The sequence below is a fragment of the Pseudomonas sp. TE36184 genome, from assembly GCF_054060055.1.
In genome coordinates this window covers 4,945,579-5,171,808 of sequence record NZ_JBSSCU010000001.1, presented here as the reverse complement: position 1 = coordinate 5,171,808, position 226,230 = coordinate 4,945,579, and the positions used below count along the sequence as shown (strand labels likewise).

The 226,230-nt window shown below is 62.2% G+C and carries 206 protein-coding genes, 10 pseudogenes and 1 riboswitch (1 of these 217 only partly in view); of the genes and pseudogenes, 91 read left to right on the top strand and 125 right to left on the bottom strand.

Going from position 1 to position 226,230, the window contains the following annotated elements; all coding sequences use genetic code 11:
• Positions 1-296: 296 nt before the first annotated feature.
• On the top strand, positions 297-926 hold the full coding sequence (locus ACVWZP_RS23245) for a glutathione S-transferase (RefSeq protein ID WP_017847862.1): 630 nt from the start codon (positions 297-299) through the stop codon (positions 924-926).
• Between the two features lie 84 nt (positions 927-1,010).
• Here ACVWZP_RS23245 and creD read toward each other — a convergent pair whose 3' ends face one another.
• Genes creD through rloA2 form a run of 4 tightly spaced genes read right to left on the bottom strand, consistent with a single transcriptional unit; the run spans position 1,011 to position 5,053 of the window.
• A complete protein-coding gene (creD, locus tag ACVWZP_RS23240; RefSeq protein WP_457370183.1) occupies positions 1,011-2,384 on the bottom strand; it encodes a cell envelope integrity protein CreD in 1,374 nt (457 codons plus the stop codon).
• A gap of 51 nt (positions 2,385-2,435) precedes the next feature.
• On the bottom strand, positions 2,436-3,875 hold the full coding sequence (gene creC / locus ACVWZP_RS23235) for a two-component system sensor histidine kinase CreC (protein WP_046381824.1): 1,440 nt from the start codon (positions 3,873-3,875) through the stop codon (positions 2,436-2,438).
• Positions 3,875-4,543: a two-component system response regulator CreB gene (creB, locus tag ACVWZP_RS23230; protein WP_057003915.1), complete on the bottom strand. Its 669-nt coding sequence runs from the start codon at positions 4,541-4,543 to the stop codon at positions 3,875-3,877. Before creB ends, creC begins: the two co-directional genes overlap by 1 nt.
• Positions 4,544-4,552: 9 nt before the next feature.
• Complete coding sequence (gene rloA2 / locus ACVWZP_RS23225) at positions 4,553-5,053, bottom strand: retropepsin-like aspartic peptidase RloA2 (protein WP_046381822.1); 501 nt, start codon at positions 5,051-5,053, stop codon at positions 4,553-4,555.
• A gap of 172 nt (positions 5,054-5,225) precedes the next feature.
• On the opposite strand from rloA2, the gene ACVWZP_RS23220 reads away from it, so the two are divergent.
• A complete protein-coding gene (locus ACVWZP_RS23220) occupies positions 5,226-6,131 on the top strand; it encodes an acyltransferase (RefSeq protein ID WP_457370182.1) in 906 nt (301 codons plus the stop codon).
• A 3-nt stretch (positions 6,132-6,134) separates the two neighbouring features.
• Here the strand turns inward: ACVWZP_RS23220 and ACVWZP_RS23215 are convergent, their stop codons facing one another.
• Positions 6,135-6,338 carry a hypothetical protein gene (locus ACVWZP_RS23215; protein WP_017847868.1) on the bottom strand — a complete coding sequence of 68 codons (204 nt, stop codon included), beginning with the start codon at positions 6,336-6,338 and terminating at the stop codon, positions 6,135-6,137.
• A gap of 303 nt (positions 6,339-6,641) precedes the next feature.
• Here ACVWZP_RS23215 and ACVWZP_RS23210 point away from each other — a divergent pair, with 303 nt between their 5' ends.
• Positions 6,642-7,118: a hypothetical protein gene (locus ACVWZP_RS23210; RefSeq protein ID WP_017847869.1), complete on the top strand. Its 477-nt coding sequence runs from the start codon at positions 6,642-6,644 to the stop codon at positions 7,116-7,118.
• Between the two features lie 66 nt (positions 7,119-7,184).
• Here the strand turns inward: ACVWZP_RS23210 and ACVWZP_RS23205 are convergent, their stop codons facing one another.
• Entirely contained in the window at positions 7,185-7,757 is a 573-nt protein-coding gene (locus tag ACVWZP_RS23205) for a DUF2780 domain-containing protein (protein ID WP_046381820.1), read from the bottom strand.
• A gap of 136 nt (positions 7,758-7,893) precedes the next feature.
• On the opposite strand from ACVWZP_RS23205, the gene ACVWZP_RS23200 reads away from it, so the two are divergent.
• Positions 7,894-8,352 (top strand): anti-sigma factor, encoded by a 459-nt coding sequence (locus ACVWZP_RS23200; protein WP_353847368.1) that lies wholly within the window; start codon positions 7,894-7,896, stop codon positions 8,350-8,352.
• A 286-nt stretch (positions 8,353-8,638) separates the two neighbouring features.
• Here the strand turns inward: ACVWZP_RS23200 and fdhA are convergent, their stop codons facing one another.
• From fdhA to ACVWZP_RS23160, 8 genes and pseudogenes are all read right to left on the bottom strand, one after another.
• A complete protein-coding gene (gene fdhA, locus ACVWZP_RS23195; protein ID WP_201021611.1) occupies positions 8,639-9,838 on the bottom strand; it encodes a formaldehyde dehydrogenase, glutathione-independent in 1,200 nt (399 codons plus the stop codon).
• 186 nt (positions 9,839-10,024) lie between these two features.
• The gene (gene purU, locus ACVWZP_RS23190; protein ID WP_104904331.1) at positions 10,025-10,882 is read right to left on the bottom strand and encodes a formyltetrahydrofolate deformylase; all 858 of its coding nucleotides are present in this window, start codon (positions 10,880-10,882) and stop codon (positions 10,025-10,027) included.
• Positions 10,883-11,053: 171 nt separating this feature from the next.
• A complete protein-coding gene (locus ACVWZP_RS23185) occupies positions 11,054-11,686 on the bottom strand; it encodes a sarcosine oxidase subunit gamma (RefSeq protein WP_046381817.1) in 633 nt (210 codons plus the stop codon).
• A gap of 109 nt (positions 11,687-11,795) precedes the next feature.
• A complete protein-coding gene (locus ACVWZP_RS23180) occupies positions 11,796-14,813 on the bottom strand; it encodes a sarcosine oxidase subunit alpha (RefSeq protein WP_046381816.1) in 3,018 nt (1,005 codons plus the stop codon).
• The gene (locus ACVWZP_RS23175) at positions 14,810-15,112 is read right to left on the bottom strand and encodes a sarcosine oxidase subunit delta (RefSeq protein WP_017847877.1); all 303 of its coding nucleotides are present in this window, start codon (positions 15,110-15,112) and stop codon (positions 14,810-14,812) included. Before ACVWZP_RS23175 ends, ACVWZP_RS23180 begins: the two co-directional genes overlap by 4 nt.
• A 15-nt stretch (positions 15,113-15,127) precedes the next feature.
• Entirely contained in the window at positions 15,128-16,378 is a 1,251-nt protein-coding gene (locus tag ACVWZP_RS23170; RefSeq protein ID WP_003209185.1) for a sarcosine oxidase subunit beta, read from the bottom strand.
• Positions 16,379-16,400: 22 nt separating this feature from the next.
• Positions 16,401-17,655: pseudogene (gene glyA / locus ACVWZP_RS23165) on the bottom strand (serine hydroxymethyltransferase).
• Positions 17,656-17,906: 251 nt separating this feature from the next.
• The gene (locus ACVWZP_RS23160; protein WP_199918206.1) at positions 17,907-18,635 is read right to left on the bottom strand and encodes a TraX family protein; all 729 of its coding nucleotides are present in this window, start codon (positions 18,633-18,635) and stop codon (positions 17,907-17,909) included.
• Between the two features lie 90 nt (positions 18,636-18,725).
• On the opposite strand from ACVWZP_RS23160, the gene ACVWZP_RS23155 reads away from it, so the two are divergent.
• The gene (locus ACVWZP_RS23155) at positions 18,726-19,766 is read left to right on the top strand and encodes a threonine aldolase family protein (RefSeq protein WP_017847880.1); all 1,041 of its coding nucleotides are present in this window, start codon (positions 18,726-18,728) and stop codon (positions 19,764-19,766) included.
• Positions 19,767-19,826: 60 nt separating this feature from the next.
• Here the strand turns inward: ACVWZP_RS23155 and ACVWZP_RS23150 are convergent, their stop codons facing one another.
• The gene (locus tag ACVWZP_RS23150) at positions 19,827-21,644 is read right to left on the bottom strand and encodes a flavin monoamine oxidase family protein (protein ID WP_046381814.1); all 1,818 of its coding nucleotides are present in this window, start codon (positions 21,642-21,644) and stop codon (positions 19,827-19,829) included.
• Positions 21,645-21,921: 277 nt separating this feature from the next.
• On the opposite strand from ACVWZP_RS23150, the gene ACVWZP_RS23145 reads away from it, so the two are divergent.
• Complete coding sequence (locus tag ACVWZP_RS23145) at positions 21,922-23,367, top strand: purine-cytosine permease family protein (protein ID WP_046381813.1); 1,446 nt, start codon at positions 21,922-21,924, stop codon at positions 23,365-23,367.
• Positions 23,364-24,179 (top strand): nitrilase-related carbon-nitrogen hydrolase, encoded by an 816-nt coding sequence (locus ACVWZP_RS23140; protein ID WP_046381812.1) that lies wholly within the window; start codon positions 23,364-23,366, stop codon positions 24,177-24,179. Before ACVWZP_RS23145 ends, ACVWZP_RS23140 begins: the two co-directional genes overlap by 4 nt.
• Positions 24,180-24,182: 3 nt before the next feature.
• On the opposite strand, the gene gbcB is transcribed toward ACVWZP_RS23140, so the two are convergent.
• Positions 24,183-25,283: a glycine-betaine demethylase subunit GbcB gene (gbcB, locus tag ACVWZP_RS23135; protein WP_017847881.1), complete on the bottom strand. Its 1,101-nt coding sequence runs from the start codon at positions 25,281-25,283 to the stop codon at positions 24,183-24,185.
• A gap of 282 nt (positions 25,284-25,565) precedes the next feature.
• Here gbcB and gbcA point away from each other — a divergent pair.
• Positions 25,566-26,859: pseudogene (gene gbcA / locus ACVWZP_RS23130) on the top strand (glycine-betaine demethylase subunit GbcA).
• 685 nt (positions 26,860-27,544) lie between these two features.
• Here the strand turns inward: gbcA and etfB are convergent.
• From etfB to ACVWZP_RS23100, 6 genes are all read right to left on the bottom strand, one after another.
• Positions 27,545-28,315 (bottom strand): electron transfer flavoprotein subunit beta, encoded by a 771-nt coding sequence (gene etfB, locus ACVWZP_RS23125; protein WP_046487910.1) that lies wholly within the window; start codon positions 28,313-28,315, stop codon positions 27,545-27,547.
• Between the two features lie 15 nt (positions 28,316-28,330).
• Positions 28,331-29,551, bottom strand: a complete 1,221-nt coding sequence (gene etfA, locus ACVWZP_RS23120; RefSeq protein ID WP_201021613.1) for an electron transfer flavoprotein subunit alpha — start codon at positions 29,549-29,551, stop codon at positions 28,331-28,333.
• Complete coding sequence (gene dgcB / locus ACVWZP_RS23115) at positions 29,551-31,494, bottom strand: dimethylglycine demethylation protein DgcB (RefSeq protein WP_046381809.1); 1,944 nt, start codon at positions 31,492-31,494, stop codon at positions 29,551-29,553. Before dgcB ends, etfA begins: the two co-directional genes overlap by 1 nt.
• Positions 31,495-31,668: 174 nt before the next feature.
• On the bottom strand, positions 31,669-33,729 hold the full coding sequence (gene dgcA / locus ACVWZP_RS23110) for a dimethylglycine demethylation protein DgcA (RefSeq protein WP_457370181.1): 2,061 nt from the start codon (positions 33,727-33,729) through the stop codon (positions 31,669-31,671).
• 16 nt (positions 33,730-33,745) lie between these two features.
• A complete protein-coding gene (locus ACVWZP_RS23105) occupies positions 33,746-34,276 on the bottom strand; it encodes a DUF5943 domain-containing protein (protein ID WP_017849540.1) in 531 nt (176 codons plus the stop codon).
• Between the two features lie 51 nt (positions 34,277-34,327).
• Entirely contained in the window at positions 34,328-35,305 is a 978-nt protein-coding gene (locus tag ACVWZP_RS23100) for a dipeptidase (RefSeq protein ID WP_017849539.1), read from the bottom strand.
• Positions 35,306-35,524: 219 nt separating this feature from the next.
• Between ACVWZP_RS23100 and ACVWZP_RS23095 the strand changes: the two genes are divergently transcribed.
• Positions 35,525-35,926, top strand: a complete 402-nt coding sequence (locus ACVWZP_RS23095; RefSeq protein ID WP_046381806.1) for a lysozyme inhibitor LprI family protein — start codon at positions 35,525-35,527, stop codon at positions 35,924-35,926.
• A gap of 40 nt (positions 35,927-35,966) precedes the next feature.
• On the opposite strand, the gene ACVWZP_RS23090 is transcribed toward ACVWZP_RS23095, so the two are convergent.
• A complete protein-coding gene (locus ACVWZP_RS23090; protein WP_457370180.1) occupies positions 35,967-36,929 on the bottom strand; it encodes a tyrosinase family protein in 963 nt (320 codons plus the stop codon).
• A gap of 202 nt (positions 36,930-37,131) precedes the next feature.
• On the opposite strand from ACVWZP_RS23090, the gene ACVWZP_RS23085 reads away from it, so the two are divergent.
• Complete coding sequence (locus ACVWZP_RS23085; protein WP_017849536.1) at positions 37,132-37,548, top strand: DUF3010 family protein; 417 nt, start codon at positions 37,132-37,134, stop codon at positions 37,546-37,548.
• 635 nt (positions 37,549-38,183) lie between these two features.
• Here the strand turns inward: ACVWZP_RS23085 and ACVWZP_RS23080 are convergent.
• Entirely contained in the window at positions 38,184-39,362 is a 1,179-nt protein-coding gene (locus ACVWZP_RS23080; RefSeq protein ID WP_046381803.1) for an AAA family ATPase, read from the bottom strand.
• 68 nt (positions 39,363-39,430) lie between these two features.
• Positions 39,431-40,375, bottom strand: coding sequence for a GlxA family transcriptional regulator (locus ACVWZP_RS23075; RefSeq protein WP_017844925.1), 945 nt, complete (start codon positions 40,373-40,375; stop codon positions 39,431-39,433).
• Positions 40,376-40,568: 193 nt separating this feature from the next.
• On the opposite strand from ACVWZP_RS23075, the gene ACVWZP_RS23070 reads away from it, so the two are divergent.
• The 5 genes from ACVWZP_RS23070 to ACVWZP_RS23050 all read left to right on the top strand — a co-directional run bounded on the left by ACVWZP_RS23070 (position 40,569) and on the right by ACVWZP_RS23050 (position 44,412).
• Complete coding sequence (locus tag ACVWZP_RS23070; protein ID WP_017844926.1) at positions 40,569-41,513, top strand: choline ABC transporter substrate-binding protein; 945 nt, start codon at positions 40,569-40,571, stop codon at positions 41,511-41,513.
• Between the two features lie 87 nt (positions 41,514-41,600).
• Positions 41,601-42,488 carry a BKACE family enzyme gene (locus ACVWZP_RS23065; RefSeq protein ID WP_108524913.1) on the top strand — a complete coding sequence of 296 codons (888 nt, stop codon included), beginning with the start codon at positions 41,601-41,603 and terminating at the stop codon, positions 42,486-42,488.
• A gap of 86 nt (positions 42,489-42,574) precedes the next feature.
• On the top strand, positions 42,575-43,540 hold the full coding sequence (locus ACVWZP_RS23060) for an L-carnitine dehydrogenase (protein WP_046381800.1): 966 nt from the start codon (positions 42,575-42,577) through the stop codon (positions 43,538-43,540).
• Between the two features lie 13 nt (positions 43,541-43,553).
• Positions 43,554-44,051: a thioesterase family protein gene (locus ACVWZP_RS23055; RefSeq protein WP_108524909.1), complete on the top strand. Its 498-nt coding sequence runs from the start codon at positions 43,554-43,556 to the stop codon at positions 44,049-44,051.
• Between the two features lie 97 nt (positions 44,052-44,148).
• Entirely contained in the window at positions 44,149-44,412 is a 264-nt protein-coding gene (locus ACVWZP_RS23050) for a hypothetical protein (RefSeq protein WP_017844930.1), read from the top strand.
• 94 nt (positions 44,413-44,506) lie between these two features.
• Here the strand turns inward: ACVWZP_RS23050 and gbdR are convergent, their stop codons facing one another.
• Together gbdR and ACVWZP_RS23040 are read right to left on the bottom strand one after the other, a co-directional pair.
• Positions 44,507-45,610, bottom strand: coding sequence for a choline metabolism transcriptional regulator GbdR (gbdR, locus tag ACVWZP_RS23045; protein WP_017844931.1), 1,104 nt, complete (start codon positions 45,608-45,610; stop codon positions 44,507-44,509).
• Positions 45,611-46,126: 516 nt separating this feature from the next.
• Positions 46,127-47,503 (bottom strand): L-serine ammonia-lyase, encoded by a 1,377-nt coding sequence (locus ACVWZP_RS23040; protein ID WP_126585128.1) that lies wholly within the window; start codon positions 47,501-47,503, stop codon positions 46,127-46,129.
• Positions 47,504-47,918: 415 nt separating this feature from the next.
• Here ACVWZP_RS23040 and ACVWZP_RS23035 point away from each other — a divergent pair, with 415 nt between their 5' ends.
• From ACVWZP_RS23035 to choV, 3 genes are all read left to right on the top strand, one after another.
• On the top strand, positions 47,919-48,866 hold the full coding sequence (locus ACVWZP_RS23035) for a choline ABC transporter substrate-binding protein (protein ID WP_017844933.1): 948 nt from the start codon (positions 47,919-47,921) through the stop codon (positions 48,864-48,866).
• Between the two features lie 69 nt (positions 48,867-48,935).
• On the top strand, positions 48,936-49,781 hold the full coding sequence (choW, locus tag ACVWZP_RS23030) for a choline ABC transporter permease subunit (RefSeq protein ID WP_015886271.1): 846 nt from the start codon (positions 48,936-48,938) through the stop codon (positions 49,779-49,781).
• Positions 49,778-50,956, top strand: a complete 1,179-nt coding sequence (gene choV, locus ACVWZP_RS23025) for a choline ABC transporter ATP-binding protein (RefSeq protein WP_046381796.1) — start codon at positions 49,778-49,780, stop codon at positions 50,954-50,956. The genes choW and choV overlap by 4 nt, the downstream gene beginning before the upstream one ends.
• 174 nt (positions 50,957-51,130) lie before the next feature.
• Here the strand turns inward: choV and ACVWZP_RS23020 are convergent, their stop codons facing one another.
• Positions 51,131-53,065, bottom strand: coding sequence for a BCCT family transporter (locus ACVWZP_RS23020; protein WP_301556663.1), 1,935 nt, complete (start codon positions 53,063-53,065; stop codon positions 51,131-51,133).
• A gap of 390 nt (positions 53,066-53,455) precedes the next feature.
• On the opposite strand from ACVWZP_RS23020, the gene betI reads away from it, so the two are divergent.
• The 10 genes from betI to yccS all read left to right on the top strand — a co-directional run bounded on the left by betI (position 53,456) and on the right by yccS (position 68,176).
• Positions 53,456-54,049 carry a transcriptional regulator BetI gene (gene betI / locus ACVWZP_RS23015; protein ID WP_017844937.1) on the top strand — a complete coding sequence of 198 codons (594 nt, stop codon included), beginning with the start codon at positions 53,456-53,458 and terminating at the stop codon, positions 54,047-54,049.
• Positions 54,050-54,159: 110 nt separating this feature from the next.
• The gene (betB, locus tag ACVWZP_RS23010; protein ID WP_017844938.1) at positions 54,160-55,632 is read left to right on the top strand and encodes a betaine-aldehyde dehydrogenase; all 1,473 of its coding nucleotides are present in this window, start codon (positions 54,160-54,162) and stop codon (positions 55,630-55,632) included.
• Between the two features lie 143 nt (positions 55,633-55,775).
• Positions 55,776-57,479 carry a choline dehydrogenase gene (gene betA / locus ACVWZP_RS23005; RefSeq protein ID WP_046381793.1) on the top strand — a complete coding sequence of 568 codons (1,704 nt, stop codon included), beginning with the start codon at positions 55,776-55,778 and terminating at the stop codon, positions 57,477-57,479.
• Between the two features lie 205 nt (positions 57,480-57,684).
• Positions 57,685-59,127, top strand: coding sequence for a TldD/PmbA family protein (locus ACVWZP_RS23000; protein ID WP_046381792.1), 1,443 nt, complete (start codon positions 57,685-57,687; stop codon positions 59,125-59,127).
• On the top strand, positions 59,127-60,443 hold the full coding sequence (locus tag ACVWZP_RS22995; protein ID WP_301555564.1) for a TldD/PmbA family protein: 1,317 nt from the start codon (positions 59,127-59,129) through the stop codon (positions 60,441-60,443). Before ACVWZP_RS23000 ends, ACVWZP_RS22995 begins: the two co-directional genes overlap by 1 nt.
• Before the next feature lie 236 nt (positions 60,444-60,679).
• Positions 60,680-61,570 (top strand): alpha/beta fold hydrolase, encoded by an 891-nt coding sequence (locus ACVWZP_RS22990; protein WP_017844942.1) that lies wholly within the window; start codon positions 60,680-60,682, stop codon positions 61,568-61,570.
• Between the two features lie 35 nt (positions 61,571-61,605).
• A complete protein-coding gene (gene mdtD / locus ACVWZP_RS22985; protein ID WP_017844943.1) occupies positions 61,606-63,033 on the top strand; it encodes a multidrug transporter subunit MdtD in 1,428 nt (475 codons plus the stop codon).
• 131 nt (positions 63,034-63,164) lie between these two features.
• Positions 63,165-64,502, top strand: coding sequence for an ATP-dependent RNA helicase DbpA (dbpA, locus tag ACVWZP_RS22980; protein ID WP_231590016.1), 1,338 nt, complete (start codon positions 63,165-63,167; stop codon positions 64,500-64,502).
• A gap of 150 nt (positions 64,503-64,652) precedes the next feature.
• Positions 64,653-65,831 carry a BaiN/RdsA family NAD(P)/FAD-dependent oxidoreductase gene (locus tag ACVWZP_RS22975; RefSeq protein WP_126585132.1) on the top strand — a complete coding sequence of 393 codons (1,179 nt, stop codon included), beginning with the start codon at positions 64,653-64,655 and terminating at the stop codon, positions 65,829-65,831.
• Positions 65,832-65,992: 161 nt separating this feature from the next.
• Entirely contained in the window at positions 65,993-68,176 is a 2,184-nt protein-coding gene (yccS, locus tag ACVWZP_RS22970; RefSeq protein ID WP_079444853.1) for a YccS family putative transporter, read from the top strand.
• Between the two features lie 4 nt (positions 68,177-68,180).
• Here the strand turns inward: yccS and ACVWZP_RS22965 are convergent, their stop codons facing one another.
• Positions 68,181-68,918, bottom strand: a complete 738-nt coding sequence (locus ACVWZP_RS22965) for a substrate-binding periplasmic protein (protein WP_177031772.1) — start codon at positions 68,916-68,918, stop codon at positions 68,181-68,183.
• A gap of 202 nt (positions 68,919-69,120) precedes the next feature.
• Here ACVWZP_RS22965 and ACVWZP_RS22960 point away from each other — a divergent pair, with 202 nt between their 5' ends.
• A complete protein-coding gene (locus ACVWZP_RS22960) occupies positions 69,121-69,573 on the top strand; it encodes a GNAT family N-acetyltransferase (protein WP_017844948.1) in 453 nt (150 codons plus the stop codon).
• Between the two features lie 35 nt (positions 69,574-69,608).
• Here ACVWZP_RS22960 and ACVWZP_RS22955 read toward each other — a convergent pair whose 3' ends face one another.
• From ACVWZP_RS22955 to ACVWZP_RS22945, 3 genes are read right to left on the bottom strand one after another with little or no spacing between them, the layout of a single operon-like run.
• Positions 69,609-69,905: a winged helix-turn-helix domain-containing protein gene (locus ACVWZP_RS22955; RefSeq protein ID WP_046381788.1), complete on the bottom strand. Its 297-nt coding sequence runs from the start codon at positions 69,903-69,905 to the stop codon at positions 69,609-69,611.
• 19 nt (positions 69,906-69,924) lie between these two features.
• A complete protein-coding gene (locus tag ACVWZP_RS22950; RefSeq protein ID WP_010207148.1) occupies positions 69,925-70,425 on the bottom strand; it encodes a M48 metallopeptidase family protein in 501 nt (166 codons plus the stop codon).
• A 43-nt stretch (positions 70,426-70,468) separates the two neighbouring features.
• Positions 70,469-72,574 carry a putative bifunctional diguanylate cyclase/phosphodiesterase gene (locus ACVWZP_RS22945; RefSeq protein ID WP_108524897.1) on the bottom strand — a complete coding sequence of 702 codons (2,106 nt, stop codon included), beginning with the start codon at positions 72,572-72,574 and terminating at the stop codon, positions 70,469-70,471.
• Between the two features lie 312 nt (positions 72,575-72,886).
• Between ACVWZP_RS22945 and ACVWZP_RS22940 the strand changes: the two genes are divergently transcribed.
• Entirely contained in the window at positions 72,887-73,552 is a 666-nt protein-coding gene (locus ACVWZP_RS22940) for a polysaccharide lyase family 7 protein (RefSeq protein ID WP_046381787.1), read from the top strand.
• 150 nt (positions 73,553-73,702) lie between these two features.
• Here ACVWZP_RS22940 and fba read toward each other — a convergent pair whose 3' ends face one another.
• The 6 genes from fba to tkt form a co-directional block, all read right to left on the bottom strand.
• The gene (fba, locus tag ACVWZP_RS22935) at positions 73,703-74,767 is read right to left on the bottom strand and encodes a class II fructose-bisphosphate aldolase (RefSeq protein WP_003177554.1); all 1,065 of its coding nucleotides are present in this window, start codon (positions 74,765-74,767) and stop codon (positions 73,703-73,705) included.
• A 281-nt stretch (positions 74,768-75,048) separates the two neighbouring features.
• Positions 75,049-75,381, bottom strand: a complete 333-nt coding sequence (locus ACVWZP_RS22930; protein WP_046381786.1) for an MliC family protein — start codon at positions 75,379-75,381, stop codon at positions 75,049-75,051.
• 60 nt (positions 75,382-75,441) lie between these two features.
• Positions 75,442-75,669, bottom strand: a complete 228-nt coding sequence (locus tag ACVWZP_RS22925) for a hypothetical protein (RefSeq protein ID WP_017844953.1) — start codon at positions 75,667-75,669, stop codon at positions 75,442-75,444.
• A 26-nt stretch (positions 75,670-75,695) separates the two neighbouring features.
• Positions 75,696-76,859: a phosphoglycerate kinase gene (locus ACVWZP_RS22920; protein WP_017844954.1), complete on the bottom strand. Its 1,164-nt coding sequence runs from the start codon at positions 76,857-76,859 to the stop codon at positions 75,696-75,698.
• Between the two features lie 18 nt (positions 76,860-76,877).
• Positions 76,878-77,927, bottom strand: a complete 1,050-nt coding sequence (gene epd / locus ACVWZP_RS22915) for an erythrose-4-phosphate dehydrogenase (protein ID WP_017844955.1) — start codon at positions 77,925-77,927, stop codon at positions 76,878-76,880.
• A 209-nt stretch (positions 77,928-78,136) separates the two neighbouring features.
• Positions 78,137-80,134, bottom strand: a complete 1,998-nt coding sequence (gene tkt, locus ACVWZP_RS22910; RefSeq protein WP_017844956.1) for a transketolase — start codon at positions 80,132-80,134, stop codon at positions 78,137-78,139.
• Positions 80,135-80,393: 259 nt separating this feature from the next.
• On the opposite strand from tkt, the gene ACVWZP_RS22905 reads away from it, so the two are divergent.
• From ACVWZP_RS22905 to ACVWZP_RS22880, 6 genes are all read left to right on the top strand, one after another.
• Positions 80,394-81,389 carry an ArsR/SmtB family transcription factor gene (locus ACVWZP_RS22905; protein ID WP_026139787.1) on the top strand — a complete coding sequence of 332 codons (996 nt, stop codon included), beginning with the start codon at positions 80,394-80,396 and terminating at the stop codon, positions 81,387-81,389.
• 19 nt (positions 81,390-81,408) lie between these two features.
• Positions 81,409-82,599 carry a methionine adenosyltransferase gene (gene metK, locus ACVWZP_RS22900; RefSeq protein WP_017844958.1) on the top strand — a complete coding sequence of 397 codons (1,191 nt, stop codon included), beginning with the start codon at positions 81,409-81,411 and terminating at the stop codon, positions 82,597-82,599.
• Between the two features lie 219 nt (positions 82,600-82,818).
• The gene (locus ACVWZP_RS22895) at positions 82,819-83,169 is read left to right on the top strand and encodes a DUF1090 family protein (RefSeq protein ID WP_046381785.1); all 351 of its coding nucleotides are present in this window, start codon (positions 82,819-82,821) and stop codon (positions 83,167-83,169) included.
• 105 nt (positions 83,170-83,274) lie between these two features.
• A protein-coding gene (locus tag ACVWZP_RS22890) for an IS3 family transposase (RefSeq protein WP_167379478.1) occupies positions 83,275-84,497 on the top strand; the annotation gives its coding sequence in 2 pieces (ribosomal slippage) (positions 83,275-83,626 and positions 83,626-84,497; 1,224 coding nt in all).
• 87 nt (positions 84,498-84,584) lie between these two features.
• A complete protein-coding gene (gene ligB, locus ACVWZP_RS22885) occupies positions 84,585-86,246 on the top strand; it encodes an NAD-dependent DNA ligase LigB (RefSeq protein ID WP_457370179.1) in 1,662 nt (553 codons plus the stop codon).
• A 39-nt stretch (positions 86,247-86,285) separates the two neighbouring features.
• Positions 86,286-86,681, top strand: coding sequence for a DUF1090 domain-containing protein (locus ACVWZP_RS22880; protein ID WP_017844961.1), 396 nt, complete (start codon positions 86,286-86,288; stop codon positions 86,679-86,681).
• A 5-nt stretch (positions 86,682-86,686) separates the two neighbouring features.
• Here the strand turns inward: ACVWZP_RS22880 and ACVWZP_RS22875 are convergent, their stop codons facing one another.
• The gene (locus tag ACVWZP_RS22875; protein WP_017844962.1) at positions 86,687-87,136 is read right to left on the bottom strand and encodes a c-type cytochrome; all 450 of its coding nucleotides are present in this window, start codon (positions 87,134-87,136) and stop codon (positions 86,687-86,689) included.
• 129 nt (positions 87,137-87,265) lie between these two features.
• Between ACVWZP_RS22875 and mltA the strand changes: the two genes are divergently transcribed.
• Complete coding sequence (gene mltA, locus ACVWZP_RS22870; protein ID WP_046381782.1) at positions 87,266-88,450, top strand: murein transglycosylase A; 1,185 nt, start codon at positions 87,266-87,268, stop codon at positions 88,448-88,450.
• A 52-nt stretch (positions 88,451-88,502) separates the two neighbouring features.
• Here the strand turns inward: mltA and ACVWZP_RS22865 are convergent, their stop codons facing one another.
• The 4 genes from ACVWZP_RS22865 to ACVWZP_RS22850 all read right to left on the bottom strand — a co-directional run bounded on the left by ACVWZP_RS22865 (position 88,503) and on the right by ACVWZP_RS22850 (position 92,463).
• Positions 88,503-88,889, bottom strand: coding sequence for an MAPEG family protein (locus tag ACVWZP_RS22865; protein ID WP_046381781.1), 387 nt, complete (start codon positions 88,887-88,889; stop codon positions 88,503-88,505).
• A 180-nt stretch (positions 88,890-89,069) separates the two neighbouring features.
• Entirely contained in the window at positions 89,070-89,957 is an 888-nt protein-coding gene (locus tag ACVWZP_RS22860; protein ID WP_057003940.1) for a formate/nitrite transporter family protein, read from the bottom strand.
• A 71-nt stretch (positions 89,958-90,028) separates the two neighbouring features.
• Positions 90,029-91,960 (bottom strand): patatin-like phospholipase family protein, encoded by a 1,932-nt coding sequence (locus ACVWZP_RS22855; protein WP_457370178.1) that lies wholly within the window; start codon positions 91,958-91,960, stop codon positions 90,029-90,031.
• A 98-nt stretch (positions 91,961-92,058) separates the two neighbouring features.
• On the bottom strand, positions 92,059-92,463 hold the full coding sequence (locus ACVWZP_RS22850; RefSeq protein WP_017844967.1) for an acyl-CoA thioesterase: 405 nt from the start codon (positions 92,461-92,463) through the stop codon (positions 92,059-92,061).
• A 198-nt stretch (positions 92,464-92,661) separates the two neighbouring features.
• A riboswitch (S-adenosyl-L-homocysteine riboswitch) is annotated at positions 92,662-92,768 on the top strand.
• Between the two features lie 21 nt (positions 92,769-92,789).
• Between ACVWZP_RS22850 and ahcY the strand changes: the two genes are divergently transcribed.
• From ahcY to ACVWZP_RS22825, 5 genes are all read left to right on the top strand, one after another.
• A complete protein-coding gene (gene ahcY, locus ACVWZP_RS22845) occupies positions 92,790-94,199 on the top strand; it encodes an adenosylhomocysteinase (RefSeq protein WP_017844968.1) in 1,410 nt (469 codons plus the stop codon).
• A 172-nt stretch (positions 94,200-94,371) separates the two neighbouring features.
• Positions 94,372-95,217 carry a methylenetetrahydrofolate reductase [NAD(P)H] gene (metF, locus tag ACVWZP_RS22840; RefSeq protein WP_457370177.1) on the top strand — a complete coding sequence of 282 codons (846 nt, stop codon included), beginning with the start codon at positions 94,372-94,374 and terminating at the stop codon, positions 95,215-95,217.
• A 78-nt stretch (positions 95,218-95,295) separates the two neighbouring features.
• The gene (locus ACVWZP_RS22835; RefSeq protein WP_457370176.1) at positions 95,296-96,378 is read left to right on the top strand and encodes a hypothetical protein; all 1,083 of its coding nucleotides are present in this window, start codon (positions 95,296-95,298) and stop codon (positions 96,376-96,378) included.
• A 63-nt stretch (positions 96,379-96,441) separates the two neighbouring features.
• Positions 96,442-97,245 (top strand): substrate-binding periplasmic protein, encoded by an 804-nt coding sequence (locus ACVWZP_RS22830; protein ID WP_079444859.1) that lies wholly within the window; start codon positions 96,442-96,444, stop codon positions 97,243-97,245.
• 222 nt (positions 97,246-97,467) lie between these two features.
• A complete protein-coding gene (locus ACVWZP_RS22825; protein WP_046381778.1) occupies positions 97,468-99,369 on the top strand; it encodes a DEAD/DEAH box helicase in 1,902 nt (633 codons plus the stop codon).
• Between the two features lie 146 nt (positions 99,370-99,515).
• Here the strand turns inward: ACVWZP_RS22825 and ACVWZP_RS22820 are convergent, their stop codons facing one another.
• Both ACVWZP_RS22820 and ACVWZP_RS22815 read right to left on the bottom strand, forming a co-directional pair.
• Entirely contained in the window at positions 99,516-100,112 is a 597-nt protein-coding gene (locus ACVWZP_RS22820) for a YceI family protein (RefSeq protein ID WP_017844972.1), read from the bottom strand.
• Between the two features lie 32 nt (positions 100,113-100,144).
• On the bottom strand, positions 100,145-100,696 hold the full coding sequence (locus ACVWZP_RS22815) for a cytochrome b (RefSeq protein WP_017844973.1): 552 nt from the start codon (positions 100,694-100,696) through the stop codon (positions 100,145-100,147).
• A 272-nt stretch (positions 100,697-100,968) separates the two neighbouring features.
• Here ACVWZP_RS22815 and ACVWZP_RS22810 point away from each other — a divergent pair, with 272 nt between their 5' ends.
• Together ACVWZP_RS22810 and ACVWZP_RS22805 are read left to right on the top strand one after the other, a co-directional pair.
• Positions 100,969-102,375: an adenosylmethionine--8-amino-7-oxononanoate transaminase gene (locus ACVWZP_RS22810; protein ID WP_457370175.1), complete on the top strand. Its 1,407-nt coding sequence runs from the start codon at positions 100,969-100,971 to the stop codon at positions 102,373-102,375.
• A gap of 39 nt (positions 102,376-102,414) precedes the next feature.
• Positions 102,415-103,134: a 16S rRNA (uracil(1498)-N(3))-methyltransferase gene (locus tag ACVWZP_RS22805; RefSeq protein ID WP_017844975.1), complete on the top strand. Its 720-nt coding sequence runs from the start codon at positions 102,415-102,417 to the stop codon at positions 103,132-103,134.
• Positions 103,135-103,152: 18 nt separating this feature from the next.
• Here ACVWZP_RS22805 and ACVWZP_RS22800 read toward each other — a convergent pair whose 3' ends face one another.
• Both ACVWZP_RS22800 and ACVWZP_RS22795 read right to left on the bottom strand, forming a co-directional pair.
• Positions 103,153-104,055, bottom strand: a complete 903-nt coding sequence (locus ACVWZP_RS22800; protein ID WP_457370174.1) for a transporter substrate-binding domain-containing protein — start codon at positions 104,053-104,055, stop codon at positions 103,153-103,155.
• A 27-nt stretch (positions 104,056-104,082) separates the two neighbouring features.
• Positions 104,083-105,324 (bottom strand): D-amino acid dehydrogenase, encoded by a 1,242-nt coding sequence (locus ACVWZP_RS22795; protein ID WP_079444862.1) that lies wholly within the window; start codon positions 105,322-105,324, stop codon positions 104,083-104,085.
• 107 nt (positions 105,325-105,431) lie between these two features.
• On the opposite strand from ACVWZP_RS22795, the gene ACVWZP_RS22790 reads away from it, so the two are divergent.
• Complete coding sequence (locus ACVWZP_RS22790; RefSeq protein ID WP_457370173.1) at positions 105,432-106,334, top strand: LysR family transcriptional regulator; 903 nt, start codon at positions 105,432-105,434, stop codon at positions 106,332-106,334.
• A gap of 141 nt (positions 106,335-106,475) precedes the next feature.
• On the opposite strand, the gene trhA is transcribed toward ACVWZP_RS22790, so the two are convergent.
• Positions 106,476-107,093 carry a PAQR family membrane homeostasis protein TrhA gene (gene trhA, locus ACVWZP_RS22785; protein WP_017844979.1) on the bottom strand — a complete coding sequence of 206 codons (618 nt, stop codon included), beginning with the start codon at positions 107,091-107,093 and terminating at the stop codon, positions 106,476-106,478.
• Positions 107,094-107,237: 144 nt separating this feature from the next.
• Here trhA and ACVWZP_RS22780 point away from each other — a divergent pair, with 144 nt between their 5' ends.
• Complete coding sequence (locus ACVWZP_RS22780) at positions 107,238-108,158, top strand: LysR family transcriptional regulator (RefSeq protein WP_457370172.1); 921 nt, start codon at positions 107,238-107,240, stop codon at positions 108,156-108,158.
• A gap of 106 nt (positions 108,159-108,264) precedes the next feature.
• Here ACVWZP_RS22780 and madM read toward each other — a convergent pair whose 3' ends face one another.
• The 20 genes and pseudogenes from madM to pilG form a co-directional block, all read right to left on the bottom strand.
• Positions 108,265-109,029, bottom strand: coding sequence for a malonate transporter subunit MadM (madM, locus tag ACVWZP_RS22775; RefSeq protein ID WP_017844981.1), 765 nt, complete (start codon positions 109,027-109,029; stop codon positions 108,265-108,267).
• A 1-nt stretch (position 109,030) separates the two neighbouring features.
• Positions 109,031-109,444 carry a malonate transporter subunit MadL gene (gene madL, locus ACVWZP_RS22770; protein ID WP_017844982.1) on the bottom strand — a complete coding sequence of 138 codons (414 nt, stop codon included), beginning with the start codon at positions 109,442-109,444 and terminating at the stop codon, positions 109,031-109,033.
• Positions 109,445-109,510: 66 nt separating this feature from the next.
• Positions 109,511-110,410, bottom strand: a complete 900-nt coding sequence (mdcH, locus tag ACVWZP_RS22765; RefSeq protein ID WP_169863669.1) for a malonate decarboxylase subunit epsilon — start codon at positions 110,408-110,410, stop codon at positions 109,511-109,513.
• On the bottom strand, positions 110,407-111,003 hold the full coding sequence (locus ACVWZP_RS22760; protein ID WP_457370171.1) for a malonate decarboxylase holo-ACP synthase: 597 nt from the start codon (positions 111,001-111,003) through the stop codon (positions 110,407-110,409). Before ACVWZP_RS22760 ends, mdcH begins: the two co-directional genes overlap by 4 nt.
• On the bottom strand, positions 110,997-111,767 hold the full coding sequence (mdcE, locus tag ACVWZP_RS22755; protein WP_046381771.1) for a biotin-independent malonate decarboxylase subunit gamma: 771 nt from the start codon (positions 111,765-111,767) through the stop codon (positions 110,997-110,999). The genes ACVWZP_RS22760 and mdcE overlap by 7 nt, the downstream gene beginning before the upstream one ends.
• Entirely contained in the window at positions 111,764-112,606 is an 843-nt protein-coding gene (locus tag ACVWZP_RS22750; RefSeq protein ID WP_322246885.1) for a biotin-independent malonate decarboxylase subunit beta, read from the bottom strand. The genes mdcE and ACVWZP_RS22750 overlap by 4 nt, the downstream gene beginning before the upstream one ends.
• Entirely contained in the window at positions 112,599-112,898 is a 300-nt protein-coding gene (locus tag ACVWZP_RS22745) for a malonate decarboxylase subunit delta (protein WP_046381769.1), read from the bottom strand. Before ACVWZP_RS22745 ends, ACVWZP_RS22750 begins: the two co-directional genes overlap by 8 nt.
• Positions 112,898-113,746, bottom strand: coding sequence for a triphosphoribosyl-dephospho-CoA synthase (locus ACVWZP_RS22740; protein WP_411220677.1), 849 nt, complete (start codon positions 113,744-113,746; stop codon positions 112,898-112,900). The genes ACVWZP_RS22745 and ACVWZP_RS22740 overlap by 1 nt, the downstream gene beginning before the upstream one ends.
• Positions 113,747-115,417 (bottom strand): malonate decarboxylase subunit alpha, encoded by a 1,671-nt coding sequence (mdcA, locus tag ACVWZP_RS22735; RefSeq protein ID WP_046381767.1) that lies wholly within the window; start codon positions 115,415-115,417, stop codon positions 113,747-113,749. It abuts the gene before it with no gap.
• Between the two features lie 164 nt (positions 115,418-115,581).
• The gene (locus tag ACVWZP_RS22730) at positions 115,582-115,962 is read right to left on the bottom strand and encodes a rhodanese-like domain-containing protein (RefSeq protein ID WP_046385155.1); all 381 of its coding nucleotides are present in this window, start codon (positions 115,960-115,962) and stop codon (positions 115,582-115,584) included.
• A 43-nt stretch (positions 115,963-116,005) separates the two neighbouring features.
• Positions 116,006-116,446: a group II truncated hemoglobin gene (locus ACVWZP_RS22725; RefSeq protein ID WP_017844991.1), complete on the bottom strand. Its 441-nt coding sequence runs from the start codon at positions 116,444-116,446 to the stop codon at positions 116,006-116,008.
• 499 nt (positions 116,447-116,945) lie between these two features.
• A pseudogene (locus ACVWZP_RS22720) lies at positions 116,946-117,047 on the bottom strand (DUF6124 family protein); the annotation flags it as partial.
• A 56-nt stretch (positions 117,048-117,103) separates the two neighbouring features.
• Complete coding sequence (locus ACVWZP_RS22715) at positions 117,104-117,523, bottom strand: hypothetical protein (RefSeq protein ID WP_046381766.1); 420 nt, start codon at positions 117,521-117,523, stop codon at positions 117,104-117,106.
• Positions 117,501-117,884: a polymorphic toxin type 44 domain-containing protein gene (locus tag ACVWZP_RS22710; protein ID WP_082643803.1), complete on the bottom strand. Its 384-nt coding sequence runs from the start codon at positions 117,882-117,884 to the stop codon at positions 117,501-117,503. The genes ACVWZP_RS22715 and ACVWZP_RS22710 overlap by 23 nt, the downstream gene beginning before the upstream one ends.
• A gap of 381 nt (positions 117,885-118,265) precedes the next feature.
• Positions 118,266-118,721: a chemotaxis protein CheW gene (locus tag ACVWZP_RS22705; protein WP_017844993.1), complete on the bottom strand. Its 456-nt coding sequence runs from the start codon at positions 118,719-118,721 to the stop codon at positions 118,266-118,268.
• Positions 118,714-124,533 (bottom strand): Hpt domain-containing protein, encoded by a 5,820-nt coding sequence (locus ACVWZP_RS22700; protein ID WP_457370170.1) that lies wholly within the window; start codon positions 124,531-124,533, stop codon positions 118,714-118,716. Before ACVWZP_RS22700 ends, ACVWZP_RS22705 begins: the two co-directional genes overlap by 8 nt.
• A 162-nt stretch (positions 124,534-124,695) precedes the next feature.
• Positions 124,696-126,747, bottom strand: a complete 2,052-nt coding sequence (locus ACVWZP_RS22695; RefSeq protein ID WP_046381764.1) for a methyl-accepting chemotaxis protein — start codon at positions 126,745-126,747, stop codon at positions 124,696-124,698.
• Complete coding sequence (locus ACVWZP_RS22690) at positions 126,744-127,268, bottom strand: chemotaxis protein CheW (protein WP_046381763.1); 525 nt, start codon at positions 127,266-127,268, stop codon at positions 126,744-126,746. Before ACVWZP_RS22690 ends, ACVWZP_RS22695 begins: the two co-directional genes overlap by 4 nt.
• Before the next feature lie 12 nt (positions 127,269-127,280).
• Positions 127,281-127,646, bottom strand: a complete 366-nt coding sequence (gene pilH / locus ACVWZP_RS22685) for a twitching motility response regulator PilH (protein ID WP_017844997.1) — start codon at positions 127,644-127,646, stop codon at positions 127,281-127,283.
• Positions 127,647-127,692: 46 nt separating this feature from the next.
• Complete coding sequence (gene pilG / locus ACVWZP_RS22680) at positions 127,693-128,100, bottom strand: twitching motility response regulator PilG (protein WP_010564379.1); 408 nt, start codon at positions 128,098-128,100, stop codon at positions 127,693-127,695.
• A gap of 239 nt (positions 128,101-128,339) precedes the next feature.
• Between pilG and gshB the strand changes: the two genes are divergently transcribed.
• The 7 genes from gshB to ACVWZP_RS22645 all read left to right on the top strand — a co-directional run bounded on the left by gshB (position 128,340) and on the right by ACVWZP_RS22645 (position 134,368).
• The gene (gene gshB / locus ACVWZP_RS22675; protein ID WP_017844998.1) at positions 128,340-129,293 is read left to right on the top strand and encodes a glutathione synthase; all 954 of its coding nucleotides are present in this window, start codon (positions 128,340-128,342) and stop codon (positions 129,291-129,293) included.
• Positions 129,294-129,370: 77 nt separating this feature from the next.
• Complete coding sequence (locus tag ACVWZP_RS22670; RefSeq protein WP_017844999.1) at positions 129,371-130,276, top strand: energy transducer TonB; 906 nt, start codon at positions 129,371-129,373, stop codon at positions 130,274-130,276.
• A gap of 197 nt (positions 130,277-130,473) precedes the next feature.
• Positions 130,474-131,043 carry a YqgE/AlgH family protein gene (locus ACVWZP_RS22665; RefSeq protein ID WP_017845000.1) on the top strand — a complete coding sequence of 190 codons (570 nt, stop codon included), beginning with the start codon at positions 130,474-130,476 and terminating at the stop codon, positions 131,041-131,043.
• Positions 131,043-131,480, top strand: coding sequence for a Holliday junction resolvase RuvX (gene ruvX / locus ACVWZP_RS22660; protein WP_005792259.1), 438 nt, complete (start codon positions 131,043-131,045; stop codon positions 131,478-131,480). Before ACVWZP_RS22665 ends, ruvX begins: the two co-directional genes overlap by 1 nt.
• 84 nt (positions 131,481-131,564) lie before the next feature.
• Positions 131,565-132,071, top strand: coding sequence for a bifunctional pyr operon transcriptional regulator/uracil phosphoribosyltransferase PyrR (pyrR, locus tag ACVWZP_RS22655; protein ID WP_017845001.1), 507 nt, complete (start codon positions 131,565-131,567; stop codon positions 132,069-132,071).
• 24 nt (positions 132,072-132,095) lie between these two features.
• Positions 132,096-133,100: an aspartate carbamoyltransferase catalytic subunit gene (locus tag ACVWZP_RS22650; protein WP_017845002.1), complete on the top strand. Its 1,005-nt coding sequence runs from the start codon at positions 132,096-132,098 to the stop codon at positions 133,098-133,100.
• Positions 133,097-134,368 (top strand): dihydroorotase, encoded by a 1,272-nt coding sequence (locus ACVWZP_RS22645; RefSeq protein ID WP_057003953.1) that lies wholly within the window; start codon positions 133,097-133,099, stop codon positions 134,366-134,368. The genes ACVWZP_RS22650 and ACVWZP_RS22645 overlap by 4 nt, the downstream gene beginning before the upstream one ends.
• Positions 134,369-134,501: 133 nt before the next feature.
• Here the strand turns inward: ACVWZP_RS22645 and ACVWZP_RS22640 are convergent, their stop codons facing one another.
• On the bottom strand, positions 134,502-134,930 hold the full coding sequence (locus ACVWZP_RS22640) for a TM2 domain-containing protein (RefSeq protein ID WP_017845004.1): 429 nt from the start codon (positions 134,928-134,930) through the stop codon (positions 134,502-134,504).
• A 250-nt stretch (positions 134,931-135,180) separates the two neighbouring features.
• On the opposite strand from ACVWZP_RS22640, the gene ACVWZP_RS22635 reads away from it, so the two are divergent.
• On the top strand, positions 135,181-135,816 hold the full coding sequence (locus ACVWZP_RS22635; protein ID WP_046381760.1) for a C40 family peptidase: 636 nt from the start codon (positions 135,181-135,183) through the stop codon (positions 135,814-135,816).
• Between the two features lie 75 nt (positions 135,817-135,891).
• Here the strand turns inward: ACVWZP_RS22635 and ACVWZP_RS22630 are convergent, their stop codons facing one another.
• A complete protein-coding gene (locus ACVWZP_RS22630) occupies positions 135,892-136,926 on the bottom strand; it encodes a type IV pilus twitching motility protein PilT (RefSeq protein WP_046381759.1) in 1,035 nt (344 codons plus the stop codon).
• Positions 136,927-136,983: 57 nt separating this feature from the next.
• Here ACVWZP_RS22630 and ACVWZP_RS22625 point away from each other — a divergent pair, with 57 nt between their 5' ends.
• The 9 genes from ACVWZP_RS22625 (at position 136,984) to ACVWZP_RS22585 (ending at position 143,612) form a co-directional block, all read left to right on the top strand.
• Positions 136,984-137,670: a YggS family pyridoxal phosphate-dependent enzyme gene (locus ACVWZP_RS22625; RefSeq protein ID WP_017845007.1), complete on the top strand. Its 687-nt coding sequence runs from the start codon at positions 136,984-136,986 to the stop codon at positions 137,668-137,670.
• A gap of 33 nt (positions 137,671-137,703) precedes the next feature.
• The gene (gene proC, locus ACVWZP_RS22620; RefSeq protein WP_017845008.1) at positions 137,704-138,522 is read left to right on the top strand and encodes a pyrroline-5-carboxylate reductase; all 819 of its coding nucleotides are present in this window, start codon (positions 137,704-137,706) and stop codon (positions 138,520-138,522) included.
• Between the two features lie 39 nt (positions 138,523-138,561).
• Positions 138,562-139,149, top strand: coding sequence for a YggT family protein (locus ACVWZP_RS22615; protein ID WP_046381758.1), 588 nt, complete (start codon positions 138,562-138,564; stop codon positions 139,147-139,149).
• A 104-nt stretch (positions 139,150-139,253) separates the two neighbouring features.
• Positions 139,254-140,393, top strand: a complete 1,140-nt coding sequence (gene metX, locus ACVWZP_RS22610) for a homoserine O-succinyltransferase MetX (protein ID WP_046381757.1) — start codon at positions 139,254-139,256, stop codon at positions 140,391-140,393.
• Between the two features lie 7 nt (positions 140,394-140,400).
• Positions 140,401-141,021 carry a methionine biosynthesis protein MetW gene (gene metW / locus ACVWZP_RS22605; RefSeq protein WP_017845011.1) on the top strand — a complete coding sequence of 207 codons (621 nt, stop codon included), beginning with the start codon at positions 140,401-140,403 and terminating at the stop codon, positions 141,019-141,021.
• A gap of 21 nt (positions 141,022-141,042) precedes the next feature.
• Positions 141,043-141,477: a DUF4426 domain-containing protein gene (locus ACVWZP_RS22600; protein ID WP_046381756.1), complete on the top strand. Its 435-nt coding sequence runs from the start codon at positions 141,043-141,045 to the stop codon at positions 141,475-141,477.
• On the top strand, positions 141,474-142,070 hold the full coding sequence (gene rdgB, locus ACVWZP_RS22595; RefSeq protein ID WP_026139793.1) for an RdgB/HAM1 family non-canonical purine NTP pyrophosphatase: 597 nt from the start codon (positions 141,474-141,476) through the stop codon (positions 142,068-142,070). Before ACVWZP_RS22600 ends, rdgB begins: the two co-directional genes overlap by 4 nt.
• On the top strand, positions 142,067-143,269 hold the full coding sequence (gene hemW, locus ACVWZP_RS22590; protein ID WP_457370169.1) for a radical SAM family heme chaperone HemW: 1,203 nt from the start codon (positions 142,067-142,069) through the stop codon (positions 143,267-143,269). The genes rdgB and hemW overlap by 4 nt, the downstream gene beginning before the upstream one ends.
• 19 nt (positions 143,270-143,288) lie before the next feature.
• On the top strand, positions 143,289-143,612 hold the full coding sequence (locus ACVWZP_RS22585) for a DUF3392 domain-containing protein (RefSeq protein WP_003176691.1): 324 nt from the start codon (positions 143,289-143,291) through the stop codon (positions 143,610-143,612).
• Between the two features lie 142 nt (positions 143,613-143,754).
• On the opposite strand, the gene trmB is transcribed toward ACVWZP_RS22585, so the two are convergent.
• The 4 genes from trmB to ACVWZP_RS22565 all read right to left on the bottom strand — a co-directional run bounded on the left by trmB (position 143,755) and on the right by ACVWZP_RS22565 (position 146,016).
• On the bottom strand, positions 143,755-144,480 hold the full coding sequence (gene trmB / locus ACVWZP_RS22580; protein ID WP_017845015.1) for a tRNA (guanosine(46)-N7)-methyltransferase TrmB: 726 nt from the start codon (positions 144,478-144,480) through the stop codon (positions 143,755-143,757).
• Positions 144,481-144,489: 9 nt separating this feature from the next.
• Positions 144,490-145,284 carry a thiazole synthase gene (locus tag ACVWZP_RS22575; protein ID WP_017845016.1) on the bottom strand — a complete coding sequence of 265 codons (795 nt, stop codon included), beginning with the start codon at positions 145,282-145,284 and terminating at the stop codon, positions 144,490-144,492.
• Positions 145,285-145,349: 65 nt separating this feature from the next.
• Positions 145,350-145,550, bottom strand: a complete 201-nt coding sequence (gene thiS, locus ACVWZP_RS22570; RefSeq protein WP_046381754.1) for a sulfur carrier protein ThiS — start codon at positions 145,548-145,550, stop codon at positions 145,350-145,352.
• Between the two features lie 85 nt (positions 145,551-145,635).
• The gene (locus tag ACVWZP_RS22565; RefSeq protein WP_017845018.1) at positions 145,636-146,016 is read right to left on the bottom strand and encodes a DUF423 domain-containing protein; all 381 of its coding nucleotides are present in this window, start codon (positions 146,014-146,016) and stop codon (positions 145,636-145,638) included.
• Positions 146,017-146,090: 74 nt separating this feature from the next.
• Between ACVWZP_RS22565 and mtgA the strand changes: the two genes are divergently transcribed.
• Positions 146,091-146,813 carry a monofunctional biosynthetic peptidoglycan transglycosylase gene (gene mtgA / locus ACVWZP_RS22560; protein ID WP_017845019.1) on the top strand — a complete coding sequence of 241 codons (723 nt, stop codon included), beginning with the start codon at positions 146,091-146,093 and terminating at the stop codon, positions 146,811-146,813.
• Between the two features lie 124 nt (positions 146,814-146,937).
• Here mtgA and rpoH read toward each other — a convergent pair whose 3' ends face one another.
• The 4 genes from rpoH to ftsY all read right to left on the bottom strand — a co-directional run bounded on the left by rpoH (position 146,938) and on the right by ftsY (position 150,913).
• Positions 146,938-147,792 (bottom strand): RNA polymerase sigma factor RpoH, encoded by an 855-nt coding sequence (gene rpoH, locus ACVWZP_RS22555; RefSeq protein ID WP_017845020.1) that lies wholly within the window; start codon positions 147,790-147,792, stop codon positions 146,938-146,940.
• 129 nt (positions 147,793-147,921) lie between these two features.
• Positions 147,922-148,944: a permease-like cell division protein FtsX gene (ftsX, locus tag ACVWZP_RS22550; RefSeq protein ID WP_017845021.1), complete on the bottom strand. Its 1,023-nt coding sequence runs from the start codon at positions 148,942-148,944 to the stop codon at positions 147,922-147,924.
• Positions 148,941-149,612 (bottom strand): cell division ATP-binding protein FtsE, encoded by a 672-nt coding sequence (gene ftsE, locus ACVWZP_RS22545; RefSeq protein WP_017476533.1) that lies wholly within the window; start codon positions 149,610-149,612, stop codon positions 148,941-148,943. Before ftsE ends, ftsX begins: the two co-directional genes overlap by 4 nt.
• Entirely contained in the window at positions 149,609-150,913 is a 1,305-nt protein-coding gene (gene ftsY / locus ACVWZP_RS22540) for a signal recognition particle-docking protein FtsY (RefSeq protein ID WP_017845022.1), read from the bottom strand. The genes ftsE and ftsY overlap by 4 nt, the downstream gene beginning before the upstream one ends.
• Before the next feature lie 341 nt (positions 150,914-151,254).
• Here ftsY and ACVWZP_RS22535 point away from each other — a divergent pair, with 341 nt between their 5' ends.
• The 4 genes from ACVWZP_RS22535 (at position 151,255) to ACVWZP_RS22520 (ending at position 155,768) form a co-directional block, all read left to right on the top strand.
• A complete protein-coding gene (locus ACVWZP_RS22535) occupies positions 151,255-152,610 on the top strand; it encodes a M16 family metallopeptidase (protein WP_017845024.1) in 1,356 nt (451 codons plus the stop codon).
• Positions 152,603-154,093, top strand: a complete 1,491-nt coding sequence (locus ACVWZP_RS22530) for a M16 family metallopeptidase (protein ID WP_017845025.1) — start codon at positions 152,603-152,605, stop codon at positions 154,091-154,093. The genes ACVWZP_RS22535 and ACVWZP_RS22530 overlap by 8 nt, the downstream gene beginning before the upstream one ends.
• The gene (rsmD, locus tag ACVWZP_RS22525) at positions 154,093-154,710 is read left to right on the top strand and encodes a 16S rRNA (guanine(966)-N(2))-methyltransferase RsmD (RefSeq protein ID WP_017845026.1); all 618 of its coding nucleotides are present in this window, start codon (positions 154,093-154,095) and stop codon (positions 154,708-154,710) included. Before ACVWZP_RS22530 ends, rsmD begins: the two co-directional genes overlap by 1 nt.
• Positions 154,711-154,772: 62 nt before the next feature.
• Positions 154,773-155,768: a hydrolase gene (locus ACVWZP_RS22520; RefSeq protein ID WP_457370168.1), complete on the top strand. Its 996-nt coding sequence runs from the start codon at positions 154,773-154,775 to the stop codon at positions 155,766-155,768.
• A 27-nt stretch (positions 155,769-155,795) separates the two neighbouring features.
• Here ACVWZP_RS22520 and ACVWZP_RS22515 read toward each other — a convergent pair whose 3' ends face one another.
• Both ACVWZP_RS22515 and ACVWZP_RS22510 read right to left on the bottom strand, forming a co-directional pair.
• Positions 155,796-156,650, bottom strand: coding sequence for a sulfurtransferase (locus ACVWZP_RS22515; RefSeq protein ID WP_288075876.1), 855 nt, complete (start codon positions 156,648-156,650; stop codon positions 155,796-155,798).
• A gap of 33 nt (positions 156,651-156,683) precedes the next feature.
• Positions 156,684-157,355, bottom strand: a complete 672-nt coding sequence (locus tag ACVWZP_RS22510) for a TetR/AcrR family transcriptional regulator (protein ID WP_017845029.1) — start codon at positions 157,353-157,355, stop codon at positions 156,684-156,686.
• Between the two features lie 146 nt (positions 157,356-157,501).
• On the opposite strand from ACVWZP_RS22510, the gene ACVWZP_RS22505 reads away from it, so the two are divergent.
• The 5 genes from ACVWZP_RS22505 to ACVWZP_RS22485 all read left to right on the top strand — a co-directional run bounded on the left by ACVWZP_RS22505 (position 157,502) and on the right by ACVWZP_RS22485 (position 162,073).
• Complete coding sequence (locus ACVWZP_RS22505) at positions 157,502-158,929, top strand: coniferyl aldehyde dehydrogenase (protein WP_457370167.1); 1,428 nt, start codon at positions 157,502-157,504, stop codon at positions 158,927-158,929.
• A 28-nt stretch (positions 158,930-158,957) separates the two neighbouring features.
• Positions 158,958-159,503, top strand: coding sequence for a twin-arginine translocation pathway signal protein (locus ACVWZP_RS22500; protein ID WP_108524869.1), 546 nt, complete (start codon positions 158,958-158,960; stop codon positions 159,501-159,503).
• Between the two features lie 36 nt (positions 159,504-159,539).
• The gene (locus ACVWZP_RS22495; protein ID WP_046381747.1) at positions 159,540-161,135 is read left to right on the top strand and encodes a GMC family oxidoreductase; all 1,596 of its coding nucleotides are present in this window, start codon (positions 159,540-159,542) and stop codon (positions 161,133-161,135) included.
• A 103-nt stretch (positions 161,136-161,238) separates the two neighbouring features.
• Positions 161,239-161,718: a pantetheine-phosphate adenylyltransferase gene (gene coaD / locus ACVWZP_RS22490; protein WP_003176711.1), complete on the top strand. Its 480-nt coding sequence runs from the start codon at positions 161,239-161,241 to the stop codon at positions 161,716-161,718.
• A gap of 103 nt (positions 161,719-161,821) precedes the next feature.
• Positions 161,822-162,073 carry a YfhL family 4Fe-4S dicluster ferredoxin gene (locus ACVWZP_RS22485; protein WP_010564414.1) on the top strand — a complete coding sequence of 84 codons (252 nt, stop codon included), beginning with the start codon at positions 161,822-161,824 and terminating at the stop codon, positions 162,071-162,073.
• Positions 162,074-162,196: 123 nt separating this feature from the next.
• Here ACVWZP_RS22485 and mutM read toward each other — a convergent pair whose 3' ends face one another.
• Both mutM and ACVWZP_RS22475 read right to left on the bottom strand, forming a co-directional pair.
• Positions 162,197-163,009 carry a bifunctional DNA-formamidopyrimidine glycosylase/DNA-(apurinic or apyrimidinic site) lyase gene (mutM, locus tag ACVWZP_RS22480; RefSeq protein ID WP_017845033.1) on the bottom strand — a complete coding sequence of 271 codons (813 nt, stop codon included), beginning with the start codon at positions 163,007-163,009 and terminating at the stop codon, positions 162,197-162,199.
• Between the two features lie 21 nt (positions 163,010-163,030).
• Positions 163,031-163,843 carry an HDOD domain-containing protein gene (locus tag ACVWZP_RS22475; RefSeq protein ID WP_169850532.1) on the bottom strand — a complete coding sequence of 271 codons (813 nt, stop codon included), beginning with the start codon at positions 163,841-163,843 and terminating at the stop codon, positions 163,031-163,033.
• Between the two features lie 240 nt (positions 163,844-164,083).
• Here ACVWZP_RS22475 and ACVWZP_RS22470 point away from each other — a divergent pair, with 240 nt between their 5' ends.
• Positions 164,084-165,280: a class I SAM-dependent rRNA methyltransferase gene (locus ACVWZP_RS22470; protein WP_046381745.1), complete on the top strand. Its 1,197-nt coding sequence runs from the start codon at positions 164,084-164,086 to the stop codon at positions 165,278-165,280.
• Between the two features lie 225 nt (positions 165,281-165,505).
• Positions 165,506-166,320, top strand: a pseudogene (locus tag ACVWZP_RS22465) (MFS transporter).
• A 124-nt stretch (positions 166,321-166,444) separates the two neighbouring features.
• On the opposite strand, the gene ACVWZP_RS22460 reads toward ACVWZP_RS22465, so the two are convergent.
• Positions 166,445-166,903 carry an REP-associated tyrosine transposase gene (locus ACVWZP_RS22460; RefSeq protein WP_177031835.1) on the bottom strand — a complete coding sequence of 153 codons (459 nt, stop codon included), beginning with the start codon at positions 166,901-166,903 and terminating at the stop codon, positions 166,445-166,447.
• A gap of 451 nt (positions 166,904-167,354) precedes the next feature.
• Here ACVWZP_RS22460 and ilvD point away from each other — a divergent pair, with 451 nt between their 5' ends.
• Positions 167,355-169,196, top strand: a complete 1,842-nt coding sequence (ilvD, locus tag ACVWZP_RS22455; protein WP_046381743.1) for a dihydroxy-acid dehydratase — start codon at positions 167,355-167,357, stop codon at positions 169,194-169,196.
• 236 nt (positions 169,197-169,432) lie between these two features.
• Here ilvD and ACVWZP_RS22450 read toward each other — a convergent pair whose 3' ends face one another.
• A complete protein-coding gene (locus tag ACVWZP_RS22450) occupies positions 169,433-170,494 on the bottom strand; it encodes an HAD family hydrolase (protein WP_046381742.1) in 1,062 nt (353 codons plus the stop codon).
• A gap of 241 nt (positions 170,495-170,735) precedes the next feature.
• Here ACVWZP_RS22450 and ACVWZP_RS22445 point away from each other — a divergent pair, with 241 nt between their 5' ends.
• Positions 170,736-172,127 (top strand): L-cystine transporter, encoded by a 1,392-nt coding sequence (locus ACVWZP_RS22445; RefSeq protein WP_108524867.1) that lies wholly within the window; start codon positions 170,736-170,738, stop codon positions 172,125-172,127.
• 84 nt (positions 172,128-172,211) lie between these two features.
• On the opposite strand, the gene ACVWZP_RS22440 is transcribed toward ACVWZP_RS22445, so the two are convergent.
• Positions 172,212-172,724, bottom strand: coding sequence for a dihydrofolate reductase (locus ACVWZP_RS22440; RefSeq protein ID WP_104904290.1), 513 nt, complete (start codon positions 172,722-172,724; stop codon positions 172,212-172,214).
• A gap of 90 nt (positions 172,725-172,814) precedes the next feature.
• Here ACVWZP_RS22440 and ACVWZP_RS22435 point away from each other — a divergent pair, with 90 nt between their 5' ends.
• On the top strand, positions 172,815-174,194 hold the full coding sequence (locus ACVWZP_RS22435; protein WP_457370166.1) for a DUF2868 domain-containing protein: 1,380 nt from the start codon (positions 172,815-172,817) through the stop codon (positions 174,192-174,194).
• Positions 174,187-175,554 carry a DUF3482 domain-containing protein gene (locus ACVWZP_RS22430; RefSeq protein WP_017845042.1) on the top strand — a complete coding sequence of 456 codons (1,368 nt, stop codon included), beginning with the start codon at positions 174,187-174,189 and terminating at the stop codon, positions 175,552-175,554. Before ACVWZP_RS22435 ends, ACVWZP_RS22430 begins: the two co-directional genes overlap by 8 nt.
• Before the next feature lie 6 nt (positions 175,555-175,560).
• On the opposite strand, the gene ACVWZP_RS22425 is transcribed toward ACVWZP_RS22430, so the two are convergent.
• From ACVWZP_RS22425 to ACVWZP_RS22390, 8 genes and pseudogenes are all read right to left on the bottom strand, one after another.
• Positions 175,561-176,103, bottom strand: a complete 543-nt coding sequence (locus tag ACVWZP_RS22425) for a hypothetical protein (protein WP_457370165.1) — start codon at positions 176,101-176,103, stop codon at positions 175,561-175,563.
• Between the two features lie 93 nt (positions 176,104-176,196).
• A complete protein-coding gene (locus tag ACVWZP_RS22420) occupies positions 176,197-176,751 on the bottom strand; it encodes a phosphonate degradation HD-domain oxygenase (protein WP_026139794.1) in 555 nt (184 codons plus the stop codon).
• Positions 176,751-177,881: pseudogene (locus tag ACVWZP_RS22415) on the bottom strand (TIGR03364 family FAD-dependent oxidoreductase); the annotation flags it as partial. The pseudogene ACVWZP_RS22415 and the gene ACVWZP_RS22420, both read right to left, overlap by 1 nt.
• Positions 177,882-178,006: 125 nt before the next feature.
• Positions 178,007-179,020 carry a putative 2-aminoethylphosphonate ABC transporter substrate-binding protein gene (locus tag ACVWZP_RS22410; protein WP_457370164.1) on the bottom strand — a complete coding sequence of 338 codons (1,014 nt, stop codon included), beginning with the start codon at positions 179,018-179,020 and terminating at the stop codon, positions 178,007-178,009.
• A gap of 18 nt (positions 179,021-179,038) precedes the next feature.
• On the bottom strand, positions 179,039-180,751 hold the full coding sequence (locus ACVWZP_RS22405) for a putative 2-aminoethylphosphonate ABC transporter permease subunit (protein WP_046381734.1): 1,713 nt from the start codon (positions 180,749-180,751) through the stop codon (positions 179,039-179,041).
• 1 nt (position 180,752) lies between these two features.
• Entirely contained in the window at positions 180,753-181,817 is a 1,065-nt protein-coding gene (locus ACVWZP_RS22400; protein ID WP_193039773.1) for a putative 2-aminoethylphosphonate ABC transporter ATP-binding protein, read from the bottom strand.
• Positions 181,818-182,053: 236 nt separating this feature from the next.
• A complete protein-coding gene (locus ACVWZP_RS22395; RefSeq protein WP_017845049.1) occupies positions 182,054-182,917 on the bottom strand; it encodes a LysR family transcriptional regulator in 864 nt (287 codons plus the stop codon).
• A gap of 16 nt (positions 182,918-182,933) precedes the next feature.
• Positions 182,934-185,201, bottom strand: a complete 2,268-nt coding sequence (locus ACVWZP_RS22390) for a heavy metal translocating P-type ATPase (RefSeq protein ID WP_457370163.1) — start codon at positions 185,199-185,201, stop codon at positions 182,934-182,936.
• Between the two features lie 84 nt (positions 185,202-185,285).
• Between ACVWZP_RS22390 and cadR the strand changes: the two genes are divergently transcribed.
• Positions 185,286-185,735, top strand: a complete 450-nt coding sequence (gene cadR / locus ACVWZP_RS22385; RefSeq protein WP_079444882.1) for a Cd(II)/Pb(II)-responsive transcriptional regulator — start codon at positions 185,286-185,288, stop codon at positions 185,733-185,735.
• An 82-nt stretch (positions 185,736-185,817) separates the two neighbouring features.
• Here the strand turns inward: cadR and ACVWZP_RS22380 are convergent, their stop codons facing one another.
• The 3 genes from ACVWZP_RS22380 to ACVWZP_RS22370 form a co-directional block, all read right to left on the bottom strand.
• Positions 185,818-186,651, bottom strand: coding sequence for a thymidylate synthase (locus ACVWZP_RS22380; RefSeq protein WP_057003969.1), 834 nt, complete (start codon positions 186,649-186,651; stop codon positions 185,818-185,820).
• A 52-nt stretch (positions 186,652-186,703) separates the two neighbouring features.
• Positions 186,704-187,516, bottom strand: a complete 813-nt coding sequence (gene lgt / locus ACVWZP_RS22375; protein WP_046381731.1) for a prolipoprotein diacylglyceryl transferase — start codon at positions 187,514-187,516, stop codon at positions 186,704-186,706.
• Positions 187,517-187,582: 66 nt separating this feature from the next.
• On the bottom strand, positions 187,583-188,365 hold the full coding sequence (locus ACVWZP_RS22370) for a sulfite exporter TauE/SafE family protein (protein WP_017845054.1): 783 nt from the start codon (positions 188,363-188,365) through the stop codon (positions 187,583-187,585).
• A 121-nt stretch (positions 188,366-188,486) separates the two neighbouring features.
• On the opposite strand from ACVWZP_RS22370, the gene ACVWZP_RS22365 reads away from it, so the two are divergent.
• Positions 188,487-189,233: an NRDE family protein gene (locus tag ACVWZP_RS22365; RefSeq protein WP_426122123.1), complete on the top strand. Its 747-nt coding sequence runs from the start codon at positions 188,487-188,489 to the stop codon at positions 189,231-189,233.
• 141 nt (positions 189,234-189,374) lie between these two features.
• Here the strand turns inward: ACVWZP_RS22365 and ptsP are convergent, their stop codons facing one another.
• Positions 189,375-191,654 (bottom strand): phosphoenolpyruvate--protein phosphotransferase, encoded by a 2,280-nt coding sequence (ptsP, locus tag ACVWZP_RS22360; RefSeq protein WP_017845056.1) that lies wholly within the window; start codon positions 191,652-191,654, stop codon positions 189,375-189,377.
• A 22-nt stretch (positions 191,655-191,676) separates the two neighbouring features.
• Positions 191,677-192,156 carry an RNA pyrophosphohydrolase gene (locus ACVWZP_RS22355; RefSeq protein WP_026139795.1) on the bottom strand — a complete coding sequence of 160 codons (480 nt, stop codon included), beginning with the start codon at positions 192,154-192,156 and terminating at the stop codon, positions 191,677-191,679.
• A 143-nt stretch (positions 192,157-192,299) separates the two neighbouring features.
• Here ACVWZP_RS22355 and ACVWZP_RS22350 point away from each other — a divergent pair, with 143 nt between their 5' ends.
• Positions 192,300-192,956, top strand: coding sequence for a histidinol-phosphatase (locus ACVWZP_RS22350; RefSeq protein WP_046381729.1), 657 nt, complete (start codon positions 192,300-192,302; stop codon positions 192,954-192,956).
• 111 nt (positions 192,957-193,067) lie between these two features.
• On the opposite strand, the gene ACVWZP_RS22345 is transcribed toward ACVWZP_RS22350, so the two are convergent.
• Positions 193,068-193,481 (bottom strand): DUF2269 family protein, encoded by a 414-nt coding sequence (locus ACVWZP_RS22345; RefSeq protein ID WP_017845059.1) that lies wholly within the window; start codon positions 193,479-193,481, stop codon positions 193,068-193,070.
• A 41-nt stretch (positions 193,482-193,522) separates the two neighbouring features.
• Entirely contained in the window at positions 193,523-195,037 is a 1,515-nt protein-coding gene (gene ilvA, locus ACVWZP_RS22340; protein ID WP_017845060.1) for a threonine ammonia-lyase, biosynthetic, read from the bottom strand.
• Positions 195,038-195,172: 135 nt separating this feature from the next.
• On the opposite strand from ilvA, the gene rpiA reads away from it, so the two are divergent.
• Positions 195,173-195,844, top strand: coding sequence for a ribose-5-phosphate isomerase RpiA (gene rpiA / locus ACVWZP_RS22335; protein ID WP_017845061.1), 672 nt, complete (start codon positions 195,173-195,175; stop codon positions 195,842-195,844).
• Positions 195,845-195,875: 31 nt separating this feature from the next.
• On the opposite strand, the gene ACVWZP_RS22330 is transcribed toward rpiA, so the two are convergent.
• From ACVWZP_RS22330 to ACVWZP_RS22315, 4 genes are all read right to left on the bottom strand, one after another.
• Positions 195,876-196,790 carry an SdiA-regulated domain-containing protein gene (locus ACVWZP_RS22330; RefSeq protein ID WP_457370162.1) on the bottom strand — a complete coding sequence of 305 codons (915 nt, stop codon included), beginning with the start codon at positions 196,788-196,790 and terminating at the stop codon, positions 195,876-195,878.
• A 118-nt stretch (positions 196,791-196,908) separates the two neighbouring features.
• Positions 196,909-197,835 carry an SdiA-regulated domain-containing protein gene (locus ACVWZP_RS22325; protein ID WP_457370161.1) on the bottom strand — a complete coding sequence of 309 codons (927 nt, stop codon included), beginning with the start codon at positions 197,833-197,835 and terminating at the stop codon, positions 196,909-196,911.
• A 171-nt stretch (positions 197,836-198,006) separates the two neighbouring features.
• Complete coding sequence (locus ACVWZP_RS22320) at positions 198,007-198,672, bottom strand: fumarylacetoacetate hydrolase family protein (protein WP_017845064.1); 666 nt, start codon at positions 198,670-198,672, stop codon at positions 198,007-198,009.
• A 22-nt stretch (positions 198,673-198,694) separates the two neighbouring features.
• Complete coding sequence (locus ACVWZP_RS22315) at positions 198,695-200,089, bottom strand: FAD-binding oxidoreductase (protein ID WP_046381725.1); 1,395 nt, start codon at positions 200,087-200,089, stop codon at positions 198,695-198,697.
• A gap of 367 nt (positions 200,090-200,456) precedes the next feature.
• Here ACVWZP_RS22315 and serA point away from each other — a divergent pair, with 367 nt between their 5' ends.
• The gene (gene serA / locus ACVWZP_RS22310) at positions 200,457-201,686 is read left to right on the top strand and encodes a phosphoglycerate dehydrogenase (protein ID WP_457370160.1); all 1,230 of its coding nucleotides are present in this window, start codon (positions 200,457-200,459) and stop codon (positions 201,684-201,686) included.
• A gap of 67 nt (positions 201,687-201,753) precedes the next feature.
• On the opposite strand, the gene ACVWZP_RS22305 is transcribed toward serA, so the two are convergent.
• Positions 201,754-202,194 (bottom strand): DUF4399 domain-containing protein, encoded by a 441-nt coding sequence (locus ACVWZP_RS22305; protein ID WP_046381724.1) that lies wholly within the window; start codon positions 202,192-202,194, stop codon positions 201,754-201,756.
• A gap of 133 nt (positions 202,195-202,327) precedes the next feature.
• On the opposite strand from ACVWZP_RS22305, the gene ACVWZP_RS22300 reads away from it, so the two are divergent.
• The gene (locus ACVWZP_RS22300; RefSeq protein WP_046381723.1) at positions 202,328-202,822 is read left to right on the top strand and encodes a transporter substrate-binding domain-containing protein; all 495 of its coding nucleotides are present in this window, start codon (positions 202,328-202,330) and stop codon (positions 202,820-202,822) included.
• Between the two features lies 1 nt (position 202,823).
• On the opposite strand, the gene ACVWZP_RS22295 is transcribed toward ACVWZP_RS22300, so the two are convergent.
• A complete protein-coding gene (locus ACVWZP_RS22295; RefSeq protein ID WP_046381722.1) occupies positions 202,824-203,324 on the bottom strand; it encodes a DUF523 domain-containing protein in 501 nt (166 codons plus the stop codon).
• Positions 203,325-203,326: 2 nt separating this feature from the next.
• Complete coding sequence (locus ACVWZP_RS22290) at positions 203,327-203,959, bottom strand: 2OG-Fe(II) oxygenase (RefSeq protein ID WP_057003976.1); 633 nt, start codon at positions 203,957-203,959, stop codon at positions 203,327-203,329.
• Positions 203,960-204,090: 131 nt separating this feature from the next.
• Between ACVWZP_RS22290 and ACVWZP_RS22285 the strand changes: the two genes are divergently transcribed.
• The gene (locus tag ACVWZP_RS22285; protein ID WP_017845071.1) at positions 204,091-204,843 is read left to right on the top strand and encodes a DUF2059 domain-containing protein; all 753 of its coding nucleotides are present in this window, start codon (positions 204,091-204,093) and stop codon (positions 204,841-204,843) included.
• Positions 204,844-204,947: 104 nt separating this feature from the next.
• Here ACVWZP_RS22285 and bipL read toward each other — a convergent pair whose 3' ends face one another.
• The gene (bipL, locus tag ACVWZP_RS22280; protein ID WP_301555585.1) at positions 204,948-205,889 is read right to left on the bottom strand and encodes a phospholipase BipL; all 942 of its coding nucleotides are present in this window, start codon (positions 205,887-205,889) and stop codon (positions 204,948-204,950) included.
• A 111-nt stretch (positions 205,890-206,000) separates the two neighbouring features.
• On the opposite strand from bipL, the gene ACVWZP_RS22275 reads away from it, so the two are divergent.
• Complete coding sequence (locus ACVWZP_RS22275; RefSeq protein ID WP_046381720.1) at positions 206,001-206,576, top strand: DUF6436 domain-containing protein; 576 nt, start codon at positions 206,001-206,003, stop codon at positions 206,574-206,576.
• 31 nt (positions 206,577-206,607) lie between these two features.
• A pseudogene (locus ACVWZP_RS22270) lies at positions 206,608-208,964 on the top strand (penicillin acylase family protein).
• A gap of 54 nt (positions 208,965-209,018) precedes the next feature.
• Here the strand turns inward: ACVWZP_RS22270 and ACVWZP_RS22265 are convergent.
• Complete coding sequence (locus ACVWZP_RS22265) at positions 209,019-209,984, bottom strand: GlxA family transcriptional regulator (protein WP_457370159.1); 966 nt, start codon at positions 209,982-209,984, stop codon at positions 209,019-209,021.
• Positions 209,985-210,234: 250 nt separating this feature from the next.
• Here ACVWZP_RS22265 and ACVWZP_RS22260 point away from each other — a divergent pair, with 250 nt between their 5' ends.
• A complete protein-coding gene (locus ACVWZP_RS22260; RefSeq protein WP_169881785.1) occupies positions 210,235-210,876 on the top strand; it encodes an HD domain-containing protein in 642 nt (213 codons plus the stop codon).
• Between the two features lie 154 nt (positions 210,877-211,030).
• On the opposite strand, the pseudogene ACVWZP_RS22255 reads toward ACVWZP_RS22260, so the two are convergent.
• The 12 genes and pseudogenes from ACVWZP_RS22255 to ACVWZP_RS22200 form a co-directional block, all read right to left on the bottom strand.
• Positions 211,031-211,159, bottom strand: a pseudogene (locus ACVWZP_RS22255) (putrescine ABC transporter permease PotI); the annotation flags it as partial.
• A 188-nt stretch (positions 211,160-211,347) separates the two neighbouring features.
• A pseudogene (locus ACVWZP_RS22250) lies at positions 211,348-211,449 on the bottom strand (putrescine ABC transporter permease PotI); the annotation flags it as partial.
• 188 nt (positions 211,450-211,637) lie between these two features.
• A pseudogene (locus tag ACVWZP_RS22245) lies at positions 211,638-211,739 on the bottom strand (putrescine ABC transporter permease PotI); the annotation flags it as partial.
• Positions 211,740-211,943: 204 nt separating this feature from the next.
• A pseudogene (locus tag ACVWZP_RS22240) lies at positions 211,944-212,018 on the bottom strand (hypothetical protein); the annotation flags it as partial.
• A gap of 136 nt (positions 212,019-212,154) precedes the next feature.
• Positions 212,155-213,039, bottom strand: a complete 885-nt coding sequence (locus ACVWZP_RS22235; RefSeq protein WP_046381717.1) for an ABC transporter permease subunit — start codon at positions 213,037-213,039, stop codon at positions 212,155-212,157.
• Complete coding sequence (locus ACVWZP_RS22230) at positions 213,036-213,956, bottom strand: ABC transporter permease subunit (protein ID WP_046381716.1); 921 nt, start codon at positions 213,954-213,956, stop codon at positions 213,036-213,038. The genes ACVWZP_RS22235 and ACVWZP_RS22230 overlap by 4 nt, the downstream gene beginning before the upstream one ends.
• Positions 213,953-215,095 carry an ABC transporter ATP-binding protein gene (locus tag ACVWZP_RS22225; RefSeq protein WP_017845078.1) on the bottom strand — a complete coding sequence of 381 codons (1,143 nt, stop codon included), beginning with the start codon at positions 215,093-215,095 and terminating at the stop codon, positions 213,953-213,955. The genes ACVWZP_RS22230 and ACVWZP_RS22225 overlap by 4 nt, the downstream gene beginning before the upstream one ends.
• Before the next feature lie 66 nt (positions 215,096-215,161).
• Positions 215,162-216,256, bottom strand: coding sequence for a polyamine ABC transporter substrate-binding protein (locus ACVWZP_RS22220; RefSeq protein WP_017845079.1), 1,095 nt, complete (start codon positions 216,254-216,256; stop codon positions 215,162-215,164).
• A 239-nt stretch (positions 216,257-216,495) separates the two neighbouring features.
• Positions 216,496-217,590 carry a polyamine ABC transporter substrate-binding protein gene (locus ACVWZP_RS22215; protein ID WP_026139797.1) on the bottom strand — a complete coding sequence of 365 codons (1,095 nt, stop codon included), beginning with the start codon at positions 217,588-217,590 and terminating at the stop codon, positions 216,496-216,498.
• Between the two features lie 207 nt (positions 217,591-217,797).
• Complete coding sequence (locus tag ACVWZP_RS22210) at positions 217,798-219,162, bottom strand: aspartate aminotransferase family protein (RefSeq protein WP_017845081.1); 1,365 nt, start codon at positions 219,160-219,162, stop codon at positions 217,798-217,800.
• A 58-nt stretch (positions 219,163-219,220) separates the two neighbouring features.
• Positions 219,221-220,579 carry a glutamine synthetase family protein gene (locus ACVWZP_RS22205; protein ID WP_017845082.1) on the bottom strand — a complete coding sequence of 453 codons (1,359 nt, stop codon included), beginning with the start codon at positions 220,577-220,579 and terminating at the stop codon, positions 219,221-219,223.
• 118 nt (positions 220,580-220,697) lie between these two features.
• The gene (locus tag ACVWZP_RS22200) at positions 220,698-220,970 is read right to left on the bottom strand and encodes a glutamine amidotransferase (RefSeq protein WP_126585162.1); all 273 of its coding nucleotides are present in this window, start codon (positions 220,968-220,970) and stop codon (positions 220,698-220,700) included.
• A gap of 278 nt (positions 220,971-221,248) precedes the next feature.
• Between ACVWZP_RS22200 and ACVWZP_RS22195 the strand changes: the two genes are divergently transcribed.
• Together ACVWZP_RS22195 and ACVWZP_RS22190 are read left to right on the top strand one after the other, a co-directional pair.
• On the top strand, positions 221,249-222,625 hold the full coding sequence (locus ACVWZP_RS22195; protein ID WP_026139798.1) for a glutamine synthetase family protein: 1,377 nt from the start codon (positions 221,249-221,251) through the stop codon (positions 222,623-222,625).
• Between the two features lie 232 nt (positions 222,626-222,857).
• Positions 222,858-223,499: a TetR/AcrR family transcriptional regulator gene (locus tag ACVWZP_RS22190; protein ID WP_079444895.1), complete on the top strand. Its 642-nt coding sequence runs from the start codon at positions 222,858-222,860 to the stop codon at positions 223,497-223,499.
• Positions 223,500-223,679: 180 nt separating this feature from the next.
• Here ACVWZP_RS22190 and ACVWZP_RS22185 read toward each other — a convergent pair whose 3' ends face one another.
• The 4 genes in view from ACVWZP_RS22185 to ssuD are tightly spaced (at most 28 nt apart) and all read right to left on the bottom strand, a layout consistent with a single transcriptional unit that may run on beyond the window.
• Positions 223,680-223,895 carry a TOBE domain-containing protein gene (locus ACVWZP_RS22185; RefSeq protein ID WP_017845085.1) on the bottom strand — a complete coding sequence of 72 codons (216 nt, stop codon included), beginning with the start codon at positions 223,893-223,895 and terminating at the stop codon, positions 223,680-223,682.
• 28 nt (positions 223,896-223,923) lie between these two features.
• The gene (gene ssuB, locus ACVWZP_RS22180) at positions 223,924-224,730 is read right to left on the bottom strand and encodes an aliphatic sulfonates ABC transporter ATP-binding protein (protein WP_457370158.1); all 807 of its coding nucleotides are present in this window, start codon (positions 224,728-224,730) and stop codon (positions 223,924-223,926) included.
• On the bottom strand, positions 224,727-225,515 hold the full coding sequence (gene ssuC / locus ACVWZP_RS22175; protein WP_046381713.1) for an aliphatic sulfonate ABC transporter permease SsuC: 789 nt from the start codon (positions 225,513-225,515) through the stop codon (positions 224,727-224,729). Before ssuC ends, ssuB begins: the two co-directional genes overlap by 4 nt.
• Positions 225,516-225,524: 9 nt before the next feature.
• Positions 225,525-226,230 carry the 3' portion of an FMNH2-dependent alkanesulfonate monooxygenase gene (gene ssuD, locus ACVWZP_RS22170; RefSeq protein ID WP_057003983.1) on the bottom strand. 443 nt of this gene lie beyond the right edge of the window, so 706 of the gene's 1,149 nt are visible here — the last part of the coding sequence; its start codon lies off the right edge, out of view; the stop codon is at positions 225,525-225,527.

The following is a 226,230-nucleotide window of genomic DNA, read 5'->3' as shown; positions in this document are numbered from 1 at the left end:
CAGCCACCGCGCAACCCACTAGGCTAGCGACTGCCCATCCCATCCAGGGGGATGGGCTGTGGGATGCGCTGAGTTGGGTCGGGTTGGGTATTCCTGCGGTCATTGGGACTTGGGCGTTGTTCAGGCGGCGTGGCTGAGGACGCTATCGGGGGCAAGCCCCCTCCCACATTGGAATGCATTCCCCTGTGGGAGGGGGCTTGCCCCCGATGAGGCCCTCAAGAACCACAGCCCCCCCTCGCCAGCCACCGCGCAACCCACTAGGCTAGCGACTGCCCATCCCATCCAGAGGAATGCCTATGTCCGCTCCCAGCATGACCTTGTTCCACAACCCCGCTTCGCCGTTCGTGCGCAAAGTCCGCGTGCTGCTGGCCGAAACCGGCCAGCAGAACCGTGTGGCCCTGCAGCTTTGCATGCCGACACCGGTCAACCCGGATGTGCAACTGGTCAACGAGAACCCGGTGGGCAAGATCCCGGCCCTGCGCCTGGCCGATGGCACGGTGTTGCACGACAGCCGGGTGATCCTCGATTACCTCGACCACCAGCACGTCGGCAACCCGCTGATCCCGCGTGACGGCTCGGCCCGCTGGCGTCGCCTGACCCTGGCCTCGATGGCCGACGCCATCATGGATGCCGCCGTGCTGGTGCGTTACGAGAGCGCCCTGCGCCCGCCGGAAAAACACTGGGCGCCGTGGCTCGACGAACAGCGCAACAAGATCCGGCGCACCCTGGCGGAGCTGGAAGCGGATGCAATTGCCGAACTGGCCAGCCACTTCGATATCGCCGCGATCAGCGTGGCCTGCGCCTTGGGTTACCTGGATTTCCGCCACCCGGACCTGCACTGGCGCGACGCCAACCCCCAGCTCGCCGCCTGGTACGCCGAAGTCAGCCAGCGCCCTTCGATGCTTGAGACACAGCCGCCGGTTTGACCCTGCGCATAGGTGGCGCAGGAAACAACGCCACAATCCTCGCCACCAACTGCGCTCGCTCCCGCTGGTCCTCACGCAACCCGATCATTGCACCGCCTCCAGATCGAATGCCAAGGGCTCGGCCACCTTGCGTTTGCCCACGCCGTACCAATCCAGTTTGCGTGTCAGCACCATCACCGTCCCCAGCAGGCCGAACAGCAACAGCGAGCCCATCAGCAGCGCGTAGTCCTCGGCACTCAATAGCCCGTACAACAAGCCATACAACGCCGCCAGCCCGGCCGAAAACCCCAGGCCGTGGGCGACGCTGCGCAGCACATGGCACACGTAGAAACCAATCAACAACACACAGGCACTCGCCGAAATCAGGTACGCCAAGGCAAAGCCCAGGTGCTCGGACAACGACAGCAACAACAGGTAGAAAAACGCCAGGGCGAACCCCACCAGGGCGTACTGGATCGGATGCACCGCCAAGCCCTTGAGCACTTCGAACAGGAAGAAACCGGCAAAGGTCAGGGCGATGAACAGCAGCGCATATTTGATCGCGCGGTCGCTCTTGAGGTACTGGTCCACCGGGTCGATGAAGTTCACCCCGAAGCTGCGGTTGTTGAAGTCGTCACAGCCGCGTTCGTCCAGGCAGCCGCGCAGGGCTTCTTCGAGGTTGGTGGAGAAGAATGAGGTCTGCCAGTTGGCGCTGAAGCCCTTGTCGGTGACTTCCCGTTGCGCCGGCAGGAAGTTGCCGATGAAGCTCGGGTGCGGCCAGTTGGAGGCCAGTGTGACCTGGCTGGTCTTGCCCACCGGTACCACTTGCAGTTGCTCGGTGCCTTGCAGGCGCAGGTCGAAGGCGAAGTCCAGCGCGGCCGGGGTTTTGCTGTCCAGCTCCGGCAGCGCCACATGCACCCCCTCGCCCAGCCACTCGACGTGGGTGCCTGGCGCAAACTCCAGGCGCTGGCTGCCCAGCTCCAGCTTCAGTGCGTTTTCGATACCGCGAATATCGCTGATACCCACCGCCAGAAACGCCGGCTCAAAGCGGTAATCGGTGAAATTTTCCTTGATGCCCCATTGCTCCGGCAAGACGAAGCGTCCGCTGATGCGGTTGTCGGCGTGGAACAGCCGGGCCTGGTAGATGCCACGCGCGCGCAGTTCGGTCTGCACCCGCCCGTCGAGCTCAAAACGCTCCGGCAGGAAATACAGACGACCGCGCACTTCACGGGTTTCCTCGTAGCGCTTGTTGAGTTTTTCATTGAGCTTCCACTCGCGGACAGTCTTGCGGTACGGCACCACCATCACCGGGCCGGTGAGGCGCTGGCTGTAGCTGGAGCTACGGGCGATATCCATCAGGACACTGTCGCGAGTGTATTGGCGGTCGGCGATGAGGCCGTTGATCATCAGCAATGGAATCAGCAATAGCAGGATCAATAGCGCAATCGCGCCAAGTTTGAAAAGCAGGCTGCGGTTCATGGGGCTCTCCCTGTTTTGATGGGGAAAGCGTGAGCCGCGCATGTGGGAAATTTATGTGGGCAGTGTGGAGACTGTGTGGAGATGCAGCACCACTTGCACGCCACCGTGTACGTTGCCGATCTGCAACGTGCCGCCATGCAGCTTCATCACTTCCTCGACAAAGTTGAGGCCCAGGCCGGTGCTTTTGCGCCCGCTGGCCGGACGCGGCAGCGAGTAGAAACGCTCGCTCAGGCGCGGCAAGGCGTAGTCGGGAATCGGCGCGGCCTGGTTGAACAGGCTGACCTGCACAGCGTTGTGCCGGGTCTGTGCGCTGAACCGCAACACCCCGCCCGCCGGCGTGAAGTCCAGGGCGTTGTCGAGCAGGTTGCCCAGGGCCTGGCGCAGCAGGAACGGTTCGCCGAAGACCTTCACCTCAGCGCCGATCGTTTGTTCGATGCGCAAGCCGGCACCTTCGATGCGCGCGCATTGGGCCTTGAGCACATCGTCCACCAGCGCGGCCAGCGGCAGGCTGGCTTGCGCCTCCAGGCCCTGGCGTTGCTCGACCTGGGCCAGGTTCAGCAAGCGCTCGATCAACTGCTGCAGGCGGGTACTTTCGCTGTCGATATTGCCGACAAAGCGCTGTTGCTGCTCGCGGCTCATGTCGCCCTGCAACAGCTCGGCCGCGCCGCGAATCGCCGCCAGCGGGCTCTTCAATTCGTGGGTCAGGGTGTGGACGTAATGCTCCACATAAGCCTTGCCCTCCAGCTGTGTCCGCATGTGCTCCACAGCGGTGGACAACTGCTTCAGCTCGCCGCCACGGTAATGCGGCAATTCGGCGCGCCGCCCCTCGCTGACCGCCTCGGCATACGCGGTAAGCCGGCGCAGTGCCACGCTCAACCACCACGACAACAGCGCGCCGAGCAGCAGGCCGAGGATCACCAAGCCGGCGCCGTACCACAGCAACCGGTGCTCGGTGCGATCGACATAAGGCTGCAGCGAACTGTTCGGCTTGGCCACCGTGACCACGCCGATGATCTGCCCGTTGTCGCGAATCGGCGCGCCCACGTGCATCACCGACGAGGCCGGATCATCCGGCGCGCTGCGGGTGGAACGCGCGCCGTACTCGCCGCGCAGGGTCAGGTACACGTCGTTCCATTTGGAGTAGTCCTGGCCCACGGCTTCGCCGCTGGAGTCGAGCAACACCATGCCGTTGGCGTCGGTCACGTAGATGCGGTGGTTGACCTGGTTTTTCGGCAGGCCCCAGATGGTCGCGCCCGGCTGACGGGTGCCGTAGGCCTTGAGCAGCTCCGGCCAGTGGCTTTGGGCGAGGGTGCCGTTCTTGACGTCGTTGCGCAGGATTTCCGCCAGCAGGTTGGCGGTGTCCACCAGGGTTTCTTCGGTGGACTGGCGCACGCCGGGGCGGATTTCCTTCATCACGGTGTTTAGCACGAAGTAACCGGTGAAGCCGATAAACAGCGCGTAGACCAGGAAAAACCGCAGCCCCAGGCGCATCAGCTGTGGCTCGGGCTGTAGCTGTAGCCGAGGCCGCGATGGGTCTGGATCGGTTCGGCCTGCGCCGCCACGCTGCGTAATTTGCTGCGCAGGCTTTTGATATGGCTGTCGATATTGCGCTCATAGCCGGCATCGGCCGGCACGCCGACCGCGTCCAGCAGTTGTTCGCGGCTGAACACACGCTCGGGTTGTTCCAGCAGGCTTTGCAGCAAGCGGAACTCATGGCGGGTCAGGCTCAGTGCCAGGCCACGGTAGGTGATCTGCATACGCTCCAGGTCGACCTGGAACAACGCCGGAGCGACGCCAGGGCCGACGCGCTTGAGGATCGCCCTGACCCGCGCCGCCACTTCCCGTGGGCTGAACGGCTTGACCACATAATCGTCGGCGCCGATCTCCAGCCCGACCACGCGGTCGATCTCGCTATCGCGGGCACTGAGAAACATCACCGGCACTTCGCTGAAACGCCGCAGTTGCTTGCAGGTTTCAAAGCCGCTGATGTCGGGCAGGCCGATGTCGAGGATGATCAGGTCGGCCGGGGTCTGGCGCTGGTGGGCCAGCGCTTCCTGGCCGAGGCTCAGCCAGGTGGTGGTAAAGCCCTCGCCTTGCAGGGCGAAAACCAGTGTGTCGGCTATCGCCGCTTCGTCTTCGACAATCAGGATGTGCGGCATGGCGGTCCGTCAGCAGTCCGGCTTGTCGGCGGTGTAGCGACGCGCCGGGTTCACCGCGGCGCCGAACTCACGCAGGGCCTTGGCGCCGATCAGCAGCGGGTAGTTGAAGCTGCTGCGGTCGGTGAGGTTGACCTCGACGGTGCGCTTGACGTTGCCCAGGCACATTTCCAGGTCGATCACCGGGCGCGTGGCCACGGTGGCTTCTTCCTTGTCCTCGTCTTCGTCGGCGCGGCTCTTGATCTTGCTGATGCGCGCCACCTTGTGTTCGTAGACTTTGTTGCCGGCGTCCTTGCCGCCGACGCGGAAGCGCACCCAATCGTCGCCGTCACGGGTGAAGGTCTCGATGTCACGGGCCGACAGCGAGGCGGTCAGCGCGCCGGTGTCCATCTTGGCCTTGAAGGTTTCGCCGATCTCCGGCAGTTGGATGTATTCGTAGCGGCCGTAAACGGTCGGTTCGGCGGCCATGACGGGCAAGGCCGCCAGGGCGAGCGAGGCAAGGAGCAGTTTCACGAAGTGATTTCCTCGGAAAGAAGTAGGCGAATTCTAGACCGCAAAGGCAGCACTTAGTTAGTTCGGCAACCATACCCGGCATATTGTGAAACATTCGTCGGGCGATTTGCGATTTGGCCTCTAGACGCCGCTCTCTTATTATGTCCCGCCCACAGGATTCCAAGAGTTACTTATGCGCCGCCTGCTCACCGGCTGTTTCGTCTCGCTGCTGCTCCTGCTCAACACCCTGGTCCTGATCGGGCCGCTGACGGTGTTTGCCCTGCTCAAGCTGGTGGCCCCCGGTCGCTATCGCGATTACGCGTCATGGGCCGTGATGTGGATCGCCGAGACCTGGGCCGAAATCGACAAACTGATCTTCGCGCTGTGCATCCCGACCCAATGGGACATCCGCGGCGCAGACGACCTGCGCGGCGACACCTCGTACCTGGTGATCAGTAACCACCAATCCTGGGTCGATATCCCCGCGCTGATCCAGGCCCTCAACCGCCGCACGCCGTTCTTCAAGTTCTTCCTGAAGAAAGAACTGGTCTGGGTACCCTTCCTCGGCCTGGCCTGGTGGGCGCTGGATTATCCGTTCATGAAGCGCTACACCAAGGCGTTCCTGGCCAAGCACCCGGAACTGGCGGGCCAGGACTTGAAGATCACCCGCCAGGCCTGCGAGCTGTTCAAGCGCCAGCCGGTGACGGTGGTCAACTACCTGGAAGGCACCCGGTTCAGCGAGGCCAAGCGTGCCCAGCAAAGCTCACCGTTTGCCCGCCTGCTCAAGCCCAAGGCCGGCGGCGTGGCGTTTGTGTTGGCGGCACTGGGCGAACAACTGGATGCCGTGCTCGACGTGACCGTGGTCTATCCGCAAGCGAAGACGCCGGGGTTCTGGGATCTGATCAGCGGGGCGGTACCGAAGGTGATCATCGATATCCGCACCCGTGAGCTGGACCCGGCGCTGTGGCAGGGCGACTACGAAAACGACCCGGCGTTTCGCCAGGTCGTACAGAACTGGGTGAACCGGCTCTGGATGGAGAAGGATCAGCAGATTCAGGAACTGCGAGGCGAAACCGCTGGGGCCTTATGGGCAAAGTAACCGTTACGGGCGCTTAGGCCACGTGGCCGAATCGTCACCGGTACGCCACCCGTGCGCTATCTCGATGGTGTCGTGACTGCTCACGGTATCAGCCTGCTCCTGGCTGGCGTCGTGGGGCGCTTTTCCTTGCTCTGCGGCAGCGGGCTTGTGGGTCGCGGCGTGATACGAAGCGCTAGCGAGAGCGTTGTAGGTGTTGACGATGTTCATGGAAGACTCCTACCTGACCGGATTGAAGAATCCACCCCAGGAGGGTTGGTTTTCCTGGGGCAGTCCCCGTAGGTGGTGAAACATCCCACACAGTTCCTCGGGAGTTGTTGCGCAGCATTGCCAAACGAGGGGCTGACTCAATCCTCGGCTACCCGCGCCCCACGCCTGGACCCGCTTGCCCTGCAGCGAACCCGCGATAGGGCATCGTCTGAAAACGCATAAAAAACTGTCAGAGTTAACAGTTCCGCCCGCCTTGGGCGGCTGATTAGGCTAAGGACTCCATCTCAGTCGAGTGCCCTGATCATGACCATCAAAGTCCTCTTCGCCGGCATAGCGTTACTGACAGCAGCGAACATTGCCCATGCAGAAATGGCCACGTGCCCCGCAGTCAGTTCAATAAAAGCTACGCCGTATACCGACCCGGACCTTCCTCCGGACTTCAACCAAGGCTTCAAATACGAAGCCCCCGGGCCCGGTGGCCAGATGTGGGAGGGCCAGTCCACGGCCACAAGCGAGACCTACCTCGAACCTAAATACAACCTGATGTTAGTCAGTGCCGAAATGATCCACGGGAAAATACTCTGCAGTTATGGCGGTACAACGCAAAGAGAAAACGCAGAGCCGGTAAACAACGTTTCCAAACCCTATGTTCAACTGGGCCTGCCGTTTAACAACCCGAAGGCCGCGACCGGTACAGCATGGAAAGGAACCAGCTGCGGGAATCAAGGCGGCGCTGTATCGATCGACGCCTCCCAATGTACTTTTGAGTACCAACCGTAACGCTGTTCCCCGCAACCTGCCGGCCACTTCAAAGCGGGGTCGAACCCGCTTTGAAGGACCACGGCCTTAGCTGCCGGTGCCCCAAGCCTGGCCCAGTTTGCCCAGCAGCGAACTGTTGGCACCCTGGCCGCCCAGGTATTGCAGGATCACCGGGGCGAATTGGCCGATCATGCCGCTGTCCATGCCCAGCGCGCTGAACGCGGTGTTCAGGTCGTTGGTGTTCTTCACGTTACCCAGCAGGCCGTCGAGGCCGCTGGTCTTGCTGCCGCCGCTCTGGCCGAGCATCCCGCTCAAGGCGCCGAGGCTGCCCAGCGCATTGCTGCCCGACAGTTGATCGAGACCCGGCACGCTTTTCCCCAGTTGCGAATAGTCGCTGCTGCTCAGTTGGTTCCTGGCCAGGCCCAGCATGGCGCCGGTGCCGCCGACGGCTTGCTCGGGGGTGACATTCAATTGTGAGGTCAGGGCACTCAGCAAACCGGCCGTTTCGGACGACGGCGCAACGGCAGCGGCTTTGTTGTTGCCGCCCTGCATACCGGAAATCGCATTGGCCGCATCGCCAAGGCTGAACCCGGCGGCGAATACCGGGCCGGCTGCCAGGGTCATCAGGCAGGAAAGGGCGAAACCGCGTGAAATCTTCATCGAAACAACCTCTGGATGTAGGGGTGAAAGCAGGCGTTTGACTGGCCTTTTCGTCACTTGTTCCAAACCCGCTCCGGAACCCAACTGCGATAAGCCGGTCCATGAACTGACTATACAATTTGTCAGGAAGAGACTTATGACGACGATCCACCCCCAAGTGATTGATCACAAGCCTTCATTCTGGAGCCGCCCGCGCCTGTTCATCGGCGCCTGCGCTGTAGTGGCCGTCGGTATCGGCGGCGCGCTCTACACCCAGGACAGCGTCAAATCCGCCGCCACCCTGGTGACCACCACCCAGCAGCCGGCAGCGCAGATCATGGCCCACAAGGACTACCTGGAAGTGCAGCCGATTGCCTCCACGGCCCCCGCCCCTGATCAGAGCCTGGAACTGTGGGCCATCCCCGAGGACGGCACGCCGGTATCCCTCGGCCTGTTGCCGGAAGATGGCAAAGGCATCATCGGCTTGAACCCACGCCAGCAGGAATCCATCAGCAAACCGGTGGGTTTGATGGTGAGCTCGGAAACCAAGGGTGGATCGGTGAGCAAGCAGCCGACCGGGCCGACGGTGTATCAAGGCGCGCTGGCAATTCGCTAAGCCACGGGCACCGCGGATTTCGCAGTGCCCTGCTGCTCCGGCATCCAATCAACCCCGTTCGTACACCGCCAATGGCAATGGCAATGGCAATGGCAAAACGTGGTCAGGGTTCAGGAGGCTAACGGAAAGCTATTCTGCAACTATGGTGGAAAAACACTTGAAGTACAGACGGAAAATGAAGAGGGCAAGCCAGAAACTATAAAATCGACCGCTAACCTTCGACTCTCGGCCCCACTCTAATTGATAAGGGCGCCCGTCGAGGCGCCCTTGTTTTTTGCTCTAGCGTTTACGCCGCGCTGAACAACTTATGCGGATCAATCACAAACTTCTTCGGCACGCCCGCATCAAACTCGCCATACCCACGCGGCGCGTCATCCAGGCTGATGACTTCGACCCCGACGATGTCGGCAATGTGAATGCGGTCCCACATGATCGCCTGCATCAACTGGCGGTTGTACTTCATCACCGGCGTTTGCCCGGTGTGGAAGCTGTGGGATTTGGCCCAGCCCAGACCAAAACGGATGCTCAGGCTGCCCATCTTCGCGGCGGCGTCGACGGCGCCAGGGTCTTCGGTGACGTACAGGCCGGGGATACCGATCTTGCCCGCCACGCGCACCACGCCCATCAGTGAGTTGAGCACCGTGGCCGGGGCTTCGTGCTTGACGCCGTCATGCCCGTGGCCGCGTGCTTCGAAGCCCACGCAGTCGACGGCGCAGTCCACTTCCGGCTCACCGAGCAAGGCCGCAATCTGTTCGTGCAGCGGCGTGTCGGTGGACAGGTCGACCACTTCAAACCCTTGCGCCTTGGCGTGAGCCAGGCGGATGGAGTTGACGTCGCCGATGATCACCACCGCCGCGCCCAGCAGGCGTGCGGAAGCGGCAGCGGCCAGGCCGACCGGGCCGGCACCGGCGATGTAGACGGTGCTGCCAGGGCCAACGCCGGCGGTGACGGCGCCGTGGTAGCCGGTGGGCAGGATGTCGGAGAGGCAGGTCAGGTCGCGGATTTTCTCCATGGCCTTGTCGCGGTCCGGCAGTTTCAACAGGTTGAAGTCGGCGTAAGGCACCAGCACGTATTCGGCCTGGCCGCCGGTCCAGTCGCCCATGTCGACATAGCCGTAGGCGCCACCGGCACGGGCCGGGTTGACGGTGAGGCACACGCCGGTGTGTTGCTCTTTGCAGGAGCGGCAGCGGCCGCAGGCAACGTTGAAGGGCACGGACACCAGGTCGCCGATTTTCAGGTTCTCGACGTCGCTGCCCTTCTCGATCACTTCACCGGTGATCTCGTGACCGAGCACCAGGCCGGTCTGGGCAGTGGTGCGGCCGCGCACCATGTGTTGGTCGGAGCCGCAGATGTTGGTGGAGACCACGCGCAGGATGACGCCGTGCTCAATCTTCCTGCCACGGGGGTCCTGCATTTTGGGATAGTCGATTCTCTGTACTTCGACCTTGCCGTTGCCGAGATACACGACACCACGATTACCAGACATGCTTTCACCTCGCTGTTGTTTTTATGAAAGCGCGTTGCCCGTGGGTGGGCAGCGCGTTGAGTGCTCGGGTACAGATGCTGTTTCTTGTGTTGTTTGTTAGGGCCTCATCGGGGGCAAGCCCCCTCCCACAGTTGGATGTGTTCACAAATCAAAATGTGGGAGGGGGCTTGCCCCCGATGGCGTCAGTCAGAGCACCACCGTTCTATTGGCATTCAAAAACACCCGCCGTTCAATGTGATACCCCACCGCCCGGGCCAGGGTCAGCCCTTCGATATCGCGCCCCTTGGCAATCAGATCCTCAGGGTAGTGGCTGTGATCCACCACCTCCACACCCTGGGCGATGATCGGGCCTTCATCCAGGTCGTTGTTGATGTAATGCGCCGTCGCGCCGACCAGCTTCACGCCCTTGTTGTACGCCTGGTGATACGGCTTGGCGCCCTTGAACCCCGGCAACAACGAGTGGTGGATATTGATGGCCTTGCCATCCAGCTTGCGGCACAGCTCCGGCGACAGCACTTGCATGTAGCGCGCAAGGATCACCAGTTCCGCGCCGGTGTCTTCAATCACTTGCCACACCTGACGCTCCTGGGACGGTTTGTCGTTGGGGTCGAGGGCGAAGTGGTGGTAGGGAATCTGGTGCCAGTCGGCCAACGGTTTCAGATCGGGGTGGTTGGACACCACCGCGACCACGTCCATCGACAGTTGGCCGATACGCTGGCGGTACAGCAAGTCGTTCAGGCAGTGATCGGCCTTGGACACCATGATCACCACTTTGGGCCGATAGTTCGGCGCCGTCAGTTCGAAGACCATGCCAAAGGCTTCCCCGCGCGCGGCCAGGCCATCGCGGAACGCTTGCTCATCGAAACCCTCCGGCTGACGAAACTCCACGCGGATAAAAAAGCGCCCTGACAGCCGGTCATCGAACGAGTGGTGCTCGGTGACGTAGCAACCCTGCTCGAACAGGTAGCGGGTGACCGCGTCCACCGTGCCGAGCACGCTGGGGCAGTCGGCGGTCAAAATCCATGTATCGGGTGCGCGGCTCATGACAGGTCACTCCTCAAGCAAAGCCCGGCCTCACCCACCCCTGTAGGAGCGAGCTTGCTCGCGAAAATCGTCAACGATAACGCGGGCATCCTGGATGACCGCGGTGCCCTTGAGGCTTTCGCGAGCAAGCTCGCTCCTACAGGGTGGCGGGTGAAGGGGGTGGGGGTCATATCAGGCTTGAACGCTCAGGCCGAATTCGGCCGAGGCATCCTGCAACCACAACCACCAGTAATCCGAGAAGCTGCGACGAATCACCAGCTCCCAGGTGTCTTCGGCGGTATGGCGGATCACCAATTGCGACTTGGCGAACACCGTGCCCACCGCCTTGCCCACCGGGAAGTTGTTGGGGTGTACGTCGTAGCTGGTGGACTTCATCAGCACGTCGCGCACGTTCGGGCCGCGCAGTTCGAGGATCTGTTGGCCGCCGCTGACATTGACGATCTGGATGTGCAGATCGCCCAGGGCGGCGCGCAGGTTTTGTTCGGCGGCGAATTCTTCACCGCTCGGCACCACCAGCAGCCACTCGTCCGGGCCGAGCCATTGCAGGCTGGTGTCGCCGTTGACAATCACCGTCAGCGCGCCGGGCAGTTCGATGCCCAGGGCCTTGTGGACGCCAGCGGCGAAGGCGGCGTCATGGCCGTCGCCGCGAATAGTCAGGTGGCCGAGCAGTTTCTTTTCACGCACGGTCACGCCGGCATTCTTGCGGCCCTTGCCGATCAGGCTGGCGAGGTCGGCATGGTGCAGCGACGACTCGGCCTTGGCCCCGGTGGTGGGGCGTTGTTGGTATACGTTGGCTGCTGTCATAGAGCACCTTTGCTGAATTCTGTTGTGTGGCTACTGGCGTCATCGGGGGCAAGCCCCCTCCCACATTTGGAATGCATTCCCCTGTCTCCCGATGGCGCGCCTCGGTCTATCAGATGTTCTGGCGGTCGCCTTTCGGATCAAAGAACACCGAGGACACAATCTCCGCCTCGATCACGCTGCCATCCGCTTGCGGCGAAAACACCCGCTCGCCGATGCGCTTCAAGCCGCCCTTGACCACCGCCAGCGCAAACGAATAACCGAGGGAGTTATGCGCGTAGCTGGAGGTGACGTGGCCGACCATCTTCATCGGGATCGTCTGCTTGGCGTCGAACACCAGTTGCGCGCCTTCCGGCAGCCACACCGCTGGATCGATCGGCTTGAGGCCGACCAATTGCTTGCGATCTTCGCGCACGCAGTCTTCGCGGTTCATCCCGCGCCAGCCGATCCACGAGAACGGCTTGGTACGGCCGACGCACCAGCCCATGTTCAGGTCGTCCGGGGTCATCGAGCCGTCGGTGTCCTGGCCGACGATGATGAAGCCCTTCTCGGCCCGCAGGACGTGCATGGTTTCGGTGCCATACGGGGTCAGGTTGTACTTTTTGCCGGCCTCGACGATTTGCTCCAGCACGCCCATGGCGTAGTCGGCCTGCACGTTGACTTCATACGACAGCTCGCCGGTGAACGAGATGCGGAACACCCGCGCCGGCACACCGCCGACCAGGCCTTCTTTCCAGGTCATGAACGGGAAGCCGTCCTTGTCCAGGTCGATGTCGGTGACTTCGGCCAGCAGCTTGCGGCTGTTGGGGCCCGACAGGGTCATGGTCGCCCAGTGGTCGGTGACCGAGGTGAAGTAGACCTTGAGGTCCGGCCATTCGGTCTGTTGGTAGATTTCCAGCCATTGCAGCACACGGGCCGCGCCGCCGGTGGTGGTGGTCATCAGGAAGTGGTTGTCGGCCAGGCAAGCGGTCACGCCGTCGTCGAAGACCATGCCGTCTTCCTTGCACATCAGGCCGTAGCGCGCCTTGCCCACGTCGAGCTTGGTCCAGGCGTTGCTGTAGATGCGGTTGAGGAACTCGCGGGCATCCGGGCCCTGGATGTCGATCTTGCCGAGGGTCGACGCATCCAGCAGGCCGACGCTGTCGCGCACCGCCAGGCATTCGCGCTTGACCGCCGCGTGCAGGTCTTCACCGTTGCGCGGGAAGTACCACGGGCGTTTCCACTGGCCGACGTCTTCAAACTCGGCGCCATTCTTCACATGCCAGGCGTGCAGCGCGGTGTAGCGAACGGGTTCGAAGATGTGCCCACAGTGCCGCCCCGCAACCGCGCCGAAGGTCACCGGCGTGTAGTTGGGGCGGAACATAGTGGTGCCCATCTGCGGGATGGTCACGTTCAGCGAACGCGCCGCAATGGCCAGGCCGTTGACGTTACCCAGCTTGCCCTGGTCGGTGCCGAAGCCCAGCGCGGTATAACGCTTGACGTGTTCCACCGACTCGAAACCTTCGCGGGTCGCCAGTTCGATGGCGGCCGCGGTGACGTCGTTCTGCAGGTCGACAAATTGCTTGGGCGCCCGTGCAGTGGCTTTCTCGTGAGGCACCTGGAACAACGCCAGCGTCGGCTCTTCCAAGCGGTTCAAGGCTTTGGGCAGCGTGCCTTCCACCGGGCTAAAACCGGCTTCGCTGGCGGCGCGCACGCCCCCTTCAAAACCGTCCGCCAGGGAATCGCCCAGGCCGTAGACGCCGTTGATACCGCCAACGCACACGCGCTTTTGCGGTGCTTCACCCGGTACAAAACCGAGGATGTCTTCGCGCCAGGTCGGCTTGCCGCCCAGGTGCGAGGCCAGGTGGACCACCGGGCTGTAGCCGCCGGAGCTGGCCACCAGGTCGCAGTCCAGCCACTCGCCGGGGCTGGTGACGGTATGCGCTTTGACATCGATGGCGGCAACACGGGCGCCGCTCACATGTTTGCTGCCACGGGCTTCGATCACGGCGCTGCCGGTGAGGATACGAATGCCTTTGGCGCGGGCTTCTTCCACCAGCGCGCCGCGTGGGTTATGGCGGGCATCGGCCACGGCCACCACTTTCAGGCCGGCTTCCAACCAGTCCAGGGCGACGCGGTAGGCGTGGTCGTTGTTGGTCGACAGCACCAGTTTCTTGCCCGGCGCCACGCCGTAACGGCGCACGTAAGTCGAGACTGCACCGGCGAGCATATTGCCCGGCACGTCGTTGTTGCCGTACACCAGCGGACGCTCGCACGCACCGGTCGCCAGCACCACGCGCTTGGCACGCACACGGTGGATACGCTGGCGCACCTGGCCGATCGGCGCACGGTCGCCGAGGTGATCGGTGAGACGCTCGTGAATGGTCAGGAAGTTATGGTCGTGGTACCCGTTGACGGTGGCGCGGGGCAGCAGCACCACGTCCGGCAGGGCTTTGAGTTCGGCGATGACGCTGGCGACCCACTCGGTGGCCGGCTTGCCGTCGAGGCTTTCGCGCGAATCGAGCAACGAGCCGCCGAACTCTTCCTGCTCATCGGCGATGATCACGCGGGCGCCACTGCGCGCAGCGGCCAGTGCAGCGGCCAGACCGGCCGGGCCGGCACCGACCACCAGCACGTCGCAATGCCGGTTGAAGTTGTCGTAGGTGTCCGGGTCGTTCTCGGTCGGCGAGCGGCCTAAACCTGCTGCCTTGCGGATGTACTTCTCGTAGGTCATCCAGAACGACTGCGGGTACATGAAGGTTTTGTAGTAGAACCCCGGCGGCATCAGCTTGCCGCCGACTTTGCCGAGAATGCCCATCACGTCGTTGTTCACGCTCGGCCAGCCGTTGGTGCTGGTGGCGACGAGGCCCTGGTACAACGCCTGTTGCGTGGCGCGCACGTTGGGAATCTGGGTGGCTTCGGTGGCGCCGATCTGCAGCACCGCGTTCGGCTCTTCGGCACCGGCAGCAAAGATGCCGCGTGGGCGCGAGTACTTGAAGCTGCGGCCGATGATGTCGACACCGTTGGCCAGCAGCGCGGCGGCCAGAGTGTCGCCTTCGAAGCCTTTGTAGGTCTGGCCGTTGAAGCTGAAGGTCAGGACTTTGTTACGGTCGATCCGGCCACCGTTGGACAGGCGATTGATCTGGCTCATACCTTCGCTCCAGCAGCCTTGGCGGTGAATTGCGGCTTGGTGCCGATTTTGTAGGTTTCAAGAATTTCGTAGGTCAGCGTGTCGCGGGTCGCGTTGAAGTACTGACGGCAACCGGCGGCGTGAATCCACAGCTCGTGGTGCAGGCCGCGGGGGTTGTCGCGGAAGAACATGTAGTCGCCCCACTCTTCATCGGTGCAGGCGTTGGGGTCCAGCGGGCGTGGGATGTGCGCTTGGCCGGAGGCATGGAATTCCTCTTCGGAGCGCAGTTCGCCACAGTGAGGACAGAAGATATGCAACATAGGGAATTTCTCCTGTTAGTGGGCGACGGCCGCAGCGCCGTGTTCGTCGATCAACGCACCGTTGTGGAAACGGTCGATGGAGAAAGGTGCGGCCAGCGGGTGCATTTCACCCTTGGCCAGGCTCGCGGCAAACACGTTGCCTGAACCGGGAGTGGCCTTGAAACCGCCGGTGCCCCAACCGCAGTTGAAGAACATGTTCGGCACCGGGGTCTTGGAGATGATCGGGCAGGCGTCCGGCGTGGTGTCGACGATGCCGCCCCACTGGCGGTTCATACGCACGCGTGAGAGCACCGGGAACATCTCGACGATGGCCTGGATGGTGTGTTCGATCACCGGGTACGAACCGCGCTGGCCGTAGCCGTTGTAGCCGTCGATACCGGCGCCGATCACCAGGTCGCCCTTGTCGGACTGGCTGATGTAACCGTGTACGGCGTTGGACATGATCACGCTGTCGATAATCGGCTTGATCGGCTCCGACACCAGTGCTTGCAGCGGGTGCGATTCGATCGGCAGGCGGAAACCGGCGAGCGAAGCCATGTGCCCGGAGTTACCGGCCGTGACCACACCGACGCGCTTGGCGCCGATAAAGCCCTTGTTGGTCTCCACACCGATGCACACGCCGTTTTCCTTGCGAAAGCCGATCACTTCGGTCTGCTGGATCAAATCCACTCCGAGGGCGTCGGCGGCGCGGGCAAAGCCCCAGGCCACGGCATCGTGACGGGCCACGCCGCCGCGCCGTTGCACGGTGGCGCCCATCACCGGGTAGCGGGTGTTCTTCGAGCAATCCAGGTACGGAATCTCGTCCGCGACCTGTTTGGCATTGAGCAGTTCGCCGTCCACGCCGTTGAGGCGGTTGGCGCTGACGCGACGTTCGGAATCGCGGATGTCCTGCAGGGTGTGGCACAGGTTGTAGACGCCGCGCTGGGAGAACATCACGTTGTAGTTCAGGTCCTGGGACAGGCCTTCCCACAGTTTCATCGCGTGTTCGTACAGGTGCGCCGACTCGTCCCACAGATAGTTGGAACGCACGATGGTGGTGTTGCGCGCGGTGTTACCGCCGCCCAGCCAGCCCTTTTCGACCACGGCCACATTGGTGATGCCGTGCTCCTTGGCCAGGTAATAGGCGGTCGCCAGACCATGCCCGCCACCGCCGACGATGACCACGTCGTACACCTTTTTAGGGGTCGGCGTGCGCCACATCTTCTGCCAGTTTTCGTGGTGGCTGAGTGAGTGCTTGAAGAGGCCGAAGCCCGAGTAGCGTTGCATAGTCATTACTCCAAAACCGCGCTCAGCGATAAACCGGGAAATCAGCGCACAGGGCCGACACGCGCTTGGCCACGTCGGCCTCGACATCGGCGTCGCCGAGGTTGTCGAGGATGTCGCAGATCCAGCCGGCCAGCTCGATGCATTGCGGCACCTTGAAACCGCGCGTGGTCACCGCCGGCGTGCCAATACGCAGGCCCGACGTCACGAACGGCGACTGCGGGTCATTCGGCACGGCGTTCTTGTTGACGGTGATGTGGGCGCGACCGAGAGCGGCGTCCGCGTCTTTACCGGTGAGGCCCTGGCGAATCAGGCTGACCAGGAACAGATGGTTATCGGTGCCGCCGGACACTACATCGTAGCCGCGTTTGATAAACACGCCGGCCATGGCCTGGGCGTTGTCGATCACTTGCTGCTGATAGGCCTTGAAGCCAGGCTCCTGGGCTTCCTTGAAGCACACCGCCTTGCCGGCGATGACGTGCATCAGCGGGCCGCCCTGGGCGCCAGGGAATACAGCGGCGTTGAGTTTCTTTTCGATCGTTTCGTTGGCACGCGCCAGAATCAGGCCGCCACGCGGACCGCGCAGGGTCTTGTGGGTGGTGGTGGTGACCACGTCGGCGTAAGGCAGCGGGTTCGGGTACAGACCGGCGGCCACCAGGCCGGCGACGTGGGCCATGTCGACGAACAGCAGCGCACCGACCTTGTCGGCGATCTGACGAAAGCGTGGGAAATCCAGGGTCTTGGAGTAGGCGGAAAAACCGGCCACCACCATCTTCGGCTGGTGCTCCACGGCCAGGCGTTCGACTTCGTCGTAGTCGATCAGCCCGGTGTCGGTGTTGATGCCGTATTGCACCGCGTTGTACAGCTTGCCCGAGGACGACACTTTGGCGCCGTGGGTCAGGTGGCCGCCGTGGGCCAGGCTCATGCCGAGGATGGTGTCACCGGCGTTCAACAGCGCCAGGTACACCGCGCTGTTGGCGGATGAGCCGGAATGCGGCTGCACGTTGGCGTAGTCGGCGCCCGAACAACTGCTTGGCGCGCTCGATGGCCAGGGCTTCGACCTTGTCCACATGCTCGCAGCCACCGTAGTAGCGCTTGCCCGGGTAGCCTTCGGCGTACTTGTTGGTCAGGCCGCTGCCCTGGGCTTGCATCACGCGCTTGCTGGTGTAGTTCTCCGACGCGATCAGCTCGATATGATCTTCCTGCCGCTGCTCCTCGGCATTCATCGCCGCGAGCAGTGCATCGTCATAACCCTGGATCTGGTCTTGTTTGCTGAACATCGCGTCTCTCCCAGCCTTTCGTATTGTTAAGGCCCGTGCAGGGCCCTTTGATGCGATGGTAGGGCTGGCGCCGGCAGCTCAAATGCCTACGGACGCCACGCAAAGGTGCGTTTACGACATTGCTGGAACAACGCAGAACAAATGTGGGAGGGGGCTTGCCCCCGATAGCGGTGTGTCAGCCACGGCATGTGCAAGCTGATCCACCGCTATCGGGGGCAAGTCGAACCGTCGCACCGCCCCTCCCACACTGGTTAGGCGATGATTTGACGGACGAGTAGCAGCAGCAGGAAATGCACAGGATAGAGGGCATAGGCCCAGCGCCGCATTGCCGGCGGCGTGGCGTTTTTGACATGTCGCAACAGAACCAGGCCGGCCAATGGCGCGATCAGGCATGCCGCCAACCCCATCCATGCCACCGGCGTGCCGCTATCGAGCAGAATCTGCCATTGATTGGCAGCCACGCACAGCAATCCCGGAAATACGCTGAAATACCATCGCCGACGAAACACCAACACCATCGCCCACGGCAGCAATACACCGAAGAAACCGAACATCAGCTGCGTGGAAAACACAGCGCCTATCGCCAGGGCAATCAGCGCCAATCCTCGATCAACCAGCGCCTTCTGCTGCCATCCTCGGGCAACCAGCAAGCCCAACGCCAAGGTGGGCAACACATTCAACGTATCGGCATCTTCGATGAACAGCCGGTACGGCACTTCACTGATCAGGCTGAACAACAGCAACCAGCCCAGGTAACGCCAGCGGCCGCTCACTGGCGCGTCTCGCACCCGATGCACATTCGCCGCAATCGCCAGGCAAAACCACGGGAACGCCAGGCGCCCCGGCACATACAGGCCATCCAGGCTCAACCCGACATAACGCAAGTGGTCCAGCACCATGCTCAGCAGCGCCAGCCACTTGAGCAAATCCAAGGCGCCATCGCGGACACGTCCGACAGGAATCGTTTCAGTAGCGTGCATAATTCCCCAGTGACTTTGCATTTACAGTGCGTGTGCACCCCGGACAATCTTGGTTAAAGTGTGCACCAACATCGACCACAGGAATGGGCCATGACCGACAAGAGCCAACAATTCGCCAGCGATAACTATTCCGGCATCTGCCCGGAAGCCTGGGCTGCCATGGAACAAGCCAACCACGGCCATCAGCGCGCCTATGGCGATGACGAATGGACCCACCGCGCCGCCGACGGTTTCCGCAACCTGTTCGAGACCGACTGCGAAGTGTTCTTCGCCTTCAACGGCACCGCCGCCAACTCCCTGGCGCTGTCGTCGCTGTGCCAGAGCTACCATAGCGTGATCTGCTCGGAAACCGCCCACGTCGAGACCGACGAATGCGGCGCACCGGAGTTTTTCTCCAACGGTTCCAAGCTGCTCACCGCGCGCACCGAAAACGGCAAGCTGACCCCGGAATCGATCCGCGAGATCGCCCTCAAGCGCCAGGACATCCATTACCCCAAACCCCGCGTGGTGACGCTGACCCAGGCCACTGAAGTCGGCAGCGTGTACACCCCGGACGAAATCCGCGCCATCAGCGCCACCTGCAAAGAGCTCGGCCTGAACCTGCACATGGACGGCGCGCGCTTCGCCAACGCCTGCGCGTTCCTCGGCTGTTCGCCGGCCGACCTGACCTGGAAAGCCGGGGTGGATGTGTTGTGCTTCGGCGGCACGAAAAACGGCATGGCCGTGGGCGAAGCGATTCTGTTCTTCAACCGCGCACTGGCCGAAGACTTCGACTACCGCTGCAAACAGGCCGGCCAGCTCGCGTCGAAGATGCGCTTCCTCTCCGCGCCGTGGGTGGGCCTGCTGGAAAACGACGCCTGGCTCAAACACGCGCGCCACGCCAACCACTGCGCGCAGTTGTTGAGCAGCCTGGTGGCGGATATTCCCGGCGTGGAATTGATGTTCCCGGTGCAGGCCAACGGCGTGTTCCTGCAACTCTCGGAACCGGCGATCGCCGCGCTGACGGCCAAGGGCTGGCGCTTCTACACCTTCATCGGCAAAGGCGGCGCGCGCTTCATGTGTGCGTGGGACACCGAGGAAGAACGCGTGCGCGAGCTGGCGGCGGATATTCGCGAAGTGATGGGGGCCTGAAACGACGGCCCGCGTCGCAGACTCATGACCTGCGACGCGGGCCGGCGGTAACTGGCGGGCTTACAAGGCCTTCGGCTGAAGCGCTTGCCATTCATCAATGGGGCCGCGGTTCGTGAGAAGGGTCCCACCGTTGAATTTCACCGCCAGTTTATTCACGGCGTTCAAGGCCGTCGTCACCGCCCCTTCCGCCCAGCCACCCGTCCACGAAACGTCGTCACCCGCGAGAATGAACCCATCGGGGTTCAAAACCGACACTCCGTTCATGAACTGCGAAAACAGCAAGCGCTGGTACTCGTACTGCCCCGGCAGGTTCATTTTGAACGCGCACAGGAAAAACGGCTGCTCCTCCCAGTTGATTTCGACAAAGGGGTTGGTCATGCCGAACTCCGCGGCCAGATTCAACTGATGTGGGGCATACACGCTATCCAGCAGGGTCGTGCATAACTGCACGTGGGACGGTAGCGGCGCACCACGATCACCGAGGAATTTGAGGGCGTCATCATTCCAGGTGTAGGACAAAAACAGGCCACAGCCTTTGTAAGGTCCCTGGCTCTGAGCATAGTCCAGCAGGTAAGTGCCACGGGTGATTCGTTCCGACAACGTCACGCTCATCCTGTATTGCAAATCAGTCCCCACATCGGTCCAGAACGGCCGTTTGGTTTGCGCGAAAATTTTGGCTGACTGCATGTAATGGGTGTACATCACCGCTTCCCATTCCTTGGGGGATAGCAGGTCATTCATCTGGTTAAAGCGGGCAGCGCCATCCATATAACGGAATTTATCGAGGACCCGTTTGTGAGGGGTATAGACCACGGCAGGAAAGGTGTATGAGTGCTCGCTTCCCAGAGTGCGATCAAACACCCACACATCGAACTCGCCATCCGACCGACGCACGATCTGTCGCACTTCCTGGTTCAAAGGCTGAGAGATGACCTGGGTGGTCAGGCCTTCGACGGTGGTCCCCGCAGGCCAATGGACCATGGTGTCGCCGAAGGTATCCGGGGCGCGCCTCCAAAGCCGGCCCGGCAGCTCGCTGGAGCCGTCATACATCAGCTTGTGGTTGGTATCCAGCCCGGTATACAGCACCCGCAGCACTTCCAGGAAACAGTTCGGGTAATCGGTGTTCCAGCCGCCCGTGCCGAAGCCGATCTGGCCGAACAGATCGATATCTTCGCGACTCCACCCCGCCTGCTCGACCATCGCGGCAAAAAAACTCAGGTTGTCCCAACCCGCATCAAGAATGGCGTTCCACAAGGCTTTGATCTTGACCGGATCAAGGCTGTCCTCGGACATTGCGGTTTCCATCTCCGTGAACTTGATCGGGTCCTGTTCAAGAAACACTTCGAATAGCTTGCGCTCGATCTCGGCGTATTCAAACGGCAGATTATCGCCTTCGTAATAGACCTGTTTTTGCTGATAGTCGACGACCGTGCTGGGAGTAAAAGGCGACCCCGGGTTGGGAAAGTCTGTCGAATTGGCCGTCATGCCAACTTTATTGAAATAGTGCATCAACGCTTTGCCTGAAACAGGAAAGCGCATGGCACCCTTTTCGCAGATAACACAGTTAGCAGGATCTTGCGGATCACCCGCCACATAGGAATACAGTCGCCCACCGATGCGGTCACTGGCCTCCACCACCACCGGGTGCAACCCCATACGCATGGCTTCATAGGCCGCGACCATTCCAGCGACGCCGGCGCCGACGATCAAGACCTGCTTGCCATAGGCCTGGCGGGATACCTGCGCCAACGGCGTGCCTAAACTGTCAGCCGTTTCAAGAAACCGGGCGTAATGAAAAGGAAAGTCCGGAACAAGTGCAGTGACATTCTTGGCAAGCAAGCGCGCTGCGCCTTTACTGCGGGAGGGGATAGCAGACATGGCAATCGTCCTTGGTATGTAATCAGGACGTCCACCTACTGCTTCAATGCGAAGGGCGAATACGACGTATGTGCTGCTCAGCGTAGATAATTGTAGGAAATGGCTCTATATCACTTGGAAATAAAAAGCCAATGCGTAATACAAGCCTTGCTTCAGAAGGCTTCAGGCAATCAGTTCAGAAATTCGTGAAGTGATTATTTGCAAATGCCGATTCAATAATCTTTTTAGTTACAAGACTCTTCATAGTCTCACTTAATAAAAACAGACCGTGATGCCTATGAACACGCCCCCCAACCGTTCGGCTGCTCCGCCATCCACCACACTGAAAATCGAAACCCGCTCCATTGACTACGTGCCGCGTAATGAGCGCCACGGCAAGGTCTGGCATCAGGCACCGTTCTGGTTCACCGGTAACTTCGTACTGACCACCCTGGTCACCGGGTTTACCGGCGCAGCCTTGGGGCTGAGCCTGGTGTATGCGATCCTGGCGATTGTCATCGGCGTGTGCCTGGGCACGTTCGCCATGGCGTTCCACGCCAACCAGGGGCCGCGCATGGGTTTGCCGCAGATGATCCAGTCGCGGGCACAGTTCGGCCTGCGCGGGGCAATCGTGCCCTTTATCGCAGTGGTGTTCGTGTATATCGGCTTTAACGTGTTCAACGTGATCCTGGCGACCGACGCCATCAATACCGTGCTGCCCGGCAACCGCGCACCGTGGTACGCCTTGATGATCCTCCTGGCCGTGGTGATTGCCGTGATCGGCCACGACCTCCTGCACACCGTGCAACGCTGGCTGACCTACGTGATGATCAGTGTGTTCGCGGTCCTCACGGTTGCTGCCGTGATGAACCTGCAGGCCGACATGGCGGTGGCCAACGCCCATTTTTCCTGGCCGGCTTTTCTGATCCAGCTTTCAGCCGCCGCGGGTTACCAGATCAGCTACGCCGTCTACGTCTCGGATTACTCGCGCTACCTGCGCCATGACACGCCGTCGCGCAAAGTCATCGCCTGGACGTACCTGGGCGCCGCCGGCTCGGCGCTGTGGCTGATGTCGCTGGGGGCCTTTCTCGCCTCGGCGCTGCCCTCACCCGACGCCATCGGCAGTGTGCAGGCTGTGGGCAACCAACTGCTTCCGGGGTTTGGCACCTTTACCGTATTGATCGCAGTGCCCGCACTGGTTGGCATCATGGCCGTCAACTGCTACGGCGCCATGCTGACGGGGATCAGCGCGATTGACGGCTTCGTGTCGATCAAACCGGGTATCAAAGGGCGCATCGTGGGAATCAGCCTGGTGGGCGGCGCGATTTTCGCCATCGCTTTGAGTATCCCGCAGAGCTACCTGGAGAGTTTCAATACCTTCGTCTTGCTGATGCTGTATTTCCTCGTGCCCTGGACCGCCGTCAACCTCGCGGACTTCTATGTTGTACGCAAGGGGCAATACGCAATCAGTGACATCTTCAACCCGAACGGTATCTACGGCCGCTGGTCGGGTGCCGGGCTTATTTCCTATTTCCTGGGCCTGGGGGCGATGACACCGTTCATCTCCCTGGGGTTTTACCAAGGGCCCATCGCGACGGCTTTGGACGGGGCCGATATTGCATTCGTGGTCGGCCTGGCAGTTTCTGCAATCGCCTACTGCCTGCTGTCATGTACACGTGACCTGACCGCCGAGCAACGCGCAATTGAAGCCAGCGACCGCCTGTTTGAAGGCGAAGAGTCATGACACCGGTACGCGTTGTCTGTCATCAACTGGAACCGCACCTGGGCGACACCGACTACAACCGTCGTCTGAGTGAAACGGCGATCCGCAGCGCCGCCGCCCTGGGCGCCCATGTGGTGGTGCTGCCCGAACTCATGCAAAGCGGCTACGCGTTCAATGACCTGGCAGAAGCCAGAGCGGTGTCGGAACCGCTCGACGGCCCGACGCTGTGTCTGTGGAAAGCCCTGGCTATCGAGTTGGGCTTGATCGTCGTCGCCGGCTTCTGCGAGCGCCTGAGTGCCGGCCGAGTTGCCAACAGCGCCGCGTTGATTGAGCCCGACGGTAGGCTGACGGTGTATCGCAAGGCGCATCTGTGGGACCGTGAAAAGCTGATCTTCACCGCCGGTGATGCGCCGCCACCGGTGGTCGACACCGCCGTCGGGCGGATCGGCATGATGATCTGCTACGACCTGGAGCTGCCCGAGTGGGTACGCCTGGCCGCGCTGGCGCAAGCCGACTTGCTCTGCACCCCGGTGAACTGGCCGGACGGCCCGCGCCCCGTGGGTGAGCGGCCGGCAGAGATCGTGCGAGTCCAGGCCAATGCGGCGGTCAACCGCATGTTCATCGCGGCGTGCGACCGCCATGGCGAAGAACGTGGCGTCAACTGGGTGGGCGGCTCGGTCATCGTCGACGCCGATGGCTACCCGCTGGCCGGAGCAAGCGCCCACCCGACGGAACAACAATTGGTGGCTGACTTGCCCTTGGCGCAGGCCAGGAACAAGTCAATCAGCGAGCACAACCACGTTCACCGGGATCGTCGGCCTGGGCTGTACTGAGCGTCAGAACTCAATCCGCACGTCGCCCTTCGGCACGCTGCAGCACGACAGGATGTAGCCCTCGGCTTCGTCTTCCTCGGTAATCCCGCCGTTGTGGTCCATCTCGACCTCGCCGCCCAGCTTGAGCACCTTGCATGTGCCGCAAATCCCCATGCCGCAGGCCTTGGGAATCAGCAGGCCGAGCTTGGCCGCAGCGGCGTGGACGGTTTCGCCCGGCGCCACGCGGATGCTCTTGCCCGAGGTGATGAACTCGACCTGATGCAGGTCCGCCAGGTCGATTTCCGGCGCATCGGCGGCTTGTTCGGCCTGTTCCACCGCATCGGCGCGGGCTTCCGCTGGCGTCGCGCCGAAGGACTCTTCGTGATAACGCGTCATGTCGAAACCGGCGGCTTCCAGCAGGCGCTTCACTGCGGTCATGTACGGCGTGGGGCCGCAGCAGAACACTTCGCGCTCCAGGAAGTCCGGCACCATCAATTCGAGCATCTTGTGGTTCAGGTAGCCGCGATACCCGGCCCAGGGCTCGCCCAGGCCGTGCTTCTCGCAGATCAGGTGCAGGCTGAAGTTGTCGATCCGCGAGGCCATGTGCTCCAGCTCGCGGTGGTAGATGATGTCTTTGGGCGAGCGCGCGCTGTGGATAAACGTCATGTCGACGTTGGCGTTGGTGTCGTAGAACCAGCGCGCCATGGACATCACCGGGGTAATGCCGACGCCGCCGCTGAGGTACAGCACCTTGGGGCTTGGGAAGTCGATGGCATTGAACAGCCCGACCGGCCCGTGGACCGCCAGCTCCTGGCCCTCGTGCAGGGTGTCGTGCAGCCAGTTGGAGACCTTGCCGCCCGGCACGCGCTTGATCGTCACCGAGAAGCTGTAAGGCACCGACGGCGAGCTGGAGATGGTGTAGGAACGCATGATCGGCTGGCCGTCGATTTCCAGCTCCAGGGTGACGAACTGCCCCGGCTTGAAAAAGAACAGGATCGGCTGGTCGGCCATGAAGCAGAAGGTGCGAACGTCCCAGGTTTCCTGGATGACTTTGACGCAACGGACAATGTGCCGACCATTGGCCCAGGTCTGGGTGGTTACCGGATTCAGGAAGTTGCTGGACATGCTGTTCTCCACCGCCGAGGCTCGGCCTTATGGTGGCGATTCTGCGTAACGCGAGAACCACCCATTTACCTATCTGCGACATTCACATACTTATCGCGACCAGCCCCCAACGACAGGGGGTTGCGCGTCGGGAACAGATTGGGCCATGTCGCCCATGGATAAGGTTCACCGCAACGGCGGCCGCACACTCGCTGCCAACAACGACACTTTCTTTACGCCTTGCACTGCACTAACCGTAGCCACTTTCGCCGGCCACACAGAATGGCCATGAGGACACACACGATGGACGTCACCGCAACCTTAAGCTTGGGCGATCCGCTGGAACCCGCACGCAAGGCCACCGCGCAGATGCTGCAAGAGCGCGAACGCACGTTCTCGCTGCCACAGCCGTTCTACTCTGATGAGCGGTTGTTTGATATCGATATGCAGGAGATCTTCCAGAAAGAATGGTTGATCGCCGGCATGACCTGCGAGATCCCCACCAAGGGCAACTTCCTGACCCTGCAAGTGGGCAAGAACCCGATCATCGTGATCCGTGGCGCCGATGGCGTGGTGCATGCGTTCCACAACGTCTGCCGCCACCGCGGTTCGCGCTTGTGTACCAGCGACAAAGGGCAAGGTCGCCAAGCTGGTCTGCCCGTATCACCAGTGGACCTACGAACTGGACGGCCGCCTGCTGTTCGCCGGCACCGAGATGGGCGCCGACTTCGACATGAAGCAGTACGGCCTCAAGCCGATCAACGTGAAGACCGCCGGCGGCTACATCTTCATCAGCCTGGCGCAGAACCCGCCGGCCATCGATGACTTCCTGTCGACCCTGAACCACTACATGGAACCCTACGACATGGAGAACACCAAGGTGGCGGTGCAAACCACCTTGATGGAAAAGGCCAACTGGAAACTGGTGCTGGAAAACAACCGCGAGTGCTACCACTGCAACGCCTCGCACCCCGAGCTGTTGAAAACCCTGCTCGAGTGGGACGACGTCACCGACCCGCGCGCCGACCAGGCCTTCAAGGACCACGTGGCCGCCAGCGCCGCGGCCTGGGAAGCCGAAAAAATCCCTTACGCCCACGCCAGCTTCGGCCTGCGCAACCGCATCGTGCGTATGCCGCTGCTCAAGGGCACCGTGTCGATGACCCTGGACGGCAAACAGGGCTGCAAGAAGTTGATGGGCCGCATCAAGAACCCGGACCTGGGCTCGATGCGTATCCTGCACCTGCCACACTCGTGGAACCACTGCATGGGCGACCACGTGATCGTGTTCACCGTGTGGCCGATCAGCGCCCAGGAAACCATGGTCACCACCAAGTGGCTGGTCCACAAGGACGCGGTCGAAGGCGTGGACTACGACGTGGAGCGCATGCGCCAGGTATGGGACGCCACCAACGACCAGGACCGTCGCCTGGCCGAAGAAAACCAGCGCGGGATCAACTCCACCGCCTACCAGCCGGGCCCCTACTCCAAGACCTATGAGTTCGGCGTGGTGAACTTCATCGACTGGTACAGCGAGCGCATGCTGAGCAACCTCGGCGCGGCGCCGGCGCCCTACCTCAAAGGCGTGGCCGCCCAGTAACCATCCCTGTGGGAGCGGGCTTGCTCGCTCCCACATTGGGTTGCGCACTGATCAAAATTTGTTCAAGCACACTGAAGCCCTCTCGCCGCCTGCCCTCCAGCCTTTGCCCAACAACTTATCCACAGAGCCACCCACAGCAATTGTGCGCAAGTGCGCCTGCCCGTCGAAATTAAATCAAGAAAATCCGTGACTTATTCGACTTGGCCGTTTTAAGGCGCCACTGATCAATTTTTGAACAACTCCGTGTAAGCCATATGAACCGTGCCCTGTAGCGGTACGCGAACACCTTATCCACAGAAGCACCAACAGACTTTGGGGGCAACTTTGACGCGGCTGTGGAAAACCCCTTCAAACCTTCATAAACCGGGCTATCCACGCGTTTCAGCGGGCAAATGCGCGCAATTGATCAAATTTCGATCAACCTAGCGTAAGCCTTTATTTATAATGGCTGCAGCGGTAAGCGAACATCTTATCCACAGAAGCGCCAACAGACTTTGGGGGAAACTCGGCGCGGGGTAATGGCTGTGATCACACAGAAACCCAAGGAAAAACCGAGGGTTAGCCTGGTCGTTTTTTGTACGGAGGGCTGCAGGGCTTGATTTACAGGGGGTGTGGACAACCGCGAACAGGTTATCCACAGACGGGTCAACAGGGATTGTGGGTAAGCCACTCTCCCCGTTGCGACTCAGCGAACCACACCTTCCTCAAGCAACAACTTGAGAATCGCTTCAGCACCCGCTTCAGGGCTGAGGCCCTTGAGTACCTGCCCGCCGCCGCCACTGGCCTTGGCCGTGGCCGCCTTCATCCGGTCCGCACCGCTCTTGGCCTTGATCACCTTGAGCCGCTTGGGGCGTGGCTTGGCCGGTTGCAGCACGGCGCCTGTGAATAACTCGTCCGCTTCAACCTCGACCTCGTGGGCCGCCAGTTCGCCGCGTTGCGCCGGGCCATAGGCGCTCTGCCGAGGCTTGGGTGCGGCGTTATCCACCGTGGCCAGAAACGGCAGGCGCACCTTCAAGCGCCGCCGCTGCCCACGGGGCAAGGCTTGCAGCACCAGGGCCACGCCGCTCTCGATGGACTCCACCTGCGCCAGCCCGACAATCAGCGGCCAGCCCAGGTGTTCGGCGAGCAGGAACGGCAACATCCCCGAACCTTCGCCGGTTTCGGCCTGGCTACCGGTGAGTACCACCTGGGCACCGGCGTCGCGCAGATACTCACTGAGCACCGGCAAGGCATCGGCGCCAGGCGGTTGTTCGAGCACATGCAACTGCGCCAGCCCCATGCCCAGGTAGCTGCGCAGCGTGGGTTCGGCGATGTCGCCGGCATGCAGCACCTGCAACTTATCCCCAGCCATTTGCAGGCCCAACTCGACCGCGCGCGCATCCTGCTCGGCGCGGCGCGGGCGCCCGGAGGTGGGGTGGGCGCCGATGGAGACCAGACTGATTACCTGCGTGTTCATGCCCTTATCCTTTGCTTAAGCCGCATCGCGCTTGGCGCCGTGGCGGTAGGCCTCGACCGCGGCGATCAAGGCTTGCAGAATCGCGGCGCTGTCGCCGATCACCGACAGGTCGGCACGCTTGATCATGTCGCAGCCGGGGTCGAGGTTGATCGCCACCACCTTGTCGCAGGCGCCGATGCCTTGCAGGTGCTGGATCGCCCCGGAGATACCGACGGCCACATACACCCGCGCCGTGACCCAGGTGCCGCTGGCGCCGACCTGGCGATCGCGGGCCATGAAGCCATCGTCCACCGCGACGCGCGAGGCGCCTTCGGTAGCGCCCAGGGCGGCGGCGGTCTGGTGGAACAGCGCCCAGTCCTTCACGCCGTTGCCGCCGGAGAAAATAAACTCGGCTTCAGCCATCGGAATCGCCGCCGGGTCCACCGCCACCGCGCCGAGGTCTTCGATACGCGGCAGGCTGCGCGCCAGGGCTGTGGATAACTCCACGGGCAGCACTTCATGCCGAGTGTCGCTGACCGGATCGGCGCATTCGGCGGCGGCCAGGATCAGGCGCGGCAACGGCCGGGCCACGTCTTGCTGACCAGCACCGGCACGGCCGATGCACTGCTCGCCCTGGATCTGCCAGACCCGCGTGGCCGGGCGCTCGTTGAGGCTGGCGGCAAAACGCCGACCGAGTTCACCGCCACCGCTGCGGCTGTCCGGCAGCAACCAATGGCGCGGCTTGAACTGGTTATCCACAGCCCGCAGGCCCTGCACGCGTTGCTCCGGTGAATAACCGTCGAAGGCATGGCCTTCGAGCACCAGCAGGCGGTCGACGCCGGCCGTGGCAAATGCGTTTTCCTTGTGTTCGCCAAACACCACGGCCAGCACCGCACCGTCGCTGCCGGCGAGTTGCCGGGCCAGGCCGAGCAGGTCACGGTCGTGGCTGCTCAGGCGGCCGCCGACCATGTCCGGCACCACGTTGATGTAGAACGCGGGCGCCGCCACCTGATGCAGCGGCAACTGCACCGCCACCGCCGCCGTGCGCTTGGCCGCCCCGCCCTGCTGGGCGCCGCTGCGGTCGATGCGCTTGATGCCGTTGGGGCCGATAAAACCGACACCATGGACGTTCTTGCGGATGACGCCGTTGGGCCCCATCCAACTGTGTTGCACCGGCTGCATCGCCGCATGCAGCGGGTGCAGGCGGTTACGGGCGATCCATTCGGCGCGTGGGTCGCGGCGGATAATGTCGCTCATCAGTGTACCTCCGCGGGTTCACGCGTGATCGGGGCTTTGGCCGGCGCCGGCTCGTCGAGCAAGGCATCGGCCACCAACTCGGCGATGTCCTTGATCAGTGGGCGCGGTTCGACCACGCCTTCGAGCATCGCGGTGCATTGCGGGCAGCCCACGGCCACCAGTTCGGCGCCGGTTGTGCGGATGTCGTCCATCCGCATATCGGGGATGCGTTGCTTGCCCGGAATGTCGGTGATCGGCGCGCCGCCACCGCCACCGCAGCAGCGTGAACGGTAGCCCGAGCGTTGCATCTCCTTGACCTCGATCCCCAACGCGCGCAGCACCTGGCGCGGCGCCTCGTATTCGCCGTTGTAGCGGCCCAGGTAGCACGGGTCGTGATAGGTCACGCTGCTGCCTTTGTGCTGGCCCAGGTTCAGCGCGCCGTCGCCGATCAGCTCGGCCATGAAGGTGCTGTGGTGCTGTACGACATAGTCACCGTTGAAGGCGCCGTATTCGTTTTTCAGCACATGGAAACTGTGCGGGTCGCAGGTGACGATGCGCGTGAAGTTGTACTTGGCCAAGGTCTGGATATTGCGCGTGGCCAGCAGTTGGAAGGTCGCTTCATCGCCCAAGCGGCGGGCGACGTCGCCGCTGTCGCGCTCTTCCAGGCCGAGCACGGCAAAGTCGACCTTGGCCGCTTTCAGCACTTTGACGAAGGCGCGCAGGGTGCGCTGGTTGCGCATGTCGAAGGCACCGTCGCCGACCCAGAACAGCACCTCGCAGCGACCTTTTTCGCTGAGCAACGGCAGGTTCAGATCCGCCGCCCAGTTCAGCCGACCGCCCGGTGCGAAGCCGCCGGGGTTGTCAGTGGCGATCAGGTTTTCGAGGACTTCGGCGCCCTTGTTCGGCGTGGCGCCTTTTTCCAGGGTGAGGTGGCGGCGCATGTCGACGATGGCGTCCACGTGCTCGATCATCATCGGGCACTCTTCCACACAGGCGCGGCAGGTGGTGCAGGACCACAACGTGTCGGCGTCCACCAGGCCGTTGACGATCGGTTGGTGCGGGTTGCCGCGATGTTCACCGATCGGTTTTCCAGGATAAGCGCTGCCGGCGAACTTGGCATCGGTGCCGCCGGCCAGGCCGACCACCATGTCCTGAATCAGCTTTTTCGGGTTCAGCGGCTGGCCGGCGGCGAACGCCGGGCACGCCGCTTCGCACTTGCCGCACTGCACGCAGGCGTCGAAGCCGAGCAGTTGGTTCCAGGTGAAGTCCTTGGGTTTTTCCACGCCCAGGGGCGCGCTTTTATCGTTCAGGTCCAACGGTTTCAAACCGGTGGAACGGCCCCCGCCGAAACGCTCGGCGCGGCGGTGCCAGGCCAGGTGCAAGGCACCGGCGAAGGCGTGCTTCATCGGCCCGCCCCAGGTCATGCCGAAGAACATTTCCGACACGCCCCACAGCACACCCACGCTCAACAACGCGGCCAGCAACCAGCCGCCGAAGTCGGCGGGCAGCACCCCGGCCACCGGCAGCGTCACCAGGAAGAAGCTCACAGAAAACGCCATCAGGCTTTTCGGCAGGCGCATCCACGGGCCTTTCGACAGGCGCGACGGCGGATTGCGCCGGCGCAGATAGACAAACGTGGCGCCGACAAACATCAGTACCGACGCCAGCAGCAAGGCAACGCCGAGGATGCGGTTATGCAGGCCGAAACCATGCACCAGGACCGCCAGCAGCGCCGACAGCACAAAACCCAGCGCCGTAGCGACGTGGGTGTTGGCGATGTATTTGTCGCGGGCGACCACGTGGTGCAGGTCGACCATGTAGCGCTTGGGCATGGCCAGCAGGCCTTTGATCAAGTCGACCTTCGACGCCCGCCCACGGCGCCACATGGCTGCCCGCCGCAGTGCGCCCAGAACAGCAAGGCCCAGCGCCGCGAACAGCAGAATCGGAAGAAGAGTATTCAACATGGTGAAGCTCCCACAGACCACACGGATCTACTGTGAAACCGGGTCTGAATGTGGGAGGGAGCTTGCTCCCGATGGCGGACTGTCAGTTGATACAGCTGCAGCTGACCCACCGCCATCGGGGGCAAGCCCCCCTCCCACATTTTCAGACCGAGTACACATTGGTTCGGTGTCGGGTCAGAAATCCTTGCACAAGCGCAGGGCGTCATAGATCGCGGCGTGGGTATTGCGCTGCGCCACACAGTCACCGATGCGGAACAGCAAGTAGCCCTCGCCCGCTTCGCTCAGGCACGGTTGCGGCTTGATCGCGAACAGCGCTTCGATGTCCATCTGCCCCTTGTTGCGCGAGCCGGGCTTGAGGGCGTAGTAGATCTCCTCATCGGGACGCACGCCGTTTTCCACCACCACCTGATCGACCACCCGCTCCTCTTTGGCGCCGGTGTATTCGTTCTCCAGCACCGCCACCAGCTTGTCGCCTTCGCGGTAGACCTTTTCCAGCATCATGTCGCCGGTCATGATCACTTCCTTGGGGTACATGCTGCGGTAGTAGGTCGGGAACGACGTACCGCCGATGGCCACGCCGGGCTTGATGTCGTCGGTGACGATCTCGACCTGGCTGCCCTTGTCCGCGAGGAAATCGGCCACCGACATGCCAGTGAATTCGCAGATGGTGTCGTAGACCAGCACGTTCTTGCCCGGCGCGACTTTGCCGTCGAGCACGTCCCAACTGCTGACCACCAGGCCTTCGGCCGCGCCCCAGTGTTCGTTCTGCTCCAGGAACGGATGCCCGCCCACCGCCAGCACCACCACATCCGGGCGCAGGTCGAGGATGGCCCCCGCGTCCGCCGCCACGCCCAGGCGCAGGTCGACGTTCAACCGCGCCAGTTCCAGTTGGAACCAGCGGGTGATCCCGGCGATCTGGTCGCGCTGCGGGGCTTTGGACGCGGTAGTGATTTGCCCGCCGATAAAGGCTTTTTTCTCGAACAGGGTCACGTCGTGGCCACGCTCGGCGGCGACGCGCGCAGCCTCCATCCCCGCTGGCCCGGCGCCGACCACCACCACCTTGCGCTTGGGCCCGGTGGATTTTTCGATGATGTGCGGCACGCCCATGTATTCGCGGGAGGTCGCGGCGTTCTGGATGCACAGCACATCCAGGCCCTGGTACTGACGGTCGATGCAATAGTTCGCGCCGACGCACTGTTTGATCTGGTCGATCTGGCCCATCTTGATCTTGGCGATCAGGTGCGGGTCGGCGATGTGGGCGCGGGTCATGCCGACCATGTCCACATAGCCGCCTTCGAGGATGCGCGTGGCCTGGTTCGGGTCCTTGATGTTCTGCGCGTGCAGCACCGGGGCCTTGACCACTTCCTTGATCCCGGCCGCCAGATGCAGGAACGGCTCCGGTGGATAACTCATGTTCGGGATGACGTTGGCCAGGGTGTTGTGGGTATCGCAACCCGAGCCGACCACACCGATAAAATCGAGCATGCCGGTGTCGTCGTAATACTTGGCGATCTGCTTCATGTCCTCGTGGGACAAGCCGTCCGGGTGGAACTCATCGCCGCACAGGCGGATGCCGACGCAGAAATCCGGGCCGACTTCAGCCCGCACCGCCTTGAGCACTTCCAGGCCGAAACGCATGCGGTTTTCAAAGCTGCCGCCCCATTCGTCGGTGCGCTTGTTGACCCGCGGGCTCCAGAACTGGTCGATCATGTGCTGATGCACCGCCGACAGTTCCACGCCGTCCAGGCCACCGGCTTTCGCCCGGGCTGCCGCGCTGGCGTAGTTGCCGATCACGCGCCAGATCTCTTCCGGCTCGATGGTCTTGCAGGTCGCACGGTGTACCGGCTCGCGGATGCCCGAGGGCGACAGCAGGGTCGGCCAATGCTCGCCGTCCCAGCGCGAGCGGCGGCCCATGTGGGTAATCTGGATCATGATCTTGGCGCCATGCTTGTGCATGGCATCGGCCAGGTTCTGGAAGTGCGGGATGATCCGGTCGTCGGCCAGGTTCACCGATTTCCACCAGCCTTGCGGGCTGTCGATGGCCACGCTGGAAGACCCGCCGCAGATGGCCAGGCCGATCCCGCCCTTGGCTTTCTCTTCGTAGTACTTCACATAGCGGTCGGTGGTCATGCCGCCGTCGGTGGCATACACCTCGGCGTGGGCGGTACTGAGCACGCGGTTGCGGATGGTCAGTTTGCCGATCTGGATCGGCGCGAACATTGCTTCGAAAGCCATGGCAGGGTTCCTCGACTTACAACGGCTTGACGGTGAACAGGCCGTCGTCATGGCCCTCTTCGGAGCCGCCGTAGACTTGTTCGGCCACGGTGCGAATAGTGCTGCCGCGCGCTTGCAGGATCTGGTCCATGGCCCCGGCAAACCAGCCGGTGAACATGTAGTCGACCTTGCGCCCGACCTTGCCGTACACGTAGACAAACGCCGAGTGTTCGAGCTTGACGCTGGCGGTGCCTTTGTCGAGGTCGATGTCCTGGATCTTGAACAGGCCCCAGCCGCGTTGCGACAGGCGCTTCATGTAGTGCTCGAACACCGCCACGCCTTCAAGGCCATGGCATTCGGCTTCTTTTTCACACCAGTGCCAGGCGGATTTGTAGCCGGCCTTGTAGAGGATCGCGGCGTAGGCCTCGGCACCGAGTACCTCTTCGATGCCCATGTGGTTGTTGACGAAAAAATGACGCGGTACGTACAGCATCGGCAGGGCGTCGGAGGTCCAGACACCGGTTTCGCTGTCGACTTCGATAGGCAATTGCGGGGCGATCTTGGCCATGGAAACTTAACTCCAGAAAATTCGTAGTGGTGTTGCCCGTGGGTGTTTGGCTTATTCGCCCCACACGTCCTTCAAGACGTTGACCCAGTTCTCGCCCATGATCTTGCGCACCACGCGTTCGCTGTGGCCGCGCTTGAGCAGGGTCTCGGTGAGGTTGGGGAACTCGCCCACGGTGCGGATGCCCAGCGGGTTGATGATCTTGCCGAAGCTGGTCAGGCGGCGGGCGTAGCCCTTGTCATGGGTCAGCATTTCGAAGAAATCCTGGCCATGACCCTGGGTGAAGTCGGTGCCGATGCCGATGGCGTCTTCGCCGACGATGTTCATGGTGTACTCGATGGCTTCGGCGTAGTCGTCGATGGTCGAATCGATACCCTTGGCCAGGAACGGCGCGAACATGGTCACGCCGACAAAGCCGCCGTGGTCGGCGATGAACTTCAGCTCTTCATCGGACTTGTTGCGCGGGTGTTCCTTGAGCCCGGAGGGCAGGCAGTGGGAGTAGCACACCGGTTTTTTCGATTCGAGGATGACTTCTTCGCTGGTCTTGGAGCCGACGTGGGACAGGTCGCACATGATGCCGACGCGGTTCATCTCGCCGACGATCTCGCGACCGAAGCCCGACAGCCCGCCGTCGCGTTCGTAGCAACCGGTGCCGACCAGGTTCTGGGTGTTGTAGCACATCTGCACCACACCGACGCCGAGCTGCTTGAAGATCTCGACGTAGCCGAGCTGGTCTTCAAACGCGTGGGCGTTCTGGAAGCCGAAGATGATGCCGGTCTTGCCCTGTTCCTTGGCCTTGCGGATGTCGGCGGTGGTTTTCACCGGGATCACCAGGTCGCTGTTCTCGCGGATCAGGGTCTGGCTGGCGACGATGTTATTGATCGTCGCCTGGAACCCTTCCCACACCGACACGGTGCAGTTGGCGGCGGTCAGGCCACCTTTGCGCATGTCCTCGAACAGCTCGCGGTTCCACTTGGCAATGATCAGCCCGTCGATAACGATGCTGTCGGCGTGTAATTGCGCTGGGCTCATCAGGCGTCCCCTTATTGGCGATTCGTGCGCCGAATCGTCTGCCGGCGCTTTGGGGCCAGCATATGCCGAGGGGCCGAGCGGACCGGGTGCAAAAACGACAGGGGAATTGCCGAAAGCGTCAATCCGCGACGAAGGTCGCTAAGACAGGTCTGTCTGGCGGCTGTTCTTTGTCTTACGCTTGGGCCAGAATTCCCGCATCAACCGATATGAGACGGCGCAATGAAATCGATTTTCCTGGCTTTGGCACTCATCGCAACCGGCGTCCACGCGGCCGAAGACACCGACAGCACGCCGTGCGACGGCATCGAAAACGACAAGCAAACCCTGGAATGCGCCACCTACAACAAAACCACCGCCGAGCAATTGCTCAAGGATAACTATCAAGGGTTGCTGGAGCGCATGGGTTCGACCTATGGCAGCAACAAGTCACAGCTGGCAGACATTACCGCTCGTCTGAAGGATGCCCAGCAGAAGTGGGAAAAATTACGCGACGCCGATTGCGCGGTGGACACCTTCCCGGCGGCGACCGGCACCAAGCCCTATGCGATCGAACTGAACGATTGCCTGGCGCGGATGAGTGATGAGCGGTCGGAGTTTTTGGAATCGATCGGCCAGGAGTGAAGCATTCCCGCGCATTGAACGCGGGAACGCTTCACAGGCGTCAGGCCATGAAGGGCGACTTGAACGGGCTTTTCGTCAATGGGCGGCTGGGCGCATAGCTGTAGCCCAGCGCGGCTATATCCATCACCTCACTGATCCGGCGGGTCCAGGGATTAATCACATCATCATAGTTGTGGCCCGGCGGACCGTCCTGCATGGGGCAATAGTGCGGGGCCAGGTCCGGCTCATCCAGGCGCTTCTGCGACTGCCATTCCGCCCAGATCTTGTCGATGAAGCAGTGATGCAGGAAGAACACCGGGTCATCCGGTGAGGTCATGGGCAACATATTGCCGCCAATCCACAAATGCACACGGTTATGCAGCTGCGAACCGGAGGTTTTGACAGCAGGATCGCCGCGCTGGGTGATCCAGCCTTCCAGGCGGTTTCTGAAACCGCGGATGAAAGGGCTCGAGTTGTAATTGGGTTCGTCATACAGGCTTTCGTTCATCGCCACTCGCAGGTCGTCCTCGGTTGGCAGTGAGCTGATCACTTGCCCGAACTGGCGCTTGAGGCCTGGCCCGGGCAAGCCCTCCTCGTCATAGGGCGGCACGGGCCAGTTCCCGTATTTGTGGGCAAAGACCCCATCCTGCACGCGAAACTGATCGGCTGGGTCGCCATCACCTCCCAGGAAACCCTGGCGCCAGACCGGCGATTGTTCAGGGGCGGCCGCATCCTGCGTCCAGTCCCAATAAGGCAGCGTCACGCCGACGTTGATCGCTTGTAGATCCGCCTCGAACTGCATCAACATTTCACGGTGCCACGGCAGAAATGCCGGCCCCCGGTGAGCACCGTTACGGTAGTTGGGATCTTGGGGTTCGTTCGGGTAGACCGTGGCCTTCATGACGGCGTGATGCCAATGAACATACTTGTCGTAGACACCGGAACGCTTCATCGCCAATAACGTGTTGATAAACTCCAGTTGTTCCGTTGCGGTCAGTGCGCGAATTTCCTTGCGAATATTCATTGCATAACTCCCTTGTCGGAATAGCCATGGAACAGGCCGGAACCCTCGGCAGGCTCCTTCAGGGAATCTATGAGACCGGGCACGCGGCGGTCTACTGTCAAAAATAACAGGTCAAGCACGTTCCCGACGGGTGGACGGCGGCCGTCTCAGCCCTCGACCCTGATACTATTGCGGCCTCTCTTTTTTGCTCCAAGGCGACCCAATGACTCTCTGCGGCATCGAAATCAAAGGCAGCGAAGCCATCATCGCCGTTGCCTCCCTGAACAATCAGACGCTGACCCACGTCGCCCTGGCCACCAAGAAAATCGCCCTCGAAGACGACGATGAAGCGGCCAACGTCAAAGCCTTCGCCGCCCAGGTGAAGGCGTTCGTGCAGGACAACGCCATCGAACGCATCGCCATCAAGAAGCGCAGCAAAAAAGGCGAATTCGCCGGCGGCCCGACCACGTTCAAGATTGAAGGGGTGTTTCAACTGCTGGAGGGGGTTGAAGTGACGCTGCTGTCGCCGCAGACCATCAATGCGCAGAACAAGAAGCACAATTTCGATCTGCCGGCGACGCTGAACAAGTACCAGCATGAAGCCTTCAAGGCAGCGTGTTCGGCCCTGATAAAGCAATAGGCACACCGACAATTTACTGTGGGAGGGGGCTTGCCCCCGATGGCGGTGTGTCAGCCACTCAGGTGCCGCAGATCCACCGTCATCGGGGGCAAGCCCCCTCCCACATTTGATCTTGGTCGCTTACAGGTGAAGGGGTGTAGTACCAGCATGAAGCCTTCAAGACGGCGTGTTCGGCCCTGATAAAGCAATAAGCACACCGACAATTCACTGTGGGAGGGGGCTTGCCCCCGATGGCGGTGTGTCAGCCACTCAGGTGCCGCTGATCCACCGTCATCGGGGGCAAGCTCCCTCCCACATTTGATCTTGGTCGCTTACAGGAGAAGGGGTGTAGTACCAGCATGAAGCCTTCAAGGCGGCGTGTTCGGCCCTGATAAAGAAATAGGCACACCGACAATTCACTGTGGGAGGGGGCTTGCCCCCGATGGCGGTGTGTCAGCCACTCAGGTGCCGCTGATCCACCGTCATCGGGGGCAAGCCCCCTCCCACATTTGATCTTTGTCGCTTACAGGAGAAGGGGTGTAGTACCAGCATGAAGCCTTCAAGACGGTGTGTTCGGCCCTGATAAAGCAATAGGCACACCGGCAATTTACTGTGGGAGGGGGCTTGCCCCCTCTCACATTGGCTGTGTGGTGTGTTTAGCCGGGTGTACGGTGCTTGTGCAGCAGCCAGTCGCCGAAGGACTTGTCTTCCAGGGCATAACCGCCGCGGCTGGACTTCCATACCAGTTCCTTGTCACGCAGGGCATCGATACACGCCTGGATGGTCTGAGTGCCGGGCACCACGTCGCTGCCCATCTCCTCCAGCGCCTTGCTGACCGCAATGAGGGTGCTGTCGGTGAACGGGGCGAAGGGTTGATTGTGTTGCGAACGCTCCACCATCACTTGCAGCACGGCACGTTGCGCAAGGGTGAGGGCGTTCCAGGCGCTTTCGAATTCGTTCCAGACGCCAGCACGCAGCACTTCCGCGCGGCTGTGCAGCAACTGGCCCAGGTTGCTTGCCTCGCCCAACTCCAGGGCCACTTCACCGATGATGGTGCGCAGCATCTCGGGGCGCCGGCCTACCAACTCAAATGCTTCGTCGATATCCGCCGCGTTGAATTGGTTGGTCTTGGCCAGGTGCGCGTTGAGATGCGCGGTGTAAGCCTGAGTGAACGCCTTACCCAGCAACGGAAACGGCGTGATGCTGGAGCCGAAGAACGGCTGGCTTTTGCCCAGCACCAAATGAGCGAGCTTGTCGCGGTTGGAGCCGGTGAACACCAGGTGTAAGCCACTGCCCTCGCCTTCGCGGCCCTGGTTGAGCTGGTCGCGTGCGGCCTTGAGGGCGAACATGGCGTTGATGCCCGCTTCGGTGGTGAGCGCGTGCTGGGCTTCGTCAATCACCAGCACCACGGTTTTTTCGGCGGCGCGGTGAAGTAATTCCAGTGCTTGCGTAAGGGTCGCGCCCACGGGCAGTTGAGGCTTGGTGAAGTCCCAGGACAAGGTGCGCAGGAAGCTGAGTTTTTCGATGCCGATGTTCTTCGCCAGTTTGCGGATGCCCTTTTCGAAAGGCACCAACGCACCGGCAATGGCGCTGGAAATCAGCTCGGCGGGATCTTTCTCCTTGTCGGCCCACAGGTCCACATACACCGTCAGCCAACCCCGAGCCTGGCACTCGGGGAGAAGGTCTTCGCGCAGAAAAGTACTTTTGCCGGTACGACGCGGCGCCGCGAGAAACAGGCCAGAGGTGAAATCCTGGATACCCACGCCCACCAGGCCATCGGCAATACTGCTTGCCAGGGTGGGGCGGCGGAACACAAAACCGCTGGGCTTGGACATGCTTTTATACTCAATTATTGAACTAACTATAAATTATAGCCGTGAGTATAATTGACTATAATCGCCGATCAAACCACCTCCCGTCGCCGATCCTCCCGCGGACACTTGGCAAATCGCGCCCGATAACTGCGGGTGAAATACGACGGCGACTCAAAGCCGCAGGCAAGGCTCACCTCCAGCACGCTCATGTCGCTCTGGCGCAACAACTGCCGCGCTTTTTCCAGGCGCAGGCCGAGGTAGAAGTTGCTCGGCGTGTCGTTCAGATGCAGGCGAAACAGCCGCTCCAACTGACGCCGCGTGACTTTGATCGCCTCGGCCAGGGCCAGGGTGCTCAACGGCGGTTCGGTGTGTTGTTCCATCTCGCCGATCACCTGCACCAACTTCTTGTTGTTGATGCCGTAGCGCGTGGCGATCTGCATGCGCTGGTGGTCTTTGCGCGGGCGGATGCGCCCGAGCACGAATTGCTCGGAGACCTGGATCGCCAGGTCGGGGCCGTGGGCCTGGGCGATCAGGTCGAGCATCAGGTCGATGGAAGCGGTGCCGCCGGCGCAGGTGATGCGGCGGCGGTCGATCTCGAACAGTTCCTGGGTCACGCTCAGGTGCGGATAGGCTTCCTTGAAGGCGTCGATGGCTTCCCAGTGCAGGGTCAGGCGGTGGCCGTCGAGCAGCCCGGCCTCGGCCAGGATGCAGGCGCCGGTGTCGATGGCGCCGAGGGTCACACCATCATGGTCGAGGCGGCGCAGCCAATGTTCGAGGGCCGGGGTGGCGAATTCAAGCGGTTCGAAACCGGCGACCACCATCAGCGTCGCGCCTTTTTTCAGCGGCTCCAGCGCCGCGTCGGCGTTGACCGACATGCCATTGCTCGCCAGCACCGCGCCGCCGTCCGCGCTCAACACATGCCAGCGGTACAACTCGCCACGAAAGCGGTTGGCCACGCGCAGCGGTTCGAGCGCGGAGATAAAGCCGATGGCCGAGAACCCCGGCATCAGCAGAAAGTAGAAATCCTGGGACATGGTGCGCTCTCGTAGGACCGGCAGCGTGGTCACTGTGATACGCCAGTTCAACGGCCCATTCAAGAGCACAGGTCGCTGCAGTGCAAGAGCGGGTCGCCGCCGTGCGTTTTGTCGCCCCTCAAGCTGCGTAACGTGACCCCACGGCGCACAAAGACGCCGGCCCCCACAATAACGACCTGCCGAGGGAACCACCATGAACCGACTGATCAGCCGCTGCGTGCTCGCCTTCAGCGCCAGCGCCATCTTGAGTACCAGCGTCTTCGCGGCCGACGCGCCATCCTGCCAGAACGTGCGTATGGGCGTGGTGAACTGGACCGACGTGATCGCCACCAGCGCCATGACCCAAGTGTTGCTCGATGGCCTCGGCTACAAGACCAAACAGACCAGCGCGTCCCAGCAAATCATCTTCGCCGGCATCCGCGACCAGCGCCTGGACTTGTTCCTCGGCTACTGGAACCCGCTGATGACCCAGACCATCGCCCCGTTCGTCGACGCCAAGCAGGTCAAGGTCCTCGATAAACCGAGCCTGGAAGACGCGCGCGCGACCCTGGCGGTGCCGACTTATCTGGCCGACAAAGGCCTGAAAACCTTCGCCGACATCGCCAGGTTCGAGAAAGAACTGGGCGGCAAGCTCTACGGCATCGAGCCGGGCTCGGGCGCCAACACCCAGATCAAGGCGATGATCGCCAAGAACCAGTTCGGCCTGGGCAAATTCCAGCTGGTGGAGTCCAGCGAAGCGGGCATGCTCGCCGCCGTCGACCGCGCGGTGCGTCGCAAGGAAGCCGTGGTGTTCTTCGGCTGGGCGCCGCACCCGATGAACGTCAACATCGCGATGACCTACCTCACCGGCAGCGAAGACGCCCTGGGCCCGAACGAAGGCATGGCCACCGTGTGGAGCGTCACCTCGCCGACCTACGCCGAGCAGTGCCCCAACGTCCACAAGCTGCTGACCAACCTGACCTTCACCGCCGCCGACGAGAGCCGAATGATGCAGCCGTTGCTGGAACACAAGGACGCCTTCGAGTCCGCCAAGCAGTGGCTCAAGGATCACCCGCAAGACCAGGCGCGCTGGCTCGAAGGCGTGACCACCTTCGACGGCAAACCCGCCGCCGCCAACCTGCAACTGACCAGCAAATAACGGTATTCGACGCACCGTTTCGCGGTCGTGCCTGACCGCGAACGGCCTCGCTACGCCTTGAAATCACGCCTGTAAGGAACCTGCCCCATGAACCACGACGTCATCATCACCTGCGCACTCACCGGTGCTGGCGACACGAGCGCCAGAAGCCCCCATGTACCGGTCACCCCCAAACAAATCGCTGCCGCCGCCGTGGAAGCCGCCAAGGCCGGCGCCACTGTCGTTCACTGCCATGTGCGCAACCCCGAGACCGGCAAGTTCAGCCGCGACGTCGCCTTGTACCGCGAAGTGATGGAGCGTATCCGTGAGGCCGACATCGACATCATCGTCAACCTCACCGCCGGCATGGGCGGCGACCTGGAGATCGGCGGCGGCGAGACGCCCATGGCATTCGGCCCCAACACCGACCTGGTCGGCCCGCTGACGCGCCTGGCCCATGTGGAAGCGCTGTTGCCGGAAATCTGCACGCTGGACTGCGGCACGCTGAACTTCGGCGATGGTGACACCATTTACGTGTCCACCCCGGCGCAACTGCGGGCCGGCGCCAAACGCATTCAGGCACTGGGCGTAAAAGCCGAGCTGGAAATCTTCGACACCGGCCACCTGTGGTTCGCCAAGCAGATGATCAAGGAAGGCCTGCTCGACGACCCGCTGTTCCAACTGTGCCTGGGCATCCCGTGGGGCGCGCCGGCCGACACCACCACCATGAAAGCCATGGTCGACAACCTGCCTGCCGACGCGGTGTGGGCCGGCTTCGGCATCGGCCGCATGCAAATGCCGATGGCGGCGCAGGCGGTGCTGCTCGGCGGCAACGTGCGGGTCGGGCTGGAAGACAACCTGTGGCTGGACAAAGGCGTGCTGGCCACCAACGGTCAACTGGTGGAACGCGCCAGTGAAATCCTCAGCCGCCTGGGCGCGCGGGTCATGACCCCGGCCGAAGGGCGCCTGAAAATGGGCCTCAAAAAACGCAGCTAACCCCCCTGCCCAAACCGGATCAAAACCTGTGGGAGGGGGCTTGCCCCCTCCCACAGGGGAACATCACCTTATTCAGGAATGTCGCCATGCGTTTTATTACAGATATCAAAACCTTCGCCGCCCTCGGCAGCGGTGTGATCGGCAGCGGTTGGGTGTCCCGCGCCCTGGCCCACGGCCTCGATGTGGTGGCCTGGGACCCGGCGCCCGGTGCCGAAGCCGCGCTGCGTCAACGCGTCGCCAATGCCTGGGGCGCACTGGAGAAACAAGGCCTGGCTCCCGGCGCATCGCAGGACCGCCTGCGTTTTGTCGCCACGATCGAGGCGTGCGTGAAAGACGCCGACTTCATCCAGGAAAGCGCCCCGGAACGCCTGGAGCTGAAACTGGAGCTGCACAGCAAGATCAGCGCGGCCGCCAAGCCGAATGCGTTGATCGGCTCCAGTACCTCGGGCCTGTTGCCCAGCGAATTCTATGAAGGCTCGACCCACCCTGAACGCTGCGTCGTCGGTCACCCGTTCAACCCGGTGTACCTGCTGCCGCTGGTGGAAGTGGTGGGCGGCAAACACACCGCGCCCGAGGCGATCCAGGCGGCAATCCAGGTGTATGAATCCCTCGGCATGCGCCCGTTGCATGTGCGTAAGGAAGTCCCCGGTTTTATCGCCGACCGCCTGCTCGAAGCCCTGTGGCGTGAGGCGCTGCACCTGGTCAACGATGGCGTTGCCACTACCGGCGAGATCGACGACGCAATCCGTTTTGGCGCCGGCTTGCGCTGGTCGTTCATGGGCACGTTCCTGACCTACACCCTGGCCGGCGGCGATGCCGGGATGCGGCACTTCATGGCACAGTTCGGCCCGGCGTTGCAGTTGCCGTGGACCCACCTGCCGGCGCCGGAGCTGACCGACAAGTTGATCGACGATGTGGTCGACGGCACCCGCGAGCAGTTGGGTAACCACAGCATTTCGGCGCTGGAGCGCTACCGTGATGATTGTCTGTTGGCGGTGCTGGAAGCGGTGAAGACCACTAAAGCCAAGCACGGCATGACCTTCGCCGAATAAGGAAACCCCCAGCATGCCGGCACTGACCACCTACACCACCCAGGTCCACCCCGACTGGGTCGACTACAACGGCCACCTGCGCGACGCGTTCTACCTGCTGATCTTCAGCTACGCCACCGACGCGCTGATGGACACCCTCGGCCTGGACAGCGAAAACCGCGCCGCCAGCGGCCATTCGCTGTTCACCCTGGAGCTGCACCTGAACTACCTGCACGAAGTGAAACTCGGCGCCGACGTGGAGGTGCGGACCCAACTGATCGCCCACGATGCCAAGCGCCTGCACCTCTATCACAGCCTGCACCTGGTGAGCGACGACAAGGAACTGGCGGGCAACGAACAGATGCTGCTGCACGTCGACCTCGCCGGGCCGCGCTCGACGCCGTTCACCGAGGCGACACTGGAACGCCTCGCGGCCATCCGCGCCACGCAAGTCGACCTGCCCACTCCCGCCCTCCTCGGCCGCGTCATTGGCCTGCCCGCGCCAAATGGCCCGAAAACGACCTGTTCATAGCCATCCGAGCCATTCATGCATTCTGCCCTTGCCGACCGCCTGGTCGGCTACCAGAATCCAAATCGATCCCCCCGCTCCCTTCACCAGGATAAACGTCATGATGCATGCGGATTTGATTGACCAGGATGACCTGCTGAGCAAACTGCGCTCGCTCGGTTTCGAGGTGTCCAGCGGCGCCAGCGCCGAGCAGGCCTGTGAATGTGCGGTACGCGGTTTGAGCGAAGCGCGGGCCAAGGCGCTCAAGGGCATGGTCGAGCAGATGTACAGCGGCAGTGCGACGATTCTGCCGGCGGTGCGGCAGGCGATCGACAGGCAGTTATTGCCGGCGCTGATGCAGTTCAAACAGAACTCCGGCGTCTGACAGACCGCTATCGGGGGCAAGCCCCCTCCCACACTCGAATTGTGAATACAGTCAAATGTGGGAGGGGGCTTGCCCCCGATGCAGGCGACTCGGTCTAGAGCCTCACACTGGCAAACGTCGACTCATTGCGCGCCTGGCTCAACGCCGACATCGGCCCCGACAACGGGGACAACACCAACGCCGGCGGAATCGGCATCATCGCCACCTGCTGGGTGGTGTTGGAACCGACGCGCTCATCCCGTGGCGGAATACCGAAGTATTCGCGGTAGCACTTGGAGAAGTGTGGCGTGGACACGAACCCGCACACCGACGCCACTTCGATGATCGACATCGGCGTTTGCTTGAGCAACTGCCGTGCGCGAATCAGGCGCAGCTTGAGGTAGTAGCGCGACGGCGAGCAGTGCAGGTATTTCTGGAACAGCCGCTCCAGCTGGCGCCGCGACACGGCGACGTACACCGCCAGCTCATCCAGGTCGATCGGTTCTTCGAGGTTGGCTTCCATCAGCGCGACGATTTCCTGCAACTTCGGCTGGTTGGTGCCGAGCATGTGCTTGAGCGGCACACGCTGGTGATCCTGTTCATTGCGGATGCGCTCGTACACGAACATCTCGGAGATCGCCGCCGACAGTTCACGGCCGTGGTCGCGGCTGATCAGGTGCAGCATCATGTCCAGCGGCGCGGTGCCGCCGGAGCTGGTGAAGCGGTTGCGGTCGAGGGTGAACAGGCGGGTGCTCATCGACACGCGCGGGAAGGCTTCCTGCATCGACGCCAGGCATTCCCAGTGCACGCTGCAATCGAATCCATCGAGCAGCCCGGCGCAGGCCAGGGCCCAACTGCCGGTACATACCGCGCCGAGGCGACGGGACTGACGCGCCTGGCTTTGCAGCCACGACACATGTTCACGGGTGACGGTGCGCTGGATACCCACGCCGCCGCACACGATGACGGTGTCCAGGGCCGGGGCTTTGTGCATGGCGGCATCGGGGGTGATTTGCAGACCGTCGCTGGCCCACACCTGGTTGCCGTCGACACTCAGGGTTGTCCAGCGATACAACTCGCGCCCGGACAACTGGTTGGCCATGCGCAGCGGTTCCACTGCTGAAGCCAGGGAAATCAGCGTGAAATTGTCCAGCAGCAGAAAGCCGATGGATTGAGGCGCACGGTTCTGGGGTTGGGCCCCGGAGTTGAACGACGTCATCGCGGTATCTCCTCACACAAAGCGGGTGATGGCCTCAGGCGAGGCTCTTGTTATTGCGCTCGTCTCTGATGCAGAGAGAGGCGTTGAGTTGATAGAGCAATTGCCATGCCTAAATTTGAATGGCCATTCAATAACTCCTGAAAACGACCTCTTGATGTGTCTAGACAAGCCCCTGTACGAAGTGCGGAATATGCCCCGAATCGGCGGCGCAAGCGGCCCCATTCAAGGGCTGTGAGCAGATCGGTAGCACTTGTGGGTAGGCGCTTTGAGGGCGAAGCAAGCGTCTGTCACCGCAGGCACGGGTGACGGGTGGTCGGAGGGGAAATCGTTTGGGGGCTACTTATCTGTTTGCGACGCGCTAAAAGGTGGCGCTTTTGGTTTTGGTGTTCACTTTATGAGCAGGGTTGTTTGGACTGGCGCTATCGGGGGCAAGTCGAATCGTCGCACCGCCCCTCCCACATCTGAAATGCGTTCCCCTGTGGGAGGGGGCTTGCCCCCGATAGCGGCGACGCGGTCTCAACACTCAACCGCACTGACCGCCAACCCACCCCGCGACGTCTCTTTGTACTTGTCATGCATGTCCGCCCCCGTATCGCGCATGGTGCGGATCACCCGGTCGAGGGAGATAAAGTGCTGGCCGTCGCCGCGCAGGGCCATCTGCGCGGCGTTGATCGCCTTCACCGCGGCAATCGCGTTGCGCTCGATACACGGCACTTGCACCAGGCCGCCCACTGGGTCGCAGGTCAGGCCGAGGTTGTGTTCCAGGCCAATTTCGGCAGCGTTGCACAGTTGCTCCGGGGTGGCGCCGAGGATCTCCGCCAACCCCGCCGCCGCCATGGCGCAGGCTGAGCCGACCTCGCCCTGGCAGCCGACTTCGGCGCCGGAGATCGAGGCGTTCTTCTTGCACAGAATGCCCACCGCCGCCGCGCTGAGCAGGTAGTCGACCACGTTGGCTTCGGTGACGTCGTCGCTGAACTTCATAAAGTAGTGCAGCACCGCCGGGATGATCCCCGCCGCGCCATTGGTCGGCGCGGTGACCATGCGCCCGCCGGCGGCGTTTTCTTCGTTGACCGCGAGGGCGAACAGGTTGACCCACTCCATCGCGCTCAAGGTCGAGCCGATCACGTTGGGCTTGCTCAACTCCAGCAAACTGCGGTGCAACTTGGCGGCGCGACGGCGCACATTCAGGCCGCCGGGCAGGATGCCTTCGTGCTTGAGGCCCTGCTCGACGCACGCCTGCATGGCGCGCCAGAGCGTCATCAGGCCGCTGCGGATTTCATCTTCGGAGCGCCAGACTTTTTCGTTGGCCAGCATCAGCTCGGCGACGCGCAGGTTATGGCTCTTGCACAGTTGCAGCAGCTCCACCGCGCTGGAGAATTCATAGGGCAATGCGCTGCGGTCCATATCCGCCACGCCGCTTTGCGCCTGGGCTTCATCCACCACAAAGCCGCCGCCGACGGAGTAGTAGGTGTCGCGGTGCAACTCGCCGTCAGCACCGAACACCACTAGGGTCATGGCATTGGGGTGGAACGGTAGGTTTTCGTCGAGCAGGCGCATGTCCCGCGTCCACACGAAAGGCACCGGTAAACGCCCGTCCAACAGCAGCGTGTCGGTCTCGCGCAGGGTGTGGATACGCAGGCCGATCTGCGCCGGATCGATTGCGTCCGGCCACTCGCCCATCAGGCCCATGATGGTTGCGGTGTCGCTGCCGTGGCCGATGCCGGTGGCCGACAATGAGCCGTAGAGCTGAACTTCGACGCGCCGCACCTGTTCCAACCATTCACGTTCACGCAACCGTTGAACGAACAACGCTGCGGCGCGCATGGGGCCGACGGTGTGAGAACTCGAAGGCCCGATGCCGATCTTGAACAGGTCGAAAACACTGATAGCCATTGCCGTGGAACTCCTCGATAAGCACAGGCCAGGCTTGAACGAGGTGCTACGCTCAGATCGCCCAGATGGCGGCATCATCAGGCTTTTATCTGCCATCACGGCGTCTCACACCGACGCAACCATGCTCATCAGCGTCGCTCACGAGCAAGGGCCTGTTTTGGGCGTTTTTAGCGGTGCAGATGGGTAAAAACAGCGGTTTTTCCTTAGGAAAAATCTGTAAACGACGTCACCGACACTGGATGCGACCCTGCCTGTACTGGATACGACGCCCCCTGTAGGCGTCAGATTTTCACTGGTACATGATCAGTCTCGACTCGTTGGCAAGGCACCGTGCCGCCGCCTCAAAGCACGTTCCAACCGCAACACTTATAAAGCGCGGCGAATGCCGCCAGAAAGTACACAGGAGTCTAGCCCCATGAAAGGTTCACCCTCGTTGTTGTTGGCCGCCATGCTGAGTCTGCCAGTCCTGGCGCACGCTGCAGAACCGGCACAATGTCAGACCGTCAACTTCTCCGATGTCGGCTGGACCGACATCACCGTCACGACCGCGACCACCAGCGAAATCCTCAAGGGCCTCGGCTACAAGCCGCGCACCACGATGATTTCGGTGCCGGTGACCTACAAGTCCCTGGCCGACGGCAAGAACATGGACATCTTCCTCGGCAACTGGATGCCGACCATGGAAAACGACATCAAGGCATACCGTGATGCCGGCACCGTGGAAACCGTGCGCGCCAACCTGGAAAACGCCAAGTACACCCTGGCCGTTCCCGAGGCGCTGTATGACAAAGGCCTGAAAGACTTCGCCGATATCGCCAAATTCAAGGATGAGCTGGAAGGCAAAATCTACGGCATCGAACCCGGCAACGACGGCAACCGCACCATTCAAACCCTGATCGACAAGGACGCGTTCGGCTTGAAGTCGGCCGGTTTCAAAGTCGTCGAGTCCAGCGAAGCCGGGATGCTGTCGCAGGTCGAACGCGCCACCAAGCGCGGCAAGGCCATCGTGTTCCTCGGCTGGGAACCGCACCCGATGAACACCCGCTTCAAGATGAAGTACCTGACCGGGGGTGACGACTCGTTCGGTCCCAACTACGGCCAGGCCACCATCTACACCAACGTGCGCAAGGGCTACACCCAGGAATGCAGCAACGTCGGTCAGTTGCTGAAAAACCTGTCGTTCACCCTGAACATGGAAAGCACCCTGATGGGTAACGTCCTGGACGACAAGATGAAACCCGACGCCGCGGCCAAGGCCTGGCTGAAGAAGAACCCGCAAGTGCTCGATACCTGGCTTGCCGGTGTCACCACCGTCGATGGCAAACCAGGTCTGGAGGCCGTCAAAGCTTACCTCGCCAAGTAATCCCTGCTGACCCCGGGCTGGTGCGCTGGTCCGGGATGTTTTCCCCTTCGCATGTGGACATTCACTACCATGCTGACTGAACAGAAAATCCCACTAGGCCAGTACATCGCTGCCTTCGTCGAATGGTTGACCCAACACGGTGCCAACTACTTCGACGCAATCGCATCGACCCTGGAAACGATGATCCACGGCGTGACGTTCGCGCTGACCTGGTTCAATCCGCTGGCATTGATCGGTCTGATTGCGCTGCTGGCTCACTTCATTCAACGTAAATGGGGCCTGACTGTTTTTGTCATCGCCTCCTTCCTGCTGATCCTCAACCTGGGGTACTGGCAGGAAACCATGGAGACCCTCGCGCAGGTGCTGTTCGCCACCCTGGTCTGCGTGGTCATCGGCGTGCCGCTGGGCATTGTTGCCGCGCACAAACCGATGTTCTACACCCTGATGCGGCCGGTGCTCGATCTGATGCAGACCGTACCGACCTTCGTCTACCTCATCCCTACCCTGACCCTCTTCGGGCTGGGTGTGGTGCCCGGGTTGATTTCCACGGTGGTGTTCGCGATTGCCGCGCCGATCCGCCTGACCTACCTGGGTATCCGTGATGTACCGCAAGAGTTGATGGACGCCGGCAAAGCCTTCGGCTGCTCGCGCCGTCAATTGCTCTCGCGCATTGAACTGCCCCACGCCATGCCGAGCATTGCTGCCGGCATTACCCAATGCATCATGCTGTCGCTGTCGATGGTGGTGATCGCCGCCCTGGTGGGTGCCGACGGCCTCGGCAAGCCGGTGGTCAACGCACTGAACACCGCCGACATCGCCCTGGGCTTTGAAGCCGGCCTGGCGATCGTGCTGCTGGCCATCATGCTCGACCGCATCTGCAAACAACCCGACGCCAAAGTAGGGGGTGATGCATGAGCATTATCCGATTCGACAATGTCGACGTGATCTTCTCCAAAGACCCACGCGAAGCGCTCAAGCTGCTGGACCAGGGCATGAGCCGTAACGAGATCCTGAAAAAGACCGGCCAGATCGTCGGCGTTGAAAAAGCCAGCCTGGATGTGGAAAAAGGCGAGATCTGTGTGCTGATGGGCCTGTCGGGCTCCGGCAAGTCGAGCCTGCTGCGCTGCATCAACGGCCTCAACACCGTCAGCCGTGGCCAGTTGTTCGTCGAGCATGAAGGGCGCCAGATCGACATCGCCTCCTGCACCCCGGCCGAGCTGAAAATGATGCGTACCAAACGCATCGCCATGGTGTTCCAGAAGTTCGCCCTGATGCCCTGGCTGACCGTGCGCGAGAACATCAGCTTCGGCCTCGAAATGCAGGGCCGCCCGGAGAAAGACCGGCGCAAGCTGGTGGACGAAAAGCTCGAACTGGTGGGCCTGAGCCAATGGCGTAACAAGAAGCCGGACGAACTCTCCGGCGGCATGCAGCAGCGCGTCGGCCTGGCGCGGGCGTTGGCGATGGACGCCGACATCCTGCTGATGGACGAACCCTTCTCCGCCCTCGACCCGCTGATCCGCCAAGGCCTGCAGGACGAGTTGCTGGAGCTGCAAAGCAAGCTGAGCAAGACCATCGTGTTCGTCAGCCACGACCTCGACGAAGCCCTCAAGCTCGGCAGCCGCATCGCGATCATGAAAGACGGCAAGATCATCCAGTACAGCGTGCCGGAAGAAATCGTGCTGAACCCGGCGGACGATTATGTGCGTACCTTCGTCGCACATACCAACCCGCTGAACGTGCTGTGCGGGCGCAGCCTGATGCGGACGCTGGACAACTGCAAACGCATCAACGGCTCGGTGTGCCTCGATCCGGGCGGCGACTCGTGGCTCGACCTGGCCGAAGGCAACACCATCCGGGGCGCACGCCAGAATGGCGCGGTGATGAACCTGCAGAACTGGGCACCGGGGCAACCCGTGGAAGGCCTGGGCCGCCTGCCGACACTGGTGGACTCGAATATCGGCATGCGCGATGCGCTGCAGATCCGCTACCAGACGGGCAACAAGTTGGTATTGCACGACAACAACCAGGTGGTGGGGATCCTTGGCGACAGCGAGCTCTACCATGCCCTGCTGGGCAAGAACCTGGGCTAACAAACACCGCATAACCCATTGGAGAAACAGGGTCAAAATGTGGGAGGGGGCTTGCCCCCGATAGCGGTGTATCAGTAACAGACGAGCTGACTGACACACTGCAATCGGGGGCAAGCCCCCTCCCACATTTTTTGCCCCAGTGGTGTCAGTGGGGACACCACCAGGCTTCAACCATCAGCTATAGACACGGCCAAGGAGCTGCCGATGGCTTTCAAACTGATCGAGCACGTCCCGGGTGATCTGCTCCTGGGCGAAGCCCATCAGGTCGTACTCCTGAGGCCCGTTGTGCAGGTACACCTCGGCCCGGTAGTAACGGGCGCGCTCCGCCTCGGGCAGTTCGTCCGACGCCACCGCGTAGCCGTCCAGGCTCACTTCGTAGACAAACGGGTTGCCCTCTTCCATCTCGATACGCACGCCGATGCAACGCTTGGATTTGCCCAACAGGGTCTGCACCTCCAGCCCCTGGTCGCGCAACGCTTTCGTCGCGTCTTCCAGTGCCGGCGTGACGTGCTTGTCCATAAAGCGCTGCACCGTGGCCTGGCTCGGTTGCAGGTCCAGGGCGGTCAAGCGCTCGCTGAAACCACGACGGCCACGCTCGGCCAATTGCGCCTGCTCCAGTTCCGTCGCCATGTCCTGGCGCATCGCCTTGTGCAAACCGAACATAAAGACAATCAGCACCACCGAGAACGGCAGCCCCGCCAGCACCACCATGGTTTGCATGGCTTCGAAGTTACCCGCAAACAGCAGGCCGATGGTCACCAGGGTGATCACCGCCGACCAGAAGATCCGCAGCCAGTGCGGCGCGTCTTCGTCCACGTTGCCGCCTTTGCAGGACAGGTTGGCCATCATCACCGCGCCGGAGTCCGCCGGGGTCAGGAACAGCACGAAGCCGACAAAGATCGACACGCCGATGACGATTTTCGACGCAGGGTAATGCTCCAGCAATTGGTAGATGGCCATCGACGGTTGTTCCAGCGCCGTCTTGCCCAACGCCACCGCGCCCTGGTTCAACACCAGGTCCAGCGCCGAGTTACCGAAGATCGACAACCAGGCCAGGGTGAAGCCCAGCGGGATCAGCAGCACGCCGGCCACCAGTTCACGCACTGTGCGGCCCCGGGAAATCCGTGCGATGAACATGCCCACGAACGGCGCCCAGGAAATCCACCAGGCCCAGTAGAACAGGGTCCACAGGCCCATCCAGCGTTCGGTCTTGTCGGCGTCGCCTTCGTACACATACAGGTCGAAGGTTTTCAGGAGGATGCCGTTGAGGTAGTCGCCAGTGTTCTGCACCAGGCCGTTGAGCAGGTGCAGGGTCGGGCCGAACAACAGCACGAAGATCAGCAAACCGCTGAACAACACGATGTTGAGGTTGGACAGGCGACGAATGCCGTTCTCCACCCCCGACACGGCGGCAATGGTCGCCACAGTGCTCATCACGATGATCACGATCAGCAGGTTGGTGTTGCTGTGCTGCATGCCAAACAGGTTTTCCAGGCCGGACGACACCTGCATCGCGCCGATACCGAGGTTGGTCACCAGGCCCAGCAGGGTCACGAACATGCCGAACCCGTCCACCGCATGGCCGGCCGCGCCTTTGACCCAACGCTCGCCCACCAGCGGGTACAACGCCGAGCGCAGGGCCAGTGGCTGGTTATGGCGGTACGCGAAGTACGCCACGGCCAGGCCGACCAGCGCATAGATCGCCCAGCCGTGCAGGCCCCAGTGCAGGAAGGTCAATTGCAGCGCCTGGCGCGCCGCGCCGTTGCTGGCGGCCGCGCCTTCGGGCGGGTTGAAGTAATGGTCCAACGGCTCCGATGCGCCGAAATACAGCAACGAGATGCCAATACCCGACGAAAACAGCATGCCGGCCCAGGCGCCGTAGCTGAAGTCCGGGGTGTCGTCCTTGCTGCCCAGTTTCAACTTGCCGTAGGACGAAAACGCCAGGCCGACCACGAACACCAGGTAGGCCGCGATCACCAGCATGTAGTACCAGCCGAAGCTTTTCGATAACCACGCCTGCGCCACGCCGAGCATCCGGCCGGCCTCTTGCGGGGCGATGATCAAAATGGCGGTCAGCAACAGAATCAGTGCGGTGGAGGTGTAGAACACCCAACCGTTGACCCGCACCTTTTCCGGTGGGGTTTTTATTAGAGAGGCAGAACTCATGGCGCAGATGCTCCAGGCAGTGCGAGAGAGAAACACAAGGCAGCGGTGATCCCGTGCTCATCGATTTTTCGGCAGTCGACGGACGGGTGTTATAAAGACACCCCGAAAATTCTTGAGCCCGCCGAAGCGGTGTTCAGGCTCTGAAATGGCCTGTTTCAAGGGTTTTCACAGGTGTCAGATGTCGCCACCTACCTGTAGGAAATACCGGCAGGCAGCGACCATTTGTCGCAGAGCTTATTCTTTGTTGATTGAACGTTCAATCAAAACAAAATAGACTGGCCATCGAGTCGACGGACGTCATCGCCCGCCGGCAGGCCTGAGGAGAGGTACTCCATGCCCAAGGTCGGTATGCAACCCATACGCCGCCAACAACTGATCGAAGCCACGCTGACGGCCATCGATCAAGTCGGAATGGGAGATGCCAGCATTGCGCTGATCGCCCGTTTGGCCGGCGTTTCGAACGGCATCATCAGTCACTACTTCAAGGACAAGAACGGCCTGATCGCGGCCACAATGCGGTACTTGATGAATGTGCTGATCGAGAACGTCCACGAGCGGCGACAAGCGTTGACGGAGGACACGCCACGGGCGCACCTCCAAGTGATCATCGGCGGCAACTTCGACGCCAGCCAGGTCAACGGCCCGGCAATGAAAACCTGGTTGGCCTTCTGGGCGACCAGCATGCACCACCCGTCTTTGCACAGGTTGCAGCGGATCAACGATCACCGCCTGTATTCCAACCTGTGCTGCCAGTTCCGCCGCGTGTTGCCGCTGCCGGATGCACGCAGCGCAGCCCGAGGCCTGGCGGCCTTGATCGACGGTTTGTGGTTGCGCGGCGCCCTGTCGGGAGATGAATTCGACACGGCGCAGGCGCAACGGATCGCTTACGAATACATGGATTTCCAATTGGCCAAGCAGGTGAGTTAGAGCACACATAACCGCTCAACCCCTGAACCTCCACTGATCGGTGTTGCCAGACTCTTATTGGCCACCCCTCAGTGGTTAACGCCAACCACTTATGCACTTGCGAGGACTTTATGGCCCGTTTCGACCTGCAAAAACTCTACATTGACGGCGGCTACAGCGACGCTGGCAGCGATGCCACCTTCGAAGCCATCAACCCGGCTAACGGTGAAGTTCTCGCCCAAGTGCAACGCGCAACGTTCGATGACGTTGAACGTGCCGTGGTCAGCGCTGAAAAAGGCCAGAAAATCTGGGCCGCCATGACCGCCATGGAGCGTTCGCGCATCCTGCGTCGTGCCGTCGACATCCTGCGCGAGCGCAATGACGAACTGGCCGCCCTGGAAACCCTGGACACCGGTAAATCCTTCTCCGAAACCAAGTACGTCGACATCGTCACCGGCGCCGACGTGCTGGAATATTACGCGGGCCTGGTGCCAGCCATCGAAGGCGAGCAGATCCCGCTGCGCGACACCTCGTTCGTCTACACCCGCCGCGAGCCGCTGGGCGTGGTCGCCGGTATCGGCGCGTGGAACTACCCGATCCAGATCGCCCTGTGGAAATCCGCACCGGCCCTGGCCGCCGGTAACGCGATGATCTTCAAACCCAGCGAAGTCACCTCGCTGACCACCCTGAAACTGGCGGAGATCTACACCGAAGCCGGCGTTCCGGCCGGTGTGTTCAACGTATTGACCGGCAGCGGCCGCGAAGTCGGCACCTGGCTGACCGAGCACCCGCGCATCGAGAAAGTCTCGTTCACCGGCGGCACCGACACCGGCAAGAAAGTCATGGCCAGCGCCTCCAGCTCTTCGCTCAAGGAAGTGACCATGGAACTGGGCGGCAAATCGCCGCTGATCGTGTTCGAAGATGCCGACCTGGACCGCGCCGCCGACATCGCGATGATGGCCAACTTCTACAGCTCCGGTCAGGTCTGCACCAACGGTACTCGCGTGTTCGTGCCCAAGCACCTGCAAGCCGCGTTCGAAGCCAAGATCGCCGAACGTGTTGCGCGCATCCGCATCGGCGACCCGCAGGACGACAACACCAACTTCGGCCCGCTGGTCAGCTTCGCCCACATGGAAAGCGTGCTCGGCTACATCGCCAAGGGCAAGGCCGAAGGTGCTCGCGTGTTGTGCGGCGGCGACCGCCTGACCGACGGCGACTTCGCCAAAGGCGCCTTTGTTGCCCCGACCGTGTTCACCGACTGCACCGACGAAATGACCATCGTCCGTGAAGAAATCTTCGGCCCGGTGATGAGCATCCTCACCTACGAGACTGAAGAAGAAGTGATCCGCCGCGCCAACGACACCGACTTCGGCCTCGCCGCCGGCCTGGTGACCAAGGACCTGAACCGCGCCCACCGCGTGATTCATCAACTGGAAGCGGGCATCTGCTGGATCAATGCCTGGGGCGAGTCCGACGCGAAAATGCCGGTCGGTGGCTACAAGCAGTCGGGCGTGGGCCGTGAGAACGGGATCAGCTCGCTGAACAACTTCACCCGCATCAAATCGGTACAGGTCGAGTTGGGCGATTACGCCTCGGTGTTCTAAAGCCTGAGCCTTGCGTTGCCTGTGAGGCCGCTATCGGGGGCAAGCCCCCTCCCACCCTTGACTGTGTAAACCCGATCAAATGTGGGAGGGGGCTTGCCCCCGATGAGGCCCGACCTGACCACACTTCAAAGAGGGTGCATTCAATGTCCCAAGAATACGACTACATCATTGTGGGTGCCGGCTCCGCCGGTAACACCCTGGCGACCCGTCTGACCGAAGACGAAGGCGTCACCGTCCTGCTGCTGGAAGCCGGCGGCCCGGATTACCGTCTCGACTTCCGCACCCAGATGCCCGCCGCCCTGGCGTTCCCGCTGCAGGGCCGTCGCTACAACTGGGCCTACGAGACCGATCCAGAACCGCACATGGACGGCCGTCGCATGGAATGCGGGCGCGGCAAGGGCCTGGGCGGTTCCTCGCTGATCAACGGCATGTGCTACATCCGTGGCAACGCCATGGACTACGACAACTGGTCGAAACTGCCCGGCCTGGAAGACTGGACCTACCTCGACTGCCTGCCGTATTTCCGTAAAGCCGAAACCCGCGACATCGGCCCCAACGACTACCACGGCGGCGACGGCCCGGTCAGCGTGACCACACCCAAGGCCGGCAACAACCCGCTGTTCCACGCCATGGTCGAAGCCGGCGTACAGGCCGGTTACCCGCGTACCGAAGACTTGAACGGCTACCAGCAGGAAGGCTTCGGCCCGATGGACCGTACCGTCACGCCAAACGGCCGGCGCGCCAGTACCGCACGCGGTTACCTGGACACGGCTAAAAAGCGTTCCACCCTGACCATCGTCACCCACGCCCTGACCGACAAAGTGCTGTTCGAAGGCAAGCGTGCGGTCGGCGTGCGTTACCTGATCGGCGCCGCCGAAGAACGCGTCGAAGCCCGTGCGCGTAAAGAAGTGCTGGTGTGCAGCGGCGCCATCGCCTCTCCGCAACTGCTGCAACGCTCCGGCGTCGGCCCGGCCAAACTGCTCGAAAGCCTCGACATCCCAGTGGTCCACGACCTGCCCGGCGTCGGCGAAAACCTGCAGGACCACCTTGAGCTGTACCTGCAATATGCCTGCACCCAACCGGTGTCGCTGTACCCGTCGCTGCTCTGGTACAACCAACCGGCCATCGGTGCCGAGTGGCTGTTCAACGGCACCGGCATCGGCGCCAGCAACCAGTTCGAAGCGGGCGGTTTTATCCGTACCCGGGAAGACTTCGATTGGCCGAACATCCAGTACCACTTCCTGCCGGTGGCGATTAACTACAACGGCAGCAACGGCGTGAAAGAGCATGGTTTCCAGGCGCACATGGGCTCCATGCGTTCGCCGAGCCGTGGCCGCGTGCAGTTGAAGTCGAAGAACCCTCGGGACTACCCAAGCATTCTCTTCAACTACATGGCCACCGAGCAGGACTGGCAGGAATTTCGCGATGGCATCCGTCTGACCCGCGAAATCATGCAGCAGCCGGCGCTCGACCCGTTCCGTGGCCGCGAAATCAGCCCGGGCATCGAGGTGCAAACCGACGAGCAACTCGACCAGTTCATCCGCGAACACGCCGAGACCGCGTTCCACCCGTCCTGCTCGTGCAAGATGGGCAGCGACGAGATGGCCGTGGTGGATGGCGAAGGCCGCGTGCATGGCATGCAGGGCCTGCGGGTGGTCGATGCGTCGATCATGCCGATCATCACCACCGGCAACCTGAACGCGCCGACGATCATGATCGCCGAGAAAATCGCCGACAAGATCCGTGGCCGCAAGCCACTGCCGCGCAGCACCGCGGACTACTACGTGGCAGGCGATGCGCCAGTGCGGGGCAAGCCGATGCGTGAAGTGGGGCCGACTGCGCAGTAACTGGAAGACCGTGTCGCCCTATCGGGGGCAAGCCCCCTCCCACACTTCGATTTGTGAATACATTCAAAATGTGGGAGGGGGCTTGCCCCCGATAGGGCCCGACCCAACACCGCAAACCTTACGCCTACACTCTCCTTGATCCGCTCCCCAGCCCAGGCCTACTCTGTTCGTCTGCCCGCGCTGAGCCGCCCACAAGGAAGGCCCCATGTTCGAACACCACGCCACACTCAAAAAGCATTTCAGTGCCCTGCGCACCACCGCCGAGTTTTTCTCCCTGCGTTACGTGCGCGAATCCGGCCACTACCTGTCGGTGCGCAAGAACGTCGCCGCACCGCCGCACCTGAACCACGACGAAGGCGCCATGCTCACCGTGCGCGTCAACGGTGTCGAAACCTACGCCGCGACCCACGATATTTCCCTGCCCGGCCTGCAAGCTGCGCTCGAGCGTGCCGAACAGCAAGCACGCCTGATAAAACCCCACGCCCTGCTCGACCTGCGCGAGCAACACGTGTCCAGCGACGTCGCCGATTACCTGTCGCCCCACCTTGAGCAAGCCTTCCCCTCCTTGAGCGACTGCTACCAATTGCTCGGCGCTGAATCCGCAGCCGTGCCCCGGGACGAGCGCCTGGTGAACTGGGAAGTCAGCCTCGGCCTGAGCCACGTCGAACAGATCTACCTCAACAGCGCCGGCGCGGAACTGCGCCAGGCCCAGCGTTTTGTGTTCCCTGGCGTCAACGTCACGGCCTACGACGGCAACGACAGCCAGTCGCGCACCCTCGGCGGCAGCAACTTCGGCCAGCAAGGCGGGTTTGATGTGATCGAGCGCTTCGGCCTGGTCGGCGCCGCGCCGCGCATCGCCGACGAAGCCCTGCAACTGCTGCTGGCGCCGAACACGCCGCAGGGCCCGCGCGACCTGCTGTTGATGCCCGACCAGATGATCCTGCAGATCCACGAATCGATCGGCCATCCGCTGGAACTCGACCGCATCCTCGGTGACGAGCGCAATTACGCCGGCACCAGTTTTGTGAAGGCCAGCGACTTCGGCCACCTGCAATACGGCTCCAAACTGCTCAACGTGACCTTCGACCCGGACATCCCCGAACAACTGGCCAGCTACGGCCACGACGACGACGGCACCCCGGCCAGCAAGCAATTCCTGATCCGCGAGGGGCTGCTGCTCAAGCCGCTGGGCGGGGCGTTGTCGCAATTTCGCGCAGGCATGAGCGGCGTCGCCAACAGCCGCGCCAGCAGTTGGAACCGCCCGCCGATCGACCGCATGGCCAACCTGAACATCGAGGCCGGCGACCAGAACCTGGCGCAACTGATCGGCGGCATCGAACACGGCATCCTGATGTCGACCAACCGTTCGTGGTCCATTGACGACGCGCGCAATAAATTCCAATTCGGTTGCGAATGGGGCCAGTTGATCGAAAACGGCGAACTCAAAGGCGTGGTGAAAAACCCCAACTACCGCGCCATTTCCGCGCAGTTCTGGCGCAAGCTCAGCGCCGTGGGCGACGCCAGCACCTTCCAGGTGTTGGGCACGCCGAACTGCGGCAAAGGCGAGCCCAACCAGGTGATCCGCGTCGGCCATGCCTCGCCCGCCTGTGTATTCAGCCATGTCGACGTATTTGGGGGAGACGCCTGATGAACAACTTCAAGGCATTGGTGGAGTGGCTCAAGCAGGCCCTCACCGACAAAGAACAATTTCACCTGGGCTACGCCGCGGAATCGTCCGAATTCGTGCGTTTCAACCACGCCAAGGTGCGTCAGGCCGGGCAGGTGCAACAGGCCAGCCTGACCCTCAAACTGATCAACGATGGCCGCCACGCCGACCTCGGCATCACCCTCGGCGGCGAGCCGGAGCTGGACCGCCAGCGCCTCGCCGCTGGCCTGCAACAACTGCGCGAAACCTTGCCGTTGCTGCCACACGATCCGTACCTGTTGCTGAACCACAACGCGTGGCAGAGCCAAAACGAACAGGCCCGGCCGCTGCCCGAGCTGGGCCAGGTGCTGGAAGACATCAGCCAGGCGGCACACGGCGTCGATCTGGTCGGTTTCTACGCCGCTGGCCCGATCAGCCGTGGCTTCGCCAGTTCGGACGGCGCGTTCGGCTGGCATCAGGCCAATAGTTTCAACTTCGACTTCAGCCTGTTCCACGCCAACGGCGAAGCGGTCAAAGCCAGTTACGCCGGCAATGAATGGAACAGCGCCGAGTTCGCCCGCCGCTTCCAGCAGGCTCGCGAACAGCTGGAATTCCTCGGACGGCCACTGCACAAGCTGGCGCCCGGCGAGTACCGCGCCTACCTGGCGCCGGCGGCCCTGGAAGAAATCATCAGCATCATCACCTGGGGCGGTTTTTCCGCCCAGGCCATCGCCAGCAAAAGCAGCTCGCTACAGCGGCTGTATGCCGGCGAGCAGGCGTTGAGCACGCTGGTGACGGTGGATGAGCACATCAGCGGCTCGCTGAGCCCGGCGTTCTCCAGCGAAGGCTACCCGTGCAGTGACGTCACGCTGATCAACGCCGGCCAGGGCGCCGGCCAACTGGTCAATTCGCGCAGCGCCGCCGAATACGGCCTCAGCACCAACGGAGCCAGCAGCGACGAATCCCCCAGCGCGTTGCAGATGGCGGCGGGCAGCCTGGCCCAGGCCGATATCCTCAAGCAATTGGGCACCGGGCTGTACATCAGCAACCTGTGGTACCTGAACTATTCCGACCTGCCGGCAGCGCGCCTGACCGGCATGACGCGGTTCGCCACGTTCTGGGTGGAAGACGGCGAGATCAAGGCGCCGGTCAGCACCATGCGCTTCGATGACAGCGTCTACAGCCTGCTCGGCTCACAACTCGAAGCGCTGACCGCAGAGCGCGAACTGTTGCTGTCGGCCAGTACCTACAGCCAGCGCAACACCGCGTCCAATCTGTTGCCGGGGGCATTGGTCAAGCGCCTGACCCTGACCCTCTGACCGACAGTAGTCTGCTTGTGGGAGGGGGCCCCCTCCCACATTGTTTTGTGTTGATTTCAGACATCTTGTTTCGACATGTCCTACAGCTAAATCAGACCTCTCTCACCGCCCGCCCAAGGCCGGTTGTCGCCTGTAAAAAACCCCGTTATAACGGTTAGTGGCACCCCGCCACCTAACCCACGTGCCCGCACGTGATGCATGACCTCGCCCGGGAAAAGGCAAGCTGGAGCATTGACATGAACCATGGAAGTTTTGTCATAGAAAAGCTGTTCAAGCACTACAACGTTCATGTTGAGCAACTAGGTCACCATCCGCAAAAGAAAACCGTGCTGATGGTCAATGGCGCGCTATCCACCACGCGCTCCTTCGCCCGCACCAGTAAATGCCTGGCCGAGCATTTCAATGTGCTGCTGTTCGATTTACCGTTCTCCGGCTATTCACGCGAGCACAACACCGACCTGGACCTGGTGACCAAGGACGACGAAGTGCAAATCCTGCGGGCGCTGGTGGAGCGCTTCCAGGTCAACCACCTGGTGTCGGCCTCGTGGGGCGGCATCTCCACGCTGCTGACCCTGGCACACAACCCGCCCTCCATCGAAAGCTCGGTGGTGATGGCGCTGGCGCCGAACCTCAACCAGGCGATGCTCGACTATGTGGAGCGGGTGCGCGTGCTGATCGAAGCCGACGACAAATCCGCCGTCGGCCACTTGCTCAACGACACCGTGGGCAAATACCTGTCGCCGCGACTCAAGCGCAATAACCATCGGCACCTGTCGAACATGGCCACCACCGAATACCGCCAGGCGCGCTTTCATATCCATCAGGTGCTGGCGCTGGGCGATGGCAACTACCTGCCACAGCTCAGCCGGATCGAAACACCGGTGCATTTCCTCAACGGCACGCTGGACGAATACACCCCGGCCGCCGAGGCCCGACTGTTCCAGCACTACGTAGGCCGCAGCAGCTTTGCCGTCGCCGAACATACCGGGCATCTGCTCGACCTGGAGTCCCGCGAAGCGGCGCGGGCGGTACATCGCGCGCTGCTGGACTTCCTGGTGGGCGAGCACGCGATGTTGTCGGATGTAGACGAACCTTCAGTGGGAAAAGGAGCGACGAATGGCGCATAATCGCCGACACATAGCCTCCTAACAAAAGGGATCCCATGCCAAATCGCGCCCCTCTCGATGCCAAGACCGCCCGCTGGCTCCCCTGGGTGGTCGCGATTGCCTTCTTCATGCAATCGCTGGATGGGACGATTCTCAACACGGCACTGCCGGCGATGGCCCGGGACCTCGCGGAAAACCCGCTGCGCATGCAAGGGGTGGTGATCGCCTACATGCTCACCGTCGCCTTGCTGATCCCGGCGTCGGGCTGGATCGCCGACCGCTTCGGCACCAAGAAAATCTTCTTTGGCGCGATCATGCTGTTCAGCATCGGCTCGCTGCTGTGCGCGCTGTCCAGCAGCCTGACCATGCTCGTCGGCGCGCGGGTGGTCCAGGGCCTGGGCGGTGCGCTGATGCTGCCGGTCGGCCGGCTGGTGGTGCTGCGCGCTTATCCGCGCTCCGAGCTGGTGCGGATCATGGGCTTCATCACCATCCCAGGCCTGCTCGGTCCGTTGCTCGGCCCGACCATGGGCGGCTGGATGGTGCAATACCTGACCTGGCACTGGATCTTCCTGATCAACCTGCCGGTGGGCATGATCGGCTGCTACGCCGTGTGGAAACTGATCCCCGACCTGCGCGGCAGCGAGCGCACGCGGTTCGACGGCATCGGCTTCCTGCTGTTCGGCGCGGCGATGGTGTTGATCACCATCGCCATGGAAGGCCTGGGCGAATTGCACCTGCCGCACCTGCGGGTGATGTTGCTGCTGTTCGGCGGGCTGGCCTGCCTGGCGGCCTATTGGCTGCGCGCCGGGCATATCGATAACCCGCTGTTTGCGCCGGCGCTGTTCAAGACCCGTACCTTTGCGGTGGGCATCCTGGGCAACCTGTTCGCACGCCTGGGCAGCGGCGCCTTGCCGTTTCTGGTGCCGTTGCTGTTGCAGGTGGCCTTGGGCTATTCACCGTCCCAGGCCGGGATGAGCATGCTGCCCCTGGCGGCGGCGGCGATGCTGGCCAAGTCGGTTGCACGGCCGTTGATCGAACGCCTGGGCTACCGCGTGGTGCTGACCGGTAACACCCTGGCCTTGGGCCTGATGCTGGCGAGCATGGGCCTGGTCAGCGAACAGACGCCCTACCCGCTGCTGCTGGGCATGCTGGCGATACTCGGGGCGATCAACTCCTTGCAGTTCACCGCGATGAACACCGTTACCCTGATCGACCTCGACGATGCCCAGGCCAGCAGCGGCAACAGCTTGCTGTCGGTGGTGGCACAACTGTCCCTGAGCCTCGGCGTAGCCTGCGCCGGTGCGCTGCTCGGCGGGTTCACCGCCGAATCGGGCAATGACGGCGTGAGCACGGTACTCGGCGCCTTCCAGCTGACCTTCCTCACCGTGGGCATCATGGCAATGCTGGCGGCGGCGATCTTCCTGCAACTGTCGCCAAAAGACGGCAAACGCATCGGCAGCCGCGAACACGACATCGAACACTAGCAGGCGTCTCGTCGAGAACTTGCAGGGAAAATCCCACGGGACTGCTACACTGCGCGACATTTTGTTTTTGCAGAGCCAGTCCCGTGACCACCATCGCCACCGCTTTTAATACGTTGCCGCTCTCCGCCGCCATGCTGGCTAACCTCGACTCGCTGGGTTATGCCGAGATGACGCAGATCCAGGCGCAGAGCTTGCCGGTGATCCTCAAGGGGCTGGACCTGATTGCCCAGGCCAAGACCGGCAGCGGCAAGACGGCTGCGTTCGGCATCGGCCTGCTGAACCCGATCAACCCGCGCTACTTCGGCTGCCAGGCCCTGGTGATGTGCCCGACCCGCGAGCTGGCCGACCAGGTGGCCAAGGAAATCCGTCGCCTGGCCCGCGCCGAAGACAACATCAAGGTGCTGACCCTGTGCGGCGGCGTGTCCCTCGGCCCGCAGATCGCCTCCCTGGAACATGGCGCCCACGTCATCGTCGGCACCCCGGGCCGCATCCAGCAACACCTGCGCAAGGGTTCGCTGGTGCTCGACGGCTTGAACACGCTGATCCTCGACGAAGCCGACCGCATGCTCGACATGGGTTTCTACGACGCCATCGAAGACATCATCAGCAAGACCCCGGCCCGCCGCCAGACCCTGCTGTTCTCGGCCACCTACCCGGTGAGCATCAAGCAGTTGGCCTCGAAATTCATGCGCGCGCCGCAGCAAGTGAAGGCCGAAGCGTTCCACTCCGACGACCAGATCGAGCAGCGTTTCTACGAGATCTCGCCGGAAGAACGCATGGAGGCCGTCACCAAAGTCCTCGCGCACTTCCGCCCGGCCTCGTGCGTGGCGTTCTGCTTCACCAAGCAGCAAGTGCAGGAAACCGTCGACCACCTGACCTCCAAAGGCATCTCCGCCGTCGGCCTGCATGGCGACCTGGAACAGCGTGACCGCGACCAGGTGCTGGCGATGTTCGCCAACCGCAGCACCTCGGTACTGGTCGCCACCGACGTCGCCGCCCGCGGCCTGGACATCGATTCGCTGGACATGGTGATCAACGTCGAACTGGCCCGCGACTCGGAAATCCACATCCACCGCGTCGGCCGCACCGGCCGTGCCGGTGAGACCGGGATCGCCATCAGCCTGGTGGCGCCGTCCGAAGCGCACCGCGCCCAGGCCATCGAGCAACTGCAGAAGTCGCCGCTGAACTGGGACCAACTGGACAACCTCAAGCCACAGAGCGGTGGCCCGCTGCTGCCGCAGATGAGCACCCTGTGCATCGCCGCCGGCCGTAAAGACAAGGTCCGTCCGGGCGACATCCTCGGCGCACTGACCGGTGAAGCCGGTATTCCGGGGGCCCAGGTCGGCAAGATCGCGATCTTCGATTTCCAGGCGTTTGTGGCCGTGGAACGCAGCGTCGCCAAGCAGGCGCTGCAGCGCCTGAACGACGGCAAGATCAAAGGCCGCTCGCTGCGCGTGCGGATCCTGTAAAAAACCCACCACCCTTGTAGGAGCGAGCTTGCTCGCGAAAAACCTCAACGATCACGCTGCGCTATCAGGTAGCCCGTGTCGTCTATGGGGTTTTCGCGAGCAAGCTCGCTCCTACAGGGATCGTACTGATTCATAGATGAGGACACCGTTTTGCGCTCGACCGAAGTTGTGATCATTGGCGCCGGCGCCGCAGGCTTGATGTGTGCTCTGACCGCCGCCGGACGTGGGCGCAAGGTGATGCTGATCGACCACGCGAACAAGGCCGGCAAGAAGATCCTGATGTCCGGCGGCGGTCGCTGCAACTTCACCAATATGTACACCGAACCGGCGAACTTCCTCTCGCACAACGCGCACTTCTGCAAGTCCGCCCTGGCCCGCTACACCCAATGGGACTTCATCGGCCTGGTGGCCAAGCACGGCGTGCCGTACCACGAGAAGAAGCTCGGCCAGTTGTTCTGCGATAACAAATCCAGCGACATCCTCGGCATGCTGCTCGACGAGTGCATCCAGACCGGCGTGAGCCTGCACCTGGACACCTCGATCGAAACCATCGCCAAGCTCGACAGCGGCTACCAGTTGCAGACCACCCTGGGCGAGCTGCGCTGCGAATCCCTGGTGATCGCCACCGGCGGCCTGTCGATCCCGACCCTCGGCGCGACCGGCTTCGGTTACCAGGTGGCCAGGCAATTCGGCCACGAACTGCTGCCGACCCGCGCCGGGCTGGTGCCGTTCACCATCACCGACCAGCTCAAGGAGCTGTGCGGCGAGTTATCCGGCACGTCGGTCGATTGCCTGGTCAGCTGCAACGGCCAGAGCTTTCGCGAGAACCTCCTGTTTACCCATCGCGGCCTGAGCGGGCCGGCGATTTTGCAGATTTCCTCCTATTGGGAGTCCGGCGACACGGTCGAGATCAACCTGCTGCCCGACCACGACGCCCACGCCTGGCTGCAACAGCAACAAGCCGAGCGTCCCAACAGCGAGCTGAAAACCCTGCTGGGTGAAATCTTCACCAAGAAGATGGCCAACCTGCTGGCAGAAACCTGGTTCGTGTCCAAGCCGATGAAGCAGTACACCCACGCCGAACTGGCCGACATCGCGCAAAAACTGGCGAGCTGGCAATTGGTACCGGCAGGCACCGAAGGTTATCGCACCGCCGAAGTGACGCTGGGCGGCGTGGATACGCGGGAAGTGTCGTCCAAGACCATGGAATCGCTGAAAAGCCCGGGCTTGTACTTCATCGGCGAAGTGCTGGATGTGACCGGCCACCTCGGCGGCTTCAACTTCCAGTGGGCCTGGGCGTCGGGCTACGCCGCCGCGCAATACGTCTGACACAACGCGGTAAAAATGTGGGAGGTGGGGCAAGCCCCCTCCCACATTTTGATTTTCAGTGTGCCCGGGAGAAATTTTGTGCAGTGATGTGATCACCACCCTTGCCGCAGCGTCCTTGATAGCTCAATTTAGCGGCATCGTCCCGGAAGACTCCAGCCTTCATGTCATCGACCTCGTTCAAGCAGTCCATGCGGCGCCTATGGGCACTGGATAAATTCAGTTACAGCGTTCGGGTATTCATCGCCCTCACCGGCAGCATGACGCTGTGCTGGTATCAGGATGAAATGACACTGCTGATCCCGCTGTTCCTGGGGATTATCGCCAGTGCCCTGGCCGAGACCGACGACAGTTGGCAAGGCCGCCTCAACGCCCTGGCGGTGACGCTGGTGTGTTTCAGCATTGCCGCGCTGTCGGTGGAGCTGTTGTTCCCCTACCCCTGGGCCTTCGCGGTCGCCCTGGCCCTGGCGAGTTTCGGCCTGACCATGCTCGGCGCCCTCGGTGAGCGTTATGGCGCGATTGCGTCGGCCACCTTGATCCTGTCGGTCTACACCATGATCGGCGTGGACCAGCGCGGCGGTGCCGTCACGGACTTCTGGCACGAACCGCTGCTGCTGGTGGCCGGCGCCGCCTGGTACGGTGCGCTGTCGGTGCTGTGGCAGGTGCTGTTTTCCAACCAGCCGGTGCAGCAGAGCCTGGCGCGGTTGTTTCGCGAACTGGGGCATTACCTCAAGCTCAAATCGTCGCTGTTCGAGCCGATCCGCCAGTTGAACGTGGAGGCGCGCCGCCTGGAGCTGGCCCAGCAAAACGGCCGGGTGGTGGCCGCGCTGAATGCGGCGAAGGAAATCATCCTGCACCGCGTCGGCAATGGCCGGCCGGGCTCCAAGGTCAGTCGTTACCTCAAGCTGTATTTCCTGGCCCAGGACATCCACGAACGCGCCAGCTCGTCGCACTATCCCTACAACGCCCTGGCCGAGGCCTTCTTCCACAGCGATGTGCTGTTCCGCTGCCAGCGCCTGCTGCGCCAGCAAGGCAAGGCCTGCGAGGCCCTGGCCGAATCGATCCAACTGCGCCAGCCGTTCATCTATGACGCCAGCTTCGCCGAAGCCTTGGGCGACCTGAACGCCTCCATGGAACACCTGCGCATCCAGAGCAACCCGGCCTGGCGCGGCCTGCTGCGTTCCTTGCGTGCGCTGGCGGCCAACCTGTCGACCCTCGACCGCCTGCTGGGCGACGCGAGCAACCCGGACGCCCTGGCCGACGCCAGCGACAGCAACCTGCTTGACCGCGCCCCACGCAACCTCAAGGAAATGTGGACGCGCCTGCGCACCCAGCTCACGCCGACTTCGCTGCTGTTCCGCCACGCCTTGCGCCTGGCCCTGGCGTTGACCATCGGCTATGGCACCCTGCATGCGATCCACGCTTCCCAGGGCTACTGGATCATCCTCACCACCCTGTTCGTCTGCCAGCCCAACTACGGCGCCACCCGGCGCAAGCTCGGCCAGCGGATCATCGGCACAGCCATCGGGCTCACCGTGGCCTGGGCGCTGTTCGACCTGTTCCCCAGTGCCTTGGTGCAGTCGATGTTCGCCATCGCGGCGGGCCTGGTGTTCTTTATCAACCGCACCACCCGCTACACCCTGGCCACCGCGGCGATCACCCTGATGGTGCTGTTCTGCTTCAACCAGGTGGGCGATGGCTACGGGCTGTTCCTGCCACGCCTGTTCGACACCTTGATCGGCAGCGTGATTGCCGGCCTGACCGTGTTCCTGTTCCTGCCGGACTGGCAAGGCCGGCGCCTGAACAAAGTGCTGGCCAATACCCTGACCTGCAACAGCATCTACCTGCGCCAAATCATGCAGCAATACGCCGCCGGCAAAAGCGACGACCTGGCTTACCGCCTGGCCCGACGCAACGCGCACAACGCCGACGCGGCGCTGTCCACCACCCTGGCGAATATGCTGATGGAGCCGGGGCAGTTCCGTAAGGAGGCCGACGTGGGCTTCCGCTTCCTGGTGCTGTCCCACACCTTGCTCAGCTACCTGTCGGGGCTCGGCGCGCACCGCGAAACCCAACTGCCGGCCGACGTGCGCGAGCACTTGATCGACGGCGCGGGGAAAACCCTGGCGGCGAGCATCGACGAAATCGCCACGGGGCTGGCCAATAAACAGCCGATCTCGATTCAGAGCGATGCCGAGGAAGCCTTGGCTGCGGAGCTGGAACAGATGCCGGAAGAGATCGATGAGGGGCAACGTCTGGTGCAGACGCAACTGGCGTTGATTTGCCGGCAGTTGGGGCCGTTGCGCACCCTGGCGGCCCACCTGATCAAAGACACCAGCGCGGCGTAGGCCACTACATGCCGTGCTGCTTCATCAACCGCGCATAACTGCCATCGGCCTTCATCTTGGCAATCTCGCGGTCAAAACCGGCAACGATCTGCTCATGCTCGGGGTGCTTCAGGCTGACCAGAATATGCAGGCTGTTTTCACTCAACGGCTGCGGCAAAAACTCCACCGCATTGCGCACCCGCGCCGACTCCTGCGCCAGGTAATAACGGGCAACGAATTCGTCCTCCACCGTCAGGCGTACCCGGCGCGCAACGAGCATCCGCACCGCCATGGCGAAGTTGTGTACCGGGACTTTCTGTAACTGCGTGTCCTGGTCGAACGCCGCGGAATACGCATACCCCCGCACCACGGCGATGGGATAGTCGTGCAGTTGCTCAAGGTTCTGGAACTCGATGGGATCGTCGCGACGCTTGATAAAAACCAGGCGGTTGATCAGGTATTCAGCGGAAAACTGCCCCAGGCGCGTGCGGGCCTCGTCATACCAGGCGTTGACCACCACGTCGTAGCGCCCATCGCCGACGCCCATCAACGCGCGAGCCCAGGGCACCTGCTCGAAATCACTGGCATAACCGGCGCGGGCCAAGGCTGTGCTGACAATATCGGTAGCCAGCCCGCCATTGATCAAGGTGGCATCGGTAAAGGGTGGCCAGGCATCCGCCACCAGGCGCAGACGCTGTGCGAACGCCGGCTGGGCCAGCAACAACATTCCAATCAAAGCAACGGCACGAGAAAATCGCGGCATGCTTAAAGTCCTTGGCAGGCAGGCGGTGGCCCTGGCTCAGGCGGTACCTGAGGATGTAACAGTAGCTCAGATTACACAAAGAACCCGCCGCTGAATGCATACAATGATGGCAGATTGACGTCACTGTTCCAAACAACCGATTTAGACAGAAGTGCCCGCCGCGCTTACTATCCGGGACAGACACTTCCAAGAGAATCACACCATGACAGTCGAATGGGTCTGCAAACATCACAACGACCTGGGCAAGGAGCAGCTGTACGCCATTCTGCGCCTGCGCAGCGAGGTCTTCGTTGTCGAGCAAAAGTGCGTCTACCAGGACATCGACGGGCAGGACCTGCAAGGCGATACCCACCATCTGATGGCCTGGAAAGGCGATGACCTGGTGGCCTACCTGCGCCTGCTGGACCCGGAGACCCAGGCCGGGGATGTGGTGATCGGCCGGGTGATCGTGGCACCGATGGCACGCGGCACCGGGCTGGGGCATCTGCTGATGGAAGAAACGCTCAAGCAGATTGACGATATCTGGCCAGAGACGCCGATCTTTCTCTCAGCCCAGGCGCATTTGCAGGGGTATTACGCGCGGTATGGTTTTTTGGTGGCGGGTGAGGAATACCTTGAGGACGACATTCCGCACATCGGCATGCGGCGCGCCTGATGGCCCCACCGCGTCAGCCCAGCGACCGCCAAGCCTCAGGGATAACCCAAGACCTGTTTGATCGACGCCAGATTCGCCTCGATCCACCGCCGATCGATCGCGCCCCAGTCGCGAATCCGATAGCACCCCGCATGATTGCGCGCGCCGTCTTCCTGCTCGAACTCGCAGACGATATCCAGATCCGCCAATGCCGCAATCGTGTCCTGCGCGGTGCGCCGGGGCATGCCCGTCACCTCGGTCAGCGCCGGCACGCTGCTGGCCTGCTCGCTGTCGATCAGATACGCCACGTACAGGCGGCGGTAGAAGCTGCTCTTGGTCTTGCTCACATCCATGGTCAACCGCCTTGGAAAGTCAGGGTTTGCCCTGCAGGTCGCGATACGTGAGGTACACGCGCAGGTCGAATTCCACCTGATGGTAGCCCGGCATCATGTACTCACAGAGTTTGTAGAACGCTTTGTTGTGGTCCGATTCCTTGAAGTGCGCCAGTTCGTGTACCACGATCATGCGCAGAAATTCCGGGGCGGCCTCCTTGAACAGCGCGGCGATCCGGATTTCTTTCTTGGACTTCAGATTGCCGCCCTGCACCCGCGAAATCGTGGTGTGCAGGCCGAGGGCGCGGTGGGTCAGGTCGAGGCGGTTATCGAATAGCACTTTGTCGATAGCCGGCGCGTTGCGCAGGTGCTCCTGCTTCAAGGCCAGCGCGTAGGCATACAGGGCCTTGTCGCTCTGCACGGCGTGACGTTCGGGGTAACGCTGCTCCAGGTAGGCGCCCAACTGGTCCTTGGCGATCAGTTGGCGCACTTGCTCCTGAAGGGCAGCGGGATAGGCCTGGAGGTATTTCAGCGCGGTCATTGAGGTCTGCAACAGGGTTCGAATGGGCGCCAGTGTAGCGAATTCAGCAGGAACGGGCGCGCAACCAGTCGACCACCGCCCCGGCCATCAACGGTGGGGCCGCCCATGGCCCCTGGACAAACGGGCAACCATTGGCCTTGAGCCACTGGGCTTGCTCCAGCGTCTCTACGCCCTCGGCGACTACCAGCACGCCGAAATGCCCGCACAACTCGATAATGCTGCGGGCCATCGCCGCATCCCGCGCCGAGCCCGGCAGGCCCGCGACCAATTGGCGGTCCAGCTTGAGCGTGTCGAATGGCAGGTCGCGCAGATGGGCCAGGGAACAGTGGCCGGAACCGAAGTCATCCAGGGCGATGCGTACCCCCACCGCGCGCAGTAACTTGAACTGCTTGGCGGACGCTTCGAGGTTATGCATCAGGCTGTCCTCGCCGATTTCCACCTCCAACTGGCGCCCCTGCAACCCATGTCGGTCGAGTACCTGCTGCAGTTGGCTCGCCAGGTTGGGCATGTTGAACTGGCTGCTGCTCAGGCTCACGCTCAACACCAGTTCATCCTCGAACATGGCTTGCCACACCTGACGCTGAGCGGCGACCTGGTGGTAGATCCAGGCACTCAACTGGCTGATCAGCCGCGCCTCTTCCAGCAGCGGCAAAAACAGCCCCGGCGGTACATCGCCGACACTCGGGTGCTGCCAGCGCAACAACGCCTCGACGCCGCGCAGATGGCCGTCCTCCAGAGACACCTGGGGCTGGTACACCAGGGTGAAATCCTTGTTCTGGATGGCGTTGCGCACGCTGTCCTCGAGCATCAGCCGCGAGCGGGCGCGACCGTTCATTTCCTGATCGTAATAGCGATATTGCTGACGCCCCGCACGCTTGGCCTCATACATGGCGATATCAGCCGCACGCAACAGGCCGCCCAAGTCCGAGCCGCAATCCGGAAAAGTCGCGATGCCGATGCTGACCCCGAGCATCACCTCCAAGCCATCCACCTGTTGGCAAACAGACACCCGCTCGATCAGTTTTTCCGCAATCTTCGCCGCCTGTTCGGGGAACTCCAGCTCCAACAACGCCGTGAATTCATCCCCGCCCATGCGTCCGAGAATGTCGTAGGAACGCAGGCAGCTCTGCAACTGTTCCGAAACCCAGCGCAGCACCCGATCACCCGCGTCATGCCCCAGCGAGTCGTTGACCCGTTTGAAGCCGTCGAGGTCCAGGTACAACAAGACCAGCGACTGCTCGGTGCGATCGCTGCGCAGCAGGGAGTTTTCCACGGCCTGGTAAAAGCCACGGCGGTTCAACAACCCGGTCAGCGGGTCGGTCACCGCCTGGAACTCCAGTTGCTGATGCAGGTGGCAGACCTCGGACATGTCCAGCACGGTCACCACCATGGCCTTCTGCTCGGCGGGCAACGGCGCACAAGAGAGCGCCACCGGCACCTGCTGACCGCGGCCGGTACGCAAGATCGCATCATGCAAACGCCAGGTTTGGCCTTGACGGAAACCGGCGTACATCTGCGATTCCAGCCAGGCAGGCACATGGGGTTTTTGCAGGAAACTCAAAAAATCCTTGCCCTTGAGCTCATCGTGCGTGGCATTGAGCAGGCGCGAAATCGCCGGGTTGGCGTACTCGATCACGCCCGCATCACTCACCACAAGGATGCCTTCGGCGGCGTTGTCCAGCACCGAGGCATTGAAGGCGCGGGCGGACTCCAGGTCATGGCTCAGGCGCTGCAACGCCCGACGGGTGCGCTGCTGCTCCAGCAACGCCTGGACCTTGGGTTTGAGGATATGCGGGTCGAAGGGTTTAAACAGGTAATCGATGGCGCCGCTGGCATAACCTTCCAGCACGGCGGCCGGCGATTGCGCATTCGCGCTGAGAAAGATGATCGGCGTCATGCGCGTGCGCTGGCTGCCGCGCATCAGGCGGGCGACTTCAAAACCGTCCATGCCGGGCATCATCACGTCGAGCAGCACCAGGTCTACCTCGTGCTGGAGCAACAGTTCCAGAGCCTCCAGGCCGGAACCGGCGGTCACCACCTGCCAGTCATCACGTTGCAAAAGGGCGCGCATGCTAATCAGATTTTCCGGGTAGTCATCGACCACCAGAAGAACCGAACCGCCATCGCCTTGGTGTGGAGCGCATTCCATGCTACGTCTCTTCCTTAAGGTGCCGCACCGGTCAGTTCTGACAGAAAACCCGGGCAAGCACTGAGGTCTCACTCTAGCCTTGGTTCCCAAAAATCAGAAGTGAAGCGGGTGCCATCATCGCACCAAAGACTGCTAAGCCGACTAACGGTCAACCCCTGCAGCCCACGGTTCATGGGGAACATGGCTTTTTGACATTCCCTTGGCGCCAATAACTTGCCAGGCATTCATTAACAAGCGGCGGACTACCGCCTATAAAGATGCTGTCTGGCCCAAGGGCCAAAGCCTATACCTATCTGTAAAAAGGCCTACGCCATGATTGATCTTTCCACCTGGAACCTGAGCATTCCGGTCGGCTCGCCTCCCGCGACCATCGACACCCCGAAGCTGATGAGCGGCTTCAATGACCAATATTTCCAGGCCGAAGGCAGCAACGTGCAATTCTGGACACCCGTCACCGGCACACGCACCGAGAACGCCATTTACCCCCGCAGCGAACTGCGCGAAACCTACGCCGACGGGCGCCTGCGCAACTGGACCTACCCCGAAGCCGACAATTATCTGCGCGCCACGCTGGCCGTCAACCAGGTGCCCTCCTCCGGGAAAATCGTCATCGGCCAGATCCACGCCTACGACAGCCAGAAACCCTTGATCAAGGTGGAATACCAGTTCAAGGAAAAAACCCAGACCGGCAACATCGTCGCCAAGGTCCGCATGCGCCCGGACGACGATGAAAGCCGGGTGATCATCGTCGCCTCCAATGTGCCGCTGGAGAAGAGTTTTACCTACGTGATCAACCTCAACAAAGCCGGGTTGCTGAGTGTGGAAGCCGCCGACGGGCAGTGGAACGAGCGCATTGGCGCGGCCTGGGGCAGCAAGCCGCTGTATTTCAAGGCGGGGGCGTATGTGCAGGACAACAGCGGGGATAGCAAGGAAGGGGCGAAGGTGACGTTTGCGAAGTTGGATATTGATCACGAGTGAACGGATTGGCCTCATTACGAGCACTGGTAAACGCCGTTCCCCTGTGTAGCCTTAGGACTCGGTGCTGGTCCTACGCGCCTGCAAGCTGATCAAATTCCAGCCGCAAAAAAAGCCCGCATCGCTGCGGGCTTCTTTTTAAACGCTTGAGGCTCAGTTCACCTTAGCGTTCAACTCACCTTTCAGGTAACGCTGGTACATCGCTTCCAGGGAGATCGGCTTGATCTTCGAAGCATTGCCCGCAGTACCAAACGCTTCATAACGTGCGATACACACATCGCGCATCGCAGTCACGGTGGCGCCGAAGAATTTACGTGGGTCGAATTCGCTCGGGTTGGTGGCCATCAGGCGACGCATCGCGCCGGTGGATGCCAGGCGCAGGTCGGTGTCGATGTTGACCTTGCGCACGCCGTACTTGATGCCTTCGACGATTTCTTCAACCGGTACGCCGTAGGTTTCTTTGATGTCGCCGCCGTACTGGTTGATGATCGCCAGCCACTCTTGCGGCACCGAGGAAGAACCGTGCATCACCAGGTGGGTGTTGGGGATGCGCTTGTGGATTTCCTTGATGCGGTCGATGGCCAGCACGTCGCCGGTAGGCGGCTTGGTGAACTTGTAGGCGCCGTGGCTGGTGCCGATGGCGATGGCCAGGGCGTCGACCTGGGTCTTCTTGACGAAGTCGGCGGCTTCTTCCGGGTCGGTCAGCATCTGGCTGTGATCCAGCACGCCTTCGGCGCCGATGCCGTCTTCTTCGCCAGCCATGCCGGTTTCCAGGGAACCCAGGCAGCCCAGCTCGCCTTCAACCGAGACGCCGCAGGCGTGAGCCATGGCCACGGTTTGTTGGGTGACGCGCACGTTGTACTCGTAGTCGGTCGGGGTCTTGCCGTCTTCGCCGAGGGAGCCGTCCATCATTACCGAGCTGAAGCCCAGTTGGATGGAACGCTGGCACACGTCCGGGCTGGTGCCGTGGTCCTGGTGCATGCACACCGGGATGTGCGGGAATTCTTCGATCGCGGCGAGGATCAGGTGACGCAGGAACGGGGCGCCGGCGTATTTACGCGCACCGGCCGAAGCCTGGACGATCACTGGGGAGTCAGTCTTGTCAGCGGCTTCCATGATGGCGCGCATCTGCTCAAGGTTGTTGACGTTAAAGGCTGGGACGCCGTAGCCGAACTCGGCTGCGTGGTCCAGCATTTGACGCATGCTGATAAGTGCCATTGTGTTGTCTCTCCCGGTCGAGGGTCGTTAATCGTGCAAGCCTGCCGTAGCGGCGGCTGCTATTCAAGTTATTGCCGGTCAGGCTTTGCATACCTGGCCTGCTGAATCGTTTTTTCACTATCCGGTTCACCGCCTGTATCACTTTGGAACCGGATCAATGTGGGAGGGGGCTTGCCCGCGATGGCGATTTACCTGTCGACATCGCGGGTGGCTGACCCAACGCTATCGGGGGCAAGCCCCCTCCCACATTGGGATCTCATTAATGTTGAGACCGTGTTCTTTTACTGGGCCTTGCAGCCACGTCCGATCAAATCGTCGGTGGCCACCCAGTAAACCAGGCCTTCCTCACCTTTTGTGTGAAACGCCAACTGATCGTTGCTGTAGAGCACACCCGATGCCGCCACGTCCTGCTTGAGGCGGTAAACCTGGGTCGAGCCGCCGAGGCGGACATCCACTTCGGTGCGGGCCGGGTTGGCAAAGCGCCAGTTGACCTCGGCCTTGCTGTCGCAGGTCCAGGTCGTCCATTTGTCGGCAGGCTCTGCCTTGTTGAACATGTTCATGCTGCTGCAACCGGCCAGTAACGCCAGTGCTACCAGGGCGAAAACGCCTTTCATTGCCAATCCTCGCACGCAGGCCTTGGGCCTGCGTTGCAGTCGGTTAGTTGATCAGACCCTTCAAGGGCAACCCTGTTCCTGACCGTTGGGCGCAGAGTCGTATTTCTCCAGCCGTTCGTTGCCCATGCGCTTGTTGATCACCGGCATGGTCTCGGCTTGCCAATCGGCTTGGTAGCAGCTTTTTTTCTGCGCCGGCAGCGCCTTTCCAGGTGCCGGCGCCGCGCTCGGCGTGCTGCCGCAGCCGGCCAACAGGCCCGCTGCGATCACCAGTGCCAACGACTTGATCATGGGAATGCTCCTTTTCCTGATCTGCCTCAGCCTTTGGCTCGGCTTTCCAGGACTTCAACCGCCGGCAGGACTTTGCCTTCGACGAATTCGAGGAACGCGCCGCCACCGGTGGAAATGTAGGAGATCTGGTCGGCAACGCCATATTTATCGATGGCCGCCAGGGTGTCGCCGCCGCCAGCGATGGAGAATGCCGAGCTTTCGGCAATGGCCTTGGCCAGCACTTTGGTGCCGTTGCCGAACTGGTCAAACTCGAACACACCGACCGGGCCGTTCCACAGGATGGTCCGGGAGGCTTTCAGCAATTGCGCGAAGTTGGCTGCGGTTTGCGGGCCGATGTCCAGGATCATGTCGTCAGCGGCCACGTCATCGATGAGTTTGACGGTGGCTTCAGCGCTTTCGGCAAATTCCTTGGCCACGACCACGTCCACCGGCAGCGGCACGCTGACCTTGGCCGCGATGGCGCGAGCGGTGTCCAGCAGGTCCGGCTCGTACAGCGACTTGCCCACCGGGTGACCGGCTGCGGCCAGGAAGGTGTTGGCAATGCCGCCGCCGACGATCAACTGGTTGCAGACCTGGCTCAGGCTGTTGAGTACGTCCAGCTTGGTGGAGACTTTGGAACCGGCCACGATGGCCGCCATTGGTTGGGCCGGCGCCTTCAGGGCCTTGCCCAGCGCGTCCAGCTCGGCAGCCAGCAACGGGCCGGCGGCAGCGACCTTGGCGAACTTGGCCACGCCGTGGGTCGAACCTTCGGCGCGGTGGGCGGTGCCGAAGGCGTCCATCACGAACACGTCGCACAGGGCGGCGTATTGCTGGGCCAGTTCGTCACTGTTCTTTTTCTCGCCCTTGTTGAAGCGCACGTTTTCGAACAGCACGACGTCGCCGGCTTTCACGTCGACGCCGCCGAGGTAGTCAGCCACCAGCGGCACGTCGCGGCCCAGGGCCTTGCTCAGGTAATCGGCCACAGGCTTGAGGCTGTTTTCGGCCGAGAACTCACCTTCGGTCGGACGACCCAGGTGGGAGCAGACCATCACGGCCGCACCTTTTTCCAGGGCCAGCTTGATGGTCGGCAGCGAGGCCAGGATTCGCGCATCGCTGGTGACAACACCGTCCTTGACTGGGACGTTGAGGTCTTCGCGAATCAGTACGCGTTTACCTTGCAGATCGAGGTCGGTCATCTTCAACACGGTCATGGGTGGCAATTCCTGAGGCTAAAGTTTTGGAGAGGCTGTTTGCAGATAGTGTTCTGCGACGTCCAGCATTCGGTTGGCAAACCCCCATTCGTTGTCGAACCAGGCCAGGATATTCACCAGCCTCGGGCCGGAAACGCGGGTCTGGCTGGCATCGACAATCGCCGAATGCGGGTCATGGTTGAAATCACAACTGGCGTGGGGCAACTCAGTGTAGGCCAGCAAACCTTTGAGCGGGCCGCTGGTGGCGGCGTCGCGCAGAATCCGGTTGACCTCCACCGCATCGGTGTCGCTGACGGTTTGCATGGTGATGTCCAGGCATGAAACGTTCACCGTCGGCACCCGCACGGCTTTGGCCTGAATTCGCCCGGCAAGTTCCGGCAACAGCCGTTCGATGCCACGCGCCAGACCGGTGGACACCGGAATCACCGACTGAAACGCCGAACGCGTGCGGCGCAGGTCTTCATGGTGATACGCGTCGATCACCGGCTGGTCGTTCATCGCCGAGTGGATGGTGGTGATCGACACGTAGTCCACGCCGATCGCCTGGTCCAGCAGGCGCAACAACGGCACGCTGCAATTGGTGGTGCAGGAAGCGTTGGACACCAGCCGCTCAGCGCCAGTCAGGCAATCCTGGTTGATGCCGTAGACGATGGTGGCGTCGACATCCGCCTCGCTGGCCATCGGCTGGGAAAACAGCACACGCGGCGCGCCGGCATCGAGAAAACGCTGGCCGTCGGCACGGGTGTTATAGGCACCGGAGCATTCCAACACCAGGTCGACGCCCAGCGCCGCCCAGTCGATGCCCTCGGGGGTGGCACTGCGCAGCACTTTCACGCAGTCGCCCTTGATATGCAGACAATCGCCTTCCACCCGCACTTCGCCGGGGAACCGGCCGTGGGTGGAGTCAAAGCGTGTCAGGTATTCGATGCTGGCCATGTCGGCCAAATCGTTGATCGCGACAATTTCAAACCCGGCCGCCGCCCCTCGCTCGAACAGAGCACGCAAGACGCAACGACCAATACGGCCGTAGCCGTTGAGTGCAACTTTGTAAGGACGCGGTTGGGGCATGGGGTTCTCGCAGTGTGGGCGACACAAACCATCTAACCAATGTAGGAGCGAGCTTGCTCGCGAAGATCGTCAACGATAACGCAGCGTCTCTGGTTTGACGCGGCGCTCTCTCGTTCTTCGCGAGCAAGCTCGCTCCTACAGTGGGTGCGATGGGCAGTCGCCACCGCACATCTGTGTGCAGCAGCCAGTTGGCCACCGCGTTCGCGCTTTTAGTCTTCCAGCAGCTCTTCAGCCTGACCCAGGATGTTTTCCAGGGTGAAACCGAACTCTTCGAACAAGGCTGGTGCCGGCGCCGACTCACCGTAGGTGGTCATGCCGATCACGCGGCCTTCCAGGCCCACGTACTTGTACCAGTAGTCGGCGTGAGCCGCTTCGATGGCGATACGCGCGCTGACCTGCAGCGGCAATACCGATTGCTTGTAGTCGGCGTCCTGGGCTTCGAACACGCTGGTGCAAGGCATGGACACCACGCGCACGTTGCGGCCCTGGGCAGTCAGCTTGTCGTAGGCCTGAACGGTCAGGCCGACTTCGGAACCGGTAGAGATCAGGATCAGCTCCGGCTCGCCGATGCAGTCCTTGAGCACGTAGCCACCACGGCTGATGTCAGCGATCTGCGCGTCAGTGCGAACCTGATGTTGCAGGTTCTGACGGGAGAAGATCAGCGCCGAAGGGCCGTCCTTGCGCTCGATCGCGTGTTTCCAGGCCACGGCGGATTCGACCGCGTCGGCTGGGCGCCAGCAATCCAGGTTCGGCGTGGTGCGCAGGCTGGTCAATTGCTCGACCGGCTGGTGGGTCGGGCCGTCTTCGCCCAGGCCGATGGAGTCGTGGGTGTACACGTGGATCACGCGTTTCTTCATCAGCGCGGCCATACGCACTGCGTTGCGCGCGTATTCCATGAACATCAGGAAGGTCGCGCCGTAAGGCACCAGACCGCCGTGCAGGGACACGCCGTTCATGATCGCGCTCATGCCGAATTCGCGCACGCCGTAGTACATGTAGTTACCGCTGGCGTCTTCGGCGGAGACACCTTTGCAACCTTTCCACAGGGTCAGGTTGGAACCGGCCAGGTCAGCCGAACCGCCGAGGAACTCAGGCAGCAGCGGGCCAAAGGCGTTCAAGGTGTTCTGGCTGGCTTTACGGCTGGCGATGGTCTCGCCCTTGGCCGCGACTTCGGCGATGTAGGCCGAGGCTTTTTCCGCGAAGTCGGCAGGCAGGTCACCGGCGAGGCGGCGTACCAGCTCATTGGCAAGCTCCGGGAATTCGGCGGAGTAGGCGGCGAAACGCTGGTCCCACTCGGCTTCGGTGGCCAGGCCTTGTTCCTTGGCATCCCATTCGGCGTAGATGTCGGCCGGGATTTCGAACGGGCCGTAGTTCCACTTCAGCGCTTCACGGGTCAGGGCGATTTCCGCGTCACCCAGCGGGGCGCCGTGGCAGTCTTCTTTGCCTTGCTTGTTCGGCGAGCCGAAACCGATGGTGGTCTTGCAGCAGATCAGGGTCGGCTGCTCGCTCTTGCGGGCGGTGTCGATGGCGGTCTTGATTTCTTCCGGGTCGTGGCCGTCGACGTTGCGGATCACCTGCCAGTTGTAGGCTTCGAAACGCTTAGGGGTGTCGTCGGTGAACCAGCCTTCGACTTCGCCGTCGATGGAGATGCCGTTGTCGTCGTAGAAGGCAATCAGCTTGCCCAGGCCCAAGGTACCGGCCAGGGAAGCGACTTCGTGGGAAATGCCTTCCATCATGCAGCCATCACCCAGGAATACGTAGGTGTGGTGGTCGACGATGTGGTGGCCGGGGCGGTTGAACTGCGCGCCCAGGACTTTTTCAGCCAGGGCGAAACCGACGGCGTTGGCCAGGCCTTGGCCCAGGGGACCGGTGGTGGTCTCGACGCCTGGGGTGTAGCCGAATTCCGGGTGACCCGGGGTACGGCTGTGCAACTGGCGGAAGTTTTTCAGATCGTCGATGGTCAGATCGTAGCCGGTCAGGTGCAGCAGCGAGTAGATCAGCATCGAGCCGTGGCCGTTGGACAGCACGAAGCGGTCACGGTCGGCGAAAGACGGGTTGGTCGGGTTGTGTTTCAGGTAGTCACGCCAGAGTACCTCGGCGATATCCGCCATGCCCATCGGGGCACCGGGATGGCCGCTGTTGGCTTTTTGCACGGCATCCATGCTGAGGGCACGAATGGCGTTGGCACGCTCACGACGGCTGGGCATCGCTGTTCTCCTGAGGGTTGAATAAAAGAAACGGAAAAAAGGACCGGCATTTTCCCTCAGCCACCGCCTGCGGGCAATGACAGATAGTCACTTGAGGGCGTTTTTCCTGTGGTTTGCGCGGCAATCGCCTGCAGAACCCTGCCGCCGCTTCGTCTAACGGGAATAGCGCTCGCTTATAACCGCCACTTATCGACCAATATCAAAACTTTTTGATATTGGCCTTGCGATGATTTCCACCCGTCACTAGACTGCTGGCCTTATGAACTTACCCGTGCCCTCCCTGCGTCCCGACGATGGCGATGAACTGGCTGCCTTATGCAAGGCCGCTGGCGATCCGTTGCGCCTGAACGTCTTGCGGGTGCTGGCCAACGATTCCTTCGGCGTGCTGGAACTGGCGCAGATTTTCGCCATCGGCCAATCGGGCATGAGCCATCACTTGAAGGTCCTGGCCCAGGCCGACCTGGTGGCCACCCGCCGCGAAGGCAATGCGATTTTTTACCGCCGCGCCCTGCCCCACACCGAGTTGCTCGGCGGCAAGCTGCACAGCGCGCTGCTGGAAGAAGTGGACAACTTGAGCCTGCCCGGCGACGTGCAATCACGCATCGGCCAGGTTCACGGGCAGCGCGCGGCGGCCAGCCAGGACTTTTTCTCACGGGTCGCCGAGAAGTTTCGCGCCCAGCAAGACCTGATCGCCGGCTTGCCGCAATATCGCGAAAGTGTACTGGCGTTGTTGGACAAGCTGAGCTTCAGTCATAAAGCGACGGCCCTGGAAGTCGGGCCTGGCGATGGCGGCTTTTTGCCGGAACTGGCGCGCCGCTTTCAACAGGTCACGGCGCTGGACAACAGCCCGGCGATGCTCGAACTGGCACGCCAGCTGTGCGAGCGCGAGGCCTTGGGCAACGTCAGCCTGCAGTTGGCCGATGCCCTGAATGACACCAGCCTGCGGGCCGATTGCGTGGTGCTGAACATGGTCCTGCACCATTTCGCCGCCCCCGCCGACGCCCTCAAGCAGATGGCGAATTTGCTGCAACCCGGCGGTAGCTTGCTGGTTACAGATTTATGCAGCCACAACCAGAATTGGGCCAGGGAGGCCTGCGGTGATCTCTGGTTGGGTTTTGAACAGGACGATCTGGCCCGTTGGGCCACCGCTGCGGGACTCGTTCCCGGGGAAAGCCTCTATGTAGGTTTACGTAATGGTTTCCAGATCCAGGTCCGCCATTTTCAGCGACCGGCTGGCGACACTCACCATCGGTAAATATCAGGAAAACATCGAGATGAGCGAATACTCCCTTTTCACCTCCGAGTCCGTGTCTGAAGGGCATCCGGACAAAATCGCCGACCAGATTTCTGATGCGGTGCTGGACGCCATCATTGCTGAAGACAAGTTCGCCCGTGTGGCGTGCGAGACTCTGGTGAAAACGGGCGTGGCGATCATCGCCGGCGAAGTCACCACCACGGCCTGGGTCGACCTGGAGCATATCGTCCGCGAGGTGATCACCAACATCGGCTATAACAGCTCCAACGTCGGCTTCGACGGCGCGACCTGCGGCGTGATGAACATCATCGGCAAGCAGTCCCCGGACATCAACCAGGGTGTCGACCGCGCCAAGCCAGAAGACCAGGGCGCCGGCGACCAGGGCCTGATGTTCGGCTACGCCAGCAACGAAACCGACGTGCTGATGCCAGCGCCGATCACCTTCTCGCACCAACTGGTGCAGCGCCAGGCCGAAGCCCGCAAATCCGGCCTGCTGCCGTGGCTGCGTCCGGACGCCAAGTCCCAGGTGACGTGCCGTTATGAAGGCGGCAAAGTGGTCGGTATCGATGCTGTCGTGCTGTCGACCCAGCACAACCCGGACGTTTCCTACGCCGACTTGCGCGAAGGCGTGATGGAGCTGATCGTCAAGCACGTGCTGCCGGCTGAACTGCTGAACAAGGACACCCAGTTCCACATCAACCCGACCGGCAAGTTCATCATCGGTGGCCCGGTGGGCGACTGCGGCCTGACCGGGCGCAAGATCATCGTCGACAGCTATGGCGGCATGGCCCGTCACGGCGGTGGCGCGTTCTCCGGCAAAGACCCATCCAAGGTTGACCGTTCGGCGGCCTACGCCGGTCGCTACGTGGCCAAGAACATCGTCGCCGCTGGCCTGGCCGAGCGTTGCGAGATTCAGGTGTCCTACGCCATCGGCGTGGCCCAGCCTACGTCGATCTCGCTGAACACCTTCGGCACCGGCAAGATCAGCGATGACAAGATCGTCAAACTGGTGCGCGAGATCTTCGACCTGCGCCCTTACGCGATCACCACCATGCTCGACCTGCTGCACCCGATGTACCAGGAAACCGCGGCCTACGGCCACTTCGGCCGTACCCCGGCGCAGAAGACGGTCGGCGACGACACCTTCACCACCTTCACCTGGGAAAAAACCGACCGCGCCAACGACCTGCGTATCGCTGCCGGCCTGTAATCGCTTGCGCTACCCAAAGCCCTGCCGGGTTCGCCCGGCGGGGCTTTTTATTGTCGGGCGATTCGCGTCGGTGTTCACATTTTTTGGATCCAAACCTTGCAGGCTAAATAATGGCCCACTAGAATCCGCGCCCTCTCGGGCCCTCCACCTTATTCTGGATATTGCACTGCGCCGGCCCGGGACTCATCAGCGCGCAGGCAATCGGACATTGAGGTTTTCATGCATATTTCCAAGCTCGCCCCTGCCGCCCTGCTGCTCAGCCTGTTTGCCCTGCCGGTGAACGCCGCCGACCTGAGCGCACTGAGTGGCGCACTGAGCTCCCAGCTCGGTGGCGGCAACTCCGGCGACTGCCAGCAGCATGCCAAAGACCTGCAAACCAAGATCGACGCGGCCAATGCCAAGAATGACACGTTGAAAGTGAAGGCCTTCGAAGCCGCGCTGGAGCAGGTCAACAAAGGCTGTAACAAACTCGCCGAGTCCCAGGCCAACGTCGATGCCAAGCAGCAAAAGCAGCAGGCCAAGGCAGAAAACAACGATGCCGTGAAAGCCCTGGGTGGTCTGTTCAAGTAAGCAGAAACACCCGGTAAAAAGCCCCGCTCTGTCGGGGCTTTTTTGTGGGCGCTGTCCCGTCCTGAATAAGGTTTACGCCTTCTGACCTATCTTCAGGAGGACTCAATGGATACGGGCAAAAGGCGCAGCCAGCGCGACTACACGTTAGCTTTTAAATTATCGGTCGTAGACCAAGTCGAAAAAGGCGAGTTAAGTTATAAAGAGGCTCAACGGCGCTTTGGCATTCAGGGCCGGTCCACGGTACTGGTTTGGTTACGCAAGCATGGCCGACAGGACTGGAGCCAAGGCGCATCAATTCGAGCGCCGCGGAGCAAGCCAATGACCGACCCCAACCTCCCGCTAACACCCGAACAGCGGATCAAAGAGCTTGAAGAGCAACTGGCACTGAGCAATCAGAAAGCCCAGTTCTTTGAGGCTGTCGTGAATGTCTTGAAAAATGACTACGGTGTTTCCATCGTAAAAAAGCGACCCGGCAAGTCCTCTCGCAAGGGCAAATCCAAAACCTGAGCATTACCAGGGCTTGCCTGTTCATGGGTATTTCGCGTCAAGCGTATTACAAACGCAATCGAGTTTTTGATGCCCGAGTCCGCCAGGACCAGGAAGTGGTGGACTTTGTTCTGGAAAAGCGTCGACGCCAACCCAGGCTAGGAACGCGTAAGCTGCATTACCTGATGAGCATTGAGGCTGGTGCGGCATTAAGTGTCGGCAGAGACCGCCTGTTTGCCATCTTGAGAGAGGCGCGAGCGCTCGTTCCACGCAAGCGGGCCTACCATAAAACCACTCATAGCCATCATCGTTTTCGCCGCCATCCAAACCTGCTCAAAGCAGGTCCGGAACAAGTCGTAGCCAGCAGGCCCGAACAGGTTTGGGTCGCAGACATTACCTATCTACCAACGCGGGAAAGTGTCGCCTACGTCAGCCTGATAACGGACGCGTACTCACGCAAGATCGTAGGTCATCATGTGCATGAAAGCCTGCATACGGAATCGGTGATCAAAGCGCTGCAGAAAGCGGTTAGCCAGCGAAGCTCCAAGGAGCCGCTTGTCCATCACTCAGACCGCGGCGCCCAATACTGCTCCGACTTATACCAGCGGATGCACATCAAGCACGGGATCAGGTGCTCAATGACCGACGGTTATGATTGTTATCAGAACGCGATGGCCGAGAGGATAAACGGGATTTTGAAAACTGAATTTTTGCTACATCGCCCCAAAGACTTGGCAGACGCAGTAAAAATGGTGGATGAGTCGGTGCGGATCTACAACGGGGAGCGACCGCATTTCTCCCTGAAATACAAAACGCCCGATGCGGTGCACCGGGCGTTTTGAGACTGAAATAGGTGTAAACCTATTTCAGGACTAGACACGCGAAGATCCCTTAGGCTGAACGCCCCTTACCGAGCAAGGATGCTCCCGATGCGCTTGCTGATCGTTCTTTTACTCAGTGTTCTAACCGGGTTGGCCAGGGCTGAAGAGTGCCCCGATGACGCACGGGCACAAATCGGCCCGCTGGCTCGGCAAATCAGCCTCTGGGACGACAGTTACCACCGGCTCGGCCATTCGCCCATCAGCGACGAACTCTACGACCAGGCCCGCCAGCGCCTGGCTCACTGGCAACGGTGTTTCCCGCAACCGGCGGCGGTGGCCGACAAGCCTCTGGCCAGCTCACGGGGCACCTCGCCGCACCCGGTGGCCCATACGGGCCTGGACAAATTGCTCGACGAACACGCCGTCGGCGAATGGCTCCAGGTTCGCCAAGATGTGTGGGTCCAGCCCAAGGTCGACGGTGTCGCCGTGACCCTGGTGTACCGCCAGGGGCGCCTGCACCAAGTGATCAGCCGGGGCGACGGCTTGCTCGGCCAGGACTGGTCGGCCTGCGCGAAAAAAATCCCCGGTATCGTCCAGCAACTGCCGGAGCCCATCGACCTGGTGCTGCAAGGTGAGCTCTATTGGCGTCTCGACGACCATGTGCAATCAAGCCTGGGCGGGCTCAATGCGCGCAGCAAGGTGGCCGGTTTGATGAATCGTCGACGGTTGAGCGACGCCGAGGCCGCCGGGATCGGTCTGTTTGTCTGGGCCTGGCCCGATGGCCCGGCGGACTTCACCGAGCGCCTGGCCACCCTGGCAGGCTGGGGCTTCATCGACAGCCAACGCTACAGCCGGCCCATCCAGGACATCGTCGGCGCCGCCCGCTGGCGCACCTACTGGTACAACCATCCACTGCCTTTTGCCAGTGATGGCGTCGTGCTGCACCAGGCCACGCGCGCACCCGCCAAGCGCTGGCAGGTCAGTGCGCCTTACTGGGCAGTCGCCTGGAAATACCCCGCCGCCAAGGCTCTCGCACTGGTACGCAAGGTGCAGTTCAACATCGGCCGCACCGGGCGCATCACCCCTATCCTGGAACTCGAACCGGTGCGCCTGGACGACCGGCAGATCAGCCGCGTCAGCACCGGCTCCCTGCAACGCTGGAAAACCCTGGATATCCGTCCCGGCGACCAGGTCGCCATCAGCCTCGCCGGCCAGGTCATCCCGCGACTGGACGAGGTGGTCCTGCGCAACGAGACCCGAGTGGACATCCAAGTCCCCAACGCCCGGGACTTTCACGCCCTGAGTTGCTGGCAACTGGACCCTGGCTGCGAAGAACAGTTGCTGTCGCGCCTGACCTGGTTGAGCGGCAACCAGGGCCTGGGCCTGCCGCATATGGGCCGGGAGACGTGGAACGTATTGATCCAGGCCGGTCTAATCGCAGGCTTCCTCGATTGGTTGACCCTCGATGCGGCAGAGCTTGCTAACATTGAGGGCTTCGGCGATCGCAGCCGTGCGCGGGTGCTCGACAGTATCCAAAGCGCGCGGCAACGGCCTTTCGCTCAATGGCTCAAAGCCCTGGGTGTACCGCCTGCGGCACGCAATAACCTGGAAGGCGACTGGCAGGCGCTGGTTGCCAAGGACACCCAAGCCTGGCTGGCCCTGGATGGCATCGGCCCGGGCCGCGCGGCGCAACTCAGCGCTTTTTTTCGCGACCCGCAGATACAGGCTTTGGCTGAGACACTACGCGTGGCCGGAATAGACGGGTTTTGAACCCGACCCGGCCATCAGATTGCGACTTTGGAGCTCCATATGAAATTTTTAGCCCCTTTTGCCCTGCTGACCGTCGCATGCTTCATGGCGACGCCGCTGCTGGCAGCCGAAGAAGCAACCCCGCTGACCGGCTGCGCCGCCAAGCGCCAGGCCATCAGCACCCAGATCGAACAGGCCAAGGCCCATGGCGACAGCGCACAACAAGCCGGCCTGGAGAAAGCCCTGAGTGAAGTCACGGCCAACTGCAACGACGCGACCTTGAAAAAGGAACGCGAAAACAAAGTGCTCGACGCCAAGCATGACGTCAGCCGCCGTCAGGCCGACCTCGACAAGGCGATGAAAAAAGGCGACGCGGACAAGATCAACAAACGCAAGGACAAACTGGCCGAGTCGCGCAAAGCACTGCAGGATGCGGTGGAAGAACTCGACCAGTAAACCGGTCAGTGGTCCCGGAACTGCTTATGACAGGCGCTGCAGGCATCTTCGACTTTCTGCACTGCAGGCGAAAGGTTACTGGCCTTGTAAGGCTGCACCTGGCTTGCGATCACCAATTCACCGGTGGCCGCTTCGAGGTCGCGGGCCATTTGCTGGAATTGCGCCTGTTTTTGCCAGACGTCGTCCTTGGCGCTGGTGTGGTCTTCCTCACGCACGCTCGGGAAATGCTTCCATGGCTCATGGGACAACGCATCGAGCTTGACCGCGCCTTCGGCGAACTTCGCGCCGTCGAACGGGATGCGCCCACGCAACATGCCACCCAGGTCTTCGCCGGTCTTGAGCATTTGCTTGAAGATCGCTTTGCGCTGGCCCAGGGGCGAATTCGGATCAACGCCGCCACAGGCGGACAGCGCCAGGCAGGCCAGCAGTACAACAGTCAGTTTTTTAAAAGTCATGGTGGCTTCGAGGTCACGGGAAACGGCGGCCAGTATCCTCGCCCCACCCGCAAAGACCAATAGCCCTATTAACGATAAGGGTTGCCCAAACGCGTCGACGCACGGGCAATCGCTTCAGGAATTGCTTGTATGAATATCGCTTTGAAACCCTGGAGCCGCCGTCTGGCGTGGGCTCTACCGATGATCGCGGTGCTGGCCGGCTGCGATGCGGGCAAGGACACGCACAAAGATGAAACAATCAAACCCCATGCGGTGGCCACCTATGTGAACGCACCGTGGGAAGCCCTGCCGGCGGTGTCCGACAGCGAACTGCTGGCCGGGTTTGAGTCCTGGCGCAGCGCCTGCCAACGCCTCAAGGCTGACCCGGTGTGGGGCGCGACCTGCGCGGCGGCAACGGCGGTGCCAGGCGATGCCGCGGCGGTTCGCGGTTTTCTCAAGGAACGCCTGGACGTATTCGGCCTGCGCTCGGCCGACAACACACCGAACGGCCTGATCACCGGCTACTACGAACCCGTCTACCCCGGCAGCCTGACCGAAACCCCCACCGCCCATGTGCCGGTGTACGGCGTGCCGGACGACCTGATCATCGTCAACCTCGAAAGCATCTACCCGGAACTCAAGGGCAAGCGCCTGCGCGGCCGCCTGGAAGGTCGTGTACTCAAGCCGTATGACGACGCCAGCACGATCAACGGCCAAGGCTCCACCGCCAAGCCGATCGCATGGCTGACTGACCCGATGGACCTGCAGTTCCTGCAGATCCAGGGTTCGGGGCGGATTCAACTGGCAGGCGGGCGCCAATTGCGCATCGGCTATGGCGACCAGAACGGCTACCCCTACCGCCCCATCGGCCGCTGGCTGGTGGAGCAAGGCGAGCTGAAGAAAGAAGACGTGACCATGGGTGCCATCGGCGCCTGGGCCAAGGCGCATCCGCAGCGCATTCCGGAACTGCTGGCGAGCAACCCCAGCTACGTGTTCTTCAGCGCCCGCCCCGACAGCAACGAAGGCCCTCGCGGCTCGCTGAACGTGCCGCTGACCGCCGGCTACAGCGTGGCGGTGGATCGCAAGGTGATTCCGCTGGGCAGCCTGTTGTGGCTGTCGACCACACGCCCGGACGGTGCGCCGATCGTGCGCCCCGTCGCCGCGCAGGATACCGGCGGCGCAATCACCGGCGAAGTGCGCGCAGACTTGTTCTGGGGCACAGGGGCGGCCGCAGGCGAACTGGCAGGGAATATGAAGCAGCAGGGGCAGATCTGGATGTTGTGGCCGAAGGGCGCCGCATTACCCCAGGTACCGGATGCCCCGGCCGGCACCTGACAGACGCTGACCGACAGTGTGGGGCGAGCCAGCCCCCACACTGCGGCAAGCGTTAGATCGAGACGAAGAAGAAACTCGCAATCAGCGCCATGCCCACCGCCCACACCAGCGAGCGCAGGATGGCCCAATCCGCCAGGTAGCAGATGATGTACAGCAGGCGGCTGGTGATAAACAGCACCGCGAGGACATTGATCGTGACCAGTTCGGCGGTGCCGGCCAGGTGCGCGATGATCACTGCGGCAGCAAACGCCGGGGTCACTTCAAAGCTGTTGAGTTGCGCGTTATGGGCACGTTTGGCGAAGCCTTCCAGGGTATCGAGGAAGGCACGCGGGTCATGGTTCTGCCGTGGCCCGAACTTGCCGCCACTGAATTTGGCCACACCGGTACACAGGTACGGCAGAAAGATTGCGATCAATACACACCAGAAAGCGACAGTCATCACTCATTCCTTTTTTGGTTTTATCAAGGCGATCAACGCTTTATCACGAACATGCCGACCCGCATCCAGCCACAGGCTCTGCGTCCAACCGCATGGCCCAAAGCACCCAAGCGTAGCTCATCAAAACGCACACCCCCAACCGCCATGGGTTCCGTGTCGGCAGCGCGTTGATTCTGCCGCTCACTGATCCTTATTGATCCGCTGCGGATGCCTCGGGTCCGCTGCAACCTTACCCGGCAAGCTGCTTTCGCTGCGGATCTGCGCATGACTGATCAGCGCAAAGATACAGCTGCCGCCAATGATATTGCCGGCCAGGGTCGGCCCGGCGAATATCAGCCAGAAATCCTTCCACGGCAGTTCACCGGCAAATACCAGGTAAGACACTTCCGCCGAGCCGACCACGATGTGGGTGAAATCCCCCAGCGCCATCAAGTAGGTGATCAGGATGATGATCCAGAGCTTGGCGCTTTCCATCGACGGAATCATCCACACCATGGTGGCGATCATCCAGCCGGAAACGATGCCCTTGGCAAACATCTGGCCGGGGGCGTTTTCCATGACTTTGCGTCCGATCTCAAGGAAGGCCTGGTCGGTCCTGGTATCGAAGATCGGAAGGTGCAGCATCACATAAGCCACCAGCAAGGTGCCGCACAGGTTACCCACCAGCACCACCGTCCACAGCCGCAGCAAGCGCCCGGCATTGGCCAGGGTCGGTTTGCTCATCACCGGCAGCACTGCGGTCAGGGTGTTTTCGGTGAACAACTGCTGACGCGCGAGAATCACCGCCAAAAAGCCCGCGCAGTAACCGAAACTGGCAATGACTTTGAACCCTTCACCGTCCGGCAGGCGCGAGTTGAGCAGGCCCATGCCCATCAGTGACAGGCCCATGGTCAGGCCGGCCGCCAGCGCCGACCACCACAATGCCGCCACCGTGCGCTCCAGTTCCTGGTCGCCCTGGGTGCGGATGATTTCATGCAGCACCGCCGCGCGGGGTGGCTGGTTCTTGTCGACGTCGTGCTGCTCTTCCTTCGACAGGTTGGGGGTCTTGCCGTCGTCGTGCGTGGCCATGATGCTCCAGAGTCCAAGGGGTACCTGTAGCTACGACAGGCTGGAGCGATGGCTGTTCAGTGGCCTGGCAACTAAACCGGTATGCGCCAGGCCTTGGCCATCTCCACCGTGGTCGAGCTGAACGGTTTTGACCAGGGCTTGTTGCGTGCGCCGTAGTGCCGAATGATCTCGTCGAGCACCCGGTTGAACGCCGCGGGGGTGGTCGCCTTGGCCAAATCCGCCGCAGCGCGTTGCAGCAAGTCGACATTGGCGTCGGTCTGGCCCGGCCGGTACAGCGATGGGTAGATGACCTCGCGGGTGAAATTTTCGGCCTTTACCGCGATGTCGCGCCGTTTCATTTCGGCGACCGCACTGGCCATGACGCTGGACATCGGCGAGGCGCCCGAAGCCTGCTTGGCCGCCACCTGCAACAACTGCTGAAAATTGCGCTGCCCCGCAGCATTCAATCGACGCCCCAGCCACTCGACGTGCTCAGGCCGGCTGGCGAGCACATCCAGGTTACGCAGCGCGGCAGACAGCTCAGGTGTGAAGATCAGGGTGTCGTGGGCCTGGTTCACCTTGGCAATGGCACTGTCCAGGGTTTGCAGCGCTTGTTGTGCGTTCTGTCTGAACATCAACACCGCGGCGGCGGCCGGGTCTTTCTGCAAGGTTGCTTGCGCACTGGCCAGCATCGCATCGTCCATTGCCAGCACCGCGTCATCCAACGAGGCGAACGTGTGATGCTCGCGCACCGTGTCGCGTTGTTCCAAGTGCGCCGCCACGGTTTTGCGCGCCTGTGCCTGCAGATGCTGCTTGTCTTGCGCGCTCATGGTGAAATTCACGGTGCCGTTGAGCGTGCCGCGAAAGTCCCCCTTATCCGTCTTCAGCGGCAGGACCACGGTCTGCTCGGCAAACGCCTTGAGCCGCTCATTTTGATAGGCCTCGGCGGACGCATGGGGCGTTCCGGTCAGCTTGTCGACGAGGCTGCTGAAAAAACCGCCGCTTTTTTTCGGCGTCGCTGCGTCTTCGGCTTCAAACTTGACGATCAGAGACTCGTGCTGGCTCAACGGGCTTTCTGCAAACGAGGGCTCGATCACCCCGGGGGCCGGCGTGTTGAGCAGCAGGCCACCGTCCTGGAATGCAGTGGCTTCGGCGGTTTCCTGGAAGGCATGCCCCTGCTCGGCAGGGCGCTTGAAAAGCACCGGCAACGACGCCGAAATGTGTGCGGCGCGGGCGATGTCCATGTCCGGGGTCAGGCTGGCGTTGAACGTCACCAGTTGCGGGCGGCCGTCGAACATCCCAGTGCCGGTGATATTGAGCGGTTTGATCGCCGGGATATGTCGGTTCAACACCTCAAGATCGCGAAACGTCGGAGCCTCGCCGGCGCTGAGCCGGTCGGCGATTTTCATGACTTCACCAGGCCGGGTGGCCCTTGGCGTAGCGGCGATATGGGCAAGGACCGATTGGCGCGACTCATTGCGCAGCAATTGTTCCAAGGGACGCGCCTCGGTTTGCAGGCGCGGCATCATGGTCAGCAACAATTGAGAGATATTGCCCGCCGGGCCTGGCAAGCGCCGGGTGAGTTTGCCCAGGCGAGCACTGGCCTCTTGTAGCCAGGCCGTCAACGGGTCGTCGCTGTTCAACAGGCTCGGCAGGTCGATGCGGTTCGATAGCTTGCCGAAGACCTCGGCGTTCATGCCGCTGGCGAGCAACGAGGCAGAAATCGCGCCGGCGGATGAGCCGGAAATAACCTGGATACCTTGTAGCTTCCCACTGTCCTCCAGCGCCTGCACCATTCCCGGATAGGCAATGCCTTTGGCACCTCCGCCGCTGAGCACCAGATGGCTGGGCGGTGGCGGCGACAACACCACCTCCACCTGGCCGTCAATATTGCGGGAAAGACTCAGTTTGCGCGGTCCCGCGGCCTCAACCAACGTGGTTTTCACGTCTTGGCTGAGGGGGGCTTGCGATGACTGGAGCGAAAGCGGCTGCATCTGCTCAGCCGGATTGGACGACACTTTCATACATAGGCTCTCGATACAGAACGTAGTCCTGAGTCGTGAGAAAGCCTGGGAAAGATCCACGCGGAATGATTTGGTAAAGCAATCAAACCGCTGTGCGGTTACGCAGGAGGGCTGTCTTCCTTGAACTGGTCTTTCACGTATTTGATCTCGGTCCGGCCGTGAGGCGCGGGCAAACCGTCTTCGCCGAGGTTGACGAAGACCATTTTTTCCACGGTGAGGATGCTTTTGCGGGTGATCTTGTTGCGCACTTCACAGGTCAGGGTGATGGAGGTGCGGCCGAAATCGGTGGCGGTGATGCCCAGCTCGATGATGTCGCCCTGGCGCGAGGCGCTGACGAAGTTGATTTCGGAAATGTACTTGGTCACCACGCGCTGGTTGCCCAATTGGACAATCGCGTAGATGGCTGCTTCCTCGTCGATCCAACGCAGCAGGCTGCCACCGAACAGGGTGCCGTTGGGGTTGAGGTCTTCAGGTTTTACCCATTTGCGGGTGTGGAAGTTCATGGTCACTCCAAAGCGTCTTGCCGAATGATGGGCAATATCATGGCAGAGCCTGGGCGCAAGCTCTATGCGCCATTGCCTATCGCCCCCATGCGGGATCTTCATATCGCCGACAGAAAGGCTTGGGAAGTGCCGCATACACAGCTATAATCGCACCCGCTTCAAAACGGTCATCTTCAGTTGATACCGTTCTCCCGCCACCTGTCCGAGGGGCGCTGCAGCAGGTTAGACCTGTCAGGCTCGGATGGGGCGTTGTCCGGCCTGGTTGTCCTGGCCTGATACTAAACGCACAACGGCGCCCATTCGCACACTACGAATGGAGGCTCTTCATGAGCGCTGTAATTACGCCTGCAGATTTCAACGACTACAAAGTCGCCGACATGTCCCTCGCTGCCTGGGGCCGTCGCGAAACCTTTATCGCCGAATCCGAAATGCCTGCCCTGATGGGCCTGCGTCGCAAGTACGCCGCCGAGCAACCGCTCAAGGGCGCGAAGATTCTCGGCTGCATCCACATGACCATCCAGACTGCCGTGCTGATCGAAACCCTGGTTGCCCTGGGTGCCGAAGTGCGTTGGTCGTCCTGCAACATCTTCTCGACACAAGACCAGGCCGCCGCCGCCATCGCTGCTGCCGGTATCCCGGTATTCGCCTGGAAAGGCGAGACCGAAGCAGAGTACGAATGGTGCCTGGAGCAAACCATCCTGAAAGATGGCGCGCCTTGGGATGCCAACATGGTCCTCGACGACGGCGGCGACCTGACCGAGCTGCTGCACAAGAAGTACCCGCAGATCCTCGACCGCGTCCACGGCGTGACCGAAGAAACCACCACCGGCGTACACCGCCTGCTGGACATGCTGGCCAAGGGCGAGCTGAAAATCCCGGCCATCAACGTCAACGACTCGGTGACCAAGAGCAAGAACGACAACAAGTACGGCTGCCGTCACAGCCTGAACGATGCGATCAAGCGCGGCACCGACCACCTGCTGTCGGGCAAGCAAGCCCTGGTGATCGGCTACGGTGACGTGGGCAAGGGTTCGTCCCAGTCCCTGCGCCAGGAAGGCATGATCGTCAAGGTCTCCGAAGTCGACCCGATCTGCGCCATGCAAGCATGCATGGACGGTTTCGAAGTGGTTTCGCCGTTCATCGATGGCATCAACGATGGCAGCGAAGCGAGCATCGACAAGGCCCTGCTGGGCAAGATCGACCTGATCGTCACCACCACCGGTAACGTGAATGTCTGCGATGCCAACATGCTCAAGGCCCTGAAGAAGCGCGCCGTGGTGTGCAACATCGGTCACTTCGACAATGAAATCGACACCGCTTTCATGCGCAAGAACTGGGCATGGGAAGAAGTGAAGCCACAGGTACACAAGGTTCACCGTACCGGCTCGGGCGATTTCGACCCGCAGAACGACGACTACCTGATCCTGCTGGCCGAAGGCCGCCTGGTAAACCTGGGTAACGCCACTGGCCACCCAAGCCGCATCATGGACGGCTCGTTCGCCAACCAGGTACTGGCGCAGATCTTCCTGTTCGGCCAGAAGTACGCCGACCTGTCGCCGGCCCAGAAAGCCGAGCGTCTGACCGTGGAAGTGCTGCCGAAGAAACTCGACGAAGAAGTGGCCCTGGAAATGGTCCGCGGCTTCGGCGGCGTGGTGACTCAACTGACCAAGACCCAGGCCGACTACATCGGCGTGACCGTCGAAGGTCCGTTCAAGCCGCACGCTTACCGCTACTAAGTAACCAGCTCCACCTGCTCTAACCTGTAGGAGCGAGCTTGCTCGCGAAAAACCCAACGGCACCGCGTACAGCCTGTTTGACGCGTTATCGTTGACGTTCTTCGCGAGCAAGCTCGCTCCTACAGTGCAGGTGGGTTGCACAGTCGGCTTCTGAGTTTCCAAGGGTATTACCATGTCCCAAGACCGTCGCTACAGCTTCGAGTTCTTTCCGACCAAGACCGATGCTGGGCATGAAAAACTGATGGCGACTGCCAAGCAGTTGGCCAGCTACCACCCCGACTTCTTCTCCTGCACCTACGGCGCTGGCGGCTCGACCCGTGACCGCACGATCAACACCGTGTTGCAGCTGGAAAGCGAAGTCAAAATTCCCGCCGCGCCGCACTTGTCGTGCGTGGGCGACAGCAAGGCCGACCTGCGCGCCCTGCTGACCCAATACAAAGGCGCCGGCATCAAGCGCATCGTCGCCCTGCGCGGTGACCTGCCATCCGGCATGGGCATGGCCAGCGGTGAGCTGCGCTACGCCAACGACCTGGTGAGCTTCATCCGCGAAGAAAGCGGCGATCACTTCCACATCGAAGTGGCCGCTTACCCGGAGATGCATCCACAGGCGCGCAACTTCGAAGACGATCTGCAGAATTTCGTGCGCAAGGCCAACGCCGGCGCCGACAGTTCGATCACCCAGTACTTCTTCAACGCCGACAGCTACTTCTACTTCGTCGAGCGTGTACGGGCCATGGGTGTGAACATCCCAATCGTGCCGGGCATCATGCCGATCACCAACTACAGCAAGCTGGCGCGCTTCTCCGACGCCTGCGGTGCTGAGATCCCACGCTGGGTGCGTAAGCAACTGGAAGCCTATGGCGACGACGTCAAAAGCATCCAGGCATTCGGCGAACAGGTAATCAGTGAGATGTGTGAACAATTGTTGCAAGGTGGTGCGCCAGGGCTGCATTTCTATACCCTGAACCAGGCTGAACCTAGCCTTGCCATCTGGAACAACCTCAAGCTGCCACGCTGAAGTTTGCCCGGCTGTGCCAAGGCCCTCGTTTCTACGAGGGCCTTTGTCGTTTTACATGCCCACGGAACCCAGCAGTCCATGAATACAGTCCCCACGACTTCCCGCCCGCAACTGGTGTATCTGGTTTTCGGTGCCCAGACCTACCATCAGGAAGCCGTCTTCAGTATCGCCAGCGCCTTGGCTTTTCTGCAGGACACCCCGGACGCCGTCGTGGACATCCAGGTATTCAGCGACAACCCCGAACCCTATCGCCTGCTGCCGGTACGCGTGCGCCCGCTGGACGACGCCACCCGCAAACGCTGGAGCGAGCCCCATGGCTATCACTTCCGCACCAAACACGTGGTGCTGCGCCAGGTGCTGGAAGAGTCGTCGACAGCCCTGCTGATCGACACCGACACCTTCTTCCACCATTCGCCCACAGCCCTGTTCGAGCGCGTGCAACCCGGCACTCTGCTGTGCAACGCCTTCTACACCAAGTACGGCGACAATCACGAAAGCATCCTCTATAGCGCCCTGCACCAGCGCCTGCTGGACATGGGCGTGGCCGACGATGACATGATGACCCTCAACTCCGGCGTCATCGGCCTGACGCAACAGGACGCGCACATCCTCGATCGCTCCATCGAGTTGATGGACGAACTGTTCCCCCACGCCCAGGGCGCCTACACCCTGGAAGAGTTCTGCCTGTCGATCGCCGCCTACCGCACCGTGAATGTGCGCGAGTGCCCGGACCTGATCCACCATTACTGGAGCCGCAAGCAGCTGTTCCGCGCCAAGGTCAAGGCGTGGATCGCCAAGCATGCGGCCGCCCCCACCAGCGCGCAGGCCCTGGCCGACACGCGTCAGGTTTCCTCGCACCTGCCGCGCCCGCCGCGCTTGCAGCGCCTGATGTACAAACTGATCACCCTGCTCTTGCCCAAGCACCAGCAGCAGTTCATCCGCGAAGTTCTCTACGGTTGCTACGAGCACGAGAACGAGTTCGACCAGGCGTGTGGCCCGGTGTGGTGGGACAAGGCGCGGCAGAATCAGGAAGAGCGCCAGCAACGTCCGCTCGACGCCCACCAACTGGAGCACTGGTTCGCCAACCCGGTGGTCAGGCTGATTCTGGGCGAGCGGCGCAGCGCGATCTACGAACACTTGATAACCTCGCCCGTCAAATAACGATCCTTGCAGATGCGCGTGCCAGAGCTTCTCTTTCATTCAGGAGCATCGTAACCTCAGGCCATGTCCGCCCTTCTGAAGCTGTTGACTGCGACTCTTTTTACTTGCCTGAGCCTGGCCGCTCACGGCGAGAAATTGCGCATCGTCACCGAACCGTGGGCGCCTTACGTGTATGACGACAACGGCACGATGCGCGGGCTGGACTATGAAACCACGGTGATCGTGTTCCAGCGCCTGGGCGTCGATGTGCAGTGGCAATTCCTGCCGTGGAAACGCTGCCTGGCGATGCTCGAACAAGGCCACGCCGACGGCGCGCTGGACATTTTCCACAGCCATGAACGCGATGCCCTGCTGCTGTACCCCAGCGAACCGCTGTCGGAAGTGGAGTTCGTGCTGTTCTATGCCAATGAGCGGCCCCACCCGGTCCAGACCCTTGACGAGTTGCGCGGGCTGACCGTGGGCACCTCGCCGGGTTACCTGTACGGCGCCGAATTCAGTGAGTCCAGCGTGTTCCAACGCGAGCCGGCGCCGAGTCATGAAGCGAACTTCGGCAAATTGCTGCTTGGCCGCATCGATCTGCTGGTGACTGACCGCCGGGTCGGCCAGCATGTGATCGCGGCCTTGGGCCTGGAAGGCCAGGTCAGCCAGGCGCCCGCCGTGATCCGCCGCCAGCAGCAGTTTCTCGCCGTGCGCCGTGGCGCGGGCATGGACCTGCTGGTGCAGCGCTTTGCCGCCGAACTCAAGCGCTTCAAGCAAGAGCCGGCCTACGCCGCCTTGAGCGCCAAATATGGTGGTATTCAAAGCGCAGCGGCGCCGATTACACTGCACAAACACACCGTTGAGCAGCAGGAAAGCAGCGCGCGGTGATTGCTCTGTTATACTCGGGCCTTCCCGCCAGGCTTACGCCCGGCCGCTGAGGTCTTGAAAAAGACACCCAACCCAGCTACTGCGCAGCTTTGCGGCCCGCGCGAGCCATTGGAGTGTCCGCCAGACGCAGCAGGACCGGACGGGGTTGCGCTCCCCTAAGCGCCATTCACGCCCGGCAAGATTATCCCTTTGGGCCAAGCCCTAACTAAAACAGGATTACTCATGTCCTTTGCTTCCCTCGGTCTCTCCGAGGCTTTAGTCCGCGCCATCGAGGCAGCGGGCTATACCGAGCCTACTCCGGTGCAACAGCGGGCTATTCCCGCCGTGTTGCAAGGTCGCGACCTGATGGTTGCGGCTCAGACAGGTACTGGTAAAACCGGCGGCTTCGCCCTCCCGATTCTGGAGCGGTTGTTCCCCAATGGTCACCCGGACAAGTCCCAGCGTCATGGCCCGCGCCAACCGCGCGTACTGGTCCTGACCCCTACCCGCGAACTCGCCGCCCAAGTGCACGACAGCTTCAAGCTGTATGCCCGCGACCTGAAGTTCGTCAGCGCCTGCATCTTCGGCGGCGTCGGCATGAACCCACAGGTTCAGGCCATGTCCCGTGGCGTTGACGTCCTCGTCGCCTGCCCGGGTCGCCTGCTCGACCTGTGCGGCCAAGGCAGCGTCGATTTGTCCCACGTGGAAATCCTCGTGCTCGACGAAGCCGACCGCATGCTCGACATGGGCTTTGTCCATGACGTGAAAAAGGTCCTCGCCCGCCTGCCGGCCAAACGTCAGAACCTGCTGTTCTCGGCAACGTTCTCCAACGACATCACCGCCCTGGCCGGCAAGTTGCTGCACAACCCGGAGCGCATCGAGGTCACGCCGCCGAACACCACGGTCGAGCGTATCGAACAACGCGTGTTCCGCCTGGCCGCCAGCCACAAGCGTTCGTTGCTGGCGCACCTGATCACCCACGGCGCGTGGGAACAGGTGCTGGTGTTCACCCGCACCAAGCACGGCGCCAACCGCCTGGCCGAGTACCTGGACAAGCACGGCCTCACCGCCGTCGCCATCCACGGCAACAAGAGCCAGAACGCGCGCACCAAAGCGCTGGCCGACTTCAAGGCCGGTGAAGTACGCATCCTGGTGGCCACCGATATCGCCGCACGCGGCCTGGATATCGACCAACTGCCGCACGTGGTCAACTTCGAGCTGCCTAACGTCGACGAAGACTACGTACACCGTATCGGCCGTACCGGCCGTGCCGGTCGTTCGGGCGAAGCCATCTCCCTGGTTGCGCCGGACGAAGAAAAACTGCTGAAAAGCATCGAGCGCATGACCAAGCAGAAAATCGCCGACGGCGACCTGATGGGCTTCGATGCCAGCACCGTTGAGGCCGAGAAGCCTGAGGTGCGCGAGCGTCCGGACGTGCGTAACCCACGCAACCCACGCGGTCCGAAGGGCGATGGCCCGAACGGCGGCGGTGGTGGTGGCGGTCGTCGCGACAAGGGCAAGGACAAGGGCGGCAAGGAAAAAGCGCCGACCAACGGCCGCGGCGAACGCCCGGCCCGCGAGCAGAAGCCCCGCGAAGGCACCCCGGCCCGCGAACAGCGTCAGCCGAGCCAGCCAAGCCAGCCGCCACGCGCCAGCGCCGACCGCGCGCCGGACGAGTTCCTCGACGACGATGTGGATAACTTCGGTAACCGCGTCGACTACGTGCCCCAGGCCAAACCGGCCCAGGGCCGTGGCCGTCGTCCAGGCGCTCCGGCTCCGGGCGCTGGCACTGGCGCACCGCGTGGCGGCCAGCCACAGGGCGCGCGTCAGAATGGCCCGCGCAACAGCAGCGGCGGCACCACCGGTACGCCACCGGCCAAGCGCAGCGGCCCGCGTAACGGCGCACCGCGTGATGGCCAGGCGCGTCGCGAAGACTCGCGCAGCAACAACCGCCGCCCGGCCCGTGACGACCAGCCACGCTTGTCCGAGCCAGCGGTGCAGAACCCGCGCGGCGGCCCCGCGCCGAAGATCATCCACAAGGAGTCGAAAGCCGACCGCTTCCCGACACCGGAGCAACTGGATCAGTTGCCAGGCCGTCCTCGTGGTGAAAAACCAGCGCTGCTGACCCGCAACCGCGAAGCATAAAAAAAAACCCGTATCGCGAGATACGGGTTTTTTTGCCTGTAGGAGCGAGCTTGCTCGCGAAGGTCGTCAACGATAACGCTGGCAGCCTGAAAAAACGCGGTGTCTCTACGTTTTTCGCGAGCAACCTCGCTCCAACAAGTGAAGCGTTACTTCGCTTTCACACCTTCAAACGTCACGTACAGCTCAACATTGTTGGACGCTGGGCCCAGGTCCATCTGCTTGCCGAAGTCTTGGCGATTGAAGCTGGTGGTACCTTCAAAACCGGCACGGTAGCCGCCCCATGGATCCTTGCCTTCACCCAGGAAGGTGGCCTTGACGACGATCGGCTTGGTCACGCCGTGCAGGGTCAGGTCGCCGGTCACGTCGGCAGTGACTTGGCCCGCAGCATTCTTACCGGTGGTTTTAACACTGGTGGAGACGAACTTGGCATCGGCAAACTTGCCAACGTCCAGGAAGTCTTTGCTGGAGATGTGCTTGTCACGTTCAGCGTGGTTGGTGAACACGCTGGCGGTGCGGACGTTGAACTCAATCTTGCTGTCTTCAGGCTTGGCGGCATCGAAGCTGAACTTGCCGTCCAGGTCCTTGAACGTACCGGTGATGAAGCTGTAGCCCAAGTGGCTGATCTTGAAGTCGACGAAGGCGTGCTGGCCTTCTTTGTCGACAACATAGTCAGCGGCCATCACCTGGCCTGCGGACAGCAGAGCAGAACCGATTGCCAGAGCAGCGAGTGTCTTTTTCAACATGCTTTCTATTCCTTGTGAGTCGAGGTTGAACATCAGGCTTTGCGCCCCAGCATTCGCGTGAGGGTCGCATCACGATCGATAAAGTGGTGTTTCAACGCGGCCACGCCGTGCAGGCCGGCGAAAACCACCAGCACCCAGGCGAGGTACAGATGCACCACGCCTGCGGTGTCTGCCTGGTCCGGCAAGCCGGAAACCAAGGCAGGTATCTCAAACAGGCCAAACACCGGGATACCCACACCGTCCGCAGTGGAAATCAGGTAACCGGCGATCATCACGGCAAACAAGCCGACATAAAGGAACCCATGGCCAAATGCAGCACCGATCCGCGTCAGCCGGCTGTAGCTGGCCAGCGCCGGTGGCGGCGGGCTGATCAGGCGCCAGACGATACGCACCAGCATGATGGCGAACAGCGTGATGCCTATGCTTTTGTGCAGATCCGGCGCGTCTTTGCGCCATGCGCTGTAGTAGTCGAGACCGACCATCCACAAGCCCAGGGCGAACAGACCAAACACCACCAGGGCCACGCCCCAGTGCAATACCATGCTGACCCAGCCGTAGCGGGCTGGTGAGTTACGTAGCTGCATGTACTTAATCCCGTAAGAACTGTGCTCAAGACTAACGATTTACCTATCGAATTAAAGCGCAATTTTTTGCTTTGAAATATCGAGAAATATGATCATAAGCCTAGGCACAATACGTTAACGAGGGATTAAGACTATTCCTAAGAAACGTGACAGACCGTCCTGTGTTTACTGCGAATTGCCCCACAATGGCTTGTGACACGGGCCTCCATTGCATAGGCTTGCGCGATTGTTTCACCTGCGCCGGGCGCAGGACCGCTTCGAGGAGATAGACGATGGGCTTGAACAACCAGTGGATGCAACGCGACCTTGCGGTGCTGTGGCATCCCTGCACCCAGATGAAAGACCACCAGCAACTGCCGCTGATCCCGATCAAGCGCGGTGAAGGCGTGTGGCTGGAAGACTTCGAAGGCAAGCGCTACCTCGATGCCGTCAGCTCCTGGTGGGTCAACGTGTTCGGCCACGCCAACCCGCGCATCAACCAACGCATCAAAGACCAGGTCGACCAGCTGGAACACGTGATCCTCGCCGGTTTCAGCCACCAGCCGGTGATCGAACTGTCCGAGCGCCTGGTGGCGATGACGCCCGCAGGCCTGACCCGGTGCTTCTACGCCGATAACGGTTCGTCGTGCATCGAAGTCGCGTTGAAGATGAGCTTTCACTATTGGCTCAACCGCGGCCTGCCGAACAAAAAACGCTTCGTCACCCTGACCAACAGCTACCACGGCGAAACCATCGCCGCGATGTCGGTGGGCGACGTGCCGCTGTTCACCGAAACCTACAAAGCGCTGCTGCTCGACACCATCAAGGTGCGAAGCCCGGACTGCTACCTGCGCCCCGAGGGCATGAGCTGGGAAGAACACTCGCGCAACATGTTCCTGGCCATGGAACAGACCCTGGCGGACAACCACGACACAGTCGCCGCCGTAATCGTCGAACCGCTGATCCAGGGCGCCGGCGGCATGCGTATGTACCACCCGGTATACCTCAAGCTGCTGCGCGAAGCCTGCGACCGCTACGGCGTACACCTGATCCACGACGAAATCGCCGTGGGCTTCGGCCGCACCGGCAGCATGTTCGCCTGTGAACAGGCCGGCATCCGCCCGGACTTCCTGTGCCTGTCCAAGGCCCTCACCGGCGGCTACCTGCCGCTGGCGGCGGTGGTCACCACCGAAGATGTCTACAGCGCCTTCTACGACGACTACCCGACCCTGCGCGCCTTCCTGCATTCCCACAGCTACACCGGCAACCCGCTGGCGTGCGCGGCGGCCCTGGCGACCCTGGATATTTTCGAAGAAGACAACGTCATCGAAAACAACAAGGCCCTGGCCCAGCGCATGGCCACGGCCACCGCGCACCTGGCGGACCACCCCCATGTGTCGGAAGTGCGCCAGACCGGCATGGTGCTGGCCATCGAGATGGTCCAGGACAAAGCCACCAAGACCGCCTACCCCTGGCAGGAGCGCCGTGGCCTGAAGGTGTTCGAGCACGCCCTGACGCGCGGCGCGCTGCTGCGGCCGTTGGGCAGCGTGGTGTACTTCCTGCCGCCGTATGTGATTACGCCGGAGCAGATCGACTTTTTGGCGGAAGTGGCCAGCGAAGGGATCGATATCGCCACCAACAGCAAGGTGAACGTTGCCGTGCCCAAAGACTTCCACCCAGGCTTTCGCGATCCAGGTTGATTTGCCCTTCAAGCTTTGTATTTTTTCCAGAGAACAGACATGAGACTGTCCCGCTTTTTCACCGACACCCCGCTGAGCCTCGGCGATCACGAATTGCCTGAAGCCCAGGCGCACTACATCAGCCGCGTGCTGCGCATGGGCGAAGGCGATGCCGTGCAATTGTTCGACGGTTCCGGCCAGGAGTTTCGCGGCACGTTGCTGGAGGTCGGTAAAAAACACGTCAGCGTGCAACTGACCGAGCAATTCGCCGGGCAGGCCGAATCGCCGCTGCACATTCACCTCGGCCAGGGCCTGTCCCGCGGCGAGCGGATGGATTGGGCGATTCAGAAAGCCACCGAACTGGGCGTCAACGCCATCACGCCGATTTTCAGCGAACGCTGCGAAGTTCGCCTCAAGGACGAACGCGCCGACAAACGCCTGCTGCACTGGCGCCAGGTGGCGATCAGCGCCTGCGAGCAATGCGGGCGCTCGACGGTGCCGGTGATTCATCCACCGCTGCTACTGGCCGATTGGCTGAAGCAGACCGAGGCGGACCTGAAGCTGGTGCTGCACCCGGTGGCAGAGCCGATGGTCAGCCATGCCAAGCCATCGAGCCTGGCGTTCCTGATCGGGCCCGAAGGCGGCTTGACCGACCCTGAAGTCGACACCGCCCAAGACGCCGGCTTCCACGCCGCCCGCCTCGGCCCGCGCGTGTTGCGCACCGAAACCGCGCCGGTCGTCGCGCTGGCCGTCGCCCAACAACTGTGGGGCGACTTCTGACCGGCCCGAGGAGCGGGTTTATTCCACCGGGTCGCTGACCGGGGTGGCGAAGATCGCCTTCAACTCGGCGGTCATCGGAAACTCCAGGTTCAGGCCCTTCGGTGGGATCGGCTGTTCAAACCAGCGCCGGTAAATCCCGTTGATCTCACCGGTACGGTACAGATCGCCCAAGGTGTCGTTGACCACCGCGAGAAACTGCGGATCGTCCTTGCGCACCATGCAGCTGTAGATCTCCCGCGACTGCTCCTCGCCCACCACCACCCAGCGATGTGGGTCCCTGGCCTTGGCGCGCTCGCCGTAGAGCAACGCATCGTCCATATAGAACGCGGCTGCGCGGCCGGTCTCGAGCATCTTGAAGGCTTCGCCGTGGTCCTTGGCGCTGATCACCGACAGGTTGCCGTTGTGCTCGGCGCTGTAACTTTTGAGAAAGCGTTCGTTGGTGGTGCCGGCGGTCGTCACCACGTTCTTGCCCTTGAGGTCGGCGAAGCCTTGGATGCCGCTGTCTTTCGCCGTCAGCAGTTGCCCCTTCACGTAGATGAAGCCGTAGGAAAACGCCACCTGCTTCTGCCGCTCGGCGGTCACCCCGGTAGAACCGCACTCCAGGTCGACGGTGCCGTTCTGCACCAGCGGGATACGGGTCTGGGAAGTCACCAGGTTGTACTTCACGCTAAGGTTGGCCACCCCGGTTTTCTGTTGGATGCGCTCGACAATCTTGTTGGCCAGGTCCACCGAATAGCCCATGGGCTTGCCGCTCTGGTCGCCCACGTAGGAAAACGGCACCGACGCATCGCGATAACCCAAGGTGATGGACTTGGTGCTGGCGATCTTACTCAACGTGCCCTCTGTCGGCGGTTCATTCGCCTGAACCGGCGCGCCGAACAAAAGCCCCAGGGTGCAACCGATCAACAGGATTTTTCTCATTGTTATTCTCCGTTGGTGTGTGACGATTCAAGCGGCGCGGGGCGCCAGGCCCTGCATATCAATTGATGGCATGTGCTGGCCGATCAGTTCGGCCAGCAGTTGGCCGCTGCCGCAGGCCAGGGTAAAACCGAGCGCGCCATGGCCCAGGTTCAGCCACAGGTTGCGATAGGCACTGGCGCCGATCAGCGGCACCCCGGTCGGCGTGGCGGGACGCATGCCGGCCCATTCGACCGCGTGGGCGTAGTCGCCGGCCAAGGGGAATGTCTCGACCGCCTGGCGCCTGATCAACGCGAGCCGCTTGGGCTCGAGGCCGGCGTCGAAACCGACGATATCGACCATCGCCGCCACCCGCAATTGCTCGCCGATCCGGGCGTACACGATCTTGCGGTCGTAGTCGGTGATGCTCACATTCGGCGCCCGATGCTGCGCGCCAATCGGCACGCTCAGGCTGTAGCCCTTGAGCGGATACAGCGGCAGCGCCAGCCCCGGCAACCCCAACTCAGCGCTGCGATGCCCGGCGGCGAGGACCAGTTGCTCGACCGGCATCACCTCCTCGCCCAACTCGATGGCCTGCACCGCACCGGCGCTGTGACGGATCCCGGTGACCTTGCGCCCCAGCAAGAAGCGGCAATGCCCCGACGCTTGCAGGCGCGCCGCCAGGCGTTGGCAGAAGGCGTGACAATCGGCCACTTCCTCGTTCGGCGTGTAGATCCCACCGACAAAACCACCGCTCGCCAGCGCCGGCTCCAGGCGGGTGCAATCGGCCGCCGACAGCACCTGCTGTTGCAGGATATCCGTGACCTTGCGGCGCGCATGCTCGAAGGTGTCGGCGTTGCGAAACGTCACCAGCTTGCCGTTGCGCCGCCAGTCGAAGCCGTCCAGGCGATCATCCTCGCGCCACTGCTCCAAGGTGGCCTGGCTCAGGCTCGCCAGGCGCAGCAAGTGGGCGGCATTGCGCCGGTTCACCGAGCCACGGCAGGCGCCGAGGAACGCCGCCATCCAGCGCCATTGCTGCGGGTCGAGGCGCGGGCGCAGCTTCAATGGCGAATCACCGCGCAGCAGCCAGCCAAGCGCTTGCAGCGGCACGCCGGCATCGGCCAGCGGCGCAACGTAGCGATACGACAACTGCCCACCGTTGGCGAAACTGGTTTCGCTGCCCAGGGTGTCGCGCGCGTCGATCAGCGTCACGTCATGCCCGGCGCGCACCAGCGCGTAGGCGCTTGCCAGGCCGATGACCCCACCCCCGATGATACAAACCTGCCTGGCCATCCCCGCTCCTCGCCGTTGAATAAGACGGCTCAAGCGTAGGGGCAGGTGACAGGCCCGCGACAATGAATAAAGATGGGTCACCTATAAGCAAAGGTTATGGACTCGCCATGCGCTTGCGTCATATCGAAATCTTCCAGGCCATCCGCCAGACCGGCTCCATCAGCGCCGCCGCGCAATTGCTGCACGTCTCGCAGCCGGCGGTGAGCAAAGTGTTGCAGCACGCCGAGTTGCAACTGGGCTTCCCGCTGTTTCTACGCGTGCGCGGCAAATTGCAGCCCACGCCGGAAGCCCTGGCACTGGAACGCGAAGTCGAGAAAGTCAGCGAAAGCCTGCAAGGCGTAAGGCGCCTGACCAAGAGTCTGCGCCGGTCGCCGGCGCAGAGTGTGCGGATCGGCGCGATCCCGGCGCTGGCGCTGTCGTTGCTGCCACCGGCGATTCTGCAGTGGAAGCGCGCTTACCCGGACATCGCCTGCGAACTGTCCAGCGACCATAGCCGCGAGTTGGTGCAGAAGCTGTTGATGCGCGAAATCGACCTGGCGCTGACCCTCAACTTCGCCGGCCACCCGGGGCTCACCACCCAAGTGCTGGCCAACGGAGCCTTGGTCGCGCTGGCGTCCAAGGGCTATTGGAGCGACGCGCAAACCCGCCAGCCGCTGCCGTTGGCGGAGCTGGCGGGAGCGCCGTTGATTGGCCTGTCCAGCGCCGACCCGTTGGCGGCAAAGCTCGACAGTTACCTGGAGAAAGTCGACCCGCCACCACGGGTGAGCCTCTCGGTGCAGACCTACTCCCTGGCTCGCGCGATGGTGGAATCCGGCGCCGGCCTGACCGTCATCGACCCCTTCACCGCCCTCGGCGCGTCGACGGCGACCACCTGCATCCGCACGCTCACACCGCCGCTGCCGATCACCCTGTACGCCCTGACCCGCGCCGACGAACCGCCGCCGCACATGTTGGCCAACCTGCTGCAGATCTTCGGTGAACGTGCCCGGGAGCTGCTCGAACGCCTGTAGTCAGCGCCCTCAACCTCTCTGAAGAACCAATGTGGGAGGGGGCTTGCCCCCGATGGCTGTGGTTCAGCCAGCATATTTGCCAACTGACACACCGCCATCGAGGGCAAGCCCCCTCCCACATTTTTTAGACCGCGTCGTGCGTTAGAGCACGTAATGCATGATCGCCACGAAATGCAGCAAACTGCCGCCGATCACAAACAGATGCCAGATCCCATGGGAATGCCGCAGGCGATCCTCCAGGGCGAAAAAGATAATGCCGACGGTGTACAACACCCCGCCCGCCGCCAGCCAGATAAACCCCGCCGTGCCCAGCGCGGCGATCAGCGGCTTGACCGCCACCAGCACGATCCAGCCCATCACCGCATAGATCACGATCGACAGAACCCGTGCTTCAGAACGCGGTTTGATCTCCTGCAGAATGCCGATCACCGCCAGCCCCCACACGATCCCGAACAACGTCCAGCCCCACGGCCCTCTTAAACTGACCAGGCAAAACGGCGTGTAACTGCCGGCGATCAACAGGTAGATCGAAAAGTGATCGACCTTCTGCATGATCGCTTTTCGCCGCCCCTGCACGCTGTGATACACCGTCGACGCGCTGTACAGCACCATCAACGTAAACCCATAAATCGCCACGCTGACAATCTTCCAGGGGCTGCCGTCCAGGCTCGCCACCACCAACATCCACACCGCGCCCACACACGCCGCGACTGCACCGAGCAAATGGCTCCAGGCGTTGAATCGTTCCCCGTGGTACATCTGTCACTGACCTCCCGTAACCGTTGACCGCTGGCTGACAAGCGTCCCGCCTTGCGCATAAGAGTGCAAGGGCCTTATGACGTTCCGGCGACGCCGCACGGTTTTGCGGGCACAATCGGCAGCATTCGAACAAGAGCCACGGCCATGTTGATCGACGAAGAGTTCACCCTCAAAAAGCTGGAAATCTTCCTGGCCTTCATGCGTACCGGCAACCTGGCCCGCGCCGCTGCCGAGCTGCAAACCAGCAACGTCAGCGTACACCGCGCCATCCACTCCCTGGAAAACGCCCTGCGCTGCCCGCTGTTCAAGCATGAAGGCCGCAACCTCACCCCGCTGGAAAGCGCCTACGTGCTCGAAGAGCGCGCACAAAAGCTGGTGCAGGACGCAGTCGACAGCATCCGCCTGACCCGCGAAGCCGCCGGCTTCTCCGCCGAACGCTTCAAGCTCGGCTCGCTGTATTCGCTGACGGTGAAAACCGTGCCGCAACTGATCATGGGCCTGAAACTGCGCCGCAGCGAACTCAACATCGACCTGATCCTCGGCTCCAACTTCGACCTGCTGTATAAGCTCAAGAACATGGAAGTCGACGCGATCCTGATCTCCCTCGACGAACGCGCCAACGACCCCGATTGCGAACAGATCGCGTTGTTCTCCGACGACATCTTCCTCGCCACGCCCGCCGACTCGCCCTTCGACCGCGACCAGCAGATCGACCTGGCCGACGTGCGCGACGCCACGTTCATCACCCTCACCCAAGGCTTCGCCACCCACCAGGACGGCAACCGTGTGTTCAAGCAAGCGGGGTTCGAGCCGAAGGTGGCGATGCAGGTCAATGACATCTTCACCCTGCTGAGCATGGTCAGTTCGGGGGTCGGTTATGCGCTGCTGCCGGGGCGGATTGCGGCGGTGTATGAGAACCGCGTGAAGCTGATACCGCTGCAACCCCGGTATCGGTTGCAGCAGCATATCGGGGTGGTGTTCTTGAAGGTCAAGGAGCGTGATCCGAATTTGCTGGCGTTGTTGGCCGAATGTCGGATGTATGCCAATCGGCAGGTGACAGCCTGACAGACCGTCATCGGGGGCAAGCCCCCTCCCACATTTGGAGTGCGTTTCAATGTGGGAGGGGGCTTGCCCCCGATAGCGCCAGCCCAATCACCGCAAAACCCCAAAGTCAGCCCACCAACCCTCGCACAATGAAGTACAGCAACGAAGGCCCGAGCAAACAGCCAAGCCCGGTGTGGAACGTCGCGGTCAGCGCGCCATACGGCACCAGGCGCCGATCCGTTGCCGCCAGCCCCGCCGTCACGCCACTCACCGTACCGGCCAGCCCACCGAACACCATCGCCGAACGCGGGTTATCCAGGCCCATCCAACGCGCCGCAACCGGCGTGCCGACCATCACCAGAATCGCCTTGATCAAGCCAGTAGCAATCGACAGCGCCATCACATCCGAGGTCGCGCCGATCGCCGCACCGGTCACCGGGCCGACGATGTAGGTCACGGCGCCGGCGCCGATGGTGGTCATGCTGATCGCATCGCGATAACCGAACACCCAGGCCATGCTTGCACCGACGATAAACGGCAGGATCGTGCCCAGCAGCAGCGCAATCACACCGATCATCCCGGCCTTGCGCGCTTCGGTGGCTTGCACTTCAAACGCCGTGGCGACGATGGCGAAGTCGCGCAGCATCGCGCCGCCCATCAGGCCGATGCCGGAGAACAGCGATATATCCGCCAGGCCTTTTTGCCCGCCGGTCATGGTGCCGCCGACCCAGGCCAGCACCAGGCCGATCACGATGGCAATCGCCGAGCCGTGAACGCGCCCGAACGTCAGACGCTTGGACAGCACCACAGAAATCCACATCACCACGCCCACGAACGCAAAGGCAGTGACCAGGCCGTTATGCTCCAAACCCTTTTCAATGAGAGCCCACATATCAGCGGCCTCCCACGACAGGTGTCGGTGTGATCAGCGGTTCTTCATCGGGCAGCGGTTCGCCCTTGTGCGTGCGGCTGATCAACGCGATGGTGCAACCACACACCACCACCGAACCAATCGCCGCGAGTACCGCGACGGGGCCGCCGTGCAGAGCGGTGACCACATTTTGTTGCGCGGCCATCGCCACCACCACGGGGATGTACATCGCGCCCCAGAAGCCGACGCCCATTTCGCAATCCTTGGTCATGCCGCCGCGTTTGTGCATCCACAGCCGTGCGCAGATCAGCAGGATCATCGCGATGCCCACCCCGCCCACGTTGGATTTGACGCCGAGCAACACGCCAAGCATGTCGCCCATGATCACGCCCGCGAGCGTGCAGATCGCCAGCAATGCCACACCGTAAATAATCATTGTTGTTGTCCTCAAAGTGCTCGATCGATTTTTTGTTGTTGTGCTTCGAAAGCCTTGGGTGGTGCTTTATCGGTGGCGGCGCTCCTCCTCTTCCAGCAGGGCCTGCAAGGTGTCCAGGCGCGCACCTTCGCAGGCGATCACCGTGCCGTGTTCGAACACGCGGCGTGACAAGCCGGTGAGAACGGCGCCGGGGGGCAGTTCGATCTGCAGGCGCACGCCGCGCTCATAGGCGCTTTGCACGGTGCCGCGCCAGTCGACGACGCGACACATGTTGAAGGCCAGGTCGTCGCGCAGTTGCGCAGGGTCGCGGATCGGCCGCGCCCGGGTGCTGCTCAAGTAGCTGAGGCGCGGAGCCTTGAGCGTGACGAACGCTTCAGCCAGCACCTGGGCCGGGCGCTCCAGCAGCGCGCAATGGGACGGCACGCTGACAGCCAGGCGCTTGGCGATGCCGTTGCCTTTGACGCGCTGGGCGACACGCTGCATCGCTTCATCGCTGCCGGCGATCACCGTCTGGTTGTCGGCGTTGATATTGGCCAGGTACACCGGGGTTTCGGGGCTATGGATGTCGGCCAGTAGGGTTTCGACAGTGGATAAATCCGGGCCGATCAGGGCGGTCATGCCGTAGCCCTGTGGATAAGCCTGCTGCATCAGTTCGCCACGCAGGCTGACCAGCCGGACGGCGTCGGCAAAGTCCAGGGCACCGGCAATCACCGCCGCCGGGTAAGCGCCGATGGACAAACCCGCCACATAGTCCGGCGTGCGCGCCAACAGGCGCGCATGGGCCACACCCGCAATCAACAGGCACAACTGCACAGCGCGGGTACTGACCAAGGCCCGCGCAGAGTCGAGTGGGCGAACGTCTTCAGCCAAGGCCTCGCTGGCTTCGTCCAGCACCGACGCGGGCAAATGCCGAAGCATGCCAGGGCGTTGCGCGCCCTGCCCCGGAAACACCAGCAGGCTGCTCATATCAGCGCCTGCCAGGGATCGATGACCAGGTGCGCGCCGCTGGCGGTTTTGAGTAATACGCGACGTGACGAGCCGGCCCATTCGCGCAAGGCGACGGCGCCAAACGGGGTTTGCAGTTGCAGGTCCACGGCGCAGACCGCCGTGTCCAGGATCGCCAGCAAGTCCCCGGCGTCGCGTCGCCCCAGCGGCTCGGGGGTGTGCAGGATCAAATCCAGATCGCTGGCGTCATGCAGCGCTTCGATGCCCGTGGCCAATTCAAAACCCGCACTGCCGCTGACGCCCCAATCCTTCTGCGCCAGCAGCGGCCGCAGTTGAGCCAGCGCCCGCAATGCCGGCAAATCCCGTGGCGATGTCACCCCGCGCAGGGCTTGCGGCGTCACGCGCCGCCGCACCAGCGCCAGCGGCATCTGCGCGGCGAAACGCTGCTCGCGCAAACGCCCGCGCACGCCGACCGCCACCAGGCCCGGTTGCGCAATGGCGCGGCGGACCACCACCGGCTGCCCGGCACCGAGCGCCTCCAGCACCCAGGCCGGCGCATCGGCAGGCACATGCGCCGGGGTCATGCCCCAGAGCAGGTCGTGGGCGTTCACCATTGCGCCCGCAGCAGTTGGCGCACATGGCTGGAGGCGGCGCGATGGGGCGCACCCAGGCGACCGCTCAAATCACGGCCATCGACATCCTTGATCGCACTGACCAGGCAATCGCTGACCCGCGCCACATCGTCCTTCGTCGGCTGTTCAATCTGGCTGACCGACAAGGTCTCCCAGAGCAAACCGAGGCTGGCATAACTGTCGATGTCATAGGCCATCGGCGGCACACTGGCGGCCAGGGCTTCGAGCTCTTCGACGCTGCGCAGGGTCACCCGCGCCGCCGAGGCCTTGCCCATGGCGTGAACCATCACGCCGGGGTCGCGCAGGGCGATCAGGCGGTTGGCCTGGTAACCGTGGGCGAGGAACGCGCCGGACATGGCCTTGCCCACCAACAACCCGATCACCGGGTGCCCGGCCAGACGGGCCCGAGCGTAGCTGTCGACCGCGGCGGCCAGGGCTTGATGGATGCCGAGGGCTTCTTCGCGACGGCCATAGGCCTGGCTCGGCACATCGACGATGGCGATCAACGGGCGCTGGTCGCCGGTCGCAATGGCTTCATCCACGGCTTTGGCCAACCCCCAGCCTTCGAGCAGGCCGACTTCGCCATTGCGTGCGCGGGGGAAGCGGTTTTGCGCGTCAGGGACCACGGCGATAAAGCGCACCTTGTGTTCACCCAATACGCCATCGGCGACTTTCAGCGAGTCCGGCAACCCTTCCACGGGTTGGGCGCCGGCACTCAACGCGTTGAACCACTGCAAGCCTCTCATGAGCGTTCTCCCTGATACAGATCGCGAACCGTCGCCGGGTCGATTTGCGGTTCGGCGTCCAGTTCAGCCAGGCGCGCCAGATAGAAGTCGGCGCGGCGACTGCGTTGTTGAGCGGGCAAGCCGAGCTGCAATAGCGCGCTGACGGTCTGCTGAATCTGCGCGACATCATCCGCCACGTAACGGTCGGCCAAGCCGCTGTTGAAGCGTTGTTCGCCACCGGTCAGGCTCCAGATAAAGGGCCGGTCGCGGGAATCGTATTCATCCAGGCCGGCTTCCTGCTCGATCACCTGCGGACCGTTCAGGCCCAGGCGCGCTTCGCGGGTCACCAGCAGATAGCTGCACAGCCCGGCGGCGATGGACATCCCGCCAAAGCAACCGACGCTGCCCGCCACCACGCCGATCACCGGCTGATACTGGCGCAGATCGACAATCGCGGCGTGGATATCGGCAATCGCCGCCAGGCCTAGGTTGGCTTCCTGCAGGCGCACGCCACCGGTTTCCAACAGCAGCACGGCGCGGGTCGGGATGCCGTTGCGGTTGTCTTCGGCCGCCAGTTCAAGGGCGCCGGCGATTTTTGCGCCGCCGACCTCACCGAGGCTGCCGCCCTGGAAGTTGCCTTCGATCGCGGCGATCACCACCGGCTTGCCGGCGATGTTGCCTTTGGCGATCACCACACCGTCGTCGGCCTGGGGCACCACGCCCTGACGGCTGAGCCAGGGCGACATGACCCGTTCGAACGGGTCGACCAGTTCACGGTAAGAACCTGCGTCCAACAAGGCCTTGGCCCGCTGCCGTGCGCCCAGTTCGACGAAGCTGTGTTTGCTGAGCAAGTCAGTCATGGCCGATCTCCTCGAAGCCTTGTTCCAGGCGCAGGCGCACCACGCCGGGCGTGGCACCGAAGTCGTGGATATCAATGTTCAACGCGGGCGGCGTGTGCTCCTGGAAGATCCGCTCGAACAGGTGCTGCCAGCGCTGTTCGGCGCCATTCACCGAGGTCTGTACCTGAATGCTCAGGATGCCGGGCGTGCCCGGTTCCAGCAGCACTTCGAGGTCGCCCGAACCGACACACCCCACCAGCGCGCGACCTTTGGGCGGCTGCCCGGCGGGAAATTCAAAGGATAAGGTTTCCATCAAAACGCTCCATCGAGGCGGTCGATAAACAGGCAGGCGGCCAACAGGTCAGCGGCGCCGCCGGGGGAGGCATTCAGGGCCAACAGCTGTTGGTCGAGTTCGTGCAAATGGCGGCGACCGGCCAGGGTCGCGCTGCCGCCTGCGTCGAGCACCGCTTGGGCGCCGTGTTGCATGGCGTGCAGGCCCGCAGTGCCGGCGCGGTAAAGCACGCAGGTGTCGGCCAGGTCGGTCATGATCGCGAGCAACGCATCCAGGCGCGCGTTCTGTTCACCGGCCTGTTGCTGGCGGCTTTGGTGCAGTTGCGGCAGGCCGCGTTGCAGCACCGAGGGGAAACCCAGTTGGGCTTCCTCACGGGCACCGCGTGCGCCGTAGCGTTGCGCCACCTGCGCGCCATGGCTCATGGGTTGCGGGGCATGGCGATCATCGAGCAGGGCCAGTTTTGCCGCTGTCAGGGTTACGGCATTCGGGTGAAGGGATTGGGGTTCCAGTGCCGCAGCCGCGGTGAGTAAGCCGAGGGCCCAGATCGCACCGCGATGGGTGTTCACGCCGAGGGTGGTGACGAGCATCGCCTGTTCACCCTCACGACCGATGCGACCGAGGGCTTCGCGCAGGGGCAAGCCGACTTCACCGATGTCGCGGGCGGCTTCGGCCATTGCCAGGAACATCGGCCACAGCGACAGCGCCGAGGCATGCATCAGGCCCAGGTGCAAATCGCGGTGGGCGCCGTTGCCACGACGGTCCACCAGGGCCGGTTTGGGCGACAGGTCGGCTTCGTCGATCAGGGCGTCGACGGCCAGGTCCGCCAGGCGTTCGGCAACGCTGAGTGGGTGCAGTTTGAGGGCGCGCATTTACCAGCTCCTGAACTTGGCGGGAGGGTTGTACAAACCGCCGGACCACTCCACCAGGTCGGCCACGCTCTTGGCGGCCAACAACTCACGGGTGGCGTCGGTGCGGCGGATGCCGAGGTCTTCGGGCCAGGCGATCAGGCCCTCACGGCGCATGCGCGCGGTGTCTTTGGGGTTATGGCGCATGCCGATGGCGGTCACCCCGGCGACGGCGGCGATCATCGCCTGGCGCTCTTCCAGGGAGCGCGCCTTGTACAGGTAGGCGATGCCTTCTTCGGTGAGCAAGTGGGTGACGTCGTCACCGTAGATCATGATCGGTGCCAGGGGCATGCCGCTTTTGCGCGCCACCTCCACCGCGTCGAGGGTGTTGACGAAGGTCGGTTTGCCGCCTTCCTGGAACGTCTCGACCATTTGCACCACGAGCTTTTTGCCGCGCTCCAAGAGTGCTTCGGGAGCATCCTCGTGACGCATGTCGAGCCAGGCCGGGGTGCCATGGCGGCGGCCACGCGGGTCGTGGCCCATGTTCGGTGCGCCGCCGAAACCGGCGAGGCGCCCGCGGGTGACCGTGGAGGAATGCCCGTCGCCGTCGACTTGCAGGGTGGCGCCGATAAACAGGTCCACCGCGTATTGGCCGGCCAGTTGGCAGAACATGCGGTTGGAGCGCATGGAACCGTCGCGGCCGGTGAAAAACACATCCGGGCGGGCGGCGATGTAGTGTTCCATGCCCAGTTCAGTGCCGAAGCAATGCACGCTTTCGACCCAGCCGCTTTCAATGGCGGGGATCAGCGTGGGGTGCGGGTTGAGGGTCCAGTTGCGGCAGATCTTGCCCTTCAGGCCCAGGGATTCGCCGTAGGTGGGCAGGATCAATTCGATGGCGGCGGTATTGAAGCCGATGCCGTGGTTGAGCGACTGCACGTTGTGTTTTTCGTAGATGCCGCGGATCGCCATCATCGCCATCAGCACATGCACCGGCTTGATGTGGCGCGGGTCACGGGTGAACAGCGGTTCGATGTAGAACGGCTTGTCGGCCACCACCACGAAGTCGACCCAACTGGCCGGGATGTCGACGCGGGGCAAGTCGGTGACGTCATCCACCAACTGATTGACCTGCACGATGACAATGCCATCGCTGAACGCTGCCGGCTCGATCAGCGCCGGGGTGTCTTCGGTACTCGCGCCGGTGTAGATATTACCGGCGCGGTCGGCCATGAAGCCGGCCGAGAGCACCACATTGGGGATCAGGTCCACCACCAGCCGGGCGTAGAGTTCGATGTAGGTGTGGATCGCGCCGATTTCCAGCAGGCCGTCTTCCAGCAACTGGCTGATGCGCAGGGATTGGGTGCCGGCGAAAGAGAAGTCGAGCTTGCGCGCGATGCCCTTTTCAAACAGGTCCAGGTGCTCGGACCGGCCGACACTGGGCATGATCATGTGCAAATCGTGGAGCTTGGCCGGGTCAGCCTTGGCCAGGGAGCGCGAGAGGAAATCCGCCTGCTTCTGGTTATTGCCCTCCAGCACCACGCGGTCGCCGGGGAGGATCAGGGCTTCGAGGGCCTCGACGATTTTGTCGCTGGGCAGCACGGCCCCATCCGCATACTGCTTGACCAGCCCGAGCCGCCGCTGCTTCTCGTCGCGCCGCCGCGTCCAGCGCGAGTCGGGGGTAATTATTGTTGTCATGGTCGCTCCACGGGTTTGCTGTCGTGGGCTGTACCTTAGGAGTGATTCAGAGGGGCATCAATCAAGCTGGGCGGCGAATCGTTACGGCTGGAGTAATGAATCGACGACAGACACGGGGTCAAGCCTAATGGGGAGCAACGTGCCCCCCAAAGCAGCCCACGGCGCTACTCGAAGCGAGGTAAATGCGGAACCACCGTCGGCTTTTGCGCACTCACCCATGCGTCGAACCCTCCGGTGATCGATGTTACGTGCAGGTAGCCCATATCAAGCAGCGATACAGCCGCGAGTGCTGCACGCCCCCCCGTTTTGCAGTACAGCACGACCTTAAGGTCTCGCGAACTGAGTGCGGTATCGTTGGACAGTTTAAATTCCAGCATTCCGCGCGAGGCATGCACAGCGCCCAAGATATGACCTGCGGCATACTCGTCGGCTTCACGTACATCAATAAGTACATCCGCATTCTGGATAGCCAGGTCAACGTCTTCGATGGCAACTTCTTCGATACGGGCTTTAGCGTCTACTACAAGATCGTGGGCAGTTTTAATCATGGTATTTGGGAAGCCTCCAGTTGGGAGAGTTAGCCGACGTTCAAAGCGGCGCCGCAACACCTGCGCGGCTGCCATCGGTATTAATCATGTGGTCGGCCATTTCGGAAAACATACGTTGCAGCTTCGCATTCAGGACTGCGTCATCCACCTGCTCGTTGATTGCCTGACGCATGCACAGCATCCATTCGTCGCGCTCGACAATACTGACTGCAAAGGGCGCATGTCGCATGCGCAAACGCGGGTGGCCACGTTCCTGTTGAAACAGTGGCGGGCCGCCAAGCCAGCCACTCAGGAACTTGAATAGACTGTCGGCGCTGCCGGCAAGACTCGGCGGGTGCATCTGGCGCACTCTTCGCGCCTCGCACAGCACCTCCATCAATTCGTAAAAGCGGTCGACCAGTTTATGGATACCCGCCTCTCCCCCTAACTGGAGATAAGTACTGGTGTTGTTCTTATGCACGGTACTCAATAGTTCAGTCATATCGTCAGCACTCAATGTTGGAACTTTATCCCGCCCGCAAGCACATGCGTCACACAGCACTGCCATTGGCAGATAACGCCGCCGTCGTTTATCGCAACGGGCCATGACCAGGCAGTTAGCACGCGCCATGCCAAGAGCGGAAATGTGTTTTTTATTGATTGATAACAAATACTTAACTATTCGAGCACGAAGATGGCAGATGCGTTGGCAGTCACATCTTCTGCCAATCGGCTATGACGGCAGTGGTTGGCAGTCAGGGTGCGGGCGAGCGCCTACGACGTGTGGCAGGCCGAGCATTGGGAGCAGCGGATTGATTGAGCTCTGAAGACGAGCGCTAACCTGTGTGGGAGGGGGCTCGCCCCCGATAGCAGTGGCTCAGTTACAGATACTGAGACTGACACACCGCCATCGGGGGCAAGCCCCCTCCCACATTTGTTCGGTGATGTCTTTTAAATAGCGGTCCCCAAAAGGGAGTGATCAGTCGCTGTTTGGGAACGTTTCAAGATGCTGGAGAAGGGCTGACTTGATCCCGCGCTCTGTCGACCAGCAACTGCCCCAAAGCCGCCATTTGCTGGATTCCGAGCATGATTGCGCGCTGCGAGCGACACGTTCATGCAGGGCGCAAAATATTGCAGGAAGAATCCGAACGCTGACTCATCACAACTCCATCACCACCTTGACCGCTCCAAGACCTTCGAGGGCGTAGCTGTTGTACTCATACACGCCCCCCTGAATATCCAACCGAAGCACGCCCTCATGCTCACTTACTTGCACATCGGGTTCTTTGGTTTTCAGAAATGGATGAGCCGACACCAACCCTGTGAGTATTTCCTGATCACTCCCCAGGTCCTTATGAACGTAGTACCTGTAGGAAAAGCCCACCGTCGCACCACCCTGCCCATCCCGCGCGCCGTAGATTGAGGTGCCGTTGCCCAAGGAATGTTTCAACACCACCTCATCCAGATCCGGTGTCCCGGGCGACATGACCCAACTGCCCGCGATATAAATCAGGCAGACCACTAACAGGCAGTTACGCAGGATCGGTATGAAGCCTTCAGTGGCCTTGAGAAATCGCATACTCAATACCTCTCCTTATCCAATATTGATCTCGCGGGTCATCACCAAAAGGATCACCTCCCCACCATGATCCAAAATCCGGATGGGTGGTTTTTGCGATGGTCTGAGCAACACCAGCGGCGCGCAGCAACACGTGCTCAGGACTGCCCAACACCGTACCAGTTGCACCGTAATTGAAGTTACCAAAAGCCTCGTATTGGCGCCCTCGCTTCTTGTAGTTCCATGGCCCGGCAGCTCTGACCTGAGAATAAAACCAGGAGTAGGCGAACGCCGAGCCTGACTGGAGATGAACACGCTTGCATTTGGCTATTGCCATATTTTCTAGAAGTGAAACACCAGGCGGCATTAACGGTACGGCCATGTGCCGGTCCTTGTTGGCAGTGAGGGGTGCTGAAATTGGCATCCCACTCAGGCCAGAAAACCTGCCCAATCAAAGTAAAGAAATTGCCTACATAAACAACATCCCATTCCGACAGAGGCTCGCCCCCGATGGCAGTGGCTCAGTTACAGATACTGAGACTGACACACCGCCATCGGGGGCAAGCCCCCTCCCACATTTGTTCGGTGGTGTCTTTTAAATGGCGGTCCCCAAAAGGGAGTCCCATTCAGGCCAGAAAACCTGTCCAATCCAGGCAAAGAACTTGCCTACATAAACAACATTTAATTCTGACATCAGTGCGCTCAACGCCAACCTGTGTGGGAGCAAGCCCCTCCCACATCGGGATCATCGCAAGGCTTATGTTCAGGCCAGGCCGGATTCAACCAGCAGGGCTTCTAACCCCATCAAATCCGGCACTTTTGCCACATGCTCCCCCACCTGCACCGCCGCCAGTTCCAGCGGGCACAGCGGCACATCCACGTAGCTCAACTGGCTATCGAGTTTGTAGGAGCGGGGAATCCCCTGGATCACCATCGCAATGAACTTCAATGACGGCCGCCCGCCCAGGGCGTTCAGCACGACGATGCGCGAGCGCTCGCCGGTCACGCTGGCTTCACCGCAGGCCGCTTCGAAGCTGATCAGCGGCAATTGCCGGTCGCGCCAGGTCACTTGCCGCAGGTACCAGGGGGGTGCGTCGCTGGCCGGTTCGCCGCGCTGGAAGTCGATCAGTTCAGCGATGGCGACGTTGGGCAGCACCAGGTGGCGGTCGGCCAGGGGCAGGAGCAGGCCGGTGAGTTGGCTGGTGCGGTGGTCAAGCATGGGACTTGCTCCAATAGGCGATGCTTTCCAGCAGCACCGACTCCTGATACGGCTTGCCGAGGTAGTCGTTGACGCCGATGGCCATGGCGCGGTCGCGGTGTTTCTGGCCGGTGCGGGAGGTGATCATGATGATCGGCAAGCGCATCAGCCGTGGGTCGTTGCGCACCTGGATGGCCACTTCGAAACCGTCCATGCGCGGCATCTCGATGTCCAGCAGCATCAGGTCCGGGGTGTGTTCTTCCAGCACGGCCATGGCGTCGATGCCGTCCTTGGCGGTGAGGACGTTCATGCCGTTGCGCTCGAGCAGGCGGCTGGTGACTTTGCGCACGGTGACCGAGTCGTCCACCACCAGCACCAGCAGCGGGCGCTTTTTCAGCGGCGCGTTGAGCAGCAGCGGGACATCCACCACCTGCGCCGGCAAGGCCGGTTGCCGGGCGCGGATGTGGGCGAGCAGGTCGATGATCAAGACCACGCGGCCATCGCCGAGAATGGTCGCCCCGGAGAGCCCCTTCACCCCGGCAAACTGCGGCCCCAGGCCCTTGACCACGATTTCCCGGCTCCCCGCCATGCTGTCCACCTGCACCGCCACGTGCCGTTCGTTGTACTGCACCAACAGCACCGGCAACGGTTGGTACTGGCCCAGCAGTTTCGGGCGGGCGACCGTGTGCAACAGGTCACCGAGGTAAAACAGCTCATAGCGCTGGCCGGCGTATTCATAACGCGGCGGGTCCAGTTGATAGTGCCCTTCCAGCTCATGGGGCAACACGCGCACCAGGCCTTCGATGGTGTTGAGCGGCATCGCGTATTGATCGTCCGCACACTGCACCATCAGCGCACGGTTGACCGACACGGTGAACGGCAGGCGAATACGAAAATGCACGCCCGCCCCCGGTATCGAATCGATAAACATCGAGCCGCCAAGCTGGCGCACTTCTTCATGCACCACGTCCATGCCCACGCCACGCCCGGAAATCTGGGTGATCTTTTCCGCGGTGGAGAACCCCGGCTGCAGGATGAACTGCAACACGTCATGGTCGCTGATCTCTTGATCAGCGGCGAGCAGGCCGCGCTTGATCGCCTTGCGCCGTACCGCATCGAGAGACACGCCGGCACCGTCGTCGCGCAGGTCGAAGACGATATCGCCGCCTTCGTGGGTCAGGTCCAGGGTGACGCGGCCCTTCTCGGGCTTGCCGGCCAGCAGCCGCGCCTCGCGGGACTCCAGGCCGTGATCGACGGCGTTGCGCAGCATATGTTCCAGCGGCGCGACCATGCGTTCCAGCACGTTGCGGTCCATCTCGCCCTCGGCATTGCCGACCACGAATTCCACGTCCTTGCCCAACTCCTGCGCGACCTGGCGCACGATGCGCTTGAGGCGCGGCAGCATGCGTTCAAAGGGCACCATGCGCGTTCGCATCAGGCCTTCTTGCAATTCGGTGTTGATGCGCGCCTGTTGCTGCAACAGGTCGTGGGCATCCTGGTTGCGGCGTTCGAGGGTTTCCTTGAGGTCGAGCAAGTCGGAGGCAGACTCGAACAACGCCCGGGACAGTTGCTGCAACTGTGAATGACGGTCCATTTCCAGCGGGTCGAATTCGTCATAGTCCAAGCGCTCGGCTTCGGCCTGCTGACGGCTGAAGAGGCGGCCCTGGGTTTCGCTGTCGAGCCGACGCAGTTGGTCGCGCATGCGCTCGAGGGTGGTTTCCACTTCGTTGAGGGCAACCTGCGCGTCGTTGACCTGCTGTTCGATTCGGCCACGGAAGATCGAGGTTTCACCGGCCAGGTTGACCAGGTCGTCCAGCAGGTCGGCGGAGATTTTCACCATGTCGGCCGTCGGTTCGACAGCCGCTTCGGCCTTGCCCGTCACCAACGCCACCGCCGCCACCGGCTCATCGCTGGGGTGGACCAGGCTCTTGATGCGCTCGATGAGTTTGTCCACCGAGCCCACCGGCAAGCCCGCCGCCACCGCATCGATCATCTGCGCCAGGCGGTCGTGACAACCTTGCAGCAAGGCGAACAACTCAGAGGACGCCACGAGCAAACCGGAGGACAAGCCTTCGTAGAGAAACTCCAGCTCATGGGCCAAGTCGCCGATCGGGCCGATCTCGACCATGCGCGCACCGCCCTTGAGGGTGTGCAGGTCGCGCAGCAGGGTTTCGACTTCCTGGCGGTTATGGGGCTCAGCCTGCCAGCGCAGCAACGCCGCGCCCGAGCTGTCGAGAATGTCGGCGGCTTCTTCGAGGAAGATATCCAGCAATTCAGGGTCGATGCCCAAGGTATGCGCGGCCGCGGCCGGCGCTGCGGGCGGGCCGCTGTGGCGCAACGCCCGGACTTTGGCGATCAACTCACTGGAATCGCTCAGCGCCTGATGCTCTTGCAACTGGTCCAACTGCAACGCCAAGTGCTCATGACTGGACATCAGTACCTGGGACAGCTCGCCGGAATAGCTGTAGCGGCGGTCCGCCAGGCCTTCGTAAAGCCCTTCCAGCTCGTAGGCAAGGTCGCCGACCGGCCCGATTTCGGCCATGCGCGCGCCGCCCTTGAGGGTGTGCATATCGCGCTGCAACGAGGTCAACGGCGCTACGCCCTCGGGTTCCAGCAACCAGCGTTTGAGGGATTGCCCGGCGCTGTCGAGGATATCCACGGCTTCTTCGAGGAAGATCTCGACGATCTCATCATCTACCACCGCGTGCCGATCCAGGCGGGCCGTCGCGGCGCCCAGTTCGGAGATGCTCAGCACACGGCTGCCGTCGCTTTTGATCAGGCCGGTGGCGGACGGGTCGAGGGCGCCATCCAGCAGCTCGCGCAAGGCTTGCATGCGCGTCGGGGCCGGGCTGATTTCCTGGCCGGCGGCCAGTTCGTCGAGCATGTTGATCAGCGCTTCGTGGGCCTGTTCGGCCTCCTGGAAAAACCGCTCGCTGACCGCCAGGCTGCTTTCTTCCACGGCGCCGTAAAGGTCGAGCAGGGCTTCGCACAGTTCGTCGATGGCGTGCAGGTCGGCGAGGTGTGCGCCCTGCCCCAGGGTAGTCAATTCATCCAGCAGCGCAGTCAGTTCCTGGCGTTCGCCGGGGTGTTGTTGCCAGCGGCGCAGCAGGCTTTCGGCGTCGAGCAGGATGTCCATGCCCTGGGCCAGGAAGTTGTTGATCAACTGCGGATCACGCTTGATCCGCAGCCCGGTGCTCGGCGCTTCGAGCTGGGCTTGAAGCTGCTGATCGAGCAGGCTTTGGGTGCGACCGATCAGGTCGGCGGCCCCTTGGATCGGCATCAGCGGGTCGCCGTTCAACTGGCGCAAGCCCCGTTGGAACAGGCCCTCGGCCTCCAGCAGCAGTTCCACTTCATCCAGGTCCAACGGCAGGCGGTGGGCCTTGTACTCGCGGGTCAGGTGATCGAGCGGGCGCGCCAGTTCGGCGATCGGCAGCACGCCGGCCATGTAAGCGCTGCCTTTGAGGGTGTGCAAGGCGCGTTGCAGCTCATCGCTGACTTGCAGCGGCACATGCTCGGCGGCCTGGCGCAGGAAATGGTTGAGGCTGTCGAGGTGGCTCTGGACTTCGTTGCGGAAGATCTCCAGCAGCATCGGGTCATGGGGTTCGGCAGCCGCCACGGCAGCGCCGCTGGCCAACGCGTGGGCGCGCGCGGCCAGGGCGTCGACCGCGTCCCGCTGGCGCTGGGCACCGGCGGCGAAGTCGGCGATCAGTTCCGGCAGCAGGGCCACTGCTTCATCCAGCACCTGTTGCACCTCGGGGCCGGCGGCCACGCTGCGCTCCAGCACGCGGTTGAGCAGGTTCTCGACGGCCCAGGCCAGTTCCGCCAGCACCAGGGCCCGCACCATGCGGCCGCTGCCTTTGAGGGTGTGGAAGGCTCGGCGCATTTCGCCGAGGGCGGTTTTATCGACGCCGCTCGGTAGATGGTGGTGCAGCACCTCGAGGACTTCGGCGGTCTCTTCGAGGAACACTTCACGCAGTTCGTCGTCGATCGGCTCTTCACCGGCCGGCGGCGGCAGCAGGCTGCCGGGGCGTTGCAGGGCGGGCGGGTTCAAGCGCGAAGCGGGATTGGCCAGCGCGTCGAACTGGGACTGGCTCGGCGTGCTTTCGCTCGACAGCGCACCATCCGGCGCCACCAGCGCCTGGCGCCAGGGCTTTTCGGCAGGCAGGTAACCCAGCGCGGCCAGGCCCCGGGTGGCCAGCTCCAGCACCCGTTCGCCAGCGGCGTCGGGGTCTTGGAGCATGCGTTCCAGGTAGTACTCCAGGCCGCTGATCACGTCGGCGAAATGCTCCAGCTGCTCTGCGGACGGCACTGCGTCGTTGATCATCAGTTGTTCATCGACGTAATCGGTGCAACCGCGCATCAGGCTCGCTGCGCGTGGCAGTGGAATCATCGCCAGGGCGCCGCGCACCTGGCTCAACAGCTCCGGCAGGGACTCCAGGCGCTGGCGCTCCCACTGGGCGTCGATGCAGTCGATCACCAGCTCTTTGGCTTGCTTGAGGCACTGGCAGGACTCGCGGATCACCAACTGATGAATCTGCGTCAGGTCGGTGGTGGGCAAACGGCTCTCTTCGCGGTTTTCCGGCTCGACCGTGCCCGCCATCCCGGCCAGCGTGGCTTCGACGTAGAGCAAGGCGCCGGCGACATCCATCAGCACCGCATCGTTGGGTTCGCGCTGGCCCTGGGCCAGGCTCAACACCACCGCAAGCTGGTCGATGATGACTTTGCGCGGCTGGCCAAAGCCCAGCACCGCGAGGGTGTCGGCGATTTGCCGCAGCGGCGCCAACAGCGCATCGAGGTCGCTGGTGTGTTGACGGTCGCTGCGCACGAACAGGTCGAGGCGTTCCTTGACCCGCACCAGCTCCTCGCACAACGCGCCGAGCACCGAGCCCATCGCATTGCGGTCCGGCCCGGCCAGGCGCGCCCGTTCGGCATCGACCACGGCGCTGTCGGGCAAGGCTTCATCGAGGCCGTAGCGTTCTTTCAGGCTTTGCATGCGCGGCGTTGGCCGGGTGACTTTGGCGACGTAGAACAGCAGGCTCTTGAGCAGTTCATCCGGCGCCGGCTGGTTGATGCCGCCAATGCCCTGGACGAGCAGGCGCTTGAGTTGCTTGTCGCTGGCCTTGAGCAGGCTGCGCAGCGCCGGGCTGTTGGCGATCACGCCGGTCAACATGCCCTCGACCAGCGCCGAGGTGACTTGCCACAGCGGCAACAGCGGCGCGCCCTGGCACAGCGCTTCGAGGCGCGCGAAGACTCGCGCCATGTCTTCCAGGTTGCTCGGGCCGTGATCTTCGCGCAGCAACCCGGCCAGGGCTTGTTGCAGCAGCAAGTGCCACTGGCGCACCTGCTCGTTCAGGTCCGGCGGCGCGCGTTGCGCCAGCGTTTCTTCGGACAACGGCGCAATCGACAGCAGTTGCGGGCTGAACAGGCTGGTTTCGGACAACAGGCTTTCGCCGCGCGCACTGCGCAGGTCGTTGAGCAGCGGCAACACCACCAGCGGCAAGTCGCGGCGCGCGCTGTGAATGCGGTCCAGGTACAGCGGCAATTGGCCGAGGGCTTGTTGTAGCAGGCGGATGCTTTCATCGCGCTGGCTGACGCGCCCGGCCTGCAGGGCCAGAGCCAGGGCTTCGATTTCTTCGGCGAGCAGCGCCGCGCCGTAGAACTCGACCATTTGCAAGGCGCCATGCACTTGATGGATGCACGCCAGGCAGTCGCCGAGGGTGTCGTTGTCGGTGGTTTCGACAAACGCGTCCAGCGCCGAACGGGCCTGTTTCAGGGTTTCGGCAATGTCGCCCTTGACCCATTCGAGGGCCACGTAGTCGTGCCGATCAACCATAACTGCTCCGCTTAGAATTCATGAGTTGCTGGTGTTCTTGAAACAAAGAGCGAGATCACATGTGGAGGGGGCTTGCTCCCGATGACGGTGTATCAGTCACCTGATTCATTGACTGACCCACTGCCATCGGGAGCAAGCTCCCTCCCACATTTGGATTGCATTTCAATCATCAGCCTGCTTAGCAGCCGGGAGGGTGAAGCCCGATACTGAGCGGCGCAGCTGGCTGGCCATTTTCGCCAGGTTGCCGATGCTCTCGGCGGTGGCGGTCGAGCCCGATGAGGTCTGGCTGGTGATCTGCTGGATGACGTTCATGGTCAGCGAGATCTGCCCCGCCGACGACGTCTGTTGCTGCGCCGCGTTGGAAATACTCTGGATCAGCGCCGCCAGGGTTTTCGACACGCCTTCGATCTCTTCCAGCGCCACCCCGGCGTCCTGGGCCAGCCGTGCGCCACGCACCACTTCAGTGGTGGTCTGTTCCATCGAGATGACGGCTTCGTTGGTGTCGGCCTGGATCGCCCGCACCAGGGTTTCGATCTGCCGCGTGGCCGCCGAGGAGCGTTCGGCCAGGCGTTGCACTTCATCGGCAACCACCGCGAAGCCGCGCCCGGCATCCCCGGCCATGCTTGCCTGGATCGCGGCGTTGAGCGCAAGGATGTTGGTCTGGTCGGCGATGTCATCGATCAGGCTGACAATGTCGCCGATCTCCTGGGACGACTCGCCCAGGCGCTTGATGCGCTTGGCGGTGTCCTGGATCTGCTCGCGAATGTTGTCCATGCCGTGGATGGTGTTGTGTACCACTTCATTGCCCTTGTTGGCGATTTCCACCGAGCGCTCGGCCACCGCCGAGGATTCAGCCGCGTTCGCCGACACCTGATCGATCGACTGGGCCATCTGCTTGATCGCGGTGGAGGCCTCGGCGATCTGCTGGGCCTGATGCTCCGAGGCCTGCGCCAGGTGCATCGCGGTGGCCTGGGTGTCCTGCACCGCGCCGGCGACCTGGCCGGCGGTGAGGTTGATGGTAGCGACAAGGTCGCGCAGTTGGTCCACGGAATAGTTGATGGAGTCGGCGATGGTGCCGGTGAAGTCTTCAGTCACCGAGGCCGTCACGGTGAGGTCGCCGTCGGCCAGGTCTTCGATTTCATCCAGCAGGCGCATGATCGCGTTCTGGTTGCGCTCGTTCTTCTCGGCGGTTTCCCGCAGTTGCTGGTTGGTGGCGCGGACCATCACCAGGCCGATCAGGATGATCGAGGCCAGCGCCAGCAAGCCCAGCACATAGCCGCCGATCGTGTCGAAGCTGCGCCCGCCGGCGAGGTTTTCAAAGCCGGTGGCCAGGTGCGAGGCTTCATCGAGCAGGGTTTGCGAGAGGTTGAAAATATTGCTCGCCGAGGCCCGGACCTGGAACAGTTGCGGCGAGGTTTCGAGGATCTCGTCCACGGAGCCGGAGACAAACTCGAACAGCTCGGCGATTTCCGCCAGGCGCGCCCGTGCGTCGTGGTCCTCGACCTGGGTGATGCGCAGCCCAGGGTTGCCCTGGAGCATGCCGGTGAGCACCTGGCCGAAGCGGTTGGCATCGCGGCCAAAGGCATCGGCGGCCTGCGCGGCGGTTTCGTCACCGGCCAGCACGGTGTTGACCGCCCCCAGGATCCGCTCGGCCAGCAGCGACTGGCGCTGGGCCAAGGCCACCTGGCTGGCCGGGGCGCCGCGTTGCAGCAGGATATCCACGACCTTTTCCGATTCCATCTGCAGTTGCGGCACGGTTTCGGCCAGGGTCGCGGCAACTTGATGCAACGACAGCACGGTCTGTTCGCTGGCGAGGATCGCGTCGGTGTTTTTCAGCAGCGCTTCCCAATCAGTCTGCACCGCCCGCATCTCTGCACGTACCGCACTGGGCGCGGCGGGCAGGCCGGTGTCCGGGTCGCCCTTTTTCAGGTAACCCCAGCGCCGGGCAAAGTCATTGCGCGCTTCCGCCAGCAACTTGAACGCCGCGGCCTTGCCGGCGGCGGCTTCGGTGGCGTTCTTGGCGATACGCTGGGACAGCACCCGCAACTCGCCGGCGTGGCCGATGTACTGCTTGTCGTAGGTGGACTGGGTGTTGAGGTACGCGAAGTTGGCGAACAGCAACATGATGAACACGATCAGCGCAATAAACAGCACGATGATCTGCGAGCGGCTGCGTGAGCCTGCCTGGGGTTTGGGCGTGGTAGCGGTGGTCATGCGGCAACATCCATGAAGCCAGGGGCCTGGGCCAGAGCGAAGGGGCTGAAGACCTGCCACTGCTGATCAGCGTCGAACCGGCCACTGATAAAGGGCACGCCGGGGGTGGCGCTGGGCAACAAGGCGTCTTGTGCGAAATGCTGCATACCCACCACCTCGTCCACCAGCAGCCCGATAAATATGTCCTGGTATTCCACGACCAATACCCGCCGCTGCTTGTCTGCCTTGGACAGCGCATGGCCGAGGAACCCGCCGAGATCCATCACCGGCAGCAGGCGCCCACGCAGGTTAGCGACTCCTCTGATCCAGGTCTTGACCCCGGGCATTAAAGTGCAGCGCGGCTCATGCAGCACTTCGGCGACTTCGCGCATGGGCGCGACAAACCACTGTTCGCCCACGCGAAAGCCGATCCCGCTCCAGCCTTGCAGGCGGGTTTCCTGGGACGGCAGGTCAGCGGCCAGCAGGCGACAGCGGCGGTCGATGTCCAGCAGCAGCTCGAAGGCGGTTAGCGACTCGGTCATGATGGCGTGCCGTCAGCGGGCCAAGACCTTGTTCAGGGTGGCGATCAGCGTGGCTTCGTCCACCGGCTTGGTCAGGTAATCCTTGGCGCCCTGGCGCGCGCCCCAGATTTTGTCGGTTTCCTGGTCCTTGGTGGTGATGATGATGATCGGGATGCCATTGGTTTCCCGCTCCTTGGACAGCTGGCGGGTGGCCTGGAAGCCATTGAGGCCCGGCATCACGATGTCCATCAAGACCGCGTCGGGCTTTTCCTGGCGGGCCAGGGCCACGCCGTCGGCACCGTTTTCCGCTTTCAAGACCTGATGACCGTGCTTTTCCAGCATGCCGGTCAGTTTGTACATTTCGGTCGGCGAATCGTCGACGATCAGAACACGTGCCATGGTTTTCCCCACTACATTGGAAGACGCACGCCCTTGTGAGGTTGCGTCAGTGTGCTTGTTCTACTGCGGCGAAACCCGGCACGTAGGCCTTGATCGCGCCCAGCAGTTCTTCCTTGCTGAAAGGCTTGGTCAAAAACTGATCGACACCGACGATACGCCCCTTGGCCTTGTCGAACAGGCCGTCCTTGGAAGACAGCATGATCACCGGGATCGACTTGAACGCCGGGTTGTTCTTCACCAGGGCGCACGTCTGATAGCCATCCAGGCGCGGCATCATGATGTCGACAAAGATAATGTGCGGGTGATGATCCACAATCCGGGCCAGGGCATCGAAACCATCGATGGCCGTGATGACATCGCAGCCCACGTTCTTCAACAGGGTTTCGGCGGTGCGGCGGATCGTTTTCGAATCGTCGATCACCATCACTCTCAAGGCGTTGGAATGCTGTTCCATATCTGCTCTACCATCGCCACAGCGAATCGGTTTTCGGTGTGTACGGCCTGATACTGCCCAGGATGAGCGTCACAAGCCTTGGAATTCAGGGGCTGCTGCGCCGTGGCAGTCTTTTTAGCACAGTCTCGTGGAGCAATCTATCGAGCGACCCGCCAGGTGGTTTTTCCTTGACCCACAACAGTCGCAGCGCCACTCTGACGCCACTTTTATGCGCCCTAATTTGCTAGAGGAAATCCCCCATGAGCGTTCGCGTCGGCATTGTCATGGACCCTATCGCCAGCATTTCCTATAAAAAGGACAGCTCGCTGGCCATGCTCCTGGCCGCCCAGGCCCGCGGCTGGAGCCTGTTCTATATGGAACAGCGCGACCTTTACCAGGGCGACGGCGAGGCGCGTGCGCGGATGCGTCCGCTCGAGGTGTTCGCCAACCCTGAAAAGTGGTTCGAGCTGCAAGACGAAATCGACAGCCCCCTGAGCGACCTGGACGTGATCCTGATGCGCAAGGACCCGCCGTTCGACATGGAATTCGTCTACTCCACCTACCTGCTGGAGCAAGCCGAGCGCGCCGGCGTGCTGATCGTCAACAAGCCGCAGAGCCTGCGCGACTGCAATGAGAAGCTGTTCGCCACGCTGTTCCCGCACTGCACGCCGCCGACCGTGGTCAGCCGCCGCGCCGATGTGCTGCGCGAATTCGCCGCCAAGCACGGCGATGTGATCCTCAAACCGCTGGACGGCATGGGCGGCACCTCGATCTTCCGCCACCGCGCCGGCGACCCGAACCTGTCGGTGATCCTCGAAACCCTGACCGCCCTGGGCACCCAGCAGATCATGGGGCAGGCTTATCTGCCGGCGATCAAGGACGGCGACAAGCGCATCCTGATGATCGACGGCGAACCGGTGGATTATTGCCTGGCGCGCATCCCGGCAGCCGGCGAGACCCGCGGCAACCTGGCGGCCGGCGGTCGTGGCGAAGCCCGGCCTTTGTCGGACAAGGACCGCTGGATTGCTTCCCAGGTCGGCCCGACCCTGCGGGAAAAAGGTTTGCTGTTCGTAGGCCTCGACGTAATTGGTGAACACCTCACCGAAATCAACGTCACCAGCCCGACCTGTATTCGCGAGATCGACAATGCATTTGGCACGAACATCGGCGAAATGCTGATGGCCGCGATTGAGCGCAAGCTACAAGCCAAGTGACATAGAACAGCCGGACACCCGCCAACATTGCGTTATCATGCGCCACCTGTGAAACACGCGATGTTGGTTTTCTTGTCATGACACTCCCGTCCGATCTGCCCTTCGAACCCTCCCCCAGCGGCGTGCGCCCGGCTGATCGGCTCGGATTTACCCTGTTTCTCGCGGCATTGATCCACCTGGCGCTGATCCTCGGCGTGGGTTTCACCATGGTCGAACCCAAGCAAATCACCAAGACCCTGGAAATCACCCTCGCCACGTTCAAGAGCGAAAAGAAGCCCGAGAAGGCCGATTTTCTCGCCCAGGACAATCAGCAGGGCAGCGGCACGCTGGACAAGAAAGCCGTGCCCAAGACCACCGAAGTGGCACCGTTCCAGGACAACAAGGTAAATAAAGTCTCCCCGCCACCGACGCCCAAGCCCGAAGTCCCCCAGGCCGCGCCCAAGCCTGTGGTGACCACCGTCGCGCCGAAACCGCAAAAAGCCGCGACCCAGCGCGAGAAAACCAAGACCGAACCGCGACCCGAGCCCGTCAAGCCGGCGCCGACCTTCGACAGCTCGCAGCTCTCCGACCAGATCTCCAGCCTCGAAGCCGAACTGGCCAATGAGCAACAGCTTTACGCCAAGCGCCCGCGCATCTACCGCCTGAACGCGGCGTCCACCATGCGCGACAAAGGCGCCTGGTATAAGGACGAGTGGCGCAAGAAGGTCGAACGCATCGGCAACCTCAACTACCCGGATGAAGCGCGCCGCCAGCAGATTTATGGCAATTTGCGCTTGCTGGTGTCGATCAACCGCGACGGCACGTTATATGAAGTGCAGGTACTCGAATCGTCCGGCCAGCCGCTGCTGGACCAGGCCGCCCAGCGCATCGTGCGCCTGGCTGCGCCCTTTGCGCCGTTCAGCGGCGACCTGAATGACGTGGACCGCCTGGAAATCATCCGCACCTGGCGGTTTGCCAAGGGCGATCGCCTGTCCAGCAACTGATAACCCCAATCAACACCAATCACTGTAGGAGCGAGCTTGCTCGCGAAAAACTTGAGAGCGACGCGGTTCTACCTGGAGCACTTCGTTATCGTTGGCGTTTTTCGCGAGCAAGCTCGCTCCTACAGAAAAGGCGACGGCGCTGTATTCGGATCACTCCCAGCTTGTCAGTTCGCCCCTCCAACGCCACACTAGCGGACATGAAAAATGTCAGCCCGACCTACCTCAAGCACCAATTCCTGATCGCCATGCCCCATATGGCCGACCCGAACTTTGCGCAGACCTTGACCTACATTGTCGAGCACACGGCCAATGGTGCCATGGGGTTGGTGGTGAACCGCCCGCAAGAGCTGAACCTGGCCGATATCCTCGAGCAACTGCGCCCGGAGATCGACCCGCCAGCCCGCTGCCAGGGCGTGCCGATCTATATCGGCGGGCCGGTGCAGACCGATCGCGGCTTTGTGCTGCACCCGACCGGGCCGAAGTTCCAGGCCACGGTGGACCTCGACGGCGTGTCGCTGTCCACATCCCAGGACGTGTTGTTCGCCATCGCCGACGGCGTCGGCCCCGAACAGAGTGTGATCACCCTCGGCTACGCTGGCTGGGAAGCCGGGCAACTGGAGGCCGAGCTGGCCAGTAACGCCTGGCTGACCTGCCCCTACGATGCCGACATTCTGTTCAACACTGCCGCCGAGCTGCGCCTGGACGCGGCAGCGGCCAAGCTGCGGGTCAACCTCAGCCTGCTGACCAGCCAGGCGGGGCACGCCTGATGGCCTTGCGTCTGATCCTCGGTTTTGACTACGGCACCAAACAGATCGGCGTCGCTGTCGGCCAGGTCATCACTGGCCAGGCCCGCGAGCTGTGTACCTTGAAAGCCCAGAACGGCATACCGGACTGGAACCAGGTCGAAGCCCTGATCAAGGAGTGGAAGCCCGACGCGGTGGTGGTCGGCCTGCCCTTGAACATGGACGGCACCCCCAGCGACATGTGCCTGCGCGCCGAAAAGTTCGCGCGCCGCCTCAACGGCCGCTACAACCTGCCTTTTTATACCCACGATGAGCGCCTGACCACCTTCGAAGCCAAGGGTGAGCGCCGCGACCGTGGCGGGCAGAAAGGCAGCTACCGCGACAACCCGGTGGACGCCATCGCCGCGGCCTTGCTGTTGCAGGGTTGGCTGGATGAAAACACCGCGTTATTTGAATCCTGACTGACGCGGCTTGCCGCGTCTTTTTACGTTTGAGCCCGGTCCTTGCTGGCAAACCCTGCCGCGCAAGGCCTTGAAGGAGCGACCATGAGCCTGCCAAACCCCGCCGAACTGATCAGCCAGATGGCGATTCGCCTCAAGGCCCACCTGAAACACCGTGGCATCAGCGAGCCGCGCTTCATCGGCATTCGCACGGGTGGCGTGTGGGTGGCCCAGGCGCTGCTGCAAGAGCTGGGCAACGATTCGCCGCTGGGTACGCTGGATGTGTCCTTCTACCGCGACGACTTCAGCCAGAACGGCCTACACCCGCAAGTGCGCCCGTCGGCCCTGCCGTTCGAGATCGAAGGCCAGCACCTGGTGCTGATCGACGACGTGCTGATGAGCGGCCGCACCGTCCGTGCCGCGCTGAACGAGCTGTTCGACTACGGCCGCCCCGCCAGCGTGACGCTGGTCTGCCTGCTGGACCTGGACGCCGGCGAGCTGCCGATCAGCCCGGATGTGGTCGGCGCGACCCTGTCGCTTTCAGCCCAGCAGCGGGTAAAATTGTCCGGTCCCACGCCGCTCGTACTCGAACTGCAAGACCTTGCCCTTTAACCCGCCTTGTAAAGAGTCCCCGCGATGACGCCTCTAGATGCCAAGCGCCCGCTGCAGCTCAATGCTCAGGGCCAGCTGCAACACTTCTTGTCCCTCGACGGTTTGCCCCGCGAACTGCTCACCGAAATCCTCGACACCGCCGACTCGTTCCTCGAAGTCGGTGGCCGCGCGGTGAAGAAGGTCCCGCTGCTGCGCGGCAAGACCATCTGCAATGTGTTCTTCGAGAACTCCACGCGCACCCGCACCACCTTCGAACTGGCGGCCCAGCGCCTGTCGGCCGACGTGATCACACTGAACGTGTCGACCTCGTCGGCGAGCAAGGGCGAGACCCTGCTCGACACCCTGCGCAACCTCGAAGCGATGGCCGCCGACATGTTCGTGGTGCGCCACGGCGACTCCGGCGCCGCGCACTTCATCGCCGAGCACGTCTGCCCGCAGGTGGCGATCATCAACGGCGGCGACGGCCGTCACGCCCACCCGACCCAGGGCATGCTCGACATGCTCACCATCCGTCGGCACAAAGGCAGCTTTGAAAACCTTTCGGTGGCCATCGTCGGCGACATCCTGCACTCGCGGGTAGCGCGCTCGAACATGCTGGCCCTGAAAACCCTGGGTTGCCCGGATATCCGCGTGATCGCGCCGAAAACCCTGCTGCCGATCGGCATCGAGCAGTACGGCGTGAAGGTCTACACCGACATGACCGAAGGCCTCAAGGATGTGGACGTGGTGATCATGCTGCGCCTGCAACGCGAACGCATGTCCGGTGGCCTGTTGCCGAGCGAAGGCGAGTTCTACCGCCTGTTCGGCCTGACCACCACGCGCCTGGCCGGAGCCAAGCCGGATGCCATCGTGATGCACCCGGGGCCGATCAACCGAGGGGTGGAGATCGAATCGGCGGTGGCCGACGGCAACCAGTCGGTGATTCTCAACCAGGTGACCTACGGCATCGCCATACGCATGGCGGTGCTGTCCATGGCCATGAGCGGGCAAACCGCGCAACGTCAATTCGAGCAGGAGAAGGCCCAGTGAAGCTCAGCATTCTCGGCGCCCGCGTCATTGATCCGGCCAGTGGCCTGGATCAAGTCACCGATCTTCATCTGGAAGCCGGCAAGATCATCGCCATCGGCGCTGCGCCCGCTGGCTTCAGCGCCAGTGAGACCCTCGACGCCAAGGGCCTGGTGGCCGCGCCTGGCCTGGTCGACCTGAACGTCGCCCTGCGCGAGCCGGGTTACAGCCGCAAAGGCAACATCACCAGCGAAACCCGCGCCGCCGCCGCCGGTGGCGTCACCAGCCTGTGCTGCCCGCCGCACACCAAACCGGTGCTGGACACCTCGGCCGTGGCCGAGCTGATCCTCGACCGCGCCCGCGAAGCCGGCAATTGCAAAGTGTTCCCCATCGGCGCCCTGAGCAAAGGCCTGGAAGGCGAGCAACTGGCCGAACTGATCGCGCTGCGCGATGCCGGTTGCGTGGCCTTCGGCAACGGCCTGGAGAGTTTCCGCAGCACCCGCACGCTGTGCCGTGCCCTGGAATACGCGGCCACCTTCGACCTGACGGTGATCTTCCACTCCCAGGACCGCGACCTGGCCGAAGGCGGCCTGGCCCATGAAGGCGCCGTGGCCAGCTTCCTCGGCCTGCCGGGCATCCCGGAGACCGCGGAAACCGTGGCCCTGGCCCGCGATCTGCTGCTGGTGGAACAAAGCGGCGTGCGCGCGCACTTCAGCCAACTGACCAGCGCCCGCGGCGTGGCCCTGATCGCCCAGGCCCAGGCCCGCGGCTTGCCGGTGACGGCGGACGTGGCGCTGTATCAGTTGATCCTGACGGACGAGGCGCTGATCGACTTCTCCAGCCTGTATCACGTACAACCGCCGCTGCGCACCCGTGCCGACCGCGAGGGTTTGCGTGCGGCGGTGAAGTCCGGTGTGGTGTCGGCGATTTCCAGCCATCACCAGCCCCACGAGCGCGATGCCAAGCTGGCACCGTTCGGCGCGACCGAGCCGGGTATCAGCAGCGTCGAGCTGTTGCTGCCGTTGGCGATGACGCTGGTGGAGGATGGCTTGCTCGACCTGCCGACGCTGCTGGCGCGCCTGAGTGCAGGCCCCGCCGAAGCCTTGCGCCTGCCAGCGGGCAAGTTGGCGGTGGGGGCGGCGGCGGACCTGGTGCTGTTCGATCCGGCCAGCTCGACGATTGCCGGCGAGCACTGGCTGTCCAAGGGCGAAAACTGCCCGTTCATCGGCCATAGCCTGCCGGCGAGCGTGCGCTACACCCTGGTGGACGGACGCATCAGCTACCAGGCCTAAAGCGGGCTCGGTAAAAAATGTGGGAGGGGGCTTGCCCCCGATAGCAGTGGGTCAGCTACAGATAAGCTGACTGGTCCACCGCCATCGGGGGCAAGCCCCCTCCCACATTTGCTTGTCTGTATGGCTGAGAGATTCAGCGCCCGCCTCTTAGCTCGGCGTTACGGATCGATATCTGCGTATTCAACGTCCAGAAGTCATACAGCACCCCCACCAGGAACAGGCCGCCGGTCAGCAGGTACAGCAGGCCGGTGATCCATTTGCCCTGGTACATCCGGTGTACACCGAACACCCCGAGAAACGCCAACAGAATCCAGGCCACGTTGTATTCGATCGGGCCTGCGGTAAAACGCAGGTCGGCTTCACGGTCCATCGCCGGAATCAGGAACAAGTCGATCAGCCAGCCGATCCCCAGCAAGCCCAACGTGAAAAACCAGATCGTCCCGGTGACGGGTTTGCCGTAATAGAAGCGATGCGCCCCGGTAAAACCAAAAATCCAGAGCAGGTAACCGATCACCTTGCTGTGGGTGTCTTGCTGCGAAACATCCTGTCGATAGGTGTTCATGGCGTACCTCTTTTGCTGCGATAGATAAATTTTTTCACTTTCTTTGTGACTTTTTTACATGCGCCCGACGTATGGCCGATGGTATCTTCGCTCCCCTGAAAGCCTGATGCCACCTGACTTGTGTAGGACAATTGCGGCGATTCGTCGCGTATTTCCTGAGTTTGACCCCAAGGTTCAGTCGACAAACGGCCTGAGAACGACACAAAAAGCTGTTATAAAGTTGCGCGCAAACCCATAAGAGCCACGCCTAATGCGACCATTTTTCAAGACATGGCTAACCATTTGCCTATTAATGCCACTGGCCGCCCACGCCACCAATCGTGAGCAACGACTTCCTAACGTCAACGGCTTCACCCCGAAAGTCCACAGCACACCCAGCACGGCCAAATCCGTAAAGCCCACCGTCAGCCGCCCGACTCAACTGAGCAAGGCCCACGGTAAGGCAACACCCGGCCTGATGGCGGGTAACACCAAGCAAAGCAGCACCGTCCTCAGCCGCGCCGTGAATGTGCTCGGTACACCTTATCGTTGGGGCGGCAGCAGCCCAAGTAAAGGGTTCGACTGCAGCGGCCTGGTAAAATATGCATTCAACGACGTTGCCGCGGTGGATTTGCCACGCACCTCCAACGCCATGGCCGCCGGCCACGGGCAGAAGGTTGACCGCAAGGACTTGAAGCCGGGCGACCTGCTGTTCTTCAAACTGAAGAGCCGCCGGGTTAACCACGTTGCCATCTACCTGGGCAACGACCGCTTTATCCACGCACCGCGTCGCGGCAAGTCGGTCAGCATCGATACCCTGAAGAAGCCGTTCTGGGACAAGAACTACGTGATCGCCAAGCGGGTTCTGCCGAAAGAACAGAACAACCTGCGGATCGTCCAACGCTGATCTGAAGCTGGAATACAGTACCCATGTGGGAGGGGCTTGCCCCCTCCCTCATTTGATTTCATTGCCCACAAGATCTCATATGTCTGTCGGCACCCTCGCCTTCTCCCGCGCCGCCTCCCGGCTGATCACGCCCTGCGTGACCAAGGCCTTCAAGCGCATATCCAACGTCTGCATCCCCGATGCGCCACCGGTCTGAATCGCCGATACGATCTGCGCCACCTTGTCTTCGCGGATCAAATTGCGAATGGCAGGCGTACACAGCATGATTTCATGGGCCGCCACGCGCCCGCCGCCGATCTTCTTGACCAACACCTGGGACACCACCGCCTGCAGCGACTCCGAGAGCATCGAGCGGACCATCGGCTTTTCTCCCGCCGGAAACACGTCCACCAGGCGATCCACGGTCTTGGCCGCCGACGCAGTGTGCAGGGTGCCGAAGACCAGATGCCCGGTCTCAGCCGCCGTCAGCGCCAGGCGGATGGTTTCCAGGTCACGCAGTTCACCCACCAGGATCACATCCGGGTCTTGCCGCAGTGCCGAACGCAAGGCCGCCGAAAAACTGTGGGTGTCGCGGTGCACCTGGCGCTGGTTGATCAGGGCCCGGCAGGGCTGGTGGATGAATTCGATGGGGTCTTCCAAGGTGAGGATGTGCTGGCGCCGGTGCTGGTTGAGGTGATCGATCAGCGCCGCCAGGGTGGTCGACTTGCCCGAACCCGTGGGCCCGGTCACCAGCACCAGGCCGCGCGGCAGTTGGGCGATACGTTGGAACACCGCGCCCAACCCGAGGTTTTCCAGGCTCTGGACCTGGGCGGGGATGTTGCGAAACACCGCGCCCATGCCACGCGCCTGCTGGAACACATTCACCCGGAATCGCCCGACACCGGGCAGCTCGAAGGCGAAATCCGTTTCAAGAGATGTTTCGAAATCCTTTTGTTGGTACTGGTTGAGCAAAGGGCTGAGCAAATCCGCCACATGCGTGGGTGACAGCACTGGCCCATCCAGGGACCAGACCTCACCATCCATCCGCAGCATCGGTGCGAGGCCGGCCGACAGGTGCAGGTCGGAGGCGCCCCGGCGCACGCTGTGCGTGAGTAATTCAGTGATATCCATAGGGCTTTCCATTTCCAGTAGAATGCCGCGGACTCCATATCCACGGGCGCATCTTGAATGTCGACGATAGCAGACAACATTGGCCAGGTTCGCCAGCGCATCCGCGCCGCAGCCGACGCCGTGCAACGTGACGCAAACAGCATCCACCTGCTGGCCGTGAGCAAGACCAAGCCCGCGCAAGCCGTGCGCGAAGCCTATGCCGCCGGGATGTGCGATTTCGGCGAAAACTACCTGCAGGAAGCCTTGGGCAAACAGGCCGAATTAACCGACCTGCCCTTGAGTTGGCACTTCATCGGCCCCATTCAATCGAACAAGACTCGCGCGATCGCCGAGAACTTCGCTTGGGTGCATTCCGTGGACCGCCTGAAAATCGCACAACGCTTGTCCGAACAACGCCCGGCCGACCTGGCCCCGCTGAACATCTGCATCCAGGTCAACGTCAGTGGCGAAGCCAGCAAGTCCGGCTGCACGCCCGCCGACCTGCCGGCGCTGGCCAACGCGATCAGCGCCCTGCCGCGCTTGAAGTTGCGCGGTTTGATGGCGATCCCTGAACCGACCGAAGACCGCGCCGCACAGGATGCAGCGTTCGCCGCCGTCCGCGACCTGCAGGCCAGTTTGAACCTGCCGCTCGACACACTTTCCATGGGCATGAGCCACGACCTCGAGTCGGCCATCGCCCAAGGCGCCACCTGGGTGCGGATCGGTACCGCCCTGTTTGGCGCCCGCGACTACGGTCAGCCGTGAAATGGCCGACTTCCCACTGAATAAGGACCTGTCATGAGCAACACGCGTATTGCCTTTATCGGCGCCGGCAACATGGCGGCCAGCCTGATCGGCGGCCTGCGGGCCAAGGGCCTGCAAGCCCAACAGATCCGCGCCAGCGATCCGGGCGCCGAAACCCGCGCCCGCGTCAGCGCCGAACACGGTATCGACACCTTCGCCGACAACGCCGAGGCCATCCAGGGCGTCGACGTGATCGTGCTGGCGGTCAAGCCGCAAGCCATGAAAGCCGTGTGCGAAAGCCTGCGCCCGAGCCTGCAGCCGCACCAGTTGGTGGTGTCCATCGCCGCCGGCATCACCTGCGCCAGCATGAACCGCTGGCTCGGCGCCCAGCCCATCGTGCGCTGCATGCCCAACACCCCGGCGCTGCTGCGCAAAGGCGTGAGCGGTTTGTATGCCACCGCCCAGGTGAGCGCCGAACAGCGCGACCAGGCCCAGGAACTGCTGTCCGCCGTGGGCATCGCCCTGTGGCTGGAACAGGAAGAGCAACTGGACGCGGTGACCGCCGTCTCCGGCAGCGGCCCGGCCTACTTCTTCCTGCTGATCGAAGCCATGACCGCCGCCGGCGTGAAACTGGGCCTGAGCCGGGACATCGCCGAGCAACTGGCCGCGCAAACCGCCCTGGGCGCCGCGCAGATGGCCGTGACCAGCGACGTGGATGCCGCCGAACTGCGCCGCCGCGTGACCTCCCCCGGCGGCACCACGCAAGCCGCCATTGAATCGTTCCAGGCCGGGGGCTTCGAAGCCCTGGTGGAAAAAGCACTGGGTGCCGCGGCACATCGTTCGGCCGAGATGGCCGAGCAACTGGGCAAATAGTCGTCCCCAACCTGCAACTGGACTAGATAGGAATCGAACATGCTCGGAATCAATGACGCTGCCATTTTCATCATCCAGACCCTGGGCAGCCTGTACCTGCTGATCGTGCTGATGCGCTTTATCCTGCAACTGGTGCGGGCGAACTTCTACAACCCGCTGTGCCAGTTCGTGGTGAAGGCCACCCAGCCGCTGCTCAAGCCCCTGCGCCGGGTGATCCCGAGCCTGTTCGGGCTGGACATGTCCTCGCTGGTGCTGGCGCTGCTGCTGCAGGTCCTGCTGTTCGCGGTGATCCTGATGCTCAACGGCTACCAGGCCTTGACCCTGCTGCTGCTGCCATGGGCGCTGATCGGGGTTTTCTCGCTGTTTTTGAAGATCCTCTTCTGGTCGATGATCATCAGCGTGATCCTCTCGTGGGTCGCACCCGGCAGCCGCAGCCCTGGAGCCGAGCTGGTCGCGCAGATCACCGAACCGGTGCTGGCGCCGTTCCGCCGGTTGATCCCCAACCTGGGCGGTCTGGACATCTCGCCGATCTTCGCATTTATCGCGATCCAGCTCCTGCAAAGCTGGGTGATCCCGCGCCTGGCGTTCTATGCGTTCATGCCCAAAGAGCTGTTCGGGTTGATCTGATTCAGCCCCGCTTGCGTGTCAGGGCCGGATAACCTCCGGCCTTTGCTTGCCGCTAGGGGCAGCGGTCTTTAGACTTACGCCTCATTTAAACGAGAGCAGGGTCGATGCCAGCTGCCTTTCCCCCCGATTCTGTTGGACTGGTCGTGCCCCAAATGGCGCACTTCAGCGAACCGCTGGCCCTGGCCTGCGGACGTTCGCTGCCAGCCTACGACCTGATCTATGAAACCTACGGCCAGTTGAACGCCACGGCGAGCAACGCCGTGCTGATCTGCCACGCCTTGTCCGGCCATCATCACGCCGCGGGCTTCCACAGCGTCGACGAGCGCAAGCCCGGCTGGTGGGACAGCTGCATCGGCCCCGGCAAGCCCATCGATACCAACAAGTTCTTTGTGGTCAGCCTGAACAATCTCGGCGGCTGCAACGGCTCGACCGGCCCCAGCAGCCTCAACCCGGAAACCGGCAAGCCCTTCGGCGCCGACTTCCCGGTACTGACCGTGGAAGACTGGGTCCACAGCCAGGCGCGCCTGGCCGACCGGCTGGGCATCCAGCAATGGGCCGCCGTGATCGGCGGCAGCCTCGGCGGCATGCAGGCCCTGCAGTGGACCATCACTTACCCCGATCGCGTGCGCCATTGCCTGGCCATCGCCTCGGCCCCCAAGTTGTCGGCGCAGAACATCGCCTTCAACGAAGTGGCGCGCCAGGCGATCCTGACCGACCCGGACTTCCACGGCGGCTCGTTCCAGGAAGCCGGCGTGATCCCCAAGCGCGGCTTGATGCTGGCGCGGATGGTTGGGCATATCACCTACCTGTCCGACGATTCCATGGGCGAGAAATTCGGCCGCGGCCTCAAGAGCGAGAAGCTCAACTACGACTTCCACAGCGTCGAGTTCCAGGTGGAAAGCTACCTGCGTTATCAGGGCGAAGAGTTCTCCGGGAGGTTTGACGCCAACACCTACCTGCTGATGACCAAGGCCCTGGACTACTTCGACCCGGCCGCCAACTTCGACGACGACCTGGCGAAAACCTTCGAGGGCGCGTCGGCCAAGTTCTGCGTGATGTCGTTCACCACCGACTGGCGCTTCTCGCCGGCCCGCTCGCGGGAACTGGTGGATGCCTTGATGGCGGCGAAGAAAGACGTCTGCTACTTGGAAATCGATGCTCCGCAAGGCCACGACGCCTTCCTGATCCCGATTCCTCGTTATCTGCAGGCGTTCAGTAACTACATGAACCGCATAACTCTGTGAGAACGCCATGAGAGCCGACCTGGAAATCATCCAAGACTGGATACCCGCCGGCAGCCGCGTGCTCGACCTTGGCTGCGGCAATGGCGAACTGCTGAGCTGGCTGCGCGACAACAAGCAAGTCACCGGCTATGGCCTGGAAAACGACCCGGACAACATCGCCGAGTGCGTGGCCAAGGGCATCAACGTGATCGAGCAGGACCTGGACAAGGGCCTGGGCAACTTTGCCAGCAACAGCTTCGACGTCGTGGTGATGACCCAGGCCCTGCAGGCGGTGCATTACCCGGACCGCATCCTCGACGAAATGCTGCGCGTCGGCCGCCAGTGCATCATCACCTTCCCCAACTTCGGTCACTGGCGCTGCCGCTGGTACCTGGCCACCAAGGGCCGCATGCCGGTGTCGGATTTCCTGCCGTACACGTGGTACAACACGCCGAACATCCACTTTTGCACCTTCGAAGACTTCGAAGCCCTGTGTGGCGAGCGGGAAGCCAAGGTGATCAACCGCCTTGCCGTCGATCAACAGCACCGCCACGGCTGGGCGAGTAAACTATGGCCCAACCTGTTGGGTGAAATCGGGATTTACCGGGTCAGCAGCCCGGGCCTGACAGACCACAAGATCGCCGTCTAACTATTTTCGAGGAAGACGAATATGAGACGCCTGGCTGTATTTCTACTCACCGCGTGCCTGGGCGTCAGCGCCATGGCCGCCGATGCCATCGACAGTAAGCGCCAGAAGGAATTTGGCGATATCACCGTACACTACAACACCTTCACCTCCAGCTTCCTGCAACCCGATACGGCCCAGGCTGTCGGCGTGGTACGCAGCAAGAACAAGGGCTTGATCAACGTGACCGTGATCAAGGGCGTGACGCCCGTGGCCGCGCAAGTGACCGGCACGATCAAAGACCTGAGCGGCAGGAGCGAAATCCTGACGTTCAAGCAGATTACCGAAAAAGGTGCGATCTATTACCTCGCGCCCTACAACGTGCCGCAACAGGAAGTGCGGGTTTTCACCATCAACGTTGAAACCGGCGGCAAGGCCCATGGTTTCCAATTCAACCAGGAACTGTTTCCGGCGGACTGATGAACCTGACTCAACTCGTGCTGGCCAGCCATAACGCCGGCAAACTCAAAGAACTCCAGGCCATGCTCGGCGAGTCCGTGCAACTGCGCTCGATCGGCGAGTTCAGCCAGGTCGAGCCCGAAGAAACGGGCCTGTCGTTCGTCGAGAACGCCATCCTCAAGGCGCGCAATGCCGCGCGCCTGTCCGGCCTGCCGGCGCTGGCGGACGACTCGGGCCTGGCGGTGGACTTCCTCGGCGGCGCCCCCGGTATCTATTCGGCGCGCTATGCCGACGGCAAAGGCGACGCGGCGAACAACGCCAAGCTGCTCGACGTGCTCAAGGACGTGCCGGATGCCGAGCGTGGCGCGCAGTTCGTCTGCGTGCTGGCCCTGGTGCGACATGCCGACGATCCGTTGCCGATCCTCTGCGAAGGCCTGTGGCACGGGCGCATCCTGCATGCGGCCAGCGGCGCGCATGGGTTTGGCTACGACCCGCTGTTCTGGGTGCCGGAGCGCGATGTCTCCAGCGCCGAACTGAGCCCGGCCGACAAAAACCAGATCAGCCACCGCGCCCGCGCCATGGCTTTGCTGCGCCAGCGCCTGGGCTTGAAATGACCCAGAACACCTCCGCGCAGCCGCTGATCCACGGCGGCGCGCAAACACCACGGGCGGCCCTGCCCCATCTGCCGCCCCTGGCGCTGTACATCCACATCCCGTGGTGCGTGCGCAAATGCCCTTATTGCGACTTCAACTCCCACACCGCCAGCCCCGTGTTGCCGGAAGAAGAGTACGTCGATGCGCTGCTGGCCGACCTCGATCAGGACCTGCACGCGGTTTATGGCAGGGAACTGAGTTCGATCTTCTTCGGTGGCGGCACGCCGAGCCTGTTCAGTGCCGCCGCGCTGGGCCGTCTGCTCAAGGGCGTGGAAGCACGTATCCCGTTTGCCGGCGACATCGAGATCACCCTGGAAGCCAACCCGGGAACGTTCGAGCAAGAGAAGTTCGTGGCGTACCGCAAGCTGGGGATCAACCGCCTGTCCATCGGCATCCAGAGCTTCCAGCAGGAAAAACTCGCGGCCCTGGGCCGTATCCACAACGGCGATGAAGCCGTGCGCGCCGCCGGCATGGCGCGCCAGGCCGGGTTCGACAACTTCAACCTGGACCTGATGCATGGCTTGCCCGATCAGTCCCTGGACGACGCCCTGAGCGACCTGCGCCAGGCCATCGCGCTCAAACCGACCCATTTGTCGTGGTACCAACTGACCCTGGAGCCCAACACCGTATTCTGGAACCAGCCGCCGACGCTGCCGGAAGACGACACCCTGTGGGATATCCAGGAAGCCGGCCAGGCGCTGCTGGCCGAACACGGTTACGCGCAATATGAAGTCTCGGCCTATGCGCAACCGGGGCGAGCGGCGCGACATAACCTCAACTACTGGAGCTTCGGCGACTTCATCGGCATCGGTGCCGGCGCCCATGGCAAGCTCAGCCACCCGGACGGGCGCATCGTCCGCACCTGGAAGACCCGCGCACCGAAGGACTACCTCAACCCGGCCAAAAGCTTCCTGGCCGGCACGAACGCGCTGACCAACGAAGAGCTGCCGTTCGAGTTCCTGATGAACGCCCTGCGCCTCACCGAAGGCGTCGACGCCAAGCTCTACGCCGAACGCACCGGGCTGGCGCTGACAAGCCTCGCGCAAGGCCGCACCGAGGCAGAACAAAGTGGCTTAATGCAGGTCGAACCGTCACGCCTGGCGGCCACCGACCGCGGGCAACTCTTTCTCAATGACCTGTTGCAGAAGTTTTTGAGCTGATCGCTCTTAAGGAAATCGAATGGATTTGGTACTCGACCTGCTCGCCACCGTATCCCGCTGGAGCCGCAGCAACCTGTCGGAAATCTCCCTGGCCCTCGTCGGCTGCCTGTTGGTGCTGTTCGGCGCCGATATCAAAGGCTGGGTCGAGGCCCGCCTGGGCAGCATCGCCGGCGCCTTGCGCGTACCGTTGATGGCCCTGCTGTGCATGATCGGCAGCGGCGCGGCGCTGATCTACGCCACGCCGTGGATTGTGCGGGGGCTGAGCCAGTTCAATAACTACAGCCTGGCGCCGGTATTGGTGGTGGTGCTGGTGTTGATCGGCGTCGTCGCCGACCGCCGCTGATCCCAAACCCAACACAAAACCAATGTGGGAGGGGGCTTGCCCCCGATAGCAGAGTGTCAGTCAACCACTCTATGACTGACCCACCGCTATCGGGGGCAAGCCCCCTCCCACATTTTTGACCGCATTCCAAGTTACTGGCTGATCAGTCGACTTTCTCGAACTTCAAATCCCACACCCCATGCCCCAACCGCTCGCCGCGGCGTTCGAACTTGGTGATCGGGCGCTCGGCCGGGCGTGGTACGCATTTGCCGTCTTCGGCCAGGTTGCGGTAGCCAGGGGCGACGTTCATCACTTCCAGCATGTATTCCGCATAGGGTTCCCAGTCGGTGGCCATGTGCAGGATACCGCCGACTTTCAGCTTGCTGCGCACCAGCTCCGCGAAAGACGCCTGGACGATGCGGCGCTTGTGGTGACGGCTTTTGTGCCATGGGTCGGGGAAAAACAGCATCAGGCGATCGAGGCTGTTGTCGGCGATGCAGCGGTTGAGCACTTCAATCGCGTCGCAGTCGTAGACCCGCAGGTTGGTCAAACCCTGGGTCAGCACGCCATTGAGCAGCGCGCCGACACCCGGGCGATGGACTTCCACACCGATGAAATCCTGTTCCGGCGCGGCTGCGGCCATTTCCAGCAGGGAGTGGCCCATGCCGAAGCCGATTTCCAGGGAGCGCGGGGCCGAACGACCGAACACTTGGTCATAGTCCACCGGCGCGTCGGCCAGGGGCAGGACGAACAGCGGCGTGCCTTGCTCCAGGCCCTTTTGCTGGCCTTCGGTCATGCGACCGGCGCGCATCACAAAGCTCTTGATGCGGCGGTGCTTGGACTCGTCGCCCTGTTCCACGGTGTTCGGCGTTTCGTTTGATTCAGTCATCAATGGCTCTTACTTGATCAGACCATCCAGCGGCGAGGAGGCGCTGGCGTAGAGTTTTTTCGGCATGCGCCCGGCGAGGTAGGCCAGGCGGCCCGCGACGATGGCGTGTTTCATGGCTTCGGCCATCATGATCGGCTGTTGGGCATTGGCGATGGCCGAATTCATCAGCACCGCTTCGCAGCCCAGCTCCATGGCGATGGTCGCGTCGGAGGCAGTGCCCACGCCCGCATCCACCAGCACCGGGATCTTGGCTTCTTCGAGGATGATCTGCAGGTTGTACGGGTTGCAGATCCCAAGGCCAGTGCCGATCAGGCCGGCCAGCGGCATCACGGCGATGCAGCCGATTTCGGCCAGTTGGCGGGCGATGATCGGGTCATCGCTGGTGTAGACCATCACATCGAAGCCTTCCTTGACCAGGGTTTCGGCGGCCTTGAGGGTTTCGATCACGTTGGGGAACAGGGTTTTCTGGTCGGCCAGCACTTCCAGCTTCACCAGGTTGTGGCCGTCGAGCAGCTCACGGGCCAGGCGGCAGGTACGCACAGCTTCGATGGCGTCGTAGCAGCCGGCGGTGTTCGGCAGGATGGTGTAGCGGTCCGGCGGCAGGATATCCAGCAGGTTCGGTTCGCCCGGGTTCTGGCCGATGTTGGTGCGGCGCACGGCCACGGTCACGATCTCGGCGCCCGAGGCTTCGATGGCCAGGCGGGTTTCTTCCATATCGCGATACTTGCCGGTGCCTACCAGCAGACGGGACTGGTAGGTACGACCGGCCAGGACGAAGGGCTTGTCGCTACGAACGATGCTCATGGGAAATCCTCGAGGTGGGGTGAGGTTCTGCAGAATCCGGGGTGGCGCGCCTGGGCGCCGGACGACTAGCCGCCGCCGATGGCGTGGACCACTTCGACCTGGTCACCTTCGGTGAGCGCAGTCTCGACGTGTTGGCTACGCGGGACGATATCCTGGTTGAGCTCCACTGCGACGCGACGCCCGGTCAGGTCCAGACGGGTCAGCAGGGCCGCAACGGTTTCACCGTCGGGCAGTTCAAAGGGTTCGCCGTTCAACTGAATGTGCATGCCATGGGCCGCCATCGTTTTTAGGGGCAAGCATTCTAGCCCGATTGGCGTAGCTGGCCCAAGACCCTTTGATCAGCAGCGCGCTTCAGGCCGCCTGCTGCAAGCGCCACGCCGCCAGCCCCAGGAGGAACCAACCGAGCAGAAACGCCAGGCCACCGAACGGCGTGATGATGCCGAGCTTGCTGATGCCAGTCATCGTCAGCACGTACAGGCTGCCGGAGAACAGCAGGATGCCGACGACGAACGACACGCCCGCCCACGTGACCAGGCGGCCCGGCAGGTGCGCCGCGAGCAACGCCACGCCGAACAGCGCCAGGGTGTGGACCAGTTGGTAGGTCACGCCGGTATGGAAAATCGCCAGGTACTCGGCGCTCAGGCGGTTTTTCAAGCCGTGGGCAGCGAACGCACCGAGGGCGACACCGGTGAAGCCGAAAAAAGCAGCCAGCATCAGAAAGCCACGCAGCATGAGGAACTCCAGTCAGACTCATTGGGCAGGGTCTGTATAATGGCCCGCTCAACGGGTTCGGCCAAGCCATCTCTATGCTGCGTGTCCTCTTCAATCGTTTTCTCAAAGCCGTGAAATGGTTTGCCATCGGCAGCGTGTTGCTGGTGCTGCTGTTTCGTGTCGTACCGCCGCCGTTCACGGCGCTGATGGTGGAGCGCAAGATCGAATCCTGGTTTGACGGCGAACCGATTGACCTGCAGCGCACCTGGGTGCCGTGGGATGAGATCTCCAACGACCTCAAAGTGGCGGTGATGGCGGGTGAAGACCAGCGTTTCCCACAACATTGGGGCTTCGATTTCGGCGCGATCCAGGCGGCGCTCCTGCACAACGAGCGCGGCGGCTCGATCCGCGGCGCCAGTACGCTGAGCCAGCAGGTATCGAAGAACCTGTTCCTGTGGTCCGGCCGCAGTTATCTGCGCAAGGGCCTGGAGGCCTGGTTTACCGGGCTGATCGAGGTGCTGTGGCCCAAGCAGCGGATCCTTGAGGTGTACCTCAACAGCGTGGAATGGGACGAAGGGGTGTTCGGTGCGCAAGCGGCGGCGCAGCATCACTTCGGGGTGAGTGCCAAGGCGCTTTCTCGGCAGCAGGCCAGCTACCTGGCGGCGGTGCTACCCAATCCACGGGTATGGAGCGCCAGCCATCCAACGGCCTATGTGGCACGGCGGGCGGCATGGATTCGCCAGCAGATGAGCCAATTGGGTGGGGATGGCTATCTGGTTGAGTTGAACAATTCGCGCAAGGCGCCTTGGTCCGACTGACACAACACAGAAATAAATGTGGGAGGGGGCTTGCCCCCGATAGCAATGGATCAGTCACCTTGATGTCGACTGACACTCAGCTATCGGGGGCAAGTCGAATCGTCGCACCGCCCCTCCCACAGTTTTAAGCGGCGATCGACAGCTTCAGCTTGTTCATCGCGCTCTTCTCAAGCTGACGAATCCGCTCGGCCGACACGTTGTACTTCTGCGCCAGGTCGTGCAGCGTGGCTTTTTCTTCGGCCAGCCAGCGCTGGTAGAGGATGTCACGGCTGCGGTCGTCCAGCACTTCCAGCGCTTCGTGCAGGTTGTGGTTGGAGTTGTCGCTCCAGTCGGCGTCTTCCAGTTGACGCGCCGGGTCGTACCGGTGGTCTTCCAGGTAGTTGGCCGGCGATTGGAAGGCGCTGTCGTCGTCCGCTTCGGCGGCCGGGTCGAAGGCCATGTCATGGCCGGTCAGGCGGCTTTCCATCTCGCGCACTTCACGCGGCTCCACACCGAGGCTTTCGGCCACGCGGTGGACTTCTTCGTTGTTCAGCCACGCCAGGCGTTTTTTCTGGCTGCGCAGGTTGAAGAACAGCTTGCGCTGGGCCTTGGTGGTCGCGACTTTCACGATGCGCCAGTTGCGCAGGATGAACTCGTGGATTTCCGCCTTGATCCAGTGAACGGCGAACGACACCAGGCGCACACCCATTTCCGGGTTGAAGCGCTTCACTGCCTTCATCAGGCCGACGTTGCCTTCCTGGATCAGGTCAGCCTGGGCCAGACCGTAGCCGCTATAGCTACGGGCGATATGTACGACAAAACGCAGGTGGGCGAGCACCATCTGCCGAGCCGCCCCCAAATCCTGCTCATAGTAGAGACTCTCGGCCAGTTCACGCTCCTGCTCCGGCGTCAGCAATGGAATGCTGTTGACCGTGTGCACATAGGCCTCCAGGTTCGCACCCGGGACCAAGGCATAAACAGGTTGCAAAGAAGTGGTCATACGAAAAAACCTCCGACTCACATAACTCGTGCAGTTCAGCACTGCGAAAATTGACCGGGAACCGTAGGACAAGTTCCCTAAACCACTGATACGGTCAATACAAACGAAACCACATTAATCTGACATTAACTACTTCGGTGCCAGCTCACGTAAATGCCGTGCGACCGCAATCCACGCACCGATATACCCCAACAAGACCGCGCCAAGCAAGAGCGACAGACCATCGGCGACCGGCACCCCGGCCAGGGCGAAATCACTGCCGTACAAGCCGGCCAGCCCGATGACCGCATCGTTCAGCCAGTCCAGGCCGAACGCCAACAAGCCCCAGGACAAAATCCCCGCACCGAAGCCATAAAGCGCGCCCATGTACAGAAAAGGACGACGCACATAGCTGTCCGTGCCGCCGACCAGTTTAATCACTTCTATCTCGGTGCGACGGTTTTCAATATGAAGACGAATGGTATTACCTATCACCAAAAGTAATGCAGACACCAACAACACCGTCAGGCCGAACACAAAGCGGTCGCCCAGCTTGAGAATCGCCGCCAGGCGCTCTACCCAGACTAGATCAAGTTGCGCCTGTTGCACCTTGGGCATCTCTGCGAGTTTTTGTCGCAGGGCTTCCAGGGCCGGTTTGTCGACTTCATTCGGCGTCACCAGCACCACGCCCGGCAGCGGGTTCTGCGGCAGCTCCTTGAGCGCCTCGCCCAGGCCGGACTGTTGCTGGAATTCCTCGAGGGCCTGATCGCGGCTGATGTACTCGGCATCCGCCACCCCCGGCAGGTTCTTGATCTCTTCGCGCAGGGCCTCGCCGTCTTTGGCGCTGGCATCCAGGTTCAGGTACAGCGAAATCTGCGCGGCGCGCTGCCAGGAACCGCCCAGGCGCTCCACATTATTAAGCAGCAGCGACAAGCCCATGGGCAGGCTCAAGGCCACGGCCATCACCAGGCAGGTGAAAAAGCTGCCGATCGGTTGCTTGCCCAGGCGACGCAGGCTGTCGAGCAGGCTGGCACGATGGCTTTCGATCCAGGCACGCAGCAGCGTGGCGAAATCCGGGCCGTCGTCCTCGTCGTGTTTTTTCTTTTTCGGTTGCGGGTCGGCCGGTTTCGGCGCCACGCGCTCGGAAACCTTGGGGCTGCGTGTCGCACTCATACGCCAGCCTCCCCGTCGCCGATCAGGCGACCGCGTTGCAGGGTCAGCATGCGATGGCGCATGCGCGCGATCAGTGCCAAGTCGTGACTGGCGATCAGCACGCTGGTGCCCAGGCGGTTGATGTCTTCGAACACGCCCATGATCTCGGCCGCCAGGCGCGGGTCGAGGTTACCGGTGGGTTCGTCCGCCAGCAGCAAGGCCGGGCGGTGGACGATGGCGCGGGCGATGCCGACGCGCTGTTGCTGGCCGGTGGACAGGTCGCCGGGGTAGAGGTCGGTCTTGTCCGACAACGCCACGCGCTCCAGCGCCGAGTCCACGCGCTTGATGATTTCGGCCTTGGACAGCCCAAGGATCTGCAACGGCAACGCAATGTTATTGAACACCGTGCGATCGAACAGCAACTGGTGGTTCTGGAACACCACGCCGATCTGGCGGCGCAGGAACGGAATCTGCGCATTGCTGATGGTGGCCAGATCCTGGCCGGCCAGCAGCAGCTTGCCGGTGGTCGGGCGTTCCATGGCCAGCAGCAGGCGCAACAGGGTACTTTTGCCGGCACCCGAATGGCCGGTGACAAACAAGAATTCGCCGCGACGCACTCGAAAACTCAGCTCATGCAAGCCGACATGCCCATTGGCATAGCGTTTACCGACCTGTTCGAATCGAATCATGAACGCTCCCGCTCGGCAAACAGTGCCTGGACAAAGGGTTCGGCTTCAAAGGTGCGCAGGTCGTCGATACCTTCACCGACGCCGATATACCGAATCGGCAACCCGAACTGCTTGGCCAGGGCGAAGATCACGCCGCCCTTGGCCGTGCCGTCGAGCTTAGTCAATGCCAGGCCGGTCAGTTGCACCGTCTGGTGGAATTGTTTGGCCTGGCTGATGGCGTTCTGGCCAGTACCGGCGTCGAGCACCAGCAGGACTTCGTGCGGAGCCTCGCCGTCGAGCTTGCCGATCACGCGGCGCACTTTCTTCAGCTCTTCCATCAGGTTGTCTTTGGTGTGCAGACGACCGGCGGTATCGGCGATCAGCACATCAATGTTGCGGGCCTTGGCGGCTTGCACGGCGTCGAAGATCACCGAAGCGGAATCGGCGCCGGTGTGCTGGGCGATGACCGGGATCTTGTTGCGCTCGCCCCAGACCTGCAACTGCTCGACGGCGGCGGCGCGGAAGGTGTCGCCGGCGGCGAGCATGACTTTCTTGCCTTCCAACTGCAGCTTCTTGGCCAGTTTGCCGATGGTGGTGGTCTTGCCGGCGCCATTGACGCCGACTACCAGGATCACGAACGGCTTCTTCGGAGTAATCACCAACGGCGCTTCGACCGGCTTGAGCATCGCGGCCAGCTCGGCCTGCAGGGATTTGTACAGCGCATCGGCGTCGGTCAACTGCTTGCGCGCGACCTTCTGGGTCAGGCTCTGGATGATCACGGCGGTGGCTTCGACACCCACGTCGGCGGTCAGCAGACGGGTTTCGATGTCTTCCAGCAGTTCGTCATCGATGGTCTTCCGACCCAGGAACAGGCTGGCCATGCCTTCGCCGATGGTCGCGCTGGTTTTGCTCAGGCCTTGCTTGAGGCGGGCGAAGAACCCGGTTTTGCTCGGTTCGGCGGCAACCACGGGCGACGGCGCGATCACGGCGGGCGCCGCGGCCACAACAGGCGCGGGAGTCGGCTCGACCGCCACCGGCTCAACCTGCGGAATCGGCGGCGTCACATGCTCGGCCTGCACATCTTCGACCAGTGCCACGGGCTCTTCGGCCACCGGCAGTGCCAGCCACGGTTTGTGCTCAGGCTCGGCTTGCGCCACCGGCGCGGTCGGTTCGGCACCTACCAAGGGCTCAGGGATCGGCTCAGATTGAACCTGCGGCTGTTCGACGACGGTTTCCTGCGGCTTTTTGCGCAGCCATCCGAACAGGCCTTTTTTCTCGCCAGCCGCAGCTGGGCTCTTCTTGTCGTCGTTGGAACCAAACATGGAGGACGGCTATCTCAAGGTAGCGACGCGCCAAGGGCGCCTCGGTAAATAAAAATTCGATGCAGAACAGACTGCTTTAACGCTCGCTCGTTCATGCGCAACATTTTGTAAGGCGTAAATAAAGGCCTCAACAAATCGATTCAATATGGAATTGAAGCGACAACATCGGCGAAAATCTGAAGATTGTCGGGGAAAACCGTAGCAAACTTCAAAATTCCTACAACTGAATCCAGAACGGTATGACGACCGCAGTGGCCGTCCCCAAATCGGATCAGTATCCTAGCACCTCCTCGCCCGCCGACGCTAAGACCAAGCGGGCAGCCCAACAGGTTTAAAAACGAATGAATGCTCTAGCCCGCCGCGCCGCAGGCCTGCTGCTCAGCACAGTTTGTCTGCCCCTCTCAGCCTTGGCTGCCGACCCACAACCCACCCATGAATTCACCCTGGATAACGGCCTCAAAGTGGTCGTGCGCGAAGACCATCGCGCGCCGGTGGTGGTTTCCCAGGTCTGGTACAAAGTCGGTTCGAGCTACGAAACCCCGGGCCAGACCGGTTTGTCCCACGCTCTGGAACACATGATGTTCAAGGGCAGTTCCAAGGTCGGCCCCGGCGAAGCCTCGCTGATCCTGCGCGACCTGGGCGCCGAAGAGAACGCCTTCACCAGCGACGACTACACCGCCTACTACCAAGTGCTGGCGCGTGACCGCCTGGGTGTCGCCTTCGAACTCGAAGCCGACCGCATGGCCAGCCTGCGCCTGCCGGCCGACGAGTTCAGCCGCGAGATCGAAGTGATCAAGGAAGAACGCCGCCTGCGCACCGACGACAACCCGATGTCCAAGGCCTTCGAGCGCTTCAAGGCCATGGCCTTCCCGGCCAGCGGCTACCACACGCCGACCATCGGCTGGATGGCCGACCTCGACCGCATGAAGGTCGAAGAACTGCGCCACTGGTACCAGTCCTGGTACGTGCCGAACAACGCCACCCTGGTGGTGGTCGGCGACGTGACCCCGGACGAGGTGAAGAACCTGGCCCAGCGCTACTTCGGCCCGATCCCCAAACGTGACGTGCCACCGGCGAAGATCCCGCTGGAACTGGCCGAGCCCGGCGAGCGCCTGCTGACGATGCATGTGCAGACCCAACTGCCGAGCGTGATCCTGGGCTTCAACGTGCCCGGCCTGGCCACCGCGCCAGACAAACGCTCGGTACAAGCCCTGCGCCTGATCTCGGCCCTGCTCGACGGCGGCTACAGCGCGCGCATTTCGGAACGGCTCGAACGCGGTGAAGAGCTGGTCTCCTCCGCCTCCACCAACTACGACGCCTACACCCGCGGTGACAGCCTGTTCACCCTGAGCGCCACACCGAACCAGCAGAAGAAAAAGACCATCGCACAAGCCGAAGCCGGCCTGTGGCGCCTGCTGGAAGAACTCAAAGCCAAGCCGCCGACCGCCGAGGAGCTGGAGCGTATCCGCGCCCAGGTCATTGCCGGCCTGGTCTACCAGCGCGACTCGATCACTAGCCAGGCGACCGCCATCGGTTCCCTGGAAACCGTCGGCCTGTCCTGGAAACTGATGGACACCGAACTGGCCGACCTGCAAAGCGTGACCCCGGACGATATCCAGAAGGCCGCACGTACCTATTTCACCCGCGAACGTCTCAGCGTCGCCCATGTCCTGCCTGAGGAGACCGCTCATGAGTGATCGCAAAAGCAGCCGCCTGATCCTGCCCGGCCTGATCGCCGTCACCCTGATCGCGGCGAGCGCGGTGTATTTCCTGCGCCCAAGCGAATCCGTCGCCAGCCCGGCGCTGGAAAAAGCCCAGTCGACCCACACACTGCAATCCCTGGCGGAACTGGACGGCAAGGCGCCGACCAACCGCAAGCTCGACGTGCAGACCTGGAACACCGCCGAAGGCGCCAAGGTGCTGTTCGTCGAAGCCCACGAACTGCCGATGTTCGACATGCGTATCCTGTTCGCCGCCGGCAGCAGCCAGGACGGCAACGTCCCCGGCGTGGCGCTGATGACCAACGCCATGCTCAACGAAGGCGTGCCGGGCAAGAATGTGAGCCAGATCGCCAGCGGCTTTGAAGGCCTCGGCGCGGACTTCGGCAATGGCGCTTACCGCGACATGGCGCTGGTGTCCCTGCGCGGCCTGAGCGACAGCGACAAGCGCGACGCCGCCCTGGCGCTGTTTGACCAGGTGATCGGCAAACCGACCTTCCCCGCCGACTCCCTGGCGCGCATCAAGAACCAGATCCTCGCCGGCTTTGAGTATCAGAAGCAGAACCCCGGCAAACTGGCGAGCCTGGAGCTGTTCAAGCGCCTGTACGGCGACCACCCGTATGCTCACCCGAGCGAAGGCACGGCCGAGAGCGTTCCGAAAATCACCCAGGCACAGTTGCAGGCATTCCACGCCAAGGCGTATGCCGCGGGTAACGCTGTGATTGCCGTAGTGGGCGACCTGACCCGCGCCGAGGCCGAAGCCATGACTGCCAAGGTCTCGGCCTCGCTGCCCAAAGGCCCGGCCCTGGCGAAGATCGCCCAGCCGACCGAGCCCAAGGCCGGTTTGAGCCATATCGAGTTCCCGTCCAAGCAGACGCACCTGCTGTTCGCGCAACTGGGCATCGATCGCGCCGACCCGGACTACGCCGCCCTGTCCCTGGGCAACCAGATCCTCGGCGGCGGGGGCTTCGGCACCCGCTTGATGAGTGAAGTGCGCGAGAAGCGCGGCCTGACCTACGGCGTCTACTCCGGTTTCTCGCCGATGCAAGTGCGCGGCCCGTTCATGATCAACCTGCAGACCCGCGCGGAAATGAGCGGCGGCACCCTGCGCCTGGTGGAAGACGTGCTGGCCGACTACCTCAAGACCGGCCCGACGCAAAAGGAGCTGGATGACGCCAAGCGCGAGCTGAGCGGCAGCTTCCCGCTGTCCACCGCGAGCAACGCCGATATCGTCGGGCAGCTGGGCGCCATGGGTTTCTACAACCTGCCGCTGAGCTATCTGGAAGATTTCATGAAACAATCCCAGGCCCTGACCGTAGAACAGGTCAAAGCGGCTTTGAACAAACACCTGAGCGCCGACAAGATGGTCATCGTGACCGCCGGCCCGACGACTGCGCAAAAGCCACTACCGCCCCCCACTGATAAACCTGCCGAGCAGCCGCTCGGGGTTCCGGAGCATTAATGGCCAGTTCATCTCGCCCGAAAAAACCTGTCCACAACGTGCATAACGGTGTGGGCCAACTGCGCATCATTGGCGGTGAATGGGGCAGCCGCAAGCTCAGCTTCCCCGACGTCGTGGGCCTGCGCCCAACGCCGGATCGCGTGCGTGAAACCCTGTTCAACTGGCTGGCACCCTACATCGCCGGGGCCAAGGTACTCGACCCGTTTGCCGGCAGCGGCGCGCTGTTCCTCGAGGCGCTGTCCCGTGGCGCGGCCCAGGCACAGGCGCTGGATGCCAGCAATGTGGCGGTGTCCAGCCTCAAGGAACACCTGGGCACCCTGCGTTGCACCAACGGCCAGGTGCAGACCGCCGACGCGCTGCGCTACCTGGAAACCCAGGCCGCCAGCGAATACGACGTGGTGTTCCTCGACCCGCCGTTCAACCAGAACCTGCTGCCGACCGTGTGCGCGTTGCTGGAAGAGCGCCAATGGCTGGCGCCGGACTCGTGGATCTACACTGAAAGCGAAAGCGCGCCATCCAGCCTGGGCCTGCCCGGCAGCTGGCGCCTGCACCGGGAACAGAAATCCGGGCGGGTGTATTACGCATTGTGGCAACGTTCGGTACAGCCCTCGGCCTGAACGGGCTTTTGTGGCGAGCAAGCTCGCTCGCCACAGTGAGTCCGCGTGCCACAGAGAGTGTCATGACCCCCTCTTCAGACCTGTTCAAACCCGCCTTCGGCCTCGGCAACCCTCACCTGCAAACGTTGTGGGGGCCGCTGTGGCGCCCGACCACGCACCTCGAACGCCCACGCGAACGCCTGTGGCTGGACGACGGCGACTTTCTCGACCTCGACTGGCATGGCCCCCATGACGCGCAAGCGCCGTTGGTGCTGGTACTGCATGGGCTGACCGGTTCGTCCAACTCGCCTTACGTGGCCGGCCTGCAAAAAGCCCTCGCTGCCCAGGGCTGGGCCAGTGCGGCCTTGAACTGGCGCGGATGCTCGGGCGAGCCGAACCTGTTGGCGCGCAGCTACCACTCGGGCGCCAGCGAAGACCTGGCAGCAGCGATTGCCCATCTGCGCGTCAAGCGGCCGTTGGCGCCGTTGTATGCGGTGGGTTATTCCCTGGGGGGCAACGTGCTGCTCAAGCATTTGGGCGAAACCGGCGCGAATTCGGGGCTGCAAGGCGCGGCCGCGGTGTCGGTGCCGTTTCGTCTGGATCAGTGCGCCGATCGCATCGGCCTGGGCTTTTCGCGGGTGTACCAGAAGCACTTCATGCGCGAGATGGTGGCGTATATCCGTGTCAAACAAAGCCGCTTTTTACAGGATGGTCGTGCTGAAGGGCTCAAGGCCCTGGAGGCACTCGGGTCTCTGGAGAAGATGCACACGTTCTGGGACTTCGACGGCCGGGTCACCGCGCCGCTGCATGGTTTCCTCAGTGCCGAAGACTATTACCGCCGCGCGTCGAGCCGTTACTACCTGGGCGATATCCGCACGCCGACCCTGATCATCCAGGCGGCCGATGACCCGTTTGTCTTCGCCCATAGCCTGCCCGAAGCCAGCGAGTTGTCGGATTGCACCGAGTTCGAATTGCTGGCCAAGGGTGGGCATGTGGGGTTTGTCGACGGTTCGCTGAAGCGCCCCGGTTACTACCTGGAGCGGCGGATTCCGCAATGGCTGCTGACACAACCCCGTTAAACAAGGTGGGTTTACACGCAGGACAACTCAGTCGCCCGTCGCGATTTCCCGCGTTGGATCGGTAATCCACTCGCTCCACGAGCCCGCATACAACTTACCCAACGGGTAACCCGCCAGGCTCAGGGCGAACAGGTTGTGGCACGCCGTCACGCCCGAACCGCAATACGCCACCAACTCATCCGGCGAACGGCCTTGCAACTGGGCGGCGAAGCGCTGCTTGAGCTGCTCGGCCGGCAGGAAACGCCCATCGCTGCCCAGGTTTTCGGTGAACGCCGCACATTGCGCGCCGGGAATGTGCCCGGCAATCGGGTCGATAGGCTCGACATCGCCGCGAAAGCGCGGCTGGGCGCGGGCGTCGAGCAGGGTCAGGCCCGGTTGGCCCAGGCGTTTTTGCAGCTGCTTGGCATCCAGCAACAGGCGATTGTCCGGCGTGCCGACAAAGGTGCCGCGCTCGATCACCGGCGCATCCAGGCTTAACGGGAAGCCGGCCGCGTGCCAGGCCTTCAAGCCACCGTCCAGGATAAACACGCCATCACGCTTGCCCAGCCACGCCAGCGACCACCAGGTGCGGGCGGCATAAACACCGGGGCCGTCGTCGTAGAGCACCACATCGGTATCGGCATTGATGCCCCAGGCACGCAGTTGCTCGGCGAGCGTCTGCGCCTGCGGCAACGGGTGACGCCCGGTCACGCCCTTGGTCACCGGCCCACTGAGATGGCGCTCCAGGTCGGCATATTGCGCGCCTTCGATATGCCCTTCGGCGTAGCTGCACATTCCGTAGTCCGGGTCTTCCAGGGCAAAGCGGCAGTCAAGTATCACCAGAGCGCCGCGCTGTTGGCGCTCGGCCAGTTGCTGGGGGCTGATCAGTTGGGCAAGTGGCATGACAGACTCCTGTGAACAAATTCGGGAAAGATCCTACTTCACTTCTTCCAGTGCCTGGTTCAACGGCACGTAAAACTCTTTGAACAGTGCATCCACCGCCGCTTTGGCCTGCGGCGTGACAAACCCCGCTTCCAGCACCAGCACCTGATACACCCCGCGCTTGATCGCTTCGGCGCTCAGATGTGTGGATTTTTCATTGGTGGTACACAAAAACCGCACCCAGGAGGTAAGGATGATCCAGGCGTTGAGGGTCAGCGCCTCGGTTTGCACCGGATCCATATTGAGAATGCCGGCATCGACAAACCCTCGGTAAATGGCGCCACCCTGAATCAGGCAACGCTGGGAAAAGCGCCGGTAGCCGGTGGCCAGTTCCGGGTCGCTCTCCAGCAGGTGTTCGAGGTCACGGTGCAGGAAACGGTAGCGCCACATGCCGGCCAGGACCGCCTGCAGGTAGAAGCGCTTGTCCTCCACCACCATGGTGCGACCCTGGGGCGGGCGCAGGAAACTGTCGACCAAGGCTTCGTATTCGCGAAACAGCACGGCGATGATCGCCTGCTTGTTGGGGAAGTGGTAGTACAGGTTGCCCGGCGAAATTTCCATATGGGCGGCGATATGGTTGGTGCTGACACTGCGCTCGCCCTGCTGGTTAAAAAGCTCCAGGCTGGTTTGCACAATGCGCTCGCTGGTCTTTACTCGTGGTGCCATAGGGGATCAGCTTCTGTACACGTGATCGACCATCTTACGGCCTAACCTTGCCGGGATAAATCCAGTTATGGCTGCAATGCCATTTGACAATTTAGAGCAATAACTCTAAAAATCCAGGCAGACCAATAACAATCCGGAACTGCACCATGTCTGCCAACGTTGCCTACCCGCAAGATTCCCAGACACTGGATCAACTCCAGGGCCTGTTCGACGCCCAACGCCGCGCCTATGCCGCCAACCCGATGCCGCCGGCCGCGCAACGCCAGCAATGGCTCAGGGCCTTGCGCGAAGTGCTCAGCGACGAACGCCAGGCGCTGATCGATGCGATCAGCCAGGACTTCAGCCATCGCAGCGCCGACGAAACCCTGTTCGCCGAACTGATGCCCAGCCTGCATGGCATTCACTATGCGAGCAAACACCTCAGTGGCTGGATGAAACCTTCCCGCCGCGCTGTAGGCATTGCCTTCCAGCCCGCCTCGGCCAAAGTCATCTACCAACCGCTGGGCGTGGTCGGGGTGATCGTGCCCTGGAACTACCCGCTGTACCTGGCCATCGGGCCATTGGTGGGCGCGTTGGCCGCGGGCAACCGGGTGATGCTCAAACTCAGCGAATCGACCCCGGCCACCGGCGAACTGCTCAAGACTCTGCTGGCGAAGGTCTTCCCCGAAGACCTGGTGTGCGTGGTGCTGGGCGAGGCCGACGTCGGCATGGCATTTTCCAGGCTGCGCTTCGATCATCTGCTGTTCACCGGCGCCACCAGCATCGGTAAACATGTGATGCGCGCGGCGGCCGAGCATCTGACCCCGGTCACGCTGGAACTGGGCGGCAAATCGCCGGCGATCGTTTCCGCCGATGTGCCCCTCAAGGACGCCGCCGAACGCATCGCCTTCGGCAAGGCCCTGAACGCCGGGCAAACCTGCGTGGCGCCGGACTACGTGCTGGTGCCGGAAGATCGCGTCGAGGGTTTCGTCGAGGCCTACAGCAAGGCGCTTCGCGGTTTTTACCCGACGCTGACCAACAACCCGGACTACACCGCCATCATCAACGAACGGCAACTGGCCCGGCTCAACGCCTACGTGAAGGACGCCACCGACAAGGGCGCCACCCTGATCCCTCTGTACGACCAGGGCCAGGCACGGCGCATGGCCCACAGCCTGCTGTTGAATGTCAGCGATGAAATGACAGTGATGCAGGACGAAATCTTCGGCCCGGTGCTACCGATCGTGCCTTATCGCGGCATCGACCAAGCCTTTGCCTACATCAATCAGCGGCCTCGCCCACTGGCCCTGTACTACTTCGGCTACAACAAGCGCGAACAGAACCGCGTACTCCACGAAACCCACTCCGGCGGCGTATGCCTGAACGACACGCTGCTGCATGTGGCTCAGGACGACATGCCTTTCGGCGGCATCGGCCCATCAGGCATGGGCCACTACCACGGTCATGAAGGGTTCCTCACGTTCAGCAAGGCCAAGGGCGTGCTGGTCAAGCAGCGCCTGAACGCCGCGAAGTTGATCTACCCGCCCTACGGCAAATCGATCCAGAAGCTGATCCAGAAGCTGTTTATCCGCTGATACCGCCACCCTCGGGATAACCATAACAATGAACCCTAGCCTGACTGATTCACCCGCGCTGTCGCGGCGCGGCGTCCTGAAAATCGGCCTGTGCGCCAGCGCCTTCCTGGCCACCGCCGGGCTGGGCGCGAGCCTCAGCGGTTGCTCCAGCAGCACTCCGGCCAGCGGCTTTGCCCTGTTGCGCAGCAGCGACTTGCCGTTTCTGCGCGCGGTGATCCCGGTGCTGCTGGAAGGCGTGGCCAGCGCCCAGGAAGTTGCCAGCGGGATTGAAGACACCCTGAAAAAACTCGACTACAGCCTGCAGCACCTGTCGCCGGAGATGTTCAAGCTGACCCAGCAATTGTTCGACGTGCTGGGCATGGGCATCACCCGCGGCCCACTGACCGGGGTCTGGGGCAGTTGGGAAAACGCCAGTGGCGAACAGATCCGCAACTTCCTGCACCGCTGGGAAAACAGCTACCTGAACCTGCTGCGCATGGGCCAGGGTTCGTTGCTCAAGCTGGTGATCATGGCCTGGTACTTCCGGCCGGCGTCGTGGGCCCATTGCGGCTACCCCGGGCCGCCGAAGATCTGATTCGCATCCCCCCAATAAAAACAAGAGACGACCCCGATGCCTGTACCCGATCTGTTCCGCGACGGCCTGGCCCGCGGCTGGAAAACCCACAATGGCGCCGCCCTCGACCGCGACCTGACGCTGGAAGCCGACGTAGCGATCATCGGCAGCGGTGCCGGCGGCGGCACCACTGCCGAAATCCTCAGCGCCGCCGGCTACAAAGTGCTGCTGATCGAAGAAGGCCCGCTCAAGACCAGCAGCGATTTCAAGCTGCTCGAAGACGAGGCCTACGCCAGCCTGTATCAAGAAGGCATCGGCCGCATGAGCAAGGACGGCGCCATCACCATCCTGCAAGGCCGGGCCGTGGGCGGCACCACGCTGATCAACTGGACCTCCAGCTTCCGCACCCCGGACGCCACCCTCAGCCACTGGGCCAGCGAATATGCGGTCAAGGGCCACAGCAGCGCGGACATGGCGCCATGGTTCGAAAAAATGGAACAGCGCCTGGGTATCGCTCCCTGGGCCATGCCGCCCAACGCCAACAACGACGTGATCCGCAAAGGCTGCGAACAGCTGGGCTACAGCTGGCATGTGATCCCGCGCAACGTGCGCGGCTGCTTCAACCTGGGTTATTGCGGCATGGGTTGCCCGGTCAACGCCAAGCAGTCGATGCTGGTGACCACCATCCCCTCCACCCTGGAGAAAGGCGGCGAGCTGCTGTACCTGGCCCGCGCCGAACGCCTGGTCTACAGCGGCGACCGCATCAATAGCCTGGAATGCGTGGCCATGGACGAACGCTGCGTGGCGCCGACTGGACGCAAGATCACGGTCAAGGCCAGGCATTACGTGCTGGCCGGCGGCGGCATCAACAGCCCGGCGCTGCTGATGCGCTCGGCCGCCCCCGACCCGCATTCGCGGCTGGGCAAGCGCACCTTTTTGCATTTGGTGAACTTCTCCGCGGCGCTGTTCGACGAGGTGATCAACCCGTTCTATGGCGCGCCGCAGTCGATCTATTCCGATCACTTCCAATGGCTGGACGGCACCACCGGCAGAATGTCGTACAAGCTCGAAGCGCCGCCGCTGCACCCGGCGCTGGCCAGTACGCTGCTCGGCGGCTACGGCACCCAGAACGCTCTGGACATGAGCCAATTGCCACATACCCACGCAATGCTTGCCCTGCTGCGCGACGGCTTCCACCCCGACAGCCCCGGCGGCAGCGTGGAACTGCGCGGCGACGGCACACCGGTGCTCGATTACCAGGTGTCGCCTTACGCCTGGGACGGCCTGCGCCGCGCGTTCCACAGCATGGCCGAGATCCAGTTCGCGGCGGGCGCCAAGTCGGTCAAGCCGCTGCATCACGATGCGCGCTACGTGAAGACCCTGGCCGAAGCACGCAGCCTGATCGACGGCCTCAACCTGGAATTGCACCGCACCTGCCTGGGCAGCGCCCACGTGATGGGCGGCTGCGCCATGGGCGAAGAGCCGAAAAATGCGGTGGCCGACAGCCTCGGTCGCCATCACCAGTTGCGCAACCTGTCGATCCACGATGGCTCGTTGTTCCCCACCAGCATTGGCGCCAACCCGCAGTTGTCGGTGTACGGATTGACCGCGCAACTGGCGAGCGCATTGGCCGAACGTCTGAAAACGGCATGAAAAAACAGGGTATTTCGCGGGTCTATCTGCATAAGTCGACTTGGCCGACCGGGACGGCTGCGATACCATCCGGTTCCCCAACGGACTCCGCCAGGACGACGCGATGAACCGAGTGTTGTACCCAGGTACCTTCGACCCGATTACCAAAGGCCATGGCGATCTGGTCGAACGCGCCTCGCGCTTGTTCGACCATGTGATCATCGCGGTCGCTGCCAGCCCCAAGAAAAACCCGCTGTTTCCCCTGGAACAGCGCGTGGAGCTGGCGCGCGAGGTCACCAAGCACCTGCCCAACGTCGAAGTGGTGGGTTTCTCGACGCTGCTGGCACATTTCGCCAAAGAGCAGAACGCCAATGTGTTCCTGCGCGGCCTGCGCGCGGTATCGGACTTCGAATACGAATTCCAGTTGGCCAACATGAACCGCCAACTGGCGCCGGACGTGGAAAGCCTGTTCCTCACGCCGTCGGAGCGTTATTCGTTCATTTCCTCGACGTTGGTCCGTGAAATCGCGGCCCTGGGCGGGGATATCACCAAGTTCGTGCATCCGGCCGTGGCTGATGCGCTGACCCTGCGCTTCAAGAAGTAAGACCGCTCACTCGGCGCCCGCTCGCACTGCGGGCGCCAATGCGGCACAATTGCGCGCATTAGTTTTCCAGATGCCTTGGCTGACTGCCCTGGCAGGAGTTTCCATGTCCTTGATCATCACCGACGATTGCATCAACTGCGACGTCTGCGAACCCGAGTGCCCGAACGCCGCGATTTCCCAAGGCGAAGAGATCTACGTGATCGACCCCAACCTCTGCACCCAGTGCGTCGGCCACTACGACGAACCGCAGTGCCAGCAGGTGTGCCCGGTGGATTGCATTCCACTGGATGAAGCCCATCCGGAGACTGAAGCGCAGTTGATGGAGAAATACCGGAAGATTACCGGTAAGGCTTGAGCCTGGTGGCGTCTGTGAAGGCCTCATCGGGGGCAAGCCCCCTCCCACACGTTGATGTGTGAATACATTCAAATGTGGGATGGGGGCTTGCCCCCGATGGCGATATCCGCCATCACACAGCAATCAGCTCTGGCACTTAGGGCAAAACACACTCGCCCGCTGCCCCAGCACCACATTGCGCAACTCGCTCCCGCAGACCTTGCACGCCTCGCCGCCCCGGCCGTAGACGAACAGTTCCTGCTGGAAATACCCCGGCTGCCCGTCGCCGCCGATAAAGTCGCGCAAGGTGGTGCCGCCGCGCTCGATGGCGGCCGCCAGAATGCGCTTGATCTCGATCGCCAGCTTCAGATAGCGCCCGCGTGAAATGCCACCGGCCTCGCGGCGCGGATCGATCCCCGCCGCGAACAGCGCTTCGGTCGCGTAGATATTGCCCACGCCCACCACCACCGCGTTGTCCATGATGAACGGTTTGACCGCCATCGAACGCCCACGGGACAGTTTGAACAGGCGTTCGCCATCGAACAGGTCGGTCAACGGCTCCGGCCCCAGGCGGATCAGCAGTTCGTGGTTATGCGGGTCCTGGCTCCAGAGCATCGCACCAAAACGCCGAGGGTCGGTGTAGCGCAGGGCCAGGCCCGACTCCAGCTCGATGTCCACATGCTCATGCTTGGCCGCCGGCAGGCCGACTTCCACCAGGCGCAGGTTGCCCGACATGCCCAGGTGGCTGATCAGGGTGCCCACTTCGGCGTTGATCAACAGGTACTTGGCCCGCCGCTCCACCAGCACGATGCGCTGCCCGGACAGGCGTACATCGAGGTCTTCCGGGATCGGCCAGCGCAGGCGTCGCTCACGCACCACGACGCGGCTGACCCGCTGGCCTTCCAGGTGCGGCGCAATCCCGCGCCGAGTGGTTTCGACTTCTGGTAACTCGGGCATGTGTGCCTCGTGAGGTAAGGGTCAGTGCGCGCCCAGTTCGCGGATCGACAACTTCATGCTTTCGAAGTCGTAGTCCGACAGGCCCACGTAGTCCAGCACCAGATGGCCAATCGCGTCCCACTCATAGTCGACCGGCTGGTTGCCCAACACCCGGTACGACGCGCAGATGTGCTCGGCCATTTTCAGGATCGCCAGCAGGTTCTTGAGCTGCGGATTGCGCGGCGACTCATCGCTGAAGATCGCCAGGGCGTTGTGATGGTTGGCAATGGCGTCGGTCACATGCTCCGGCAGGCGCCAGGACTTGGCGGTGTAATAGCCGACCACCGCATGGTTGGTGTTGAACGCATTGTTTTCGGTGTCGACCACTCGGCAGTCGGCACCGGCATTGGCGTAGGACTCTTCGAGCACCACCATGTAATTGGGGAAGCGCTTGAGCATCAGCGGCACGCCGCAATCGTGGAACAGCCCCAGGGCATAGGCTTCGTCCACCGCCTGGGCGCCAGTGCGCTTGGCCAGGGTGAGGCAGGTCATGGCCACGTCTTGGGCAGTGTCCCAGAAACGGTTGAGGGTGACGATGGTGTCGTCGCTCATCTCGCCCTTGATCGACAGGGCGTTGATCAGGTTGATGATCGAACGGCTGCCCAGCAGGTTAACGGCGCGCTGGATCGAGGCGATCTTGTTACTCAGGCCGTAATACGACGAGTTGACGATCTTCAGCAGCGCGCCGGACAGGCCCGGGTCCTGGGAAATCAACCGCGCGATCACTTCCAGGTCCGGGTCGGGCATGTACTGTTCCATCTGCAAATCCACCATGATTTGCGGCTGAGGCGGCACACTGATGCCTTGCAGGGCCTGCTGGATCTGTTCGGCGGAAAGCTCTTGGGACATAAGTACACACTCTGGGCGAGAGGGGGATTCTAACCCCGATGGGAAGCTGACCGACACCTCAAAAAACCAAATGGCACTCCTATCAAATGGACGCCACAGCACGCGCCCCCCCTGCAACCCATCAGGCCAAGCCACGAAATGTAATGCAACACGGTATACTCCCGCTCTTTTTTCCGGAGCGACGTCATGTCCCTGCCAAGCCTGCGTCTCAAAGCCAACGCCGATCGTCGTTTGCGCAACGGCCACCTGTGGGTCTACAGCAACGAAATCGACGTGGCCGCCACCCCACTTCACGGCTTCCAGGCGGGCGACCAGGCCATCCTCGAAGCGGCCGGCGGCAAGACCCTGGGCATCGTGGCCATGAGCCCGAACAACCTGATCTGCGCGCGCCTGCTGTCGCGTGACATCAAGTTGCCTTTGGACAAGTCGCTGCTGGTACACCGCCTGAACGTCGCCCTGTCCCTGCGCGACCGCCTGTTCGACAAGCCGTTCTACCGCCTGGTCTACGGCGATTCCGACCTGCTGCCGGGCCTGGTGGTCGACCGTTTTGGCGACATCCTGGTGGTACAGATCGCCTCGGCGACCATGGAAGCGCATAAAGAAGACGTGATCGCCGCCCTGACCCAAGTGCTCAAGCCGAGCGGCATTCTGTTCAAGAACGACTCCGCCGCGCGCGACGCCGAAGGCCTCAACCGTTACGTCGAAACCGTGTTCGGCCTGGTGCCGGAGTGGGTCGCGCTGGAAGAAAACGGCGTGAAATTCGAAGCCCCGGTGATCCAGGGCCAGAAAACCGGCTGGTTCTATGACCACCGCATGAACCGCGCACGCCTGGCCCCGTATGCCAAAGGCAAGCGCGTCCTCGATCTGTACAGCTACATCGGCGGCTGGGGCGTGCAAGCCGCGGCCTTCGGCGCCACTGAAGTGTTCTGCGTCGACGCCTCGGCCTTCGCCCTCGACGGCGTCGAGCGCAACGCCGCGCTGAACGGCGTCGCCGAGAAAATGACCTGCATCGAAGGCGACGTCTTCGAAGCCCTCAAAGAGCTGAAAGCCAGCGAAGAACGCTTCGACGTGATCGTCGCCGACCCACCGGCCTTCATCAAACGCAAAAAAGACATGAAAAACGGCGAAGGCGCCTACCGCCGCCTCAACGAGCAAGCCATGCGCCTGCTCAGCAAGGACGGCATCCTGGTCAGCGCCTCGTGCTCGATGCACCTGCCGGAAGACGACCTGCAAAACATCCTGCTGACCAGCGCCCGCCACCTGGACCGCAACATCCAGATGCTCGAACGCGGCGGCCAGGGCCCGGATCATCCGGTGCACCCGGCGATTGTCGAGACGCGCTACATCAAGAGCATCACCTGCCGGTTGCTGCCAAATAGCTAAAGACCAAAACCGTCCCCCTGTAGGAGCGAGCTTGCTCGCGAAAAACGCATAGACGACGCGAGCTACCTGATAGCGCTGCGTTATCGTTGACGTGCTTCGCGAGCAAGCTCGCTCCTACAGGGGCGGCGTACACCAATATGGGACGCTTCGCACAATAGATTTGATTGAATTCCATTTTTCGCAGACTAGTATCGGTTTCTGGTTTTACTCCGGAAATGACCACTCATGTCTGAGCCCTTCTGCTCTCCCGCCCTCAGTGGCGAGGTAAAACGCCAACAACTTTCCCGCTTCATCCTGATCACCTGCATTGCCCTGATCAGCTTCTTCCCGATCAATATTCTCCTGCCGTCGTTCCCCGCCCTGGCCGCCCAATTCGACACTCCGACGGCCGACGTCGCGCTCTCGATCAGCCTGTTCACACTGGTCTTCTCCATCTCCCAACTGATCGCCGGCCCGTTGTCGGACAAATGGGGGCGCAAGGAAGTGCTGCTCGGCTGCATCACGCTGTCGATTCTTGGATCGCCGCGCAGGTGTTCGCCTGCTACTTCGCCTTGATCAGCGTGACGCCGCTGATTTTCATGGACGCGCTGAAGCTTTCCGAATATCAGTACGCGCTGGTGATGATGGTGTACGGCGCGGCTTATCTCCTCGGCGGGGTGGCAGCCTCGTACCTGCAAAAACGTATCGCGCTGTCCCGGCAAATCAATATCGGTCTTGGGTTGTTGCTGGTCGCGGGTGTGCTGCTGGCGCTGATTATCATCTTTGAAGCCATTACCACAGTGACCCTGCTCATCCCGATGCTGATCAGCGCACTGGCGGTCACCCTGGTTCGTCCCGCCGCAATTTCGGCGGCGATGCTGTTGTTTTCAAGCAGCGCGGGCACAGCAGCGTCAGCAGGAAATAGCATCATGTTCTTCACCGCCGCCGTCAGCAGCGCAGCGCTTGCGCAAACCGGCAGTCATTTGCTGATAGCGATTGCCGTGAGCTTTATCATTTTCAGCCTGTGGGGTTGGCTGACCAATGCGCGGGTCGGACACTGACACTTCCCCCCTGTAGGAGCGAGCTTGCTCGCGAAGAACGTCAACGATAACGCAGCGCTATCAGGTAGCCCGCGTCGTCTATGCGTTCTTCGCGAGCAAGCTCGCTCCTACAAGGGGGAAGAGGTCACAACCAGATGGCGTCCCATAGCGGGTACTGGCCGATATGCTTGACCAGCCCTGCACGCAAGGGATTGGCCACGATATAGCGGGCCATTGCTTTCAAATCTTCCTCCCGACGCAGTGCGCGGTCGAAGTAACCTTTTTGCCATAGGGTCCCGAACGAACACCTGGCCTGGTTGATGGCACGGGCACTTCGCGACTTGGTGATTCGCATCAGCCTTGGCAAGTCGCCGTTATGCAACTCGACCAGCCAATGGAAATGGTCAGGCATGACCACCCAGGCCAGCGAAGTCGCCTCACCCTCGTCCTGAGCCTGCCTGAACTCACTGACAAGCAGGCGGCCGATGCGCCAGTCCTGAAAGATCAATTGCCGTTGATGGGTAACCGCAGTGATCAGGTAAATACGGCCCGACTCCGAACAGCGTCCGATGCGCAGCCGATGTGCACGTTGCTGGGTGGACATTCCTTCGTCCTCTTCTGTGAGTGAAAGAGAAACGGTAGGCGCAGCGACGTCAACCGGCCTCTAAACAGTGGTTCTGAATATGTCCCTCCCCTGTAGGAGCGAGCTTGCTCGCGAAGAACGTCAACAATAACGCCGTACTATCAGGAGGCCCGTGTCGCCTGTTCGTTTTTCGCGAGCAAGCTCGCTCCTACATCAGATTGGTTGATCCGGGCATGCGTCGCCACGGCGCTTTTCGCCATTCCCTCCAGCCGCCAGCGGTGTAGAATCGGCCTATTCATCGCCAGTCATCCCCCGGCGGGTTTATGAGCTCGAGGCCAAAACGCACGGCGATCCCGTAACGTTTGCGGCAACGTCCGGACACCACGGCCATTTTTCGGGTGTTCCAGACGTCCATAGAAGCTCACTCCCCTTAGCACCTGATTAGTTTTGATTAGCCGCCCGGAGGGCTCAAATGCCAGATTACCGCTCGAAAACATCCACCCATGGCCGCAACATGGCCGGCGCCCGCGCACTGTGGCGCGCCACGGGGATGAAAGATGACGACTTCAAGAAGCCGATCATCGCGATTGCCAACTCGTTCACCCAGTTCGTCCCCGGCCACGTCCACCTCAAGGACCTGGGCCAACTGGTCGCCCGCGAGATCGAACGCGCCGGCGGTGTCGCCAAAGAATTCAACACCATCGCCGTGGACGACGGCATCGCCATGGGCCATGACGGCATGCTGTATTCCCTGCCGAGCCGCGAGATCATCGCCGACTCCGTGGAGTACATGGTCAACGCCCACTGCGCCGACGCCATTGTCTGCATTTCGAACTGCGACAAGATCACCCCCGGCATGCTGATGGCCGCCTTGCGCCTGAACGTCCCGGTGATCTTCGTCTCCGGCGGCCCGATGGAAGCTGGCAAGACCAAACTTGCCTCCCACGGCCTCGACCTGGTCGACGCCATGGTCATCGCCGCCGATTCCAGCGCTTCTGACGAGAAGGTCGCGGAATACGAGCGCAGCGCCTGCCCGACCTGCGGTTCATGCTCCGGCATGTTCACCGCCAACTCGATGAACTGCCTGGTGGAAGCCCTGGGCCTGGCCTTGCCGGGCAACGGTTCCACGCTGGCCACCCACAGCGACCGTGAGCAACTGTTCCTGCAGGCCGGCCGCACCATCGTCGAGCTGTGCAAGCGCTACTACGGCGAGAACGATGAGTCGGTGTTGCCGCGCAACATCGCCAACTTCAAGGCGTTCGAAAACGCCATGACCCTGGACATCGCCATGGGCGGGTCCACCAACACCATCCTGCACTTGCTGGCCGCGGCCCAGGAAGCCGAGATCGATTTCGACCTGCGCGACATCGACCGTCTGTCCCGCCACGTGCCGCAACTGTGCAAAGTCGCGCCGAACATCCAGAAGTACCACATGGAAGACGTGCACCGCGCCGGCGGGATCTTCTCGATCTTAGGTTCCCTGGCGCGCGGCGGCCTGCTGCACACCGACCTGCCGACCGTACACAGCAAGTCCCTCGCCGAAGGCATCGCCAAGTGGGATATCACCCAGACTGACGACGAAGCCGTACACACCTTCTTCAAGGCCGGCCCGGCGGGCATCCCGACCCAGACCGCGTTCAGCCAGTCGACCCGTTGGGACACCCTCGACGTCGACCGTGAAAACGGCTGCATCCGCAGTGTCGAGCACGCCTATTCGAAAGAAGGCGGCCTGGCCGTGCTGTACGGCAACATCGCCCTCGACGGCTGCGTGGTGAAAACCGCCGGTGTGGACGAGTCGATCCACGTGTTCGAAGGTCGCGCCAAGATCTACGAAAGCCAGGACAGCTCGGTACGCGGCATCCTCGCCGACGAAGTCAAAGAAGGCGACATCGTGATCATCCGCTACGAAGGCCCGAAAGGCGGCCCGGGTATGCAGGAGATGCTCTACCCAACGTCGTACCTGAAATCCAAAGGCCTGGGCAAAGCCTGCGCGCTGCTGACCGACGGCCGTTTCTCCGGCGGCACCTCGGGCCTGTCCATCGGCCATGCTTCGCCTGAAGCCGCTGCCGGCGGCGCGATTGGCCTGGTACAGGACGGCGACAAGGTACTGATCGACATTCCGAACCGCTCGATCAACCTGTTGATCAGCGACGAAGAACTGGCCGCGCGCCGGGTCGAGCAGGACAAGAAGGGCTGGAAGCCGGTGGAGAAGCGTCCGCGTAAAGTCACTACCGCGTTGAAGGCTTATGCGTTGCTGGCGACCAGTGCCGACAAGGGTGCCGTGCGTAACAAGGCAATGCTCGACGGCCTGTAAGGCCCGCCCATGAAAATGCCCCGCCAAGTGCGGGGCATTTTTTTTGCTGGGAGAAAACCTCAATAACCATGAGGATCAAATGTGGGAGGGGGCTTGCCCCCCGATGGCAGAGTGTCAGTCGATACATCCACAGCTGACCCACCGCTATCGGGGGCAAGCCCCCTCCCACAGCTTGACCGTGTGAACCCAATCAAGTGTGGGAGGGGGCTTGCCCCCGATAAGCAAGCGACTCGGTCTTACTGGATCTCGTCAGGCTTGACGATCACCCAGTTCTTGTCCGCCGTCACCGGCAAGCCTTCCTTGGCCTGGGCGGCCGCGTGCTTGGCCATCATGCCGTTGAGCTGGGTCATGTATTTGTCTTTGCGGTTGACCCACAGATGAATGCCGCCCTTGGCCACGTCCACATCGTGGAACAGCATGTAGCCGTCGCTGGTCGGGGTATCGCCGCCGACGATCACCGGTTTTTTCCATTCGTCGATGTAGGTCAGGATCGCGGCGTGCTTACCGGCCATCCAGGTCGCCGGGGTCCACAGGTAGGGGGTCAACTCCAGACCGAGGTTGGCTTTTTCGTCGTATTTGCCGGCAGTGATCTGCTTGCGTGCGGTGGTCAGTTCGCCGGTCTTGCGGTCCTTGAGCAGGGTGCTCACGCCGATGACGTTCTGCGGTTTGACGTTGTAGCCGTACTTCGGATCGGCAGCGACCATGCGTACCAGCTCTTCCGACGCGGCGGTCATCACATACACCTCGATGCCGTTTTCCATCAGCTTGTTGTACAGCTCAGCCTGACCGGTGAAGACTTTCGGCGGCTGGACTTCGGAGTTCTTCACCGCGTCGCCTTCGAAATAGCTGACCGGCACTGGCTTGCCGGAGGCCATCAACTCATCGACCTGGACCTTGAGCTCCTTGAGGGTAAAACCTGCAAACACCTGGGCCACCCACGGGTAGCAGACCATGTCGTCCACTTCGCAGAGGCGATAGTAGTAACTGAACAGACTTTCCTTATGCTCGGCGGTGTCTTTGAAGGGCATAAGCTTGAGCGATGGGTCGAGGCTGTCGCGGGTGATCAGGCCCTTGTTTTCCATGTAGGGCAGCAGGGACTCTTCGAGGTCGTAGCGGTAGCTGGTGTTGTCCATGTCGAACACCGCGAAGTTACCCTTGTTGGCGTTGGCGGCGATCATTTCGTTCAGTTGCTTGGCGGCCGGGGCCGGCCAGTGTTTCAACTCGGTGGCGGCGAACGCCTGGCCGGCAAGTGCGAGGCAGAATGCGGCGGATACCAGTAGTTTCGGCGCGAGCTTCATAGGCGTTGTCTCCCTGAGTGAAAGACATCGACGCTAACAAATCCCTGTGACAGTTTTCGCCCGGTCGCGACCGCTTGCGTTCTGATTCCGCCATTGCCATGTGCCTGAGCGCCAACTACTTATTCCAAAAACGACAGACACCATTCCATATTGGTATTAAATCAATATATATCAAGCTGTTAGGCTTCCCGGTTCGCAATCGCAGGCTCACGCGATTGGCAACACTCTCAACGGAGCTTCAATGAATCTGCCCCTGATTCTCAACTTACTGGTGTTCGTGGCCCTGTTGCTGGGCCTGGCACAAACCCGTCGAACGAACTGGAGCCTCGCCAAGAAAGTCCTGTTCGCCCTGATACTCGGCGTGGCGTTCGGTACGGCCTTGCACGCCATTTACGGCGATGGCAACCCGGTCCTCAAAGCCTCTATCGGCTGGTTCGATCTGGTCGGCAACGGTTATGTGCAGTTGCTGCAAATGATCGTGATCCCGCTGGTGTTCGCTTCGATCCTCAGCGCCGTGGCACGTCTGCACAACGCCGCGTCCCTGGGCAAGATCAGCTTCCTGACCATCGGCACCCTACTGTTCACCACCGCGATTGCGGCGCTGATCGGCATCGGCCTGACCAACCTGTTCGGCCTCACCGCCGAAGGCCTGGTGGCCGGCACCCAGGAAATGGCGCGCCTGCAAGTGATCCAGAACGACTACGCGGGCAAGGTCGCCGACCTGAATATCCCGCAGTTGCTGTTGTCGTTCGTGCCGCAAAACCCGTTCGCCGACCTGGCCCGCGCCAAGCCGACCTCGATCATCAGCGTGGTGATCTTCGCCGCCTTCCTCGGCGTGGCCGCGCTGCAACTGCTCAAGGATGATGTGGAAAAGGGCCAGAAAGTGCTCAACGCCATCGACACCCTGCAAGCCTGGGTGATGCGCCTGGTGCGCCTGGTGATGAAGCTCACGCCCTACGGCGTATTGGCGCTGATGACCAAGGTGGTCGCCGGCTCCAACCTGCAAGACATCATCAAGCTCGGCAGTTTTGTCGTGGTCTCGTACCTGGCGCTGGGGCTGATGTTCGTGGTGCATGGCCTGCTGCTGTCGCTGGCCGGGATCAACCCGCTGCGCTTCTTGCGCAAGGTCTGGCCGGTGCTGACGTTCGCCTTCACCAGCCGCTCCAGCGCGGCGGCGATCCCACTGAGTATCGAAGCGCAGACCCGCCGCCTGGGCATCCCGCACGCCATCGCCGGTTTCGCCGCCTCGTTCGGCGCGACCATCGGCCAGAACGGTTGCGCCGGTCTCTACCCGGCAATGCTGGCGGTGATGGTCGCGCCGACGGTCGGCATCAACCCGTTGGACCCGCTGTGGATCGCGACCCTGGTGGCGATTGTGACCTTGAGTTCGGCGGGCGTTGCCGGCGTGGGCGGCGGGGCGACGTTTGCCGCGCTGATCGTACTGCCAGCGATGGGCTTGCCGGTGTCACTGGTGGCGCTGCTGATTTCCGTGGAGCCGCTGATCGACATGGGCCGTACCGCGTTGAACGTGAACGGTTCGATGACAGCCGGGGCGATTACCAGCCAGATCATGCAGCAGACGGATAAAGAACGGCTGAATGCGGATGAGCATGCCGAGTTGGCGCAGGCCTGATAGACCGCTATCGGGGGCAAGCCCCCTCCCACATTTGACCGAGTGAATGCGGTCAGTGTGGGAGGGGGCTTGCCCCCGATGCTTTTAGGCTTTTTCCCAAACTTCGAAGTTGTAAGCCGGCTTGTCACCTTCGGCTGGGTTCTGCAGATTGGAAACCAACTTCCACTGGTTCTCATCAAACGCCGGAAACCACGCATCCCCTTCCGGGCTCAGCGCCACCCGCGTCAGGTACAGGCGATCCGCCTGTTCCAGTCCCTGCGCATAAAGCTGCGCGCCGCCGATCAACATCAGCTCATCCACGCCCTGCTCCAGCGCCCACGCCTGCGCGCGTTCCACCGCCGCTTCAAGCGACGGAAAAACTTCCGCACCTTCCAGCGCCAGGTCGGTCTGACGACTGACCACAATGTTCAAGCGCCCCGGCAGCGGTCGACCCAGGGAATCCCAGGTCTTACGCCCCATGATGATCGGCTTGCCCAGGGTGGTGGCCTTGAAATATTTGAAATCCCCCGGCAAATGCCAGGGCATGCTGTTGTCGACGCCGATCACACGGTTTTCACCGAGGGCTGCGATCAGGCTTAGAGGGAGAGTTTTTTTCATGGCGACGAGAATACCAGAGCCACGCGAAGCGTACCCCAACCGGCTGCACAGCGGTTATGCTCTAGGCTCACTGACACAACAGGACGGCGCGTGACTGCACTGACCCCCCTGCAAACACTCTGGCTGACGGAAACCGTGCGCCTGCGCGAAGAACACGCCGGCCCGCTGGAAGATCAGCAAGCCAATCGCCTGGCCCGCACGGCCGGTGGCGACCTGCCGACGCGCATTCAACAGCGCGCCCTGCACCTGGCCGAGCGCGATGGGCTGACAACCGCCCTCATCCGCTGGCTGCAAGGTGCGCGTTTGGCCCTGATACTGCTGGCGATAGTCGCGGTGATCAGCGGTGCGGGCCTGGCCTTTGCTGCGCTGGGTAACGGCCTGACCCCGGTGAATGTGTTCTGGGCGCTGGGCAGCCTGCTCGGCTTGAACCTGATCCTGCTGATCAGTTGGGCATTGGGCCTGCTGTTTGCCGGAGAACACAGCGCCAGCCTTGGCCGGCTGTGGTTGTGGCTCAGCGAAAAACTCGCGCGTGACGCCAAAGCCGCGCAACTGGCGCCGGCGTTGCTGCTGCTATTGCAGCGCCAGAAGCTCAATCGCTGGGCCGTCGGGGTGCTGGTCAACAGCCTGTGGTTACTCGCATTGCTCAGCGCGCTGGCGATCCTGCTGACACTGCTCGCCACCCGGCGCTACGGTTTTGTGTGGGAAACCACCATCCTCGGCGCCGACACCTTCGTCGCCGTGACCCAAGCCCTCGGCGCCCTGCCCGCCCTGCTTGGTTTCAACGTCCCCACGGTGGAGATGATCCGCGCCAGCGGCGATTCCGCCCTGAACATCGACAGCGCCCGCCAGGCCTGGGCTGCCTGGCTGGTGGGCGTGCTGCTGATCTACGGCCTGTTGCCGCGGTTGATCCTCGCCCTGCTGTGCCTGTGGCGCTGGAAACGCGGACGCGCCGCCCTGCGCCTGGACCTCAACCTGCCCGGCTACAGCCAACTGCGCGAACGCCTGATGCCGAGCAGCGAACGGCTTGGGGTCAACGATGCGGCACCGGAGCAGTTGCACGCCGTCAGCGGCGGCGTCAGCGAACTGCACAGCGACGGCGCGCTGGTGGTCGCCATCGAACTCGACGACCAGCACCCGTGGCCGCCGAAGCTGCCGGGCAACGTGCAGAACGCCGGCATCCTCGACAGCCGCGAATCACGCCACAAACTGCTGGAACAACTGACCCGCTTCCCGCCCGCGCGCCTGGCCATCGCCTGCGACCCGCGCCGCTCGCCCGACCGGGGCAGCCTGGCGCTGATCGCCGAACTGGCGCGCAGCGCCAGCGCCACCCGCGTGTGGCTGCTGCAAGCGCCACCCGGCCAGGCGCTGGACGCCGAGCGCCTGGGCGATTGGCACACGGCGCTGCAACAACTGGAACTGCCCTTCGCCGATTGCGCGCCGTTGAACTGGCTGGAGAGCGGCCATGACTAAACCCCTGAAACTCGCCGTGGTCGGCCACACCAATGTCGGCAAGACCTCGCTGCTGCGCACCCTGACCCGCGATGTCGGTTTCGGCGAAGTCTCCCACCGCCCCAGCACCACGCGGCATGTCGAAGGCGCGCGCTTGTCGGTCGAGGGCGAAGCCCTGCTGGAACTCTACGACACCCCCGGCCTGGAAGACGCCATCGCCCTGCTCGACTATCTGGAGCGCCTCGATCGCCCCGGCGAACGCCTCGACGGCCCGGCACGCCTGGCGCGTTTCCTGGAAGGCAGCGAAGCCCGCCAGCGTTTCGAACAGGAAGCCAAGGTGCTGCGCCAACTGCTGGCCTCCGACGCCGGCCTGTATGTGATCGACGCCCGCGAGCCGGTGCTGGCCAAATACCGCGACGAACTGCAAGTGCTGGCCAGTTGCGGCAAACCGTTATTGCCCGTGCTCAACTTCGTCAGCAGCAACGATCATCGCGAACCGGACTGGCGCGAAGCCCTGGCCCGCCTCGGCCTGCACGCACTGGTGCGGTTCGACAGCGTCGCGCCGCCGGAAGACGGCGAACGCCGCCTGTATGAAAGCCTCGCCCTGCTGCTGGAAAACGCCCGGCCCCAACTGGAACGGCTGATCCTCGACCAGCACGCCCAACGCCAGGCCCGCCAGCAAAGCGCCGCGCGGCTGATCGCCGAACTGCTGATCGACTGCGCCGCGTGCCGGCGCAGCGTGGTCACTGAAGAGGAACCGCAAGCCATCGGCGATTTGCGCAAGGCCGTGCGCCAGCGCGAGCAGCGTTGCGTGGAAGCCTTGCTCAAGCTGTTCGGCTTCCGCCCGCAGGACGCCGCCGCCAGCGACTTGCCGCTGCTCGACGGGCGCTGGGGCGATGACCTGTTCAACCCGGAAACCCTCAAGCAACTCGGCGTGCGCGTCGGCGGCGGGATTGCCGCCGGCGCGGCCGCCGGTGCCGGGGTCGACCTGCTGGTGGGTGGGTTGACCCTTGGCGCCGCCGCGCTGGCGGGCGCCATTGCCGGTGGCGCGCTGCAAACCGCGCGCAGCTATGGCGGGCGACTGCTGGGCAAAATCAAGGGCCAGCGCGAGCTGACCGTCGACGACAGCGTGCTGCGCCTGCTGGCCCTGCGCCAACGCCAATTGCTCAAGGCCCTGAACCTGCGCGGTCATGCGGCGATGCACAGCATCAAGGTCGACACGCCGCAGGACAAGACCTGGCGCGAAGGCAAACTGCCCGACGCCCTGCACAAGGCCCGCGCCCACCCGCAGTGGTCGTCCCTCAACCCTCACGCCAAATTGAGCCAGGCCGAGCGCCAGGAGCAGGTCGAAGCCCTGGCCGCCCGGCTCGATGAAGCCTGACCCCGCTTATTGACGCGCGTACCACTCAAAGCCCAGAAAGGTCGTACACAACGTGCGGATCAGCTCTTTATCGGCCTTGTCCGCAATACCGTCGCGGTCGATGTCACTGTTGGTAAACGATTCCAGCACCCCGTCGCCATCGCCGTCATAGGCGGAGGCCTTGTAGATCAGCGAGCCCTTGCACTGCGGCGCCGTGCGCTCTTGGAATTCCAGCTTGACCGCGTTGGGCGTGCCGGCCTTGGCGTAATGATCGACGTACAGCGTCAACGTGCGCTGCCAGTGGCTGCGCCGATTGAACCAGTTCAACTTCAAAAAGCAGTCGGCGAAGGTGTCCACCCGCTGTTTTTCCAGCCGACAGGGACGGGTGACCGGGTTCAGATCGTCCGCCCATTGCAGGTCGACCCGGCCGTCCGCGCTCATGTCCACGGCGAAGATCTCGTGGATCAGTTCATCGGGACAGCCAGCCTGCTGCTCATAGAAGTGCAGGATGACTGTGTCCGCCCGACCGTTGCCGCTCATGTCCTGGGCCGTCACTTTTAAGTAGCGCATCAGCGTTGCTCCTTGGATTGAAGAAGCAAGCCACCTTAGTGATCCGACCTCAGGGGCTCTAGGCGGCGCATCTGCGTTTGGCGTAAGGCCAATCTACGCAACCAGTAGCCGCGCGGCCTTGGCCTTGAGTACCTGCAGATCGAGCACCGGCACCTGCGCTTGCTTGGCCTGTTCGTCCCAGTGGCGCAGACGCAGGCTGATGGCGTAGAGCGGGTCTTGCTCGAACGCCCGCGCTTCGTCAGGCGTCATTGCCCCGCCTTGATACGCCAGCGTGCGGCGGCTGGCTTCGCTCAACCGGGCGTAGTAGTCCGGCTGGCTGAAGGTCAGGTAGCGCTTGGCCTCGACGTGATATTCCACCAGCCGCGCCAGGCGCTCGCTGAAACCGACGCGGCGCAGGTAATCGGCGCCCAGCCGCTCATGGCTGACCACGCCATAGCCGCCCATGTTCGCACCGCCCTGGCCGCAAAGATGGCCGATATCGTGGAAAAACGCGGCCAGCACCACTTCATCGTCGAAGCCTTCGGCCATGGCCCACTGCGCGGCCTGGGACATGTGTTCGAGCTGCGACACCGCCTCGCCGATGTAATCCGCCGTGCCGTGTTGCTCGTACAGGCCGAAAACCTCGGCAATCACCTGCTGCGGATTCATCATGCCGCCCCCCACAGTGCGCTGATATTGCGCTCGCCCAGCGCCGGCCCCACGCTCATGCCCACGCCGGTATGCATCAACGCGGCGCTGACGCCGGGCGCCACGCGCAGGAACGAGAACGGCACCCGCCCGCGTGCGCCGTAGACGCCCTGCCAACGCTCGACCACCTGGACCTTGCAACCCAGGGTCTGCTCGGCCAGTTCGAGCATCCAGTCATCGACCTGCTCGGCGTTGAACGGCGACGCATCGCGGCCGTAGTCGTGGGAGTCGCCGATGATCAGTTCGCCATGGGGCGTCGGGCTGATCAGCAAGTGAATCCCGTGCTCATGCAGGTACGGTGCCTCGCGCAGGATCTGCGCCTGCACCGCCGCCGCTTCCGGCAGGTCGGCAAACGCGCCGTAATGCACGCAACTGAGGCCGGTGAGCAAGGCGTGTTGCAGGTTCAGGTTGACCGCCGGCCGCGCGCGCAGCATTTGCAGGCGGCAGATATGCGGGTCGAGTTCGGCAATCGCTTCGGCCAGCAGCGTTTGGTAGTCGTGGCCCGAGCAGACCACGATCTGCGCGCCACGAAAACTGCCCGCCGTGCTGTGCAACTGGCCCGGCTCGACGTCGCGCACCAGGGTCGAAAAGTGAAACTCCACCTGCAGTTCCTCGCGCAGGTAATCGATCAGCGCCGGGATCGCCTCGCGCGAATACAGCTGCTGATCGTCCTTGCCGTGCAACGCTGCGCGGTGATGACGGAATTGGCCGCCGTACAGATCCCGCAACGCCGCGCCCTGCAGCAGTTCGACGTTATAGCCATACGCCTGGGCGCGGCCGGCGCAGAAGGCTTCCAGCAGGTGTTCTTCGGCTTCGCTGCGGGCGAACAGATACGAGCCGTTGCGCTTGAGCTGCAAGCCGGCCAGCCGCGCCCATTCGCCCCAGATATCGCGGCTTTGCCGCGCCAGGTCGAGCATCGGGCCTGGCGGTTGGCCGGTGACCAGGGCCTGGCCGAAGTTGCGTACCGAGGCGCCCAACGGCGTGGCGCTGCGCTCGAACACCTTGACCTTGAGCCCGCGCTTGGCTGCCGCGTAGGCGTGGGACAGGCCGAGGATGCCGGCGCCGATGATCAATAAATCTGTCATGACATACGTAACCCTCTGTAGGAGCGAGCTTGCTCGCGAAGCACGTCAACGATAACGCAGCGCTATCAGGTAGCCCGCGTCGTCTATGGGTTCTTCGCGAGCAAGCTCGCTCCTACAGGTAGAGGTGAAATTTATTGTTTTTCCGACTTGCCGTCATAGCGCTTGCGCCACTCAGTCAGAATGCTGTCGCGGTTTTTCGAGGCCCAGGTGAAGTCGTTCTTGATCAGCCGCTGCTCGTAGTCCGCCGGCAATTCGGTCTGTGGCTTGGCGATGCCCGGCTGGGCGAGCACGGCGAAGTTGTCCTTGTACAGGTCCATCGCCGCGGTGCTGGCGGAGAAGTCGGCGAGTTTCTTCGCCGCGTCGGCGTGGGCGCTGCCTTTCATCACCGCCGTCGCTTCGATGTCCCAGCCCAGGCCTTCTTTTGGCAGGATGATGTCCAGCGGCGCGCCCTGGCGCTTCAACTGCACGGCCGGGTATTCGAAGGAAATACCGATCGGGAATTCACCCGAAGCCGCCAGCTTGCATGGCTTGGAACCGGAGTGGACGTACTGGCCGATGTTCTGGTGCAGGTCGTCCATGTACTGCCAGCCCTGCTTCTCGCCGAAGGTCTGCAGCCAGGCGCTCACATCCAGGAAACCGGTGCCCGAGGACGCCGGGTTGGGCATCACGATCTTGCCCTTGTACTCAGGCTTGGTCAGGTCTTGCCAGCTCACCGGTTTGCTCAGGCCCTGCTTCTCGGCTTCGACGGTGTTGAAGCAGATCGTCGCGGCCCAGACGTCCATGCCGACCCACGCAGGCGGGTTGGCGGCGTCACGGTAGTGTTTGCCGATCTTGTCCAGGCCCTTGGGCGCGTAACTTTCGAGCATGCCTTGCTGGTCGAGGATCGCCAGGCTCGACGCGGCCAGGCCCCAGACCACATCGGCTTGCGGGCGGTCTTTTTCCGCGAGCAGCTTGGCGGTGATGATGCCGGTGGAGTCACGCACCCATTTGATTTCGATGTCGGGATTGGCCTGCTCGAAGGCCTGTTTATAGGTCTTCAATTGCTCGGCTTCGAGGGCCGTGTACACGGTCAATTCAGTCTTGGCGAAGGCATTCAGGCTGAATGCAGTGAGTACGGCAGCGACCAACGCGAGGGGCTTGAACATGGCATACCTCCTTCAGGGTTATTGGCCCGGCGCGGTCTGGCGCCAGGCTTGGGAGCGGCGCAACGCGCCACGTGAGGCCCACGCCAGCAGCAGCGAGACGCCGGCCGAAGTGAACAGAATCAAAGTGGACATGGCCGCCGCGCCGCCTACATTGCCGGCGTCGTCCATGTTCAACACGGCGACGGCGGCGAGGATGGTGTCGGGGCTGTAGAGGAAGATCGCCGCCGAGACAGTGGTCATCGCCGACACAAACAGGTAGCGCACGATGTCCAGCAGCGCCGGCAGGCAGATCGGCACGGTGACGCGCAGGTAGTGGCGGTACAGCGGCGCCTTGAGCGACAGCGCGGCGGCTTCGAACTCGGCATCGAGCTGGCGCAGCGCGGTGGTGGCGGTCATCTGCGCGGTGGTCAAATAATGAGCGATGGTACACACCACCAGCAGCGTCATGGTGCCGTAGAACACATGCAGCGGGTTGCCGCTGAGGTTGAAGAAGAAGACGTAGCCCAGGCCCAGCACCAGGCCCGGCACGGCCATCGGCACGAAGCTGAGCATGCGCAGCGCCAGGTTGAGGCCCTTCTGGCCCTGGGTCTTTTCCATCAGGTACGCGCCAGTGAAGATCAGCACGCTGCCGATCAGCGCCGTACACAGCGCCAGGGTCAGGCTGTTGCGGTACGCCAGCCAGCCGCCGCCGGCTGTGTCTTCGAACTGGTAGTGGTTGAGCGACAGCGACAGGTTGTAGGGCCAGAACTTCACCAGCGACGAGTACACCGCCATGCCGAACACCAGCAGCAACACCGCGCAGATCAGCAGCACGATGGCCAGGTAACAGGCATCGCGCCGCCGCGACGGGGCCGGCTGGAACACCTGGGCACGGCCGCCCATGGCATCACCCTGGCGCCGACGCAGCCAGGTATCGACGCCAAAGCTGAACAGCGCCGGCAGCAGCAACACCATGCCGATCAACGCCCCGCGCCCGAACTGTTGCTGGCCGACCACGGCCTTGTAGGCTTCCAGCGCCAGCACCTGATAATCGCCGCCGACCACCACCGGTACGCCGAAGTCGGTGATGGTCAGGGTGAACACCAGGCAAAACGCGGCGAACACCGCCTGGCGCGTGGCAGGCCAAGTGATGCTGCGAAATGCCCGGGCCGGGCTGGCACCCATGCTCGAGGCGGCATCGAACAAGCGCGCATCCGCCAGGGAAAGCGCCGACAACAGGATCATCAAGGCGTGTGGGAAGGTGTAGATCACCTCACCGAGGACAATGCCCCAGAAGCCGTAGATATTCTCCGACAACAAACCGCGCAGCAGGCCCTGGTTGCCGAACAGATAGACCAACGCGATCCCCGGCAGCATTGACGGCGCCATCAACGGCAGCAGCGACAGGCCGCGCCAAAGCGCCTTGGCCGGGATCAGTGTGCGTTGCAGCGCGTAGGCAAACAGATACGCCAGCGGTACGACAATGACCGCCACGCTGAGGGAGACTTTCAGGCTATTCCCAAGCAGCCAGTGGAAGTTGGCGCTGCTGACCAGTTCCCGCGCCGCCACCAGCCCGCCGCCCTGCCCGGCTTCGCTGCTGAAGCCGCGCCAGAAGATCGCCAGCAGCGGCAACAACACCGCGATACCCAGCAGGCACAGCCATAGCCATTTGCCGCCCAGCACGAAAAGGCGGTCGCCCAACTCGGCGCGGGACACCCGGCGTGCAATGGGCAGCGTCATCAGCGCACCCATGTCAGGCAAACACCTGCAGGCTACGCGGCGGCAACGCGACCCAGATGTCCTGGGCCCCCAGGCGCGGCATGGCTTCCGGAGCCAGTTCGGCCAGCAGCGGATGACCGGGCAGTTGCGCCAGTTCAAAGCTCATGCGGCAACGGTTGCCGAGGAAGGTGATCTCGCGGACCTTGGCCGCAAACAGGTTCTCTTCATGCACCAGCGGGTTGACGCTGATCGCTTCCGGGCGGCAGAACAGGCGCCCGGAGGTGGCCGCGCCAGCATCATCGGCCAGGCGCATGTGCATCCCGCCGACCTGGGCGTGGCTCGCGCTGCTGCGGCTGAACGGCAGCCAATTGCCCTGGCCGACGAACTCCGCCACGAACGGTGTGGCCGGGCGGTCGTAGATCTCTTGGGGCGTGGCGTATTGCTCGACCTTACCGTTGTTCATCACGGCAATGCGGTCGGCCATCAACATGGCTTCGTCCTGATTGTGGGTGACCATCAGCGTGGTGACGCCCAGGCGCCGTTGCAGTAGGCGCAGTTCGGTACACAGGTGCTCACGGACGCGGGCGTCGAGGGCCGACATCGGCTCATCGAGCAGCAACAGCGAGGGTGCCGGCGCCAAGGCGCGGGCCAGGGCGACCCGTTGTTGCTGGCCGCCGGAGAGTTGGCCGGGGTATTTCTTTTCGCTGCCCAGCAGGCCGACCAGTTCGAGCATCTGACCGACACGCTTGCGCACTTCATCGCGACCGCTGCCGGTGAGGCCGTAGCCGATATTCGCTTCAACGCTGAGGTTGGGGAACAGCGCGTAGGACTGGAACAAAATGCCGTAGTCCCGCGCCTGCGGCGGCAGCAGGGAAACATCCCGCTCACCCAGGTAAAGCTCTCCACTGTCCTGGCGCTCGAGGCCGGCGATGCAGCGCAGCAGCGTGGTCTTGCCGCAACCGGACGGGCCCAGCAGGCACACCAGCTCGCCGGCGGCGACGTCCAGGGACACGTTGTCCAGCGCGGTAAAGGCGCCGAAGCGTTTCTGGATACCGCGCACCTTCATTGGCGCGCCGGGTTGGGTCAGGGCTGTGTTCATGGAGGCACCTCATCAAACAGATGAGGGCCATGCTAGGCAGGCAATGCGTCCCTGATGTGGCAGAAAGGCAAAACGTGGCGATAGTGGTATTGGTGGATTTGGGTAGGGGGGTGCCAGGTCTGGCGCTATCGGGGGCAAGCCCCCTCCCACATTTTGACCGCATTCTCATGTTGGAACTCGGTCAAGTGTGGGAGGGGGCTTGCCCCCGATAGCGCCCTCAAGGCCACCACCGGATTTCAGATCGGCGACATTTCCTGCGCCAACCCGAGAAAAGCAGCTGGCAGGCGAGCGCCTTTTCTTTCCTTGAGGCAGTAGAGGTACTCAGCGATCTGCGGCGCGTTCTCGATGGTCAGCACTCGCAGTTGCGGGTCATGGGGCACTTCCTGGCGGGCGATGATGCTGATGCCGATATTGCGCAGCACCGCTTCACGAATCGACTCGCGGCTGCCGATTTCCAGCAGCGGCCCGTAACTCACGCCGGCACCCTGCAGCAGCTGTTCCGTCAGGCGTCGCGTGGTGGAGCCGGCTTCACGCATCAACAGCGTATGCCCGGCCAGCGCGGTCAACGGCACATGATCGAGCGTCGCCAACGGGTGGTTCCGATGCACCGCCAGCACCAGCGGATCGGTGCCCAGCACACGGCGAATCAGACGCGGGTCTTCCAGCAGTTGCGAGGACGCGGCGACGTCGACGCGGTAATCATCCAGGGCTTCGAGCACCTGTTGGGAGTTGCCGATTTCCACCGACACTTCCACCTGGGGCAAACGCTCGCGGAAGGCTTTGACCAGGTCGAGGATGTAATACGGCGCCGTCGCAGCAATCCGCAATGCGCCCTGGACCTGGCCACTGTTACGCAGGAAAAACTCGATATCCGCTTCCTGCTGCAACAGCGTCTTGACCATCGGCAGCAGGCGCGCGCCTTCGTCGCTGACCGTCAGGCGGCGGCCCCCGCGATAGAACAGCTCGACGCCGTACTGGCTTTCCAGGTTGCGGATCTGCGTGGTGACGGTGGGCTGGCTCAGGCCGAGTTTTTTCGCCGCCTGGGTAATGCTGCCCAGGCGGGCGACCATAAAAAACGCCTTCAACTCGGCACTCAGCACACCACCCTCACATCATCTATTTGCGCAGCAGGCGCAGGCCATTGAACACCACCAGCAGGCTTACGCCCATGTCGGCGAACACCGCCATCCACATGGTGGCCATGCCCAGGAAGGTGACCGCAAGGAAGACCGCCTTGATCACCAGCGCCAGGGCGATGTTCTGCTTGAGGATACTCGAGGTTTGCCGCGACAACCGAATGAAAGCCGGAATCTTGCGCAAATCATCGTCCATCAAGGCCACGTCGGCAGTTTCGATGGCAGTGTCGGTGCCTGCCGCGGCCATGGCAAAACCGATCTCGGCGCGGGCCAACGCCGGGGCGTCGTTGATGCCGTCGCCGACCATGCCCACGCGCCGGCCTTGGCCGTAAAGGGCTTCGATGGCTAGCAGTTTGTCGGTGGGCAACAGGTCGCCCTGGGCCTGGTCGATGCCAACCTGGGCCGCAATCGCCTGGGCAGTGTGGGTGTTATCGCCGGTGAGCATCAGGGTTTTGATGCCCAGCTCGTGCAACTGCTGGATCGCTTCGCGGCTGCTGTCCTTGACCGTGTCGGCCACGGCGAACAGCGCCAGCGGGCCGGATGTGTCGAGCAGCAGCACCACGGATTTGCCTTGTTTCTCCAGGGCGAAGAGTTTGTCTTCCAGCGCGGGCGAGCACAGGCCGAGTTCTTCCACCAGGCGGTGGTTGCCCAGGTGGTAGGTTGTGCCGTTGATATCACCGCGCACACCGCGACCAGTCAGGGCAGTGAAGTTATCCACAGCATGGCGCGGCAGGTTTTTATCCACAGCCGCGTTGGCGATGGCCAACGATACCGGGTGGTCGGAACGCCCGGCGAGGGCGGCGGCCAACGCCGGCGCACTGTCTTCGACATTCGGGAACAGTGCCAGGTAGTCGGTTTGCACCGGTTTGCCGTGGGTGATGGTGCCGGTCTTGTCGAGGGCCAGGTAGTCGAGCTTGTAACCGCCCTCCAGGTACACGCCGCCCTTGATCAGGATGCCTTTGCGCGCCGCTGCGGCCAGGCCGCTGACGATGGTCACCGGGGTGGAGATCACCAAGGCGCACGGGCATGCGACCACCAGCAGCACCAGGGCGCGGTAGATCCAGTCGAACCAGACGCCAGCCATGAACAGCGGCGGGATCAGCGCCACGCCCAGGGCAAACAGGAACACCGCCGGGGTGTAGATCTTCGCGAAACGGTCGACAAAACGCTGGGTCGGCGCGCGGGCGCCCTGAGCCTGTTCCACGGCGTGGATGATCCGCGCCAGGGTCGAGTTGCTGGCGGCCGCCGTGACTGCGTATTCCAGGGAACCGGCCTGGTTGATGGTGCCGGCGAAGACTTTATCGCCCACGGTTTTTTCAATCGGCAGGCTTTCGCCGGTGATCGGCGCCTGGTCGATGGTCGACTGGCCGGCGGTGACTTCGCCGTCCAGGCCGATGCGCTCGCCGGGGCGAACCCGCACGATGGCGCCCAATTCCACACTGTTCACTTCCCGTTCGGCCCAACTGCCGTCGGCCTGGCGCACTGTGGCCCGTTCCGGGGTCATCTGCATCAAGCCGCTGATGGCATTGCGCGCGCGGTCGAGGGACTTGGCTTCGATCAATTCGGCCACGGTGAACAGGAACATCACCATCGCCGCTTCCGGCCATTGGCCGATCAGGATCGCGCCGGTCACGGCGATGCTCATCAGCGCGTTGATGTTCAGGTTGAGGTTTTTCAGGGCGATCCAGCCCTTTTTATAGGTGGTCAGGCCGCCGCTGAGGATCGAGACCAGCGCCACCAGGGCAATCACCCAGGTCGGGGCCGCGTTGGTGAAGTGGATCACTTCAGCGGCCAGGGCGCCGACGCCGGACAACGCCAACGGCCACCAGTGTTTCTTCGCCGGCGGTGCGGCAGCCGGGGTGCCCTCTTCGATCGGATCGGCCTGCATGCCCAGGGACTTGATGGCGTCGATGATCGGCGCGGTGCTCGGCAGGTCATGGGTGACACCGAGGATGCGGTTGATCAGGTTGAATTCCAGCTGCTGCACACCGGCAAGCTTGCCCAGTTTGTTCTGGATCAGGGTCTGCTCGGTGGGGCAGTCCATGGCTTCGATGCGGAAGGTGCTCAGGCGCGAATCGGCGCTTGGCGCGGCGCTCAGTTGCACCAACGCCGGGGCTGGCGTGCCGGAGCAGCAGGCACCGGCGTGGCCGTGGTCATGCACCGGTGTCAGTTTTTTCGGCGCATGAGCGTGGTCATGCGCGTGATCGTGCGTGTGCGGGGTGTGCGGGGTGTGATGGGAGTCGCTCATCTGGTCGCGTCCGTAAGGTGCCTGTTGCCAAGTAAAGACCCTGTAGCCACTATAGGGTCAAGCACCCATTTGGAGATTGTTGCGATGAAGATCGGCGAATTGGCCAGGCTGACCGACTGCCCGGTGGAAACCATCCGTTATTACGAGAAGGAAGGCTTGCTGCCACCACCGGCACGCACCGAGGCCAACTACCGCGTGTACACCCAGGCGCACACCGAGCGGTTGGTGTTTATCCGCAACTGCCGCAGCCTGGACATGACCCTGGAAGAAATCCGCAGCCTGCTGGGCTTACGAGACAGCCCGCAGGACCAATGCGAAAACGTGAATGCGCTGATCGACGAGCATATCCACCATGTCAAAGCGCGGATCGACGGCCTGTTGGCATTGCAGGAGCAACTGATCGACCTGCGCCAGCGCTGTGGCAGCGGGCCGGAGCTGGATCAGTGCGGGATATTGCAGCGGCTGGAGGTCAGCGGCAGTGTCGCCGCCAGCGAGGCTGAGCCTTCGCATGTGGGCAGAAGCCATGGACATTAATTCAGCCTGATAACCGAATCAAAGTGTGGGAGGGGACTTGCTCCCTCCCACACAAGCCCACACCTTTAGACTGAGGCAGGCTTTAGATGGCGACGTCGGCTTTAATGCTTGGGTCAGCGTTGTAACCGACGATTTCGAAGTCTTCGAACTTGTAGTCATAGATCGACGCAGGCTTACGCTTGATCACCAATTCCGGCAGCTTCTTCGGCGTGCGCGCCAGTTGGGTCTGGATCTGTTCCATGTGGTTGCTGTAGGCGTGGGTGTCGCCGGTGGTGACGATGATCTCGTGGGGGATCAGGTCGCACTGCTGGGCCAGCATGTGGGTCAGCAGCGCCAGCGCGGCGGTGTTGTACGGCAGGCCGAGGAATACGTCGGAGCTGCGGATATACAACTGCATCGACAGATGGCCGTCATGCACGAACGCCTGGTACAGCAGGTGGCACGGCGGCAGGGCCTGCTTGCCGTTGCGCGCATTTTCCTGGGGGCTCTTGGTCTCGTCCGGCAGGTACTCGACGTTCCAGCCGTGGAACAGAATGCGGCGGCTGTTGGGGTTGGTCTTCAGCGTCTCGACCATGTAGTCGATCTGATTGATCGTGCCGCCGTCCTTGGTCGGCCAGGCGGTCCACTGCTCGCCGTACACCGGGCCCAGATCACCGTCTTCGGTGGCCCACTCGTCCCAGATACGCACGCCGTTCTCGTTCAACCACTTGATGTTGGTGTTGCCGCTCAACATCCAGATCAATTCGTTGGCGATGCTTTTGAAGTGAAGCTTCTTGGTGGTCAGCAGCGGGAAGCCGTCGGCCAAGTTATGCCGATACTGACGGGCAAACACAGCCTTGGTGCCGGTGCCGGTGCGGTCGCCCTTGGTCAGGCCATTGGTCACGACGTCGTTCAGTAGTTCGAGATATTGCTTCATGTCATTACCCGTATCGGTGCAGCCGAGACCTCGCAGGCCTCGGCATTCGAATTCAAAGCGCGGTGTTCTTCAACGGTTGCGGACGGTTGTACGCCCACCACAGCAGGCCCAGGCCGACGATGATCATCGGCAGACTGAGGATCTGGCCCATGGTCACCCAACCGAACGCCAGGTAGCCCAGTTGCGCATCCGGGACGCGCACGAACTCGACGACAAAACGGAAGATGCCGTAGAACAACGCGAACATACCCGACACAGCCATCGTCGGCCGTGGCTTGCGTGAGAAAATGTACAGAATGAGGAACAGTGCCACACCTTCCAGGGCGAACTGGTACAGCTGCGACGGATGACGCGGCAATTGCGCCGGGTCGCTGAACGGCGGGAACACCATGGCCCACGGCACGTCGGTCGGCTTGCCCCACAGTTCGGCATTGATGAAGTTACCGATACGCCCGGCGCCCAGGCCGATCGGCACCAGCGGTGCAACGAAGTCCATCAGTTGGAAGAACGACTTGCCGTTGCGACGGCCAAACCACCAGGCGGCGAGCATCACGCCGATAAACCCACCGTGGAAGGCCATGCCGCCCTTCCATACCTCGAAGATCAGCGTCGGGTTGGCGATGTAAGCGGGCAAGTCGTAAAACAGCACATACCCCAGGCGTCCGCCGACGATGACCCCCATCGACAACCAGAACACCATGTCGGAGAGTTTCTCCTTGGTCCAGGTCGGGTCGAAACGGTTCAGGCGCCGGGAAGCCAGCAGCCAGGCGCCGCCGATGCCGATCAGGTACATCAACCCGTACCAGTGGATTTTCAGCGGACCGATGGCCAGGGCCACCGGGTCGATCTGCGGGTAAGGCAGCATTGCGACTCCTCGTTAAATCATTCGTTATGGCGACCGGGACCATGCCCGGGCGCGATTAAGGCTGCGTTACAGCAAGAAATTCAAACCCACGCAAAACAGCAGCCCGGCAAACAGGCGTTTTAGCAAGCGCGGCGACAAACGGTGCGCCAGGCGCGCGCCGAAGCGGGCAAACACCATGCTGGTCAGGGCAATGCCCAGCAGCGCCGGCAAATACACGAACCCTAGACTATGAGCGGGCAGCAGCGGGTCATGCCAGCCCAGAATCATGAAACTTAATGCACTGGCCAGCGCAATCGGCAGCCCGCAGGCCGACGAAGTGGCCACCGCTTGCTGCATCGGCACGCTGCGCCAGGTCAAAAACGGCACGGTCAGCGAACCGCCGCCAATCCCGAAAATCGCCGAGGCCCAGCCGATCACCGTGCCCGCCAGGGTCAGACCGAGCTTGCCCGGCACCGTTCGACTGGCCTTGGGCTTGACCTCCAGGGCCAACTGCACGGCGATGATCAGCGCGAACACGCCGATGATCTTCTGCAAGTGGGGGCCGGAAATCGCCTCCGCCGTCAGCGCGCCAAAACCGGCGCCGATCAGGATGCCCACGGTCATCCACACAAAGATCGGCCAGCGCACTGCGCCCCGTCGATGGTGCTCACGCACGGCGTTGATCGAGGTGAAGATGATCGTCGCCAGGGACGTGCCCACGGCCAGGTGGGTCAGCACCTGCGGGTCGAAGCCCTGCAAGGTGAAGCTGAACACCAGCACCGGCACGATAATGATCCCGCCGCCCACGCCAAACAGCCCGGCGAGCACCCCGGCACAGGCGCCCAGCAGTAAATACAGCAGAAATTCCATGGGAGCCCCCAAACCAAGTCCGGCATGTTAACGGATGGAAGGCATGCGACCCAACTGGATACGATGGAACGCCCGCGCCAGTGTAGGTAGAGTGGCCAAACACACAAAGGGAGATCGCCTGATGTGCCTGATTGTTTTCGCCTGGCGGCCGGGCCATGCCCAACCGCTGATCGTCGCGGCCAACCGTGACGAGTTCTACGCCCGCCCCAGCCTGCCGCTGGCCCAATGGCCGGATGCGCCTGCCGTCTATGCCGGCCGCGACCAGGAAGCGGGCGGCACCTGGCTGGGGGTGAACGCCGACGGACGGTTTGCCGCCCTGACCAATATCCGCGACCCGCATCAACCGCCGGCCCGCAAGTCGCGTGGGGAATTGGTGGCGCGGTTTCTCAGCGGTTCGCTGCCGCTTGAGCAGTATTTGGCGGAGATCAACGGCCGCGCGATTGAATATGCCGGGTTCAACCTGTTGGTGGGCACGCGGGATGAACTGTGGCATTACAACGCCCGCGACAGCGTGCCTACGCAACTGCCCGCCGGGGTGTACGGCCTTTCCAATGCAGGGCTCGACACGCCATGGCCGAAATTGCTCAAGGCCAAGGCAGCGCTGGGCGAGGTACTGGAGAACCCGCAGCCGGAAACCTTGCTGGATATCTTGAGCGACCCGCAGACCGCGCCGTTTGCCGACTTGCCGGACACCGGCGTGGGCTTGGCGACCGAGAGTTTGCTATCAAGCGTATTTATCGCCAGCCCCAGTTATGGGACACGGGCGAGTACAGCGCTGATTGTGAATGCGGACGGCACGCGGCAGATGGTGGAGCGCAGTTTTGGGCCGCACGGTGGGCGGCTCGGCGAAGTCGAACTCTCGCTCTAGACACACCACAAAACCAATGTGGGAGGGGGCTTGCCCCCGATTAGGGTGTATCAGCCAAAAGTGTGCTGACTGACACTCCGTAATCGGGGGCAAGTCGAATCGTCGCACCGCCCCTCCCACATTTTTGATCGGCGCCAGGTTTTAAAGGGTTTTGGCAGAGGCCGGGTTGATCATCCGCGTCAACCCCAGGTTCTTCAGCGCCAGTTGCAGCGAGCTGTGGATAACTTGCGGGTTGTCGATGGTCATCAGCTCGGCCAGCAGTTCCTTGGCCATGCTCAGGTTGACCTGGCGCAGCAGCCACTTCACCTTCGGCAAGTTGGTGGCGTTCATCGACAGGCTGTCAAAGCCCATCGCCATCAACAGCACCGCTGCCGCCGGATCGCCGGCCATTTCCCCGCAGATGCTCACCGGCTTGCCTTCGGCATGGGCGTCGCGCACCACATGTTGCAGCGCTTGCAGCACCGCCGGGTGCAGGTAGTCGTAGAGGTCGGCCACCCGTGGGTTATTGCGGTCCACGGCCAGCAGGTATTGGGTCAGGTCGTTGGAGCCCACGGACAGGAAGTCGACCTGCCGCGCCAGTTCCTTGGCCTGGTACACCGCCGCCGGAATTTCGATCATCACGCCGATCGGCGGCATCGGTACGTCGGCGCCTTCGTCGCGCACCTCGCCCCAGGCGCGGTGGATCAGGTGCAGGGCTTCTTCCAGCTCATGGGTGCCGGAGATCATCGGCAGCAGGATGCGCAGGTTGTTCAGGCCCTCGCTGGCCTTGAGCATGGCGCGGGTTTGTACGAGGAAAATTTCCGGGTGGTCGAGGGTGACGCGAATCCCGCGCCAGCCGAGGAAGGGGTTGTCTTCCTTGATCGGGAAATACGACAGTGACTTATCGCCGCCAATGTCCAGGCTGCGCATCGTCACCGGCAACGGATGGAAGGCGGACAGTTGCTCGCGATAAATCGCCAGCTGCTCCTTCTCGCTCGGAAAGCGCTGGTTGATCATGAACGGCACTTCGGTGCGGTACAGCCCCACCCCTTCGGCGCCGCGTTGTTGCGCGCGGGCCACATCGGCGAGCAGGCCGGTGTTGACCAGCAGCGGCACGCGATGCCCGTCGAGGGTCACGCAGGGCAGTTCGCGCAAGGCGTCGAGGCCCTGGGACAGCTGGCGTTCCTCTTCCACCACCTCGGCGTACTGCTTGCGCATCACTTCGCTGGGGTTGGTGAACACCTCGCCACGGTTGCCGTCGACGATCATTTCGATGCCGTCGACCTTGGAATACGGCAGGTCCACCAGGCCCATCACCGTCGGAATACCCATGGCCCGGGCCAGGATCGCGACGTGGGAGTTGCCCGAACCGAGCACCGAGATCAGGCCCACCAGTTTGCCTTCCGGCACTTCGCCGAGCATGGTGGCGGTCAGTTCTTCACTGATCAGGATGGTGTTGTCGGGGTAGACCAGGTTGGTGGAACGGTCTTCCTGCAAGTAAGCGAGCAGACGGCGACCGAGGTCGCGCACATCCGAGGCGCGCTCGCGCAGGTAGGCGTCGTCCATCAATTCGAAACGGTTGACGTGATCGGAGACCACCTGGCGCAGCGCGCCCTGGGCCCACTGGCCGGTCTTGATCACGTTTTTGACTTCGCTGCCCAGCGACGCGTCATCCAGCATCATCTGGTACACCTCGAACAGCGCTCGCTCTTCGGGGCGCAGTTGGGTGGCGAGCTTGTTCGACAGGTTGCGCATGTCGGCGCGCACGCCTTCCAGGGCGGTCTTGAACAGTTTGATTTCGGCGTCGATGTCGCTGACGGTCTTGTCCGGCACCACATCGAGGTCGGCCGGCGGCAACATGACCACGGCCGTACCGACGGCCGCACCTGGCGAGCCCGGTACGCCGACGAACTTGGCTTCCTGGATGCCCTTGCCCTGGCGCCCCAGGCCGCGAATCGAGCCGGTGGCTTCGGCATGGGCGATCACCCCGGCCAATTGCGCGCTCATGGTCACGAGGAAGGCTTCTTCGCCTTCGTCGAACTGGCGGCGTTCTTTCTGCTGGATGACCAACACGCCGACAACGCGGCGGTGGTGAATGATCGGCGCGCCGAGGAACGAGGCGTAGCGCTCTTCGCCGGTTTCGGCAAAGTAGCGATAACGCGGGTGATCAGCCGCGTTTTCAAGGTTCAGGGGTTCTTCACGCGTCCCTACCAAGCCCACCAGACCTTCATTGGGCGCCATGCTGACCTTGCCGATGGAGCGCTTGTTCAAGCCCTCGGTCGCCATCAGCACAAAACGGTTGGTCTCGGGGTCCAGCAGGTAAACCGAGCAGACCTGGCTGCCCATGGCTTCCTTGACGCGCAACACAATAATCCCCAACGCCGCCTTGAGATCCTTGGCGGAGTTAACTTCCTGGACGATCTTGCGCAGCGTATTGAGCATGGCTCGGGGTCGAACTCCGTCGTCAGTCGCGCGTTAAAAGGCGCGGGGCAAGCTCTTTGAGAGCGCGACGATAAACCTCGCGCTTGAATGTCACCACCTGGCCCAACGGATACCAATAACTGACCCAACGCCAGCCATCGAACTCCGGTTTACCGGTCAAATCCATCCGCACCCGCTGCTCGTTGGAGATCAGGCGCAGGAGAAACCATTTCTGCTTCTGGCCGATACACAGCGGTTGGCTGTGGGTACGCACCAGGCGTTGCGGCAAACGATAACGCAACCAGCCACGGGTACAGGCCAAAATTTGCACATCTTCGCGCTCAAGGCCGACTTCTTCGTTCAACTCGCGGTACAAGGCGTCTTCAGGGGTTTCGTCAGGGTTGATCCCACCTTGAGGAAACTGCCAGGCATCTTGGTTGATTCGGCGAGCCCATAGGACCTGTCCGGAATCATTCGTAAGAATAATCCCGACATTAGGACGGAAACCATCGGGGTCGATCACGGCAACAACCTCGCAAACGCATGTCGTCGCATTGTTCCACAAAGGTTGTTCCAGCGGCAACGAGGCTTCTTAGCTTATGTGCAGTCTTGTGAAAAGACCGTATTCTGGACGCCTTTTTACAGACTTTTCAGCGGGTAACTGTAATGCGCCTGGCTTTATTCGACTTGGACAACACGCTTCTGGGGGGTGACAGCGATCACGCCTGGGGCGATTACCTCTGTGAACGCGGATTTCTCGACCCGGTGACCTACAAGGCACGCAACGACGAATTCTATCAGGACTACCTGGCCGGCCAGCTGGATAACGCGGCCTACCTGAATTTTTGCCTGGAAATCCTCGGCCGCACCGAAATGGCCCAATTGGAGGCATGGCACAACGACTACATGCGCGACTGCATCGAGCCGATCATGCTGCCGCAGGCATTTGAACTGCTGGCCAAGCACCGCGCCGCTGGCGACAAGCTGGTGATCATCACCGCGACCAACCGCTTCGTCACCGCGCCAATTGCCGCACGCCTGGGCGTAGACGCCCTGATCGCCACCGAATGCGAGATGGAAGACGGCCGCTACACCGGGCGCAGCACCGATGTGCCGTGCTTTCGCGAAGGCAAGGTGACGCGCCTGAACCGTTGGCTGGAAGAAACCGGGCACAGCCTGGAAGACAGCTACTTCTACAGCGATTCGATGAATGACTTGCCGCTGCTGGAGCAGGTGACGTATCCGATCGCGGTAGACCCGGACCCGAATCTGCGGGCTGAGGCCGAGAAGCGGGGCTGGCCGGTGATTACGCTGCGGAGCTGATGGCCCTATCGGGGGCAAGCCCCCTCCCACATTTAACTGCATTTCAACGGATGTACGCGGTTAAATGTGGGAGGGAGCTTGCTCCCGATGCAGACAACTCGGTCCCAAGCCTTAAACCGGCTTGGCCCCCATCAACCCCGCAATCGCCACAAACCCCACCAGGCTGACCACCGCCAATGCCAAGGTGAAATTCAGGCTACCGCCCTCGCCCTTGCGCAAGCGATTGAGCCGCGCCACCAGCCAGAACCAGCACAGCGCCGCGACGGTGTAGAGCAGGCTGGAACCCAGGATCCAGGTCTGCCCCAGCGGCCAGCCGACCAGATGCACCAGCCACCAGCCGGTAAACGGCATGCTGATCAGGCAGATCCCCATCAACAACCATACGAACGCCCACGGGCGCTGCACGGTGATCGCCGGGCCGGCGCTGCGTTTGCGCCAGGCCAGCAGCGCCAGGCCGAGGCCGCTGAGCAGCAGCAACACAGTCGCCGCCATGTGGATAACTTTGAGGGTGGTCAGGGTTTCCATGTGTCGTCTTCCTTAAAGGCCGCCCCAATCAGCGTAGTCGCTCAACCGAGGAACAGTTTGTAAGCCGGGTTATCGCTTTCATCCCAGTACGGGTAGCCGATGGCTTCAAGGGCTGCCGATACCAGATGGCGCTCGTCCGCCGGGACTTGCAGGCCGGCGACCACGCGGCCGTCGGCTGCGCCGTGGTTGCGATAGTGGAACATCGAGATGTTCCAGCGCCCGCCTAATTTGTTAAGAAAGTTGAACAAGGCGCCCGGCCGCTCCGGGAATTCGAAGCGAAACACCACTTCATCGCTGACCTTCGCCGCGTGCCCGCCAACCATGTGGCGGATGTGCAACTTGGCCAGTTCGTTCTCGGTCAGGTCGAGCACCGGGAAACCCTGGCTGGTCAGGCTGGCGATCAATGCGCTGCGCGGATCGTTTTCCGGATGGGTCTGCACGCCGACGAAAATGTGCGCCTCGCGGCCGGAGTGGTAGCGATAGTTGAATTCGGTGATCTGGCGCTTGCCCACGGCCTCGCAAAACGCCTTGAAGCTGCCCGGCTTCTCGGGGATGGTCACGGCGATGATAGCTTCGCGGCCTTCACCCAGCTCGGCGCGCTCGGCCACATGGCGCAGGCGGTCGAAGTTGACGTTGGCGCCGGAGTCGATGGCCACCAGGGTTTGCCCGGTGACGCCACGGCTCTCGACATATTTCTTGATGCCCGCCACACCCAGGGCGCCCGCTGGCTCGGTGATGGAGCGGGTGTCGTCATAGATGTCCTTGATCGCCGCACAGATTTCATCGGTGCTGACGGTGATCACTTCGTCCACATAGTCTTTGCAGATGTCGAAGGTGTACTGGCCGATCTGCGCCACCGCCACGCCATCGGCAAAAATCCCCACGGTCGGCAGCACCACGCGCTCGCCGGCGGCCATGGCGGCCTGCAGGCAGTTGGAGTCGTCCGGCTCGACGCCGATGATCTTGATCTCCGGACGCAGGTATTTCACATACGCCGCGATACCGGCGATCAGCCCACCGCCGCCGACCGGCACGAAGATCGCGTCCAGCGGCCCAGGGTGCTGGCGCAGGATCTCCATCGCCACGGTCCCCTGCCCGGCAATGGTGTGCGGGTCGTCGTAGGGGTGAATGTAGACGTAGCCTTTTTCGTCGACCAGTTTCAGCGAGTAGGCCAGGGCTTCCGGGAACGAATCACCGTGCAGCACCACTTTGCCACCACGGGAACGCACGCCTTCGACCTTGATTTCCGGGGTGGTCTTGGGCATCACAATAGTGGCCTTGACCCCCAGCACCTTGGCCGCCAGGGCCAGGCCCTGGGCATGGTTGCCCGCCGAAGCGGTGACCACGCCGCGCGCGCGCTCATCGGCCGTCAACTGGGTCAGCTTGTTGTACGCGCCGCGAATCTTGAACGAGAACACCGGCTGCAGGTCTTCCCGCTTGAGCAAGACCTTGTTGCCCAGCCGCTCGGAGAGCTGGCGGGCGGCCTGCAACGGGGTTTCTATGGCAACGTCGTAAACGCGCGAGGTGAGGATCTTTTTGACGTACTGTTCAAGCATCGGCAGGCATCACTGGGCGGAGTGGGCAGGGTCGACGAGTCTAACTCAGCGTTTGGCCGGGCGACCACACGAATCCAAAGGTTTTGATGGGTTATACTCGCGCCCTCTCTACTCCCCGCCCGTTCCGGAGCCCGCATGACCCAGGATCAACTCAAACAGGCAGTGGCCCAGGCCGCCGTCGATTTAATCCTTCCTAAACTCGATGACAAGAGCATCGTCGGCGTCGGCACCGGCTCCACTGCCAACTGCTTCATCGATGCGCTGGCCAAGCACAAGGGCGCGTTCGATGGCGCCGTGGCCAGTTCCGAAGCCACCGCCGCGCGCCTCAAGGGCCATGGCATTCCGGTGTACGAGCTCAATACCGTCAGCGACCTGGAGTTCTACGTCGACGGCGCCGATGAAAGCGACGCGCACCTGAACCTGATCAAGGGCGGTGGCGCGGCCCTGACCCGCGAGAAGATCGTCGCGGCCGTGGCCAAGACCTTTATCTGCATCGCCGACGCCAGCAAACTGGTGCCGGTACTCGGCGCCTTCCCGCTGCCGGTGGAAGTGATCCCGATGGCCCGCAGCCACGTGGCCCGCGAGCTGGTGAAGCTGGGCGGCGACCCGGTGTACCGCGAAGGCGTGTTGACCGACAACGGCAACATCATCCTCGACGTGTACAACATGCAGATCACCAACCCGGTGGAGCTTGAGACGCAGATCAACGCCATCGTCGGCGTGGTCACCAACGGCCTGTTCGCCGCACGCCCGGCTGACGTGCTGCTGCTGGGCACCGCGGAAGGCGTGAAAACCCTCAAGGCCTGACGCACAACCGAATGTGGGGTCGGCGGTGTGTTCAGGATTCTGGTTTCTTGAACACGTAGAACAGGTTCGGCTCGCTGACCAGGTACAACGTACCCGCGTCATCCATGGCGATCCCTTCGGCCTGCGGCACCCGCGCATTCAGGCCATGGCGCCCGTTAAGCAGCGACAAACTGCTTAACGGGCGACCGTCGATATCCAGCTCCAACACCAGGAACGACTCATCCGACAGCGCCAGTAAATGGCCGCTGCGTTCGTCGTATTGCAGGCTCGACAGGTCGCGCACGAACAGCCCGGCATCGCGTTTGGGGTTGTTGATGACGTGGACCGAGTAGGTTTTTTCCGGTTTGAAATGGGGAAACCCGTGAACCTCATAGATCACCATCGGGTCGCGTTCCTTCGCCACGAACAGGCGCTTGCCCACCGAGTCGTAGGCAAGCCCTTCAAACCCCTTGTTGCCCCCCACATGCACACCCAGGGTCATCTGCTCCGCGTCGGCGGCGTCGAGAAACTGCGTATCGTCATCCACATGCACCTTGATCAGGCGCTGTTGGCGCTCATCGCTGATGACATAGATGTTGTCGCTGATAAATTCCACGGCCTCGGCATCCCCGAAGCCGACCAGGGGAATCCGTCGCAGAATCTTGCCAGCGAGAGACAGTTCGACCAGCTCGGCGTTTTTGTTGGTGACGGTAAACAGGCTTTTACGCACCGGGTCGTAGGTCAGCGCGGAGACGTCGTCTTCCAGGCCTTCGATCACCTGGCCCTCGACGCTGACCCGGTAATCCGCCAGGCCAATGGCGCGTTCGTCAACAGGCTGGCCCCACACCTGCCAATTGAACCAGGCCCGTTCGAACAGACGAAACTGTTGTGCGACAACGCCCGCGCCCATCAAGGCGATCAGCACCAGTATGAAAAAAGCCGGTTTGGGGCGGGCAAGTCGACGCATCGGGCGGGCTCAAAGTCAAAAATGGCGAATGAATATCACGCCCGCCTGAATTTAAACTTAAACGCGTCCGGTGTGTGGCGTATGCCGCGGATAGAGAAATATCCGACGTAATCGGTTGTTATTTCTGTTTTTCGAAACGATAGAACAGGTTCGGCTCACTGACCATGTAGAGGTTGCCGTTCTCGTCCAGGGTCACGCCTTCGGCACGCGAGATCGTGTTCTTGAGGCCGTTGAAGCCGCCGAGCAAGGTCATGAAGCTGACTGGCTCGCCCTTTTCATCCAGTTCCAGCAGCAGGTGGGACTCGGCCGACAGCGCCAGCAGGTGCCCGGTGCGCAGATCGATGGCCAACGCCGAGAGGTTGCGCATGTCGAGCTTTGTATTGGCGAGCTTTTGCTTGTCACCGACCAGGGTCTGGCTGCCGTCGCTTTTCCAGGTGAACAGCGCCGGCGGGCGTTCTTCGCCGAGCACGAACTGCTGGTTGCGCTTGTCCCAGGTGACGCCTTCAAAGGCTTTGTTCTGGTCTTTGGACGGGCCCAGGTCGTAACTCGGGAAGTCGGCCTTGTTCAACGCCGTGGTGCTGGCGTCGACCTTGACGATGGTCAGGCTGTGCTGGCGCTCATCGACCACGGCCATCAGGCCGTTTTCCATCACCGTCACACCTTCCGGGTTGTTCCAACCGTTAAGGGGCATCTTGCGCAGCACATCGCCTTGCAGGGTCAACTCGACGAGGAATGGATTTTTGCCCATGACGGAAAACAGGGTTTTCGTCTGCGGGTTGTAGGACAGGTCCGAGGCCTCGTCCTTCTCCATACCGGGCAGCCGCTTGGCGTCGATGACGGCGCGGTAATCCGGGAGCCACACGCTCGCTTGGCGTTTGGCCGGGCTTTCAAAACGCTCCACGACCCACAACACACCGCGGTCGTCCCAATGCATGGCCCAGGCAACGCCATACACGATCGCCCCAACCAGAAGCAGCCAGGAATACCAGCGCAGAGCAAAACGAGAGCGTGGCTTGGAGGTAAAGGTAGGCAGGGACACGGCCATTGGGCGCTTTTTCCGGAAAGTCAGCGTTAGGTGAAAGCACAGGAATAACCGGCCCGCGCGCTAGAGGCTGAAGATTATCCGGATGGGGTGTGAAAAAAATGCAAACAACCGAAACGGGTGCGGGACCTGTGGCGAGCGAGCTTGTTCGCTCGCCACAGGGTTGTGCCGAAATTAGCGAACGCTGCTTTCGAAGCGGGTCACACCGGACAGTTCCAGCACCAGCTTGTCACCGACATTCAACGGCCCAACGCCAGCGGGGGTGCCGGTGAGGATCACGTCGCCGGCCTGCAGCGAGAAGCAGCCGGCCATGTACTGGATCATCGGGATGATCGGGTTGAGCATGGCCGCGCTGTTGCCATTCTGGCGCACTTCGCCGTTGATGCTCAGGCGAATGCCGATATCGGTCAGGTCCGGGAAGGTGCTGCCGACCACGAACGGCGCGATCACCGCCGCGCCGTCGAAGGACTTGGCGATTTCCCACGGCAAGCCCTTGGCTTTCAACTCGGCCTGCTTGTCGCGCAGGGTCAGGTCCAGGGCCGGGGCGAAACCGGAGATGGCATCGAGCACTTCTTCGCGGCTGGGCTTGGTCGACAGGGGTTTGCCGATCAGCACCGCAATTTCCGCTTCGTAATGCACCGAACCACGTTCGGTGGGAATGCTGAAACCGCCTTCCAGCGCCACAACGCAGCTGCCCGGCTTGATGAACAGCAACGGCTCGGTCGGTACCGGGTTATCCAGTTCCTTGGCATGTTCGGCGTAGTTGCGCCCAATACACACCACTTTACCCACCGGGAAGTGGATGTTGGTGCCGTCGACATACTTGTGCTGGTAGCTCATGGAACGACTCCTTCAGGGGCGGTTAAACAGCGAAGATCTTGCCGGGGTTCATGATCCCGTTCGGGTCAAACACCGCTTTCACGGCCTTCATGTATTCGATTTCAACCGGCGAGCGGCTGTAGGTCAGGTAGTCGCGCTTGGTCATGCCCACGCCGTGTTCGGCGGAGATCGAGCCGTTGTACTTCGCCACGGTTTCGAACACCCACTTGTTCACGGTGGCGCACTTGGCGAAGAACTCATCCTTGCTCAGGTTTTCCGGCTTGAGGATGTTCAGGTGCAGGTTGCCGTCGCCGATATGGCCGAACCAGACGATTTCGAAGTCGGGGTAGTGTTCGCCGACGATCGCGTCAATTTCCTTCAAAAATGCCGGCACTTTCGACACCGTGACCGAAATGTCGTTCTTGTACGGCGTCCAGTGGGAAATGGTCTCGGAGATGTACTCGCGCAGTTTCCACAGGTTGTGCAGCTGGGTTTCGCTCTGGCTCATCACGCCGTCCAGCACCCAGCCCTGCTCGACGCAGTGCTCGAAGGTTTCCAGGGCGTGGTTGGCGACTTCTTCGGTGGTGGCTTCGAATTCCAGCAGTGCGTAGAACGGGCACTCGGTCTCGAACGGCGCCGGCACGTCACCACGGCCGAGGACTTTGGCCAGGGCCTTGTCAGAGAAAAACTCGAAAGCGGTCAGGTCCAGCTTGCTTTGGAATGCGTGCAACACCGGCATGATCGCGTCGAAGTCGGTGGTGCCGAGCACCATCGCGGTGAGGTTTTTTGGCGCACGGTCCAGGCGCATGGTGGCTTCCACGACAAAACCCAGGGTGCCTTCGGCGCCGATGAACAGCTGGCGCATGTCGTAGCCGGTGGCGTTCTTGATCAGGTCGCGGTTCAGTTCCAGCACGTCGCCTTTGCCGGTGACGACCTTCATGCCGGCGACCCAGTTACGGGTCATACCGTAGCGAATGACCTTGATCCCGCCGGCATTGGTGCCGATATTGCCGCCAATCTGGCTCGAACCGGACGAAGCGAAGTCCACCGGGTAGTACAGGCCGTGCTCTTCGGCGACGTTCTGCAATTGCTTGGTGACCACGCCCGGCTGGCACTTGGCAGTGCGGTCGGTGAGGTTCACCTCGAGGATCTGGTTCATATAGTCGAACGAGACGACCACTTCACCATTGGCCGCAACGGCGGCAGCCGACAGGCCGGTACGCCCACCGGACGGCACCAGCGCGACCTTGTGCTCATTGGCCCAGCGCACGATGGCCTGCACCTGTTCAACCGTCTTGGGGAATACGATGGCAGTCGGGGCCGGGGCGAAGTGCTTGGTCCAATCCTTGCCGTAAGCCTCCAGGGAGTCGGCGTCGGTCAGCACTTTGCCGGGCTCAACCAGGGTCTTTAGCTCATCAATCAGGGCAGGATGGGTCATCGACAGAACTCTCGAACAATTCATGGTCATCCTGAGAACGCTTCACGTCGCAGGAATAGGTGTTTAGCGGGGCGCGTATGCTAGCATACCGCCCCCGTAGGACAGAGCCCAAGGGCGTTCTGCGGTGACGGCTTTCCTGCCGTCCGGGTCAGCTCTGTGCCCTGATTTACCAATACGTTTCTGTTTGACGAGTGGCTGTTGTCGTCAGGCAAGGCGCCGCGACGACTCATAGCTCTGGCTACGGGGAGGAGCGGCAACGCAGCATGACGGCAACAGACGCCGTCAAACGGGAACAGTATTGGTGAATCAGGACACATCCGGCGATCCGATTCCCTGCCATTTTTCTCCGGGATACAGGTTTACGCAGATGAGCAAGACTTCTCTCGATAAGAGCAAGATCAAGTTCCTTCTTCTGGAAGGCGTCCACCCATCGGCTGTCGAAGTTCTGAAAGCCGCCGGGTATACCAGCATTGAGTACATCACCAGTTCTCTGCCGGAAGCCCAGCTCAAGGAAAAGATCGCCGACGCGCACTTCATCGGCATTCGCTCCCGCACTCAACTGACCGAAGAGGTCTTCGATCACGCCAAGAAACTCGTGGCGGTCGGCTGTTTCTGCATCGGCACCAACCAGGTCGACCTTAACGCAGCGCGCGAGCGCGGCATCGCGGTGTTCAACGCACCGTACTCCAACACCCGTTCCGTCGCGGAGCTGGTGCTGGCCGAGGCCATCCTGCTGCTGCGCGGCATTCCGGAGAAGAATGCCTCCTGCCACCGTGGCGGCTGGATCAAGAGCGCAGCCAACTCCTTCGAAATCCGCGGCAAGAAGCTGGGGATCATCGGTTACGGTTCGATCGGCACTCAACTGTCGGTCCTGGCCGAAAGCCTGGGCATGCAGGTGTTCTTCTACGACACCCTGACCAAGCTGCCACTGGGTAACGCCACGCAAGTGTCGAGCCTGACCGAGCTGCTGGGCATGTCCGACATCATCACCCTGCACGTGCCGGAAACCGCTGAGACCCAGTGGATGATCGGCGAGAAGGAAATCCGCGCGATCAAGAAAGGCGGCATCCTGATCAACGCCGCCCGCGGCACCGTGGTCGAGTTGGACGCCCTGGCCGACGCGATCAAGGACAAGCACCTGATCGGCGCCGCCATCGACGTGTTCCCGGTGGAGCCACGCTCCAACGACGACATCTTCGAAAGCCCGCTGCGTGGCCTGGACAACGTGATCCTGACCCCGCACATCGGCGGCTCCACCGCTGAAGCCCAGGCCAACATTGGCCTGGAAGTCTCGGAAAAACTGGTCAAGTACAGCGACAACGGTACGTCGGTGTCCTCGGTCAACTTCCCGGAAGTGGCCCTGCCGGCTCACCCTGGCAAGCACCGTCTGCTGCACATCCACCAGAACATCCCGGGTGTGATGATGGAGATCAACAAGGTCTTCGCGGAAAACGGCATCAACATTTCCGGTCAGTTCCTGCAGACCAACGAGAAGGTCGGCTACGTGGTGATCGACGTCGACGCCGAGTACTCGGACCTGGCGCAACAGAAGCTGCAACACATCAACGGCACGATTCGTTGCCGCGTGTTGTTCTAACGCTTCAAACGCCCTACGAAAAATGGGAGGCCCGCAAGGGTCTCCCATTTTTTTGTCTGAACAAATCTTACTTGACGTTAACCGTGATCACTTTCGACGCTACAGTCGGGTTGAACTGCATGTGCAGTTTATCGCCGGCGACCAGTTGCAAGGTGTGCTTGCCAGGGGTCAGGGTCAGCTCGGTTTCGGTCTGGGCCTTGCCGAAGTGGATTACGCTGTCGGTGGCCGGGATCGGCACGCTGGCGTCGGGCAGCGCCTTCTGGTCGACCAGCAGGTGATGGTGGCCGGTGCCTGGGGTCTGGTCGGTGGCCGGGGCCAGTTTCAGACCTTCCATGCCGAACTTGACGGTGAAGGTTTTATCGACGGTGGCGCCGTCTTTCGGCGAAACGATAAACACTTTGGCATTTTCAGGTGGCGCGCTGCGAGGGATGCCGTCTGCGGCGGTCACCAACATCGAAGCACCCAATAGTACGCCGGCAATCGTTACACGAGACAAAAGGGCTTTCATTCGCTTCTCCACTTTTCTATGAAATTTGTAGGGTTATGACAACTTAGCGACTAATTGCTGTCCAAGGCACTCAACACCATAACAAAGCGATGCTGAACCGCGCCTCGCACATTCGAATTATTTAGGAGTGACCATGCGCTTTTCGCCTGGCCTGTTACTGCTGCTTCCTCTGATGAGCCCCTTGGCTCACGCCGAATTGATCGATGATGTGTTTGACCGCGGTGAACTGCGCATCGCCCTCGAGGCCAATACCCCGCCCTTCAACTTCAAGGACGGCGAGAAACTCACCGGTTTTGAAGTGGAACTCGGTGAACAACTGGCCAAAGAGATGGATGTGCGCCCCTCGTTCATCACCACCGACGACAGCGACATGCTGCCCGGCGTGGCAAGCGGCAAGTACGACGTGGCCATCAACCATATCGCTATGACTGCCGAGTTGCAGGATCAGTTCGATTTCAGTGAGCCTTATCGCGACAAGCCGGCGCTGGCCATTCCGTTCCAGAAGGGCAACCCGGCGTTCAAGGCGAGCCTGGACAATGCGCTGCAACGGGTGAAAGCCGATGGCCGGTTGAAGGCGCTGGGGCAGAAGTGGCTCGAAAGCGACACGGCGGAAGTCAAAGCACAGTAAATCAAAATGTGGGAGGGCTTGGGAGACGGGCCAGGGCTTGCGCCGCCTCAAGCAACTCCAACTCACTGAACACCCACACCCCATGGCGCTTGAGCAGCGCCGCCGTGACACCCTCGCCGCTCACCTTCACACCGCTGAAAGTGCCGTCATAGGTCAGCACATTGCCACAGGACGGGCTATTGGCCTTGAGCACGGCGATACGGATATTGTGGCGCTGCACCAGCGCCAACGCCTGGCGGGCGCCGTCGAGGAAGGCGGCGCTGAAGTCCTCGCCCGCGGCGGTCAGCACCTGGGCGCGGCCCTCCCACACGTCGATACCCTGCCCGCCCGGAATCTCGGCGGAAGGCCTGGGCGTGGGCAAACCGCCCGCCACTTCCGGGCAGATCGCAACCACGCGGCCTTCGGCCTGCCATACCGCCAGTTGATCGAACGGCCCGCTGGCGCCGCCGTCGTAGCGCACTTTGTGCCCGAGCAGGCAGCGGCTGACGAGAATTTTTTCCATGCTTAAAACGGCTCGTTACCGCGCCGACGAAACCAGCCGGTCAGCGACAGGCGCTCGCGGGTAGCAGGCAGCACTTCGTGGGGCACTTCGCCGGACAGGAACACCACCAGGCAACCTCCGCTGGGCACCACGTCGAGTTCGACGCCGTCCTTGAGGTACATGCGCAACTGGCCGCCGTGTTCCGGCAGCCACTCGTCGTTCAAGTAGATCACCGCCGAGACCGTGCGCCGGTCGTCGTCGCGAAACCGGTCCAGGTGCCTGAGGTAAAACGCCCCCGGCGGGTACATCGCGAAATGGCTTTCGAAATCTTCCAGGCCGAGGAACAAGCTGCGGTTTATCGCCAGGCGCAGGCTGTCCATCACCGTCATATAGCGGTCGCAGACGACGGCGTCGCCCTCCTCCAGCCACTGGATATGGTCGCCACGAATACCCTCGCGAATCTCCTGGGCCGGCCCGCGCCCGACCGCCGCCGGGGCCAGCTCACCTTCAGCCGCACGTTTACGGCACTCAGCCGCCAGTTCCAGGGTCAGAGCCTGGGGCAGGAAGCCGTTTTGCTGCGACCAGCCCTTTTCGGCCAGGTCGTCGACAATGCGTTGCAGCAATGGGTGATCGTGGGATATTTGCATGGCGCGCATAGTATCCATACGCCTGTGAATCCGACAGAGCCGCTGAGCGTCTGAACGCACTTTAGTCAGGTGACTGATAGGACTTCTCGACAAATCCTACGCCCGACACGGACAATAGTGGCCGACTGACAGGAGTCCATATGCGTCGTTTGTTTTTTTCCTTGCTGATGTTCTGCGTTTTGCCCGCTTGGGCAGACGGCCATGACCAGTTGTACAAGGTCGCCGGCTGGGCCGAACAACGCGCGCATTTCAATGACGCCCTCAGTGCCGCCCAGCAACGCTACCGCAACAGCCTGCCGCCGGCGGTGTACCAGGCGCTGGTCGACAACAGCAACAAGCGCTTCGCCGCCCAGGCCGTGGACCGGCGCGCCGAAGCCCAGCTGCGCAAGCACCTGGCGGACCCGGCACCGGCCCTGGCGTTTTTCCAGTCGCCACTGGGGCGCAAGATTGTCGCTGCCGAACTGCTGGCCACCCGCCGCGACCAGCTGGCAAAAAATGCCCAAGGCCTGCCGCACATCGAAGCCGACGCCACCCGCAGCCTGATCATCGGCCACCTGGCCCAGGCCCTGCCCGCCCGCGAAGCCGGCGCCGAAGTCAGCTTGGCGATCGCCGGCGTGGCGGCCGACAGCTTGAGCCAGATGATCCCCGGCCTGTTGGGCGGCGGCCAGGCCCAGGGCATGCTGGATGGACAACGCGAACGGCTGATGCAACAGATCGGCAATGACCTGAACAACACGTTGCTGTACGTCTATCGGGATTTGTCCGACCCGGAACTGGAAGAATTCGCTACGTTTGCCGAGTCACCGCAGGGGAAGGCGTATTACCAGGCGGCGCTTGCGGCCGTGCGCGCAGGGCTGGCGGTCGGTCAAAGCACCTCAAGCCTGGCGCAGTAGGAAATGTGGGAGGGGGCTTGCCCCCGATAGCGGTGGGTCAGTATCAGATGTGCTGACTGACACCCTGCTATCGGGGGCAAGCCCCCTCCCACATTTGTACCGCGTTATTTCAGGTGGTCGGTGAGGTACTTGAAGTATTCCTGGCGGATCTCCGGGATCTCATTGGCCAAGTGATGCCGGCCGCGCTTGAGCATCAACACCTCAGGCTGATCGAACTTGCCCCGCAGCACCTGCAGGTTGTGCTGCCAATCCACCGTCATATCCTCTTCGCCCTGCACAATCAGCGGCCGCCGCGGGCTGCGCGGTGCGGCTTCGATTTGCCTGACCCAGCGCGCCAGTGCCCCGACCCAGGCGGTCGGCAATTGGCGCGGCTGCAAGGGGTCGGCTTCGAGGAACGGCTTGAAGGCCGGGTCATTGGTGTTTTCGCTGAACCGTCGGGCGATGCCTTTGACGAACGGCCGCAGCAGGTAATAGCTGACCTGCGACCAGCCCCACCCACGCGGACGCACCAGGGGTGAAAGCAGAAAAGTCTTACCCTGGGCCGGGCTGTCGGCGCCATGGTTGAGCAAGTGATCCACCACCACCGCGCCGCCGGTGCTTTGCCCGAACAGATGCCAGGGCCGTGGCAGGTGCAGCGCTTCGGCCTGGGCGAACAGCGCCTGCACCACGTCCTGGTACACCGCAAAATCATCGATACTGGCCCGCGCGCCGCTGGACAAGCCATGGCCCGGCAGGTCGCAGGCGATCACCACGAAACCCTGGTCCAGTGCCCAGTCGACGACGTGGCGGTACAGCCCCATATGGTCGTAGAACCCGTGGAACATGAACATCGTCGCCACCGGCACCGGCGGCCACCACACCTGGGCGACCACCGCGAACCCATCGACCTCGAACCGGCCAAGGCGGCTCACCGCCGGCACCTGGCGCGCGCGCAGGTCCAGCCCATAGAAGCGCTGATAGACCCGCGCCTCGGCGCTGAGCGGCTGCGCATCCACCAGGGGCCGCAAGCTGTCGCGCAGGTGATCGGGGTCAAAGGTGACGGGCATAAGAGGTTCCAGACTTGGGGCTTCACGCGCTGCGCAGAGGAATATCGAGCTGCGATATTCATCTGTCGGGGCAAGCATGGCAAGCTACGCGTCCTTCGAGGATTGATCTGAATGCGACAGCCCTACCGCACCACCCTGTTCGCCAGCCTGCTGCTGATCCTCTGCGCCGGCGTGTTATGGGCGGCGTATGACTGGTTCCAAGGCCGCTACCTGCGTGCCTTCAGCGAACACACGGCGGTGTTTTCCGGCGACGCGCTGCGCCTGCCCGACGACCTCGCCGGCCCCGGCCCGATCCGCCTCGTGCATTTCTGGGACCCGGCCTGCCCGTGCAACGTCGGCAACCAGCAGCACCTCGGCGAATTGATCGAGCACTACGCGCCCCAGGGCGTCGAGTTCTACGCCCTGCAGAAACCCGGCAGCCACGGCCAGTTGCCCGACAACCTGCGCCAGATGAAAATCCTCAGCAGCCTGCCCGGCGCCGATCAGATACCCGCGACCCCGGCCGTGGCGATCTGGGACCGCAGCGGCAAGCTCGCGTATTTCGGGCCCTACAGCGAAGGGCTGACGTGCAACGCCAGCAACAGTTTTATCGAGCCGATCCTCAAGGCCCTTGCAGCAGGCCGCGCAGTGAATGCCACTCACACCCTGGCGGTGGGCTGCTATTGTTCGTGGCCAACCGGTTCGTAGCCCGTCGCCCCACTCTTGGTAAGGAATGTTCATGAAGCGCCTCTTGCAGGTTCTCGCGGTGCTGCTGGCGCTGGTCGCCGTCGGTGCCGGCTGGTACGTCTACAGCAAGCAACCCACCCGCCAGGGCGCCGTGACGCTGGCGAACCTGCAAGGTTCGGTCACGGTGCGCTACGACGAGCGTGGCGTGCCGCATATCCGTGCCGAGAACGAGACCGACCTGTACCGCGCCCTGGGCTACGTGCATGCCCAGGACCGGCTGTTCCAGATGGAAATCATGCGACGCCTGGCGCGCGGCGAATTGGCCGAAGTGCTCGGCCCCAAGCTGCTGGACACCGACAAACTGTTCCGCAGCCTGCGCATTCGCGAGCGCTCCGCCACTTATGTGGCGCAGTTGGACCACGAATCGGCGCACTGGAAGGCCCTGCAAGCCTATCTGGACGGGATCAACCAGTATCAGGACAACCACGCCAGCCCGATGGAGTTCGATGTGCTGGGCATCCCCAAGCGGCCGTTTACCGCCGAGGACACCATCAGCGTCGCCGGGTATATGGCCTACAGCTTTGCTGCGGCGTTTCGTACCGAGCCATTGCTGACCTATGTACGCGACCAATTGGGCAGCGATTACCTGAACGTGTTCGACCTCGCCTGGCAACCCAAGGGCGCGCTCAACCTGGCCGCCAGCGACTGGCAAAACCTCGGCGCCATCGCGGCCCTGAGTGAACAGGCCCTGGCCGACAACGGCTTGCCGCAGTTCGAAGGCAGCAACGCCTGGGCGATCAGCGGCAGCCGCACCCAGAGCGGCAAGCCGTTGCTGGCGGGTGTGACCCGCATATCCGCTTCTCAGTGCCGTCGGTGTGGTACGAGGCGCAGCTGTCGGCGCCGGGCTTTGAGTTGTACGGCTATCACAACGCGCTGGTGCCGGTGGCGTTCCTGGGGCACAACCTGGATTTCGGCTGGAGCCTGACCATGTTCCAGAACGACGACCTCGACCTGATCGCCGAGCAGGTCAATCCGGACAACGCCAACCAGGTCTGGTACCACGGCCAATGGGTCGACATGACCCGCAGCGAGCAACAGATCGCGGTCAAGGGCCAGGCACCGGTCACCTTGACCCTGCGTCAATCGCCCCACGGCCCGATCATCAATGACGTGCTCGGCGAGAACGCCGGCAAGACGCCGATCGCGATGTGGTGGGCGTTCCTCGACACCCAGAACCCGATCCTCGAAGGGTTCTACCAGCTCAACCGCGCCGACACCCTGGCCAAGGCCCGTGCCGCGGCGGCCAAGGTGTCGGCGCCGGGGCTGAACATTGTGTGGGCGAATGCCCAGGGCGATATCGGCTGGTGGGCGGCGGCGCAGTTGCCGATCCGCCCGGCCGGCGTCAACCCCGGGTTTATCCTCGACGGCAGCACGGCCCAGGCCGACAAGCTGGGCTTCTACCCGTTCAGCGCCAACCCCCAGGAAGAAAACCCGGCGCGTGGCTATGTGGTGTCGGCCAATGCACAGCCGGTGTCGCCCAGCGGCATGGAGATCCCCGGCTATTACAACCTGGCCGACCGTGGCCAGCAGTTGAACGCGCAGTTGAGCGACAAGCGCGTGAAGTGGGACGTGAACAACAGCCAGGCCCTGCAACTGGGCACCACCACCGCCTTCGGCCCGCGCCTGCTGGCACCGCTGTTGCCGGTGCTGCGCGAGGTGGTCAAAGACCCGGCGCAGTTGCAGCTGGTGGAGCAACTGGCGGCCTGGAAAGGCGATTATCCGCTGGACTCCACCAGCGCCACGCTGTTCAACCAGTTCCTGTTCAACCTGGCTGACGCGGCCTTCCACCCGAAACTCGGCGACGCCATGTTCAAGACCCTGCTCAGCACGCGGGTGATCGATGCGGCGTTGCCCCGCCTGGCCGCGAGCCCGGATTCGCCCTGGTGGAACGGCAAGCGTGCCGACACCGTCAAGCTCGCCTGGGACAACAGCCTCGCGCACCTCAAGGCGACCTTCGGCGATGACCCGGGCCAATGGCAGTGGGGCAAGGCCCATACGCTGACCCACGGCCACCCGCTGGGCTCGCAGAAACCGCTGGACCGGCTCGTCAACGTCGGCCCCTTCCCCGCGCCGGGCAGCCACGAAGTGCCGAACAACCAGTCAGCCAATATCGGCCCGGCACCATGGCCGGTGACCTACGGCCCGTCGACCCGGCGCCTGATCGACTTCGCCGACGTGCCCCACGCGCTGACCATCAACCCGGTAGGGCAAAGCGGTGTGCCGTTCGACAAGCACTATGGGGACCAGGCGGAAACGTATATCGAGGGCGGCTATGAGCAGGCGCATTTCAGCGACGAGGAAATCACGGCCAATACGCGCGGTACGCTGAAGCTGCTGCCAGCCCGCTGACCGCCTGGAACGCGGTCAAAATGTGGGAGGGGGCTTGTATCTGCGGTGTTGCCCCTACACCGGCGCGGCGAAGTTGAGCCGGAACTGTTGCGGCGTCACCCCCAGTCGGCGGTTGAACACGCTGCGCATGTGCTGGGCATCGCGAAACCCGCATTGATAGGCCACGGTCTTGAGCGGTGCGCGGCTGCTTTCGAGCATCACCCGCGCCGCATCCACCCGCGCCCGCTCGACGAACTCCGCCGGGGTGATCCGCGCTTCACGGGCGAACACCCGGGAGAAGTTGCGCGCACTCATATTGGCCGCGTTGGCCAGGTCCGCGATGGTCAGATCGCCGGTCAGGTTCGCCAGCACATACACTTGCACCAGCGCCACCGCCGAAGTGGTTTCGGCGTGGGGCGTGAGGAACGGGCTGAACTGCGACTGCCCGCCCGCACGCTGGGTGAACACCACCAAGCGCTTGGCCACGCTCAACGCCACTTCCGGCCCGTGATCCTGGGCCAGCAGGTACAGCGACAGGTCGATCCCCGCCGTGACCCCGGCCGAGGTGTAGAGGTTGCCGTCCTGCCTGTAGAGACGGTCGGCCTCGACCCGGGCGCTGGGGCACAACCGCGCCAGGTCGGCGGCATCGCCCCAATGGGTGGTGACGGTTTTCCCGTCGAGCAGGCCGGCGCGGGCCAGTATGAAAGCGCCGTTGCAAATCGAACCGAAGCGCTGCGCCCGCGCCGCGGCCCCGCGCAGCCAATCATCGAAGTGCGCGCCGAATTCCTCGAAAGGCAGCTGCGGCCCGCCGGCGACCAGAAGCAGGTCATAGGCTTGCAACGCTTCGCGGTAATGCCGATGGGCCTGCAACGACAGGCCGTTGGAACAGGCCATATTGCCGTGGTCCAGGCCGATCACGTCCAACTGGTACTGGTCGTCGGGCAACAGGAAACGGTTCGCTTCGCAGAACACATCCAGCGGGCCGGTCACGTCCAGTGACTGGACGCCGGGGAAAATCAGAATGCCGACGGTCTTGCTCATGAACAGGCACACCTTTACCTAACCGGATAAACACAGAACCCTTGTGGGAGGGGGCAAACGCCCTTCCACCTTTGGATTTTCGCAGGCTTCAAGGGCGATATCGCCAGCTACACCCTAGCCGACTTTCACTTGGCACGATGTAGCAGCACATTGGCCGACATCGCACCCTCGCTGCGATAGCCCCTTCCCCGGCGCGCGACCAGACTGGCTGCCTCGGCGCCACCCTGGCGCTTTCTTGCGGAGAACGACCATGAGCACCAGCATCGCCGGCATCAAGATCCCGGACAGCGCCCTGGCCAGGGCCACCACCGACTACATCCGCGATATCGAATCCGACCTGCTCTACCACCACTCGCGCCGGGTGTTTCTGTTCGGCGCGTTGAGCGGTGAGCGCAAGCAACTGACCTATAACCCGGAGCTGCTCTACGTCGGCGCGATGTTCCATGACCTGGGCCTGGTCGAAGGCCATCGCAGCGACGACCAGCGTTTCGAAGTCGACGGCGCCAACGCGGCGGCGGACTTCCTCAAGCCGCATGGGCTGAGCGATGACGACATCGAACAGGTGTGGCTGTCCATCGCACTGCACACCACGCCGGGCGTGCCACAGCATCTGCGGCCGACCGTGGCGCTGGTCACCGCCGGCGTCGAGATGGACGTGCTGGGCATGGACTACGCCGCATTTACCCCCGTGCAGCGCGAAGCCGTGGTGCATGCACATCCACGCGGTGAAGGGTTCAAGGAATGCATCATCTGCGCGTTCGCCGACGGCTTGCGCCATCGCCCGCAGACCACGTTCGGCAACGTGAAGACCGATGTGCTGGTGGATCAGGAGCCGGGGTTCAAGCCGATGAACTTTGTCGAGGTGATTCGCCAGTCGCCGTGGACGGCCTGATCAACCTGGAATGCGGTCAAAATGTGGGAGGGGGCTTGCCCCCGATAGCAGTGGATCAGTCACAGCTTCAGTGACTGACACTCTGCTATCGGGGGCAAGCCCCCTTCCCACATTTGCACCGTGTCGGCCATTAGACCGGCGCAGGCGCCCGACGCTTGTCCGGCTGCTGCCAGCCATCGGCGGCCGCTTCTTCGATCGACAGGTCCAGCTCGCGCAAGCGCGCCGACACCACCACCGCCACATACGCCGCGCAGAACGTGGTGTGGGTGATCCAGATGTGGACGGCCTGATCAACCTGGAATGCGGTCAAAATGTGGGAGGGGGCTTGCCCCCGATAGCAGTGGATCAGTCACAGCTTCAGTGACTGACACTCTGCTATCGGGGGCAAGCCCCCTCCCACATTTGCACCGTGTCGGCCATTAGACCGGCGCAGGCGCCCGACGCTTGTCCGGCTGCTGCCAGCCATCGGCTGGCCGCTTCTTCGATCGACAGGTCCAGCTCGCGCAAGCGCGCCGACACCACCACCGCCACATACGCCGCGCAGAACGTGGTGTGGGTGATCCAGATGTGGACGGCCTGATCAACCTGGAATGCGGTCAAAATGTGAGAGGGGGCTTGCCCCCGATGGCGGTGGATCAGTCACAGCTTCAGTGACTGACACTCTGCTATCGGGGGCAAGCCCCCTCCCACATTTGCACCGTGTCGGCCATTAGACCGGCGCAGGCGCCCGACGCTTGTCCGGCTGCTGCCAGCCATCGGCTGGCCGCTTCTTCGATCGACAGGTCCAGCTCGCGCAAGCGCGCCGACACCACCACCGCCACATACGCCGCGCAGAACGTGGTGTGGGTGATCCAGATGTGGACGGCCTGATCAACCTGGAACGCGGTCAAAATGTGGGAGGGGGCTTGCCCCCGATGGCGGTGGATCAGTCACAGCTTCAGTGACTGACACTCTGCTATCGGGGGCAAGCCCCCTCCCACATTTGCACCGTGTCGGCCATTAGACCGGTGCAGGCGCCCGACGCTTGTCCGGCTGCTGCCAGCCATCGGCTGGCCGCTTCTTCGATGCTCGCGCAAGCGCGCCGACACCACCACCGCCACATACGCCGCGCAGAACGTGGTGTGGGCGATCCAGATGGTGACGGCCTGATCAACCTGGAATGCGGTCAAAATGTGGGAGGGGGCTTGCCCCCGATGGCGGTGGATCAGTCACAGCTTCAGTGACTGACACTCTGCTATCGGGGGCAAGCCCCCTCCCACATTTGCACCGTGTCGGCCGTTAGACCGGCGCAGGCGCCCGACGCTTGTCCGGCTGCTGCCAGCCATCGGCGGCCGCTTCTTCGATCGCTTGCTGGATCGCCTTCTTGCGCATCTCTTCGGCACGTCGGCTGAAGAACCACACCAGGAAAGTCACCAACGACACCGCCAGCAGAATCAGGCTGGCCACGGCGTTGATCTCCGGTTTGACCCCCAGGCGCACCGCCGAGAAGACTTCCATCGGCAACGTGGTCGAACCCGGGCCCGACACGAAGCTGGCGAGTACCAGGTCATCGAGGGACAGCGCGAAGGACATCATCCCACCCGCCGCCAACGACGGCGCGATCATCGGGATGGTGATCAGGAAGAACACCTTCCACGGCCGCGCGCCCAGGTCCATCGCCGCTTCTTCGATCGACAGGTCCAGCTCACGCAAACGCGCCGACACCACCACCGCCACATACGCCGCACAGAACGTGGTGTGAGCGATCCAGATGGTGACAATGCCACGCTCCTGGGGCCAACCGATCATCTGCGCCATCGCCACGAACAGCAGCAACAGCGACAGACCGGTGATCACCTCGGGCATGACCAACGGCGCGGTCACCAGGCCGCCGAACAGCGTGCGGCCCTTGAACTGGCTGATGCGCGTCAGCACGAACGCCGCCAATGTACCCAGCGCCACGGCCGCTATGGCCGTGTAGCAGGCGATTTCCAGGGAACGCGCCACCGAGCCCATCAACTGGGTGTTGTCCAGCAGGCCCACGTACCACTTGATCGACCAACCGCCCCACACCGTCACCAGCTTGGATTCGTTGAACGAGTAGATCACCAGGATCAGCATCGGCAGGTAGATGAACAACAACCCCGCCACCAGCATGAAGCTTGAGAAACTGACGCGCTTCATATCTTGCCCTCCATCTCTTTGGCTTGGCTGCGGTTGAACAGGATGATCGGCACGATCAGGATCGCCAGCATCACCACCGCCAGGGCAGAAGCCACCGGCCAGTCACGGTTGTTGAAGAATTCTTGCCACAACACTTTACCGATCATCAGGGTTTCCGGGCCGCCGAGCAGTTCCGGGATCACGAACTCGCCCACCACCGGGATGAAGACCAGCATGCAACCAGCGATGATGCCGTTCTTGGACAGCGGCACGGTGATCTTCCAGAAGCTGTTGAAGGTGCTCGACCCCAGGTCCGAGGCAGCTTCCAGCAGGCTCTGGTCATGTTTCACCAGGTTGGCGTACAGCGGCAGGATCATGAACGGCAGGTACGAATAGACCACGCCGATATACACCGCGATGTTGGTGTTGAGGATCTGCAGCGGCTCGTTGATCAGCCCGATGGACATCAGGAAGCTGTTGAGCAAGCCGTTGTTGCTGAGGATGCCCATCCACGCGTACACGCGGATCAGGATCGCGGTCCAGGTCGGCATCATGATCAGCAGCACGAGGACGGTCTGCATCTCTTTGCGCGCACTGGCAATCGCATAGGCCATCGGGTAGCCGATCACCAGGCACAGCAGGGTGCTGAAGAACGCCATCTTCAGCGAGCCCAGGTACGCGGCGATGTACAACTCATCGTCGCCGAGCATCGCGTAGTTGGCCAGGTTCAGCACCAGTTGCAGCTTCTGCTCAACGAAGGTGTAGATCTCGGTGTAAGGCGGGATCGCCACGTCGGCTTCGGCAAAGCTGATCTTCAGGACGATGAAGAACGGCAGCATGAAGAACAGGAACAGCCAGAGGAAAGGGATCCCGATGACCACATGCCGGCCACCGGGGGTTATTCGTTGCAGCTGGCGCTTGAATTTTTTCATGTTCATGAGCGAAGTACCACGCCGCTGTCGTCTTCCCACCACACGTACACCTGATCACCCCAGGTTGGGCGCTGGCCACGGCGTTCGGCGTTGGCGACGAAGGATTGCACGAGCTTGCCGCTCGGCAACTCGACGTAGAACACCGAGTGGCCGCCGAGGTAGGCGATGTCGTGGACCTTGCCGCTGGACCAGTTGTGCTCGCAGGTCGGCATTTGAGTGGTGACCAGCAGTTTTTCCGGGCGGATGGCGTAGGTCACCGACTTGTCTTCCACCGAAGTGGCGATGCCGTAGCCGACGTAGATGTCGCGGTCCAGGTCCGGGCACTTGAGCACTGCGTGGCCTTCAGCGTCGTCGACCACCTGGGTGTCGAAGATGTTGACGTTGCCGATGAACTCGCACACCAGGCGGCTGGTCGGCGTCTCGTAGATGTCGACCGGGCTGCCGATCTGCGCGATCCAGCCCAGGTGCATGATCGCGATGCGCTCGGCCATGGTCATGGCCTCTTCCTGGTCGTGGGTCACCATCACGCAGGTCACGCCGACGCGCTCGATGATTTCCACCAGTTCCAGTTGCATCTGCGAACGCAGTTTCTTGTCCAGCGCCCCCATCGGCTCATCGAGCAGCAGCAGTTTCGGGCGCTTGGCCAGGGAACGGGCCAGGGCCACACGCTGGCGCTGGCCACCGGACAACTGGTGTGGCTTGCGCTTGGCGTACTGGCTCATCTGCACCAGCTTGAGCATCTCGGCCACGCGGGCGTCGACTTCGGCCTTGGGGATCTTGTCCTGTTGCAGGCCAAACGCGATGTTCTGCGCCACGGTCATGTGCGGGAACAGCGCGTAGGACTGGAACATCATGTTGATCGGCCGCTCGTAGGGCGGCATGTCGGTGATGTCCACACCGTCGAGGTAAATGCGACCCTCGGTTGGGCGCTCGAAACCTGCGAGCATGCGCAACAAGGTGGATTTGCCCGAACCCGAACCGCCGAGCAAGGCGAAGATCTCGCCTTTCTTGATTTCCAGGGACACATCGTCCACGGCAATCGTCTCGTCGAACTTCTTCGTGACCCGGTCGATTTTGACCAGCACCTTTTTCGGTGTCTGGTCGCCCTCGAGGGCTTTCTTATAGGCGCCGGAGGCAACTGCCATTTACGAAACTCCCAAAAAAAAGAGTGCAGTTCGCCCGACGCGGGCGAACCCAGGATAGTTTGAGCCTTACTTGCCCGTCTTGACCTTGGTCCAGCTACGGGTCATTAAACGCTGCACTTTCGGGGGTAGCTCGAAGTTGACAAATGTCCGGTCGAGAACCGCCTGCGGTGGGTAAACCGCTTCGTCGGTGCGTATCGATTGCTCCATCAGTGCGTCCGCCCCTGGGTTAGGGTTGGCATAACCGACGTAATCACTGACCTGAGCGATAACCTCAGGTTGCAGTAAATAGTTGATGAAGGCGTGGGCTTCTTTAACGTTGGTCGCGTCCTTGGGGATCGCCAGCACGTCAAACCACAGGTTGCCGCCTTCTTTCGGAATCGCGTAGGCGATGTTCACGCCCTTGCCCGCCTCGGCTGCGCGGGCCTTGGCCTGGAACACATCGCCGGAGAACCCGGCCGCCACGCAGATGTTGCCGTTGGCCAGGTCGGAGATGTATTTGGAAGAATGGAAGTAGGTCACATAAGGCCGCACTTTCAGCAGTTTCGCTTCGGCCTTCTTGTAGTCTTCGGGGTTCTCGCTGTTGGGGTTCAGGCCCATATAGTTGAGCACCGCCGGCAGCATTTCATCTGCCGAGTCCATGAAGGACACGCCGCACGTCGCAAGCTTTTTCATGTTTTCCGGCTCGAACAGCACGGCCCAGGAGTCGATCTTGTCGACGCCCAGCACTTCTTTGACTTTATCGACGTTGTAACCGATGCCGTTGGTGCCCCACAGGTACGGCACGGCGTATTGGTTGCCCGGGTCGTTCTTTTCCAGGCGCTTGAGCAGCGCCGGGTCGAGGTTGGCGTAGTGAGTCAGCAACGACTTGTCGAGCTTCTGGAACGCCCCGGCCTTGATCTGTTTGCCGAGGAAGTGATTGGACGGCACCACCACGTCGTAACCGGTACGTCCGGCCAGCAACTTGCCTTCCAGGGTTTCGTTGGAATCAAACACGTCATACACAGGCTTGATACCGGAGGCCTTTTCAAAGTTGGCCAGGGTGTCGGGGCCGATGTAGTCCGACCAGTTATAAACATGCACAGTCGATGCGGCCTGCACGCTGACAGCCAGCGTGATACCTGCACCTACCAGCAAGGCTTGGCGAAATAAAGAAAATGGCAAGTGGAGGTCCTCTTAAATAGTTGGGCCCAAAGTTGTTGCCCGGCAACAAAACCGGCGCGCAACTTACCCTCGATAAACCGATCCGGCAAAACTTTCTGTCATTTAATTACTGTACGGCTGCCGCTCTTTGTAGGAGCGAGCTTGCTCGCGAAGAACTCACAGGCAACGCGGGCGACCAGAGGCGCTGCGTTATCGTTGACGATTTTCGCGAGCAAGCTCGCTCCTACAGATTACCTCGCTTATTTGCCCGATTTGATTTTGGTCCAGCTACGGGTCATTTCACGCTGAGTCGCTGCCGGCAAGTCGGCAATGGCATACAGCTTGGCTTGCACGTCCGCTGGCGGGTAGATGCCTGGGTCGCTGGTGATGTCTTTGTCGACCAATGCGGTGGCTTTCTCGTTACCGTTCGGGAAACGCACGCTGTTGGTGATCGCAGCCATGACTTTCGGCTCGAGCAGGTAGTTCATGAACTTGTAGGCCGCTTCGACGTTTTCGGCATCTTTAGGGATGGCGACCATGTCATAGAAACTGCCGGCGCCTTCCTTCGGAATGTCATACGCCACTTTCACCTTGCCACCGGCTTCAGCCGCGCGGGATTTGGCCTGCTGGATGTCACCCGAGTAACCCACGGCTACGCAGATGTTGCCGTTGGCCAGGTCGGAGATGTACTTGGACGAGTGGAAGTAGCCGATCGAAGGACGGATCTTCAGGAACAGGTCTTCAGCTTGCTTGAGGTCGGCTTTCTTCTGGCTGTCGGTCGGCAGGCCCAGGTAATGCAGCGCGATCGGCAGCATTTCGGTTGGCGAATCGAGGAAGCTCACACCGCAGCTCTTGAGCTTGGCGATGTTTTCCGGCTTGAGCAGGATGTCCCACGAATCGATCTTGTCGACACCCAGCGCGGCCTTGACCTTCTCCGGGTTGTAACCGATGCCGATCGAACCCCACATGTACGGGAAAGCGTGCTTGTTGTCCGGGTCGCTGACCGACACGGCCTTGAGCAGCGACGTGTTCAGGTTTTCGTAGTTGGACAGCTTGGACTTGTCCAGCTCCTGGTAGACGCCGGCCTTGATCTGCTTGGCGAGGAAGTTGTTCGACGGTACGACGATGTCGTAACCGGACTTGCCTGCCAGCAACTTGGCTTCAAGGGTCTCGTTGCTGTCGAATACGTCGTACACCACTTTGATGCCCGACTCTTTTTCAAAGTTGGCGATGGTGTCCGGAGCAATGTAGTCGGACCAGTTATAGATGTGCAGCACTTTATCGTCTGCCTGGGCCGCGCCCGCCATTGCGCCCATCAGGGACAACGCGAGGAGGGTCTTGCCAGCGTTCTTCAAACCTAATGCCTTCATTTGGTGATGCTCCAATTTTCTTTTTTGGGCCGCAGCATGCTTCATCGATATACAGCTGTTCGGCAGCCCGTCGAAGGGCAGCAAAACAGGACTACAGTCTGGCAAGTTAGGGGGCCGGCTTTCAACTAACCCCCCACTTTTATAACTGCCCGAACGCAGCGCCCGAGAGTCACTGCGTTCTGAGCCTAGCACTTAGCCCTGCAATGCCGCCAAAGTCAGGTCCAGGCAATGACGAGCCTTGGTCACCAGCTCGTCGATTTCGGTCTTGCTGATCACCAGCGGCGGCGAAATGATCATGGTGTCACCCACGGCGCGCATGATCAGGCCATTCTCGAAGCAGAAGGTTCGGCAGATCATGCCAACACCGCGGCCTTCGTAACGCTTGCGCGTCGCTTTGTCCTGAACCAGTTCAATCGCACCGAGCATGCCGACACCACGCACTTCACCCACCAACGGATGATCAGCCAGCTCCCTCAGACGTTTCTGCAAATACGGTGCCGTTTCATCATGCACACGCTTAATAATTTGTTCATCGCGCATGATGCGGATGTTTTCCAGAGCGACCGCCGCGGCCACCGGGTGACCGGAGTAGGTGAAGCCGTGGTTGAAATCGCCGCCTTCATTCAGCACCGCCACCACCTCGTCGCGCACGATCAGGCCACCCATCGGGATGTAGCCCGAGGTCAGGCCCTTGGCGATGGTCATCATGTCCGGCTTGAGGTCGTAGAAATCGCTGCCGAACCACTCGCCGGTACGGCCGAAACCGCAGATCACCTCGTCGGCGACGAACAGGATGTCGTACTTGGCGAGGATTTCCTTGATGCGCGGCCAGTAGCTGTCCGGCGGCACGATCACACCACCGGCGCCCTGGATCGGCTCGGCAATGAAGGCGCCGACGTTGTCCACGCCCAGTTCCAGAATCTTCGCTTCCAGCTGGTTGGCGGCCCACACACCGAACTCTTCGGGGCTCATGTCGCCGCCTTCGCCAAACCAGTACGGCTGGGCGATGTGGACGATGCCCGGGATCGGCAAGTCGCCCTGCTCATGCATATAAGTCATGCCGCCGAGGCTGGCGCCGGCCACGGTGGAGCCGTGGTAGCCATTCTTGCGGCTGATGATGATTTTCTTGTTCGGCTGGCCCTTGATCGCCCAATAGTGGCGGACCATGCGCAACATGGTGTCGTTGCCTTCGGAGCCGGAACCGGTGAAGAACACGTGGTTCATGCCGGCCGGTGCAACGTCGGAGATCGCCTTGGCCAGTTCCAGCACCGGCGGGTGGGCGGTCTGGAAGAACAGGTTGTAGTACGGCAGTTCTTTCATCTGCTTGGCGGCGGCGTCAGCCAGTTCATCGCGACCGTAACCGATCGCCACGCACCACAGGCCGGCCATGCCGTCGAGGATCTTGTTGCCTTCGCTGTCCCACAAGTAAACGCCGTGGGCTTTAGTAATGATCCGTGGGCCTTTCTCTTTCAACTGCTTGAAGTCGCTGAACGGCGCCAGGTGGTGATCACTGCTCAAGGCTTGCCATTCACGGGTTTGCGGGTTGTTGCTGGACATACCAATCTCCTAGACTTTTCAGTGGAGGGCGCGCCGTTCAACGGGCGCGCCCGGCGCATCAGACGGCGAAGAGCAGGAACTCCCGCTCCCACGAACTGATCACGCGCTTGAAGTTTTCATGCTCGGCCCGCTTGACCGCGACGTAGCCAGTGATGAATTTGTGACCCAGGTATTTCTCGATGGTCTTGCTGTTTTCCATGCGTTCCAGGGCGTCTTCGATGGTCAACGGCAGGCGCAGGTTGCGCCGCTCGTAACCACGGCCGACGACCGGCGCGCTTGGGTTGTGCCCTTCGACCATGCCGATGTAGCCGCACAACAGGCTGGCGGCGATCGCCAGGTACGGGTTGGCGTCTGCGCCCGGCAGGCGGTTTTCCACGCGACGGTTCTGCGGGCCGGCATCCGGTACGCGCAGGCCGACGGTGCGGTTCTCTTCGCCCCACTCCACGTTCACCGGCGCCGAAGTGTCCGGCAGGAAGCGGCGGAACGAGTTCACGTTGGGGGCAAACAGCGGCAGCAATTCGGGGATGAATTTCTGCAGGCCGCCAATGTGGTTGAGGAACAGTTGGCTCATGGTCCCGTCTTCATTGGAGAAGACGTTCTTGCCGGTGGCGATGTCGATGATGCTCTGGTGCAGGTGCATCGCGCTGCCGGGCTCGCCGGTCATCGGCTTGGCCATGAAGGTGGCGGCCACGTCGTGCTTAAGCGCGGCTTCACGCATGGTGCGCTTGAACACCAGGATCTGGTCGGCCAGGGACAGCGCGTCGCCGTGACGGAAGTTGATTTCCATCTGCGCCGTGCCGTCCTCGTGGATCAGGGTGTCGAGGTCCAGCTCCTGCAGTTCGCACCAGTCGTAGACGTCCTCGAACAGCGGGTCGAATTCGTTGGCCGCTTCTATAGAGAACGACTGCCGACCGGTTTCCGGGCGCCCGGAACGGCCGATCGGCGGTTGCAGCGGGAAGTCCGGGTCTTCGCAACGCTTGGTCAGGTAGAACTCCATCTCCGGCGCCACGATCGGCTGCCAGCCTTTGTCGGCGTAGAGCTTGAGGACTTTCTTGAGCACGTTGCGCGGCGACAGTTCGATCGGGTTGCCTTGCTTGTCGTAGGTATCGTGGATCACCTGGGCGGTAGGCTCGATGGCCCACGGCACCAGGAACACCGCGTTCTGGTCGGGGCGGCAGATCATGTCGATGTCGGCCGGGTCGAGCAATTCGTAATAGATGTCGTCTTCGACATAGTCGCCGGTCACGGTCTGCAACAGAACGCTCTCGGGCAGGCGCATGCCTTTCTCGGCGATGAACTTGTTGGTCGGCGAGATCTTGCCCCGGGTGATACCGGTGAGGTCGCCAATCATGCATTCGACTTCTGTGATCTTGTGGTCTTTCAACCAATCGGTGAGCTGGTCGAGGTTGTTACTCATAAATGCCTCTGGGCTGGGTTTCCTGACGTTCATTAAAGGTCAGGCGTCGGTTGACGCATCGGCGTCGCTGGTTCATCAGAGTGGGAGCTTAACCGCCATTTGGGGTGCCGTTGCACTCCTAAAGCAAAAGGCTTGCCTCCCGTGCAGGATAATGAGCGGCAACCGCAAAAAAGGCAGGACCGGCGTCATGAAAAGGGTGAGTACAAGAAAATGAACGGGGCACGCGAACAGCGTCCTGGCCGTCAAGAATAATGGCCGGATCGAAGGGGCTTATCGGGGATGGAATCATCAATGGGAATGCGCGTTCGCAACATTCGACACGGATCTGAAAAGCATGCAGACCGACCTGTTTCGCGCAGGTGGTGATGCCGATTAACGGCAGGCCAGACATGAAGCACCCCGGTATTATTGCTGTTATGGGTTTAAATCGAGCTTAGCCTTGTTCATTTTTTTACACAACACCCCCGTAAAAAATACAACACGGCCCGCTCAAGCCTGCTAGTCCCAAGCCGGGCAACCGAGCAAAACCGCCCCAAAAAGCCCCAAAAAAGCCCTCATGGCGCTTTTTTGGGGCAAAAAAGGCCTCGCTTGACTTCGGCATGCCGTTCGGGTTGACTGAAACCTGAAAAGATCAATGATTGATATTTTTAACAACAAAGGTGTTGCATCATGTCGGTACCCCCGCGTGCCGTTCAGCTTAACGAAGCGAACGCGTTCCTTAAGGATCATCCTGAGGTTCTGTACGTAGACCTTCTAATTGCGGATATGAATGGTGTGGTGCGCGGTAAGCGCATCGAACGCACCAGCCTCCACAAGGTTTACGAGAAAGGCATTAACTTGCCTGCCTCTTTATTTGCCCTGGATATCAACGGCTCAACGGTGGAAAGCACCGGCCTGGGCCTGGACATCGGTGATGCTGACCGAATCTGTTATCCAATCCCCGACACCCTGTGCAATGAACCTTGGCAAAAGCGCCCGACCGCGCAACTGCTGATGACCATGCACGAAATTGAAGGTGAACCTTTCTTCGCCGATCCGCGCGAAGTACTGCGTCAGGTTGTAAGCAAATTCGACGACCTCGGTCTGACTATCTGCGCTGCCTTCGAGCTTGAGTTCTACCTGATCGACCAGGAGAACGTGAACGGCCGCCCACAACCGCCCCGCTCGCCGATCTCCGGCAAACGCCCGCACTCGACACAGGTCTACCTGATCGACGACCTCGACGAATATGTCGACTGCCTCCAGGACATCCTGGAAGGTGCCAAAGAGCAAGGCATCCCGGCTGATGCCATCGTCAAGGAAAGTGCCCCGGCGCAGTTCGAAGTGAACCTGCACCACGTGGCCGACCCGATCAAGGCCTGCGACTACGCGGTACTGCTCAAGCGCCTGATCAAGAACATCGCCTACGACCATGAGATGGACACCACCTTCATGGCCAAGCCTTACCCAGGCCAGGCAGGCAACGGTTTGCACGTACACATTTCGATCCTGGACAAGGACGGCAAGAACATCTTTGCCAGCGAGGATCCCGAGCAGAACGCCGCATTGCGTCACGCGATCGGCGGTGTGCTGGAGACCCTACCCGCCCAAATGGCGTTCCTGTGCCCCAACGTCAACTCCTACCGTCGTTTCGGCGCACAGTTCTACGTGCCGAACTCGCCGTGCTGGGGCCTGGACAACCGCACCGTGGCGATCCGCGTGCCGACCGGCGCGGCCGACTCCGTGCGTATCGAACACCGCGTGGCCGGTGCCGATGCCAACCCCTACCTGCTGATGGCTTCGGTCCTGGCGGGCGTACACCACGGCCTGACCAACAAGATCGAACCGGGCGCGCCAGTGGAAGGCAACAGCTACGAGCAGAACGAACAAAGCCTGCCGAACAACCTGCGCGATGCCCTGCGCGAGTTGGACGACAGCGAGGTGATGGCCAAGTACATCGATCCTAAATACATCGATATCTTCGTCGCCTGTAAGGAAAGTGAGCTGGAAGAGTTCGAACACTCCATCTCCGACCTTGAGTACAACTGGTACCTGCATACCGTGTAAGCGCTGGTTGCACTGAAAAAACGTCGCAGGCCTTTGGTCTGTGGCGTTTTTTTATGGGTTGCTTTTGGTAGACCGAGTTGGCCGCCATCGGGAGCAAGCTCCCTCCCACATTTGAACGAGTTTTCCTGAAGAAACCGGTTCGAGTGTGAGAGGGAGCTTGCTCCCGATGGCGGCCTGGCAGACAACACCGGCTCCTGCTCATACAATGCCCGCTGCCTTGTAGGAGACTTCCATGACCACCCGCCCCGCCGCCCCTCGCAAACCCCGCGCCCGCAGCCAGGCCCGGATCGACGCGATCCTCGACGCCGCCCGCACGTTGCTGGCGTCCGAAGGCGTGGCCGGTTTGTCGATCTACAGCGTGGCCGAGCGCGCACAGATTCCGCCATCGTCGGTGTATCACTTTTTCGCCAGCGTGCCGGCGCTGCTGGAAGCGTTGACCGCTGACGTCCATGCGGCATTCCGCGCCGCAATCCAGGCGCCCATCGCGCATGATTCACTCAAGTATTGGCGCGACCTGTCTTACATCGTCGAACAGCGCATGCTCACCATCTACAGCAACGACGCCGCCGCCCGCCAGCTGATCCTGACCCAGCACGGGCTGACCGAAGTGAATCAGGCCGACCGCCAGCACGATCTGGAGTTGGGTGACTTGATGCTGGCCGTGTTCAACCGGCATTTCGAAGTGCCGACCCTGCCCACCGATGTGGACGTGTTCGCGCTGGCGCTGGAATTGAGTGATCGCGTGTATGCGCGTTCGGTGCATCAGCATGGGCTGATCACGCCGCGCATGGCTGAGGAAGGCATGCGCGTGTTCGATGCGTATGTGGGGCTTTATCTGCCGGCGTATTTGCCCAAGCGGGGCGTCACTGTCTGATGGATGTGTTGTCTGGCAGGGCCTCATCGGGAGCAAGCTCCCTCCCACATGTGATCGAGCTTTCCTGAAGAAACCGGTTCGAATGTGGGAGGGAGCTTGCTCCCACATGTGATCGAGCTTTCCTGAAGAAACCGGTTCGAATGTGGGAGGGAGCTTGCTCCCGATAGCGCCCTCAAGTGATCACAACTTGGCGATCGACACCTCGGTGGATTTGACGAAGGCAATCACCTCGCTGCCGATCACCAGCTCCAACTCCTTGACCGAACGGGTGGTGATCACCGACGTCACGATCCCGGACGCGGTCTGCACGTCGATTTCCGAGAGCACGTCGCCTTCGACGATTTCCTTGACGGTGCCTTTGAACTGGTTACGCACGTTGATGGCTTTGATAGTCATATCGTTTTTCCTTCATGGGACAAGTGAGTTATTGCGCCCACCGCAATTGCGTAGGCAACGGTGAAACAGGTTCGGGTTCCGGCGGGGTGCCGGGCAGCGACAGCACACGGTTGAGCACCTGCGCTTCGAGCGCGGCCAGGCGATGCGAGCCTCGGGCGCGTGGACGCGGCAGGTCGACAATCAGGTCGAGGCCGATTTCGCCGTCTTCGATCAGGATCACCCGGTCGGCAATGGCCACGGCTTCGCTGACGTCGTGGGTTACCAGCAACACGGTGAAACCATGCTTCTGCCAGAGGCTTTCGATCAGTTGCTGCATCTCGATGCGGGTCAACGCATCCAGCGCGCCCAACGGCTCATCGAGCAACAACAGACGCGGCTGATGAATCAACGCACGCGCCAGGGCCACACGCTGCTTCTGGCCACCGGACAAGGCCGCCGGCCACTCATTCGCACGCTCGGCCAGGCCGACTGCTTCGAGCGCTTCCAGCGCCTTGGGACGCCAGTTGCCCTTGAGGCCGAGGCCGACGTTGTCGATGATCTTTTTCCACGGCAGCAGACGCGCTTCCTGGAACATCAACCGCGTGTCTTCGATCGCCGCGCCAAGCGGCGCGGAGCCGGCCAGCAGCTCACCGCTGCTGGCCTTGTCGAGGCCGGCGAGCAGGCGCAGCAAGGTACTTTTACCGCAGCCACTGCGGCCGACCACGGCAACGAACTGGCCCGCCGGAATATGCAGGTCGATGCCCTTGAGCACTTCCCGCGCGCCAAAGGCCTTGCGCAATTTGCGCACCGCCAGGAGAATCCCCTTCAGCAGGCGCGGAGGTTGTTGAGCGGTCATGCCGCACCTCCTTTATTCACTTGATAAGCCGGATGCCAGCGCAGCCACACACGCTCCAGGCCGCGCGCTGCGAGGTCGGCCAGCTTGCCGAGAATCGCGTACATGACGATGGCCAGCACCACCACGTCGGTTTGCAGGAATTCACGGGCGTTCATCGCCAGGTAACCGATACCGGAACTGGCCGAAATGGTTTCCGCCACGATCAGCGTCAGCCACATGAAGCCCAGGGCAAAACGCACGCCCACCAGGATCGACGGCAGCGCGCCCGGCAGGATCACCTGGCGGAACAGGCTGAAGCCGGACAAGCCGTAGCTGCGCGCCATTTCCACCAGCGCCGGGTCGACGTTGCGGATGCCGTGGTAGGTGTTGAGGTAGATCGGGAACAGCGTGCCGAGGGCGACCAGGAAAATCTTCGCGGTCTCGTCAATGCCGAACCACAGGATCACCAGCGGGATCAACGCCAGGTGCGGCACGTTGCGGATCATCTGCACCGAGCTGTCCAGCAGGCGCTCGCCCCACGTCGACAGGCCGGTGATAAAGCCCAGGGCCAGACCGATGCTGCCACCGATCACAAAACCCAGGCCCGCGCGCCAGCCGCTGATGGCCAGGTGCGTCCAGATTTCACCGCTGCGTACCAGGTTGACCCCGGCCTCGATCACCGCGCTCGGCGCCGGCAGAATCCGCGTCGACAACCAACCCGCCGACACCGACAACTGCCACACCGCCAACAGCAACACCGGCAGCACCCAAGGCGCCACGCGATGGCTCAGTTTTTCCACATTCATGGCGCCACCTCAGCTCTGTGACGCCGCTTTGGGAAGGATGTCGTTGGCGACCATCTCGCCGAACGGGCTCACGTACCCAGCACTTTTCGGCAACTCGGGACGTTCGATATCCAGGTGCGGGAACAGCAACTCGGCGACGCGATACGATTCTTCCAGGTGTGGATAACCGGAGAAGATAAAGGTGTCGATGCCCAGCGCCGCGTATTCCTTGACCCGCGCCGCGACCGTCGGGCCATCGCCCACCAGCGCGGTGCCGGCCCCGCCGCGCACCAGGCCGACGCCGGCCCACAGGTTGGGGCTGACTTCGAGGTTGTCGCGGCTGCCACCATGCAAGGCCGCCATGCGCTGCTGGCCGACCGAATCAAAGCGCGCCAGCGAGGCCTGGGCGCGGGCGATGGTGTCGTCGTCCAGGTGCGAGATCAGTTTGTCGGCGGCTTTCCAGGCTTCATCGTTGGTTTCGCGCACGATCACATGCAGACGAATGCCGAAGCGCACCGTGCGCCCGAGTTTCGCGGCCTTGGCCCGCACCTGTTCGATTTTTTCCGCGACCGCGGCCGGTGGCTCGCCCCAGGTCAGCACCATGTCCACCTGTTCGGCCGCCAGGTCCTGCGCGGCTTCGGAAGAGCCGCCGAAGTACAGCGGCGGACGCGGTTGCTGGATCGGCGGGTAAAGCAGTTTGGCGCCTTTGACGCTGATGTGTTCGCCGTCGTAATCC

What these genes read in the sequence shown, in the direction of transcription:
- ACVWZP_RS23245 (WP_017847862.1), top strand. Translation starts at nt 297, where the DNA reads ATGTCCGCTCCCAGCATGACCTTGTTCCACAACCCCGCTTCGCCGTTC.
- creD (WP_457370183.1), bottom strand. Translation starts at nt 2,384, where the DNA reads ATGAACCGCAGCCTGCTTTTCAAACTTGGCGCGATTGCGCTATTGATC.
- creC (WP_046381824.1), bottom strand. Translation starts at nt 3,875, where the DNA reads ATGCGCCTGGGGCTGCGGTTTTTCCTGGTCTACGCGCTGTTTATCGGC.
- creB (WP_057003915.1), bottom strand. Translation starts at nt 4,543, where the DNA reads ATGCCGCACATCCTGATTGTCGAAGACGAAGCGGCGATAGCCGACACA.
- ACVWZP_RS23220 (WP_457370182.1), top strand. Translation starts at nt 5,226, where the DNA reads ATGCGCCGCCTGCTCACCGGCTGTTTCGTCTCGCTGCTGCTCCTGCTC.
- ACVWZP_RS23215 (WP_017847868.1), bottom strand. Translation starts at nt 6,338, where the DNA reads ATGAACATCGTCAACACCTACAACGCTCTCGCTAGCGCTTCGTATCAC.
- ACVWZP_RS23210 (WP_017847869.1), top strand. Translation starts at nt 6,642, where the DNA reads ATGACCATCAAAGTCCTCTTCGCCGGCATAGCGTTACTGACAGCAGCG.
- ACVWZP_RS23205 (WP_046381820.1), bottom strand. Translation starts at nt 7,757, where the DNA reads ATGAAGATTTCACGCGGTTTCGCCCTTTCCTGCCTGATGACCCTGGCA.
- ACVWZP_RS23200 (WP_353847368.1), top strand. Translation starts at nt 7,894, where the DNA reads ATGACGACGATCCACCCCCAAGTGATTGATCACAAGCCTTCATTCTGG.
- fdhA (WP_201021611.1), bottom strand. Translation starts at nt 9,838, where the DNA reads ATGTCTGGTAATCGTGGTGTCGTGTATCTCGGCAACGGCAAGGTCGAA.
- purU (WP_104904331.1), bottom strand. Translation starts at nt 10,882, where the DNA reads ATGAGCCGCGCACCCGATACATGGATTTTGACCGCCGACTGCCCCAGC.
- ACVWZP_RS23185 (WP_046381817.1), bottom strand. Translation starts at nt 11,686, where the DNA reads ATGACAGCAGCCAACGTATACCAACAACGCCCCACCACCGGGGCCAAG.
- ACVWZP_RS23180 (WP_046381816.1), bottom strand. Translation starts at nt 14,813, where the DNA reads ATGAGCCAGATCAATCGCCTGTCCAACGGTGGCCGGATCGACCGTAAC.
- ACVWZP_RS23175 (WP_017847877.1), bottom strand. Translation starts at nt 15,112, where the DNA reads ATGTTGCATATCTTCTGTCCTCACTGTGGCGAACTGCGCTCCGAAGAG.
- ACVWZP_RS23170 (WP_003209185.1), bottom strand. Translation starts at nt 16,378, where the DNA reads ATGCAACGCTACTCGGGCTTCGGCCTCTTCAAGCACTCACTCAGCCAC.
- ACVWZP_RS23160 (WP_199918206.1), bottom strand. Translation starts at nt 18,635, where the DNA reads ATGCACGCTACTGAAACGATTCCTGTCGGACGTGTCCGCGATGGCGCC.
- ACVWZP_RS23155 (WP_017847880.1), top strand. Translation starts at nt 18,726, where the DNA reads ATGACCGACAAGAGCCAACAATTCGCCAGCGATAACTATTCCGGCATC.
- ACVWZP_RS23150 (WP_046381814.1), bottom strand. Translation starts at nt 21,644, where the DNA reads ATGTCTGCTATCCCCTCCCGCAGTAAAGGCGCAGCGCGCTTGCTTGCC.
- ACVWZP_RS23145 (WP_046381813.1), top strand. Translation starts at nt 21,922, where the DNA reads ATGAACACGCCCCCCAACCGTTCGGCTGCTCCGCCATCCACCACACTG.
- ACVWZP_RS23140 (WP_046381812.1), top strand. Translation starts at nt 23,364, where the DNA reads ATGACACCGGTACGCGTTGTCTGTCATCAACTGGAACCGCACCTGGGC.
- gbcB (WP_017847881.1), bottom strand. Translation starts at nt 25,283, where the DNA reads ATGTCCAGCAACTTCCTGAATCCGGTAACCACCCAGACCTGGGCCAAT.
- etfB (WP_046487910.1), bottom strand. Translation starts at nt 28,315, where the DNA reads ATGAACACGCAGGTAATCAGTCTGGTCTCCATCGGCGCCCACCCCACC.
- etfA (WP_201021613.1), bottom strand. Translation starts at nt 29,551, where the DNA reads ATGAGCGACATTATCCGCCGCGACCCACGCGCCGAATGGATCGCCCGT.
- dgcB (WP_046381809.1), bottom strand. Translation starts at nt 31,494, where the DNA reads ATGTTGAATACTCTTCTTCCGATTCTGCTGTTCGCGGCGCTGGGCCTT.
- dgcA (WP_457370181.1), bottom strand. Translation starts at nt 33,729, where the DNA reads ATGGCTTTCGAAGCAATGTTCGCGCCGATCCAGATCGGCAAACTGACC.
- ACVWZP_RS23105 (WP_017849540.1), bottom strand. Translation starts at nt 34,276, where the DNA reads ATGGCCAAGATCGCCCCGCAATTGCCTATCGAAGTCGACAGCGAAACC.
- ACVWZP_RS23100 (WP_017849539.1), bottom strand. Translation starts at nt 35,305, where the DNA reads ATGAGCCCAGCGCAATTACACGCCGACAGCATCGTTATCGACGGGCTG.
- ACVWZP_RS23095 (WP_046381806.1), top strand. Translation starts at nt 35,525, where the DNA reads ATGAAATCGATTTTCCTGGCTTTGGCACTCATCGCAACCGGCGTCCAC.
- ACVWZP_RS23090 (WP_457370180.1), bottom strand. Translation starts at nt 36,929, where the DNA reads ATGAATATTCGCAAGGAAATTCGCGCACTGACCGCAACGGAACAACTG.
- ACVWZP_RS23085 (WP_017849536.1), top strand. Translation starts at nt 37,132, where the DNA reads ATGACTCTCTGCGGCATCGAAATCAAAGGCAGCGAAGCCATCATCGCC.
- ACVWZP_RS23080 (WP_046381803.1), bottom strand. Translation starts at nt 39,362, where the DNA reads ATGTCCAAGCCCAGCGGTTTTGTGTTCCGCCGCCCCACCCTGGCAAGC.
- ACVWZP_RS23075 (WP_017844925.1), bottom strand. Translation starts at nt 40,375, where the DNA reads ATGTCCCAGGATTTCTACTTTCTGCTGATGCCGGGGTTCTCGGCCATC.
- ACVWZP_RS23070 (WP_017844926.1), top strand. Translation starts at nt 40,569, where the DNA reads ATGAACCGACTGATCAGCCGCTGCGTGCTCGCCTTCAGCGCCAGCGCC.
- ACVWZP_RS23065 (WP_108524913.1), top strand. Translation starts at nt 41,601, where the DNA reads ATGAACCACGACGTCATCATCACCTGCGCACTCACCGGTGCTGGCGAC.
- ACVWZP_RS23060 (WP_046381800.1), top strand. Translation starts at nt 42,575, where the DNA reads ATGCGTTTTATTACAGATATCAAAACCTTCGCCGCCCTCGGCAGCGGT.
- ACVWZP_RS23055 (WP_108524909.1), top strand. Translation starts at nt 43,554, where the DNA reads ATGCCGGCACTGACCACCTACACCACCCAGGTCCACCCCGACTGGGTC.
- ACVWZP_RS23050 (WP_017844930.1), top strand. Translation starts at nt 44,149, where the DNA reads ATGATGCATGCGGATTTGATTGACCAGGATGACCTGCTGAGCAAACTG.
- gbdR (WP_017844931.1), bottom strand. Translation starts at nt 45,610, where the DNA reads ATGACGTCGTTCAACTCCGGGGCCCAACCCCAGAACCGTGCGCCTCAA.
- ACVWZP_RS23040 (WP_126585128.1), bottom strand. Translation starts at nt 47,503, where the DNA reads ATGGCTATCAGTGTTTTCGACCTGTTCAAGATCGGCATCGGGCCTTCG.
- ACVWZP_RS23035 (WP_017844933.1), top strand. Translation starts at nt 47,919, where the DNA reads ATGAAAGGTTCACCCTCGTTGTTGTTGGCCGCCATGCTGAGTCTGCCA.
- choW (WP_015886271.1), top strand. Translation starts at nt 48,936, where the DNA reads ATGCTGACTGAACAGAAAATCCCACTAGGCCAGTACATCGCTGCCTTC.
- choV (WP_046381796.1), top strand. Translation starts at nt 49,778, where the DNA reads ATGAGCATTATCCGATTCGACAATGTCGACGTGATCTTCTCCAAAGAC.
- betI (WP_017844937.1), top strand. Translation starts at nt 53,456, where the DNA reads ATGCCCAAGGTCGGTATGCAACCCATACGCCGCCAACAACTGATCGAA.
- betB (WP_017844938.1), top strand. Translation starts at nt 54,160, where the DNA reads ATGGCCCGTTTCGACCTGCAAAAACTCTACATTGACGGCGGCTACAGC.
- betA (WP_046381793.1), top strand. Translation starts at nt 55,776, where the DNA reads ATGTCCCAAGAATACGACTACATCATTGTGGGTGCCGGCTCCGCCGGT.
- ACVWZP_RS23000 (WP_046381792.1), top strand. Translation starts at nt 57,685, where the DNA reads ATGTTCGAACACCACGCCACACTCAAAAAGCATTTCAGTGCCCTGCGC.
- ACVWZP_RS22995 (WP_301555564.1), top strand. Translation starts at nt 59,127, where the DNA reads ATGAACAACTTCAAGGCATTGGTGGAGTGGCTCAAGCAGGCCCTCACC.
- ACVWZP_RS22990 (WP_017844942.1), top strand. Translation starts at nt 60,680, where the DNA reads ATGAACCATGGAAGTTTTGTCATAGAAAAGCTGTTCAAGCACTACAAC.
- mdtD (WP_017844943.1), top strand. Translation starts at nt 61,606, where the DNA reads ATGCCAAATCGCGCCCCTCTCGATGCCAAGACCGCCCGCTGGCTCCCC.
- dbpA (WP_231590016.1), top strand. Translation starts at nt 63,165, where the DNA reads ATGCTGGCTAACCTCGACTCGCTGGGTTATGCCGAGATGACGCAGATC.
- yccS (WP_079444853.1), top strand. Translation starts at nt 65,993, where the DNA reads ATGTCATCGACCTCGTTCAAGCAGTCCATGCGGCGCCTATGGGCACTG.
- ACVWZP_RS22965 (WP_177031772.1), bottom strand. Translation starts at nt 68,918, where the DNA reads ATGCCGCGATTTTCTCGTGCCGTTGCTTTGATTGGAATGTTGTTGCTG.
- ACVWZP_RS22960 (WP_017844948.1), top strand. Translation starts at nt 69,121, where the DNA reads ATGACAGTCGAATGGGTCTGCAAACATCACAACGACCTGGGCAAGGAG.
- ACVWZP_RS22955 (WP_046381788.1), bottom strand. Translation starts at nt 69,905, where the DNA reads ATGGATGTGAGCAAGACCAAGAGCAGCTTCTACCGCCGCCTGTACGTG.
- ACVWZP_RS22950 (WP_010207148.1), bottom strand. Translation starts at nt 70,425, where the DNA reads ATGACCGCGCTGAAATACCTCCAGGCCTATCCCGCTGCCCTTCAGGAG.
- ACVWZP_RS22945 (WP_108524897.1), bottom strand. Translation starts at nt 72,574, where the DNA reads ATGGAATGCGCTCCACACCAAGGCGATGGCGGTTCGGTTCTTCTGGTG.
- ACVWZP_RS22940 (WP_046381787.1), top strand. Translation starts at nt 72,887, where the DNA reads ATGATTGATCTTTCCACCTGGAACCTGAGCATTCCGGTCGGCTCGCCT.
- fba (WP_003177554.1), bottom strand. Translation starts at nt 74,767, where the DNA reads ATGGCACTTATCAGCATGCGTCAAATGCTGGACCACGCAGCCGAGTTC.
- ACVWZP_RS22930 (WP_046381786.1), bottom strand. Translation starts at nt 75,381, where the DNA reads ATGAAAGGCGTTTTCGCCCTGGTAGCACTGGCGTTACTGGCCGGTTGC.
- ACVWZP_RS22925 (WP_017844953.1), bottom strand. Translation starts at nt 75,669, where the DNA reads ATGATCAAGTCGTTGGCACTGGTGATCGCAGCGGGCCTGTTGGCCGGC.
- ACVWZP_RS22920 (WP_017844954.1), bottom strand. Translation starts at nt 76,859, where the DNA reads ATGACCGTGTTGAAGATGACCGACCTCGATCTGCAAGGTAAACGCGTA.
- epd (WP_017844955.1), bottom strand. Translation starts at nt 77,927, where the DNA reads ATGCCCCAACCGCGTCCTTACAAAGTTGCACTCAACGGCTACGGCCGT.
- tkt (WP_017844956.1), bottom strand. Translation starts at nt 80,134, where the DNA reads ATGCCCAGCCGTCGTGAGCGTGCCAACGCCATTCGTGCCCTCAGCATG.
- ACVWZP_RS22905 (WP_026139787.1), top strand. Translation starts at nt 80,394, where the DNA reads ATGAACTTACCCGTGCCCTCCCTGCGTCCCGACGATGGCGATGAACTG.
- metK (WP_017844958.1), top strand. Translation starts at nt 81,409, where the DNA reads ATGAGCGAATACTCCCTTTTCACCTCCGAGTCCGTGTCTGAAGGGCAT.
- ACVWZP_RS22895 (WP_046381785.1), top strand. Translation starts at nt 82,819, where the DNA reads ATGCATATTTCCAAGCTCGCCCCTGCCGCCCTGCTGCTCAGCCTGTTT.
- ligB (WP_457370179.1), top strand. Translation starts at nt 84,585, where the DNA reads ATGCGCTTGCTGATCGTTCTTTTACTCAGTGTTCTAACCGGGTTGGCC.
- ACVWZP_RS22880 (WP_017844961.1), top strand. Translation starts at nt 86,286, where the DNA reads ATGAAATTTTTAGCCCCTTTTGCCCTGCTGACCGTCGCATGCTTCATG.
- ACVWZP_RS22875 (WP_017844962.1), bottom strand. Translation starts at nt 87,136, where the DNA reads ATGACTTTTAAAAAACTGACTGTTGTACTGCTGGCCTGCCTGGCGCTG.
- mltA (WP_046381782.1), top strand. Translation starts at nt 87,266, where the DNA reads ATGAATATCGCTTTGAAACCCTGGAGCCGCCGTCTGGCGTGGGCTCTA.
- ACVWZP_RS22865 (WP_046381781.1), bottom strand. Translation starts at nt 88,889, where the DNA reads ATGACTGTCGCTTTCTGGTGTGTATTGATCGCAATCTTTCTGCCGTAC.
- ACVWZP_RS22860 (WP_057003940.1), bottom strand. Translation starts at nt 89,957, where the DNA reads ATGGCCACGCACGACGACGGCAAGACCCCCAACCTGTCGAAGGAAGAG.
- ACVWZP_RS22855 (WP_457370178.1), bottom strand. Translation starts at nt 91,960, where the DNA reads ATGAAAGTGTCGTCCAATCCGGCTGAGCAGATGCAGCCGCTTTCGCTC.
- ACVWZP_RS22850 (WP_017844967.1), bottom strand. Translation starts at nt 92,463, where the DNA reads ATGAACTTCCACACCCGCAAATGGGTAAAACCTGAAGACCTCAACCCC.
- ahcY (WP_017844968.1), top strand. Translation starts at nt 92,790, where the DNA reads ATGAGCGCTGTAATTACGCCTGCAGATTTCAACGACTACAAAGTCGCC.
- metF (WP_457370177.1), top strand. Translation starts at nt 94,372, where the DNA reads ATGTCCCAAGACCGTCGCTACAGCTTCGAGTTCTTTCCGACCAAGACC.
- ACVWZP_RS22835 (WP_457370176.1), top strand. Translation starts at nt 95,296, where the DNA reads ATGAATACAGTCCCCACGACTTCCCGCCCGCAACTGGTGTATCTGGTT.
- ACVWZP_RS22830 (WP_079444859.1), top strand. Translation starts at nt 96,442, where the DNA reads ATGTCCGCCCTTCTGAAGCTGTTGACTGCGACTCTTTTTACTTGCCTG.
- ACVWZP_RS22825 (WP_046381778.1), top strand. Translation starts at nt 97,468, where the DNA reads ATGTCCTTTGCTTCCCTCGGTCTCTCCGAGGCTTTAGTCCGCGCCATC.
- ACVWZP_RS22820 (WP_017844972.1), bottom strand. Translation starts at nt 100,112, where the DNA reads ATGTTGAAAAAGACACTCGCTGCTCTGGCAATCGGTTCTGCTCTGCTG.
- ACVWZP_RS22815 (WP_017844973.1), bottom strand. Translation starts at nt 100,696, where the DNA reads ATGCAGCTACGTAACTCACCAGCCCGCTACGGCTGGGTCAGCATGGTA.
- ACVWZP_RS22810 (WP_457370175.1), top strand. Translation starts at nt 100,969, where the DNA reads ATGGGCTTGAACAACCAGTGGATGCAACGCGACCTTGCGGTGCTGTGG.
- ACVWZP_RS22805 (WP_017844975.1), top strand. Translation starts at nt 102,415, where the DNA reads ATGAGACTGTCCCGCTTTTTCACCGACACCCCGCTGAGCCTCGGCGAT.
- ACVWZP_RS22800 (WP_457370174.1), bottom strand. Translation starts at nt 104,055, where the DNA reads ATGAGAAAAATCCTGTTGATCGGTTGCACCCTGGGGCTTTTGTTCGGC.
- ACVWZP_RS22795 (WP_079444862.1), bottom strand. Translation starts at nt 105,324, where the DNA reads ATGGCCAGGCAGGTTTGTATCATCGGGGGTGGGGTCATCGGCCTGGCA.
- ACVWZP_RS22790 (WP_457370173.1), top strand. Translation starts at nt 105,432, where the DNA reads ATGCGCTTGCGTCATATCGAAATCTTCCAGGCCATCCGCCAGACCGGC.
- trhA (WP_017844979.1), bottom strand. Translation starts at nt 107,093, where the DNA reads ATGTACCACGGGGAACGATTCAACGCCTGGAGCCATTTGCTCGGTGCA.
- ACVWZP_RS22780 (WP_457370172.1), top strand. Translation starts at nt 107,238, where the DNA reads ATGTTGATCGACGAAGAGTTCACCCTCAAAAAGCTGGAAATCTTCCTG.
- madM (WP_017844981.1), bottom strand. Translation starts at nt 109,029, where the DNA reads ATGTGGGCTCTCATTGAAAAGGGTTTGGAGCATAACGGCCTGGTCACT.
- madL (WP_017844982.1), bottom strand. Translation starts at nt 109,444, where the DNA reads ATGATTATTTACGGTGTGGCATTGCTGGCGATCTGCACGCTCGCGGGC.
- mdcH (WP_169863669.1), bottom strand. Translation starts at nt 110,410, where the DNA reads ATGAGCAGCCTGCTGGTGTTTCCGGGGCAGGGCGCGCAACGCCCTGGC.
- ACVWZP_RS22760 (WP_457370171.1), bottom strand. Translation starts at nt 111,003, where the DNA reads ATGGTGAACGCCCACGACCTGCTCTGGGGCATGACCCCGGCGCATGTG.
- mdcE (WP_046381771.1), bottom strand. Translation starts at nt 111,767, where the DNA reads ATGAGAGGCTTGCAGTGGTTCAACGCGTTGAGTGCCGGCGCCCAACCC.
- ACVWZP_RS22750 (WP_322246885.1), bottom strand. Translation starts at nt 112,606, where the DNA reads ATGACTGACTTGCTCAGCAAACACAGCTTCGTCGAACTGGGCGCACGG.
- ACVWZP_RS22745 (WP_046381769.1), bottom strand. Translation starts at nt 112,898, where the DNA reads ATGGAAACCTTATCCTTTGAATTTCCCGCCGGGCAGCCGCCCAAAGGT.
- ACVWZP_RS22740 (WP_411220677.1), bottom strand. Translation starts at nt 113,746, where the DNA reads ATGCGCGCCCTCAAACTGCACCCACTCAGCGTTGCCGAACGCCTGGCG.
- mdcA (WP_046381767.1), bottom strand. Translation starts at nt 115,417, where the DNA reads ATGACAACAATAATTACCCCCGACTCGCGCTGGACGCGGCGGCGCGAC.
- ACVWZP_RS22725 (WP_017844991.1), bottom strand. Translation starts at nt 116,446, where the DNA reads ATGACTGAACTATTGAGTACCGTGCATAAGAACAACACCAGTACTTAT.
- ACVWZP_RS22715 (WP_046381766.1), bottom strand. Translation starts at nt 117,523, where the DNA reads ATGCGATTTCTCAAGGCCACTGAAGGCTTCATACCGATCCTGCGTAAC.
- ACVWZP_RS22710 (WP_082643803.1), bottom strand. Translation starts at nt 117,884, where the DNA reads ATGGCCGTACCGTTAATGCCGCCTGGTGTTTCACTTCTAGAAAATATG.
- ACVWZP_RS22705 (WP_017844993.1), bottom strand. Translation starts at nt 118,721, where the DNA reads ATGCTTGACCACCGCACCAGCCAACTCACCGGCCTGCTCCTGCCCCTG.
- ACVWZP_RS22700 (WP_457370170.1), bottom strand. Translation starts at nt 124,533, where the DNA reads ATGGTTGATCGGCACGACTACGTGGCCCTCGAATGGGTCAAGGGCGAC.
- ACVWZP_RS22695 (WP_046381764.1), bottom strand. Translation starts at nt 126,747, where the DNA reads ATGACCACCGCTACCACGCCCAAACCCCAGGCAGGCTCACGCAGCCGC.
- ACVWZP_RS22690 (WP_046381763.1), bottom strand. Translation starts at nt 127,268, where the DNA reads ATGACCGAGTCGCTAACCGCCTTCGAGCTGCTGCTGGACATCGACCGC.
- pilH (WP_017844997.1), bottom strand. Translation starts at nt 127,646, where the DNA reads ATGGCACGTGTTCTGATCGTCGACGATTCGCCGACCGAAATGTACAAA.
- pilG (WP_010564379.1), bottom strand. Translation starts at nt 128,100, where the DNA reads ATGGAACAGCATTCCAACGCCTTGAGAGTGATGGTGATCGACGATTCG.
- gshB (WP_017844998.1), top strand. Translation starts at nt 128,340, where the DNA reads ATGAGCGTTCGCGTCGGCATTGTCATGGACCCTATCGCCAGCATTTCC.
- ACVWZP_RS22670 (WP_017844999.1), top strand. Translation starts at nt 129,371, where the DNA reads ATGACACTCCCGTCCGATCTGCCCTTCGAACCCTCCCCCAGCGGCGTG.
- ACVWZP_RS22665 (WP_017845000.1), top strand. Translation starts at nt 130,474, where the DNA reads ATGAAAAATGTCAGCCCGACCTACCTCAAGCACCAATTCCTGATCGCC.
- ruvX (WP_005792259.1), top strand. Translation starts at nt 131,043, where the DNA reads ATGGCCTTGCGTCTGATCCTCGGTTTTGACTACGGCACCAAACAGATC.
- pyrR (WP_017845001.1), top strand. Translation starts at nt 131,565, where the DNA reads ATGAGCCTGCCAAACCCCGCCGAACTGATCAGCCAGATGGCGATTCGC.
- ACVWZP_RS22650 (WP_017845002.1), top strand. Translation starts at nt 132,096, where the DNA reads ATGACGCCTCTAGATGCCAAGCGCCCGCTGCAGCTCAATGCTCAGGGC.
- ACVWZP_RS22640 (WP_017845004.1), bottom strand. Translation starts at nt 134,930, where the DNA reads ATGAACACCTATCGACAGGATGTTTCGCAGCAAGACACCCACAGCAAG.
- ACVWZP_RS22635 (WP_046381760.1), top strand. Translation starts at nt 135,181, where the DNA reads ATGCGACCATTTTTCAAGACATGGCTAACCATTTGCCTATTAATGCCA.
- ACVWZP_RS22630 (WP_046381759.1), bottom strand. Translation starts at nt 136,926, where the DNA reads ATGGATATCACTGAATTACTCACGCACAGCGTGCGCCGGGGCGCCTCC.
- ACVWZP_RS22625 (WP_017845007.1), top strand. Translation starts at nt 136,984, where the DNA reads ATGTCGACGATAGCAGACAACATTGGCCAGGTTCGCCAGCGCATCCGC.
- proC (WP_017845008.1), top strand. Translation starts at nt 137,704, where the DNA reads ATGAGCAACACGCGTATTGCCTTTATCGGCGCCGGCAACATGGCGGCC.
- ACVWZP_RS22615 (WP_046381758.1), top strand. Translation starts at nt 138,562, where the DNA reads ATGCTCGGAATCAATGACGCTGCCATTTTCATCATCCAGACCCTGGGC.
- metX (WP_046381757.1), top strand. Translation starts at nt 139,254, where the DNA reads ATGCCAGCTGCCTTTCCCCCCGATTCTGTTGGACTGGTCGTGCCCCAA.
- metW (WP_017845011.1), top strand. Translation starts at nt 140,401, where the DNA reads ATGAGAGCCGACCTGGAAATCATCCAAGACTGGATACCCGCCGGCAGC.
- ACVWZP_RS22600 (WP_046381756.1), top strand. Translation starts at nt 141,043, where the DNA reads ATGAGACGCCTGGCTGTATTTCTACTCACCGCGTGCCTGGGCGTCAGC.
- hemW (WP_457370169.1), top strand. Translation starts at nt 142,067, where the DNA reads ATGACCCAGAACACCTCCGCGCAGCCGCTGATCCACGGCGGCGCGCAA.
- ACVWZP_RS22585 (WP_003176691.1), top strand. Translation starts at nt 143,289, where the DNA reads ATGGATTTGGTACTCGACCTGCTCGCCACCGTATCCCGCTGGAGCCGC.
- trmB (WP_017845015.1), bottom strand. Translation starts at nt 144,480, where the DNA reads ATGACTGAATCAAACGAAACGCCGAACACCGTGGAACAGGGCGACGAG.
- ACVWZP_RS22575 (WP_017845016.1), bottom strand. Translation starts at nt 145,284, where the DNA reads ATGAGCATCGTTCGTAGCGACAAGCCCTTCGTCCTGGCCGGTCGTACC.
- thiS (WP_046381754.1), bottom strand. Translation starts at nt 145,550, where the DNA reads ATGCACATTCAGTTGAACGGCGAACCCTTTGAACTGCCCGACGGTGAA.
- ACVWZP_RS22565 (WP_017845018.1), bottom strand. Translation starts at nt 146,016, where the DNA reads ATGCTGCGTGGCTTTCTGATGCTGGCTGCTTTTTTCGGCTTCACCGGT.
- mtgA (WP_017845019.1), top strand. Translation starts at nt 146,091, where the DNA reads ATGCTGCGTGTCCTCTTCAATCGTTTTCTCAAAGCCGTGAAATGGTTT.
- rpoH (WP_017845020.1), bottom strand. Translation starts at nt 147,792, where the DNA reads ATGACCACTTCTTTGCAACCTGTTTATGCCTTGGTCCCGGGTGCGAAC.
- ftsX (WP_017845021.1), bottom strand. Translation starts at nt 148,944, where the DNA reads ATGAGTGCGACACGCAGCCCCAAGGTTTCCGAGCGCGTGGCGCCGAAA.
- ftsE (WP_017476533.1), bottom strand. Translation starts at nt 149,612, where the DNA reads ATGATTCGATTCGAACAGGTCGGTAAACGCTATGCCAATGGGCATGTC.
- ftsY (WP_017845022.1), bottom strand. Translation starts at nt 150,913, where the DNA reads ATGTTTGGTTCCAACGACGACAAGAAGAGCCCAGCTGCGGCTGGCGAG.
- ACVWZP_RS22535 (WP_017845024.1), top strand. Translation starts at nt 151,255, where the DNA reads ATGAATGCTCTAGCCCGCCGCGCCGCAGGCCTGCTGCTCAGCACAGTT.
- ACVWZP_RS22530 (WP_017845025.1), top strand. Translation starts at nt 152,603, where the DNA reads ATGAGTGATCGCAAAAGCAGCCGCCTGATCCTGCCCGGCCTGATCGCC.
- rsmD (WP_017845026.1), top strand. Translation starts at nt 154,093, where the DNA reads ATGGCCAGTTCATCTCGCCCGAAAAAACCTGTCCACAACGTGCATAAC.
- ACVWZP_RS22520 (WP_457370168.1), top strand. Translation starts at nt 154,773, where the DNA reads ATGACCCCCTCTTCAGACCTGTTCAAACCCGCCTTCGGCCTCGGCAAC.
- ACVWZP_RS22515 (WP_288075876.1), bottom strand. Translation starts at nt 156,650, where the DNA reads ATGCCACTTGCCCAACTGATCAGCCCCCAGCAACTGGCCGAGCGCCAA.
- ACVWZP_RS22510 (WP_017845029.1), bottom strand. Translation starts at nt 157,355, where the DNA reads ATGGCACCACGAGTAAAGACCAGCGAGCGCATTGTGCAAACCAGCCTG.
- ACVWZP_RS22505 (WP_457370167.1), top strand. Translation starts at nt 157,502, where the DNA reads ATGTCTGCCAACGTTGCCTACCCGCAAGATTCCCAGACACTGGATCAA.
- ACVWZP_RS22500 (WP_108524869.1), top strand. Translation starts at nt 158,958, where the DNA reads ATGAACCCTAGCCTGACTGATTCACCCGCGCTGTCGCGGCGCGGCGTC.
- ACVWZP_RS22495 (WP_046381747.1), top strand. Translation starts at nt 159,540, where the DNA reads ATGCCTGTACCCGATCTGTTCCGCGACGGCCTGGCCCGCGGCTGGAAA.
- coaD (WP_003176711.1), top strand. Translation starts at nt 161,239, where the DNA reads ATGAACCGAGTGTTGTACCCAGGTACCTTCGACCCGATTACCAAAGGC.
- ACVWZP_RS22485 (WP_010564414.1), top strand. Translation starts at nt 161,822, where the DNA reads ATGTCCTTGATCATCACCGACGATTGCATCAACTGCGACGTCTGCGAA.
- mutM (WP_017845033.1), bottom strand. Translation starts at nt 163,009, where the DNA reads ATGCCCGAGTTACCAGAAGTCGAAACCACTCGGCGCGGGATTGCGCCG.
- ACVWZP_RS22470 (WP_046381745.1), top strand. Translation starts at nt 164,084, where the DNA reads ATGTCCCTGCCAAGCCTGCGTCTCAAAGCCAACGCCGATCGTCGTTTG.
- ACVWZP_RS22460 (WP_177031835.1), bottom strand. Translation starts at nt 166,903, where the DNA reads ATGTCCACCCAGCAACGTGCACATCGGCTGCGCATCGGACGCTGTTCG.
- ilvD (WP_046381743.1), top strand. Translation starts at nt 167,355, where the DNA reads ATGCCAGATTACCGCTCGAAAACATCCACCCATGGCCGCAACATGGCC.
- ACVWZP_RS22450 (WP_046381742.1), bottom strand. Translation starts at nt 170,494, where the DNA reads ATGAAGCTCGCGCCGAAACTACTGGTATCCGCCGCATTCTGCCTCGCA.
- ACVWZP_RS22445 (WP_108524867.1), top strand. Translation starts at nt 170,736, where the DNA reads ATGAATCTGCCCCTGATTCTCAACTTACTGGTGTTCGTGGCCCTGTTG.
- ACVWZP_RS22440 (WP_104904290.1), bottom strand. Translation starts at nt 172,724, where the DNA reads ATGAAAAAAACTCTCCCTCTAAGCCTGATCGCAGCCCTCGGTGAAAAC.
- ACVWZP_RS22430 (WP_017845042.1), top strand. Translation starts at nt 174,187, where the DNA reads ATGACTAAACCCCTGAAACTCGCCGTGGTCGGCCACACCAATGTCGGC.
- ACVWZP_RS22425 (WP_457370165.1), bottom strand. Translation starts at nt 176,103, where the DNA reads ATGCGCTACTTAAAAGTGACGGCCCAGGACATGAGCGGCAACGGTCGG.
- ACVWZP_RS22420 (WP_026139794.1), bottom strand. Translation starts at nt 176,751, where the DNA reads ATGAATCCGCAGCAGGTGATTGCCGAGGTTTTCGGCCTGTACGAGCAA.
- ACVWZP_RS22410 (WP_457370164.1), bottom strand. Translation starts at nt 179,020, where the DNA reads ATGTTCAAGCCCCTCGCGTTGGTCGCTGCCGTACTCACTGCATTCAGC.
- ACVWZP_RS22405 (WP_046381734.1), bottom strand. Translation starts at nt 180,751, where the DNA reads ATGGGTGCGCTGATGACGCTGCCCATTGCACGCCGGGTGTCCCGCGCC.
- ACVWZP_RS22400 (WP_193039773.1), bottom strand. Translation starts at nt 181,817, where the DNA reads ATGAACACAGCCCTGACCCAACCCGGCGCGCCAATGAAGGTGCGCGGT.
- ACVWZP_RS22390 (WP_457370163.1), bottom strand. Translation starts at nt 185,201, where the DNA reads ATGAGCGACTCCCATCACACCCCGCACACCCCGCACACGCACGATCAC.
- cadR (WP_079444882.1), top strand. Translation starts at nt 185,286, where the DNA reads ATGAAGATCGGCGAATTGGCCAGGCTGACCGACTGCCCGGTGGAAACC.
- ACVWZP_RS22380 (WP_057003969.1), bottom strand. Translation starts at nt 186,651, where the DNA reads ATGAAGCAATATCTCGAACTACTGAACGACGTCGTGACCAATGGCCTG.
- lgt (WP_046381731.1), bottom strand. Translation starts at nt 187,516, where the DNA reads ATGCTGCCTTACCCGCAGATCGACCCGGTGGCCCTGGCCATCGGTCCG.
- ACVWZP_RS22370 (WP_017845054.1), bottom strand. Translation starts at nt 188,365, where the DNA reads ATGGAATTTCTGCTGTATTTACTGCTGGGCGCCTGTGCCGGGGTGCTC.
- ACVWZP_RS22365 (WP_426122123.1), top strand. Translation starts at nt 188,487, where the DNA reads ATGTGCCTGATTGTTTTCGCCTGGCGGCCGGGCCATGCCCAACCGCTG.
- ptsP (WP_017845056.1), bottom strand. Translation starts at nt 191,654, where the DNA reads ATGCTCAATACGCTGCGCAAGATCGTCCAGGAAGTTAACTCCGCCAAG.
- ACVWZP_RS22350 (WP_046381729.1), top strand. Translation starts at nt 192,300, where the DNA reads ATGCGCCTGGCTTTATTCGACTTGGACAACACGCTTCTGGGGGGTGAC.
- ACVWZP_RS22345 (WP_017845059.1), bottom strand. Translation starts at nt 193,481, where the DNA reads ATGGAAACCCTGACCACCCTCAAAGTTATCCACATGGCGGCGACTGTG.
- ilvA (WP_017845060.1), bottom strand. Translation starts at nt 195,037, where the DNA reads ATGCTTGAACAGTACGTCAAAAAGATCCTCACCTCGCGCGTTTACGAC.
- rpiA (WP_017845061.1), top strand. Translation starts at nt 195,173, where the DNA reads ATGACCCAGGATCAACTCAAACAGGCAGTGGCCCAGGCCGCCGTCGAT.
- ACVWZP_RS22330 (WP_457370162.1), bottom strand. Translation starts at nt 196,790, where the DNA reads ATGCGTCGACTTGCCCGCCCCAAACCGGCTTTTTTCATACTGGTGCTG.
- ACVWZP_RS22325 (WP_457370161.1), bottom strand. Translation starts at nt 197,835, where the DNA reads ATGGCCGTGTCCCTGCCTACCTTTACCTCCAAGCCACGCTCTCGTTTT.
- ACVWZP_RS22320 (WP_017845064.1), bottom strand. Translation starts at nt 198,672, where the DNA reads ATGAGCTACCAGCACAAGTATGTCGACGGCACCAACATCCACTTCCCG.
- ACVWZP_RS22315 (WP_046381725.1), bottom strand. Translation starts at nt 200,089, where the DNA reads ATGACCCATCCTGCCCTGATTGATGAGCTAAAGACCCTGGTTGAGCCC.
- serA (WP_457370160.1), top strand. Translation starts at nt 200,457, where the DNA reads ATGAGCAAGACTTCTCTCGATAAGAGCAAGATCAAGTTCCTTCTTCTG.
- ACVWZP_RS22305 (WP_046381724.1), bottom strand. Translation starts at nt 202,194, where the DNA reads ATGAAAGCCCTTTTGTCTCGTGTAACGATTGCCGGCGTACTATTGGGT.
- ACVWZP_RS22300 (WP_046381723.1), top strand. Translation starts at nt 202,328, where the DNA reads ATGCGCTTTTCGCCTGGCCTGTTACTGCTGCTTCCTCTGATGAGCCCC.
- ACVWZP_RS22295 (WP_046381722.1), bottom strand. Translation starts at nt 203,324, where the DNA reads ATGGAAAAAATTCTCGTCAGCCGCTGCCTGCTCGGGCACAAAGTGCGC.
- ACVWZP_RS22290 (WP_057003976.1), bottom strand. Translation starts at nt 203,959, where the DNA reads ATGCGCGCCATGCAAATATCCCACGATCACCCATTGCTGCAACGCATT.
- ACVWZP_RS22285 (WP_017845071.1), top strand. Translation starts at nt 204,091, where the DNA reads ATGCGTCGTTTGTTTTTTTCCTTGCTGATGTTCTGCGTTTTGCCCGCT.
- bipL (WP_301555585.1), bottom strand. Translation starts at nt 205,889, where the DNA reads ATGCCCGTCACCTTTGACCCCGATCACCTGCGCGACAGCTTGCGGCCC.
- ACVWZP_RS22275 (WP_046381720.1), top strand. Translation starts at nt 206,001, where the DNA reads ATGCGACAGCCCTACCGCACCACCCTGTTCGCCAGCCTGCTGCTGATC.
- ACVWZP_RS22265 (WP_457370159.1), bottom strand. Translation starts at nt 209,984, where the DNA reads ATGAGCAAGACCGTCGGCATTCTGATTTTCCCCGGCGTCCAGTCACTG.
- ACVWZP_RS22260 (WP_169881785.1), top strand. Translation starts at nt 210,235, where the DNA reads ATGAGCACCAGCATCGCCGGCATCAAGATCCCGGACAGCGCCCTGGCC.
- ACVWZP_RS22235 (WP_046381717.1), bottom strand. Translation starts at nt 213,039, where the DNA reads ATGAAGCGCGTCAGTTTCTCAAGCTTCATGCTGGTGGCGGGGTTGTTG.
- ACVWZP_RS22230 (WP_046381716.1), bottom strand. Translation starts at nt 213,956, where the DNA reads ATGAACATGAAAAAATTCAAGCGCCAGCTGCAACGAATAACCCCCGGT.
- ACVWZP_RS22225 (WP_017845078.1), bottom strand. Translation starts at nt 215,095, where the DNA reads ATGGCAGTTGCCTCCGGCGCCTATAAGAAAGCCCTCGAGGGCGACCAG.
- ACVWZP_RS22210 (WP_017845081.1), bottom strand. Translation starts at nt 219,162, where the DNA reads ATGTCCAGCAACAACCCGCAAACCCGTGAATGGCAAGCCTTGAGCAGT.
- ACVWZP_RS22205 (WP_017845082.1), bottom strand. Translation starts at nt 220,579, where the DNA reads ATGAGTAACAACCTCGACCAGCTCACCGATTGGTTGAAAGACCACAAG.
- ACVWZP_RS22200 (WP_126585162.1), bottom strand. Translation starts at nt 220,970, where the DNA reads ATGTCTGGCCTGCCGTTAATCGGCATCACCACCTGCGCGAAACAGGTC.
- ACVWZP_RS22195 (WP_026139798.1), top strand. Translation starts at nt 221,249, where the DNA reads ATGTCGGTACCCCCGCGTGCCGTTCAGCTTAACGAAGCGAACGCGTTC.
- ACVWZP_RS22190 (WP_079444895.1), top strand. Translation starts at nt 222,858, where the DNA reads ATGACCACCCGCCCCGCCGCCCCTCGCAAACCCCGCGCCCGCAGCCAG.
- ACVWZP_RS22185 (WP_017845085.1), bottom strand. Translation starts at nt 223,895, where the DNA reads ATGACTATCAAAGCCATCAACGTGCGTAACCAGTTCAAAGGCACCGTC.
- ssuB (WP_457370158.1), bottom strand. Translation starts at nt 224,730, where the DNA reads ATGACCGCTCAACAACCTCCGCGCCTGCTGAAGGGGATTCTCCTGGCG.
- ssuC (WP_046381713.1), bottom strand. Translation starts at nt 225,515, where the DNA reads ATGAATGTGGAAAAACTGAGCCATCGCGTGGCGCCTTGGGTGCTGCCG.